Source organism: Rhodothermus marinus, assembly GCF_009936275.1.
Classification (GTDB): domain Bacteria; phylum Bacteroidota; class Rhodothermia; order Rhodothermales; family Rhodothermaceae; genus Rhodothermus; species Rhodothermus marinus_A.
This window is the reverse complement of record NZ_AP019797.1, coordinates 2,861,132-3,089,600: the sequence shown is the minus strand read 5'-3', so window position 1 is coordinate 3,089,600 and position 228,469 is coordinate 2,861,132. Positions and strand designations below refer to the sequence as shown.

The 228,469-nt window shown below is 64.6% G+C and carries 203 protein-coding genes, 1 tRNA gene and 1 pseudogene (1 of these 205 only partly in view); 125 read left to right on the top strand and 80 right to left on the bottom strand.

The window, feature by feature from the left end; all coding sequences use genetic code 11:
• Positions 1-1,273, bottom strand: the 5' portion of a protein-coding gene (gene aroA, locus GYH26_RS13470) for a 3-phosphoshikimate 1-carboxyvinyltransferase (protein WP_161542092.1). The gene continues 23 nt to the left of window position 1, outside the view; 1,273 of the gene's 1,296 nt are visible here — the first part of the coding sequence; its start codon is at positions 1,271-1,273; the stop codon falls past the left edge of the window.
• Between the two features lie 14 nt (positions 1,274-1,287).
• The gene (gene add / locus GYH26_RS13465) at positions 1,288-2,367 is read right to left on the bottom strand and encodes an adenosine deaminase (RefSeq protein WP_161542091.1); all 1,080 of its coding nucleotides are present in this window, start codon (positions 2,365-2,367) and stop codon (positions 1,288-1,290) included.
• Positions 2,368-2,576: 209 nt separating this feature from the next.
• Here add and tatA point away from each other — a divergent pair, with 209 nt between their 5' ends.
• The 4 genes from tatA to yihA all read left to right on the top strand — a co-directional run bounded on the left by tatA (position 2,577) and on the right by yihA (position 5,905).
• Positions 2,577-2,861 (top strand): twin-arginine translocase TatA/TatE family subunit, encoded by a 285-nt coding sequence (tatA, locus tag GYH26_RS13460; protein WP_012844987.1) that lies wholly within the window; start codon positions 2,577-2,579, stop codon positions 2,859-2,861.
• A gap of 16 nt (positions 2,862-2,877) precedes the next feature.
• Entirely contained in the window at positions 2,878-4,353 is a 1,476-nt protein-coding gene (gene gatA / locus GYH26_RS13455) for an Asp-tRNA(Asn)/Glu-tRNA(Gln) amidotransferase subunit GatA (RefSeq protein WP_161542090.1), read from the top strand.
• 63 nt (positions 4,354-4,416) lie between these two features.
• Entirely contained in the window at positions 4,417-5,295 is an 879-nt protein-coding gene (gene sucD, locus GYH26_RS13450; RefSeq protein ID WP_161542089.1) for a succinate--CoA ligase subunit alpha, read from the top strand.
• 13 nt (positions 5,296-5,308) lie between these two features.
• Positions 5,309-5,905 carry a ribosome biogenesis GTP-binding protein YihA/YsxC gene (yihA, locus tag GYH26_RS13445; RefSeq protein ID WP_161542088.1) on the top strand — a complete coding sequence of 199 codons (597 nt, stop codon included), beginning with the start codon at positions 5,309-5,311 and terminating at the stop codon, positions 5,903-5,905.
• On the opposite strand, the gene GYH26_RS13440 is transcribed toward yihA, so the two are convergent.
• The 4 genes from GYH26_RS13440 to tadA all read right to left on the bottom strand — a co-directional run bounded on the left by GYH26_RS13440 (position 5,900) and on the right by tadA (position 8,217).
• Entirely contained in the window at positions 5,900-6,220 is a 321-nt protein-coding gene (locus tag GYH26_RS13440) for a HepT-like ribonuclease domain-containing protein (RefSeq protein WP_231296218.1), read from the bottom strand. The two genes, yihA and GYH26_RS13440, sit on opposite strands and share 6 nt — an antisense overlap.
• A 4-nt stretch (positions 6,221-6,224) precedes the next feature.
• Positions 6,225-6,566 (bottom strand): nucleotidyltransferase family protein, encoded by a 342-nt coding sequence (locus GYH26_RS13435; protein ID WP_014067956.1) that lies wholly within the window; start codon positions 6,564-6,566, stop codon positions 6,225-6,227.
• A 64-nt stretch (positions 6,567-6,630) separates the two neighbouring features.
• Positions 6,631-7,638 (bottom strand): YpdA family putative bacillithiol disulfide reductase, encoded by a 1,008-nt coding sequence (locus tag GYH26_RS13430; protein ID WP_161542087.1) that lies wholly within the window; start codon positions 7,636-7,638, stop codon positions 6,631-6,633.
• Between the two features lie 102 nt (positions 7,639-7,740).
• On the bottom strand, positions 7,741-8,217 hold the full coding sequence (gene tadA, locus GYH26_RS13425; protein WP_014067954.1) for a tRNA adenosine(34) deaminase TadA: 477 nt from the start codon (positions 8,215-8,217) through the stop codon (positions 7,741-7,743).
• 64 nt (positions 8,218-8,281) lie between these two features.
• Here tadA and GYH26_RS13420 point away from each other — a divergent pair, with 64 nt between their 5' ends.
• The 3 genes from GYH26_RS13420 to GYH26_RS13405 all read left to right on the top strand — a co-directional run bounded on the left by GYH26_RS13420 (position 8,282) and on the right by GYH26_RS13405 (position 9,844).
• A complete protein-coding gene (locus GYH26_RS13420; RefSeq protein ID WP_161542086.1) occupies positions 8,282-8,557 on the top strand; it encodes a type II toxin-antitoxin system VapB family antitoxin in 276 nt (91 codons plus the stop codon).
• Between the two features lie 559 nt (positions 8,558-9,116).
• A complete protein-coding gene (locus GYH26_RS13410) occupies positions 9,117-9,437 on the top strand; it encodes a nucleotidyltransferase domain-containing protein (protein WP_161542085.1) in 321 nt (106 codons plus the stop codon).
• A complete protein-coding gene (locus GYH26_RS13405) occupies positions 9,434-9,844 on the top strand; it encodes a HEPN domain-containing protein (protein WP_161542084.1) in 411 nt (136 codons plus the stop codon). Before GYH26_RS13410 ends, GYH26_RS13405 begins: the two co-directional genes overlap by 4 nt.
• Here the strand turns inward: GYH26_RS13405 and GYH26_RS13400 are convergent.
• The 4 genes from GYH26_RS13400 to truA are packed head-to-tail and all read right to left on the bottom strand — an operon-like array spanning position 9,841 to position 13,421.
• Positions 9,841-11,103: an arginine deiminase family protein gene (locus GYH26_RS13400; protein ID WP_161542083.1), complete on the bottom strand. Its 1,263-nt coding sequence runs from the start codon at positions 11,101-11,103 to the stop codon at positions 9,841-9,843. The two genes, GYH26_RS13405 and GYH26_RS13400, sit on opposite strands and share 4 nt — an antisense overlap.
• 60 nt (positions 11,104-11,163) lie before the next feature.
• Positions 11,164-11,349, bottom strand: coding sequence for a hypothetical protein (locus GYH26_RS13395; protein WP_054686144.1), 186 nt, complete (start codon positions 11,347-11,349; stop codon positions 11,164-11,166).
• Positions 11,350-11,364: 15 nt separating this feature from the next.
• On the bottom strand, positions 11,365-12,666 hold the full coding sequence (locus tag GYH26_RS13390; protein ID WP_161542082.1) for a hypothetical protein: 1,302 nt from the start codon (positions 12,664-12,666) through the stop codon (positions 11,365-11,367).
• Complete coding sequence (gene truA / locus GYH26_RS13385; RefSeq protein WP_161542081.1) at positions 12,663-13,421, bottom strand: tRNA pseudouridine(38-40) synthase TruA; 759 nt, start codon at positions 13,419-13,421, stop codon at positions 12,663-12,665. Before truA ends, GYH26_RS13390 begins: the two co-directional genes overlap by 4 nt.
• A gap of 71 nt (positions 13,422-13,492) precedes the next feature.
• Between truA and GYH26_RS15755 the strand changes: the two genes are divergently transcribed.
• Together GYH26_RS15755 and GYH26_RS13375 are read left to right on the top strand one after the other, a co-directional pair.
• A complete protein-coding gene (locus GYH26_RS15755; protein ID WP_161542080.1) occupies positions 13,493-13,888 on the top strand; it encodes a HEAT repeat domain-containing protein in 396 nt (131 codons plus the stop codon).
• A 2-nt stretch (positions 13,889-13,890) separates the two neighbouring features.
• Positions 13,891-14,469, top strand: a complete 579-nt coding sequence (locus tag GYH26_RS13375; RefSeq protein WP_242006440.1) for a shikimate kinase — start codon at positions 13,891-13,893, stop codon at positions 14,467-14,469.
• Here GYH26_RS13375 and GYH26_RS13370 read toward each other — a convergent pair.
• The 6 genes from GYH26_RS13370 to GYH26_RS13345 all read right to left on the bottom strand — a co-directional run bounded on the left by GYH26_RS13370 (position 14,439) and on the right by GYH26_RS13345 (position 19,552).
• Complete coding sequence (locus tag GYH26_RS13370) at positions 14,439-15,035, bottom strand: ribonuclease HII (RefSeq protein ID WP_161542078.1); 597 nt, start codon at positions 15,033-15,035, stop codon at positions 14,439-14,441. The genes GYH26_RS13375 and GYH26_RS13370 overlap by 31 nt on opposite strands.
• On the bottom strand, positions 15,028-15,963 hold the full coding sequence (locus tag GYH26_RS13365) for a polysaccharide deacetylase family protein (RefSeq protein WP_161542077.1): 936 nt from the start codon (positions 15,961-15,963) through the stop codon (positions 15,028-15,030). The genes GYH26_RS13370 and GYH26_RS13365 overlap by 8 nt, the downstream gene beginning before the upstream one ends.
• Positions 15,960-17,576 carry a UDP-N-acetylmuramoyl-tripeptide--D-alanyl-D-alanine ligase gene (locus GYH26_RS13360; RefSeq protein ID WP_161542076.1) on the bottom strand — a complete coding sequence of 539 codons (1,617 nt, stop codon included), beginning with the start codon at positions 17,574-17,576 and terminating at the stop codon, positions 15,960-15,962. The genes GYH26_RS13365 and GYH26_RS13360 overlap by 4 nt, the downstream gene beginning before the upstream one ends.
• Before the next feature lie 277 nt (positions 17,577-17,853).
• The gene (locus GYH26_RS13355) at positions 17,854-18,357 is read right to left on the bottom strand and encodes a DUF3368 domain-containing protein (RefSeq protein WP_014067941.1); all 504 of its coding nucleotides are present in this window, start codon (positions 18,355-18,357) and stop codon (positions 17,854-17,856) included.
• A 5-nt stretch (positions 18,358-18,362) separates the two neighbouring features.
• Entirely contained in the window at positions 18,363-18,611 is a 249-nt protein-coding gene (locus GYH26_RS13350; protein ID WP_014067940.1) for a UPF0175 family protein, read from the bottom strand.
• A 113-nt stretch (positions 18,612-18,724) separates the two neighbouring features.
• On the bottom strand, positions 18,725-19,552 hold the full coding sequence (locus GYH26_RS13345; protein WP_161542075.1) for an alpha/beta fold hydrolase: 828 nt from the start codon (positions 19,550-19,552) through the stop codon (positions 18,725-18,727).
• A 314-nt stretch (positions 19,553-19,866) separates the two neighbouring features.
• On the opposite strand from GYH26_RS13345, the gene rho reads away from it, so the two are divergent.
• Together rho and radC are read left to right on the top strand one after the other, a co-directional pair.
• Complete coding sequence (rho, locus tag GYH26_RS13340) at positions 19,867-20,979, top strand: transcription termination factor Rho (RefSeq protein ID WP_161542074.1); 1,113 nt, start codon at positions 19,867-19,869, stop codon at positions 20,977-20,979.
• Between the two features lie 58 nt (positions 20,980-21,037).
• Positions 21,038-21,775: a RadC family protein gene (gene radC / locus GYH26_RS13335; protein WP_161542073.1), complete on the top strand. Its 738-nt coding sequence runs from the start codon at positions 21,038-21,040 to the stop codon at positions 21,773-21,775.
• On the opposite strand, the gene GYH26_RS13330 is transcribed toward radC, so the two are convergent.
• Positions 21,765-22,172 carry a hypothetical protein gene (locus GYH26_RS13330; protein ID WP_242006439.1) on the bottom strand — a complete coding sequence of 136 codons (408 nt, stop codon included), beginning with the start codon at positions 22,170-22,172 and terminating at the stop codon, positions 21,765-21,767. The genes radC and GYH26_RS13330 overlap by 11 nt on opposite strands.
• Before the next feature lie 124 nt (positions 22,173-22,296).
• Between GYH26_RS13330 and GYH26_RS13325 the strand changes: the two genes are divergently transcribed.
• From GYH26_RS13325 to GYH26_RS13315, 3 genes are all read left to right on the top strand, one after another.
• Positions 22,297-23,742 carry a glycine--tRNA ligase gene (locus GYH26_RS13325; protein WP_161542071.1) on the top strand — a complete coding sequence of 482 codons (1,446 nt, stop codon included), beginning with the start codon at positions 22,297-22,299 and terminating at the stop codon, positions 23,740-23,742.
• 107 nt (positions 23,743-23,849) lie between these two features.
• Positions 23,850-25,598 (top strand): ABC-ATPase domain-containing protein, encoded by a 1,749-nt coding sequence (locus GYH26_RS13320; RefSeq protein WP_161542070.1) that lies wholly within the window; start codon positions 23,850-23,852, stop codon positions 25,596-25,598.
• A 4-nt stretch (positions 25,599-25,602) separates the two neighbouring features.
• Positions 25,603-26,529: a Clp1/GlmU family protein gene (locus GYH26_RS13315; RefSeq protein ID WP_161542069.1), complete on the top strand. Its 927-nt coding sequence runs from the start codon at positions 25,603-25,605 to the stop codon at positions 26,527-26,529.
• On the opposite strand, the gene mobA is transcribed toward GYH26_RS13315, so the two are convergent.
• Together mobA and GYH26_RS13305 are read right to left on the bottom strand one after the other, a co-directional pair.
• Positions 26,464-27,096, bottom strand: coding sequence for a molybdenum cofactor guanylyltransferase (gene mobA, locus GYH26_RS13310; RefSeq protein ID WP_161542068.1), 633 nt, complete (start codon positions 27,094-27,096; stop codon positions 26,464-26,466). The two genes, GYH26_RS13315 and mobA, sit on opposite strands and share 66 nt — an antisense overlap.
• Positions 27,077-27,436 (bottom strand): DUF7009 family protein, encoded by a 360-nt coding sequence (locus tag GYH26_RS13305; RefSeq protein ID WP_012844960.1) that lies wholly within the window; start codon positions 27,434-27,436, stop codon positions 27,077-27,079. The genes mobA and GYH26_RS13305 overlap by 20 nt, the downstream gene beginning before the upstream one ends.
• A gap of 486 nt (positions 27,437-27,922) precedes the next feature.
• Between GYH26_RS13305 and GYH26_RS13300 the strand changes: the two genes are divergently transcribed.
• From GYH26_RS13300 to GYH26_RS13280, 5 genes are all read left to right on the top strand, one after another.
• Positions 27,923-30,937 (top strand): TonB-dependent receptor, encoded by a 3,015-nt coding sequence (locus tag GYH26_RS13300; protein WP_161542067.1) that lies wholly within the window; start codon positions 27,923-27,925, stop codon positions 30,935-30,937.
• A gap of 37 nt (positions 30,938-30,974) precedes the next feature.
• On the top strand, positions 30,975-32,711 hold the full coding sequence (locus tag GYH26_RS13295; protein WP_161542066.1) for a T9SS type A sorting domain-containing protein: 1,737 nt from the start codon (positions 30,975-30,977) through the stop codon (positions 32,709-32,711).
• 102 nt (positions 32,712-32,813) lie between these two features.
• Complete coding sequence (locus GYH26_RS13290; protein ID WP_161542424.1) at positions 32,814-33,995, top strand: glycoside hydrolase family 88/105 protein; 1,182 nt, start codon at positions 32,814-32,816, stop codon at positions 33,993-33,995.
• A gap of 105 nt (positions 33,996-34,100) precedes the next feature.
• Entirely contained in the window at positions 34,101-36,341 is a 2,241-nt protein-coding gene (locus tag GYH26_RS13285; RefSeq protein WP_161542065.1) for a pectinesterase family protein, read from the top strand.
• On the top strand, positions 36,314-37,591 hold the full coding sequence (locus GYH26_RS13280) for a prolyl oligopeptidase family serine peptidase (protein ID WP_161542064.1): 1,278 nt from the start codon (positions 36,314-36,316) through the stop codon (positions 37,589-37,591). Before GYH26_RS13285 ends, GYH26_RS13280 begins: the two co-directional genes overlap by 28 nt.
• A gap of 77 nt (positions 37,592-37,668) precedes the next feature.
• On the opposite strand, the gene GYH26_RS13275 is transcribed toward GYH26_RS13280, so the two are convergent.
• From GYH26_RS13275 to GYH26_RS13260, 4 genes are all read right to left on the bottom strand, one after another.
• Positions 37,669-38,034 (bottom strand): DUF6515 family protein, encoded by a 366-nt coding sequence (locus GYH26_RS13275; RefSeq protein WP_161542063.1) that lies wholly within the window; start codon positions 38,032-38,034, stop codon positions 37,669-37,671.
• A 198-nt stretch (positions 38,035-38,232) separates the two neighbouring features.
• Positions 38,233-40,875: an ATP-dependent chaperone ClpB gene (gene clpB / locus GYH26_RS13270; protein WP_161542062.1), complete on the bottom strand. Its 2,643-nt coding sequence runs from the start codon at positions 40,873-40,875 to the stop codon at positions 38,233-38,235.
• Between the two features lie 119 nt (positions 40,876-40,994).
• Complete coding sequence (locus tag GYH26_RS13265; RefSeq protein ID WP_161542061.1) at positions 40,995-43,064, bottom strand: heavy metal translocating P-type ATPase; 2,070 nt, start codon at positions 43,062-43,064, stop codon at positions 40,995-40,997.
• Positions 43,065-43,126: 62 nt separating this feature from the next.
• Positions 43,127-43,459, bottom strand: coding sequence for an ArsR/SmtB family transcription factor (locus GYH26_RS13260; RefSeq protein ID WP_161542060.1), 333 nt, complete (start codon positions 43,457-43,459; stop codon positions 43,127-43,129).
• 131 nt (positions 43,460-43,590) lie between these two features.
• Between GYH26_RS13260 and tenA the strand changes: the two genes are divergently transcribed.
• The 4 genes from tenA to GYH26_RS13240 are packed head-to-tail and all read left to right on the top strand — an operon-like array spanning position 43,591 to position 46,302.
• A complete protein-coding gene (tenA, locus tag GYH26_RS13255) occupies positions 43,591-44,304 on the top strand; it encodes a thiaminase II (RefSeq protein WP_161542059.1) in 714 nt (237 codons plus the stop codon).
• 16 nt (positions 44,305-44,320) lie between these two features.
• On the top strand, positions 44,321-45,568 hold the full coding sequence (locus GYH26_RS13250) for an MFS transporter (protein WP_161542058.1): 1,248 nt from the start codon (positions 44,321-44,323) through the stop codon (positions 45,566-45,568).
• 47 nt (positions 45,569-45,615) lie between these two features.
• On the top strand, positions 45,616-45,876 hold the full coding sequence (locus GYH26_RS13245) for an AbrB/MazE/SpoVT family DNA-binding domain-containing protein (RefSeq protein WP_161542057.1): 261 nt from the start codon (positions 45,616-45,618) through the stop codon (positions 45,874-45,876).
• A gap of 15 nt (positions 45,877-45,891) precedes the next feature.
• Positions 45,892-46,302, top strand: a complete 411-nt coding sequence (locus tag GYH26_RS13240) for a PIN domain-containing protein (RefSeq protein WP_161542056.1) — start codon at positions 45,892-45,894, stop codon at positions 46,300-46,302.
• Here the strand turns inward: GYH26_RS13240 and GYH26_RS13235 are convergent.
• From GYH26_RS13235 to GYH26_RS15385, 9 genes are all read right to left on the bottom strand, one after another.
• Positions 46,295-47,047, bottom strand: coding sequence for a PepSY domain-containing protein (locus GYH26_RS13235; protein WP_161542055.1), 753 nt, complete (start codon positions 47,045-47,047; stop codon positions 46,295-46,297). The genes GYH26_RS13240 and GYH26_RS13235 overlap by 8 nt on opposite strands.
• A 5-nt stretch (positions 47,048-47,052) precedes the next feature.
• Positions 47,053-48,435, bottom strand: a complete 1,383-nt coding sequence (locus tag GYH26_RS13230) for a hypothetical protein (protein ID WP_242006438.1) — start codon at positions 48,433-48,435, stop codon at positions 47,053-47,055.
• Positions 48,436-48,658: 223 nt separating this feature from the next.
• Positions 48,659-51,823, bottom strand: coding sequence for an efflux RND transporter permease subunit (locus GYH26_RS13225; RefSeq protein ID WP_161542054.1), 3,165 nt, complete (start codon positions 51,821-51,823; stop codon positions 48,659-48,661).
• A 15-nt stretch (positions 51,824-51,838) separates the two neighbouring features.
• A complete protein-coding gene (locus GYH26_RS13220) occupies positions 51,839-53,560 on the bottom strand; it encodes an efflux RND transporter periplasmic adaptor subunit (protein WP_161542053.1) in 1,722 nt (573 codons plus the stop codon).
• Positions 53,561-53,563: 3 nt separating this feature from the next.
• Positions 53,564-54,847 (bottom strand): TolC family protein, encoded by a 1,284-nt coding sequence (locus GYH26_RS13215; protein WP_161542052.1) that lies wholly within the window; start codon positions 54,845-54,847, stop codon positions 53,564-53,566.
• Positions 54,848-54,943: 96 nt separating this feature from the next.
• Positions 54,944-55,441 (bottom strand): hypothetical protein, encoded by a 498-nt coding sequence (locus GYH26_RS13210; protein ID WP_161542051.1) that lies wholly within the window; start codon positions 55,439-55,441, stop codon positions 54,944-54,946.
• Positions 55,442-55,563: 122 nt separating this feature from the next.
• Positions 55,564-55,890 carry a cation transporter gene (locus GYH26_RS13205; protein WP_161542050.1) on the bottom strand — a complete coding sequence of 109 codons (327 nt, stop codon included), beginning with the start codon at positions 55,888-55,890 and terminating at the stop codon, positions 55,564-55,566.
• 3 nt (positions 55,891-55,893) lie between these two features.
• On the bottom strand, positions 55,894-58,374 hold the full coding sequence (locus tag GYH26_RS13200; protein WP_161542049.1) for a heavy metal translocating P-type ATPase: 2,481 nt from the start codon (positions 58,372-58,374) through the stop codon (positions 55,894-55,896).
• Positions 58,325-58,768, bottom strand: a complete 444-nt coding sequence (locus tag GYH26_RS15385) for a heavy metal-responsive transcriptional regulator (RefSeq protein WP_197738533.1) — start codon at positions 58,766-58,768, stop codon at positions 58,325-58,327. The genes GYH26_RS13200 and GYH26_RS15385 overlap by 50 nt, the downstream gene beginning before the upstream one ends.
• Positions 58,769-58,931: 163 nt before the next feature.
• On the opposite strand from GYH26_RS15385, the gene GYH26_RS13190 reads away from it, so the two are divergent.
• From GYH26_RS13190 to GYH26_RS13160, 7 genes are all read left to right on the top strand, one after another.
• Positions 58,932-59,438: a GbsR/MarR family transcriptional regulator gene (locus GYH26_RS13190; protein WP_161542047.1), complete on the top strand. Its 507-nt coding sequence runs from the start codon at positions 58,932-58,934 to the stop codon at positions 59,436-59,438.
• Between the two features lie 94 nt (positions 59,439-59,532).
• Entirely contained in the window at positions 59,533-61,968 is a 2,436-nt protein-coding gene (locus GYH26_RS13185) for a TonB-dependent receptor (RefSeq protein ID WP_161542046.1), read from the top strand.
• 2 nt (positions 61,969-61,970) lie between these two features.
• Entirely contained in the window at positions 61,971-62,714 is a 744-nt protein-coding gene (gene fabG, locus GYH26_RS13180; protein WP_161542045.1) for a 3-oxoacyl-ACP reductase FabG, read from the top strand.
• A 3-nt stretch (positions 62,715-62,717) separates the two neighbouring features.
• Positions 62,718-63,692 (top strand): 3-oxoacyl-ACP synthase III family protein, encoded by a 975-nt coding sequence (locus GYH26_RS13175; RefSeq protein ID WP_161542044.1) that lies wholly within the window; start codon positions 62,718-62,720, stop codon positions 63,690-63,692.
• Positions 63,693-63,703: 11 nt separating this feature from the next.
• Positions 63,704-65,176, top strand: coding sequence for a sodium:solute symporter family transporter (locus tag GYH26_RS13170; RefSeq protein ID WP_161542043.1), 1,473 nt, complete (start codon positions 63,704-63,706; stop codon positions 65,174-65,176).
• The gene (locus GYH26_RS13165; RefSeq protein ID WP_161542042.1) at positions 65,173-66,687 is read left to right on the top strand and encodes a class I adenylate-forming enzyme family protein; all 1,515 of its coding nucleotides are present in this window, start codon (positions 65,173-65,175) and stop codon (positions 66,685-66,687) included. The genes GYH26_RS13170 and GYH26_RS13165 overlap by 4 nt, the downstream gene beginning before the upstream one ends.
• Positions 66,687-67,616 carry an alpha/beta fold hydrolase gene (locus GYH26_RS13160; protein WP_161542041.1) on the top strand — a complete coding sequence of 310 codons (930 nt, stop codon included), beginning with the start codon at positions 66,687-66,689 and terminating at the stop codon, positions 67,614-67,616. The genes GYH26_RS13165 and GYH26_RS13160 overlap by 1 nt, the downstream gene beginning before the upstream one ends.
• Here the strand turns inward: GYH26_RS13160 and GYH26_RS13155 are convergent.
• On the bottom strand, positions 67,613-68,866 hold the full coding sequence (locus GYH26_RS13155) for an ROK family transcriptional regulator (protein ID WP_161542040.1): 1,254 nt from the start codon (positions 68,864-68,866) through the stop codon (positions 67,613-67,615). The genes GYH26_RS13160 and GYH26_RS13155 overlap by 4 nt on opposite strands.
• 255 nt (positions 68,867-69,121) lie before the next feature.
• Here GYH26_RS13155 and GYH26_RS13150 point away from each other — a divergent pair, with 255 nt between their 5' ends.
• From GYH26_RS13150 to GYH26_RS13105, 11 genes are all read left to right on the top strand, one after another.
• Positions 69,122-72,127 (top strand): TonB-dependent receptor, encoded by a 3,006-nt coding sequence (locus GYH26_RS13150; protein ID WP_161542039.1) that lies wholly within the window; start codon positions 69,122-69,124, stop codon positions 72,125-72,127.
• 53 nt (positions 72,128-72,180) lie between these two features.
• Positions 72,181-74,844: a T9SS type A sorting domain-containing protein gene (locus tag GYH26_RS13145; protein ID WP_161542038.1), complete on the top strand. Its 2,664-nt coding sequence runs from the start codon at positions 72,181-72,183 to the stop codon at positions 74,842-74,844.
• Between the two features lie 140 nt (positions 74,845-74,984).
• A complete protein-coding gene (locus tag GYH26_RS13140) occupies positions 74,985-76,856 on the top strand; it encodes a sodium:solute symporter family transporter (RefSeq protein ID WP_161542423.1) in 1,872 nt (623 codons plus the stop codon).
• Positions 76,857-76,885: 29 nt separating this feature from the next.
• On the top strand, positions 76,886-78,088 hold the full coding sequence (locus tag GYH26_RS13135) for a glycoside hydrolase family 130 protein (RefSeq protein ID WP_161542037.1): 1,203 nt from the start codon (positions 76,886-76,888) through the stop codon (positions 78,086-78,088).
• Positions 78,085-79,323 carry an AGE family epimerase/isomerase gene (locus tag GYH26_RS13130; RefSeq protein ID WP_161542036.1) on the top strand — a complete coding sequence of 413 codons (1,239 nt, stop codon included), beginning with the start codon at positions 78,085-78,087 and terminating at the stop codon, positions 79,321-79,323. Before GYH26_RS13135 ends, GYH26_RS13130 begins: the two co-directional genes overlap by 4 nt.
• Before the next feature lie 323 nt (positions 79,324-79,646).
• Positions 79,647-80,945 carry a PAS domain S-box protein gene (locus GYH26_RS13125; RefSeq protein WP_242006435.1) on the top strand — a complete coding sequence of 433 codons (1,299 nt, stop codon included), beginning with the start codon at positions 79,647-79,649 and terminating at the stop codon, positions 80,943-80,945.
• Positions 80,891-81,445, top strand: a complete 555-nt coding sequence (locus tag GYH26_RS15285) for a sensor histidine kinase (protein WP_242006433.1) — start codon at positions 80,891-80,893, stop codon at positions 81,443-81,445. Before GYH26_RS13125 ends, GYH26_RS15285 begins: the two co-directional genes overlap by 55 nt.
• Positions 81,442-82,098 (top strand): response regulator, encoded by a 657-nt coding sequence (locus GYH26_RS13120; protein WP_161542035.1) that lies wholly within the window; start codon positions 81,442-81,444, stop codon positions 82,096-82,098. Before GYH26_RS15285 ends, GYH26_RS13120 begins: the two co-directional genes overlap by 4 nt.
• 79 nt (positions 82,099-82,177) lie before the next feature.
• Entirely contained in the window at positions 82,178-82,552 is a 375-nt protein-coding gene (locus GYH26_RS13115) for a response regulator (protein WP_161542034.1), read from the top strand.
• A gap of 176 nt (positions 82,553-82,728) precedes the next feature.
• The gene (locus GYH26_RS13110; RefSeq protein ID WP_161542033.1) at positions 82,729-84,045 is read left to right on the top strand and encodes an HDOD domain-containing protein; all 1,317 of its coding nucleotides are present in this window, start codon (positions 82,729-82,731) and stop codon (positions 84,043-84,045) included.
• Positions 84,046-84,213: 168 nt separating this feature from the next.
• A complete protein-coding gene (locus GYH26_RS13105; RefSeq protein WP_161542032.1) occupies positions 84,214-86,202 on the top strand; it encodes a sensor histidine kinase in 1,989 nt (662 codons plus the stop codon).
• Here GYH26_RS13105 and GYH26_RS15750 read toward each other — a convergent pair.
• The 7 genes from GYH26_RS15750 to GYH26_RS13070 form a co-directional block, all read right to left on the bottom strand.
• A complete protein-coding gene (locus GYH26_RS15750) occupies positions 86,150-86,458 on the bottom strand; it encodes a type II toxin-antitoxin system Phd/YefM family antitoxin (RefSeq protein ID WP_161542031.1) in 309 nt (102 codons plus the stop codon). The genes GYH26_RS13105 and GYH26_RS15750 overlap by 53 nt on opposite strands.
• A gap of 61 nt (positions 86,459-86,519) precedes the next feature.
• Positions 86,520-90,230, bottom strand: a complete 3,711-nt coding sequence (metH, locus tag GYH26_RS13095) for a methionine synthase (RefSeq protein ID WP_161542030.1) — start codon at positions 90,228-90,230, stop codon at positions 86,520-86,522.
• Positions 90,231-90,617: 387 nt separating this feature from the next.
• On the bottom strand, positions 90,618-90,941 hold the full coding sequence (locus tag GYH26_RS13090) for a DUF2442 domain-containing protein (RefSeq protein ID WP_161542029.1): 324 nt from the start codon (positions 90,939-90,941) through the stop codon (positions 90,618-90,620).
• Positions 90,922-91,086 carry a DUF4160 domain-containing protein gene (locus GYH26_RS15695; RefSeq protein WP_161542422.1) on the bottom strand — a complete coding sequence of 55 codons (165 nt, stop codon included), beginning with the start codon at positions 91,084-91,086 and terminating at the stop codon, positions 90,922-90,924. The genes GYH26_RS13090 and GYH26_RS15695 overlap by 20 nt, the downstream gene beginning before the upstream one ends.
• A 42-nt stretch (positions 91,087-91,128) precedes the next feature.
• Positions 91,129-92,127: an IS701 family transposase gene (locus tag GYH26_RS13080; protein ID WP_161540220.1), complete on the bottom strand. Its 999-nt coding sequence runs from the start codon at positions 92,125-92,127 to the stop codon at positions 91,129-91,131.
• A 188-nt stretch (positions 92,128-92,315) separates the two neighbouring features.
• Positions 92,316-94,142, bottom strand: coding sequence for a translational GTPase TypA (gene typA / locus GYH26_RS13075; protein ID WP_161542028.1), 1,827 nt, complete (start codon positions 94,140-94,142; stop codon positions 92,316-92,318).
• Between the two features lie 190 nt (positions 94,143-94,332).
• Positions 94,333-95,238, bottom strand: a complete 906-nt coding sequence (locus tag GYH26_RS13070; RefSeq protein WP_161542027.1) for a c-type cytochrome — start codon at positions 95,236-95,238, stop codon at positions 94,333-94,335.
• Between the two features lie 213 nt (positions 95,239-95,451).
• Between GYH26_RS13070 and GYH26_RS13065 the strand changes: the two genes are divergently transcribed.
• Positions 95,452-96,042: an RNA polymerase sigma factor gene (locus GYH26_RS13065; protein WP_161542026.1), complete on the top strand. Its 591-nt coding sequence runs from the start codon at positions 95,452-95,454 to the stop codon at positions 96,040-96,042.
• 50 nt (positions 96,043-96,092) lie between these two features.
• Here GYH26_RS13065 and GYH26_RS13060 read toward each other — a convergent pair whose 3' ends face one another.
• Positions 96,093-97,100, bottom strand: coding sequence for an ADP-ribosylglycohydrolase family protein (locus GYH26_RS13060; protein ID WP_161542025.1), 1,008 nt, complete (start codon positions 97,098-97,100; stop codon positions 96,093-96,095).
• A 74-nt stretch (positions 97,101-97,174) separates the two neighbouring features.
• Between GYH26_RS13060 and GYH26_RS13055 the strand changes: the two genes are divergently transcribed.
• The 9 genes from GYH26_RS13055 to GYH26_RS13020 all read left to right on the top strand — a co-directional run bounded on the left by GYH26_RS13055 (position 97,175) and on the right by GYH26_RS13020 (position 104,777).
• On the top strand, positions 97,175-97,852 hold the full coding sequence (locus tag GYH26_RS13055; protein ID WP_161542023.1) for a heme exporter protein CcmB: 678 nt from the start codon (positions 97,175-97,177) through the stop codon (positions 97,850-97,852).
• Between the two features lie 2 nt (positions 97,853-97,854).
• Complete coding sequence (locus tag GYH26_RS13050) at positions 97,855-98,583, top strand: cytochrome c biogenesis protein (protein ID WP_161542022.1); 729 nt, start codon at positions 97,855-97,857, stop codon at positions 98,581-98,583.
• Positions 98,580-98,846, top strand: a complete 267-nt coding sequence (locus GYH26_RS13045; protein ID WP_161542021.1) for a CcmD family protein — start codon at positions 98,580-98,582, stop codon at positions 98,844-98,846. The genes GYH26_RS13050 and GYH26_RS13045 overlap by 4 nt, the downstream gene beginning before the upstream one ends.
• On the top strand, positions 98,843-99,283 hold the full coding sequence (locus GYH26_RS13040; protein ID WP_161542020.1) for a cytochrome c maturation protein CcmE: 441 nt from the start codon (positions 98,843-98,845) through the stop codon (positions 99,281-99,283). The genes GYH26_RS13045 and GYH26_RS13040 overlap by 4 nt, the downstream gene beginning before the upstream one ends.
• 122 nt (positions 99,284-99,405) lie before the next feature.
• Positions 99,406-102,540 carry a VPS10 domain-containing protein gene (locus GYH26_RS13035; protein WP_161542019.1) on the top strand — a complete coding sequence of 1,045 codons (3,135 nt, stop codon included), beginning with the start codon at positions 99,406-99,408 and terminating at the stop codon, positions 102,538-102,540.
• Between the two features lie 95 nt (positions 102,541-102,635).
• Positions 102,636-102,854, top strand: a complete 219-nt coding sequence (locus GYH26_RS13030; RefSeq protein ID WP_012844910.1) for a CopG family ribbon-helix-helix protein — start codon at positions 102,636-102,638, stop codon at positions 102,852-102,854.
• Positions 102,851-103,270 carry a putative toxin-antitoxin system toxin component, PIN family gene (locus GYH26_RS13025; RefSeq protein WP_012844909.1) on the top strand — a complete coding sequence of 140 codons (420 nt, stop codon included), beginning with the start codon at positions 102,851-102,853 and terminating at the stop codon, positions 103,268-103,270. Before GYH26_RS13030 ends, GYH26_RS13025 begins: the two co-directional genes overlap by 4 nt.
• Positions 103,271-103,530: 260 nt before the next feature.
• Positions 103,531-103,662 (top strand): hypothetical protein, encoded by a 132-nt coding sequence (locus GYH26_RS15380; protein ID WP_262500451.1) that lies wholly within the window; start codon positions 103,531-103,533, stop codon positions 103,660-103,662.
• Positions 103,663-103,787: 125 nt separating this feature from the next.
• Positions 103,788-104,777, top strand: coding sequence for a 3'(2'),5'-bisphosphate nucleotidase (locus GYH26_RS13020; protein ID WP_161542018.1), 990 nt, complete (start codon positions 103,788-103,790; stop codon positions 104,775-104,777).
• Positions 104,778-104,779: 2 nt separating this feature from the next.
• On the opposite strand, the gene GYH26_RS13015 is transcribed toward GYH26_RS13020, so the two are convergent.
• Positions 104,780-105,553 carry a TIGR01458 family HAD-type hydrolase gene (locus GYH26_RS13015; RefSeq protein WP_161542017.1) on the bottom strand — a complete coding sequence of 258 codons (774 nt, stop codon included), beginning with the start codon at positions 105,551-105,553 and terminating at the stop codon, positions 104,780-104,782.
• Between the two features lie 8 nt (positions 105,554-105,561).
• Positions 105,562-106,326: an aspartate/glutamate racemase family protein gene (locus tag GYH26_RS13010; protein ID WP_161542016.1), complete on the bottom strand. Its 765-nt coding sequence runs from the start codon at positions 106,324-106,326 to the stop codon at positions 105,562-105,564.
• A gap of 33 nt (positions 106,327-106,359) precedes the next feature.
• Between GYH26_RS13010 and GYH26_RS13005 the strand changes: the two genes are divergently transcribed.
• The 11 genes from GYH26_RS13005 to GYH26_RS12955 all read left to right on the top strand — a co-directional run bounded on the left by GYH26_RS13005 (position 106,360) and on the right by GYH26_RS12955 (position 119,116).
• Positions 106,360-107,541, top strand: a complete 1,182-nt coding sequence (locus GYH26_RS13005; protein ID WP_161542015.1) for a P1 family peptidase — start codon at positions 106,360-106,362, stop codon at positions 107,539-107,541.
• Between the two features lie 104 nt (positions 107,542-107,645).
• Positions 107,646-107,716, top strand: a tRNA-Gln gene (locus GYH26_RS13000).
• Positions 107,717-107,813: 97 nt separating this feature from the next.
• Positions 107,814-108,764 carry a ribose-phosphate diphosphokinase gene (locus GYH26_RS12995; protein ID WP_012844904.1) on the top strand — a complete coding sequence of 317 codons (951 nt, stop codon included), beginning with the start codon at positions 107,814-107,816 and terminating at the stop codon, positions 108,762-108,764.
• A gap of 27 nt (positions 108,765-108,791) precedes the next feature.
• The gene (locus GYH26_RS12990) at positions 108,792-109,397 is read left to right on the top strand and encodes a 50S ribosomal protein L25 (RefSeq protein ID WP_161542014.1); all 606 of its coding nucleotides are present in this window, start codon (positions 108,792-108,794) and stop codon (positions 109,395-109,397) included.
• Positions 109,398-109,414: 17 nt separating this feature from the next.
• Positions 109,415-109,999 carry an aminoacyl-tRNA hydrolase gene (gene pth / locus GYH26_RS12985; RefSeq protein WP_161542013.1) on the top strand — a complete coding sequence of 195 codons (585 nt, stop codon included), beginning with the start codon at positions 109,415-109,417 and terminating at the stop codon, positions 109,997-109,999.
• A gap of 146 nt (positions 110,000-110,145) precedes the next feature.
• A complete protein-coding gene (locus GYH26_RS12980) occupies positions 110,146-112,242 on the top strand; it encodes a sodium-translocating pyrophosphatase (RefSeq protein WP_161542011.1) in 2,097 nt (698 codons plus the stop codon).
• Between the two features lie 66 nt (positions 112,243-112,308).
• Positions 112,309-112,950 (top strand): DUF4230 domain-containing protein, encoded by a 642-nt coding sequence (locus GYH26_RS12975; protein ID WP_161542010.1) that lies wholly within the window; start codon positions 112,309-112,311, stop codon positions 112,948-112,950.
• Positions 112,951-113,034: 84 nt separating this feature from the next.
• Positions 113,035-114,768, top strand: coding sequence for a 2-oxoglutarate dehydrogenase, E2 component, dihydrolipoamide succinyltransferase (sucB, locus tag GYH26_RS12970; protein ID WP_012844899.1), 1,734 nt, complete (start codon positions 113,035-113,037; stop codon positions 114,766-114,768).
• 108 nt (positions 114,769-114,876) lie between these two features.
• Positions 114,877-116,763 carry a PAS domain-containing sensor histidine kinase gene (locus tag GYH26_RS12965; RefSeq protein ID WP_161542009.1) on the top strand — a complete coding sequence of 629 codons (1,887 nt, stop codon included), beginning with the start codon at positions 114,877-114,879 and terminating at the stop codon, positions 116,761-116,763.
• On the top strand, positions 116,760-117,215 hold the full coding sequence (locus GYH26_RS12960; RefSeq protein ID WP_014067873.1) for a response regulator: 456 nt from the start codon (positions 116,760-116,762) through the stop codon (positions 117,213-117,215). Before GYH26_RS12965 ends, GYH26_RS12960 begins: the two co-directional genes overlap by 4 nt.
• 2 nt (positions 117,216-117,217) lie before the next feature.
• Positions 117,218-119,116, top strand: coding sequence for a hybrid sensor histidine kinase/response regulator (locus GYH26_RS12955; RefSeq protein WP_161542008.1), 1,899 nt, complete (start codon positions 117,218-117,220; stop codon positions 119,114-119,116).
• 61 nt (positions 119,117-119,177) lie between these two features.
• Here GYH26_RS12955 and clpP read toward each other — a convergent pair whose 3' ends face one another.
• The 6 genes from clpP to GYH26_RS12925 all read right to left on the bottom strand — a co-directional run bounded on the left by clpP (position 119,178) and on the right by GYH26_RS12925 (position 127,353).
• Positions 119,178-119,936 (bottom strand): ATP-dependent Clp endopeptidase proteolytic subunit ClpP, encoded by a 759-nt coding sequence (clpP, locus tag GYH26_RS12950; RefSeq protein ID WP_054685161.1) that lies wholly within the window; start codon positions 119,934-119,936, stop codon positions 119,178-119,180.
• 55 nt (positions 119,937-119,991) lie between these two features.
• Positions 119,992-121,344: a trigger factor gene (gene tig / locus GYH26_RS12945; RefSeq protein ID WP_161542007.1), complete on the bottom strand. Its 1,353-nt coding sequence runs from the start codon at positions 121,342-121,344 to the stop codon at positions 119,992-119,994.
• 106 nt (positions 121,345-121,450) lie between these two features.
• Entirely contained in the window at positions 121,451-124,687 is a 3,237-nt protein-coding gene (locus GYH26_RS12940) for a peptidase MA family metallohydrolase (RefSeq protein WP_161542006.1), read from the bottom strand.
• Positions 124,688-124,761: 74 nt separating this feature from the next.
• Positions 124,762-126,051 (bottom strand): ABC transporter permease, encoded by a 1,290-nt coding sequence (locus GYH26_RS12935; RefSeq protein ID WP_161542004.1) that lies wholly within the window; start codon positions 126,049-126,051, stop codon positions 124,762-124,764.
• The gene (locus GYH26_RS12930) at positions 126,044-126,973 is read right to left on the bottom strand and encodes an ABC transporter ATP-binding protein (protein WP_161542003.1); all 930 of its coding nucleotides are present in this window, start codon (positions 126,971-126,973) and stop codon (positions 126,044-126,046) included. Before GYH26_RS12930 ends, GYH26_RS12935 begins: the two co-directional genes overlap by 8 nt.
• 74 nt (positions 126,974-127,047) lie before the next feature.
• Positions 127,048-127,353, bottom strand: a complete 306-nt coding sequence (locus tag GYH26_RS12925) for a hypothetical protein (RefSeq protein ID WP_012844890.1) — start codon at positions 127,351-127,353, stop codon at positions 127,048-127,050.
• A gap of 208 nt (positions 127,354-127,561) precedes the next feature.
• On the opposite strand from GYH26_RS12925, the gene GYH26_RS12920 reads away from it, so the two are divergent.
• The gene (locus GYH26_RS12920) at positions 127,562-127,861 is read left to right on the top strand and encodes a DUF4290 domain-containing protein (RefSeq protein WP_012844889.1); all 300 of its coding nucleotides are present in this window, start codon (positions 127,562-127,564) and stop codon (positions 127,859-127,861) included.
• A gap of 3 nt (positions 127,862-127,864) precedes the next feature.
• On the opposite strand, the gene ruvC is transcribed toward GYH26_RS12920, so the two are convergent.
• Both ruvC and GYH26_RS12910 read right to left on the bottom strand, forming a co-directional pair.
• Positions 127,865-128,440, bottom strand: a complete 576-nt coding sequence (gene ruvC / locus GYH26_RS12915; RefSeq protein WP_012844888.1) for a crossover junction endodeoxyribonuclease RuvC — start codon at positions 128,438-128,440, stop codon at positions 127,865-127,867.
• The gene (locus GYH26_RS12910; RefSeq protein WP_161542002.1) at positions 128,424-129,170 is read right to left on the bottom strand and encodes a YebC/PmpR family DNA-binding transcriptional regulator; all 747 of its coding nucleotides are present in this window, start codon (positions 129,168-129,170) and stop codon (positions 128,424-128,426) included. The genes ruvC and GYH26_RS12910 overlap by 17 nt, the downstream gene beginning before the upstream one ends.
• A gap of 275 nt (positions 129,171-129,445) precedes the next feature.
• Between GYH26_RS12910 and GYH26_RS12905 the strand changes: the two genes are divergently transcribed.
• The 15 genes from GYH26_RS12905 to GYH26_RS12835 all read left to right on the top strand — a co-directional run bounded on the left by GYH26_RS12905 (position 129,446) and on the right by GYH26_RS12835 (position 154,579).
• A complete protein-coding gene (locus GYH26_RS12905) occupies positions 129,446-132,346 on the top strand; it encodes a TonB-dependent receptor (RefSeq protein WP_161542001.1) in 2,901 nt (966 codons plus the stop codon).
• A 5-nt stretch (positions 132,347-132,351) separates the two neighbouring features.
• A complete protein-coding gene (locus GYH26_RS12900; RefSeq protein WP_161542000.1) occupies positions 132,352-134,580 on the top strand; it encodes a T9SS type A sorting domain-containing protein in 2,229 nt (742 codons plus the stop codon).
• Between the two features lie 11 nt (positions 134,581-134,591).
• Positions 134,592-135,632 (top strand): PorV/PorQ family protein, encoded by a 1,041-nt coding sequence (locus GYH26_RS12895; protein ID WP_242006430.1) that lies wholly within the window; start codon positions 134,592-134,594, stop codon positions 135,630-135,632.
• Positions 135,633-135,640: 8 nt separating this feature from the next.
• Positions 135,641-137,125, top strand: a complete 1,485-nt coding sequence (locus GYH26_RS12890) for a hypothetical protein (RefSeq protein WP_242006428.1) — start codon at positions 135,641-135,643, stop codon at positions 137,123-137,125.
• A 21-nt stretch (positions 137,126-137,146) separates the two neighbouring features.
• The gene (locus GYH26_RS12885; protein ID WP_161541998.1) at positions 137,147-138,709 is read left to right on the top strand and encodes a T9SS type A sorting domain-containing protein; all 1,563 of its coding nucleotides are present in this window, start codon (positions 137,147-137,149) and stop codon (positions 138,707-138,709) included.
• A 15-nt stretch (positions 138,710-138,724) separates the two neighbouring features.
• Positions 138,725-141,280, top strand: a complete 2,556-nt coding sequence (locus GYH26_RS15375; RefSeq protein ID WP_161541997.1) for a T9SS type A sorting domain-containing protein — start codon at positions 138,725-138,727, stop codon at positions 141,278-141,280.
• Positions 141,281-141,339: 59 nt separating this feature from the next.
• On the top strand, positions 141,340-143,388 hold the full coding sequence (locus GYH26_RS12875) for a chitobiase/beta-hexosaminidase C-terminal domain-containing protein (protein WP_161541996.1): 2,049 nt from the start codon (positions 141,340-141,342) through the stop codon (positions 143,386-143,388).
• Positions 143,389-143,456: 68 nt separating this feature from the next.
• Positions 143,457-144,869, top strand: coding sequence for a glycoside hydrolase family 28 protein (locus GYH26_RS12870; protein WP_161541995.1), 1,413 nt, complete (start codon positions 143,457-143,459; stop codon positions 144,867-144,869).
• Positions 144,866-146,335 (top strand): right-handed parallel beta-helix repeat-containing protein, encoded by a 1,470-nt coding sequence (locus GYH26_RS12865; RefSeq protein ID WP_161541994.1) that lies wholly within the window; start codon positions 144,866-144,868, stop codon positions 146,333-146,335. The genes GYH26_RS12870 and GYH26_RS12865 overlap by 4 nt, the downstream gene beginning before the upstream one ends.
• A gap of 88 nt (positions 146,336-146,423) precedes the next feature.
• Positions 146,424-147,191, top strand: a complete 768-nt coding sequence (gene kduD, locus GYH26_RS12860; protein WP_054683443.1) for a 2-dehydro-3-deoxy-D-gluconate 5-dehydrogenase KduD — start codon at positions 146,424-146,426, stop codon at positions 147,189-147,191.
• A gap of 117 nt (positions 147,192-147,308) precedes the next feature.
• Positions 147,309-148,964 (top strand): sodium:solute symporter, encoded by a 1,656-nt coding sequence (locus tag GYH26_RS12855; protein WP_161541993.1) that lies wholly within the window; start codon positions 147,309-147,311, stop codon positions 148,962-148,964.
• A 393-nt stretch (positions 148,965-149,357) separates the two neighbouring features.
• The gene (locus GYH26_RS12850; protein WP_242006426.1) at positions 149,358-150,356 is read left to right on the top strand and encodes a porin; all 999 of its coding nucleotides are present in this window, start codon (positions 149,358-149,360) and stop codon (positions 150,354-150,356) included.
• Between the two features lie 230 nt (positions 150,357-150,586).
• Positions 150,587-152,251 carry an asparagine synthase (glutamine-hydrolyzing) gene (gene asnB, locus GYH26_RS12845; protein ID WP_161541991.1) on the top strand — a complete coding sequence of 555 codons (1,665 nt, stop codon included), beginning with the start codon at positions 150,587-150,589 and terminating at the stop codon, positions 152,249-152,251.
• 20 nt (positions 152,252-152,271) lie between these two features.
• Positions 152,272-152,937: a cysteine hydrolase family protein gene (locus tag GYH26_RS12840; RefSeq protein ID WP_161541990.1), complete on the top strand. Its 666-nt coding sequence runs from the start codon at positions 152,272-152,274 to the stop codon at positions 152,935-152,937.
• A 49-nt stretch (positions 152,938-152,986) separates the two neighbouring features.
• Positions 152,987-154,579, top strand: coding sequence for a sodium:solute symporter (locus tag GYH26_RS12835; protein WP_161541989.1), 1,593 nt, complete (start codon positions 152,987-152,989; stop codon positions 154,577-154,579).
• Here the strand turns inward: GYH26_RS12835 and GYH26_RS15370 are convergent.
• Entirely contained in the window at positions 154,555-154,677 is a 123-nt protein-coding gene (locus GYH26_RS15370; protein ID WP_262886183.1) for a hypothetical protein, read from the bottom strand. The genes GYH26_RS12835 and GYH26_RS15370 overlap by 25 nt on opposite strands.
• Before the next feature lie 104 nt (positions 154,678-154,781).
• Positions 154,782-155,564, bottom strand: a complete 783-nt coding sequence (locus GYH26_RS12830) for a VOC family protein (RefSeq protein WP_161541988.1) — start codon at positions 155,562-155,564, stop codon at positions 154,782-154,784.
• Between the two features lie 126 nt (positions 155,565-155,690).
• Here GYH26_RS12830 and GYH26_RS12825 point away from each other — a divergent pair, with 126 nt between their 5' ends.
• A complete protein-coding gene (locus GYH26_RS12825) occupies positions 155,691-156,752 on the top strand; it encodes an HAF repeat-containing protein (RefSeq protein ID WP_242006424.1) in 1,062 nt (353 codons plus the stop codon).
• Here the strand turns inward: GYH26_RS12825 and GYH26_RS12820 are convergent.
• From GYH26_RS12820 to GYH26_RS12810, 3 genes are all read right to left on the bottom strand, one after another.
• Complete coding sequence (locus GYH26_RS12820) at positions 156,736-157,803, bottom strand: LLM class flavin-dependent oxidoreductase (protein WP_161541986.1); 1,068 nt, start codon at positions 157,801-157,803, stop codon at positions 156,736-156,738. The genes GYH26_RS12825 and GYH26_RS12820 overlap by 17 nt on opposite strands.
• A 166-nt stretch (positions 157,804-157,969) precedes the next feature.
• The gene (locus GYH26_RS12815; RefSeq protein WP_161541985.1) at positions 157,970-158,854 is read right to left on the bottom strand and encodes an SDR family oxidoreductase; all 885 of its coding nucleotides are present in this window, start codon (positions 158,852-158,854) and stop codon (positions 157,970-157,972) included.
• Between the two features lie 84 nt (positions 158,855-158,938).
• The gene (locus tag GYH26_RS12810) at positions 158,939-159,304 is read right to left on the bottom strand and encodes a DoxX family protein (protein WP_161541984.1); all 366 of its coding nucleotides are present in this window, start codon (positions 159,302-159,304) and stop codon (positions 158,939-158,941) included.
• 107 nt (positions 159,305-159,411) lie between these two features.
• Here GYH26_RS12810 and GYH26_RS12805 point away from each other — a divergent pair, with 107 nt between their 5' ends.
• The 9 genes from GYH26_RS12805 (at position 159,412) to GYH26_RS12765 (ending at position 171,569) form a co-directional block, all read left to right on the top strand.
• Positions 159,412-159,732, top strand: a complete 321-nt coding sequence (locus tag GYH26_RS12805; RefSeq protein WP_161541983.1) for a winged helix-turn-helix transcriptional regulator — start codon at positions 159,412-159,414, stop codon at positions 159,730-159,732.
• A gap of 59 nt (positions 159,733-159,791) precedes the next feature.
• Entirely contained in the window at positions 159,792-160,709 is a 918-nt protein-coding gene (locus GYH26_RS12800; protein WP_161541982.1) for an AAA family ATPase, read from the top strand.
• A gap of 3 nt (positions 160,710-160,712) precedes the next feature.
• Positions 160,713-161,894 carry a vWA domain-containing protein gene (locus GYH26_RS12795; RefSeq protein ID WP_161541981.1) on the top strand — a complete coding sequence of 394 codons (1,182 nt, stop codon included), beginning with the start codon at positions 160,713-160,715 and terminating at the stop codon, positions 161,892-161,894.
• 65 nt (positions 161,895-161,959) lie between these two features.
• Positions 161,960-163,243 carry a hypothetical protein gene (locus GYH26_RS12790; protein WP_161541980.1) on the top strand — a complete coding sequence of 428 codons (1,284 nt, stop codon included), beginning with the start codon at positions 161,960-161,962 and terminating at the stop codon, positions 163,241-163,243.
• Positions 163,244-163,352: 109 nt separating this feature from the next.
• Positions 163,353-164,615 carry a putative sugar nucleotidyl transferase gene (locus tag GYH26_RS12785; protein ID WP_161541979.1) on the top strand — a complete coding sequence of 421 codons (1,263 nt, stop codon included), beginning with the start codon at positions 163,353-163,355 and terminating at the stop codon, positions 164,613-164,615.
• 79 nt (positions 164,616-164,694) lie between these two features.
• Positions 164,695-165,321 carry a CDP-alcohol phosphatidyltransferase family protein gene (locus GYH26_RS12780; protein WP_014067842.1) on the top strand — a complete coding sequence of 209 codons (627 nt, stop codon included), beginning with the start codon at positions 164,695-164,697 and terminating at the stop codon, positions 165,319-165,321.
• Between the two features lie 24 nt (positions 165,322-165,345).
• A complete protein-coding gene (gene ftsY, locus GYH26_RS12775; protein WP_014067841.1) occupies positions 165,346-166,308 on the top strand; it encodes a signal recognition particle-docking protein FtsY in 963 nt (320 codons plus the stop codon).
• 190 nt (positions 166,309-166,498) lie between these two features.
• Positions 166,499-167,818 (top strand): GWxTD domain-containing protein, encoded by a 1,320-nt coding sequence (locus tag GYH26_RS12770; protein ID WP_161541978.1) that lies wholly within the window; start codon positions 166,499-166,501, stop codon positions 167,816-167,818.
• Positions 167,819-167,906: 88 nt separating this feature from the next.
• Entirely contained in the window at positions 167,907-171,569 is a 3,663-nt protein-coding gene (locus GYH26_RS12765; RefSeq protein WP_161541977.1) for a multifunctional oxoglutarate decarboxylase/oxoglutarate dehydrogenase thiamine pyrophosphate-binding subunit/dihydrolipoyllysine-residue succinyltransferase subunit, read from the top strand.
• Positions 171,570-171,640: 71 nt separating this feature from the next.
• On the opposite strand, the gene GYH26_RS12760 is transcribed toward GYH26_RS12765, so the two are convergent.
• Complete coding sequence (locus GYH26_RS12760; protein WP_161541976.1) at positions 171,641-171,880, bottom strand: hypothetical protein; 240 nt, start codon at positions 171,878-171,880, stop codon at positions 171,641-171,643.
• Between the two features lie 57 nt (positions 171,881-171,937).
• On the opposite strand from GYH26_RS12760, the gene GYH26_RS12755 reads away from it, so the two are divergent.
• Positions 171,938-172,768 carry a DUF3179 domain-containing protein gene (locus GYH26_RS12755; RefSeq protein ID WP_161541975.1) on the top strand — a complete coding sequence of 277 codons (831 nt, stop codon included), beginning with the start codon at positions 171,938-171,940 and terminating at the stop codon, positions 172,766-172,768.
• Positions 172,755-173,312 (top strand): peroxidase-related enzyme, encoded by a 558-nt coding sequence (locus GYH26_RS12750; RefSeq protein ID WP_161541974.1) that lies wholly within the window; start codon positions 172,755-172,757, stop codon positions 173,310-173,312. The genes GYH26_RS12755 and GYH26_RS12750 overlap by 14 nt, the downstream gene beginning before the upstream one ends.
• 63 nt (positions 173,313-173,375) lie before the next feature.
• Here the strand turns inward: GYH26_RS12750 and rpsU are convergent, their stop codons facing one another.
• Positions 173,376-173,579 (bottom strand): 30S ribosomal protein S21, encoded by a 204-nt coding sequence (rpsU, locus tag GYH26_RS12745; RefSeq protein ID WP_161541973.1) that lies wholly within the window; start codon positions 173,577-173,579, stop codon positions 173,376-173,378.
• 146 nt (positions 173,580-173,725) lie between these two features.
• Between rpsU and rdgB the strand changes: the two genes are divergently transcribed.
• The 5 genes from rdgB (at position 173,726) to floA (ending at position 178,160) form a co-directional block, all read left to right on the top strand.
• Entirely contained in the window at positions 173,726-174,346 is a 621-nt protein-coding gene (gene rdgB / locus GYH26_RS12740; RefSeq protein ID WP_161541972.1) for an RdgB/HAM1 family non-canonical purine NTP pyrophosphatase, read from the top strand.
• Between the two features lie 2 nt (positions 174,347-174,348).
• Positions 174,349-174,810 (top strand): D-aminoacyl-tRNA deacylase, encoded by a 462-nt coding sequence (gene dtd, locus GYH26_RS12735; RefSeq protein WP_161541971.1) that lies wholly within the window; start codon positions 174,349-174,351, stop codon positions 174,808-174,810.
• Positions 174,807-176,501, top strand: coding sequence for an amidohydrolase (locus GYH26_RS12730; RefSeq protein ID WP_161541970.1), 1,695 nt, complete (start codon positions 174,807-174,809; stop codon positions 176,499-176,501). Before dtd ends, GYH26_RS12730 begins: the two co-directional genes overlap by 4 nt.
• 76 nt (positions 176,502-176,577) lie before the next feature.
• Complete coding sequence (gene moaC, locus GYH26_RS12725) at positions 176,578-177,093, top strand: cyclic pyranopterin monophosphate synthase MoaC (RefSeq protein ID WP_161541969.1); 516 nt, start codon at positions 176,578-176,580, stop codon at positions 177,091-177,093.
• Between the two features lie 77 nt (positions 177,094-177,170).
• A complete protein-coding gene (floA, locus tag GYH26_RS12720) occupies positions 177,171-178,160 on the top strand; it encodes a flotillin-like protein FloA (protein WP_012844852.1) in 990 nt (329 codons plus the stop codon).
• Positions 178,161-178,195: 35 nt separating this feature from the next.
• On the opposite strand, the gene GYH26_RS12715 is transcribed toward floA, so the two are convergent.
• The 4 genes from GYH26_RS12715 to GYH26_RS12700 form a co-directional block, all read right to left on the bottom strand.
• Positions 178,196-178,654, bottom strand: a complete 459-nt coding sequence (locus GYH26_RS12715; protein ID WP_161541968.1) for a hypothetical protein — start codon at positions 178,652-178,654, stop codon at positions 178,196-178,198.
• 157 nt (positions 178,655-178,811) lie between these two features.
• Positions 178,812-179,249, bottom strand: coding sequence for a transposase-like zinc-binding domain-containing protein (locus GYH26_RS15690; protein WP_161541967.1), 438 nt, complete (start codon positions 179,247-179,249; stop codon positions 178,812-178,814).
• An 85-nt stretch (positions 179,250-179,334) separates the two neighbouring features.
• Positions 179,335-180,423, bottom strand: a complete 1,089-nt coding sequence (locus GYH26_RS12705; protein ID WP_161541966.1) for a HEAT repeat domain-containing protein — start codon at positions 180,421-180,423, stop codon at positions 179,335-179,337.
• A gap of 7 nt (positions 180,424-180,430) precedes the next feature.
• Positions 180,431-181,711 carry a response regulator gene (locus GYH26_RS12700; RefSeq protein ID WP_262886192.1) on the bottom strand — a complete coding sequence of 427 codons (1,281 nt, stop codon included), beginning with the start codon at positions 181,709-181,711 and terminating at the stop codon, positions 180,431-180,433.
• A 361-nt stretch (positions 181,712-182,072) separates the two neighbouring features.
• On the opposite strand from GYH26_RS12700, the gene GYH26_RS12695 reads away from it, so the two are divergent.
• Complete coding sequence (locus GYH26_RS12695; RefSeq protein ID WP_161541964.1) at positions 182,073-182,636, top strand: hypothetical protein; 564 nt, start codon at positions 182,073-182,075, stop codon at positions 182,634-182,636.
• A 184-nt stretch (positions 182,637-182,820) separates the two neighbouring features.
• Here GYH26_RS12695 and GYH26_RS12690 read toward each other — a convergent pair whose 3' ends face one another.
• From GYH26_RS12690 to GYH26_RS12675, 4 genes are read right to left on the bottom strand one after another with little or no spacing between them, the layout of a single operon-like run.
• The gene (locus GYH26_RS12690) at positions 182,821-183,861 is read right to left on the bottom strand and encodes an anthranilate phosphoribosyltransferase (RefSeq protein ID WP_161541963.1); all 1,041 of its coding nucleotides are present in this window, start codon (positions 183,859-183,861) and stop codon (positions 182,821-182,823) included.
• A 2-nt stretch (positions 183,862-183,863) separates the two neighbouring features.
• Positions 183,864-184,319 carry a hypothetical protein gene (locus tag GYH26_RS12685; RefSeq protein ID WP_054685492.1) on the bottom strand — a complete coding sequence of 152 codons (456 nt, stop codon included), beginning with the start codon at positions 184,317-184,319 and terminating at the stop codon, positions 183,864-183,866.
• A 15-nt stretch (positions 184,320-184,334) separates the two neighbouring features.
• Complete coding sequence (locus tag GYH26_RS12680; protein ID WP_161541962.1) at positions 184,335-185,141, bottom strand: phosphoadenylyl-sulfate reductase; 807 nt, start codon at positions 185,139-185,141, stop codon at positions 184,335-184,337.
• A gap of 30 nt (positions 185,142-185,171) precedes the next feature.
• The gene (locus tag GYH26_RS12675) at positions 185,172-187,103 is read right to left on the bottom strand and encodes a MoaD/ThiS family protein (protein ID WP_161541961.1); all 1,932 of its coding nucleotides are present in this window, start codon (positions 187,101-187,103) and stop codon (positions 185,172-185,174) included.
• Positions 187,104-188,035: 932 nt separating this feature from the next.
• Between GYH26_RS12675 and speD the strand changes: the two genes are divergently transcribed.
• Both speD and speE read left to right on the top strand, forming a co-directional pair.
• On the top strand, positions 188,036-188,428 hold the full coding sequence (speD, locus tag GYH26_RS12670; RefSeq protein WP_014067831.1) for an adenosylmethionine decarboxylase: 393 nt from the start codon (positions 188,036-188,038) through the stop codon (positions 188,426-188,428).
• Positions 188,429-188,523: 95 nt separating this feature from the next.
• Positions 188,524-189,447, top strand: a complete 924-nt coding sequence (speE, locus tag GYH26_RS12665; RefSeq protein WP_161541960.1) for a polyamine aminopropyltransferase — start codon at positions 188,524-188,526, stop codon at positions 189,445-189,447.
• Here speE and GYH26_RS12660 read toward each other — a convergent pair.
• Complete coding sequence (locus GYH26_RS12660; RefSeq protein ID WP_161541959.1) at positions 189,411-189,848, bottom strand: inorganic diphosphatase; 438 nt, start codon at positions 189,846-189,848, stop codon at positions 189,411-189,413. The genes speE and GYH26_RS12660 overlap by 37 nt on opposite strands.
• A 60-nt stretch (positions 189,849-189,908) precedes the next feature.
• Here GYH26_RS12660 and GYH26_RS12655 point away from each other — a divergent pair, with 60 nt between their 5' ends.
• Positions 189,909-190,436 (top strand): hypothetical protein, encoded by a 528-nt coding sequence (locus GYH26_RS12655; RefSeq protein WP_161541958.1) that lies wholly within the window; start codon positions 189,909-189,911, stop codon positions 190,434-190,436.
• Position 190,437: 1 nt separating this feature from the next.
• Here the strand turns inward: GYH26_RS12655 and aspS are convergent, their stop codons facing one another.
• Positions 190,438-192,297: an aspartate--tRNA ligase gene (gene aspS / locus GYH26_RS12650; protein WP_161541957.1), complete on the bottom strand. Its 1,860-nt coding sequence runs from the start codon at positions 192,295-192,297 to the stop codon at positions 190,438-190,440.
• Between the two features lie 204 nt (positions 192,298-192,501).
• Between aspS and GYH26_RS12645 the strand changes: the two genes are divergently transcribed.
• Together GYH26_RS12645 and dut are read left to right on the top strand one after the other, a co-directional pair.
• Positions 192,502-194,028 (top strand): peptide MFS transporter, encoded by a 1,527-nt coding sequence (locus tag GYH26_RS12645; protein WP_161541956.1) that lies wholly within the window; start codon positions 192,502-192,504, stop codon positions 194,026-194,028.
• An 18-nt stretch (positions 194,029-194,046) separates the two neighbouring features.
• Positions 194,047-194,529 (top strand): dUTP diphosphatase, encoded by a 483-nt coding sequence (gene dut / locus GYH26_RS12640; protein ID WP_161541955.1) that lies wholly within the window; start codon positions 194,047-194,049, stop codon positions 194,527-194,529.
• 64 nt (positions 194,530-194,593) lie between these two features.
• Here dut and GYH26_RS12635 read toward each other — a convergent pair whose 3' ends face one another.
• Positions 194,594-194,932 carry a hypothetical protein gene (locus GYH26_RS12635; protein ID WP_054686137.1) on the bottom strand — a complete coding sequence of 113 codons (339 nt, stop codon included), beginning with the start codon at positions 194,930-194,932 and terminating at the stop codon, positions 194,594-194,596.
• Between the two features lie 87 nt (positions 194,933-195,019).
• Here GYH26_RS12635 and GYH26_RS12630 point away from each other — a divergent pair, with 87 nt between their 5' ends.
• Together GYH26_RS12630 and GYH26_RS12625 are read left to right on the top strand one after the other, a co-directional pair.
• Complete coding sequence (locus GYH26_RS12630; RefSeq protein WP_161541954.1) at positions 195,020-195,673, top strand: deoxynucleoside kinase; 654 nt, start codon at positions 195,020-195,022, stop codon at positions 195,671-195,673.
• Positions 195,666-197,594, top strand: a complete 1,929-nt coding sequence (locus GYH26_RS12625) for a putative porin (RefSeq protein WP_161541953.1) — start codon at positions 195,666-195,668, stop codon at positions 197,592-197,594. Before GYH26_RS12630 ends, GYH26_RS12625 begins: the two co-directional genes overlap by 8 nt.
• Positions 197,595-197,617: 23 nt before the next feature.
• On the opposite strand, the gene GYH26_RS12620 is transcribed toward GYH26_RS12625, so the two are convergent.
• The 3 genes from GYH26_RS12620 to GYH26_RS12610 are packed head-to-tail and all read right to left on the bottom strand — an operon-like array spanning position 197,618 to position 200,083.
• Positions 197,618-198,562 carry an MlaD family protein gene (locus GYH26_RS12620; RefSeq protein WP_161541952.1) on the bottom strand — a complete coding sequence of 315 codons (945 nt, stop codon included), beginning with the start codon at positions 198,560-198,562 and terminating at the stop codon, positions 197,618-197,620.
• A complete protein-coding gene (locus GYH26_RS12615; protein ID WP_161541951.1) occupies positions 198,559-199,317 on the bottom strand; it encodes an ABC transporter ATP-binding protein in 759 nt (252 codons plus the stop codon). The genes GYH26_RS12620 and GYH26_RS12615 overlap by 4 nt, the downstream gene beginning before the upstream one ends.
• 4 nt (positions 199,318-199,321) lie before the next feature.
• On the bottom strand, positions 199,322-200,083 hold the full coding sequence (locus GYH26_RS12610) for an MlaE family ABC transporter permease (RefSeq protein ID WP_161541950.1): 762 nt from the start codon (positions 200,081-200,083) through the stop codon (positions 199,322-199,324).
• 121 nt (positions 200,084-200,204) lie between these two features.
• Between GYH26_RS12610 and radA the strand changes: the two genes are divergently transcribed.
• Positions 200,205-201,566, top strand: coding sequence for a DNA repair protein RadA (gene radA / locus GYH26_RS12605; RefSeq protein ID WP_012844830.1), 1,362 nt, complete (start codon positions 200,205-200,207; stop codon positions 201,564-201,566).
• Here radA and GYH26_RS12600 read toward each other — a convergent pair.
• Together GYH26_RS12600 and GYH26_RS12595 are read right to left on the bottom strand one after the other, a co-directional pair.
• Positions 201,563-202,102: a CoA-binding protein gene (locus GYH26_RS12600; protein ID WP_161541949.1), complete on the bottom strand. Its 540-nt coding sequence runs from the start codon at positions 202,100-202,102 to the stop codon at positions 201,563-201,565. The genes radA and GYH26_RS12600 overlap by 4 nt on opposite strands.
• Positions 202,069-203,400 (bottom strand): O-acetylhomoserine aminocarboxypropyltransferase/cysteine synthase family protein, encoded by a 1,332-nt coding sequence (locus tag GYH26_RS12595; protein WP_161541948.1) that lies wholly within the window; start codon positions 203,398-203,400, stop codon positions 202,069-202,071. Before GYH26_RS12595 ends, GYH26_RS12600 begins: the two co-directional genes overlap by 34 nt.
• Positions 203,401-203,552: 152 nt before the next feature.
• Between GYH26_RS12595 and GYH26_RS12590 the strand changes: the two genes are divergently transcribed.
• From GYH26_RS12590 to ubiE, 7 genes are read left to right on the top strand one after another with little or no spacing between them, the layout of a single operon-like run.
• The gene (locus GYH26_RS12590) at positions 203,553-204,149 is read left to right on the top strand and encodes an RNA polymerase sigma factor (RefSeq protein ID WP_161541947.1); all 597 of its coding nucleotides are present in this window, start codon (positions 203,553-203,555) and stop codon (positions 204,147-204,149) included.
• Positions 204,146-204,796, top strand: a complete 651-nt coding sequence (locus tag GYH26_RS12585) for a hypothetical protein (protein WP_174238085.1) — start codon at positions 204,146-204,148, stop codon at positions 204,794-204,796. Before GYH26_RS12590 ends, GYH26_RS12585 begins: the two co-directional genes overlap by 4 nt.
• Before the next feature lie 24 nt (positions 204,797-204,820).
• Positions 204,821-205,669, top strand: a complete 849-nt coding sequence (locus GYH26_RS12580; protein ID WP_242006419.1) for a hypothetical protein — start codon at positions 204,821-204,823, stop codon at positions 205,667-205,669.
• Positions 205,670-205,684: 15 nt separating this feature from the next.
• Positions 205,685-206,314: a leucyl/phenylalanyl-tRNA--protein transferase gene (gene aat, locus GYH26_RS12575; protein ID WP_161541946.1), complete on the top strand. Its 630-nt coding sequence runs from the start codon at positions 205,685-205,687 to the stop codon at positions 206,312-206,314.
• A complete protein-coding gene (locus tag GYH26_RS12570) occupies positions 206,311-207,144 on the top strand; it encodes an N-acetylmuramoyl-L-alanine amidase-like domain-containing protein (protein WP_161541945.1) in 834 nt (277 codons plus the stop codon). Before aat ends, GYH26_RS12570 begins: the two co-directional genes overlap by 4 nt.
• Before the next feature lie 50 nt (positions 207,145-207,194).
• A complete protein-coding gene (gene pfkA / locus GYH26_RS12565; protein WP_161541944.1) occupies positions 207,195-208,178 on the top strand; it encodes a 6-phosphofructokinase in 984 nt (327 codons plus the stop codon).
• Positions 208,178-208,915 carry a bifunctional demethylmenaquinone methyltransferase/2-methoxy-6-polyprenyl-1,4-benzoquinol methylase UbiE gene (ubiE, locus tag GYH26_RS12560; RefSeq protein WP_161541943.1) on the top strand — a complete coding sequence of 246 codons (738 nt, stop codon included), beginning with the start codon at positions 208,178-208,180 and terminating at the stop codon, positions 208,913-208,915. The genes pfkA and ubiE overlap by 1 nt, the downstream gene beginning before the upstream one ends.
• Before the next feature lies 1 nt (position 208,916).
• Here ubiE and GYH26_RS12555 read toward each other — a convergent pair whose 3' ends face one another.
• Genes GYH26_RS12555 through GYH26_RS12545 form a run of 3 tightly spaced genes read right to left on the bottom strand, consistent with a single transcriptional unit; the run spans position 208,917 to position 212,006 of the window.
• Positions 208,917-209,372 (bottom strand): ATP-binding protein, encoded by a 456-nt coding sequence (locus GYH26_RS12555; RefSeq protein WP_012844820.1) that lies wholly within the window; start codon positions 209,370-209,372, stop codon positions 208,917-208,919.
• 16 nt (positions 209,373-209,388) lie between these two features.
• On the bottom strand, positions 209,389-209,763 hold the full coding sequence (locus GYH26_RS12550; protein WP_161541942.1) for an STAS domain-containing protein: 375 nt from the start codon (positions 209,761-209,763) through the stop codon (positions 209,389-209,391).
• Positions 209,760-212,006: a PP2C family protein-serine/threonine phosphatase gene (locus GYH26_RS12545; protein ID WP_161541941.1), complete on the bottom strand. Its 2,247-nt coding sequence runs from the start codon at positions 212,004-212,006 to the stop codon at positions 209,760-209,762. The genes GYH26_RS12550 and GYH26_RS12545 overlap by 4 nt, the downstream gene beginning before the upstream one ends.
• Positions 212,007-212,214: 208 nt before the next feature.
• On the opposite strand from GYH26_RS12545, the gene GYH26_RS12540 reads away from it, so the two are divergent.
• The 6 genes from GYH26_RS12540 to GYH26_RS12515 all read left to right on the top strand — a co-directional run bounded on the left by GYH26_RS12540 (position 212,215) and on the right by GYH26_RS12515 (position 217,939).
• A complete protein-coding gene (locus GYH26_RS12540; RefSeq protein WP_161541940.1) occupies positions 212,215-213,969 on the top strand; it encodes a hypothetical protein in 1,755 nt (584 codons plus the stop codon).
• Positions 213,923-214,807, top strand: coding sequence for a 50S ribosomal protein L11 methyltransferase (prmA, locus tag GYH26_RS12535; RefSeq protein ID WP_161541939.1), 885 nt, complete (start codon positions 213,923-213,925; stop codon positions 214,805-214,807). Before GYH26_RS12540 ends, prmA begins: the two co-directional genes overlap by 47 nt.
• A gap of 4 nt (positions 214,808-214,811) precedes the next feature.
• Positions 214,812-215,726, top strand: coding sequence for a diol dehydratase reactivase ATPase-like domain-containing protein (locus tag GYH26_RS12530; RefSeq protein ID WP_161541938.1), 915 nt, complete (start codon positions 214,812-214,814; stop codon positions 215,724-215,726).
• A gap of 69 nt (positions 215,727-215,795) precedes the next feature.
• Positions 215,796-216,899 carry an Mrp/NBP35 family ATP-binding protein gene (locus GYH26_RS12525; protein WP_161541937.1) on the top strand — a complete coding sequence of 368 codons (1,104 nt, stop codon included), beginning with the start codon at positions 215,796-215,798 and terminating at the stop codon, positions 216,897-216,899.
• A 62-nt stretch (positions 216,900-216,961) separates the two neighbouring features.
• Entirely contained in the window at positions 216,962-217,252 is a 291-nt protein-coding gene (locus GYH26_RS12520) for a NifU family protein (RefSeq protein WP_012844813.1), read from the top strand.
• Positions 217,253-217,552: 300 nt separating this feature from the next.
• Positions 217,553-217,939 (top strand): LA_3696 family protein, encoded by a 387-nt coding sequence (locus GYH26_RS12515; protein WP_161541936.1) that lies wholly within the window; start codon positions 217,553-217,555, stop codon positions 217,937-217,939.
• A 12-nt stretch (positions 217,940-217,951) separates the two neighbouring features.
• Here the strand turns inward: GYH26_RS12515 and GYH26_RS12510 are convergent, their stop codons facing one another.
• The 3 genes from GYH26_RS12510 to GYH26_RS12500 are packed head-to-tail and all read right to left on the bottom strand — an operon-like array spanning position 217,952 to position 220,562.
• Positions 217,952-218,722, bottom strand: a complete 771-nt coding sequence (locus GYH26_RS12510) for an SIR2 family NAD-dependent protein deacylase (RefSeq protein WP_161541935.1) — start codon at positions 218,720-218,722, stop codon at positions 217,952-217,954.
• The gene (locus tag GYH26_RS12505; protein ID WP_161541934.1) at positions 218,719-219,684 is read right to left on the bottom strand and encodes a hypothetical protein; all 966 of its coding nucleotides are present in this window, start codon (positions 219,682-219,684) and stop codon (positions 218,719-218,721) included. Before GYH26_RS12505 ends, GYH26_RS12510 begins: the two co-directional genes overlap by 4 nt.
• Entirely contained in the window at positions 219,684-220,562 is an 879-nt protein-coding gene (locus GYH26_RS12500; protein ID WP_161541933.1) for a DUF58 domain-containing protein, read from the bottom strand. Before GYH26_RS12500 ends, GYH26_RS12505 begins: the two co-directional genes overlap by 1 nt.
• 160 nt (positions 220,563-220,722) lie before the next feature.
• Between GYH26_RS12500 and GYH26_RS12495 the strand changes: the two genes are divergently transcribed.
• The 8 genes and pseudogenes from GYH26_RS12495 to GYH26_RS12465 all read left to right on the top strand — a co-directional run bounded on the left by GYH26_RS12495 (position 220,723) and on the right by GYH26_RS12465 (position 228,416).
• Positions 220,723-221,442: a class I SAM-dependent methyltransferase gene (locus tag GYH26_RS12495; protein ID WP_161541932.1), complete on the top strand. Its 720-nt coding sequence runs from the start codon at positions 220,723-220,725 to the stop codon at positions 221,440-221,442.
• 219 nt (positions 221,443-221,661) lie between these two features.
• Positions 221,662-221,814, top strand: coding sequence for a hypothetical protein (locus GYH26_RS12490; protein ID WP_161541931.1), 153 nt, complete (start codon positions 221,662-221,664; stop codon positions 221,812-221,814).
• On the top strand, positions 221,814-222,365 hold the full coding sequence (locus tag GYH26_RS15095; protein ID WP_197738532.1) for a hypothetical protein: 552 nt from the start codon (positions 221,814-221,816) through the stop codon (positions 222,363-222,365). The genes GYH26_RS12490 and GYH26_RS15095 overlap by 1 nt, the downstream gene beginning before the upstream one ends.
• 62 nt (positions 222,366-222,427) lie before the next feature.
• Positions 222,428-222,646 (top strand): annotated as a pseudogene (locus tag GYH26_RS15745) (right-handed parallel beta-helix repeat-containing protein); the annotation flags it as partial.
• A 36-nt stretch (positions 222,647-222,682) separates the two neighbouring features.
• Complete coding sequence (locus tag GYH26_RS12480; protein WP_242006417.1) at positions 222,683-223,393, top strand: T9SS type A sorting domain-containing protein; 711 nt, start codon at positions 222,683-222,685, stop codon at positions 223,391-223,393.
• Positions 223,394-223,843: 450 nt separating this feature from the next.
• A complete protein-coding gene (locus GYH26_RS12475; protein ID WP_161541929.1) occupies positions 223,844-224,767 on the top strand; it encodes a hypothetical protein in 924 nt (307 codons plus the stop codon).
• A gap of 54 nt (positions 224,768-224,821) precedes the next feature.
• On the top strand, positions 224,822-225,802 hold the full coding sequence (locus GYH26_RS12470; protein WP_206751731.1) for a FecR family protein: 981 nt from the start codon (positions 224,822-224,824) through the stop codon (positions 225,800-225,802).
• A gap of 22 nt (positions 225,803-225,824) precedes the next feature.
• Positions 225,825-228,416 (top strand): TonB-dependent receptor, encoded by a 2,592-nt coding sequence (locus GYH26_RS12465; RefSeq protein ID WP_161541927.1) that lies wholly within the window; start codon positions 225,825-225,827, stop codon positions 228,414-228,416.
• Positions 228,417-228,469: the final 53 nt, after the last annotated feature.

Genomic DNA, 228,469 nt, shown 5'->3' with positions numbered 1-228,469 from the left:
CCAGGCGGTCGAGCACCTCCCAGAAGCCGGGGAACGAGATGCGGGCGCATTCGGCGCCTTCGATGATCGTCTCGCCTTCGGCCACCAGTCCGGCCACGCCCATCGCCATGGCGATGCGGTGATCGTCGAAGCTCCGAACGGTCGTCCCCCGGAGCCGATGGCCCCCTTCGACGGCCAGGCCGTCATCGAACACCTCGACGCGGGCACCCAGCGCCTGCAGGTTTTCGGCCATGGCCGCGATGCGGTCGGTTTCCTTGACGCGCAGCTCGGCGGCGTCCCGGATCTCGGTGCGGCCGATGGCGCAGGCGGCCGCCACGGCCAGCACGGGGATCTCGTCGATCAGGTTCGGGATGATGGCGCCGCCCACCTGCACGCCGTGCAGCGTGCTGCTTCGCACGACCAGGTCGGCAATGGGCTCGCCGCCGTAGCTCCGCTCGTTTTCGACGGTGATGTCGGCGCCCATGGCCCGCAGCACGTCGAGCAACGCCGCGCGCGACGGGTTGAGGCCCACGCCGGGCAGGCGAATCTCGCTGTCGGGCACGATCGTGCCGGCCACCAGAAAGAAAGCAGCGGCCGAGAAGTCGCGCGGGATCGTCCAGGTGCGGGCCGGGATGCGCATGCCACCCCGGACGGTCAGGTAACGCTCGCCGCTTAGTTCCACCACGCTCAGGCCCAGCATGCGCTCGGTGTGGTCACGGGAAGGGATCGGCTCGATGACGGTCGTCTCGCCCTCGGCAAACAGTCCGGCCAGCAACACGCACGACTTGACCTGAGCCGACGGCACAGGCAGCCGGTAGGTGATGCCCCGCAGTGTACGACCACCCCGGATGTGGATGGGCGCATGGCCGTCGGTGAGCGTCAGGTCGGCGCCCATCTGGCGCAGTGGGGCAGCGATGCGTTCCATGGGACGGCGACTGAGCGAGGCGTCGCCCACCAGCGTACTGTCGAAGGGTTGTCCGGCCAGGATGCCGGCCAGTAGACGCATGGTGGTGCCCGAGTTGCCGCAGTCGAGCGGTCGGTCCGGCGCCTGCAGGCCCTCCAGGCCGCGGCCTTCGACGACGAGGATGCCGTGTTCGTCTTCGTAGATGGGTACGCCGAGCTGACGCAGGCACGAAAGCGTCGATTGCGGATCGGCGGCGGGCGAGTAGTTCACCAGGCGCGAGGTGCCGTCGGCCAGCGCGGCCAGCAGGGCCGCCCGGTGGGCGATGGATTTGTCCGGGGGCAGCTCGACGACACCCAGCAGACTCCGGGCTTGCGAGACGCGGCGAGTCATGGACAACATCGATTTCAGGACGCAGGGGACGGTTGCGAGAAACCGGCCAGCAGCCGGTCGAGCTCCGCTTCCACGTCGCGCAGCAGTTCCTGTTTCTCCTCCCAGTGCAGAAACGCGTGACGAAAGCCGTTGAGCACCACCTCCCGGAGCCGGGACACGCTCAACCCGCAGTAGTGATGCACGCGCCAGAGTTCGTCGGTCATCGAGGTGCGGCTGAACAGCCGGTTGTCCGTGTTGATCGTGACCGGCACGGCGCGTTCGACGTAGAGCCGCAGCGGATGCGCGGCGTAGTCGGCCACGGCCTTGGTCTGGACGTTGCTGGTGGGGCAGACCTCCAGCGGAATCTGGTGGTCGACGACGTACTGGAGCAGGTCCGGGTCCTGGTAGAGCGTCACGCCGTGGCCGATGCGATGGGCGCCACAGTAGAACAGCGCCTGGTGGATGGAGTCGGGCCCCCAGGATTCACCCGCGTGTACGGTCAGGTTCAGCAGGTGATTGCGGGCCAGGTAGAAGGCGTGCAGGTGGTGCTTGGGCGGATGGCCGGCCTCGCCACCGGCCAGGTCGAAGGCCACGACGCCCCGCTTGCGGTAGGCTACGGCCAGTTCGGCCGTGCGCAGCGAGAGCGCTTCGGACGCATGGCGCAGGCCGCAGAGAATCAGTCCCGTGCGGATGCCGAAGTCGCGTTCGGCCGCCCGCAGGCCGTCGAGCACGGCGTCGTTGACCTGCTCCAGCGTCAGCCCTTCTTCAACGTGCAGCACCGGGGCATAGCGCACCTCCAGGTAGCGAACGTTTTCGCGAGCGGCGTCTTCGGCCAGTTCGTAGGCGATGCGACGCAGCGCTTCGCGCGTCTGCATGACCGGTACCGTGTAGCGGAACCAGGCCAGATAGGCTTCCAGCGAGTCGGACGTGTCCACCTGGCGCAGCACGTCTTCAAGTCCTTCGACGCTGTCGGCCGGCAACAGGCCGACTTTTCCCTGCCGACGGGCCAGCTCCAGCAGCGTCGTCAGCCGCAGCGATCCATCCAGGTGACAGTGCAGCTCGGCCTTGGGCCAGGCCCGGATCGCATCGCGCGAAAGCGTGGTCGAAACTTCCATGACGGGCTTTTTACAGAAGAGAAACGACCGGTCCTGGCCGGGGTTTCGCCCGATGGAACACCGCTTTCAGGCCGTCGTTTCGCATCAGGCACGCATGCAGCTTTTGCGGGATTTTCCCGCACGAAAGGCCGCGCATCACTTAATTTTACCCCGGCCGGCTGCATGCCGCCGTGTGTCATGTGTCACCCTATGCCGTCTGAGGTGAAGCCATGTTTGGGAACATCGGAGCGCCCGAGTTACTGCTGATCTTTCTGGTGGTGCTGCTGGTCTTTGGCGCCAAGCGCATTCCCGAAATTGCGCGGGGCCTGGGCCGGGGCATCCGGGAGTTCAAGGAAGCCACGCGGGAGATTTCCCGCGAGATTTCCGTCGATGTAGACGAAACGCCGCAGATCCGGGCGCCGCAGCAGGGAACGCCGACCGCGCGGACCACGGCGACGCCGACGCAGCAGCCGGCGGCCGGTTCGTCGCAGCCGTCGGAACCCACCCAGAGCTGACAGGCCGAAAGCCATCATGGAGTACCTGACCTACGCCGACGCCCGAGGGGCGCTGGAACGGGGCGAGACCAGTTGTGAAGCGCTGGTCTCGTCTTTTTTGGAACGGATCGAAGCCGACAACCCACGCCTGAACGCGTTCATCTCGGTCGATCCCGAAGGCGCGCTGGCACAGGCGCGGGCGCTGGACGAACGTCTGGCCCGGGGCGAGCCGCTGCCGCCGCTGGGCGGCCTGGTGCTGGCCGTCAAGGACGTGATCTGCATCAAAGACCGGCGCGTCACGTGCGGCTCGCGCATGCTCGAAAACTTCGTCTCGCTCTACGACGCGACGGTCATCACACGGTTGCGGGAGGCCGGGGCCATCTTCATCGGCAAGACGAACTGTGACGAGTTCGCCATGGGCTCGTCGAACGAGACCTCGTACTTTGGTCCGGCCCGCAATCCGATCAATCCCGACTACGTGCCCGGTGGCTCTTCGGGCGGCTCGGCGGTGGCCGTGGCGGCCCGGATGTGTCAGGCCGCGCTCGGAAGCGACACGGGCGGCTCCATCCGCCAGCCGGCCGCCTTCTGTGGCATCGTGGGGCTGAAGCCCACCTACGGACGTGTGAGTCGCTACGGGCTGGTGGCCTACGCCTCGTCGTTCGACACGATCGGCCCCATGACGCACACGGTCGAAGACGCCGCCCGGATTCTGCAGGTGATCGCCGGGGTGGACCGCTGGGACTCGACGAGCGCGCCGGTCGAAGTGCCGGACTACCTGGAGGCGCTCGACCAGCCCATCAAAGGGCTTCGCATCGGGTTGCCCCGCGAATACTTCGCCGAAGGACTGGATCCGGAATTCCGACAGGTGCTCGAAGAGCGGGCGGCGCAGCTCGAAGCGGTCGGTGCCGTGGTGCAGGAAGTGTCGCTGCCCCATACGGAGTACGGCATTGCCACCTACTACATCCTGGCCACGGCCGAGGCGTCGAGCAACCTGGCCCGCTACGACGGTATCCGCTACGGCTACCGGGCCGACGTGCAGCAGATCCGGCGCGAGCTGGCCGAAAGCGACAGCGACGACTCGGTGATCTACCGGCTCTACGTGCGCTCGCGGAGCGAGGGCTTCGGCACCGAGGTCAAGCGCCGCATCATGCTGGGCACCTACGTGCTCTCGGCCGGCTACTACGAAGCCTACTACGCCAAGGCCCAGCGCGTGCGGCGACTGATCCGCCAGGACTTCGACCGCGCCTTCGAGCAGGTGGACGTGCTGCTCACGCCGGCCTCGCCCACGCCGCCCTTTCCGCTGGGCAGCAAGCTTTCGGACCCGCTTGAAATGTACTTGAGCGACGTTTACACGGTGACGGCCAACCTGGCCGGCATTCCGGGACTGGTCGTGCCGGTGGGCACGCATTCGAGCGGCTTTCCGGTGGGGGCGCAGCTCCTGGGCCGCCACTTCGACGAGGCCACGCTGCTCCGGGTAGGCCGCGCCCTGATGGAAGTGAGCGGCACCGCCTGAAAACGCGCACCTGCTTTCTATCTTTCAGAAACCAACCCGTTTTCACAAGCCGGAACAGGACCCATGAGCATTCTGGTCGATCGCAACACGCGTCTGGTGGTGCAGGGCATCACCGGGAAAGAGGGCACCTTCCACACGCAGCAGATGATCGAGTACGGGACGAACGTGGTGGCCGGCGTTACGCCGGGCAAAGGCGGTCAGAAGCACCTGGATCGTCCCGTCTTCAACACGGTGGTCGAGGCGGTCGAGAAAGAGGGAGCCAACACGTCGATTATCTTCGTGCCGCCCGCCTTTGCGGCCGACGCCATTCTGGAGGCGGCCGACGCCGGGATCGAGGTGATCGTCTGCATCACCGAGGGGATTCCGGTGCGCGACATGATTCCGGTTTATCACTACGTGAAACAGAAAGGGGTCAAGCTGATCGGCCCGAACTGCCCCGGTGTGATCACGCCCGGACAGGCCAAGGTGGGCATCATGCCGGGCATGATTTTCAAAGAAGGGACGATCGGCGTCGTGTCGCGCTCCGGCACGCTCACCTACGAGGCGGTCGATCAGCTCACGCGGCTGGGACTGGGCCAGAGCACGGCCGTGGGCATTGGCGGCGATCCGATCATCGGGTTGCGCTTTACGGACGTGCTCCGGCTGTTCCAGGACGATCCGGAGACGGAAGCGGTCGTGCTCATCGGTGAAATCGGCGGTACGGCCGAAGAAGAGGCGGCCGCCTTCATCAAGGAGCACATGACCAAACCTGTCTTCGCGTTCATTGCCGGCGCGACGGCCCCGCCGGGACGCCGCATGGGCCACGCCGGAGCCATCATCGCGGGCGGCAAGGGCACGGCCGAGGAGAAGTTCAAGGCGCTGGAGGCAGCCGGTGCCGTGGTCATTCGCAACCCGGCGCTCATCGGCGAGACCGTACGCGAACACCTGGGCGCACTGGCCTGAAACCCGAACCCGCATGAAAAAGCCGGCGGCACGTTTCTTCCGGAGCGTGACGCGGTGGGAGGAGCTGCCCGACGACGGGCTGCCCGAAGTGGCGTTTGCCGGACGCTCCAACGTCGGCAAAAGCTCGCTGCTGAACGCGCTGCTTCGGGCGCCCGGACTCGCCCGCACCAGCAGCACGCCCGGCAAGACGCGCCAGCTCAATTTCTACCGGGTCAACGAGCAGCTCTACTTCGTGGACCTGCCCGGCTACGGCTATGCACGCACCTCGCAACAGGAGCGTCGGCTGTGGGGACGGCTCATCACCCGCTACCTGCAGGAGCGGCCCACGCTGGCGCTCGTGGTGCACCTGATCGACAGCCGCCATCCGCCTACGCCGCTCGACGAGGCCATGATGGACCTGATGCGCGGCCAGCACGTCCCCTACCTGATCGCGCTCACGAAGGCCGACAAGGTATCGGGCAACCGGCGCGCGCAGGCCGTCCGGGAAGCCGAACGGGCCTTGCAGGCCCGCGCCATGGAAGTGCCGATCATCCCCACCTCGGCGCACACTGGCCTCGGCCTGCGCGAACTGTGGCGCTGGATCGAACAGGTGTCGCTGGGGAAATCATGACCGTTCGAAGTCGCGAAGGATTCGCTCAATTTCGACCAGCAGCTGTGGAACCTCTTGCACGACTTGCCAGACGATCTCATAGCTGACCCCAAAGTAGTGGTGGATCAGTTTGTCACGCATGCGGGCCAGTTCGCGCCAGGGAAACTGCGCGTAATGAGTCCTTAAGGTTTCGGAGAGCTGTTTGGTCGCTTCTCCAATCACTTCGAAGTTGCGCAGAATGGCATCCTGGGTTTTGATATCCTCCAGAAAAGCTTCAAACGTGAGACCTTCGGCAAAGTGTTGAATACGCCGGAGGCTCTCATAAATGTCTCGCAAGCAGTCAATGTCCCTGCGACGCCGAGACATATTGAAGCGAACGAAGAATGCGCCGAGCGATTCGGGCTGTATGAGGCTGTTGTAGATTGCGCTGCAGGGTTTCGTAAGTGGCCAGATCCACCGGCCGTCCAAGATGGGCCTCGAGAAAGTCGATCAGGCGGATGAAGTCCAGCCCCAGCGGTCGATTCAGGTGCACGATCAGGTCCACATCACTTGCTTCAGAAGCCTGATCGCGGGCGAACGATCCGTACAGCGCCAGCCGCTCCACCCCGAATTTCTCCTGCAGTTCGGGTAGAAGGCGGTGAAGTTGCTGGATGATTTCAACACGGCGCTGCAGCCGAGGCATGGTATGCCCTTAATGCCGATAGCTTTTTCCAGAAGGCACGTCGAGCAAACCGCAAGGTTTCGGCTTATTCCGCCGTTTTCCAGTGCTGGCCGTCGAGGGCGGGTGCTTCGGCCACGCGGCCCGTGGCGATGTGCTCCATGATGCGCGGGGCGTGCAGCCGGCCGTTTTCGATGAACCAGCGGCTCGTGTTCAATCCGCCGCAGACCGTGCCCGCCAGATAAAGCCCCGGCCGGTTCGTTTCGAACGTCTCGGGGTCGTAGCAGGGCGTGCGGGCCGGATCGTCACCGAGCCGGACGCCGAGCTGCTCCAGAAACTCCAGGTCGGGCCGGTAGCCGGTCATGGCCAGGACCCAGTTGTTCTCCAGCTCGAGCCGACCGTCAGGCGTTTCGATCAGCAGGCTGTCCGGACGGATTTCCAGTACCCGCGAATTAAAAAACGCCCGGATGCTCCCCTCGCGGATGCGGTTTTCGATGTCCGGGCGGATCCAGTACTTGATCTTGTCCGAAAGCGCCGGTCCCCGGTGGATGAGCGTCACCTCGGCGCCGTGCCGGTAGCAGTCCAGGGCCGCCTTGGCCGCCGAGTTGCGTCCGCCGATCACCGCCACCTTCTGGCCGATGTAGGGAAACGGCTCTTTGTAGTAGTGAATGACCTTGGGCAGGTCTTCGCCCGGCACGTTCAGTCGGTTGGGGATATCGAAAAAGCCGGTGGCCACCACCACCTTGCGGGTCCGGTAGGCGCCCTTTTCGGTCACCACCGTGAAGTTTTCGTCCTCGCCGTCCACGCGGAGCACGCGCTCGTAGAGCCGGAGGCGAAGCTGTTCGGCGGCGGCCACGCGCCGGTAGTACTCGATGGCCTCTTCACGGGTGGGTTTGTAGCCGCGCGTGGGAAAGGGATGCCCGCCGATTTCCATCAGGTCGGGCGTCGAGAAGAACTCCATGTTCGTCGGATAGCCCAGAAACGAATTCACCAGCGCGCCCTTTTCAATAAGGAGCGCTTCGAGGCCACGCCGCTTGGCTTCGATGCCGCAGGCAAGCCCGATGGGACCGGCTCCGATGATGACGACATCCCACATGGTTGTTTTTGACGTTTTTGAACGCGGAAGCGCCAGGCTTGCAGGCTGTACCGGAACCGGCCGGTCGGGTTTCGGCGCCGGACATGAAGTGTTGGAAAAGTATCAGTCCTCGGCGCGGCGCTCGCAGAAGAAGCGCTGCAGCAGCGCCGCCGCCCGTTCGGCTTCCACGCCGGAGATGACCTCCACGCGGTGGTTCAGGCGCGGGTCCTGCAGGATGTTGTAGAGCGTGGAGGCCGCGCCGGCCTTTTCGTCGAAGGCGCCGAAGACGACGCGGTCCAGTCTGGCCCAGACGATGGCCCCGGCGCACATCGGACAGGGCTCGAGCGTCACATAGAGCGTGCAGCCGCGCAGGTACTTGGTGTCCAGCGTGGCGCAGGCGGCCGTGATGGCCAGCATTTCGGCATGGGCGGTGGGGTCTTTGAGCTGCTCGACGCGGTTGTGGCCGCGTCCGACGATCCGGTCGTCTTTGACGACGACGGCGCCCACGGGGACTTCACCTTCCTCGAAGGCCTGTTCGGCTTCACGCAGCGCTGCTTCCATCCAGCGCCGATGCCCTTCCAGCAGGCGATGTAAGCTCATGTAAGGAACTGCTCCAGATGAATACCGTCTCAGGGAAAGTGGTCCATCAGCGTCGCAATTTACGATGATTCGTAAACAGTTTTATATCACCACCGAGCAGGATCAGGCAATCAGGCAGCTGGCGCGGCAACAGGGCGTCTCCGCGTCGGAGGTGGTTCGGAGGGCGCTGGAAGCAGCGCTGGCCCGGTTCTCGCTTCCATGGCGTGGGCAGAGTGAGGCCGTCGAACGTCTGCTGGAAAACTGTCGGCAACTGGGGGCACACCATCAGCTGCCGGCCGGCTTTCGTTTCGATCGGGCGGCGTGTTATCAGGAGCGAGAAGCCCGTCAACTTTTTGATTGATCAAATCGATGTTCCAGGAAGATGCTCCGGTATGTCCTGGACACCAACATTTTGCTGTATGCCATCGATGGCTCGGAGGCTTATCGACAGGCGCGGGCGCAGGAAATTCTAAGAAGAGGCCTTCGGCGGCTATTCCGGTGCAGGCTCTTTCCGAATTTTCGAGTGTGGCGCTTCGCAAATTTGAACCACCGGTTGCGCCGGACGAGCTGTTGCGACACGTCGAATTGTATCTACTGACGTTTCCTGTACTCCCCGTTACAGGACCGGTGGTACTGGAGGCAATTCGTGGCGTGTGAGACCACCGGTTTGCTTTTTATGATGCGCAGATCTGGGCGGTTGCCCGGCTCAACCAGATTCCAGTTGTCTTGAGCGAAGATTTCTCGCCCGGGCGCACTGTCGAAGGCGTGACCTTCCTGAATCCTCTGGACGCGACTTTCGATCTGGAGCAGCTCTAACGCCGCCGATGCCCTTCCAGCAGGCGATGTAAGCTCATCGTGAACTTCGCAGCATGGTGCAGGGTATTTCCTCTACAGGACATTCGAGGTAAAAATTCCGCGCTATGAGCGCTTTGCCAGAAATTCTTGAACTGGCCCGTGCGTTTCGAACGCAGCTGGAAAGCCGATTGCACGCTTCGGTGGAAGTGGTATTGATCGGCTCCCACGCGCGAGGCGAAGCGGAAGAGACTTCTGACATCGACCTGATAGCGTTTGTCCCGGAGCTGGATCGCAACACATGGCGATTGTTGCTTGATACCGCCTGGGAGATCGGTTTTAAAGCAGGGAAGGTGCTCTCGGTTATTCCAGTAGCTGCTGCAGAAAAAGACATCTTGGCGGCTTCGCCACTCCTTCAGGTCGCTCAAGCCGAAGGCATTTCTGTATGACAGACGCTCAGGAAGCGCTGATCCGGTACCGCCTGGAGCAGGCGAAAGCCACGTTGCAGGACGCCTACCTGCTTCAGGAACAGGGCGGAAATAACTGGAGCATTGTGAATCGTGCGTACTATGCCATGTTTTATGCGGCGCTGGCATTGATGATATACGCAGGACTTCGCACGTCCAGACACAGTGGCGTCATTGCGCTGTTTGATCGGCATTTTGTGAAAACAGGTCTGTTGCCCGTCGAAATGAGCAAGTGGTTTCACGAGGCTTTTGAATTTCGGCAGATCGGCGACTACAGAGAATTTGTCAACCTGGACGACGAGCAGGTAGCCGAGGTGGTGGCACGGGCGTCGCATTTTGTAACCCGGGTTGAGCGATTTCTCTCAGAACGAATGGGGCATTGCGCTTAACCTAGCGGCTGGCGGGCCAGCGGTAAGGTCATGCAGCGGGGGCCGCCGCGGCCGCGCGACAGCTCGTTGCCTTCCAGCTTGATGGCCAGCTTTTCCGTACCGGGGACGAAGGGGCTTTCCGCATAATAGGACAGAAAGCTCTCGGCCGTGACGACGCGGTAGCCGTGCCGCCGCATTTCTTCGAAGGTGTAGTGGTTGCGCTCGTAGCCCACCACCACGCCGGGCGCCAGTGCGAAGAAGTTGGCCCCGTCGGTCCACTGCTCGCGCTTCTGGTGGACGGGATTGTCGCCGCCGCAGGGGATGAAGGTCAGCGGTCGGTCCAGCAGGCGCTCCAGCGCGGTTTTCAGGTCGGGCGGCATTTCGGTGACGAACTGCTCGGGCGTGTCGCCCGCCATCAGGTGCAGCACGTTGCCTTCCTGGTGCAGAATGGGCGGGAAGACGACGCACTCATTGGCCGAAACGAACGTGAACACGGTGTCGAGGTGCATCGAAGCGCGCTGCTTGGGCAGGTCCACCACGAGCACGTGCCGGACCGACGTGCGGCTGAAGAGCGCCCGCGCCACATGCGCCACGCCGCCCAGCGACGTCCGCTCCGAATGCCCCAGCAGCACCACTTCGGGCGAGGCCACCAGCAGGTCGCCGCCCTCGAACGTGACCCCTTCGGGCAGGTAGATGATCCGCTCACGCAGTCCGGCAAAGCCCGGGTGGTGTTCCAGAATGACGCGCAGGATCAGGCTTTCGCGGGCGCGGGCGGCCGTGGCCGGATGGCTGACGATCAGGTGGTCGTTCACGACGGCGGCCAGGTCGCGCGTGAAGAGCAGGTTGGGCAGCGGAAACGCGTTGAGCGGCAGCGGACTCTGGCCCGTCAGCGCAAAGTGCAGCAGTTCGTCCGGGCTCAGCGCGGCCAGCTCACGGGCAAAGGCCTGCAGGTTTGCCTCCGGCTGCAACCGGCAGAGCTGCTCGACGAACGCCTCGCGGGCCTCCTCCGACGCAAACGCGGTGCGCAGCAGGTCGGTGATCTGCAGCACGGCGCCTTCCGGCCCGACCACCTTCTCGAACAGCGCGCACATCTGGCGATGCTCGGCCTGGGCTTCTTCCACGAACAGAATGTCGTCGAAAAGCAACGTCAGCCGCTGCTCGGGCGTCACCAGCTCCAGCTCGACGCCGGGCGTGTGCACAATCACCTGCTGCAACGGATCGATCTCCGAAGCAACGGCAAAGCGAAACGAAACGGTCGGGACCGAAGCGGGCGTGGACATGGTGTTTCCGGATGCATCAGACAACCGACGGCCAAAGATACGTCGGAAGCGCTTTGAAGATCAGGCCCGACGGCGAAGCATTTCCAAAAAGCGCAGCACGATCAGCACCACCATCAGGATGAGCAGCACCTTTAGGGCGAACTTCAGCAATGCGGTGGCGACCTGAAGGATCACCCCCAGCAATACGGCGGCCACCAGCAACACGATGACCACGATCAACGCACGCAATATCTGCTGCAGATCCATAGCACGTCCGGGTTTTCAAAACGGCGCAAAGGCCACCACTTCGGTCCAGGCGAGCCCCTGCCCGTCGGGGCCGAAGCCGCCTGTTATCAGTATTCGAAAATCTTCGAGCGAAGTTGCAGCGGCGTCGAAGCGGGGCTGCAGGAGCAACGCCCGAAAGCGAAAGAAACGGTTGGCCTCCTCTACGTACAGGAGCGGGTAGGGGTAGGTTCGCGATAGCTGTCCGGCATAGCCGCCCAGCAGCACCACGACGCCGGGACGAAGCGGGACGGCGGCGGCAAACTGGCGCGGCTCGGGCAGCGCGGGCACAAACAGCGTATCGACGCGGCCGGCCGGTTCCAGCACGAGCCGGAACGTTTGCGTCTCGACGTAATCCGGCGTTACCAGCGCACCGGCCACCAGAAAGCGTGTGCCGGCTGCATCGAGCGGGACCATGACGTGTGCGGCCAGCGGTGTGATGTAGAGGCCCAGGCCGGGCGTCAGCAGCGCGAGCGAATCGTCTCGGAACTCGAAGGTGATCAGGTCGGCCGCCACGCCCAGCTCGGGCGAATCGCCGCGCAGCCGCCGGTAGCCGCCCAGCACTTCCAGAAAGCGTCGGCCCTCGTACTGTCGGAGCGCCGTCGTGTGCCAGGCACGGGCGGCTCCGATCGCGAGGGGCAGCAGCCGGCGGGTTTCGGCGGCCAGATCGACCAGTTCGGCGTCGGTGCGCAGGTTGTTGGCCAGCTCGGGACGCCCCTGGGTGTTGCCGCCCAGCAGCAGCACGCGGCCGTCGGGCAGCAGTGTGGCCGTGTGGCCGGCGCGAGGAGCGTTCAGGCCGGGACGCAGACGCTCGAACGCGGGCGCACCGGGCACCCAGACGAACAGGTCGCGGCCGGCCGGGCCGGTCCACACCTCGGCACCGCCCGCAAAGAGCAGCCGTCCGTCGGGCAGGCGCACCAGGCGGCCGCCGCCGCGGCCGTCGGGGAGTGGTGGTCCCGGTAGCACCGTAGCCTGCAGACGCAGCGCCCAGGCCGTGTCGGTGGCGGACACGCCTTTTTCGTCTATGGCCGTGATGCGCAGGCGGTTCAGGCCGTAGCGCAGGGGTACGCTGCCCTGCCACACGTCGCGCAGGCTGTCGTAGCGAAGCGGCCGTCCTTCGACCTCCACGTGGGCAATGGCCCGAAACGACGTGGCCCGCACCTGAAGCGTCAGCGTCGAGTCGGTCTGCACCTCCGACAGATCCGGCGCTACCACCTCGATCTCCGGCGTGCGCACCGGCACAAACGGCCGCTCGCAGGCCACGAGCAGCACCGACAGCAGGATGAGCGCCGTGGGCTTCATGGGACGGGCAACGGGTCGTCTTCGTAGCCGACGGCCTCCAGCACGAGCCCGTGGGCCGGGGCGGCCGGACCGGCCAGCCGTCGGTCGCGTGCGGCCAGCAGCTCCGGGATGGCCGCTATGTCGCGCTGGCCCCGGCCGATCTCGATCAGCGTGCCCACGATGGCCCGCACCATGCCGTGCAGAAAGCGGTCGGCCACGATTTCAAAATGCCAGTCGCCGGGACGGGGATCCGGCACCCAGCGGGCCAGGTACACCGTGCAGGTGCGGTTGCGTGTGGCGGCCTGCGTGCGGCAGAACGTGGTGAAGTCGTGCGTGCCCAGCAGGTCACGGGCGGCCCGGTTCATGCGCGCGAAGTCGGGTGCCGGGCGCAGATACCAGCGCAGGTGGCGCTCCAGCGCGCAGGGGACGGTCGCCACGTAGTAGTGGTAACGGCGCCAGCGGGCATCGTAGCGGGCGTGAAAGTCATCGGGCGCCAGACTGACCGACCGAATCGCTATGCTGGGCGGCAGCAGGCCGTTCAGCGACCCCTGCAGCCGCTCCGGATCGACCGGGCGGTCCGTGCGGAAGTGCGCCACCTGGCCGCGAGCATGAACGCCGGCATCGGTGCGCCCCGAGCCGACCACGCGCACGCGCTCGCGCAACACCACGGCCAGCGCTTCCTCCAGCGCCGCCTGAATGCTGGGACCGTTGCGCTGGATCTGCCAGCCGCTGAAATCCGTTCCGTCGTACTCGATCAACAACCGATACGTAGGCACGCCCGCTCCGAGATTGTTTATGCAGACGGGGCCGGTGTACGCGGGCTCGGCCGAAGTGTTGCTCCACACGCATGGTGACATTTTTCTGTCCATACTGCTGGAAGGAAGTGCCGGCCGAAGCATCCCGGTGTCCGCATTGTGGAGCCAACTTACAGGAACTTTCGAAGTTGTCTTTTGAGGAAAAGCTGCTTCGGGCCTTACATCATCCGGTGCGAGCGCATCGTCTGCTGGCCATTCGGCTACTGGGACGGCTCGGAAGCCACGTTGCTTTTCCTTATTTTGAGCAACTTCTACGTTCGGAAAGCGATGTCTATGTAATCCGGGAAATCCTGGAGGCCCTGAATCGAATGGGTACGGCGGAAAGCTGTCGTTTACTGGCCGAAGTGGCCGTCCATCATCGGTTCTCGCTGGTTCGTAATTGGGCCCGAGAACTGTTAGCAGCGCAAGACGAAGGGGATGAGGGATAATGTTGCGACACGTCGTTGACCTTCCGCCGCGCATTTACCTGACCGGTTTTATGGGCTGTGGCAAAAGCACGATCGGGCCGCTGCTGGCCCGACGGCTGGGCTACACGTTTCTGGACCTGGATGCGCTGATCGTGCGGCAGGCAGGACGATCGATTCCGGAGATCTTTGCCGAAGGTGGAGAGGCCGCCTTCCGGACACTGGAGCGCGACGCACTGCGCCGGACGGCGGCTCTGGACGCTTACGTGATCGCCACGGGCGGCGGTGCACTGGTTTCGGACGACAACCTGGCCTGGGCGCTCCGCAACGGGCGCGTGGTCTACCTGCAGGTGTCGGCCGACGAGCTGGCCCGCCGCCTGGCGCCGGAAGCGGCCGGGCGTCCACTCCTGCAGGACCGGCACCGACGCCCGCTGCAGGGCGCCGCACTGCGCCGTCGCATCGCCGCCATGCTGGCCCGTCGCGAACCCTGGTACCGCCGGGCCCATCACGTGGTCGCCACCGACGGGCTTTCCGTGGAGGAGACGGTCGAGGCCGTGCTGCACGCGCTCCGCACCTATCGCGCAAGCCGGAACGAACGCCGGTGATAGGGCGACGGCCCGTAGCGGGCCAGCGCCTCGTAGTGCGTCCGCGTCGGGTAGCCCACGTTCCGATCCCAGCCGTAGACCGGAAACTCCTCGTGCAATTGCTGCATCAGGGCGTCGCGGGTGGTTTTGGCGATGATCGACGCGGCGGCGATGAGCAGACTCTGTTGATCGCCCTTCACGATCGGCTTGGCCGGACAGGGCGGATCGGAAAAGCAACGGTTGCCGTCGATGAGCAGATAGTCGGGCGTCAGCTCCAGATTGGCCACGGCCCGGCGCATTGCCTCCAGCGCGGCGTTCAGGATGTTCAGGCAGTCGATTTCCTCCGGCGTGCACATCCCGATCCCGATGGCCAGCGCCTGCGCCCGGATCCGCTCGGCCAGTTTTTCCCGCACTTCGGGGCGCAGTTGTTTGCTGTCGCGCACGCCGTCGAGCTGCACGTGCGGCGGCAGGATCACGGCGGCCGCCACGACGGGACCGGCCAGGCAGCCGCGCCCCACTTCGTCCACGCCGGCCACCCGCCGGTAGCCCTGTTGCCAGCAGCGCACCTCCGGCCGCGGTTCACTCATGGCGTTGCGTCTGAAAACGCCGGTAGAGTTCGCGCCAGGTGGTCAGGATTACGTGGTTGCGGCGGAGCGCCTCGCGGAACGCCTCGCTGCGCACCACGTCCAGATCGCGCGCGCGCCAGGCCGCCCCGAAGTCGGGGTGATCGACGGTGATGGCTTCCAGTTCGTCGTTGGCGTAGCCGAGGTGCACGATCAGCTCCGTGATGCCCGGCGGCAGGTTGTCGATCATCCGGATGTAGGTTTCCAGCCAGCGATCCGGTGGCGTGTCGGTCGGCACCAGCCAGACCCGGTCGATGACCAGGTCGTCCGGCGTGAGCATTTCCAGCAGGTGCGGCGCCTGCTGCGCAAGCTGCTCGCGGGGGATCAGCACGGGCAGGTTGTGTTCGCGGCCCACCTGCAGATACACGGCGAACAGCTCGGGCGTCTGAAACAGCACGCCCATGTGCGTGTCCAGGTGCGTGACCGGGATCCCGGCGTCCTGCGCCCGCAGAATCTGGGCCCGGAGCTCGGCGGCCACCTCCTCCGGCTTCATGTTGGCGACCGCCTCCTCGGTGGTGGCGTGCAGGTAGCCCGCCGAACTGTGCAGCGACGGCGTCATGCTCGGACCGAGCAGCCCCGCCCAGCGGTAGTATTTCCACTCGCTGGTGAGCGTCAGGTGCAGGCCGAAGTCCAGCTCCGGGTGCGTTCGGGCATAGGCGGCCATCTCCGAAAACCACGGGCACGGCACCATGATACTGGCCGAACTGATCCAGCCGGCCTCCAGGGCCTCGGTCGAGGCGCGGTTCACGCTGTGCGCCATGCCCAGATCGTCGGCGTGCAGGATGAGCACGCGGGCGTCCGGCGGATAGCCCAGCCGCTCCAGCAGCGACTGGGCCTGCAGCGTCAGGCTCCAGATGAAGCCCGGCAGGAGAAGTAGCAGCAGGCGTTTCATGGTTCGTCGTATTGATCCGGCAGGTCGTTTTCGTAAAGCACCACGTCGCCCGGCTGAAGATACGTCTTCAGAAAGTCCTGCGCCTCGAACAGGCTTCGGAATACGCGAATCCGATCCTCGGGGAAACCCGCCTCGCGCAATCCTTCCTGGATGGGGAGGGTGCGGCGCGGCCCGATCAGCACGGCCAGATCCACGTGTTGCGCCATGAAGCGGCCCAGCGCGCGGTTTTCCTCGGCTTCGCGCGCGCCGAGCTCCACCATGCCGGGCGTGACCACGATGCGGCGTCCGGTCCGGAACTGCCCCAGGATCTCCAGCGCATTGCGGGCCCCGACGGGGTTGGAATTGAAAGCGTCGTCGATCACCGTAATGGGGCCTTCCCGGCGGAGTTGCAGGCGGTGCTCGACCGGCCGGAGCCGCGCCACGGCATGGGCCATCTGACGCAGTCGAAGCCCGAAGATGCGTCCGACGGCCAGCGCCAGCAGGATGTTGAGCACGTTGTGGCGGCCCAGCAGGCGCGTCTGGAACACCTGCTCGGTGCCGGTTTCGTCGCGTACTACGAAGCGGGTGCCCTCGGGCCCGTAGGTGATGTCGCGGGCGACAAGATCGGCCTCGGGGTGGCCCTTGACCGACACGCGCCAGACCGGTCCGCGGGCACGTTCGGCCATGGCCGCCACGTGTCGATCGTCGGCGTTCAGCACCACGGGACCGCCGGGGCGTGTGCAGGCCACCAGTTCGCTCTTTTCGCGCGCAATTGCTTCGATGGAGCCCATCGTTTCCAGGTGCATCGGACCGACGGCCGTCACCACGCCGATGTCGGGTCGGGCGATGGCGCACAGCTCGCGGATGTCGCCGGGATGCCGGATGCCCATCTCCAGCACGAGCACCTGATGTTCGGGACGGAGCTGCTCGTTGATCACCTTGCAGATGCCCATGGGCGTGTTGTAGGAGCCCGGCGTGGCCAGCACCTGGTAGCGCAGGCTCAGGATCTCGGCAATGATGAATTTCGTGCTGGTTTTGCCGTAGGAGCCGGTGATCCCGATGATGGTCAGGTCCGGGTGTGCGGCCAGCTTGCGACGGGCCCTGCGCTTGAAGCCTTCCTGGATGGCGCGTTCGACGGGCCAGAGCAGCCAGCCGGCCAGCAACACCCAGAGCGGCGCACCGAGGTCTGCCACAAGCCAGCCGCCTAAGTAGTAAAGCCAGCCGATTGCTCCTTCGGTCCGGCCCAGCAGACCACCCAGAGCGGGACCCGCCAGCGTCAGCAGCGCCGCCACGCTCAGCAGGCGACGCATGCGGGGCGTGAAGGCGAGCGGCTTTTTGGGGCGGTCGCGGCGATAGCGGCGCGAAGAGGCGAAGGCCACGCACCAGCCGAGCAGCACCAGTGCGGGCGCCCAGAACGGTCCCAGCAGCGGCAGCGTCAGCGCGCCCACCGTCAGCAGCAGCGCCCCCGCCGCGTGCGAGCGGCGCAGCAGCACGTCGGGATGCATGCGCAGCCAGTGGACGAAGCGGGCCGGCTTGTAGCCTTCGAGCTGGAACAGGTGCAAGAAGAACAGCAGGCGACGCGCGGCGCGCCACCCGGCAAACAACGTGGCCAGCAGAGCAAACAGCCAGAGCATAGGACAGCTACTCGGAAAACCGGTGCTCAAGATACGGACGTACCGCCTGCAATGAAACGCCAATCATGCCTGACACGATGGGTTCATGGGAGCTTATACGATTCCCCGAAACCATAGGGCACATGAGAAAGCACGGGCGCACACGGCGGTGCGCCCCTACCAGATCCCTGACGTTTTCCCTATCCCGTAGGGGCGGATCCCTGTGTCCGCCTGATCATACCCGCCGAATCACGTCCCCCACACGGAGTGTGGCTCCCTCATGCACCGGTAATCAGCATCACTCGGTGGATGTGCCTTTTGTGAGTTGTTCTCTGAACCATTGAATCAGGCGGGGACTTACCCGGACCGAGCTGTTGGCCAATCTCTGAACAGCGGCTTCGGCTTCCTCTTGTGAGATCAGATGTTTTCGGTAGGCGCGTAAGAGTACGCCGAGGGTTCCCTGTACCCGTAGTCCGAGAATTCCGGCAATCCTACGGCCAAGCTTCTCATCGATCAGCACCAGGTCGGCCTGAAGTTCGCGGGCCAGCAGCAATACGTCCATTTCTCCCTGATCCAGTCCCAGAAGGATCGGTGGCAGCGTAGCCTGGAGGCCAGGTTCGCGAATCTGGATCCAATCGGCTTGAGCGACGGCATCGGCCCCGGGGCGTCCCTGTCCGTGCAGTACAATTTCCTGATAGACCGAGGTGGGTACGACGACTTCATCGAAAAGCTGGCGGAGAAGATCGAGCTGATCGATCAGTGAAAGAGCGATCAAAGGGGTGCTGTTGACGATAACCCGCATGGGGCTTATTCCGAATTCGCCTCACGCGTCAGTTCCTCTTCGGGATAATCGATCACAGAAAAGCCATGTTCGGAAAGCAAGCGGTAGAACTCCTGACGATCACAGCCCAGGATTCGGGCACCCAGACCGGCGGAAATGCGCCCCTGCTCATACAGCTTGCCCAGTGTGTAGAGCAGCACCTTTTTCCGAAAGGATTCGCGATCCTCTTTAAGCGCAACCAGCAGTTCTTCCGGAAAGACCACTTGAACATCCATGAGTAAGGAGGGCTTTTAGGTCTGGAGTTTCTTCACGTCGCTTATCAAAATGTTGCTTGCGAGTTCCTTTCGGATGCCAACCATAGGGCTGCGGTCGCTCAGTGCGGGCATGGTCAGCGTTCCGGCAGGTGTTCCAGAAAATAGCGGGTGGCGGCGATGAACGTGTCGGGGTCGTCCAGATAGCCGTAGTGGCCGGCGTTTTTCAGCACGACGAGCCCTGCGTCGGGCAGAGCCTGCACGAGCCGCTCCATCTGCGCGCGGCCGACGGCCCGGTCGCGCTCGCCCCAGAAGACCAGTACGGGGATCTGAATGCGGTCGAGCCGGTCCTCGACGTAGGTGTTGACGATGCGCACGAAGACTTCGCGCATGACGCCTTCGAGGCGGCGATAGTCCGACGATCCCAGCGCCTTCCAGACGACGGTGTGGCGCAGCCAGTCGAGGGCCGGCTCCCGGAGCGGTTGCGGCAGCACCTGGAAGGGAGCCTTGAGCAGCCGGGCCAGCGTGGCGCGCACGTAGTAATGCCAGGGACGCCGGGGACGCATGCCGGAGGGACTGATCAGCACGAGCGCCCGCAGCAGCTCCGGGCCTTCCGGCTCCGAGGCCAGGTACAGCCCGATGCGGCCGCCGTTCGAGTGGCCGATGAGCACGACGGGCCGGCCGATGCGCGTGCGGATCAGTTCCGCCACCAGCGCGGCGTGCTCGGCCACGCCCCAGGGGGCAGGCGGTGGGGGTGTCAGTCCGTGGCCCGGCAGGTCCACGTTGAACACACGGTAGCGGTCGGCCAGCGCTTCGGCGATGGGCGCCATGAGCCGGGCGCTGCTGCCCCAGCCGTGCAGCAGCAGCACGGGCGGACCATCCTCGGGCCCCTGCACTTCCAGGTGCAGCCGCTCCAGCCAGGCCGTCGGTTCCGGATTGGTTTTCTGGACGTCAGCCGTTTGCATCGGTGCCGATCCGGTGGATTGCGCTCGGGAAACCAACCAGCACGGCCGTCGTTCCACCGAGCAGCAGGGACCGGTTCGGTTGGTTCAGGTTCCCCTCTCAGTCCGTCGGCCAACGAGATTCGCGGTTGGTAGGGACGGCTCCGAGGTCAGGTGGCAACGCCCCCGCAGCATTCATCGAATGGATGAGTTCAACGTGTGCTTTCTGTGCATTGCGCTCCAAGGCGCATGCCTGTACCTTCCCGGTATCTGAAATAGTCCAGTTCGTTATCGATAACCACTAACTCGTACCGTCAAGAAGCAGGATTGTAGCATCTATGGGTGAGCAGACGTTTCGTGGCATGCTGGAGCTGATCGGGGACAAAAAGTTTGGCTTTGTGCGGGAATTTCGCCCCGATCTTCCCAAAGGCAAAAACGACCCCTTCGTGCCGCCGCCGGTCATCCGGCAGTACAAACTGCGCGATGGCGTCCTGATCGAGGGTACGCTGCGCCCGGGTCGCAAGGGCGACATGCAGGTGGACGAGATCCACTCGATCATGGGCGTCTCGCCCGAGGAATGGGCCAAGACCGAGGATTTCGAGTCCGGGCAGATCGTCTATCCGGACGAAAAGTTCAACCTGGTCACCGGCCCGACCGACTACGCCATGCGCGTGGTCGATCTGGCCGCGCCGATCGGCAAGGGCCAGCGCGCGCTGATCGTGGCGCCGCCGCGTGCTGGTAAGACGGTCCTGCTCAAGCAGATCGCGGCGGGCATCGCCAAGAACCATCCGGAGGTCAAACTGGTGGCGCTCCTGGTGGACGAGCGGCCCGAGGAGGTGACCGACTTTCGCCGCTCGACGCCCGCCATCGTCTTCGCCTCGTCGAACGATCGGGAGGAGGACAACCATATCCGCGTTTCGACGCTGGCGCTGGAGTTTGCCAAGCGGCTCGTCGAGCTGAAGCACGACGTGGTACTGCTGCTCGACTCGCTCACGCGCCTGGGCCGCACGTTCAACCTTTACGTCGAAAGCAGCGGCCGCACGCTTTCGGGCGGACTCGACGCGCGGGCGCTTCAGATTCCGCGGCGCATCTTCGGCGCCGCCCGTAACATCGAAGGCGGCGGTTCGCTGACGATCATCGCCACGGCGCTCATCGAGACGGGCAGCCGCATGGACGAGGTGATCTTCGAGGAGTTCAAGGGCACCGGCAACGCTGAGATCGTGCTCGACCGTGAGATGGCCGACAAGCGCATCTTCCCGGCCATCAACCTGCGCAAGAGCGGCACGCGCAACGAGGAGCGGCTCATCGGCGACCGGATCGAGCAGTATCACCGGCTGTTCCGGGCGCTCAACTCGCGGCCGCCCATCGAGGCCATGCAGGCTCTGCTGCGCCACATGCAGCAGACGCAGTCCAACGAAGAGCTGCTCAACAGCCTGGTGCCGGTGGAGTGAAGTAACAGTCGGTCGGCACGGGTGTCTCTAAAGGAAAAGCCCGAACACAGGCCGATCCATGTCCCGCGAAGCTCATGGCTCGGGCGAGCCGCTTCTGCGCTACCAGGTGCCCATCAACCAGTGGGACGAAGCCGACCGTCCCCGCGAAAAGCTCATGCGCCGGGGACCCTCGGCCCTCTCCGATGCCGAATTGATCGCGCTGATCTTCGGCAGCGGCACACGCACGAAGCAGGGATCCATCTCGGCCGTGCAGCTCGGGCAGGCTCTGCTCCGGGCCTACGGCTCGCTCTACGCGCTGGCGCAGCGCGACCTGAAAGAACTGACGCGCGTGGCCGGGGTGGGGCCCGCCAAGGCCGTGCAACTTGTGGCCGCCTTCGAGATCGGCCGCCGCGTCGAAGCGCAGCGGCCCGGCCGCCGCATCCAGGTGCGCACGCCGGCCGATGTGGCCGCCTGCTACGGACCGCTCCTGCGCGACCTCAAGCGCGAGGTTTTCAAGATCGTGCTGCTCAACACGGCCAACTACATCATCGCCGACTACACGATCAGCGAAGGGGGGCTGGCCGCCAGCATCGTCGAGCCGCGCGCCGTCTTCCAGCGGGCCATTCTCGACAATGCGGCCGGCATCATCTGTCTGCACAACCATCCATCGGGCAATCCGGAGCCCAGCGCCGACGACCTCCGGATTACGCGCCAGCTCGTCGAGGCCGGCCGCCTGCTGGGCATCCCCGTCCACGACCACATCATCATCGCCGGCACCACCTACACCTCGCTGGCCGAACGCGGGCTTATGGGGTGAGCTCGGCACGAGCTTCCTCGGCCGAGCGCACCAGACGGGCGCCCCAGGGACAGTAGCTTCCCAGCGTATCGACGAAGTAATCCAGGTGGGCCTCGACGTACGCGGGCGTTGCGTCGCACACCTCGATGCTGACTTCGGCCAGCTCCCACCGGTCCGGCACGAAATGCCACGACCAGGGCGCGTTGTGGCCGCCGTCGCCCCGGGCGATCGGTCCGATGGGGAACAGCCGCCGCTCCGGAAAGGGCCGGTCCAGTTCGGCCTCGGCCTGTGCGATCACCGCAGGCAGGGACGTCTGCGCCCGGAACAACGCGCCCGTGGCCGTATGCACGAACAGGAACGTCCGGGGCTCCGGCGGCGACTCTCCGGCGCAGGCGCCGAGACCCAGGAGCAACAGCACGCCTGTCAGAAGCCGTATTTTTGCAGGGTTTGACAGGAATTCAACAGGAAGGCGTTGCGTCGGGCGCATCATCGGGCTACTTTTGAACGCTCCTTCTTTCGTCAAAAATAGGCCAGCAACCACCATGCAGGATCGGCTCGAAAAGATCGTTTCGCTCTGCAAGCGGCGTGGGTTCATCTTTCCGTCTTCGGAAATCTACGGAGGACTGGCGGCCGTGTACGATTACGGCCCACTGGGCGTCGAGCTCAAGCGCAACGTGCAGCAGCGCTGGTGGGAGGCCATGGTCTATGAGCACGAGAACATCGTCGGGCTCGACGCGGCGATCCTGATGCATCCCATGGTGTGGAAGGCGTCGGGCCATGTGGATGCCTTCAACGATCCGCTCATCGACGACCGCCAGTCGAAGCGTCGCTACCGGGCCGATCAGCTCATCGAAGATTACATCGAGAAGCTCCGGGCGAAGGGCGAAACGGAACGGGCCGAGGCGCTGCACCGGCGGCTCATCGAAGCGCTCAACGCCGAGGACATGCCGAAGGCGCTCTACCAGATCATCATGGACGAGCGCATTCCGTCGCCCGATTCGGGGGCGTTCGACTGGACCGAGGTACGACAGTTCAATCTGATGTTCGTCACGCACGTGGGGCCGGTGGCCTCCGAAGAAACGAAGGTCTATCTGCGCCCGGAGACCGCCCAGGGTATTTTTGTCAACTTTCACAACGTGAAGGACTCGTCGCGGCTCCAGATTCCTTTTGGCATTGCGCAGATCGGCAAGGCGTTTCGTAATGAGATCGTGGCCCGGCAGTTCATCTTCCGGATGCGCGAGTTCGAGCAGATGGAGATGCAGTACTTCGTAAAGCCGGGCACGCAGATGGAGGCCTTCGAAGCCTGGAAGGAAAAGCGCCTGCAGTGGCACATCGAAAACGGCATCCGGCCGGATCACCTGCGCTTCCACGTGCACGAGAAGCTGGCGCACTACGCCGACGCGGCCGTCGATATTCAGTACCTGTTCCCGATGGGCTGGCAGGAGGTCGAGGGCATCCACTCGCGCACAGATTATGACCTGCGGCGGCATCAGGAGTTCTCCGGCAAAAAGATGGAATACTTCGATCCGCAGACGCAGGAGCGCTACATTCCGTACGTGGTGGAGACCTCGGCCGGACTGGACCGCACGATCCTGATGCTGCTCTGCGAGGCCTACGACGAAGAAGAGGTGGAAGGCGAAACGCGCGTGGTGCTCCGGCTGCATCCGCGCCTGGCGCCCATCAAGGTGGCCGTGTTACCGCTGGTGCGCAAAGACGGCATGCCCGAGCGGGCGCAGGCGCTGGTGCGCGACCTGCGGCCGCTTCTGAACACCTTCTACGACGAGAAAGGTGCCATCGGCCGGCGCTATCGGCGCATGGACGAGGTGGGCACGCCCTTCTGCGTCACGATCGACAGCCAGACGCTCGAAGACGGCACCGTGACCGTGCGCGACCGCGACACGATGCAGCAGGAACGCATCCCCGAAACCCAGGTCCTCGCCTACATCAAAGACCGCCTGCGTCAGTGGAAGCCGGTGGGGGCGCAATAGGAAGCACTGAATAATAGCTGATTTCCAATCCCGGCCCCGCTGCAGGAACGTTGCAGCGGGGCCGGTTTTTTATGGGCGTTCGGGAACGGAAGGCGACCGGCAACGCCATGGCGGCACGAATCGCTACGGAAACGCTGCGTACAGTCGAAGACCTGCGGCGGCGCCTGGCACGTATCGACGGTCGGGGCTACAAAGCCTACAAAACGCTACAGGGCGCCTACGATCTGGGCGACTTCGTGCTGCATCTGGTGCACGTGCAGGGCGATCCGTTCGCCACGCCCAGCCGCGTGCATGTCTGGATTCCACAGCGCCACGCGGGTTTTCCGGAGTGGAGCTATGGCTCGGAGGCCCGGGCCGTCGGCGTGGCCCATCTGCTGGCCCGCACCTTCGCCGAAAAGGCCCGGCGCATCAGCCGTCCGCGTGGCAGCGGCCACAGCGGCCGCATCGAAATGGACCGACCCGGTCAGGAAGTGCTCCCTCGCACGGCCGTACGCCTGATGGCCGAGGGTGTCGAAGCCCGCTTTTCCATCGGACTCCCCGCCCACGGCCGCCGCATTGCGGCCGACGAAGCCCGGGCGTTGCTCCTGGAAGACGTGCCGCGCGTGGTGCGCGAAAGCCTTCGGTTTGCCGCCTACGATCCGGAAACCGTGCGCACCTTCGCCGAAGTGAACGAGGACGCCACCTGGCTCCGGGCGCAGCTGCCCGCCTGGGGGCTGGTGGCGTTCGTGGCCGACGGTGCCTGCCTGCCCCGACGGTCCGGCGTCGATGAGCGGCCGCTGGAAACCGGCGCGGTGCTGTTTGCCTCGCCGCCGTCGCTGCGGCGCGAGGTCGTGCTGCCCAGCGGTCGCCGCCTGACCGGCATGGGCATTCCGGCCGGCGTGACGCTCATCGTGGGCGGCGGCTATCACGGCAAAAGTACGCTGCTGCGCGCGCTGGAACGCGGCGTCTACAACCACGAGCCCGGCGACGGCCGGGAGTTTGTCGTGACGGTGCCCGACGCCGTCAAGGTGCGCGCCGAAGACGGCCGTAGCGTGGCCGGCGTGGACCTGTCGCCCTTCATCCGCAACCTGCCCTCGGGCATCGATACGCGCACGTTTTCGACGGCGAACGCCAGCGGATCGACCAGCCAGGCGGCCGCCATTCAGGAAGCACTGGAGGTGGGGACCTCGCTGCTGCTCATCGACGAAGACACGGCCGCTACGAACTTCATGGTGCGCGACCGGCGTATGCAGCGCCTGGTGCCCGGTGCGCAGGAACCCATCACACCGTTCATCGACCGCGTGCGTCAGCTTTACGAAACACGCGGCGTCAGTACCATCCTGGTCGTGGGCTCCAGCGGCGACTTTTTCGACGTGGCCGACACCGTCATCAAGTTGCACGAATACCGGGTGGAGGATGTGACGGACGCCGCCCGGGAGATTGCCCGCCAGCTTCCGAGCGAGCGGATGCCGGCGCCGGACGATCCCTTTCGGGATCCGCCGGTGCGGCGCGTGCCGGATCCGACGAGCGTTTCGCCCCAGAAGGGGAAGCGTGCGACCTACGTGCGGGCACGCGGACGCGAAACGCTTCAGCTCGGCACGGCCGTGATCGATCTCAGGGCCGTCGAGCAACTGGTGCATGTGGCTCAGACACGGGCCATCGGTCAGGCGTTGGCCTACGCCCTTCGTCGCTACATGGACGGTCGCCGCACCGTTCCGGAGATCATCGCGGCCGTGATGGAAGACATCGCGCGGGAAGGTCTGGACGTGCTCGATCCCAAAGGCCTGCTGGATCTGGCCGGCTTCCGGGCACAGGAGCTGGCCGCTGCGCTGAACCGTCTGCGGACGCTCCGGGTGCGCGTCGAATCGCCTGTCTGAAGTCATGGACGTTGCGGTTTTGACCGAATGGGAAACGCTGCGGGAGCGGTTGCTGCAGGGGCCACCGTGGCGTACGTTGATGGTGGCCGGTCCGGTCAACGCCGGCAAGACGACGCTGGCGCGCTGGTTGGCCGCGCAGGTGAGCGAACACTACCGGACGCTCTTTCTGGACGCGGATCCCGGCCAGTCGCTCATCGGGCCGCCGACCACGCTGGCGTTGAGCCGGGTGCCGATCGACCCCGACTGCTGGCTCCGGCTCCGGTTCGTCGGACACATCTCGCCCGAGGGCCATCTGCTGCAGATGCTCAGCGGCCTGGTGCGTCTGGTCGAAGCGGCCCGCTGGCATCGGGCGCAGCGGCTGGTGATCGACCTGCCGGGCCACATGGCCAACGACGCAGGCCGCGAGCTTTTCTTTCAGATGCTCGACGTGATCCGGCCCGACTACGTGGTGGCGCTGCAGCGCGAAGACGAGCTGGAACCGGTGTTGCGGTGCTTTCGACGGAGTCGACGTCCGCGCATTGTGCGACTACCGGTGGCCGAGGCCGTGCAGGAACGCGACCGGTGGGTGCGCAGCGACTACCGGCGCGAGCGGTTCCAAAGGTACTTTGCCGGGGCGCGGCTGCGGCGACTCTCGGTGCAGGCCCGCGGGTTGCACGGCATGGTGCCACCACTGGACAACCCCGAGGCGGTCCGGCATCGCCTGGTGGCCCTCTGCGACCGGCACGGCTTTGCCCGTGTACTGGGCATCGTGGCCCGGTACGACGCCGAGCTGGCGTGGCTCCATTTCTGGGCGCCGCCGTTTCGGGCCCGTGAGATCGCCACGATTCAGTTCGGGCGCTTTCGGCTGGATCCGGCCGAGGTCGGATTAATCACGCGCAGGCGACCGCCCACCGGAGATGTGCCGCTCCGGACCGACGCGCTCGGCGAGTAGATCGTCGGGCGTGTTGACGTTACGTAGCGGTGCGTCCGGAACGGGCAGCGTCGTGACGGAAAGCCGATCGAGTAGCGCCTGCAGCGCATGGCGACCGGCGGCGAGCCAGGCTTCAGCTACCGGGCGCAACACGTCCACGTGGTAGAGTGCACAGAGCGGCTGGCGGTGGCCGTCGGGTGTGACGGGCACGACGGCGGCGGTTTCCGGTGAGCGGGCGGCCAGCAGTTGCCGGAGTGTGTCGTCGGTCAGGAAGGGCAGGTCACAGGCCAGTGCCAGCAGCCAGGGCGTCTGCGCCGCCCGGAGACCGGCCACCAGACCCGCCAGCGGGCCGGCGTCCGGGACGGGATCAAGCAGACGGGGGACCTCCAGTGGCACCAGGTCGAGGTAGAAGTCGCCGTCAGCCCGGACGCTCAGCAGCACGTGTGGCGTGAGCGCGCAGGCCGTCTCGTAAATGCGCCGGAGCATGGGTACGCCCCCTACCACGGCCCGAGCCTTGTCCGTGCCGAAGCGGCGACTGCGTCCGCCGGCCAGCAGCAGGGCGGTCAGGTCAGCGTTCGGCGGCGACATCGGACGGCCGGGCCTGCGGTTTGTGCTGACAGCCGATGTCCTTCTCGATCAGCAGCTTGAGCGTTCGGTTCGGACCGGCCGCCTGGCGCGCTTCGATGCCGATCTGGTCGCTGTCGAGCCAGCGCCGGGCTTCCTCGATGGGAAGCCGTACGGTCAGGTGCGCGCCGTCCAGGTGCGCGACCGGCACGGCCGTCTGCGCATCGATGCGGAGCGTGCAGGTGAAGGCCGTCTGCGCGTCGAACGGCGTGACGAGTTCAACCCGACCCGTCCGGCGCAGCGTTTCCAGATCTTCGGCCTCCAGGCGAAGGCGCACGTCGCGTTCGGTCAGGCGTAGCTTCATGGCAAGCAGCGGATTGGTTTTGACGTTATACCGGTTTGCGGGGCGAAAGGTGCGGGCGTATCGCGAAAGCAGGACGAGCACCTCCTGTCTGCAACCGGCCCTTCGCACAGGCACGGCTGATATGGGATCGCTGATTTACCGGTGTATGAGGGTGCCACAACCCCGTTTGGCGAACGTAATCCGGCGGGTATGATCGGGCGGACACAGGGGTCCGCCCCTACGGGATAGGGAAAACGTTAAGGATCTGGTAGGGGCGCACCGCCGTGTGCGCCCGTGCTTCCTTACATGCACTATGATTTCCCGGAAATCGTATGATTCATTCAGTCAATTTATGAAATTGGTGTTAAGTTGAAGGAGGGATGTAGAAAGGGCTTGCGGGAATGAAAGGGTACTCCTACTTTGGTCAAACGATAAAGTAACCGTTAACTATTCTGAAAGAAACCGGTACCACCCAGGGCGTGGTGCCGCTGCTTGTATCGAAGGACCATGAAAAACTGGTGGCTTGCACTGAGTCTGACCCTGGGAGCGCTGACGGCCGTTCCGGCTGCACTGGCGCAGGGTACGGTCTATGGCGTGGTGACCGATTCGCTGACGGGCGAGGCGTTGCCGGGAGCCAACGTGTATCTGGTGGGCACGGGCAAAGGGAGTGCGACCGATCTGGAAGGACGCTATCGCATCACGGGCATTGCACCCGGCACCTACACGCTGCGCGTTTCCTATCTGAGCTATCAGACGCGCGAATTGCCCCTGCGCATTCAGGACGGGGAGACGATCGTGCTGAACATTGCCCTGGTGCCCGAGTCGATCGGTGGAGAGGAGATCGTGATTGTCGGACAGGTCGAAGGCCAGGTGGCCGCCATCAACCAGCAGCTCAACGCGAACACGATCGTCAACGTGGTCTCGGAGGAAAAAATTCAGGAACTGCCGGACGCCAACGCGGCGGAAGCGCTTGGGCGGCTGCCCGGGGTGGCCGTGCAGCGTTCCGGCGGCGAGGCCAACAAGATCGTACTGCGTGGGCTGAGCGATCGCTTCACGACGATTACGGTCGATGGTGTGCGGTTGGCTGCGACCGACGCGGACGCCCGGGGCCTCGATCTGAGCACGATCTCGCAGAGCTCGCTGGCCGGCATTGAGCTGTACAAGGCGTTGACCCCCGACAAGGACGCCGACGCGATTGCCGGTAGCGTCAACCTGGTCACCAGGAAAGCGCCCGAGCAGCGGCTCGTTCGCTTCGATGTGCGGGGCGCTTACAATCAGCTGAACCAGACCTGGGGGCAGTACGATCTGAGCGCCCGCTACGGAGAGCGCTTCTGGCGCAAGCGGCTGGGCGTGCAGCTCATCGGCAGCCTGGAGCGGCGCGATCGGAGCCGCGAGTACTACGATCTCTCCTACGATATGGGGCTGGCCGGCGGTACGGACTACGAAATCTCCGACATCGAGCTGAACTTCCGTAACGAAATCCGCACGCGCCAGGGCGTCAGCCTGTTGCTGGACCTGGACACGCCGGATGGTGGGACGATTCGTTTCAACAACGTCTTCAACGCCACCCAGCGCAGCTTCATCGACTACTATCGCAACTATCCCACCGAGGGCTCCGAGATGTTCTATGGCGCCCGGGATCGCGAGCAGAACATCTACACGTTCACCAGTGCGCTGCGGGGCGAACAGTACCTGAGGGGATGGCAGCTTAACTGGGGGGCTTCCTATGCCCGGTCGCAATCGCACGATCCGTTCGACTTCGATATCAGCTTCACGGAGCCTTCGGCCACCGATCCCCAGGGCAATCCGATCGCCGGCATGGGGCGCATCCCGCCCGAAGAGCTGAAAGGTCCGCCGGAAAGCATTATTTCCCATGCGTTGAACAACTTCGAACGGGCCTACTTCTACACGGCGTTCTATCGGGAGGAGGAAAATCGCGAAGGGGAGACCACGCTGTACCTGGATCTGGCGCGGGACTACGCGCTGGGCGGGGGAGTGGCCGGACAGTTCAAGCTGGGCGGAAAGTTTCGGAGCAAGACGCGCTTTCGGGAGCGCAGTGAGCTGCTGGCGCCCTATTACAACGAAGCGTTTCCGCGCTACGTCCAGACGGCCGATGGGCAGGTCGTACCCAAGGACTTTACAGGCACCCCCTTCGAGCAGCTTCAGATGGTGGGCGACCGGCTGCTGGTGACGAACTTTCTGGGGGCCAATCCGGAGGACCGCGACCTGTTCGACCGCTTCCGGCTCTATCCGATGATCGATCGGGATCTGCTCCGCACCTGGTGGGATCTGAACCGAGACGGTTTTTCGGATCAGGCCGGGACGAACCCGGAGTTCGAGCGCAATCTGGAAGCCGACGCTTATTTCTATGACCTGACCGAGCGGGTCTCGGCGGCCTATGTGATGAACACGTTGCATTTCGGGCCGCGCGTTTCGCTCATTGCCGGGGTGCGCGTCGAGCGCGAAAACAACGACTACCTCACGCGCTACACGCCGGATGACCTGTCCGGCTTTCCGGTACCCAAAGGGACCTATCGAGACACCAGCAGCACGTTTTCGGAGACCATCTGGCTGCCGAACGTACACCTGACGCTGCGGCCCACCGATTTTCTCACGGTGCGGTTGGCCGCCTACAAAGCGCTGGCGCGTCCCGACTACAACCAGCGTCTGCCCAGCTTCGTGGCGCGCAAGGCCGGCACGTTCTATCCCGGCAACTCGCTTTTCGTAGGCAATCCGGATCTGAAGGCAGCGCAGGCCTGGAATTACGAGGTGAACGTGGCGCTTTACGACGGCCGTTTCGGGCTGTTTTCGGTGTCGGCCTTCTACAAGGACATCAAAAACATGTACCACCAGATCAACGGCGCGTTTTTCGACGCCGCTTCGGCCGACTCGCTGTTCGACAGGCTGGGAATCAACGTGACCAGTCCCTTCCAGAACGAAGGGTTCGCCCTGACCTATCCGTACAATTCCTCGAAGCCGACGCGGGTCTGGGGCGTGGAAATCGAGCATCAGGCCAACTTTCTGTTCCTGCCGGGGGTGCTTCGCAACCTGGTGCTGACCTACAACCTGTCGTTCATCCGGTCGGAGACCTACATCCCGGGCACGCAGACCGAGGAGTACTGCGAGGAGATTCTACCGGGCATCTGCGTGCCCAAGCTGCGCTATCGTTTTGTTGAGCGCAAGCACAAGCTGGAGCGCCAGCCGGACTTCCTCAGCAACGTGGCGATCGGCTACGACTATCGGGGCTTTTCGGCGCGGCTTTCCATGTTCCACCAGGGCGAATTCAACACGCGCTTTTCGCCCAATGGCCGCGACGATCGGGTGGTCAAGAGCTTCACACGCTGGGACCTGGCGCTCCGCCAGCAGATTCGGCCCAACCTGTACGTCCTGCTCAATGTGAACAACCTGACGAACGTCGAGGAGGGCACCCTTGTGCTGAACCGGGTGCAGGGCTGGCGGCTGCCCAACGATCGGGAAATCTACGGGACCACCGTGGACTTCGGCCTGCGGCTGGTACTCTGAAAACTGAACCAATCCCTTCAACCAACCGGAGGAAGCCATGAGGACCGCTACGAGTGCATGGATCGGGCTGCTTGTCCTGTTATTGTTCGGCGCGGCGAACAGCAGGGCGCAGGAACTGATCGTCGAGCCCTTCAACGTGTCGGGGCAGTATCTGAACGAGGTGATCGCTGGCGACACGACGGCCACCGGGGAGCGGAACGACCCCAACCGGGTGTACGTGCTGCGGCGCAACGGCGTTTACCTGGTCAACGACGACATCATCGTTCGTGGATTTGACCTACGCCTGATGACGGAAGAAGGCGAGGGCGAAAAAGCCATCATCTATCCGGTGGTGAATACCCAGACCGGTACGTTTGCGGCGGACCCGATCATTCGCATGGAGGGCAACGTCTGGATCAAAGACGTGGTGCTGGTGGGCTATGTGGACGCCGATCCCAACGAGGTGGTCAACATCGGGAGTACGATCATCCGCACCACTTCGCCGGGATATGATCTGATCCTAGACGGGGTCGTCATGTCCAACACGCGGGGACAGCACATCCGCACCGAGGCGGCCGCGCGTGTGATCCGCATTACCAACACGATTTTCGCCAACATGGGCGATCTGGGACGCTCGAACTTCGGGGCCGGCAAGGCCATCGACCTGCGGGATACGTCGGTCGATACGTTGTTCATCCAAAACTGCACGTTCGTGAACTTCCAGGACCGCATCATTCGCCACCGGTCCAGCACGGCGCCCATCAACAACCTGATTTTCGACCACAACACGATCCTCAACGGCATGTCGTATCACGGCACGCTGGCCCTGGGATGGGTGGGCAAGAGCGTGCGGATTACGAACAACCTGTTTCTGGATTCCTTCGTGCTGGGGGCCGACACGAGCGACGCCAGCCGTCAGGCCGAGTTCGACGAGCACGGCGAGCTGTACCCCAACGGCAAGCCGCGGATGATCTGGATCTTCTCGGTGCCCAACGATACGACCCAGTGGGTCGTGTCGAACAACTACTGGGCCGTGTCGGACTCGGTGGAGGCTTTCTATGAAAAGTACGGCGATGGGGCAGGCGACGACGGCAACCCCGACAACGGCACCGACGGCGACAACGACATCATCGGGCCGGGCGCGCCGCTTTCCTACCACATCAACAGCCGCCTGGGAGCCGACTCGGTCAATGCGTTCATCGAACTGGAGGATCTGCAAGTCGCCAACCGGCCCTACATCAGCAAGATGCTGCGTATGGCCGAGTGGTACCGGACGCAGACCGGCCGCACCAAGTCCACCACGAGCTTTGTGCGCGCATTGCACGACTTCGATCGGAAGCCGGTGACGTACTTCATGCGTGAGTTCGACGCTTCGTATCCCACCGATTCGCCCGCGTACACCGGCGCGGCCAAGGGCTTCCCGGCCGGCGACCTGAACTGGTTCCCGGACAAAAAAGCCGAGTGGGAACTGACAACCATCGAACGCCAGCCCGGCAACCTGCCGGTGACGGCCTTCCGGCTGCATCAGAACTACCCGAACCCGTTCACGCGGGAAACCCGCATCACGTACACGCTGCCCGAGCCGGCCACCGTCACGCTGCGCGTGTTCAACCTGCTGGGGCAGGAGGTGGCCCGTCTGGCCGATGGCGTCCGGCAGGCCGCCGGAGTTTACACGGCTACCTGGGATGGCATGGACCTGCTGGGCCGGAAGGCGGCCCCCGGCGTCTACTTCTACCGCCTGGAAGCCGGGGGCACGGTGCTGACGCGCAAGATGTTGCTGCTTCCGGCCAACTGATGCCCTTACGGGGATGGTAACAGGGCAGACGCCCCGGGAGCCGTAGCTCCCGGGGCGCTTCTGCTTGCAAGACCTGACATGACGATGAATCATCGGAGCCCCATGCGCTGGTACGGACGAATTCTGGGAATCGGACTGGGTTGTCTGCTGGGACTGATCGCGCAGGCGCAGCCGCCCGACGTGCGGCCGTGGTCGGTCCGCATGGCCGAGTCCGTCATGCGCCAGAAGCCGCTACTCTCCGAGCGCTGGCACTACGAAGTGGGCGTCATGCTGCGCGCTTTCGAGGAACTCTGGCTCAGGACAGGTGAATCGCGCTATTTCGAGTACATCCGGGCCAACATCGACCGGTTTGTCACGCCGGAGGGCACCATTCGCACCTACGAGAAGGAGGAGTACAACCTGGATCAGATCAACACCGGGAAACTGCTGTTTCTGCTCTACGAGCAGACCGGAGAAGAACGATATCGCCGGGCCATCGATACACTGCGCGATCAGCTCCGGCACCATCCGCGCACCAGCGAGGGCGGCTTCTGGCACAAAAAAATCTATCCCTACCAGCTCTGGCTCGACGGCATCTACATGATGGGGCCGTTTCTGGTGCGCTACGGCGTGACGTTCGGCGACGCGAAAGCCATCGACGAAACCGCCCGTGAAATTCTGCTGGTCGCCCGCTACCTGCGCGACCCGCGCACCGGTCTTTACTACCACGGCTGGGATGAAAAACGCCAGCAGATCTGGGCCGACTCCATCACGGGCCGTTCGGCCAACTTCTGGGGCCGTGGCATGGGCTGGTATGCCATGGCGCTGGTGGACGTGCTGGACTGGCTCCCCGCAGATCATCCCGATCGTCCGGCGATCATCCGGATCCTGGAGGATCTGGCCGAAGCCGTGGCGCGCGTGCAGGATCCGGTCACGGGTCTCTGGTACCAGGTGCTCGATCAGCCCGCCTATCCGGGCAACTACCTGGAGGCGTCCGCTTCGAGCATGTTCGTGTACGCGCTGGCCAAAGGAGTACGCAAAGGATACCTGCCGGCGAAATACCTGGAGGTGGCCCGGCGTGGCTATCGGGGGCTTGTAAAGCAGCTGGTTTCGGTGGATCCCGATGGGACGGTACACCTGCATCAGATCTGCGCGGTGGCCGGACTGGGCGGGCCGCGACAGCGGGACGGTTCGATTGCGTACTACCTGAGCGAGCCGATCGTCAGCGACGATCCGAAGGGCGTCGGTCCGTTCATTCTGGCCAGCCTGGAGATCGAAGCTTTTGAGGGGGGCGCCCTGCACTGAATGCCCCGATAGGAGCGGCGCGTGCGTCTGGATTCCGGGACAGCAATGGGCGCCTCTCTGCACAGGAAGTTTACCCTGAAATTTTGAGCTAACCTTTGAAAAAACATGCGCTGGTGCAGGATTCTGCTGCTGGGACTGCTGCCGCTGCTGGGCGGAGCCGTCGAAACGCCCGAAGCGGTGCGCGTTCGCGTGGAGAATCCCTCGGATGTGGCGCGTCCCGACGAACTGGTCGAGCTGGCCTGGGCGCCGCTGGCCGAGCGGCTTCCGGCCCTGACGCCCGAGCAGGTGCGCGTGCGTGACGAGGCCAGCGGCCGGTCGGTCCTGCACCAGGTGGTGGACAACGATGGCGACGGGCGTCCGGACGTGCTGCTCTTTCTGGTGAGCCTCTGGCCCCGCGAAGCGCGCACCTATCGCGTGGAGGCCGCGGCCCCGGAGACGACCTTTGCCGCCCGGGCTTTCGCCTATCACGAGCCGCAACGCGACGATGTGGCCTGGGAAAGCGATCGGGTGGCGTATCGCACCTACGGCCAGGGCCTCTGGCAGCTGGAGTCGCTCGTGTCGAGCGGCATCGACGTCTGGCTCAAGCGCGTGCGCAATCTGGTGATCACCCGCTGGTACGCGAAGGGGCACGACGCCTATCATATCGACACGGGCGAAGGCGCCGACTTTTTCTCCGTCGGCCAGAGTCTGGGCGCCGGCGGCACGGCCATCTGGCACGAGGGACGGCTGTTTCCGGCCCGCAACTTCAAGTCGTACCGCATCCTGGCCGCCGGTCCGCTCCGGGCCATCGTGGAACTGCACTACGAACCGTGGGAGGTGGGCGGCCGCCAGGTGTCGGAAGTGCGGCGCATCACGATCGACGCCGGACAGTATCTGTTTCGGGAAGAAGTGACTTTCCGGGCGGCCGATAGCGAGCCGCTGACCTATGCGATCGGACTGGTCAAGCGCGAAGGGGTAACGGGCGCCTGGAAGCAGCGCGACGACTGGACCTGGCTGGGCGTCTGGGGACCGGTCGAGCGCAAAAATGGCGGACACGGCGAGCTGGGCACGGCCGTCCTGATGCCGGGCGACCGGCTCGAAGCGGTGCGCGAGACCAACGACCACTACCTGCTGCTTGGCCGCATGCGTCCGGGCGAAACCGTCGTGCACTATGCCGGGGCAGGATGGACGGCGGCCGGCGACTTCCGCCAGGTCGAAGACTGGTGGGCGTATCTGGATCGCTTCGTGCAGCGCCTTCGAGAGCCGCTTCGGGTGGCGATCCTCACGCCATCGACCGGCGCCCTGCGCACCGCGCCCGACACGTACACCTACGCCGCCGTGGTCGATCCGGCTTACGTCGGCCCCGAAGGAGCGCGCGTGGACGGGGTGCGGCGCTACCGGACCATCGGCCGGGCGCTGGCCGACGTGCCGGCCGACAACGACGCCCCCTACGTGATCTTCGTGCGGCGTGGCCGCTACCATGAGAAGCTTTCCATCGACCGGCCCTTCGTCTATCTGATCGGCGAAGATCGGGAGACGACCGTGCTCTCCTACGACGACGTGGCGGGTGGTCCCTGTACCGACAGCCCGCTGCGGCGGGCGCTGCTGGCACGCTGGCAGGCCGAAAACCGCTCGGCACAGCCCCGCCAACCCGACCGTTGCGGTACGCGGGGCAGCTTCACGCTGCGCATTGCCGCCCCTGCGGTGCGCGTCGCCCATCTGACCGTGGAAAACGCCTTCGACTATCCGGCCTATCAGGACAGCCTGCGCGACCTGCAGGCCGTAGCCGTGCTCGTCGATCGCGAGGCCGACCGCACCGTCTTCTACGACTGCGTGATTCGTGGCTATCAGGACACGCTCTTCGTCGAGGGCAACCGGAGCTATTTTCGCAACTGTACGATTCTCGGCCATGTCGACTTCATTTTCGGCGGGGGCACGGCCGTTTTCGAAGCCTGCGATCTGATTTCGCGGGATCGCGGCCGGCCCAACAACGGCTACGTGGTGGCACCCAGCACGCCCCGGAGCCGTCCCTACGGGCTGATTTTCTATCGATGCCGCCTGCTGAAGGAATCGCCTGCGATGGCTCCGGCTTCGGTGTGGCTGGGACGTCCCTGGCATCCCTCGAACCAGCCGGGGCTGGTCAGCAGCAACGCCGTTTTTCTGCACTGCTACATGGACGATCACATCCGGCCCGAGGGCTGGACGGAGATGCACGGCGTGGATCCGATGGGTGAGCGGCTTTTCGAATACGGCAGCAGCGGGCCGGGAGCCCATCCCGATCGACCCCGGCTCACGGCGGCGGAAGCGGTGCTGTACGCGCCGGTCCATGTGCTGGCCGGATGGACGCCTTGGCGAGACCTCGTCTGAAAACCGTGGGACTGGATCGCCGCACCTTCCTTGAAGCCCTGCTGGGCACGGCGGCGCTGGGATGGCGCCGGTGGACGCCGCCGGAGGATTACGAAGCCCCGGCGCGTGACGCCGAAGCCGGCTCGGTGCTCGGCGCTTACGGCGACTGGGCGGCCGCGCTGGCCGAAGATCCACCCCGGCTGTCGCTTCGCTGGCAGGAGACCGTGGATCTGGCAGCGTGGCGGCAGCAGGCGCGCGCCCGGGTACTGGCGTTGCTGGGCATGCCGGAGCCCGGTGCGGTGCTCCATGCCGAGGTAGTGGCCCGCGTTGCGCACGACGGTCTGATCATCGAGGACCTGCGCTGGCAGCTTCCCTTCGGGCCGCCCACGCGGGCCTATCTGCTGCGTCCGGCCGACGCTTCGGGTCCGTTACCGGGTGTGCTGGCCCTGCACGATCATGGCGGCGACAAATTCTTCGGGCGCGAGAAGATCGTCGATCCGGGCACGCGCCATCCCCTCATGGTTGCCCATCAGGAAAAGCTCTACGATGGACGGGCCTGGGCGAACGAACTGGCACGGCGGGGCTACGTGGTGCTGGTGCCCGATGTGATGGCCTTCGGCAGCCGGCGCATCCGGCTGGCCGACGTGCCGCCACGTGTCCGGCGCGGGTTGCCCGCCCGGGAGCCCGAGACCGCCGAGGAAATCCGGGCCTACAACGAATGGGCGTCGTGGCACGAACACATGGTGGCCCGTTCGCTGCTGGCGGCCGGTACGACCTGGCCGGGCGTGCTGCTGGCCGAGTTGCGCGGGGCGCTCGATGTACTCTGCAGACGACCGGAAGTGGACGCTCGCCGCATCGGGTGCGCGGGGCTTTCGGGCGGCGGCTGGCAGACCGTGCTGCTGGCGGGGATGGACGAGCGCATCCGCTGTGCCGTGGTGACCTGCATGCTCACCACCTGGCGCGACCTGGCCCGCAATCGGAGCTACACGCACACCTGGATGCTCTACATTCCGCTGCTGGCCCGTGACCTGGACTACCCCGAATTGCTGGGGCTGCGGGTGCCCGCTCCAACGCTTGTGCAGTGCGGCCGCCGGGACCCGCTGTTTACACTCCCGGAAATGGAACGGGCCGTACAGATCCTGCAGGAAGTGTATCGACGGGCTGGCGCGCCCACGCATTTTCAGGGCCTGTTCTACGACGAAGGCCACCGCTTCAATCGAAGCATGCAGGAAGACGCGTTCGCCTGGCTGGACCGGTGGCTGCACGGGTAGAACGTGGTACCGGTGGGTTGGCGCTGGCGCCGTGGGCGTGACCGCCGGAAGGATCCGACGGCCACGCCCGGATGGCACTACAGGTCCAGGTGCAGATCGACCACCATGTAGGCCGTGCGGCCGTGGTGTCGGATCGGGCGATAGTAGACGCCGTTGTGGCAGTAGTACACGCGCCCGTGGACATGCACCACGCGGTAGGCGACCGGCAGCACCGGCACGATCGCACCGACGGGGGCCCGCACCACCACGAAGCCGCCCCGTACCGGCCGGTAGAAGACGCCCGCATGGTAGTGATAGCGCACCTTTCCGACATGCACCACCACGTGGCCATGTGGAAGCACTTTGACGACACGCTTCGGATGGGCCTGAGCGGCGTTTGGGCTCAGTCCAGCGCTCAGCATACCGATCAGCAGCAGGGCAAACAACGACTTCAGCATACGCATGGCGCCTCACCGCAGGTCTGGTTTGTTGGGTCGTGCTATCGGATATACCCGCAGGCCGCACCGTTCCCCTATGCCAGACGCGAGCGTTTGCCATCGGAAACGCAGCTTGCTTGCTCGGGCGCAAGGGGAATCACCTAACAAAAAACCCGGACCCTGTCGTGGGTCCGGGCTGGAGGACGGAGCCACCGGCGTCGGCGCTCAGGCCGTGCCGGCCGGCTCGGCCTCGACCTGGGCGATCTTCTCGAAGATCAGGCCCGATCCGTCCGGCGCCACGTCGATCCGGATCGTATCGCCGTCGGTGAAGAACCCGGCCAGGATTTCTTCGGCCAGCTTGTTCGTGATCTCGCGCTGCATGACCCGCTTGAGCGGCCGCGCGCCGAAGACCGGATCGAAGCCGCGCTCGGCCAGCCAGTCTTTCGCCGCGTCGGTCAGCTCCAGCTTGAGCTTGTGGCTGCGGGCCGCCAGCTGCTGGATCCGGGCAAACTGGATCTCGACGATCTTCCGGATCTCTTCGTGGCCCAGCGGCCGGAAGACGATGATCTCGTCGATCCGGTTGAGGAACTCGGGCCGCAGCCGCTGCCGCAGCAACTGCAGGATCTCCTCGCGCATCCGCTCATAGACCTCGGGCGGCACTTCGCCCCCGAAGGCGTCGATGCGCTCGCGGATGAGTTCGGAGCCCAGGTTGCTCGTCATGATGATGATCGTGTTGCGGAAGTCGGCCGTGCGGCCCTTGTTGTCGGTGAGCCGGCCGTCGTCGAGCACCTGGAGCAGGATGTTGAAGACCTCCGGGTGCGCCTTCTCGATCTCGTCGAGCAGAATGACCGAGTAGGGCCGACGCCGGACGGCTTCGGTGAGCTGGCCGCCTTCCTCGTAGCCCACGTAGCCCGGCGGGGCACCGATGAGCCGGCTGACCGAGTGGCGCTCCTGGTACTCGCTCATGTCGATCCGGATCATGGCGTTTTCGTCGTTGAAGAGCGCCTCGGCCAGCGCCTTGGCCAGCTCGGTCTTACCGACACCGGTCGAGCCCAGGAAGATGAACGACCCGATGGGCCGGTTCGGCTCCTGGAGCCCGGCGCGGCCGCGCCGCACGGCGTTCGCCACGGCCGAGATGGCCTCGGGCTGTCCGACCACCCGCTTGGACAGCTCCTCTTCGAGCCGCAGCAGCTTCTCGCGTTCGCTTTCAAGCAACTTCGAGACGGGGATGCCCGTCCAGCGCGCGACAATCTCCGCGATGTCCTCGGCCGTCACCTCTTCTTTCAGGAGGGCGCCGTCTTTCTGGACCTCTTCCAGCTGCTGCTGCGCCTCCTTGAGCTGCTTCTCCAGCTCGGGGATCCGGCCGTAGCGGATCTCGGCCACGCGGCCGTATTCACCCTGCCGCTCCAGTTGCTCCGATTCGATCCGGAGCTGTTCGATCTCTTCCTTGATGCTCCGAATGCGCTGGATCAGCTCTTTTTCCTGCTGCCAGCGCGCCCGGAGCGCCCGCCGCTGCTCTTCGAGGTTGGCGAGCTGCTCGTTGATCGCCTTGAGCTTTTCCTGATCATTGTCGCGCTTGACGGCCTCCCGTTCGATTTCGAGCTGGCGGATCTGCCGTTCGAGCTGGTCCAGCTCTTCCGGCATCGAGTCGATTTCGATCCGCAGCCGGGCGGCCGCCTCGTCGATCAGGTCGATGGCCTTGTCCGGCAGGTGCCGGTCGGTGATGTAGCGGTGCGAGAGTTCGGCGGCCGCGATCAGCGCGCCGTCGGTGATGCGCACGCCGTGGTGCACCTCATAGCGATCCTTGATGCCGCGCAGGATCGAGATTGTGTCTTCCACCGACGGCTCCTCGACGAGCACGGGCTGGAAGCGCCGCTCCAGCGCCTTGTCTTTTTCGATGTACTTCCGGTACTCGTCGAGCGTCGTGGCGCCGATCACACGGATCTCGCCCCGTGCCAGCGCCGGCTTCAGGATGTTGGCGGCATCGACGGCGCCTTCGGCGGCACCGGCACCCACCACCGTGTGCAGCTCGTCGATGAACAGGATCACCTGGCCTTCGGAGGCCGCCGCCTCGCGTACGACCGCCTTCAGCCGCTCCTCGAATTCACCCCGATACTTGGCACCGGCCAGCAGGGCACCCATATCGAGCGCCACAATGCGCCGGTCCTTGAGGCTTTCGGGCACGTCGCCCTGCACGATACGCAGCGCCAGCCCTTCGACGATGGCTGTCTTACCGACACCGGCCTCACCGACCAGCACCGGGTTGTTTTTCATCCGGCGCGAGAGGATCTGCAACACACGCCGGATCTCTTCGTCGCGACCGATGACGGGATCCAGTTTGCCCTTACGGGCCAGCTCCGTCAGGTCGCGGCCGTAGCGCTGCAACGCCTCGTAGCGCTCCTCCGCGTGCGGGTCGGTGACGCGCTGCGCGCCGCGCACGTCCTTGAGCACGTTCAGAATCTTCTCCTTCGTGACGCCCTGCTCCCGAAGCGCCTGACCGACGTCCGTCTGGCTTTCGGCCAGCGCAATGAGCAGGTGCTCGGTCGAGACGTACTCATCCTTGAGCAAGCCCGCCTCGGCCAGCGCGCGGTCGAATACTTTTTTCAGCTCGTTCCCCACGTACTGACCCGAAACGGAGGCGCCATGCACGACAGGCAGCTTGGCCAGCGCCTGGTCCGTCTTCGTGTTGAGCAGCTCCAGGCTGGCACCCAGCCGCTTCAGGATGGATACCGCCGTGCCCTGCGGCTCGCTCAGCAGCGCCTTGAGCAGGTGCGGCGGCTCGATTGCCTGATGGTTCTTCTGCGCCGCAATCTCCAGCGCACGCTGTACCGCCTCCTGCGCTTTGACCGTGAATTTCTGCAGGTTCATCGTTTTCCCTGGTTGATTGGTTTGCGCTCCCTGACACGTTGCCAGTAAATGTGCGCATGCCGGACTTTTACGAAAAACATACCGGCCGACCGACGGGTGACAGGATGGCAGCCGATCGGTCAGGAGGCCGACAGACGGGCACGGAGCAGTCGGGCCGAGTTGCCCAGGATGCCCAGATCTGGCAGCGACTGGGCGGCCGCCGCCAGCACGGGTGGCAGATAGCCCAGCGCGGCGAGCGTGAGTCCGACCAGGTTGTAGAGTGCCGTAAAACCGAGGTTGACGGCAATGGTGCGGCGTGTGCGTCGGGCCAGCCGGAACAGGGCGGGAAGCTGGCGCCAGTCGTCGCGGAGCAGCACGATGGCGGCCGTGTCGAGCGCCACGTCGGTGCCCGAGCCCATGGCGATGCCCACGTCGGCCTGCAGGAGGGCCGGGGCGTCGTTGACGCCGTCGCCGATCATCACGACCGTGTGGCCCCGGGCCTGGTATTCCCGGACGATGCGGATCTTGTCGTCGGGGAGCAGGCCGGCCCGGCAGCGCAGGCCCAGCCGGCGGGCCAGCGGTTCGGCCGCGCGGGGATGATCGCCGGTGAGCAGTTCCAGATGGTGCACGCCCAGCGCTCGGAGTGCTTCCAGCGCCTCGCGCAGGCCTGGCCGCTCGGTGTCGGCGGCGGCCAGCAGGGCGGCCGGGCGGCCGTCCACTTCCATGAGGATGAGCGTCTTGCCTTCGGCTGCCAGCCGGGCAGCTTCCGGGAAGGCATCGGGCTCGGGCAGCCGCTGCAGGCGTACCCGGTGGCCGTCGAGGCGGGCTTCGATGCCGACGCCCGGCAGCGGGCGGGCTTCGTCGGGTCGCCGTAGCGGCAGGCCGCGCGCGCGGGCCGCTTCACGGATGGCTTCGGCCAGTGGATGCTCCGAGGCGTATTCGGCCGCTGCGGCCAGCGCCAGCAGCGCGTCCGGCGATCGGCCGTCGAGGGGCACCAGGTCGGTGAGCCGGGGACGGCCGAGCGTGAGCGTGCCGGTTTTGTCGAGCAGAACCACGTCGGCGCGGGCCAGCGCTTCCAGGTAGCGGCCGCCCTTGATCACGATGCCCTGGCGGGCGGCCGCACCGACGGCGGCCAGCACGGCCACGGGCGTGGCCAGCGCAAACGCGCAGCTACAGGCCACCACGAGCACGGCCACCGTGGCCATCACGTCGCCGCGCAGCAGGTAGGTGCCCAGGGCCACGGCCGCCACCACCGGCAGGTAGTAGGCCGAAAAGCGATCGGCCAGGCGCTCGGTGGCGCTTCGGTTCGCCTCGGCGGTTTCGACCAGGTGCAGGATGCGGCCGAACGTGGTGGCAGCGCCCGTGCGGGTGGCCTTCAGGCGCAGGTAGCCCTGGCGAACGAGCGAGGCGGCCAGCACCGCATCGCCCGGACCCACCTCGGCGGGCATCGACTCGCCTGTGAGCGCCGAGGTGTCGAGCGTGGCCGTTCCTTCCAGCACCTCGCCGTCGACCGGCACGCGCTCGCCCGGACGCACCAGCACCACGTCGCCCGGCTGCACGGCTTCGGCGGGCAGTTCGACCAGCTCGCCGCCGCGCTCTACGCGGGCCGTGCGCGGCATCAGTCGGCTCAGTCCCCGCAATGCGCTTCGGGCCTGCTCCGTCGTGAAGCGTTCCACATAGTCCCCCACCCGCATGAAGAAGACCACGACGGCCGCCGTCGGCCAGGCGCCGACGGCGAGCGCCGCCAGCGCGCCGATGCTCATCAGCGTATGGGTGAGGATGCGGCCCCGAAGCAGCGCCTGTACTACCTGGCGAAAGACCGGATACCCCAGCACAACGACCAGCGCGATGCCGATCGGGAGCGGCACCCGGGCAGTGAGCTGTTCGAAAAGCCCCAGCCACTCGCCCAGCACCACGACCGTCAGCACGGCGCCGAACAGAAAGGCCAGCAGGCCGGCCGTGCGACGCGCCGGGGGAGCAGCCGGTGCAGGCGTTTCGGTGCGAGGTACGCGGTAACCGGCGGCCTCGACGGCCCGGCGGAGGGCGTCCGGCTCCGGAGGGCGGGCCGGATCCACTTCCAGCACGGCCTTTTGCGCCGCCAGCAGCACTTCGACGCGACAGACGCCCGGTACCTGCTCGAGCGCCCGGGCCACGTGGCGCGCGCATTCGGCGCAATCCATGCCTTCGACGGGCAGTTCGATCGTCTTCATGGCGCGTTGTAGCGTTTTTTCCGGTGATCCATATTTGTTTCTGAGATAAAGTTCGATCGTCTTCATGGCGCGTTGTAGCGCGTGCAGTGGTACACGCCCCGGGCGACGTCGGCCAGCACCTGCTCGGCCAGCCGCAACAGCTCGGCGATGCGCTCGTCGCTGAGCCGGTAGACCACGAAGCGCCCTCGTCGGCTTCGGCGTACCAGCCCGCAATCGAGCAGGCAGCGCAGGTGGTTGGAGACGTTGGGCTGGCTCAGTCCGGTGGTTTCCACAAGCGCCGTCACGGTCTGTGGCCCCTCGCGCAACGCCTCCAACAGCGCCAGGCGCGACGGATCGGCCAGCCCGCGAAACAGCTTCGCCTTTAGTGCGATGCCGGTGTCGGTGATCGTCAGCATAGGTTTAAAAAATGATCATATCATTATGTAATGATATTAATTTAATACCGTGATCGCGTGCCGTCAAGAGCGGATCATGGTGCGCGGGCGGAAGTTTTCTCCAAGAAAATAGATACGCAACGGAGGGAGCCATGCAACAGGAAGCACCGGTACAGGAGCGGCCTTTTACCGTGCCACCGTTTGCGCAGGAATGCCTGGAAGCGGCCGCAGATGCCTGGGGTGCCTCGTTTCGGCACCCCTTCGTGCGGGCACTGGCCGAGGGCACGCTCGACGCCGAGCGGTTTCGCTTCTACCAGATGCAGGATGCCCGTTATCTGGAGGCTTTCGCCGATGCCTGCAGTCTGATCGCCACGCGGTGCGTGCGGCCCGACGACAAGCTGTGGTTCATCGACGCGGCCCGGCTGGCGCTGGTCGTCGAGCGCGAGCTGCATGCCGGCTATGGCAAAAAGCTGGGCTACACGCTGGAGGATGTGGCGCGCATTGAGCTGACCCCGAACAACCGGGCCTATCAGGACCACATGATCGCGACGGCCGTGCGCGGCACGCTGGTCGAGGCGGTGGCGGCCATCACGCCGTGCCCCTGGCTGTACGTCGAGCTCGGGCAGCATCTGGCGCGGGAGCTGGGCACGATCCCCGACACGCACCCGTACGCCGACTGGCTCCGGATGTACAGCAACCCGGAGTTCAATACGTACATGGACAATCTGCTGGAGCGTCTGGAGCGGTTTGCGCGGGAGGCGGACGACGCAGCGCGAGCGCGCGCGAAAGAGGCGTTCCGCACCAGCGTGCGCTACGAGTGGATGTTCTGGCAGCAGGCCTGGGAGCAGCAGCGCTGGCCGGTCTGACCCCGGAGCATTGCCCATGGAGACAGCATCGGTACGTCTGGGGTTGCGGGCCAACTGGCAGCAGTTCGCCCTGCTGGTGGTGGTGAACGCCTTCGTGGGGGCGATGGTGGGGATGGAACGGGCCATTTTGCCGCTGCTGGCCGAGCAGGAGTTCGGGGTGGCCTCGCGGGTGGCGACGCTGTCGTTCGTGGCGAGCTTCGGGCTGACCAAGGCGCTGGCCAATTTGCTGGCAGGGCGACTGGGCGACCGGATCGGCCGTCGCCGGGTACTGCTGGCCGGATGGCTGGCAGGGTTGCCGGTGCCCTGGCTGCTGATGTGGGCGCCGTCGTGGGCCTGGGTGGTGGCGGCGAACGTGCTGCTCGGAGTGAATCAGGGGCTGGCCTGGTCGATGACGGTCATCATGAAGATCGACCTGGTCGGTCCCCGGCAGCGCGGACTGGCGATGGGGCTCAACGAGGCGGCCGGCTATCTGGCCGTGTCGCTGGCGGCGCTGGCCACGGGCTACGTGGCGGCGACCTATGGATTGCGTCCGCAGCCGTTCTACCTGGGTGTGGTGTTCTCGGGAGTGGGACTGCTGCTCTCAGCGCTTTTCGTGCGGGAGACGCAGCACCACGCCGACCTGGAGGCCCGGCAGCACTTCGACGCTTCGGCGCCGGTGCCGTCTTTCAGAGAAGTATTCGTGCGCACCTCCTGGCGCGATCGGCGCCTGTTTGCCGTGTGCCAGGCGGGCCTGGTCAACAATCTGAACGACGGCATGGCCTGGGGGCTGTTTCCGCTCTTCTTTGCCGCGCTGGGCTACGGACTGACGCAGATTGGCTGGCTGGCGGCGCTCTATCCGGCCGTCTGGGGGCTGGGGCAACTCGTGACCGGAGCGCTCTCGGACCGCATCGGCCGGCGGCCGCTCATCGTGGGCGGGATGCTGCTGCAGGGCGTGAGCATCGGCGCCATGCTCTTTTCCGATGTGTTTGCCTGGCAGGCGGCGGCCATGGTCGGGCTGGGCATCGGTACGGCCATGGTGTATCCGACGCTGCTGGCCGTCATCGGCGACGTGGCGCACCCCGCCTGGCGCTCGACGGCCGTAGGTGTCTACCGCCTCTGGCGGGACGGCGGCTATGTGGTCGGCGCTTTGCTGGCCGGGGTGTTGGCCGACGCGCTGAGCATCCCCTGGGCCATCGGTGCCATCGCCGCCCTGACGCTCCTTTCCGGCGGAGTGGCCGCCACTACGCTTGCCGAAACGCGGCCGCAAACATACAAGGAACTTTGAATTTATGCCTCTGGTAAGGCACGTCGGTGCAGACTTTGGGAAGAAGCATGACGATTGCCCGGGTTTCAAAAAAGGGACGGATTACATTACCTAAAGCTGTTCGCGAGCATCTGCAGCTCAAAGAAGGGGATCCCGTGCAATTTGAAATCCGGTCAGATGGGACGGTGATCCTGCACCGAGCTTCTGAGTCCGTGTACGCTGCTCGGGGTACGTTGCATACTTTTGCGCCGAAGAAGCCGGTTTCTGTCGAAGAAATGGATCAGGCAATAGGCGAGGAAGTTACGCGGCAGTTTCGCACTTCAACCTGAATCCATCGCGCAGACATGCCACAGTTCAGCGGTGGGCTGGACACCAACGTGCTGGTCCGGTATCTGGTGGAAGACGATCCGATTCAGGCCGAGGCAGCCCGACGGTACATTGAGGAGCAATGTAGCGTCGATCGTCCGGCTCTGGTGCATCCGGTCACCCTGTGCGAGCTGGTCTGGGTATTGCGCGCTGCATACAACGTGCCGCGTCAGCGCATTGCGGAGGCGATCGATGCCCTGCTGGATACCCCGACCCTCTACATCATGGAGGCGGAGCTGGTGCGCGGAGCGTTGCAGCTGTTCCGCTCGTCATCGGTTGACTTCGCGGATGCCTACCAGCATGTAGCTTATCAGAAAGCGGGTGCGGCCGGGCTGGTCACCTTTGATCGGCGGGTGGGAAGGCTAACCGGTGCGCAGGTACTCACGTAGGTGGGCTTTTTCTACGGCGGCCGCGGAGCGTCGGGGAGGTGACGGCCCAGAGCACGAAGCCGCTGAGCACGGTCAGCAGCCCGAACAGCGAGAAGCTCTGCAGCAGCAGGTGGTTGAAGTTGTCGCGGGTGCGGTAGTCCATGATGTGGAACATCCAGAAGAAGTCGAACCAGCGCCAGGTGTCGTTGCGTCGGGCCGTGACCCGTCCGTTTTCGGCGGCCACGTAGATTCGGGTGCCGGTGGGATGGTCGAAGACCACGCGGTAGACGGGCAGCGGGCTTCCCCGAAATTCGGAGCCGGGCGGCGCCTCGGTCAGGTATTCGACGGCAGCGATTGGCGCTTCGGGTACAAAATCGGCCTGTGCAATGGCCACCGCTTCGGCCTCGGTAATCGGGGGGCGCAGGCGGCCCGTGCGGGCATCGGCCAGGGCAAAGCGGAGGCGTCCTTCGTGGCGGAACATCAGTTCGTAGACAGGCCGGTCGAGCAAGGGGCGCAGCATGACCTGCAGCACTTCGGCTTCCGGAAAGCGACGCCGGAGTTCCTGCAGGGCCCGGGTCGGGGTGGCCAGCAGCGTGTCGTCCGGAGCCAGCACGGGCGGCGGGGCCATCAGGTGTTCGCCGCGGACTTTTTCGATCGGGTTCAGACTGAAAAACAACCCGCTTCCTGTCCAGAGCAGGAGCTGAATGCCGATGATCAATCCCAGGTAGCGGTGCAGTTTGCGAATCGTACGTACGGGCAGACGCATGGTGGTCAGGGCCAGGTCAGTTGAAGCCGGAAGAAGCCGCCGTCGAAGCGGGCCGGTTTACTCCGCCACTGGCTGGGGATGCCCCAGCCGCTGTAGAGGTCGCCGTCCTGGTCGTAGGAGACTCCGGCGGTCAGCTCCAGCCGGGGACGCCGGTAGCCCAGCAGCAGCGTGAACCGCCGGTTGAACGGAACGACCTGGTCGTGGAAGTTACGACGGAAGGGCAGATTGATGGTGCCGCCCTGGCGGGGGCCGCGTACGTTGCGGTCTTCCAGGTTGAGTTCCAGCGCTCCCCAGAAGCCGGCCGGCGAGAGGTAGCTCAGGCGCGTTTTGCCCGTCAGGCGGCGTTCACGAAAGTCGTACGGCATGACGTAAGCTTCAGGAAGCGCCGCGCCGCTCAGACGATCCGCATTGATGGCGCGGATCCACTCGGTGCGCAGTTCCAGCCGACGCCAGCGCAGCGCACCGTGCAGGCCGAAGGCGCTGGTGTACTCACGGCTCTGGAAATCGTAAGGATAGGGGACGTAGCAGCGGCCCAGTCCGGAGGCGGCCTCCCAGCAGCCCGTGCTGTCGGCGCCGGGCGTGCGCGTGACGGCTCCGTAACTTCCCCGATAGGTGGCGCCCAGTGTGAAAAGCGGACCGGTGTATTCCAGCAGGACGCCCAGGTAGCGGACAGCCTCTTCGTTGTAGAAGGAGGCCAGGTGTTCGGTCACGTAGCCGGCATGGCCGGGAATGCGGGCGACGGTTTCGTCCACCCGAGCGCGGGAGCGACGCTGCAATCCGGCCGTCACTTCGGCCCGCAGCGGCCACCGGGACGGCGTGGTGGCCTCGACGGCCAGAAAGTAAGGACGCCGCAGGTAGCGCTGACGCGTGTCGAAGCTTCGGTTGCTGTTGGCGATCAGGTGATAGACGAAATTACCGGTCCAGTCGAGCAGGCCCAGCTCCAGATGCACACCCCCTTCGGCGAGTGAGCGCCAGATGTAATGCAGCGACAGGTCCAGGTCATCTTTTTCCATGCCCAGCGTATGACGCACGCCGATCTGATGATCGGGGGCCAGCTGGTAGCGGTAGCCCACCTCGACGAAAAAGCGACGGGCGCGCAGGTTTTCCTCCTGCACACCGAGTACGTGAAACGTGCCGCGCCGGCCCAGGCGAACGGCGTGTTTGATCTGGCTTTCGGTAACAAATTCGCCATAGTCAATGCTACCGGTGTAGACCCGGTAGCCACCACTGGCTCGCGTCCATAAGAGATCCTCAAACAGGCTGAACCGATAGGTGAGCAGGTCCAGCTCATACTCGTGATCCATGGTCCGCGTGAACGTGCGGAAAAGCCCCCCTTCGTAGTAGCGGCCGCCGTAGCCGTGTGTGCGGTCCAGTACCAGGCGGCGCATTTCAGCGCTCCATTCTAGCAGGGTGGCCCGAGGAGGCGTCGACTGGGCCTGCGCAAGGTGCACGGCCATGCACAGGCCCAGCCACAGGGTAAGGCGTCTGTGCATTTCCAATGGCGGAAACGGTTGGAAACAGGCTGGGGGAAATTAGGATACAGACGCCCTACAAAAAACACGCCTATTGTTAGTTGTCTGTGGAAGTAGCCAGCAGCATTTCAGAGGGCTCTTAAGTCCTGCGCTGCCACCGATAACGCTCCACAAGCAAATACAAAGCGGGGAGCACGACTAGGGTTAAAGCGGCCGCGGTGAATAGTCCACCAACCATTGGCGCTGCAATACGCTTCATTACTTCGGCGCCGGTTTCCGTGCCGAACATGATGGGCAGCAGGCCAATAAGCGTGGTCGACACGGTCATCAGCAGGGGCCGCAAGCGCAGCAATGCGCCTTCTTCGATCGCTGCGCGAAGTTGTTCGATGGTGCTAAGCTGTCCTGCCTGACGATAGCGACGTACGGCTTCGTCCAGAAACGTGAGCATCACCACCCCGGTCTCCACGGCCAAGCCTACCACACCGATGTATCCTACCGCCACCGCAACGCTCATGTCGAAGGCCAGCGCCACCATCAGCCATACCGCACCAATGGCTGCAAAGGGCAGCGTAGAAAGCAACATCAAGGGTTCCCGGAGGTTGCCAAAGTGCAGCATCAAAATTAGAAAGACTAAACCAAGGGTCAATGGCCCTAAGATTTGCAGGCGGCGATTGGCCCGCTCCATGTACTCAAATTGGCCACTCCAAACCAAAGCATAGCCTGGAGGGAGCGAAAGTTCACGTGCCAGGAGCTGTTGGGCCTGTTGCACGTAGGTGCCAATGTCTACACCTGGGGCCAGGTCGATATACACCCATACGGTTGGGCGGGCATTTTCGCTGCGGATCATCGGTGGGCCTTCGGTGAGCTCAAAGTGCGCGAGCTGGCCCAAGGGTACCTGAGCTCCGGAAGGGGTTGGCACCAGCACCTGGCGTAAAGCCGGTAAGTTGTCGCGCAGGTCTTGGGGATAGCGTACGAGCACGGGATAGCGTTCCAGCCCTTCAATGGTGGTGGTTACATGGAGCCCACCAATAGCAGCTTGGGCAACATCGAGCACCTTACCTATGGTCAGCCCATAGCGAGCAGCTTCGGCGCGGTTGACTACAATGTTCAAATAGCTGCCGCCAGTAGCACGCTCGGCATAGACCGATCGCGTGCCGGGCATGTTGCGCAGCAGGCTTTCCAGCGTAGTGCCTAACCGATCTAGCGTAGCTAGCTCGGGCCCCATCAGCTTGATCCCCAGGGGTGTGCGCATGCCGGTAGCCAGCATGTCGGTGCGGTTCTTGATCGGCATGGTCCAGGCGTTCGTAACGCCAGGAATCTGCAGTGCTCGGTTCATTTCTTCGATCAAGCGGTCAAGCGTCACGCCTGGCCGCCATTCCCGAGGATCCTTAAGCTGAATAATGGTCTCAAACATCGAGAGGGATGCCGGATCGGTGGCGGTTTCGGCGCGGCCCGCTTTGCCTGTTACAGAAGCTACCTCAGGAAAGCTTTTGATAATACGGTTGCTCAACTGCAGCAGCTCTTTGGCTTTTTGGGGCGAAAGGCCTGGGAGCGTAGTGGGCATGTAAAGCAGGTCACCTTCGTTGAGCGGAGGCATGAATTCCGACCCAATCTGAGGAAACGGAATCGCTACCCGGCCCCAAAGCAAGCGTTGAACTGGCAGTAGTGTTAGCCCAAGCAGTAGCAGGCTACCTACGATAACCTGCCAGGGATGGCGAAGTGCGTAGCGGATGACCGGTTGGTACATTTGCGTAAGCAGGCGAGTTAGGGGATTTTGAGCTGCAGGGCGGATTTTCCCTCGCACAAAAACCACCATCAGGGCAGGCACCAGGGTCACTGCGAGCAGCGAGGCTGCTGCCATGGCAAACGTTTTGGTTAGGGCCAAGGGTCGGAACAGGCGACCTTCGATATTTTGCAAGGCAAAAACGGGCAAGAAGCTCAGGGTCACCACCAGCAGTGAAAAAAACAAGCTGGGGCCAGCTTCTCGGGCGGCCTCTAGCACAGCCTGCATATGCTCGCTGTGACGCAGCGGGCGATTGTGCTGCGCGCGCAATCGCTCCAGGTGGCGGTGCGCATTTTCTACCATCACCACCGAAGCATCGACCATGACCCCGATAGCCACGGCAATACCACCCAGGCTCATAATGTTTGCGTTAATGTCGAGGAGATACATAATCAGCAGTGAGATCAGCACCCCCACAGGCACCGCGACTAAGGCCACAAAAGCGCTGCGCACATGCAGCAGAAAGACCAGTACAATAAGCGCTACGACAGCCAGCTCTTGCCAGAGCTTGATGGTAGCGGTGTGCACAGCCTCGCGAATAAGCCGTGAGCGGTCGTAGTCTACAACCACCTTCACCCCTTCCGGTAGGCTGGCCTGAAGCTCGGCCAAGCGGGCTTTTACGCGTTCGATAACACGCAATGCATTTTCTCCATAGCGCATAACCACAATGCCGCTTACCACCTCGCCTTCGCCATCACGCTCGGAGATGCCCCGGCGTAGCTCTGGACCTACTTGCAGACGGGCCACATCATCTAGGGTAATGACAGTGCCGTTTTGCGCTTTAAGCGGGGTTTGCCGTAGATCGTCGATCCCTTGCAGATAGCCTGGAATGCGCACCAGGAATTCTCGCTCACCTAATTCTAAAAGTCGGGCACCGACTTCCTGGTTAGCGTGCGCAATGGCCTGGCGCACCTGATCGATGGAGATGCCATAGGCCAGTAGCTTTTGCGGATCGACAACGACCTGATACTGTTTGAGAAAGCCTCCTACGGTGGCTACTTCTGAGACGCCTTCAATGGACTGGAGTTCGTATTTGAGAAAGAAATCCTGCAGGGCTCGTAGGTCAGCCAAGTCATGCCGGCCCGTGGTATCAATTAGGCTGTACTGAAAAACCCAACCGACGCCAGTGGCATCCGGGCCCAAGCTGACTTGAGCCCCTTCGGGTAAGGTTACTTGATTTAAGTATTCCAGTACACGGCTTCGCGCCCAGTACAGGTCGGTGCCATCTTCAAAAATCACATAAACAAACGAAGTCCCAAACATCGAATAGCCCCGGACTGTACGGGCCCCGGGTACCGCCAGCATGGCGGTAGCCAAGGGATAAGTGATCTGCGCCTCGACAATCTGGGGTGCTTGACCCGGGTACTCCGTACGGATGATCACTTGGGCATCCGATAGATCTGGGATAGCGTCGATCGGCGTGTTCAGTGTAGCCCACAGCCCCAAAGCGCTGATAAGGAGCGTAAGCGTTAAAATGAGCAAGCGATTGTGGGCGCTCCAGGTAATAAGGCGTTCGATCATGGCCGTGTCTGTTGATTAGTTAGCATGTACCAGCAACGTCCCTTTGAGCATGTTCATCCCGCAGGTGAACAGGTAGGCCCCCGCGCGTGCTGGTGTGAAGGTGAGCGTTACGGGTTGGTGTAGGGGCAAATCTACCGGACCAATGCCCAGCTCGGGAAACTGAATGGCCGTGGCACAGGTCTGGTCTGTGGTGCGCGTAACGGTTAGGCGAACCGGCCGTCCAGACGGAACTTCGATGCGTGAAGGCACAAAGCCGTTGGCATCAATCCGTAAGGAAACAACCGTTGTATCCTGATTGGCGCTGTGCCCCTGGTGTTCAGGCATGCGCGGCAAAGGTTGGGGTTGTGTTTTAGGCGCTGGGCTCGTGCCGTGCTCTTGGTGTTCGGGCGCGCGAGGCGAAGGCTGGAGCTGCGTCTCAGGAGCTGGGGTCGCGCCATGTTGATGGCCGCCCATAAACGCAGCTAAGGCTTGCTTTAGCCGTGCTTCGGAGTCAATCAAAAATTGCGCGCGTGCCACAATTTGTTCGCCACCCTCCAAGCCTTCTAAGATTTGCACATAGCCTTGAGCCTCTAAGCCAGGCTGCACGCGCACGGGTCGAAAGCGCCCTTCTCCCAACGCCAAAATCACCCAGGCCTCTGCGCCATAACGCACAAGCGCCTCGGTGGGAATGCGGGGACGCGGCGGCGTAGGCTGCCCCTGGAGGGTTGCGAGGGCATACATGCCCGGTTTTAGGCGCAGGCCAGGATTGGGAACGACAATGCGTGCACGGGCCGTGCGTGTCTCCGGATTAAGCGTGTCGTACATGTAATCCACCCGGCCTTGAAGCCGAACGGTGGGGTCATAGGGCAGCGTAATTTCGGCGGTAATGCCTGGCTTGATCCAACTCAGATCGTGTTCGTAGACGTCCACCTGCAGCCAGAGCGTCGAAAGATCGGCCAGGACGAAGAGCGTCTGGCCCGATCGGATCTGCTGGCCTTCGACGACATGCTTTTCCAGCACCGTCCCCGAAGCCGGCGCGTAGAGCGTCAGCGTTTTCCGCGGCTGGCCGGTGGCCTCGAGCTGGCGAATCTGTTCGTCGGTGATGTCCCAGAACTGCAGGCGCCGACGGGCCGCTTCGAGCAGCCGACGGGCGTCGGCTTCGGCCGGTGTGCCGGCCAGTTGCTGCACATTACGCAGCGCCAGCAGATACTCCTCCTGGGTGGAGACCAGCGCCGGGCTGTAGATTTCCAGCAGCGGCTCGCCTTTTCGGACACGAGCGCCCTCGTAGTCGACGTACAGCCGCTCGACCCAGCCCTCAATCTTGGGCGAGACGGCCACGAGCTGCTGCTCGTTGACTTCCAGGCGAGCGGTGGCCCGAACGGTCGGCGCCAGCGGGGCCACTTCGACGGTCGTCAACCGCACGCCCGTGTTCTGCAGGACGACCGGATCGATCCGGACCGTCCCCTCGTCGCTCATGTCCATCCCTTCGTGAACGGAGACCGGGACGAGGTCCATGCCGCAGTCCGGCGCCTTGCCCGGTGCGTCCTGGACGATCCAGGGGTGCATGGGGTCCTGGTAGACGATGCCGTCCCCGTTTTTGTCGAAGGCGGCCAGCCCGCCCGTCGCAGGGGCGGTGGCCATGGCGGTGTCGGCAGGAGCCGGGGTAGCGCTCGAATCGCTACGCCACAACGAGCGGGCCAGGTAGGCGATCAAAAGCAGGCCCAGCAGGCTCGAGACCAGTAAAATGCGTGGACGCATGGCTCATTCTCCGGTCTGGTTGATGTTTTCAGGAAGCAGCCCCAGCAGTTGTTCGGCTTCGGCCTGTGTGACAAGCAGGCGCGTGATCGTGTCGACGCGCTGGCGCTCCAGTTCGAAGAGCGCCCGTTCGGCATCGAGCAGATCCAGATAAGAGGCCTGGCCGGTCGTGTAGGCGCTGAGCAGCGCCTCGCGGGTGGTGCGGGCCTCCGGGATCAGCGTCTGCTCGAGCAGGGCCAGGTTGGCCCGGTCGGCCGCAAAGCGTGCCTCGAGGGCGCGCCAGCGGCTTTCGAACAGGTTGCGCAGATCCCGGTAGCGGGAGGCCAGCGTGCGGGCCTCCAGACGCGCCTCCTCGACACGGGCACTCCGGCGGGCACGCTGCAGCGGAAGCACCACGCCGACGCGGATGGCGAAGCGGTCGCGCAGTGCCGACAGCGGCGCCACAGGCTGGTTCATGCGCATCATGTCCATGAGGCCCACACCCACGACGAAGTCCGGCCAGTACTCGCGGCGTGCGCGGCGGATGAGCGTGCGCGCTCGGTCTTCCCGGATCCGGAGTGCCAGCGCTTCGGGGTGGCGCCGGAAGGCTTCCGCCAGCGGAATCGAGGGAAGCAGCGTCGGCGGCTCGGGGGGCGCCAGCCGCGCCGTGTCGGGCAGGTCGGTGCGACCGGTAAGCTGGATCAGCTGCGCATAGCGGGCCCGCCAGGCACCCTGCAGGTCCAGAAGCTGACGGGACAGCCGGTGCTGCTCGAGCTGCACGCGCAGGACGGCCGCCTGAGAGCCCTGACCGACTTCGTAGCGGACGGCTGCCGCCTCGGCGAAGGCCCGCAGCCGCGCCTGGAAGTCTTCGATCAGTCGACGCGTCTCCTGCAACCGATACAGCTCGTAGTAGGTCGTGCGCAGCGCATAGGCCAGTCGCAGCGCCAGTGCATCGGCCTCCCGGGCCGTCGCTTCGGCCTCCAGGCGGGCAGCTTCGGCCTCCAGCCCGAGCTTGCCCGGGAACGGAACGCGCTGCATGAGCAAGGCCGAAGCGGGCGCCAGCCCTTCCACGTCGCCGATGGCCAGCGGACGATAGCCGGCTTCAAAGGACGGATCGGGCAGTGCCCCGACCTGGGTGGGGCGTGTGGCCCGGGCTGCCGCCTGCAACCGGGCTGCCTGCAGCGCCGGATTGGCCTGAAGGGCTTCCTGGAGCAGCGCGGATAACGACAGCAGCGTGTCGGGCCGTTGCGCCCGGGCGGGGATTGTGAGGATGAAAAAGAGACTGATCAGTACGAAATAACGCCGGTGCATAGACGTCTCCTGGATAGATGGCCCTGAGGTAGCGTCAACGTGTCGGTCCAGAAGCAGGCATTCGGCGCGCGGAGTGGGGCGCCGTCGCCCGGGCCATCAGATCAGGAGGACGGCGAATTGCACGTGCAGGGGGACGGGAGGGGTTACCGTGAGGATCGGTGAAGCAGCCGGCGCCCGAAGCGGGCGAGGTGTGCTCACGGGAAGGCGGCTCTTCGCCGTCCCGAGCGCATTGCAGCAGGGGAGACGCGCCTTCCTGGCACATGGCCGTGCTCTATCCGGCCGAAGCGGGCGAGGTGTGCTCACGGGAAGGCGGCTCTTCGCCGCCCCGAGCGCATGGGAGCAGGAGGGGACGGGCTGGCGGGTGCTCAGAAGCGGTTGCTCCTCGGTACAGCAGGGCGCCGGCTCCGAGGTCGTGCAGGTCGGCGCGCTCGGATGCGTCTGGACGTCGGGCATGGCGGCGCAGGCAACCGGCGGGGTGACGTCCCGGATCGGCATGGTGCAGGCGGGCGTCAGCAGGTGGAACGCGCCGGTGAGCAGCAGTGCCGCCAGCCCTGCCGCTACGCCCTGGATGCCATATCGAAACCACCTGCTCATGATCGTTCCGTCGGTTGCCTGCGCGAAAGCTCGGAAAGCGCGACTTAAAGGCGGCTCACATTCACCTTAAGTTGTTTTAAGGTGGCGTGCCGGGCTCAGAAGGACCGACACGCCACCTGCTTTCAGGAAACCACCGTGTAGCCTTCCGCTTCGATGGCGGCTTTGAGCTGGTCCCGGCTGACCTGCGCCGGGTCGTAGGCCACCGTGGCGCGGCCGATTTCGACCGACTGCACCTCGACACCCGGCAGCTTCTTCAGGGCACTGGTTACGGCATGCACGCAGTGCTGGCAGCTCATGCCTTCGATCTGGAAGGTTTCCTGCGTTTTCATGGCGGTTTTTTCAGGTTGGGTTGCGGGTTGACGTTTCGGCTCCGAGAGCCAGAAGTACCAGACGACCCAGGCCATGGCGGCCAGGCCGATCAGCGTCACGATCCAGGCGGTCGTGTCCATGGCTCAGTGTAGCGGTTCGGGTTGAAAGCGCCGCAGGCGGAGGCTGTTGGTGACCACCGAGACGCTCGAAAGTGCCATGGCGGCGGCGGCGATGATCGGATTGAGCAGCAGGCCGGTAAACGGATACAGCACGCCCGCGGCGATCGGGATGCCCAGCGTGTTGTAGATGAAGGCGAAGAACAGATTCTGCTTGATGGTGCGAAGCGTGCGGGCCGACAGCCGGAAGGCGTCGACGACGGCCCGCAGGTCCGGGCGCATGAGCGTGACGTCGCCCGCCTCGATGGCGATGTCGGTGCCGGAGCCCATGGCGATGCCCACGTCGGCCTGAGCCAGCGCCGGGGCGTCGTTGATACCGTCGCCCACCATGGCCACGACGTGCCCTTCCGCCTGAAAAGCGGCCACGGCTGCGGCTTTGTCCTGCGGCAGCACGTTGGCCCGGACTTCGTCGATGCCCAGGCGGCGGGCCACGGCGCGGGCGGCCGTCTCGCTGTCGCCGGTGATCATGGCCACGCGGCGGCCCATGCGGTGCAGTGCCCGGATGGCCGGCTCGGCCGATGGACGGATCGTATCGGTAAGGGCCAGCAGACCGGCCGGCACCCCGTCGACGGCCACGGCCACCACCGTATGGCCTTCGGCAGCCAGCGCCGTCACCTGCTCCTCGGGCACCGGAACGCCCTGCTCGGCCAGAAAGGCTGGCCGCCCAATCTGTACGTGACGGCCGTCGACGCGGGCCCTCACGCCCAGCCCGGCCAGCGCCTCGAAGTCGCGCACGGGGGGAAGCGTCAGCCCGCGCGCCTCGGCCGCCTCGACCACGGCCCGGGCCAGCGGATGCTCCGAGCGCTGCTCGACGGCCGCCGCCAGCGCCAGTAGCGCGTCGGCCTCATGCCCGTTGAGCGGCACCACGTGCGCCAGATGCGGCCGCCCTTCGGTGAGCGTGCCGGTCTTGTCGAACACCACCAGATCGACGTGGTGCAGGCGCTCCAGGGCGTCGCCGCCCTTGATGAGCACGCCGAGCTGGGCCGCCCGACCCGTGGTCACCAGGATGGCCGTGGGCGTGGCCAGCCCCAGCGCGCACGGGCAGGCGATGATCAGCACCGAAACGAACGTCAGCAGGGCGTGCGTCAGGCGCGGCTCCGGACCGAAGTCGAACCAGAGCACGAAGGTGGCGATCGCCACCAGCATGACCACGGGCACGAAGATGCCGGCCACACGGTCGGCCAGGCGCTGGATGGGCGCCTTGCGCGCCTGTGCCTCTTCGACGAGCCGGACGATCTGCTGCAGTACCGTGTCGCGCCCGACGCGCGTCACGCGCACCACCAGCGCGCCGCTCTGATTCAACGTGCCGCCGATGACCGGATCGCCGGGCTTTTTATCGACCGGAACCGACTCGCCCGTGATCATGCTTTCGTCGACGGCCGCCGTGCCCTCCTCGACGATGCCGTCCACCGGAATCTTCTCACCGGGGCGAACGACGACGCGGTCGCCCACGCGAACGGCTTCGACGGGCACCTCTTCCAGGCGGCCGTTACGCTCCACGCGGGCGCGGGGCGGCTGCAGATCCAGCAGTTTTTCGATGGCTGCGCTGGTGCGGGCCCGGGCCCGTGCTTCGAGCATACGCCCCAGCAGGATCAGCGTGACGATGACGGCCGCCGCCTCGAAGTAGACGTCCGGCGCGCGCCCGGCCGCCTCGAAGAAGCCCGGAAAGACGGTGGCCACCGTGCTGTAGACGTAGGCCGAGCCCACGCCGATGGCCACCAGCGTATTCATGTCGGCCGCGTGGTGGCGGAAAGCCCGCCAGGCGCCCGTGAAGAACGGCCGCCCGGCCCAGAAAACCACCGGGGTGGTGAGCAGCAGCTGAATCCAGCGGCTTCCGGGGAAGTCCAGCGCGCCATGCGCCATGGCCAGCACGACCACCGGCAGGCTCAGCAGCGCCGCGATCCAGAAGCGCCGGCGAACGTCCCGATAGTGCGCCTCGCGCTCGCGGCGCAGCGCCTCGCGGTCGGTCGGAACGGCCCGCCGTGCGCTTTCGGCCAGCAATCCGGCCGCCACGAGCTGCTGCTGCAGCGCGGCCGGATCGGCCACGACGGGCACGTAGCGCACCGCAAGGACGGGCGCGCCGTCTTCGTCGACGACTTCCCAGGTCAGCACGCCGTTCGTGCGGCCGAAGAGCTGCTCCAGTTCGTCGGCCGAAGGCGTGCGCGTCAGCGGCACGCGCAGGGTTTCCGTGCGGACGCCGTAGCCCGCTTCCTCGACGGCCGAGACGAGCTGTTCCAGGCGGACGGCCTTCGGGTCGATGGCCACGGCCGCCTCGCCCGTGGCGTAGTTGACGCTGGCCTGGCGGACGCCCGGCACGGTGCGCAGCCGCCGTTCGATGCGCACGGCGCAGGCCGCGCATTCCATGCCCTCAACGGGCAGGCGCAGCGCCGTTTCCGCCTCAGGCGTGGGCGTTTCCGTCAGGGGTTCCGGTGTCGGCGTGCGTTCCATGGTCGTCGTGCAGGGCATGAAGGATCGGACAGTGTTCGACGGGCGCCTTTCCGTCGCAGGCGGCCACCAGCCGGCGCAGCGTATCGCGGATGCGGGTCAGGTCCCGGATCCGCGCCTCGATCTCGGCGATCTTGGCCAGGGCCCGCTGGCGGACCAGCCCGCTGCTGGCGCCCGGGGTCGCCTCGAGCGTCAGCAGTTCTTCGATTTCGCGGAGCGAGAAACCCAGCTCCTGCGCCCGTTTGATGAAGCGCAGGCGGGCCACGTCCGTTTCGGAGTAGGCGCGGTAGCCGGCGGCCGTCCGGCGGGGCGGAGGCAACAGGCCCCGCTGCTCGTAGTAGCGGATCGTTTCGGCATGCACGCCGGCCCGTTGCGCCAGTTCACCGCGTGTCAGCATGGGTTCAGCCAACGGTTTGCGGGCTTCCATTACGCCCTGTAGTTAACTACAGGGTTCCAGATCTGATGGCACCGGTCAGGTTTTATTCATGAGGACTTGACACACGAAAGGGCTTTCTTTATCTTCCGTTTGAAAAATTTGAAACGAAAGGAAAATTGATGCTATGGGACGGGGCCTGACGCCGCTGCAGCGCGATCTGGTGGAAGAGTTCGGAAATATCTACGAAGGCTACGGCCTTTCGCGGCTGAAGGGATTGATCGTGGGATTGCTCCTGACGCAGCCGGAGCCGCTTTCGCTGGATGATATTGCCACGTTGCTCAACCGGTCGAAAGGGCCCATTTCAAGCACGATCCGGGAGCTGGCGAGCATCGGGCTGGTGCGCAAGGTCAACGGTCCGGAAAACCGTCGCGACTACTACGTGGCGCACCCCGATCTGTTTTTGAACAACTTCAAGTTCAACCTGGCAACGGTGCGCAAAAATCGGCGCACGGCCGAGCAGTTTCTCTGGGAGATGGAGGCCAGCGGAGATCCAGCCCATCAGGCGGCCATCGAGCGACTGCGCCATATGCAGGCTTTCTACCGGCTGATGGAGCAGTTCTACGAGAACTTTACGAAGGAATGGGAGCGGGTCCGGGCACAAATGGAAGCCGCCAACGCCTCGGTGAATTGATCGGGTTTTTTTCTGGATTGTTCGTTTGAAAAATTTCAAACGTTGCCTACGATAAGATTTCTTTGTCATACACTCACAAAACTGGGAGGCGGTCATGAAACGGCTGCTCTGGTTCTGTCTGCTGGGCTGGCTCGGAAGCCCTTTTGCTCTAGCACAATCGGTCTGGATTGAGGGACAGGTGCAGGAGGCGACCAGCGGAGCGGCGTTGCCCGGCGCCAACGTCGTGCTCGTGGAAACCGGCCAGGGCACGACCACCGACGTGGACGGTGCGTTTCGGCTGGGGCCGGTATCCCCCGGGCGCTATACGTTGCAGGTGTCATTCGTGGGGTACCAGACGCGCACGCAGGTTGTGCAGGTGGACACGGCGCCGATGCGATTGACGTTGACGCTGGCGCCCGCCCTGTTCGAAGCCGAGGCCGTGGTGGTGACCGGTACGCGCCAGACCGAAAAGCTGCTCGAGGCGCCGGTGACCATCGAAACGATTACCGCGGCCGACCTGACCCGTACAGGAGGCGGCACCTTTCTCTCGGCGCTGGCCGGCCTGAAGGGCATCGACTTCGTGGATGCCGGTATCAATGCGCAGGGCATTTCGGCGCGTGGATTCAACAGCCAGTTCAACACGCGCATGCTTGCGATGACCGACGGCCGGGTGGCCCAGCTGCCCGGCACCGGACTCCCCCAGGGCAACTTTCTGCCGACGGCTCCGCTGGACGTGAAGGCGATTGAAGTGGTCGTCGGACCGGCTTCGGCGCTCTACGGCCCCAATGCCCATACCGGTGTGGTGAACGTCATCACCAAAGATCCCTGGGACGAATCGGGCCTGTCGCTGGCGGCACGTACCGGCGAGCGGTCGCTGATCGACATCACAGGGCGGGCCGCCGGTACGGTCGGATCCTGGGGGTGGAAAGTTACCGGGCAGTATCTGGAAGCCGACGACTTCGAACCAAGCCGCGAAGAAGGCCTGCATAACTATGGCACTACCATTTTTGAAGGCGATGTGCTGCGCGACCTCGGAGGCTATTCTATCCGATCGGCCAAGCTGGAAGGATTTCTTTACTACCGGCTGGGGCCATGGCAGGCAAAGGCTGGTGCCGGCTATTCGAGCAACGACAACTTCGGGCTGACCAACAACGGCCGCAATCACATCCGGGGTTGGGAAGTGCAGTATCAGACGGTCGAAGTCAGCCATCCCAACTGGTACGCCCAGTTTACGCGTACGAAGAACGACGCGGGCCGAACGTACCAGCTCAATGCCGTCGTGCAGGCGGCGGCCGCCCAGGTAGCGGCGGGGGTGCCGCTGGAGCAGGTTGATCTGGGAGCGCTTCGAGAAGCCAGTAAGTTCGTGGATCGCGGGGCGCTGCTCGATGGCGAAGTGCAGTACCGGCAATCATTGCCGTTCCTGCAGGGCCGTGTGGTGGCCGGCGTGCAGGTGCGCCGTTACCTGCCGGACTCCGACGGCACGTTTCTGGCCGATGCAGGCGGCGAAGACCTGAGCGCGACCGAAGTAGGCGGCTATGCCCAGCTCGATCTGCGTCTGCTCCCCGATCGGTTGCGACTGGTGACGGCGGCCCGCATCGATCGCCACACGAACTACAGTACGCAGTTCAGCCCGAAGGCGGCGCTGGTCTATACGGTCCTGCCCGGCCATAACGTGCGCTTTGGCTACAACCGGGCGTTCAAGAGTCCCACCATCCTGGAAAACTATCTGTTCATTCCCATCCGCCGCTTCGACATCCTGACCGGCTACTACGTCAACGCCTTTGGCAACCGGGACGGCTACGTGGTCAAAGATGCGAGCGGACAGGTGGTCAGTCGGGTGGAGGGGCTGGAGCCGGAGCAGGTGGATGCGCTGGAGCTGGGCTACAAGGGCGCTTTCGGGACGCGGGCGTTCGTGGACGTGGTGGGCTACTACTCCTGGTATCGCAACTTCATCAGCCCGCTGACGCTGGTCGCCGACGGTTTCACGACGATTGCCTACGAGGCCGACGGAACCACACCGGTGCGCGCCCCCGCTTCGGACGCGCTGTTCAACGGCCTGCTGACCTACCTGAATTTTGGTCGAGCGGAGGTGGCCGGGCTGGATGCCGGGTTGACGCTGTATCCGTCGCCTTACGTGACGCTTTCGGGCAGTGTGTCGTTGATTTCGCTGCGCAGCTTCACGGAGACGGCCGGGCAGAGCGAATTGCCGCTCAACGTACCCGAGACCAAGCTGAAGGGTAACGTGACCGTGCGCAACGTGGGGCTGCAGGGATATTTTGCGAGCCTGAGCGCGCGTTACCAGAGCGCCTACCGGTTCGTTTCGGGTTACTGGAACAGCGAGACCATGTTGCCCGGGCACGACGGCAAGGTGCCGGCGCGCACCGTACTGGATCTGACGCTGGGCTACCAGGTGCCCCGGATTGGGCTGGATCTGACGCTGAGCATCTCGAACCTGCTGGACAACGAGGGCTACGACGTGCTGGGTGCCCCCGTCCGGGGTCGCTTTATCTGGTTTGGCATCACCTATCACCTTGCTGGATTGCGGTACTGATCATGGGAAGACTGAACGGAAAAGTTGCCATCGTGACGGGGGGTGCCCGCGGGATCGGTCGGGCCACCGCGACGCTGTTCGCCCGAGAGGGCGCGGCCGTCATGGTGGCCGATCGGGACGGCGAGGCGGCAGAGGACCTTGCGGCCGCGTTACGGGCCGAGGGCGCCCGTGTACTGGCCCTGTCGGTCGACGTAACCCGACCCGAACAGGTCGAGCAAATGGCCGGGAAGGCCACCGAGCACTTCGGCCGCATCGACATTCTGGTCAACAACGCGGGCATCACGTGGGATGCCACGCTGCGCAAGATGACGCTGGAGCAGTTCCAGGCCGTGCTGGAGGTCAACCTGACGGGCGTCTTTCTGTGCACGAAGGCGGTGTTGCCCTACATGGAAGCGCAGGGCGGCGGCTGCATTCTGAACGCTTCGTCCGTGGTGGCACACGCGGGCAATTTCGGTCAGACGAACTACGTGGCCACGAAAGCGGGTGTGATCGGGATGACGAAGACCTGGGCGCGGGAGCTGGGGCGACATGGCATCCGGGTCAACGCCGTGGCGCCCGGCTTCATTGAGACCGACATGACGCAACGCATACCCGAAAAGGTGCTTGAAATGGTACGCTCTCGCACGCCACTCGGGCGCATGGGGCGTCCCGAGGAAGTGGCCCGCGCCTACCTGTTTCTGGCCTCGGACGAGGCGTCGTTCATCACGGGCGCGGTGCTCAACGTGGATGGTGGACTAACCCTGTGACCCATGGCACGCGCACAGATCATCGGAACGGGCCTGTACGCACCGCCGCGTGTGGTGACGAACGCCTACTTCAACGAGTACTACGGCGAGGACGTCGATAGCTTTCTGCGCACGCAGCGCAACATTCGGGAGCGGCGCTACGCCGAGGATGGGCAGACCACGTCGGATCTGGTGGTGGAGGCGGCCCGGGCCGCCCTGGCCGAGGCCGGCATGACGCCGCAGGATCTGGCGCTCATCATCGTGGCCACCGACACGCCGGACTACCTGTCGCCGGCCACGGCCACCGTCGTGCAGCACAAACTGGGGGCCCGTCGTGCCGGCACGTTCGACGTCAACGCGGCCTGCGCCGGCTTCGTAACGGCGCTGGAGGTCGGCCGACGGTTCGTGGAGGGCGGCAGCGGTCCGGTTCTGGTCGCCGGAGGGTACTTGATGAGCCGGTTTCTGGACTTTTCGCAGCGCAATATCGCCACACTGTTTGCCGACGGAGCGGGGGCCGTGGTACTGGCTCCAGCCGACGACGAGGAACCCGGCATTCTGCTGACGCGGCTGGAAGCGGAAGGACAGTACTACGACTACATGGGCATCTACACGGGCGGAGCCTGTTGCCCGCATGAGCCCCAGGTGCTGGCCTTTCGCAAGAAATTTCCGAAGACCTACAACGTCGAGCACTGGACGCGCCTGGTGCGCTGGCTCTCGAAAGAGCTGGGCGTGCACCCCGAGGAGGTGGACCACCTGTTCTTTACCCAGATCAACGTGCTCAGCATCCGGGAGACGCTGGCGGCGCTGGGGCTCCCCGAGTCGCGCACGCACTACGTGATGGATCGCTATGGCTACACGGGCAGCGCCTGTATTCCCATGGTGCTGGCCGACGCAGTCCGGGCGCATCGATTGCGGCGGGGGGATCTGGTCTATCTAATCGCCTCGGGGGGAGGGGCGGCCCTGGCGGCCATGGCGCTACGGTGGGCCTACGACACCTGACGGAAAAGACCATGCTTTCGGAGCAGGCGATCGGCTGGGGCTTTTTTCTGGCTTACCTGCTGCTGGTAGGCGGTGCGGCCCTGCTGGGGATGCGGGGAGCGCGTGGACTGGCGGGCTTCTCCGTGGGGAGCCGCACGGTCAGTCCGGTGCTGGTGGGCCTTTCGCTGGCGGCCAACCTGACCAGTGCGGCCACGTTCGTGATCAATCCCGGTCTGGTCTATCTCTATGGCTGGGCCGGTTATCTGGGCTACGGACTCGCTACGCCGCTGGGGATTCTGGTGGGGCTGGTGCTGCTGAGTCGGCGCTTCCGGCAGCTGGGCGATCGCTATGCAGCACTGACACTGCCCCAGTGGATCGCGGCGCGCTATGGCGACCGCCGTCTGGGCGTGCTCTACGCAGTGCTGAGTCTGCTGCTCATCACCTTCATGGTGCTGATCGTGGTGGGACTGGCCCGCGTGCTGGCCAGCGTGCTGGGAATCGGTCTGATCGCCGCGCTGGTGTTGACGATCGCCATCCCGATGGGATACCTGCTGCTGGGCGGAGCGGGCGCCCACACGCTGACGAACACGGCGCAGGCGCTGATCATGCTGGTCGTGGCCGTGTTGCTGATCGGATCTGGACTTTCCTACTGGGAGGGCGGACTGTCGGGCCTGCTGCAGCGGCTGGCGGCCATCGATCCGAACCTGGCACGTCCGGTCAATCCCGAGAGCCTGCTGTTTCGCAGCCCGTTCGAGGTGTTCGTGGCCAATTTTGTGGTCGGCGTGGCCGTCATCACCCAGCCGCACCTGCTTTCGAAGGCGCTTTACCTGCGTTCGGAGGCCGACGTGGGACGCTATCTGCTGGTGGGTTTCGGCGTGGCGTTCGTGTTTTTCTCGGTGCTGTTGACCGGACTCTACGCCCGGCTGCTCATGCCGGAGGCCGGACTGGTGGCCGACGCAGTGATCCCGACCTATCTGGTGGAACGTTTTGGACCGGTCGTGCGGGGCCTGATCACGATCGGGCTGCTGGCGGCCGGCTACTCGACGCTGGAGGGGCTGCTGGTCGCGGTGGCCGCCATCGTGGGCAACGATCTGTACCGATCGTGGGCGCTGCGCAGGGGGGTGGCGCCCGAAGTGGCCGAACAGCGGGCGCTCCGACTGGGCAAACTCACGCTGGTGGCGCTGGCGCCCGTACTTTTCGTGCTCGGCTACGATCAGCTCACGCCGGCGCTTTCGGTTGCGATCCTGGCGCAGAACGGCGTCTACGGCCTGTTTGCCGCCACCTTCGCCCCGGTGCTCATGGGCGTGCTGGGCGTTTCGCTCCGGCCCCGGGTCGTGGTTGCGGCGGCGCTGACCGCGCTTCTCGTCCACTTCGGCATCTACTACGGCCAGATCGGGCCTTACTGGAACAACCCGGCCGTGCCCGCCACCTGGGCGGTGTTGCTCTCGACCATGGTGGCGCTCCTTGGCCGCTGGATGCCGCAGCGAACCGGACAACCGGCATGATGAAAAGACAACCGTTCATTCGCACCGACTGGCTGGCGCGCAACGCGTGCTACTGGCCGGATCGACCCGCGCTCACCTGGGTGCCGGAGGGCACCTGCTGGACATTTGCGCAGCTGCATGCCGAGGGCGAGGCGCTGGCCGCCGTGCTGGCCGCGCGCTTTGGCCTGCAGAAAGGGGATCGCATTGCGATCCTGGCCGAAAATCGGCCGGAGCACGTGCTGCTGTTCGTAGCCTGCCAGAAGGCGGGATGGATCCTGGTGCCGCTGAACTACCGGCTGGCCGCGCCGGAGCTGGCCTACCAGGTATCCGACAGCGCTCCCGCCCTGCTGGTCTATGACGCGCCCTACACCGGGGTGGTCCAGCGATTGGGCGCGGTGGCATTACTGCCGCTGGAGACGATCCGGACGTTTGCCCGCTCCGGCGCCACGCTGAAAAGCCGTCCGGCGATCGCGCTGGACGATCCGCTCATGATCCTGTACACGTCGGGCACGACGGGGCGGCCCAAGGGGGCCCTGATCACGCACGGCATGATCGCCTGGAATGCGTTCAACACAATCCACCGGCTGGACCTGACCAGCCGGGATGTTTCGTTCAACGCGGCGCCCTTCTACCACACGGGCGGCTGGAACGTGCTCCTGACGCCGTTTCTGTTCAAGGGCGGCCATACGTATCTGCTCGACCGCTTCGATCCGGAACAGATTCTTCGTCTATGTGACGAGGCGGGCGTGACCATTCTCTGGGGCGTGCCTACCATGCTCCGGATGCTGGCCGATCATCCGCGCTTTGAACAGACATCGTTCCGGACGATTCGCTACGCCATCGTGGGCGGTGAGGCTATGCCGGAGCCCCTTATTCGGCGGTGGCACCAGAAAGGCGTTCCTATCCGTCAGGGATTTGGCATGACGGAGGTGGGGGTCAACTGCTTCTCGCTTCCCGAAGACGATGCCCTTCGCAAGATCGGCTCGATTGGCTTTCCCAATTTTTACGTCGAGGCGCAGATCGTCGATGAGACGGGACGGGAGGTGGGGGTCGATGAGGTGGGTGAGCTGCTGATGCGGGGACCGGTGGTGACGCCCGGCTACTGGCAACGGCCCGAAGCGACGGCGGAGGCCATCGATGCGGAGGGCTGGTTCCATACGGGAGATCTGGTGCGGCGAGACGCGGAAGGCTATTTCTATGTGGTGGGTCGGAAAAAAGACATGTACATCAGCGGTGGCGAAAACGTCTATCCTGCCGAAATCGAGGTCGTACTCCGGGCGCACCCGGACGTGGCCGACGCGGCCGTGGTAGGGGTGCCCGATCCGAAATGGGGCGAGACCGGCGCGGCCTTTGTCGTGCCGAAGCCCGGGCGAACGCTTACGGCCGAGGCGGTGCAACGCTACTGCCGCTCGCAGCTGGCCGGCTACAAGGTGCCCCGCCATGTGTTTTTTCTGGAGGCGCTGCCGCTTGGGCCCACCGGCAAATGCGACAAACAGGCGCTTCGCGAACGGTCACATAAACTTATCTCCTGATGAAAAAGATTGGACTGCTGGCAATGATGCTGCTTCTGGCAACCGGTGCGGTGGCCCAGCCGCTTGTGGGCTATCCCGACAGGCTCGATACCGCCGTGGTGCGCAACTACCGAGTGGTGTACCACGACAGCCGAACCCCCGGCCCTCCGGTCGTGCTCGTGCACGGACTGGGAACGAACCTGTCGGTCTGGCGGGAAATCATCCCCCGCCTTGCCACGCAGGCGCGTGTGCTGGCGCCGGATTTGCCGGGTTTTGGGCTTTCGGACAAGGATGGCGTTCCGGCCACGCCCTCGTTCTACGCCGACGTGCTGGTGGCCTGGCTGGACATGCTGGAACTGGCGCAGGTGGATGTGGTGGGGCTGTCGATGGGGGGACAGGTCGCGCTGATGATGGCCCTTCGGCATCCGAATCGCATCCGGCGGCTGGTGCTGGCTGCGCCGGCCGGAATCGAAACCTTCACGCCGGAAGCCGCTGCTCAACTGAAAGCGCTGTTTACGGCCGAAGCCATTGCTTCGATGCCGGCGGCGCTTTACGAGCAGAATGTCCGGCGCAATTTTGCCCGCTGGAATTCGGATCGGTTCGGATGGTTGCTGACCCAGCGTGCGCAGATCCAGGAGCGTCCGGATTTCCGCGCCTACGCCGAAGCCAACGCCCGGGCTGTGGCCGGCATGCTGGACGAGCCGGTTTTCGAACACCTGCCGCAGGTGCAACACCCGGTGCTGGTGGTTTTCGGCGAAAACGACCTGCTCATCCCCAATCGCTTCTTCCGCCCCGCCGAAACTCCGGCCGATATGCTCCGGCTGGCGCTGGAACGCTTGCCGAATGCTCAGGGCGTGATGCTCCCCGAAGCCGGACACCTGCTGGTGCTGGAGCAGGCGGAAGCCTTTGTCGCGCAGGTGCGCCGGTTTCTTTTCGCACCCGAGGATTAGCGTGCGGCGCTCGAAGCGCGTCCGCGTGCTGGCGCTTCGCCATCCCCGGTCTTCAGCAGCACGTGCAGGCCCGGGGCCAGCTGGATGTAGAGGGGGAGTGTGGCCAGACCAAGCGCGGCCGCATCGACGCCGGCCGTGCCCGGCAGCAGCCGCACCGGTGGCTTTTCTTCGATGCGCAGCGCGGCCAGCCGCTGCGTCAACCATTCAATAATATAGGTCATGATCGGCTCCGGAAGCCGACCGCCGAAGAAGATGGCCTCGGGATCGAGGATGTACTCGACGGCCAGGATGATCGGGGCCAGGTGTTCCAGGCCTGTGTGCAGCCAGTCGAGCAGGATCGGGTTTTTCTCCTGGAAGAGTTGTTCCAGATCTTCCAGGCTCTGGGCCGTGTGGCCGGCCGCCTCGAGGCGGCGGTAAAGGCGCGGTACGTTGAAGAGGATGCCCAGGTGCGGTTTTTTGAAGACGGTCAGGTCTTCGGCGGTGAGCACCTCGGGCGGCAGGTAGCAGTAGCCCAGTTCGCCGGCGTTACCAGAATGTCCGTCGTAGGGCTGTCCGTTGAAGATGAGGCCGCCGCCGAGCCCTTCGCTGAAAAACACGTAGAAGAAGGTGGCGATGTGCTGGCCGGCGCCGTACCAGCGTTCGCCGATGGCCGCGGCCGTGGCGTTGTTTTCCAGAAAGACCGGCAGCTCCAGACGCCGCTCCAGGATTTCGACGACCGGCACGCGGTGCCAGCCGGGGAAGGCTTTGGGGTTGGCCACGTTGGTGACGTGGCCGTCTTCAGAGACGTCCAGCGGACCGGGAATGCCCACGCCGACGCCCCAGACTTTTTCGCGGGGAAGGCCGGTTTCCTGCAGCAGCGTTTCGGCCGTGCGGGCCAGGAGGTCCATGGCCTTGTCGGGCGGTAGCGCCCCGTCCAGCGTCTGATGGATGCGGTGGCGGATCTGCCCGGCAAAATCGACGAGCAGCGCGGTCAGGTGGTCACGGTCCAGGTCGAGCCCGATGGAGTAGGCGCCGTCGGGATTGATGGCCAGCTGGATCGAAGGGGCGCCGCGGCCGTCGCGGAGCCGTTCGGCCTCGTAGATGAGGCCCATATCGAGCAGCTCCCGCGTGATGTTCGAGACGGTCTGGGCCGTGAGTTCCGTGCGACGGGCCACTTCGGCCCGCGAGATGGGTCCGAAGCGCCGGATCGTCTCCAGCACGATCCGGAAGTTGTAGGCCTTGGCGTACTTGAGATTGGTGCCCAGCAGCATAGCGTGGTGCCGTGCGATGCTTGTAAATACCTCTAAGATAAACTTTAAGCAATCCATTTGTTTAAAAAGATCCGGATAATTTCTCGTCGTTACGGGGAATTGAGCGGTTTGTTGTGATTCTGTGAATATGGAAGCCCTACCGGATTTCGTGCCTTGCAATATTTCGTCAATTTGAGTATATAGTACGTTAGTCAAGTAAATTGATTAATTGAAATCGGCTCTGCGGCCGAAAGAAACGGTTTCGTGAAAAGACCCATGTGTGCACGGAAACGTCTGATGCTGAAGCGCTGGCTGGCGCTGGGAATGTGGTTGCTGCTGGTGGGGGTGGTCCACGGGCAGGTGATCCGGGGGACGGTGACCGACCGGGACACGGGTGATCCGCTTCCGGGCGCCAATGTCGTGATCAAAGGCACCGTGCGGGGAAGCGCCACCGATGTGGATGGTCGGTTTGTAATTCCCAACGTGGCGCCCGGACAGTATACGCTGGTGATTTCGTACCTCGGTTATCGCACCGAGGAGGTGCCCGTGACGGTCGCCGAGGGCGCATCGGAGGTCGAGGTCAACATCCAGCTCGTCTGGGAAGGGATTGTCGGGCAGGAAGTGGTCATCACGGCGCAGGTGGCCGGACAGCTGGCCGCCATCAACGAGCAGTTCTCGGATGTGGTGGTCAAGAACGTGGTCTCGCGCGACCGCATTCTGGAATTGCCCGACAACAACGCGGCCGAGTCGATCGGACGTCTGCCGGGCGTCGTGATCCTGCGCTCCGGGGGCGAGGCCACGAACGTGGCCATCCGCGGCCTGCTGCCCAAATACAACACGGTCACGGTCAACGGCGTGCGATTGCCCGATACCGATCCTTCCAATCGTCAGGTCGATCTGTCGCTGATCTCGTCGAACATTCTGGACGGGATCGAGGTGCGCAAGGCGATCACGCCGGACATGGACGCCGATGCCGTGGGCGGGAACATCGACCTGCGGCTTCGGAGCGCGCCTTCGGGCTGGCATTTCGACGTGCTGGCCACCGGTGGCTATGCCGGGCTGCAGCAGTATCTGGGGAACTACAAGCTTGTCGGAACAGCCAGCAACCGCTTTCTGGGTGAGCGGCTGGGCGTGATCGCCACGTTCAACGCGGATCGCTACAACCGGAGCGCCGACAAACTGGGCATCAACTGGACGGCCGACGACATCAATCCGCTGACCGGTCAGCGAGAACCCCGGTTCAACAGCTTCAACCTGCGGGAGGAGACCGTCTTCCGCGGCCGTTTGGGCGGCAGTCTGCTGCTGGACTACAACATTCCCAACGGGCGCCTGCAGGGCAACATTTTCTACAATGAGCTGCGTGACGATGTATTTGTGCGCCGTTATGCCCCTTCGGTCGGCAGCCTGGATGCCAGTGTGGAGGATTACGACACGCGCACAGCCATTCTCACCAGTGGGCTGGGGATCGAGCAGGACCGGGGTAGCTTCAAATACGATGCACAGGCCTTCTATACCATTTCCCGGCGTCGGTCGCCGCATAACTACATCTGGGAGTTTGGACGCGATGGCACGGCGCTGAGCGTAGGGCGGGCCGAGTTGTTCGGTCTTTCGCCCGACAGCGTCTGGAGTCTGGTGCGTCACGATTCGACCATGCAGCTCACCTCGATCTGGGTGGATTCCGAGCGCCTGGACGAAGACCAGTATGGCATTCAGGCCAATTTCCAGCGGCCGTTCCACTTCGGATGGGTTTCGGGTTACGTGAAGCTGGGCGGTAAGCTGCGCTGGTTGTCGCGCACGTTCGACCGCGAACGCAACGGCCGGCAGGGCCTGCGGTATCCGAGTGATACGGTCGAGCAGTGTCTGCTGGAGACGCTGGGCCCCGAGTGGGAGGAGCGCTATCAGATTGCCGACTCGGTCTACGGCGTGCCCGGACTCCCGATCGCCCTTATCCAGAAGGACTACAAACGAGAAGGGGAGTTCGGCGAGGGGCAGTTCGGGCTGGGACCGATCGCCGACGAAGACCTGCTCATGGAACTGACGCGGGCGCTGCAGGCACCGCCCTGCCAGGCCGAATACCAGAACAATACGATCGAATCGCTGGGTCGCGATTACGACGGCATCGAACGCTATCAGGCCGCCTACGTCATGGCCCAGCTCAAGATCGGGCCCTACGTCACGCTGATTCCGGGCATTCGCTACGAGCGGGACTACTCGCGCTATACGGGACAGCGCTTCCGGGAAGTTACGTCCGGATTTGTGTACGCGCCCCCGGCCGATCTGGCCGAACTGGAGGTGGAGCGCGAGAACATCTTCTGGCTGCCCATGGTCCATCTGGACGTGCGGCCGGTCGACTGGCTGGCCGTCAAGCTGGCCCGCACCGAGACCATCTCGCGGCCCAACTACTACCAGTACGCACCGATTACCTCGATCAACACCTGGCGCTCGTTCATCTGGGCGGCCAACTCGAAGCTGCGTCCCTCGCACGCCACGAACTACGACGCCACGCTGCAACTGGCCAGCTCCCGCTTCGGATTGTTTGGAATTTCGGCTTTCTACAAACGCATCGACGATCTGCTGATCGAGGTCGAATTCCCCGCCCAGCTGTTCCGGGATGTCAACGGCGATACGGTGGTGATCGGCGTGCCGGAAGGCACGAACGTGCCGCGCGAGTGGCTGATCGGCGCCAGCCCGCAGCTCCAGACCACGGTCAACAACGACGAACCGGCCAAATACTGGGGCTACGAGCTGGAATGGCAGACCAACTTCTCCTATCTGCCCGGCGTGCTCAAAGGCCTCGTGCTGAGCCTGAACTACACGCGGGGCTTTTCGGAGACGACCTATCACTACTACCGCAAAGAGCGGCAGATTCTGCCGGGACGTCCCCCGCGTACCATCTACTCCATCATCGATACGACCCGCACCGGCCGCATGCCGGGACAGGCAGCCCACGTGTTCAACATGACCATCGGTTTCGATTACCGGGGTTTTTCGGCGCGGCTGTCTTACCTCTACCAGAGCGACATTGCCAGCTGGGTCAACCCGCGTGAGCCGCTGAACGACGTGTTCGTGGGGCCCTATTCCCGATTCGACCTGTCGGTGCGGCAGAAGATCGGGACGGGCATGGAGCTCTATGCCAACTTCAACAACCTGAATAACCGGCCCGACGAGCAATACACCGGCCAGAATACGCAGGACCCGGATTATAGCTTTACGCGCCGCTATCTGGCCTACAAAGAACTCTACGGCTATACGATCGACGTCGGATTCCGCTATCGATTCTGAGGCACAATTGCCCGGAAGGTGACCATCATCCCAACCCAAACACGGAGGAGGCCATGCAAACGCGCTACTACCTGACCGGCATCCTGCTGGTGGGACTGCTGGCAGCCGCGAGGCCGGCTGCGGCCCAGGACTACACGGTCTGTCCCACCGATCAGGACGAGTGCGTGGTGGAGTGGGCCGATGAACAGGGCCTGCCCATCATGAACGCCCTGACCAACACGGTGGCCAACGATACCGAGCGTCCGGCGGGGCGTATCTACAAGCTCAAACGAGGGGGGTTCTACTGGATCACCGAGCACATTTCCAACAACGAGTTCAACCTGCGCCTGATCGGCCAGACCGCCGAGGAAGGTGCTGCTACCGGCGAGAACGTCTGTGGGGAGAGCGGCACCGAGGACTGCGGTCCGGCCATCATTCAGCGCTTCCGCCGCGAGGACGGGACGGTGGACGGGCTCATGATCGAAAGCAGCGGCGATGGCAACGGCGGCCTCGAGCTGCGCAATCTGTGGCTCATGGGCCAGGACGACTCGGGCGTGACGGCCAACTACGAACCCATCCTCATCAACTCGAAGAACTCGAAGTTCATCTTCGACCATGTCGTTTTCGACCGGAACGACTGGCATCACCTCGGCTTCAAGGCCGAAGGCAACGACATCATCATCACGAACTGTCTGTTCCGCAACCTGGTGGGGCCGACCCAGATCTGGGAAGGCCGCGCCATCCGCCTGGAGGCCGGCGCCGATACGGTCATCTTTGAAAACAATTCGTTCTTCAATTTGACTTCCTTCCCGTTCCAGTCGGAAGCCGCGCCGGTCGAGTACTTCCTGTTCAACCACAACACGCTGGTGAACTTCGGCCGCAACTTCAACGCGGGCGGCCTCTGGAAGCGGGCCTACGTGACAAACAACCTGATGATCAACCCCTTCTGGCAGGGTGAAAGTGAGCAACAGTACCAGGACCGTCTCAATAGCTGGGTAGGCGCCGGCAACGATCCGGACTACTTCAGCCAGTGTTGCGAGTATATCGGCATTTTCGGCATCCAGCCGCTCCCCTCGCGCTACGGGCTGGAGACGGACCGGCGCATCGTGCTGGCCAACAACAACTGGTGGCTGGATCCGACCGTGGCCCAGATCCACCAGCAGCTGGGCGTGCGCTCGCAGCCGCTCGTGAGCGATACGACGGCGCGCTGGTTCGAGCTGTACGACGGCATGGTCATGGAAAACAACACGAACCTGGAAGTGCAGCTCGCCAATGCGCCCACCACGCAGGAGGTCTACAACCTGATGCAGCAGTTCATCAGTCAGTGGATCAACGAAGCGCCCACGCCCTGGGCGCTGGTCGTGTGGGATCCGGGCCGCGATCCGGATCCGAAGGCCAACATCTGGCCGGTGCCGGAGGACTTCTCCTATTCGCATCCGCAACTGGAAAGCGCCGGGACCGACGGGCTGCCGCTGGGTGACCTGAACTGGTTCCCGGACGCTCTGCAGAACTATCTGGCCAACCGGGATGCCTACATCCAGGCCATCGAGGAAATGGCCGGTGGAGCGCCCGAGCAGCCAGTTGATCAGGTGCTGGTTGAGGGTGAAGACGGTGTGATTGAAAACGGCTCCGTCTACAATGTGGAGGGCTTCACCAGCTTCTTCTTCGAAGGCAGCGGTCGGGCCTTCTGGCGCTTCACGGTGCCGGAAGACGGCGAGTACATGCTGCGCGTGCAGACGAACATGGGCAATGAGACCGAGCGCGGCCAGCACATCCGGATCGACGGCGTCGGCCTGCGGAATACGAACACCTACGGCGAGTTCTTCTTCTGCTCGACGAACAGCACGAACTCGGAGTGCAAGTTCAAACTGCAGCCCAATACCTGGGAATGGGTGGAAATCCACCAGAGCGATCTGGTGGCGGGGTCACTCATGTTGACGGCCGGTGAGCACACGCTGGAGATTGCACCGTCGTGGGGCTGGCAGTGGTTCTCTTCGGTCGAGGTCGTGCAGGTTTCCACGGGCGAGGTGGTCGCCACGCTCACGCCGGCCAACGCCGAGGAACTGATTGCCGCCCGCATCGAGTGCGACGATCCGAATGCCTTCTGTCCCTCCGGGCTGCAGGCGGCCTCGCTGGACGCGGGCGGTAGCGTGACCTGGACGCTGGAAGTGCCGGACAACGTCCGTAACGGCCTGGCCCGTATCTTCTACCAGGCCGAGGCGGCCGCTACTGGGGCGCTGCTGGTCGATGGGCAGCAGGTTGCCGAGCTGTCGTTCCCGGCGGCCACGGGGACCTCGGCCTCCGAAGCCCAGTCGCCACGCTTCAAGTTCCAGACGGCCTCCAAGACGGTGCGGCTCAGCGCCGGCACGTACACGCTCACCGTGACCAGCGCCAGCGGCGGGCTGCTGATCGACTACGTGATCGTGCTCTACTACGAGCAGGACATCGTGGCGACCGAAAGCAGCACACTGCCGGAAGGCTACGTGCTGGAGCAGAACTACCCGAACCCGTTCCATAAAGCGACCACCATCCGCTACACGCTCCCGCAGCCGGGCAAGGTGCGGCTGGTGGTCTATGACCTGCTGGGCCGCGAAGTGGCCCGGCTCGTGGATCGGGAAATGCCCGCCGGCACGCATGCCGTGCGCTTCGAGCCGCAGGGACTCTCGAGCGGCCTGTACTTCTACCGCCTGGAGACGCCGGACGGGCAACTGGTGCGGCGCATGACGCTGCTGAAGTGACCCCGGGTCTGTGGCATTGTGCGCGACAGGGAAAGGGAGCAGCGATCGGCTCGGAACGGTAAAAGCCGGGCCGGTCGCTGCTCCCGGTCCCTTTCAGCGGGGTGATCTCGATCGAAGTGTGCTGCTAACGGATCATGGAATTGCACCTTACCACGCTCGACCTGCTCATCATTCTGGCCTACGGACTGATCACCGTCGGGATCGGCATCTGGATTTCAAAGCACGCGGCTTCCAGTATTCGTCATTACTTCCTGGGTGGTAACCGCATTCCCTGGTACATGCTGAGCCTGTCGAACGCCTCGGGCATGTTCGACATCAGCGGTACCATGTGGATGGTTTACCTGCTTTTCGTCTATGGACTGAAAAGCATCTGGATTCCCTGGCTCTGGCCCGTCTTCAACCAGATCTTCCTGATGGTCTACCTGTCGATCTGGTTGCGACGGTCCGGGGTGATGACCGGTGCCGAGTGGATCACCTTTCGTTTCGGGACGGGACGTGGAGCGCAGCTGGCCCACCTGATCGTGGTACTGTTTGCCATTTTCAACGTTATCGGCTTTCTGGCCTACGGGTTCATCGGTATCGGCAAGTTTGCCGCCACGTTTCTGCCCTGGAAGCTCTCCGACGATCCGGTCACGAACATGCACCTCTACGGTCTGATCATCACGGCGCTGACCACGATCTATGTGGTCAAGGGCGGCATGTTCAGCGTGGTGGCTACCGAAGTGCTGCAGTTTTTCATCATGACGATCGGCTGCGTGGCCGTGGGCATCATCGCCATGCAGCGCATCTCACCGGAGATGGTGGCGGCCGTGGTGCCGGACGGCTGGTTCGATCCGTTCTTCGGCTGGAAACTGGATCTGGACTGGTCCCGCCTTATGCCCGCCGCGCAGGAGAAAATTGCCGCCGACGGCTGGGAGCTGTTCTCGGCTTTCTTCATGATGATGCTCTTCAAGGGCGTGCTGCAGGCGATGGCAGGTCCGGCACCCAACTACGACATGCAGCGCGTGCTTTCGGCCCGCACGCCCCGCGAGGCGGCCAAGATGAGCGGCTTCGTGAACGTCGTGTTGCTCGTGCCGCGCTACATGCTGGTGACGGGGCTGACCGTGCTGGCGCTCGTGTTCTTCTCCGACGAACTCAACGCGATGGGCTCCAACGTCGATTTCGAACTGGTGCTGCCCTTTGCGCTGCGCGAGTTTGTGCCTTCCGGGCTGACCGGGCTGCTGATTGCCGCGCTACTGGCCGCTTTCATGTCGACCTATGCGGCGACGGTCAACGCGGCCCCGGCCTACATCGTCAACGACATCTACAAGCGCTACATCAACCCCCACGCCAGCGAGAAAACCTACGTCTGGATGAGCTACCTCACCTCGCTGCTCGTGGTGGTGATCGGCACGGCCGTGGGGCTGTTCGTCTATTCGCTGAACGATATCATCCAGTGGATCGTGGCGGCACTCTACGGCGGCTACACGGCTTCGAACCTGCTCAAGTGGCACTGGTGGCGTTTCAACAGCTACGGGTACTTCTGGGGCATGGTGGCCGGGATGATCGCCGCCATGGTGGTCCCGGCCCTGATGCCCTTCGTGGCGACCATCTACACCTTTCCGGTCATCCTGGGCGTCTCGCTGATCGGCTGCATTGCGGGCAGTCTGTTTACACCACCCGACGACGAAGAGGTGCTGAAAAACTTTTACCTGAAGGTGCGGCCCTGGGGCTTCTGGAAGCCGATCCACGAGAAGCTGGCCGCCGAATTTCCGGAGCTGGAAGCCAATCGGAACTTCAAACGCGACATGCTGAACGTGGCCGTAGGCATCGTCTGGCAGACGGCGCTGACGGCCGCCGGGATCTATCTGGTACTGGAACGCACCACCGAGCTGCTGATCTGCGCCGGGCTGATCGTGGCCTGCTCGATTTTCCTGAAATACAACTGGTACGATCGCATGGAAGACTATCCGCGCGATCTGGAGCGGTATGCCACGAAAACCGCCCGGCCGGTGGGAATGTCTGCCGGTTGAACTGTCTGATCAAAAGAGAACGGAGTGCTATGGAAGTGCGAATGGCACCGACCGAGGCGTTTGCGTTGCGTCTGAAACGGCTGGAAGCCGCTTACGAAGAGCTTATTACGCGCCCGAACGAGCTGCTGCCCGACGGCAACGGCATCGTCACGCGCTACCGCTATCCGGTCCTGACGGCCGCCCACACGCCCATTTTCTGGCGCTACGACCTGAATCCGGAGACGAACCCCTACCTCATGGAGCGCATGGGGATCAACGCGGTGTTCAATCCGGGGGCCATCAAGCTGGGCGACCGCTACCTGCTCGTGGCGCGCGTGGAGGGCGTCGATCGCAAGTCGTTCTTTGCCGTGGCCGAAAGTCCCAACGGCATCGACAACTTCCGCTTCTGGGACGAACCGATCGTGCTGCCCGAGACGGACGATCCGGACGTCAACGTTTACGACATGCGCCTGACCCTGCACGAGGACGGCTGGATCTACGGGGTGTTCTGCACCGAACGCAAAGACCCGAAGGCACCACCCACCGACACGACCGCGGCCATGGCCCAGTGCGGCATCGCCCGTACGAAGGACCTGAAAACGTGGGAGCGGTTGCCGGATCTGAAGACGCCCTCGCCCCAGCAGCGCAACTGCGTGCTGCACCCGGAGTTCGTCGACGGCAAATACGCCTTTTACACCCGGCCTCAGGACGATTTCATCGAAGCCGGGTCGGGGGGAGGCATCGGCTGGGGACTGTGTGCGGACATCACGAATCCGGTCATCACAGAAGAGCGCATTGTCGATCCCCGCGTTTACCACACCATCAAAGAAGCCAAAAACGGCCTGGGACCGCCGCCCATCAAGACGCCGCACGGCTGGCTGCATCTGGCCCATGGCGTGCGTAACACGGCGGCCGGCCTGCGCTACGTGCTCTATCTGTTCATGACGGCGCTGGACGAGCCCTGGCGCGTGATCTATGCGCCGGGTGGTTACTTCATGGCGCCGGAGGGCGAGGAACGCGTGGGCGACGTGTCGAACGTACTCTTCTGCAACGGGTGGATTCTGGACGACGACGGCCGGGTGCTGATCTACTACGCTTCGTCCGACACGCGCTGCCACGTGGCGACCTCGACGCTCGACCGGCTGCTGGATTACGTCATGCACACGCCGCCCGACGGCGGCCGCTCGGCCGCCTGCGTGCAGCAGCGGCTGGAACTCATCCGACGGAACCTGCAACGGCTGAAGCGCCCGTGAGCACGGAAACCATCCCGGACGTTCGGCGCCTGCGCGCGCTGCAGGCGGAGGTCCACGAAGAGCTGACCGAGAACATCCTGAAGTTCTGGGCCACGCGCACGCCCGATCTGGTGCTCGGTGGGTTTGTGGGACGGGTGGGGCCGGACGGCCGGCCCCACCCGGAAGCCCCGCGCGGGGCCATTCTGAACGCACGGATCCTGTGGACGTTTGCCGCAGCCTACCGCCAGCTCGGCACGCCGCTGTATCGGGAGATGGCCGAGCATGCCTACCGGTACTTCGTCCGGCACTTCGTGGACGCCGACCACGGCGGCGTTTACTGGCTGGTGGCCGCCGACGGCCGTCCGCTGGACACCCGCAAGCACGTCTACGCTCAGTCCTTCGCCATCTACGCCCTGAGCGAGTGGCACCGGGCCACGGGCGACGAAGCGGCGCTGGCGCTGGCCCGCGCGATCTATGGCCTGATCGAAGCCCACTGCGCCGATCGGGTGCACGGCGGCTATGTGGAAGCCTGCGATCGCGCCTGGCGGCCGCTCGAAGATGTGCGGCTCAGCGCCAAGGACGCGCCCGAGCCGCGCAGCATGAACACGCACCTGCACGTGCTGGAGGCCTACACCAACCTGTATCGCGTCTGGCCCGATGCGGAGCTGGCCGTACGGCTTCAGGCGCTGATCGAGCTGTTCCTGCGGGCCATCTACCACCCGGCCACCGGGCATCTCATCCTGTTCTTCGACGAGCGCTGGCGGCCGCGCTCGCGGGCCGTCTCGTTCGGGCACGACATCGAGACAAGCTGGCTGCTTCTGGAAGCCGTCGATGTGCTGGGGCAGGCGACGTTGCGCCCGCGGGTGCAGCAGGCTTCACTGCATCTGGCCCGCGCCACGCTGGCCGAAGGCCGGGCACCGGACGGTAGCCTCTACTACGAGATCGACGAGCAGGGCCGTCTCGATACCGACCGGCACTGGTGGCCACAGGCCGAAGCGCTGGTGGGATTCCTGAACGCCTATCAGGAAAGCGGCGAGGTGGCCTTCTACGAAGCGGCCGAAGGCGTCTGGCGCTACATCCGAAAGCGCCAGCGTGACACGCAGGGGGGCGAATGGTTTGCCCGCGTGCGCGACGACGGCACCCCCTACCCCGACGACAAGGTGGACTTCTGGAAGGGGCCCTACCACAACGGCCGCGCCTGTCTGGAGGCGATCCAGCGCTTGCGGCACCTCCTGGAACACGCTCGATCCCGGTAGCGCGATTGTCCGGGCATCATGGGGCAACCCATAACCGCGCCTTATTTCTCGGGCGGAAAGCCCGGGCGCACCCCTATCGGACGAACGACCCCATTTCCACCCCGTAGAGGCGGGCCGCTGTGCCCGCCGTGTCGTGTCCGTGGATTATGTTCGGCCCATGAGGGCTACGTCGTCATGCTCCGGTGCATCAGCGATTCCATATAAGAGGCCGTGTTGGAAGCGCTTTCTGGACAGCTTCGTTTCAAAAAAAAGAGCTTGCATTTTTTCATAATTTTTTATTTGATAAAAGAAATAGGCCACTCTGCCCGGTTGTTCAAGCGCCCATGCGCAGGCAACGAAAAAAATGGCGCTTCTGGCTTGATCCCGCTGGCATCGCGTTGATCTACTGGAGCGTGGGATTGCTCTGGATCCTGCTATCCGATCACCTGCTGATGCAGGCCGGGGTGGATCCGGTCACGCTCACGCGCTGGCAGATGGCCAAGGGGCTGCTGTTCGTGACGCTCTCAGCCCTGCTGCTCTATGGACTGATGCAGATGGGGCGGCGGCTGCTGCGAGAACAGACCGAACGGCTGAAGAAATCGGAAGCGAACTACCGGCTGCTCTTCGAACACAACCCCCGGCCCATGTGGGTCTATGACCTGGAGACGCTGCGTTTTCTGGCGGTGAACCGGGCGGCCGTTGTGCTCTACGGCTACAGCCCGGAAGAATTCCGGCGCATGACCATTCTGGACATTCGGCCGGAGGAAGACCGTCCGAAGGTGGCCGCCAGCGCCTGGGCACCACGTGGCGCCTTCAAGCACTCGGGCCCCTGGCGACACCTTACAAAAGACGGGCGCCTGCTGGAGGTGGAGATCGACTCGCACCTGATCGAGTGGGAAGGGCGGCCGGCCGTGCTGGTGCTCGTGCAGGACGTCACGGAGCGCAACCGTATCGCCCGCGAAAATGCCCGCTATCGCGAGGGGCTGGAGCGCCTGCTGGAAGTCAGCCGGCAGCTCATGGGGGAGACGACCGACTGTGACCGGTTGCAGGCCGAGCTGGTGAAGACGGTCCGGCAGATCGTGCCGTCGGCCGAGGCCGTGCTGCTCTGGATGCGGCGCGGCGATCGGTTCGTACTGGCGCAGAAGGATGGGGGGCCCGAAACCCTGAAGCCGGGCTTTTCGCTGCCGCTTACGGCCGATCTGATGGCCCGCCTGGAAACCGTCGATACGCTGGATCCGGTCGAAGCGGCCGCCCTGCAGGCCCGCACGGTCCCGGCCCTTCGCGACCTGAAGGCGGCGCTGGTGGCGCCCATTCGCACCGATCACACGCTGGAAGGCGTGATCTGCGCGGACAGCTTCACGCGAGCCGATGCCTTTGCGCCCTACGAGCGGGCGCTGCTGCAGTCGCTGGCGGCGCTGGCTTCGGTCACGTTGCAGAACGCCCGCCTGTTTACGCAATTGCGCCGGCTTTCGCGTCAGTTGCTGGTGGCCCACGAAGAAGAACGCCGCCGTATTGCCCGCGAGCTGCACGACGAGGTGGGAGCGCTGCTGACCTCGGCGCAACTCTGCCTGGGCATGGCGCAGACAGAGTGTCGGAGGCGCAGCAGACACTGGCGCAGAACCTGCAGGAAGCCCGTGCGCTGATCGACCGACTCAGCCAGGAAATTCGCCAGCTCACGCTTCAGCTTCGGCCGCCGCTGCTTGACGAACTGGGGCTGGTGGGGGCGCTGCAGGCCTACATCGAGCGCTACCAGAAACAGACGGGTATCAGGGTCCACCTGCACATCGAGCTGGAGCCCGAGCTTCGGCTGCCGGAGCTGGTCGAGCTGACGGCCTACCGGTTCGTGCAGGAGGCGCTGACCAACGTGGCCCGACATGCGCAGACTGAGGAAGTTGCCGTGCAGCTCCGGCTTACCGATCGGGAACTTCTGCTGATTGTCGAAGATCAGGGAGTGGGATTCGACCCCGAGCAGGCGTTTGCCACCGGACGATCCATGGGACTGGCGGCCATGCGAGAACGGATCGAATTGCTGGGTGGCCGGTTAGAAATCACAAGTCAACCCGGACAGGGCACCCGCCTGAAGGCCCTGTTGCCACTTCCGGAAGAAGCCGATCGTCTGATCTCAACCGAAGCATCGCTATGAACAGGAATAACTGGACAGCCATCATTGTCGAGGATCATCCCATCGTCCGCCAGGGACTGCGGACGCTGCTGGAACGGCAGGGATGTCAGGTCGTGGCCGAAACCGGCGACGGACTGGAAGCCCTGCAGCTCATCGAAACCCACCAGCCGCGACTGCTCCTGCTGGATCTTTCGCTGAAAGGGTTGAACGGGCTGGAAGTGCTCCGCCAGGCACGGCGGCGGGCGCGCTCGATGCGCGTGCTCGTGCTGTCGATGTACGACGACGACGCCTACGTCGTCGAGGCGCTGCGCAGCGGAGCCATGGCCTACGTGTTGAAGGGTAGCCCGGTAGAAGAACTGGTGCACGCGCTGGAAGCGCTTTATCAGGGACGCCGCTATCTGAGTGCGCCGCTTTCGGAACGCCTGCTGGCGCAGGCCGAAGCGCCGCAGGACCTCCGCGATCCCTACGAGACGCTGACCGATCGGGAGCGCCAGATCCTGCACCTGACCGCCGAGGGGTACACCAGCCGCGAGATTGCCGAGCGGCTTTTCATCAGCCCCCGCACCGTCGAAAAGCATCGGGAAAACCTGATGGCCAAACTGGACATCCACAGCCAGGCTGAACTGATCCACTATGCCGTGCAGCGCGGGCTGGTCCAGCCGCGCCGGCCCTGAACGCGCTTTCCGTAATCTTACGTATTGGGGATGAAAGCGCCGTTTGCTTTTTTCCTGAAAAAAGGCGTTCTTTCACCCCATGGCCGAGGCAGTCACGGTTTTACTGATCGACGACCAGCCACTCTTCGTGCAGTACCTGCTTCGTTTTCTGGGGACGGAACCACGCATTGAAATCGTCGGCGTTGCCCACAAGGCGGAGGAGGCCGTGACCCTCAGCCAGGCGCTACAACCCGAAGTGATTCTGCTGGACCTTTCCATGCCCGGCCAGAGTGGAATGGACGTGCTGCCGCAGATCCGAGAGGCCGCGCCGCACTCCTATATCATCGTGCTCACCTCGCATGACAGCGAGTGGTACCGGGACCAGGCTCGCCGGCGAGGAGCCGACGCTTTCGTCTCGAAGCACGAAGTACTGGAGCGCCTGGTACAGGTCATTCTGGAGCGGCCCGTTCAGTAGCCTGGCCCGCCTGAAAGGGGCCAGAGCCCATTTCAGGCAACACCACACTGTACGGCCTTGAGGGAACGAAATCTTTGCAGGACATCTACTGTTGGTAGTGCGCCCGGCGGGCGACATTTCCCACTTAGTGCCTGACTGCGAAGGGACTTGTCGCACTCTGAAAGAAATGGGCATTCATGGAGGAGCTGTCTGAAAAAGAACAGCAGGCGCGCCTGGCCGAAGCGCGAATCCTGGTGGTGGACGACCACGTGCATGCGCGGCGGCTGTTGCGGCTTCAGCTGCGCAAGTACGTGGCGGTGCAGGAAGCGGGCTCCTTCGACGAGGCGCTGGCGCTCTGTGAGGAGCAGATGCCCGACGTGGCGCTGATCGACATTCATCTGGGCGAGGTGCGCACCGGCGTCGATCTGCTTCAGGCACTGCGCGCATTGCCGGGCGGCCAGCAGCTCCGGGCCATCGCCTGTACGGCCTATGCCGTGCCGGGCAGTCGCGAGCGGTTCCTGGAAGCCGGCTTCGACGAATACCTGGCCAAACCCATCCATACCGAGCAACTCCTGCGCGTATTGCAGCGCGTGCTGGACCCGTCCTACCGTCCCGATCGCACCCGGCTGGCCTTGCCCGAATGGGAACTGAAGTTGCCGCCGCAGCCGGAGACGATCACGGCAGTCATGGAATTGCTTTCGCGCGATGAAGAAGAAATCGAGCTGAAACAGCTCATCGAACTACTGCACGAAGACCCCATCACGGCCGCCTGGGTGCTCCGGCATGTCAACTCGGCCTACTATGCGCTTCCGCACAAGGTGACCACCATCGAGCGGGCCGTGACCATGCTGGGGTTTCTGCCGGTAGGGAATCTGGTGCTGACCGAAGTGGTCACCAACGCGTTCGAGCAGGTCACCACGCCCGAAGCGCGGCATATCCACAAACACATCATGCAGGTGAGTCTGAGCACGGCGCTGTTCGCCCGGGAACTGGCCGCGCTCGTGGAGCAGATCTCGCCTGAACAGGCCTTTACGGCCGGGGTGCTGCACCAGCTCGGTCGTCTGGTCTTTCTCAGCAGTGCCCCGGAGCGATACATCTCGCTCTGGAAAACGAACCTGCAGGGCGGCAGTCAGTGGCTGCAGGCGCCCTCGCCGGACGACGAGGTGCGCACGTTCGGGCTGAACTATGCGCAGTTGGGCGCCGACATCGCCCGGGACTGGGGAATGCCCGAACTGCTCATCGAAGCCATCCGCTTTCACCTGGATCCCCGCTGGGCGACCGGACGCGGACGTCTGCTGGCGCTGCTGGTCCGGGCCGGGCGCACGCTGGCCCTTCAGTTCGGCTGCAGTGGGGAGCTACTGGCGCAGCTTTCTCCAGAAGAATTGCCTCCGACGGTCCGGGGTGCGTTGCGCGAACTGGCCGAAGCCACGCACGGCTCGGTTCAGCGCTTCTGGCGGCACGTCCTGAGTCGGAGCCGGGCCATTCAGGAGCTGGCCTGTAGCTATCGTCAATGAAATCAAAATTTAGAAATATAAAACTTTGAAAGAAGAGCCTTTCTGTGCGTAGAGTTGCGCATGCGGATTTGTCGCCGCGGCCTTATGCTTTGCGTCCGTTGTACCGCTCGCCTGTAGTGCCCCTCGGGGATAGCGCGAGGATGCGAGGCCAGACACTGGGGGGTCGGTATGACAGGACAGACTGACACTTCTATAGCATATGCGCTTACGCACGCCATTCGCTCCTTGCTGACGCTGGCGTCCGGGGCGTTCCGGGTGCCGTGTGTCCGACTGCAACTCGAAAACAACGTCTGGGAAACGGAAGCCTGCGCGACGCTTCGGCTCGACACGGCCGTACTCGATGCCCAGGTGCGGGCGCGACAGGCGCCGCTGGTGCTGGAAGATACCGACGCGGCCGGCGTGCCTCGGTTGCGCTTCTATGCGGGGGTGCCGGTGGGTGAGGCCGGGGTGCTGGCGCTGGCCGACGTGCGGCCGCATCGGTTCGGGCCCGAGCAGCGGCTACACCTGGAAACGCTGGCCGAACTGGCCGCGCAGTTGTGGCAGCAGGAAAAAGCGCGGCGGCGCCAGCTCCGCTTCGAACGCCTGCTCCGGCAGAAGGCGGCCATTCTGGAGCGCATGGCACGAGGGGCACCGCTGCAGGCAGTGCTGGAAGAAATTGCCCGCTGGATCGAGTCGGAGAGCGCCTCCGGCGCCCTGGTTTCCATCCTGATGCTGCGGGGCGATCGCGTCTATCACGGGGCGGCGCCGAGCCTTCCCGAAGCCTATCGCCGGGCGATCGACGGCCGGCAGATCGGTCCGGCGGCCGGCACGTGCGGTACGGCCGCCTATCACCGCACCGAGGTGATCACCGAGGACATCGCCACCGATCCCCGCTGGGAACCCTACCGGGCGTTTGCACTGGCGCATGGCCTGCGGGCCTGCTGGTCGACGCCTGTGCTGGCGTCCGACGGTACGGTACTGGGCACCTTCGCGCTTTACTACCGGGAGCCACGCCGGCCGGACGCGCAGGACCGCGAACTGGTCGCACTGGCCACGCATCTGACCGCCGTGGCGCTGGAGCGGGCTCGCCAGCAGGCGCTGCTGCAGACGCGCGAGCGGCAACTGATGGCCGTGCTCGAACAGGCCGGCGACGCCATTCTGCTGCTGGATGCCGAGCAGCGCGTTACGCTTTTCAACCGGACGGCCGAGCGGCTCTTTGCCTGTCGGGCCGCCGACATCCTCGGGCAGCCGGTCGCCCGACTGCTACCGGACCTGAACGAAGTGCCGGCCACGACGGACGAACCCGTGCAGCTCGAAGCCGTCCGCTGCGACGGCACGCGCTTTATGGCCGAACTGTCGCGCACGACGCTGATGTCGGAGGCCTCGGCCGAAAGTCTGCTGATCGTGCGCGATCTGACCGAGCGCCTGCAGCACGAAGCCGAGCTGATCCGCGCTCGTGAAGAAGCCGAGGCCATGAACCGGCTCAAATCGACGCTGCTCACCAACCTGAGCCACGAACTGCGCACGCCGCTCACGACGGTGATCGGCTTTGCCGACGTGATCCGCGAAGAAGCCGCGCCCGGCACGCTCTTTCACGAATTTGCGCAACTGATCGCCGATGGGGGGCGGCGGCTGTTGCATCTGCTGGAAGAGGTCATGGATCTGGCGCAGCTCGAAGCGCAGACGCTGAAGGCCGGCCGGGAACGCCTGCTTCTACCCGAGCGTCTTCGACCGCTGATGGCCACCTATCGGGCACGGGCCGAGCAGAAGGGATTGAAGTTTCGGGTGCAGCAGGCGCCCGGTGTGGCGGTCTGGGCCGATCCGGAGCTGCTCGAACGTGCCGTCGAGCACCTGCTGGACAACGCGATCAAGTTCACCGAGCGGGGCGGGGTGACTGTCCGCTTCCGGCAGGTGGAGGATCAGGTGGGCATTGTGGTCGAGGATACGGGCATCGGGATTCCCGAAGCAGCGCTCCCGCACGTATTCGACGAGTTCTGGCAGGCTTCCAGCGGCATCGGCCGCACGCACGAAGGACTGGGTCTGGGACTGGCTGTGGCCCGTCGCTTCGTGGAGATCATGGGCGGCCGGATCGAAGTCGAGAGCACGCCCGGCAGGGGCAGCCGGTTTACGATCTGGCTCCCCGCAGCGCCCCTGACCACTCCGGTGCCCCGGTCGTGAGTTGTGAAGACATGGGCTTCAGGAGATGCCACGGAACGGTTTCCGGATCAACGCCTTCCAGCGAAGCGGTTACTTCTTCGGCGGTGAGTTTGCGTCGATGCAGCGCTACCGGACGCATTTCGGGCTCGTCGTGCTGAATCGGTACCAGCCGCGCTACTGCTTTACCCCGACGCGTCAGAATAACTTCTTCGCCCCGCAGGGCCCGTTCTACCAGCCGGGAAAGCTGCGTGCGGGCTTTTTGCAAACCGATTCGCATGGCATCGTGGTGATTTTTTCTCTGACAGGACGTAAAGCGCCAATCTGAGTTCCTGCACATTTCACGCGGCGTCGGCGCGGGCGGCCGGGTCGTAGGCCAGGCGTGGAGCCAGCCAGCGTTCGACTTCCTCGACGGTCATGCCCTTGCGCCGGGCGTAGTCTTCGATCTGGTCCATACCCAGGTGTCCCACGTTGAAGTAGGACGCCTCGGGATGGGCCAGGTAGTAGCCGCACACGGATGCGGCCGGGTGCATGGCCAGATGCTCGGTGAGCCGAATGCCCGTGTGGCGTTCGGCCTCCAGCAGTTCCCAGAGCGTCCACTTCTCCGTGTGGTCGGGACAGGCCGGATAGCCGGGCGCCGGACGAATCCCGCGGTAGCGTTCGGCGATCAGCTCCTCGTTCGTCAGTCGCTCATCGGGCGCATAGCCCCACAACTCGCGCCGGACGCGTTCGTGCAGTAGCTCGGCAAACGCCTCGGCCAGGCGGTCGGCCAGCGCTTTGGCCAGAATGGCCTGGTAGTCGTCGTGGGCGCGCTCGAAGCGGGCCACCAGTTCCTCCAGCCCGTGGCCGGCCGTCACGGCGAAGGCTCCGATGTAGTCGGCGCGGCCGCTCTCGACGGGCGCCACGTAGTCGGCCAGCGAGCGGTTGGGCTGGCCTGTCCGCTTGGGGGTCTGCTGGCGCAGGAAGTGCAGCACGGCCCGCACCTTGCGACGCGCTTCGTCGGCGAACACCAGCACGTCGTCGCCCTGGCTGTTGGCCGGAAACAGTCCGACGACACCGTGCGCCTGCAACCAGCCGTGCGCGATGATTTCGTCCAGTAGCTGGTTGGCGTCGGCAAACAGCCGTCGCGCCTCGGGACCTTTTTTCGGGTCGTCCAGAATGCGCGGATACTTGCCGCGCAGCTCCCAGGCCTGGAAGAACGGCGTCCAGTCGATATAGCGCCGGATCTCCGCCAGCGGGTAGTTGCGGAAGACGGTCAGGCCCGGACGGTTCGGGCGCATAATCGGCACGGCCGACCAGTCACACGTGAAGCGGTTGGCCCGCGCTTCTTCGATGGTCAGTAGTTGCTCGTCGGTGCGGCGACCGTGGCGCCGTCGGATCGCCTCGTACTCCTGGCGGATTTCTTCTGCAAAGGCATCACGACGGTCCGGATCGACAAGGGCGCTGGCCACCGGCACGGCCCGCGAGGCATCGAGCACGTGCACGACGGGCGCGTGGTAGCAGGGATCGATCTTCAGGGCTGTGTGCACCTTCGAGGTCGTAGCGCCGCCGATCAGCAGCGGTGTGTCGAAGCCGGCCCGCTCCAGCTCGCGGGCTACGTGCACCATCTCGTCGAGGCTCGGCGTGATCAGCCCGCTCAGGCCGATCAGGTCCACCCGGTGGCGGCGGGCCTCTTCGAGGATGCGGTCGGCGGGCACCATTACACCCAGGTCGATCACCTCGAAGCCATTGCACTGGAGCACCACGCCCACGATGTTCTTGCCGATGTCGTGCACGTCGCCTTTGACCGTGGCCAGCAGGATGCGGGCGCGCGGCCGCGTGTCGCCCAGTTTCTGCTTTTCGGCCTCCAGGAAGGGCACCAGATAGGCCACGGCCTTCTTCATCACGCGGGCGCTTTTGACCACCTGGGGCAGGAACATCTTGCCCGCGCCGAACAGGTCGCCCACCACGTTCATCCCGTCCATGAGCGGCCCTTCGATGACGGCCAGCGGCGAGCCGTACTTCTGGCGGGCTTCCTCGACGTCTTCTTCGATGAACTCCGTGATGCCCTTGACGAGCGCATGGCGCAGCCGCTCCTCGACGGGCGCCTGGCGCCAGGCCAGCGTTTCGGACTCGGCGGCGTCGGCGGCCGATTGCGTCAGCGTCTGGGCCAGCGCGATCAGACGCTCGGTGGCATCGGGCCGGCGGTCGAAGAGCACGTCTTCGATGCGCTCGCGCAGCTCGGGATCGATTTCTTCGTAGATCCCGAGCTGGCCGGGGTTGACGATGCCCATGTCCATGCCGGCCTGCACGGCGTGGTAGAGAAACACCGTGTGCATGGCCCGGCGGACCGGCTCGTTGCCCCGGAACGAAAACGACAGGTTCGAGATGCCGCCCGAGACGCGCGCGTAGGGCAGGTTCGTCTTGATCCAGCGCGTGGCCTCCAGAAAGTCGATGGCGTAGCGGTTGTGCTCCGGGATGCCGGTGGCGACGGCGTAGATGTTCGGGTCGAAGATGATGTCTTCGGGCGGAAAGCCGACCTCTTCGGTCAGGATGCGGTAGGCGCGGCGGCAGATTTCGATGCGGCGTTCGAGCGTGTCGGCCTGGCCCTGCTCGTCGAAGGCCATCACGATGACGGCCGCCCCGTACTGGCGCACGCGCCGGGCGCGTTCCTTGAAGACCTCCTCGCCGTCTTTGAGCGAAAGCGAGTTGACGACGCCCTTGCCCTGCAGGCACTTCAGCCCGGCTTCGATCACCTCCCACTTCGACGAGTCGATCACCACGGGCACGCGGGCGATTTCCGGCTCGGTGGCGATCAGGTTCAGGAACGTGGTCATGGCCTGCACGCCGTCGAGCAGGCCCTCGTCCATGTTCACGTCGATCATCTGAGCGCCGTTTTCCACCTGTTCGCGGGCCACGTCGAGCGCTTCTTCGTAGCGACCCTCGCGGATCAGGCGGGCGAAGCGGCGCGAGCCCGTGACGTTCGTCCGTTCGCCGATGTTGACGAAGTTCAGGTCGGGTCGGAAGACGAGCGGCTCCAGGCCCGAAAGGCGCAGCGTGCGCGGCACCTCGGGGATGCGGCGGGGCGGAATGCCTTCGAGCGCCTCGGCGATGGCGCGGATGTGCTCGGGCGTGGTGCCGCAGCAGCCGCCGGCCAGGTTGAGCCAGCCCTCGCGGGCGTAATCGGCCAGTTGCGCGGCCATGTACTCGGGCGTTTCGCGATACTGACCGAGTTCATCGGGCAGCCCGGCGTTCGGGTAGAGGCTGGTGAAGACGGTGGCCACACGGGCCAGCTCCTCGATGAACGGACGCATCTGGCCGGAGCCGAGCGCACAGTTGAGTCCCACCGAAAGCAGGTGCGGCATGTGCGCAATGGAAATCCAGAAGGCCTCGGGCGTCTGGCCCGAAAGCGTACGGCCGCTCTGGTCCACGATCGTGCCCGAGACCATGACGGGCACGGCCCGGGCGCGCGCGCGAAATTCTTCCTGAATGGCAAAGAGCGCCGCCTTGCAGTTGAGCGTGTCGAAGACGGTCTCGACGAGCAGCACATCGACGCCGCCGTCGAGCAGCCCGCGCACCTGCTCCCGATAGACGGCCACCATTTCGTCGAAGGTGACGGCCCGGTAGGCCGGATTGTTGACGTCGGGCGAGATCGACAGCGTCTTGTTGGTGGGGCCGATGGCACCGGCCACGAAGCGGGGGCGCTCGGGGGTGCGGCGCGTAAATTCGTCGGCAGCCTCGCGGGCCAGGCGCGCGGCCGCCACGTTGAGTTCATAGACCAGGTGCTCCAGCCCGTAGTCGGCCTGCGAGATGGCGTTGGCGTTGAAGGTGTTCGTTTCGATCAGGTCGGCACCCGCTTCGAGGTAGGCGCGGTGGATGTCGCGGATCAGTTCGGGTTGCGTCAGGACGAGCAGGTCGTTGTTGCCCCGCAGCGGATGGGGATGGTCGGCAAAGCGCGCGCCGCGGAAGTCTTCTTCCGAGAGGCGATGGCGCTGGATCATCGTGCCCATCGCCCCGTCGAGGATCAGAATCCGCTCCTGAAGCAATCGGGTCAGCGGGTGCGTGTCGCGCATCGGTCTTTTCGATAAATACCGGTCTGTGCGGAAAAAAATGCAACGCCCCCCTTTGTCGGGCGTTTCCCGTTGATGCGCGTAGTCCGGCACGAAGCGAAGTGCCGGTAAGCGTTGCCGGCTATGCCTGACGGTTTAAAAGGGACGCGGAAATAATATGGAATCGCTGATTTACCAGTGCATGGAGGGTATCACACCTCGAGTGGCGGACGTGATCCGGTGGGTATGATCGGGCGGACACAGGGGTCCGCCCCTACGCGGAGGAAGGTCATCGTTTGTCCGGTAGGGGCACACCGCAGTGCGCGCCCGTGCTTTTTCATATGCACAATGATTTCCCGGAAATCGTATAACCTGTATAACCTGGACAGCCCGATCATCAAAGAGGCGGCGCTATGTCTCGCGCTGTCGTGAAGTTGCCTGTTGGCGCCGCTGCTGCAACCAGTGCTGGAGGGTGTGTTGACTTTCCTGAGAAGGAATGCCGGCCAGCAAATGGGCTACCTCAATATCTTCGTCCAGCTCGGGCCAGTGAATGCCTTCCCCGTTGCCGATGAAACGCCAGTTTGCCCGCTCCTCGGGCGTACCATGCAGCAGCCGGGGGAACCAGGCCAGCGGAACGCTGATCGTGCGGCCGTCTTCCAACGCGACGATCAGTTCTTCGTCGGTAACCTGTACCTCTCGGGCACGAACGCCTCGCTCAATCACCAAAGTATGCATGCCAAGCGGCTAAAAATTCTTGTTCCTGCTCTTCGATTAGCCTTTGCAAGCGCCTTATCTCCTGGGGGCGAAAACCTCCACTTGTCTGCAGACGCACAGGATTTAACCAGAATTTAGCCACGTTGTTTTCCCGCTCGACATGGATGTGCGGGGGTTCTGAACGATCACCGGAATAAAAGAATAGGAGTTACGCAGTTGAATGAAGGATCAGGGAGGGAGAGGCCAAGTAATGACGGATAGCCTCCCGAAGGATGGCCTGTTTGGCCTCAAACCAGCTGATACCACGCTGCAAACGGGCCACTTCCAAGCGCAAAAAGGCTCGAATGGCCAAACCAATGTGGTTGCGCTGGGCTTCAGCCACACGAAATTGCCCCCGTTCGATCCCTGTGAACTGCTTCAGACCCTGATGATACACCTCGATTTGCCAGGCATGCCGGCCATACGCGGCGGTTTCTTCCAGGGTCATATCCAGGCGGCTGCTGGCCCGGTATTCCTCGCGACCGTCTGGGGTCACCGTCTTGAACACCTTCACCCAGCCGTACCCTTTCAGATGCATCACACAACCTTCAGCAGGGATCGGCCAACTCGATACCGGACGATTCCGGCGCTCGCCCTCTACCGAAACCAACCGGTTGGCTTTCAAACGCGTGAACCATTCCCATCCCAGCTGGCGCACATACTTCAAGTTGGCCAGACTGGCATACCAACTGTCAAAGACAACCAACCGGGGCTGAAAGCCACGCGCATGGGCCGTTTGCAGCAGGGCTCGAAAGTGGTCATTCTTGGTCAGGCCGTCTTCTGCCCGGTTGTAAAGGCGAAAATCGCAAGGCAGGCGTGCTTGGCCTTCGGTCCACAACAGCGAGATCAGGTTGATGCCCTGGACCACCCGCTTGTGCTTGCCCGACCAATGGCGTGTCACCCATGCCATCTTCCGAGCATGGGGCTTGTCCAGCGTGGTATCGTCCACCACCAACACCCCACGGTCTGGCCGGACAAAGGGGGCCACCTCCTGCCACAGGGCTTCCGTATCGGGCGGAATCCGCTTCAGCAGACGCGTATAGGCATCATGCGCCGGGGCGTTGAGCTCCCCTGCCCGAATCCGAGCCGCTTCGGTGGTGGTGAAGACCCGTTGGGCCGCAACCAAGAAATGAATGTAATCTAACTCATCCACTTTCGACGCGTTCACGGTTGGCCTCCCAGACTAAAGCGTTGTCCCAGTGTGCCTCCCAAAGTTACATCATCACGGTCAACTGCGTAAGTCCTAAAAGAAAAAGCGATAGGGACCAATGTATTTGATTGTGGGCATCGGTACACCCACGGGCATTCTTTACAAAATATAGCCATGGCCGCGTGGTATTGCAACAGAATGCCCATTCAGGCAACTTCCTGCTGCTGGCGGAGGGCGTGGCGCTTGCGCTCGTGCGGGTCGAGGTAGCGTTTGCGCAGGCGGATGGCCTTCGGGGTGACTTCGATCAGCTCGTCTTCGCGGATGAACTCGATGGCTTCTTCGAGCGAGAGCTTGCGGGGCGGCACGAGCTTTTCGAATCCTTCGGCCGTGGCCGAGCGCATGTTCGTGAGCTTCTTTTCGCGCGTGATGTTGACCTCCAGGTCGCCCTCGCGGCAGTGTTCGCCCACGATCATGCCGGTGTACACCTCGTCGCCGGGTTCGACGAACAGTTCGCCGCGCTCCTGCAGGTTGAGCATGGCGTAGGCCGTCACGCGGCCCGGACGGTCGGCCACCAGCGCGCCGGTGGCCCGGTGCGTGATGGGTCCGGCCCACGGGCGGTAGCCGTCGAAGAGGTGGTTGAGCAGGCCGGTACCTTTCGTGTCGGTCAGAAACTCGCTCCGGTAGCCGATCAGTCCGCGGGCGGGGATCTCGAATTCGAGCCGCACGCGCCCTGTGCCGTGGTTGATCATCTTCGTGAGCACACCCCGACGCATGCCCAGCTTCTGCACGACGACGCCCATGTATTCCTCGGGTACGTCGATCAGCACGCGCTCGTAGGGCTCATGGAGCTGGCCGTCGATGCGGCGCGTGAGCACACGCGGCTGGCCCACCGTGAACTCGTACCCCTCGCGGCGCATCTGCTCGATCAGAATCGCCAGCTGGAGCTCGCCACGGCCATAGACGAGGAACGCGTCGGGCGAGTCGGTCTCCTCGACGCGCAGCGCCAGGTTGTTCTCAGCCTCTTTGAAGAGGCGCTCACGCAGGTGGCGGGAGGTGACGTACTGGCCCTCGCGGCCGGCGAACGGACCGTCGTTGACGCGAAACTCCATCGAGAGCGTGGGCTCGTCGATGTGCAGCGGCGGCAGCGGATGCGGATCGTCGGCGTCGGTGATCGACTCACCGAGACCGATGCCCTGCATGCCCGCCACGGCCACGATGGCGCCCGGACCGGCCGCGTCGGTTTCGACGCGCTGCAATCCCTCGAATTCAAACAGGGCTGTCACCGAGGCCGGCGTGCGGCGGCCGTCTCGATGGCACAGCAGGACGCGCTGGCGGTTGCGCAGCGTGCCCTGTACGATGCGGCCGATGGCGAGCGGTCCGCGGTAGGGGTCGGGCTGGACGTGCGTCACCAGCATCTGCAGCGGAGCGTTCGGATCGCCCTGAGGCGGCGGAATGTGCGTCAGGATGGCCTCGAAGAGCGGCCGCAGGTCGGTCAGCGGCGCGTCGGGGTCGTGCGTGCAACGGCCTTCCTTGGCCACGGTGTACAGGACGGGAAAGTCGAGCTGGTCTTCAGTGGCGTCGAGATCAATGAACAGATCGTAGATCTCGTCGAGCACCTGGCGCGGGCGGGCGTCCCGTCGGTCGATCTTGTTGATCACCACGATGGCCGGCAGCTTCAGGGCCAGCGCCTTGGAGAGCACGAAGCGCGTCTGGGGCAGGGGACCTTCGGCCGCGTCCACCAGCAACATGATGCCGTCGACCATGCGGAGCGTGCGCTCGACCTCGCCGCCAAAGTCGGCATGGCCGGGCGTGTCCACGATGTTGATTTTGACGTCGTTGTACCATACGGCCGTGTTTTTGGCCATGATCGTGATGCCCTTCTCGCGTTCCAGATCGAGCGAGTCGAGCACGCGCTCCTGGACCTCCTGATTGGCCCGGAAGATGCCGCTCTGCCAGAGCATGGCGTCGACCAGCGTCGTCTTGCCGTGGTCGACGTGTGCCACGATGGCGATATTGCGCAGGGGATAGCTCATTGCACGTCCTGAGTCTGAAAAGAGATGCCCGCTTTGCTGCAGGGCCGCTGTCTTTCGCGCGGCGTGGAGAAAGGTTCCGGCTTTTTTGCGTTTTGAGAAAGCGTGCAGCCGGATAAATGAGGCACGGGAGATGGGTGCGGTAGGGGCACACCGAAGTGTGCGCCCGCTCAGGGTGCGAGCGTTGCCCGGTTCAGTGATTTCCCTCCGGCGTCGAGGGCAGGGTCTGGAGGAAGGCCCAGAGTGCCCGGATTTCGACGTCGGTCATCTGGGAGGTAAACCGTACGGGCATGTACCGGGCATCGAGGGCCGAACCGTCGGGACGTGTGCCGTCGCGGAGGGCGCGCATGAAGTCGGATTCGCTCCAGGTCCCCAGGCCGGTTTCCGGGTCGGGCGTCAGGTTGGAGGCCAGAGGCCATTCGGGCGGGACGCCGGGGATGGGGCCGCCGCTGAAGCCCGGTCCGTGACACCCGGCGCATGAAGTGGCCAGATAGGCGCCATATTCGGCCGTGGGGCCATAGGGTGGGGCTGGCCGGTGCGGAGCGTCGTGATCGATCAGCCGGGCGGTGAGCAACAGCGGCAGGTTGCCCGTCAGGTGCAGCATGCGGCCCAGGGGACCGATTCGGATCGGCACATCGGAGCGGTCCACCGGCGACAGGTGGCGTACGTAGGCGATCAGCGCCGTCAGATCTTCGTCGCTGAGCTGGTTGTACTCGATGGCCGGCATGAAGCGCAGGGGACGGCCGTCGCTCCGTACGCCATGGCGGACGGCCCGCTCCCAGTCGGCCACGGTCAGCACAGCACCCCGTCCGCCGCGGGTCAGGTTGGGGCCGGCAAAGCGGCCGAGCATCGGATCGTCGATGAAGATCTGGCCGCCGAAGTCCACGCCGTGACAGTCCATGCAACCCCGGATCGTGGCCACGTGGCGACCGCGCGCCAGCGTGGCAGAGTCGTCGGCCACCGTCAGGTTGACGGCGTGGAGCGTGTACTCCTGTTGCAGATGGCGGCCGGAAATGAGGTAGACAACGCCGATCCAGAGCACCACCAGTCCCACCATCAGCCCGAGGCCGATGCCCAGCACGCGAAAGGTCCTTGCCATGCCCGTCTCCGACAGGTGTGCGAAAATTGTTCAAACGGCAAAACAGTATATGCACAACCTGACGAACGCCCGTGCGTGTTTATGAAGTAAGGCCGGTCGTATTCGGCTTGTAAGTGCCTGTAAAATCGCGTTTATGGCTTGCGCCTGGCGCTCTGCGCCTTCAATCCGGCGCTGTTTTTGCCGATACCCGGCGGGGGAACCGCCGCGAAGACCATGACGGACGCAACGCTCGGACTGTTACTGCTGCTGGCCCGACAGGGCGCCGTCGGCGTGCTCGACGACACCGAACTGGCCCGGCGCATCCGAAATGGAGACCAGCAGGCGTTCCGCATGTTTTTCGAACGCTATCATGCGTTTCTGCTGCACTACCTGGAGCGGATGGGCGTCGCACCGGAAGTGGCCGAAGACCTGGTGCAGCAGGCGTTTCTGGCCATCTGGGAGCGTCGGGCGCAGATCGATCCGAATCGCTCGCTCCGGGCGTTTCTGTTTCGAATCGGGCACAACCGGGCGCTGAACCACTTCCGGAACACGCGCCGGCTGAATTCGGACGAAGCATTGCCGGAGCTGTCGGATCCCTCGCCGGGAGCGGACCGTCAGACCGACGTCGCGTTGCTCCGGGCGCGGCTCGAGGAAGCGATCGCCCGGCTTCCTGAACGCCGCCGCGCCGTCTTCGAACTGTGTTTTCTGCAGGACCTGACCTATCGGGAGGCGGCCGAAGTGCTGGGCATCAGTCCCAAGACCGTGGAGAACCAGATGACCCAGGCGCTCCGCCAGCTCCGGACCGCCCTGGCTGATTTCCGATAAGGGTCCCCGAGACGAAGATCTTTTGGGAGGCCGACTTCTCTATGATTTGGTCAGTGCGGTTCCATTCTGGCGGTCTGCAGGGCCCGAAGGAAGGCGCGTGCGGTGGTTTCGAGGCGATCGGCGGCTTCCAGCTCGCGGCGCCAGGCTTCGGGAAAGGCCTGCCAGCCGTGCCGGGCGCCGAGCAGGGCGCCCACCATGGCCCCCACGGTGTCGGCGTCGCCCCCGACGTTGATGGCCGACAGCAGCGTGGCTTCGAGCAGGTCGGGGTTGCGGGCGAACATCGCCACGGCGAAGGGCCAGCTCTCGTCGGCCCGGGCGCTCGTGCCGTGGCAGAGATCCTGCAGGTCCAGCGGAAAATCGCGCAGGTGATCGGTCAGCAACGCCAACCGTTGCGAGCAGGCGGCCGACGCATCGCCGAGTTCGGCCTCGGCCTGCCGGACGGCTTCGAGAAGGCGGTTCCAGAAAGTCGGCGGGTCGAACGCTTCCGGCGGCGTGCGCAGCACCTCGGCCACGGCGAAGGCCTGTCCGATGCCGGCCACCAGCGCGGTGGGGTGGCGGTGCGTGACCTGCAGCACGACCCGGATGAACGTCAGCGCCTGCGCAAAGGGCACCTCGAGCGCCGCCCACCAGACGCCCAGCGGAGCGGCCCGCATGGCGGCGCCGTTGGACGGATGGGCAGCGTCGCCCGCTTCGGTCCAGGGCGTGCCCGCGGCCAGGCGCTCGACGGCCGCCCGGCTCGTCGGCCCCCAGCGCCGGGCTTCGGGCAGCAGCGCCACGTAGGCGGCGGCCAGCCGCTCGCCGAGTGCCGCGTCGAAGCGGTCGGGATGATCGGTCGCCCGCAGCCAGTCGGTCAGCGCTTCGGTCAGCGCGAAGGTGAACTGCGTGTCGTCGGTCCACTGACCGGCCGCCAGATCGCGGCGGTGCCGGTCCGGCTCGTACTGCTTGATCCCTTTGTAGTAGGTGCGGACGTTCGTGTGGCTGAGGCCCTCGACGGGCATGCCCAGCGCGTCGCCCACGGCCGTGCCCATCAGGGCCCCGAGCATGCGATCTTCGGTCATTTCTTCGGCGGATTTTCTTCTGCGGTCCTGTATCTTTGAACGATTCGCATGGAAGGTACGAAACGACTGCTTGTATGAAGGCCTGGCTGCGCGGATTCTGGGCCGTCTTCGAAAAGGACATCAAGCTGGAACTGCGGGCCCGCTACGCGATCAACATGCTGCTGCTGTTCGCGCTGGGGGCGCTCGTGGTGATGGCGTTTGCGGTGGGGTCGACGCCGCTGAGTGCGCGTGTGCAGGCGGCCCTGCTGTGGACGGTGCTGCTGTTCGCCGCGGCGGTCGGCCTGGGCCGGGCCTTCATCAGCGAGGAGGAGCGGGGCACGATGCTTTTGCTCCAGCTCAACCTGCGGCCAGGTGCCGTCTATGCCGGCAAGCTGCTGGTGAACTTCGCGTTGCTGCTGGCGCTGAACCTGGTGGCGGTGGGGGCGTTTGCCGTGTTGCTGCGGGTGCAGGTGGCCTGGCCGGGCCTGCTGGCCCTGACGCTCGTGCTGGGGTCGATCGGGCTGGCGGGTGCCACCACGCTGCTGAGCGCCCTGATCGCGCGGGCGGCCGGCGGCCGCGGGGCCCTGTTGCCCGTGCTGCTGTTTCCGGTGCTCGTGCCGCTGCTGCTGTCGGCCGTCGAGGCCACACGCAGCGCGCTGCTGGTGGCCGAGGGCTGGGCGGCGGCCACCGACGAACTGCTGACGCTCGTGGGCTTCGGCGGGGCCGTCATCACGGCGGCCGTACTTCTGTTCGATTACATCTGGCTGGACTGACCATGGCCGAAACGGCGGACATCGTGAACCTGCGGCGCTACCGGCTGATCCGGAACGCCGTCTTCGTGTGGCTGACGCTCGTCGTGCTGGGCGCCTTCCTGCTGCGCATTCCCCGCATTCACATCCTGGAGCACACGGCGCGCAACCTGTATTTTCACGTGCCGATGTGGTTCACGCTGATGGCCGCCGCGCTGGTATCGGCCTACCACTCGCTGCGCTATCTGCAATCGGGCGATCCCGTTCGAGATCTGCGGGCGCGGGAGGCGGCGCGGGTGGGCATCGTCTTCGGGTTGCTCGGACTGGCCACCGGGATCGTCTGGTCGCGCTTTACCTGGTATCTGGGCACGTCGCTCTGGTGGAATTTCGACCCGAAGCAGTCCTTCGTGCTGATCCAGCTGCTGATCTACGGCGCCTACTTTGTGCTGCGCAGCGCCGTCGAGGACCCCGAAAAGCGCGGGCGCGTGGCGGCCGTTTACAACCTGTTCGCCTTCGTCACGATGCCGTTTCTGCTGTACGTGCTGCCGCGCCAGATGGAAAGCCTGCATCCGGGCGCCGAGGGCAATCCGGCTTTCAGCGACATCACGCATCCGATCATGCGGCTGGTGTTCTATCCGGCCGTGATCGGGTTCATCGGGCTGTTCTGGGTGCTCTACACGCAACGGGTGCGGCTGGCCCTGCTGGAGCGGCGACTGGAAATGCGCAAAGCCACCATGCTGGAGCCAGAATCATGAAGTTGCAGGCGCTGACCGACACGACGGGCATTGCCACGCCCTACGATACGATCTGGGCCACGGCGGCCGTTCCCACGAAGCCCCCGCAGGGCATCGAGCGCGTCATGCTGGCCGAAGACAAGCTCTACGTGGTGCTGGCCGTCGTGCTGATCATCTGGTTCGGATTGATTTTGTTCATTTTCCGCACGGATCGGAAACTTGACCGCCTGGAACGCACGTTGCAGGAACGTCTCCCGGAAGCCAACACGGGGTTGTCGTCATGAATAAGCGGTTGATGAAAACGATGGTCGGCGTCGTCCTGCTGGGCGGCTTTTTCGCCCTGGTGATGATGAGCTTTGGTGAAAAGGTGGGCGGGTACATGAATTTTGAGGAGGCGGCCGCCAGCGGGTCCGAGGCACACGTGGTGGGCCAGTGGGTGCGCGAGCGGCCCGTGCGCTACGATCCGGCGCGGAACGTGTTCACGTTCTACATGCGGGATGCGGCGGGCACGGTGCGGCGCGTCGAGTATCCGAATCCCAAGCCGGCCAACTTCGAGGATGCCGAACAACTCGTGGTGATGGGGCGCATGCAGGGCGACGTGTTCCATGCCCGCGAGATCCTGATGAAATGCCCCTCGAAGTACAACGACATGCGGGCTTTGCAGCAGCCGTCCCGGCCGCCTTCGGACGCCGCCCGCATGCCGGCCATGCCCAACGAATAAGCAAGTTGCTTTGCGCATAGTCAGACGCGGGCTCCACAAGGAGCCCGCGTTTTTTATGCTGGCGATTGTTTTCGGAAGGGGTTACATTATGCCGGAAACATGCACCAAGCCCTGATCCGGCCATGCGTTACGGTCTCCTGCTCCTGCTGGCGTTTCTGCTGTTGCCCGAGCCCGGCGTGTGGGCGCAGCGACAGACGCCGCAGCCGCCCCACGGCTACGATCCGGCCCTGTTCGACACGCTGCACTTTCGCATGATCGGCCCCTTCCGGGGCGGCCGCTCGACGGCCGTCACGGGCGTGCGCGGCCAGCCGCTCGTGCACTACTTCGGCGGAACGGGCGGCGGCGTCTGGAAAAGCACCGACGGCGGCCAGTCGTGGCAGAACATCTCGGACGGCTACTTCGGCGGCTCGATCGGCGCCATCGCCGTGAGCGAGTGGGACCCGAACGTGATCTACGTGGGCGGTGGGGAGGAGTCGATCCGCGGCAACGTCTCGCACGGCTACGGCATGTGGAAGTCGACCGACGCCGGCAAGACGTGGACGTTCATCGGGCTTCCCGATAGCCGCCATATCGGTGACATCGTGATCCATCCGCGCAATCCCGACCTGGTCTACGTGGCCGTCATGGGCCACGCCTTTGGACCGAACAGGGAGCGGGGCGTCTACCGGAGCAAAGACGGCGGTAAGACCTGGGAGCAGGTCCTGTTCGTAAACGAAGATGCGGGCGCGGTGGACCTGGCAATGGATCCGACGAACCCGCGCATCCTGTACGCCACATTCTGGCGCTTCCGGCGCACGCCCTACAGCTTCGAAAGCGGAGGTGAGGGCTCCAGCCTCTGGAAGAGCACCGACGGCGGCGACACCTGGGTGGAGCTGACGCACAACCCCGGCATGCCCGAGCCGCCCATCGGAAAGATCGGCATCACCGTATCGGCCGACCCGAACCGGCTCTATGCGATCGTCGAGGCGCGCGAGGGCGGCGTGTTTCGGTCCGACGACGGCGGCAAGACCTGGCGGCGCGTCAACGACGACCGCAATCTCCGCCAGCGGGCCTGGTACTACAGCCACATCGTGGCCGACCCGAAGGACCCGGACGTCGTCTACGTGCTGAACGTGGGCTTCTGGAAGTCGAAAGACGGCGGTCGCACCTTCACGCGCATCCGCACGCCGCACGGCGACCACCACGACCTGTGGATTGATCCGGACAACCCGCAGCACATGATCATCGCCGACGACGGCGGCGCCCAGGTGACCTACGACGGCGGCGAGAACTGGACCACCTACTACAACCAGCCCACGGCGCAGTTCTACCGCGTCACGACCGACAACGTCTTCCCCTACCGCATCTACGGGGCGCAGCAGGACAACTCGACCGTGCGCATCTACAGCCGCTCGGACGGCCCCGGCATCTCCGAACGCGACTGGGAGCCGACGGCCGGCGGCGAGAGCGGCTGGCTGGCCCCCGACCCCAAAGACCCCGAAATCGTCTACGGCGGCTCCTACGGCGGCTACCTGGAACGCTACGACCACCGCACGCGCCAGTCGCGCCGCGTGGACATCTGGCCCGACAACCCCATGGGCCACGGTGCCAGGGATCTGAAATATCGCTTCCAGTGGAACTTCCCCATCATGTTCTCGCGGCATGATCCCAACGTGCTCTACGCGGCCGCCAACGTGCTCTTCAAAACCACTAACGAGGGACAGAGCTGGGAGCAGATCAGCCCGGACCTGACCCGCAACGACACGACCAAGATGGGACCCTCGGGCGGACCCATTACGAAGGACAATACCAGCGTAGAGTACTACGGGACGATCTTCGCGCTGGCCGAGTCGGTTCATGAGCCCGGCGTGATCTGGACCGGCTCGGACGACGGACTCATCTACCTGACGCGCGACGGCGGCAAGACCTGGCAGAACGTGACGCCGCCCCCGTCGATCATGCCCGAGTGGATCCAGATCAACAGCATCGAACCCGATCCGTTCAACCCGGGCGGCCTCTACGTGGCGGCCACCATGTACAAGTGGGACGACTTCCGGCCCTATCTCTACAAGACCAAAGATTACGGCCGCACCTGGCAGAAAATCACCAACGGCATCGCCGAGAATCATTTCACGCGCGTCATCCGCGCCGATCCGGAGCGGCCGGGCCTGCTCTACGCCGGGACCGAGAGCGGCCTGTACATCTCCTTCGACGACGGGGAGCACTGGCAGCCGTTCCAGCTCAACCTGCCGATCGTGCCCATCACGGACCTGGCCGTCAAGGGCACCGACCTGATCGTGGCCACGCAGGGCCGGAGCTTCTGGGTGCTCGATCATCTGGAGGTGCTCCGCCAGCTCACGCCCGAACTGGCCCGCCAGGACGTGATCCTCTTCAAACCGAAAGACACCTACCGGTTGCGGGGCGGCACCTTCGGCGATCCGCCGCCGGGAATGGGCGAAAACCCGCCGCCCGGCGTGGAGATCTTTTTCTACCTGAAGGAAAAGCCCGACACGGCCACGGTTGTGAAGCTGGAGATTCTGGAAGAAGACGGCGACGTGATCCGCACGTTCGCCACCAACGCGAAGGAGCGGCGTGACCGGCTGGAAGTGCGGGCCGGCAGCAACAGGTTCGTCTGGGACATGCGCTACCCGGACGCCGAGGGTTTCGAAGGGCTGATCATGTGGGCGGCCAGCCTCCGGGGACCGCTGGCCCCGCCGGGCACCTATCGGGTGCGGCTCACGGTGGGCGATCAGGTGCAGGAGCAGACGTTCCGACTGCTCAAGGATCCCCGCAGCACGGCCACCGACGAGGACTTGCAGGCGCAGTTCGCCTTCCTGATGGAGGTGCGCGACAGGGTCTCGGAAGTGCACCGTACGATCAAGCACATCCGGGAAATCCGGCAGGACCTTCGGGAGGTGATCGGGCGGTTGCCGGACGACTCGACGGGCGCAGCGCTGCGCCGCCAGGGACGGTCCATCATCCAGAAGCTCACGCAGGTGGAAGAGGCGCTCTATCAGACGAAGAACCGGGCGCCGCAGGACCCGCTGAACTTCCCGATCCGGCTCAACAATAAGCTGGCCGCGCTGATGGGTGTGGTGGGCACGGGCGACTTCCGCCCCACGGATCAGGCCGTGGCTGTCAAAAACGAGCTGGTGGCGCAGATCGACGGCTGGCTGGCCCGCTACCGGGAAGTGATCGAACGCGAACTACCGGCCTTCAACGAAGCCGTACTGGCGCTGCGGTTGCCACCCGTGGCCGTGCCCGCCGCGACGGAATAAGGCGGCGTACCGCAACGAAAGCGAGGGAAACACGAAATCAGTTTTGTAGTGGGATAAAGTGTATTACAGCGCAATACACTTTTCCGAAGTAAGCGATGAGCACCGTCCTGACATTCCGCATTGACGAGGAACTGGCGCAGAAGCTCCAGGAGGCCAGCGAATGGTCCGGACGTCGGCGCAGCGATATTGTGCGCGAGGCGCTCCGGCGTTACCTGGCCTTGCTTGAGTTCGAGGCGCTCCGCAGCCGGATTCTTCCAGAGGCAGAAAAGCGCGGCTATCTGACCGACGATGATGTTTTTGCCGAGGTGTCGTGAAAGTCTTCCTCGACACAAACGTACTGGTCAGCGCGCTGGCAACCCGGGGACTATGCGCCGACCTGGTGCGTCTGGTACTTACCCGACACGAACTGATCGTGGCAGAGGTCGTGCTTGAAGAATTGCGGCGCGTGCTGCGGGAGAAGTTCGACGTTTCAGAAGAAGCGGTGCAAAAGGTCGAGGCATTGCTTCGGGGCTATACGGTGGTCTCCGCGCCGGAAGCATTGCCGGACCTGCCGCTGGATGCAAACGACCGCAGGGTGCTGGCAGCAGCGATTGCGGGGGATGCCGATGTGCTGGTGACCGGAGATCGTGAGCTGCTTGATCTCGCTGGCCTTGTAGAGCGACCTCGTATTCTTGACCCTCGAGGCTTCTGGGATCTACTGCATGCCTCGGAAGGGTCGGCAGAGGTTTGAGGCGCATATGAGCAAACTGCGGACTTTAGCACAGAGCATGCGGTCGTCCGGATCCGCTGGCAACGGAGATCGATATGGTCTGGGTGGTGCCAACCCGATGCGTGTGGAGGAGAAACCTCGCTGCTGGTGGTGCACTACGGCATGTTCCGTCCCAGGGAGTGTCCCGATCAGGACATGACCCCTCACGTAGCGTGGTGGAATTACCGGTGGGAGTACTCTTGGAAATTGCCGAAGCGGGCGGTTGGCACCTATGACGTGCCGTGTTTCGGTGGAAGGTGGATGTGGAGCCGGGGGAGTACATGCTTTCGGTGTTGATTGTACGTCTGGACATGGCGGCCGAGCCGGTGGGCGGAGGTTTCTTTGTAACGGTGGTAGACAGCCTTTCGCAATAGAGTATCTGCTAACCAGAACGCGCGCACATCATGCAGGGGCGAGATAGTTGACACGTGGTTCACAGCAACCGGGCGCCGGGGTGCGTATCTTGTCGCATCCCGGCGTTTTTTTCTGAGCCAGTCTCATGGATCGCATGTTCACGGCAGAACACGAGGTGGCGCTGGCGGCCGTACGTGAGGCGGCCGTGCTGTGCCGCAACATCCAGGCGGCCATCGGGCCCGATGTGCTGGAGAAAAAGGACCGGAGTCCGGTCACGGTGGCCGACTTCGGCAGCCAGGCGCTCATCTGCAGGCGGCTGGCCGAGGCGTTTCCGGACGATCCGGTCATGGCCGAAGAGGACAGCGCGGCGCTGCGAGAGCCCGCGCAGGCGGCGTTGCTGGAGCGCGTCGTGGCCGAGGTGCGGCGCCTGGTGCCCGAGGCCACGGCCGAAGCGGTATGCGCCTGGATCGACCGCGGCAACCTGACGGCCTATCGGCCGCGCTTCTGGACGCTGGACCCGATCGACGGCACGAAAGGCTTCCTGCGCGGCGACCAGTACGCCATTGCGCTGGCGCTCGTCGTGGAGGGACAGGTGCAGGTGGCCGCGCTGGCCTGTCCGAACCTGCCGCTTACGCCCGGAACGGACGCGCCCCGGGGCGTGGTCTTCACGGCCGTACGGGACGAAGGCGCGCTGGCCTGGCCGCTGGACGGAGAAGGGGAACCCGTACGCATTCAGGTGAGCGCGACGGCCGATCCCGCGCAGGCGCGCTTCTGCGAGTCGTTCGAGTCGGCGCACAGCGCGCACGACGCGGCGGCCGAGGTGGCCCGGCGGCTGGGCATCACGTTGCCACCCCGGCGACTCGACAGCCAGGCCAAGTACGCCATGGTGGCGCGGGGCGAGGCCGACCTGTACCTGCGGCTGCCCACGCGGCCCGGCTACGTCGAAAAGGTGTGGGACCACGCAGCCGGTGCGCTGATCGTAACCGAGGCGGGCGGGCGCGTGACGGACATCCACGGCCGGCCGCTGCGCTTCGACCTGGGGCCGACGCTGGCCGAAAACCGGGGCGTGGTGGTCTCCAACGGCCGGCTGCACGCGGCCGTGCTGGAAGCCATCGCGGCCGTCGGCGTCGCGTAGCGCTACGGACGTAGATCGGCCACCGAATCGACCACGGCGTCGGGCCGCACCGGTCCTTCGAGGTCAGACAGGCGGAACTTACCGGTGCGGACGAGTACGCCGCGCAGTCTCGCCTGCATGGCCGCCTCGACGTCGGTGCGGATGTCGTCGCCGACCATGGCCACCTGCCCGGGCGGCAGCGCCAGCGCCGCGCAGATCTGCTCGAAGAAGCGCCGGTCCGGCTTACCGAAGATCATCGCCTCGCGCCCCGTGGCATATTCGAGCGCGGCGATGAACGGTCCGGCATCGAGCTGAAGCCCGGCGTCGGTCTGCCAGTAACGTGTGCGGCCCAGGCCGATCAGACGGGCCCCGTGTTCCAGAATCAGACGAAACGCATGGTTGAGCTGCTCGAAGGTCCAGGCCGGTCCCAGGTCGCCTACCACGACATAGTCCGGGTGATGGTCGTCCAGCCGAACGCCCGCGAAGTCCTCCAGTGCAGCCTCGGGTACCAGCAGGTAGGCCGAGGCGCCCTGCGCGCGGAGGAAGGCACCGGCCAGGGCGGGCGGGCTGAACACCCGGTCGGCCGACGCCTCGAAGCCCAGCCGCCGGAGTTTTTCGACGAGCTGGCGGCGGCTTTTCGAGGTGGTGTTCGTGGCGAAGCACACCGCGTAGCCGGCCTGTTGCAGCGCACGTACGGTCGCGACGGCGCCGGGCAGCGCCTGCTCACTCTGGTAGAGCGTGCCGTCCAGGTCGAACACGAACGCGCGCACGTTCCGGAGTGCTTCGGGCAATGGCATGGCGGGTTTCAGAGCGGTTTGAGCTGTTCCGGATAGGTTTCCCGGATCAGGGCGCGGGCCAGCGCCAGCGAAGGGTCGATGATCGGGATCCCATCCACCTCCGGTTCAGGTACGGCCAGCGGCAGTTCGGTGCAGCCCAGCACGACCGCCTCGACGCCTTTCTGGCGCAGGTGCTCGATGCCTGTCAGTACGCTCTGGCGTGCAATCTTGGAGACCGGATGGCTCTGGGCTTTGAGGCCGTAGGAGGGGTCGAAGATGGCCCGGTTGACGATGGTCTCCTGCACGCTTTCGTCGGCGATCACCGCTTCGTAGCCGGCGGCTTCCAGGGCTTTCCGGTAGAGCCCGAGCCGGTAGGTGGCCAGCGTCGAGAGTACACCCACGCGCTTGACGTCTGGATAGTGCTCGCGCAGAAAGCGTACGGTCTCCTCGATCAGGTGCAGCACGCGCACGCGGCTGCCCGTGCGGGCCAGTTCTTCCAGGATTACATTGAAAATACTCGGGGCGTGTGCCGTGTTGCAGGGGATTCCGACGACGACGGCCCCGACCGACTCGGCCATCCGGATCTGCTCGGCAATGGCGTAGGCCGGGTTCTCGGATGTTTTGCCAAAAAGAAACGTGCTCCGATCGGGCACGCGGTCGCCCATCGAAAACAGCACGACGGGCAGGTGCTCCTGGTCGGAAGCGGCAATGGTCTGGTCGAAGATGTGGCGGACCAGTTCCAGCCCCGCGTAGGGGCCCATCCCACCGATCACGCCGATGACTTTATCTTTCATACAGAACCTCCGGCAAAGACTGTGGGGCAAACGATGCGAGTATATTCAATCGGAAGGCACTTCGTCAAACGATCCCTCTGCAAAGTGGTTTACGGTGTGTTGCTGCTGAGCTGGAGCGCAGGGGCGCTGGGCCAGTCTGCCGAGCGCCCCCGGGCCCGCGAGCTGGGCATTGCGCCGGGTATTTTCCGGCCCGGACCGTTGAACGCGATCACCGACGTACCCGGTGTGCGGGTGGGGCACGTCACGCTGATTCTGGGCGATTCGGTGCGTACGGGCGCCACGGCCATCCTGCCGCACGGCGGCAACCTGTTTCAGGAGAAAGTGCCGGCCGGCATTGCCGTGGGCAACGGTTTCGGCAAGCTCATGGGCAGCACGCAGGTCATCGAACTGGGCGAGATCGAAACGCCCATCATGCTGACCAACACGCTTTCGGTGCCGCAGGCGGCCGAGGCGATTCTGACCTGGACGCTCCGCCAGCCCGGCAACGAAACCGTGCGCTCGGTCAATCCGGTGGTGGGCGAGACGAACGACGGTTTTCTGAACAACATCCGGGCGCGGGTGTTGCGCGCCGAGCACATCCTGCAGGCCATCGAGCAGGCCAGCGACGGTCCGGTGTCCGAGGGTAACGTGGGGGCCGGTACCGGCACGATCGCCTTCGGCTGGAAGGGCGGCATCGGTACCAGTTCGCGCGTGCTGCCCGAGGTGCTGGGCGGCTATACGGTGGGCGTGCTCGTGCAGGCGAACTTCGGAGGGATCCTGCACATCCTGGGCGTGCCGGTGGGGAAGGAGCTGGGACGCTATTATCTGAAAGAGGTGGTCGAGGACACGTCGGCCGACGGCTCCATCATGATCGTGATCGCTACCGACGCGCCGCTTTCGGACCGGAACCTGACGCGGCTGGCCCGACGCGCGTTTCTGGGCGTAGCGCGAACCGGCTCGCCCATGACGAACGGCTCCGGCGACTACGCCATCGCCTTCTCTACCGCGCCCGAGGTGCGGCGCACGCCGGAGCGTCGGGCCGGCGTGGGCACCTACCGGGAGCTGTCCAACGACCGCATGTCGCCGCTTTTCCAGGCCGTGGTGGAGGCCACCGAAGAGGCGATCTACAATGCGCTGTTCCGGGCCGAGACGATGGAAGGCTACCGGGGACGGGTCGAGGCGCTTCCGCTGGATCGGGTGCAGGAGATTCTGCGAAAGTACGGTCGGCTCCCGTGAAAGCCCTTCAAAAGCGGATCCCTTCGGACGCCGGGGCGTTGACTGGACCGCCCGAGGCGGGTTAACTTGTACATTCTCCGAAGCGTAGCCCGCCGGCGCTTCACTGCCCGGTCGTCTAACGGTAGGACAGCGGCCTTTGGAGCCGTATGTGGAGGTTCGAATCCTCCCCGGGCAGCACCAGCGCGCAGCCTGCTGCGTGGTTGTCTCCTGCACCGGCGGTGCAGGTTTTTTGTTGAAAACAAGCGACCCGGACACAAGCCCGTCCCTGCCCTATGCTACCGAGCTACCGGCACGAGCGCCCCATAGCCCTGTTTGCCGGACGATCGAATCCGGCGCTGGCCCGCCGCATCGCGGAGGCGTACGGTCAGGAACTGGGCCAGGTGACGATCAAGAATTTTTCAGACGGCGAGATCTACGTCCGCTACGAAGAATCCATCCGCGGCGCCGACCTCTTCATCATTCAGAGCACGCATCCCGGCGCCGAAAACTGGATCGAGCTGTTGCTCATGATCGACGCGGCGCGTCGGGCCTCGGCGGCGCGCATCACGGCCGTCATCCCGTACTTCGGCTATGCCCGCCAGGAGCGCAAAGACCAGCCGCGCGTGTCGATTGCCGCCAAGCTCATGGCCAACATGCTCACGACGGCGGGCATCGACCGACTGCTGACGATGGACCTGCACGCGCCGCAGATCCAGGGCTTCTTTGACGTGCCGGTCGATCACCTCTACGGATCGGCCGTCTTCGCCGAGTACGTGCAGCGGCTCAACATCCAGAACCTGGTGGTGGTGGCACCCGATGTGGGCGCGCTCAAAATGGCCCGCTCCTATGCGAAGCGGCTGCAGGCAGACCTGGCTCTGATCGACAAGCGCCGCCCCCGTCAGAACGAGGCGGAAGTGGTCAACATCATCGGCGAAGTCAAAGGCAAGAACGTCCTGCTCATCGACGACATCGTCGATACGGCCGGCACACTGACCAACGCCGCAAAGGCGCTTCGCGAGGCCGGCGCCCGGGAGATCTATGCGGCCTGCACGCACGCGCTGCTGTCCGGTCCGGCCTACGAGCGCATCGAGTCGTCGGTGCTTACCAAGCTGGTGGTTACCGACACGATCCCGCTCAAGCGACCCTCCGAGAAGATCGAGGTGGTCAGCGTGGCCGAAATCTTTGCCGATGCCATCCGGCGTATCTACACGGACGAGTCAGTTTCGACACTGTTTGTAGAATAACAACGCTAAACCGGTAGGATAGAAACCATGGCGACCATTACCATCGAGGCCAAACCGCGGGAGACCGGAAAGCGGGCTGCTCGGGCCATCCGGCGCGAGGGATGGGTTCCCTGCATTCTCTATGGCCACCACGTGGAGCCCGTTCCCTTCCAGATGCTCGAGTCGAAGCTCCGGCCGCTTATCTACACGACCGAAACGCACCTGGTGAAACTCCAGCTCAACGACAGGACCTGGGACTGCATCCTGAAGGATGTGGAGTTTCACCCGGTGACCGATCGGCCCCTGCACGCCGACTTCCAGGTGCTCCGGGCGGAAGAGAAGGTCACCGTGACGGTGCCGGTGCAGATCGTGGGCACGGCCATCGGCGTGCAGCGCGGTGGTGTGCTGCAGATCGTGACGCACGAGCTGGAGGTGACTTGCCTGCCCAAGGACATCCCCGCCCACATCGACATCGACGTCTCGAACCTGGACATCGGCGACGCGATCCACGTGGGCGACCTGCAGTTCGAAGGACTGGAGTTCGAGGACGCCCCGGACCAGACCGTGGTGGTCATCGCCGCGCCGCAGGTGGGTGGTGTGGAAACGGAAGGCGCGGAAGGTGAAGCCGAAGCGGGCACCGGGACGAGCGCCTGAGGCGGCCGGACGCATCCATGGCGGAACGCGCCCTGATCGTCGGGCTGGGCAACCCGGGACCCCGCTACGCGCACACCCGGCACAATGCCGGCTTCATGGTGGTCGATCGGCTGGCCGAGCGCTACGGTATCGCCTGGCGCTCGGAAAAGGGGCCGTCGCTGCTGGGATGGGGGCAGCTGGAAGGTTGTCCGGCCGGCCTGATGAAGCCGCTCACGTATATGAACCGGAGCGGGGCGGCCGTAGCCGAGGTGGTCCGCTACTACCGCATTCCGCTGGAGCGGTTGCTCGTCGTCTACGACGACATCCACCTGCCACCCGGGCGCATCCGACTGCGGCCCGGCGGTAGTGCAGGCGGACACAACGGCGTCGAGGATATCATCCGGGCACTGGGCACCACCGCCTTCCCGCGCCTGCGCATCGGCATCGGCAGCAACTTCGAACGCGGCCGCCAGGCCGATTACGTGCTCTCGCCGTTCACCGAGGAGGAGTGGCCCCTTATCGACGAGGCGCTCGAGCGGGCCTGCCGGGCCGCCGTCACGTTTGTCTGCGAGGGCATTGAGGCCGCCATGAATCGATACAACCGCATCGAAAATTCGCTGTAGGCAAAGTTTCACGCACTTTTTGCGGGGACTTGCCGGGCACTTTTCCTCAAAAAACAATGCAGCGTTGTAATTTCTGACGCGCCAACTTTTTTAAGTTGGGCACTTAGCATGATGCCGAAGCGAAAAGCCATCCGACGGAGACGCTTATGGAGATGCAGGTTACTTACCTTGTACCACTGGCCGGATTGCTCGCGCTGCTCTATGCTTTTGTCCGCACGCGCTGGATCAGCCGCCAGGATCCGGGCACGCCGGAGATGCAGCAGATCGCGGCGGCCATTGCGGAAGGCGCCCGCGCGTTTCTCCGGCGCGAGTACAGCGTGCTGAGCATTTTCGTGATCGTCGTGGCCATCCTCCTGGCCATTTTTAATGCACGGCAACCCGGTTCGTCCTGGCTGATCGCCCTTTCGTTTGTGGTGGGCGCGGTCTGCTCGGCCACGGCCGGCTTCATCGGCATGACCGTCGCCACGCGGGCCAACGTGCGCACGACGAACGCCGCCCGCACGGGACTGGGCCCGGCGCTCAATGTGGCCTTCTCGGGCGGACTGGTCATGGGCCTGAGCGTGGTGGGGCTGGGGCTGCTGGGACTCAGCCTGCTCTTTTTGCTCTATTCCGAAGTGCTGGCCTGGGACTACCTGAAGGTAGTCAACGTCATTTCCGGCTTTTCGCTGGGCGCCTCTTCGATCGCGCTGTTTGCCCGTGTGGGTGGCGGCATCTACACGAAGGCGGCCGACGTGGGCGCCGACCTGGCCGGTAAGGTGTACGAAGGCATTCCCGAAGACGACCCGCGTAACCCGGCCACGATTGCCGACAACGTGGGGGACAACGTGGGCGACGTGGCCGGCATGGGCGCCGACCTGTTCGAGAGCTACGTGGGTTCGATTATCGGTACGATCGTGCTGGGCGCCGCTTTCGTGCCGGTCTTTCAGCAGATGGACGGCGTGCATCCGTTGGCGGGTGTGCTCCTGCCCATGATTCTGGCCGGTGCCGGCATCATCGTGTCGATCATCGGGGCCTTCTTCGTGAAGGTCAAAGAGGGGGGCAACCCGCAGAAGGCGCTGAACCAGGGCGAATTCGGCGCCGCCTTTGTGATGGCCGTGCTCGCCTACTTCATCATTCAGTGGATGCTGCCCGATGCCTGGACGGCCGAAAGCCCGCTCATTCCGTTTGCGAACTACACGGCCACGGGTGTTTACTGGGCCGTGCTGATCGGACTGGTCGCCGGCGTGCTGATCGGACTGATCACCGAGTACTACACGTCCACGCACACCAAACCGACGCTGATCATCGCCCGCCAGAGTGTGACCGGTGCGGCCACGAACATCATCGCCGGCCTGAGTGTGGGCATGCTCTCGACCGGACTGCCGGCGGTGGTGCTGGCGCTGGGTATCATCGGGGCCTATTCGGCAGCCGGCCTCTACGGCATCGCCATCGCCGCGCTGGGCATGCTCTCGGTGACGGGCATCCAGCTCGCCGTGGACGCCTACGGGCCGATCTCGGACAACGCCGGGGGGATCGCCGAGATGGCACACCTGCCGCCGGAGGTGCGTGAGCGCACCGACAAGCTGGATGCCGTGGGCAACACGACGGCCGCCATCGGGAAAGGCTTCGCCATTGGCTCGGCCGCGCTGACGGCGCTGGCGCTGTTTGCCGCCTACATGCAGCAGGCGCACGTGCCCACGATCGACGTGTCGCAGCCGAACATTCTGGCCGGTGTGCTGCTAGGTGCCGTGCTGCCTTTCGTGTTCAGCGCGCTGGCCATGAGCGCCGTAGGCCGGGCCGCCTCGGACATGATCAAAGAAGTGGGCCGCCAGTTCCGGGAGATTCCGGGACTGCGCGAGGGCAAGGCCCGCGCTGAGTATGCCCGCTGCGTGGACATCTCGACGAAGGCCGCCATCCGCGAAATGATCCTGCCGGGCCTGCTGGCCGTGGCCGCACCGGTGGTGGTGGGACTGATCGACAAGAACATGCTGGGCGGCTTGCTGGCCGGGGTGACGGTCTCGGGCGTGCTGCTGGCCATCTTCCAGGCCAACGCCGGTGGGGCCTGGGACAACGCCAAGAAGCGGATCGAAGCCGGCATGGAAATCGACGGCGTCCAGTACGGCAAGGGCAGCGACGCCCACAAGGCGGCCGTGGTGGGCGATACGGTAGGCGATCCGCTGAAGGATACCTCGGGTCCGAGCCTGAACATCCTGATCAAGCTGATCGCCGTGGTGTCGCTGGTGATTGCGCCGCTTCTGGCCTGAAGCGAGAGAACCTGAACGCAAACCCGGCGTCTGCTTCAGGCGCCGGGTTTTTTGCTGAACGGTTCGATGCGAAGGTTGCGCTGGATCGGGATCGGGCTGCTGCTGGCCGGAAGCCTCTGGGCAGGTTACCGGCTCGGGCGCTGGTGGCAGCGCCTGCAACTGGAGGAAGTGGTGCGCCGGCGCGTTGTGACCACGGTGCAGCAGGAGGCGCCCGCTTCGTTTCTGGTGGTGGGGACGGCCACGGTGATGGTTACCGTGGAGGCCAGCAGCCACAAAGAGTGGCTGGGGATCGATCTGGGTACGACCACGGCGCGCGTGCGCGTGCCCGGCACCGTGCACTACGGGTTCGACGTACGGGCGCTGCGGCCGGAGATGATCCGGCTGCGTACGGATCGGGTCGTAGAAGTGGTCCTGCCGCCGCTGGCCGTTCAGGCCGTCGAGCCACAGCTGGAGGCCCTGGAAATCGAGACGCGGGTGGGCTGGGCGCGCCTCTACCGGAGTAGCGGTCGTCGCATGGAGCAGGAAGCGCTTCGCCAGGTCAATGCGGCGTTGCGTCGTCAGGCCGAGGCTTACCTGACCGACAGCCCGATGCCCCGTCACTATGCCGCCGCAGCGCTGCGGCGGCTTCTGGTCCCGGTGCTGGCGGCCGTCGGCATCGACTCGGTGCAGGTGGTGGCTACGCCTTCGCGAATTCTTGTTGAGGAATAGCCGCGTGTGCCTTTCCCATTTGAGGAAAGGGCTGCCTATATTACCGGACGTGCAGAAAACGAACAGTAAAGCCTTCAGATAGCCATGGCACGCGTCGAAGTGGTCATGCCCAAGATGGGCGAGAGCATTACGGAGGGGACGGTGGTGGCGTGGTTGAAGCAGCCGGGGGATCGGGTGGAGGCGGACGAGCCGTTGCTGGAGATTGGCACGGACAAGGTGGACACGGAGGTGCCGTCGCCGGCTTCGGGGGTGCTCAAGGAGATTCTGGTGCCGGAGGGCGAGACGGTGGCCGTCGGCACCGTCCTGGCCGTCATCGAAACGGAGGCGGAAGCGGCCGCCGAAGCGAAGCCAGCTGCGCCCGCGCCGGAAGCCGCCCCGGCTCCCGAAGCGCCGAAGACGGAAGCCGCTGCGCCGGAGCCTGAACCGAAGCCCGAGGCCGCACCGGAGGCGGGCGGCGAGATCGTCGAAGTGGTCATGCCCAAGATGGGCGAGAGCATTACGGAGGGGACGGTGGTGGCGTGGTTGAAGCAGCCGGGAGATCGAGTGGAGGCGGACGAGCCGTTGCTGGAGATCGGTACGGACAAGGTAGACACGGAGGTGCCGTCGCCGGCTTCGGGGGTGCTCAAGGAGATACTGGTGCCGGAGGGCGAGACGGTGGCCGTCGGCACCGTCCTGGCCCGCATTGCGACGGGCGCTCCGGCCGCCGCCGTGCCGCAGCAGCCGGCTACGCAGCCGACCGCTGCACCGGAACCGAAGCCCGAACCCGCACCGACCCCTGCGCCGCAACCGGCGCCTGCAGGCGACGGCGCTCCGGCCGCCGGACCGATCCCGCGCCGGGGACCGGACGGCCGCTTCTACTCGCCGCTGGTGCGCTCCATTGCGGAAAAGGAAGGGCTGACGCCCGAAGAGCTGGCCGCCATCCCGGGCAGCGGGCGCGGTGGCCGCGTCACGAAACAGGACGTGCTCCAGTACCTGGAGCAGCGGCGGCAGCGCGTGCAGCAACCGGCCGCGCGTCCTGCCGAGCCCCGTCCGGCGGCGCCTCCGAAACCGGAGCGTCCCGCAGCGCCGCGTCCGGCCCCGCAGGTAGTGACGGGCACCCAGGAAGGCCGCGTCGAGATCATCGAGATGGATCGGATGCGGCAGCTCATCGCCGAGCACATGATCCGCTCGAAACGCACCTCGGCCCACGTGACTTCGTTTGCCGAGGTGGACGTGACGAACCTGGTGCGCGTGCGGGAGCGCAACAAGGAACGCTTCGAGCAGCGCGAGGGCGTCCGGTTGACCTATCTTCCCTTCTTCGTGCAGGCCGTCGTCGAGGCGCTGAAGGAGCATCCGCTGTTGAACGCTTCGGTCGAGGGCACCCGGATTATCGTCAAAAAAGATTACCACATCGGCATTGCCGTCGCGCTGGGCACGACGGGCCTGGTGGTGCCGGTCATTCGAGATGCCGGACAGAAGAACCTGGTCGGTCTGGCCCACGCCATCGCCGATCTGGTGCAGCGTGCCCGCAACAAGCAGCTGCAGCCCGACGAATTGCAGGGTGGCACCTTCACGATCACGAACGTGGGCTCGCTGGGCTCCCTGATGGGCACGCCCATCATCAATCAGCCCCAGGTGGCCATCCTGGCGACAGGGGCCATCAAGAAGCGGCCGGTGGTGATCGAGCACCCCGAACTCGGCGACGTGATCGCCATCCGCCACATGATGTATCTGTCGCTTTCCTACGACCATCGGATCATTGACGGGGCCATGGCGGCCTCCTTCCTGCGCAAGGTGACGGAAGGGCTCGAGTCGATCGATCCGAACCTGGAGCTGTAGGCCGGCTGTCAACACTTGTTAACGGATCATTACATTCCGGCCGGGTGGATTTGACCCGCTGCAGCGTTAGTTTCGGGAGTTCAATCGCTGTGCGGGAGGCCCGGACCTATGGAGCAAGCCGTTGCCCGGCCGTCGTGGCTCCAGCATCTGCCGGTGGCGGCAGCGCTGATAGATGAAACCCTCCGCTACCGGGCGGTCAATGCCCGGTGGTGCCGGACGTTCGCCCTGGCGGCCAACGAGGTGGTGGGAAGGGCGCACGTGGAGCTTTTTGAGGAGGACGGAGGATACTGGACGCAGGCACTCCGGCGTGTGCTGCAGGGGGCGGTGGTGGAGGGCGAAGAAATGCTCCTGAAACGCCGCGATGGCCCCGCCTTCTGGGTACGCTGGTGGGGGCAGATCTGCCCGCTGGAACGGCAACGTGGTGTGATCCTGGTGTTCGAGGATCAAACGGAAATGCATCGGACGCGCGAAGCGCTGGAGGCTTCCCGGCGACTGCTGACACGTGTACTGTCCTGCTCGCTGGAAGGCATCATGGTGCTGCGGCCGGTGTATCAGCCGGACGGAGAGGTGGCCGACTTCGTCTGGTTGCTGGCCAACCCGCGCGCCCACGCGCTCCTACGGCGGTCGGAGCTGGAAGGCCGGCGGCTGCGCGAAGTGCTCCCCGAGGCGACGCTGCCGGGCTTTTTCGAAGCGTGCGTGCAGGTGGTACAACGAGGCGAGCCGCTGCGACGGACCTTCTGTCTGAAACAGACCGACCGCTCCCTGTGGCTTGAAATGGCGGCCACCCGTCTCGATGAAGGGGTGGCCGTCATCTTTCGGGACGTGACCGAGGCCCGCGAAGCCGAGGCTAAACTGCGTGAGCGCGAGCAACTCTTCCGGCTGCTGGCCGAAAACATGACCGATCTGGTGGCGCTGCACGACGCCGAAGGACGCGTCGTGTACGTCAGCTCCTCGGCCGAACGCATTGTGGGCTATGCGCCGGAAGAGCTGATCGGCCATCGGCTTGAGGAGTTCTGGCATTCGGAGGATCGCAAACGCCTGCCTTCGCTACCGGAGCAGGCTGGCGAAGAGGACCATCCGGGCGTGCTGGTCTATCGTTTCCGGCACAGGCAGGGCGGCTATCGGTGGCTGGAGACGCACGTGCGGGCCATCCGCGACGCAACCGGACGGCTGGTGCAGCTCCAGACCAGCTCGCGTGACGTGACCGATCGTGTGGAGGCCGAGCAGGCGCTGGCCCGCTCCAACGAAACGCTCCAGCAGCGCAATCGCGAACTGCAGGACTTCGCCTACATCGCCTCGCACGACCTGCAGGAGCCGCTGCGCAAGGTGCGGGCCTTTGCCGAGCTGCTGAAAGAGGAGTACGAATCGGTGCTGGACGACGAGGGACGCTACTACCTGGATCGCATGCAGGATGCCGCTCAGCGCATGTCCCGGTTGATCGAAGATCTGCTTACTTTCTCGCGCGTGACGACGCAGGCGCGGCCCTTCGAACGCGTCGATCTGCATGCGATCCTCGAACAGGTGCTGGCCGATCTGGAGGTGCGCATTGCCGAAACCGACGCGCAGGTGCACGTCGAAGGCCACTGGCCCGTCGTGGAAGCCGATCCCACGCAGATGCGCCAGCTGCTGCAGAACCTGATCGGCAACGCGTTGAAGTTTCATCATCCCGAACGCACGCCCGAGGTCTGGCTCCGTGCGCGTCTGGAGGAGACGCCTTCGGGCACGCAATGTGTGATCGAGGTCCAGGACAACGGGATCGGTTTTGACGAGAAGTATCTGGATCGTATCTTTTCTCCGTTCCAGCGGTTGCACGGCCGGGGCCGTTATGCCGGAACGGGTATGGGGCTGGCCATCTGTCGTCGGATCGTCGAGCGGCACCACGGGCAGCTTACCGCCCGGAGTCGCCCCGGTGAGGGAGCTACGTTCATCGTGCAGCTCCCCCTGACGCAGCCGCCGGACGTCGTGCCACCGCCATCTTCGACCACCCACGCATGAACAACCCCGAACCCGTTGTCATTCTGCTGGCCGACGACGACCCCGACGATCGGCTGCTGACGATCCGGGCGCTCAAACGCAGCCGCCTCCGCAACGAGATCTACACGGTGGAGGATGGCGAGGAGCTGATGGATTACCTCCACCGGCGGGGGCCCTATGCCGATCCGCAGCGCTCGCCGCGTCCGGGGCTGATCCTGCTGGACCTGAACATGCCCCGCAAGGACGGCCGGGAAGCCCTCCAGGAGATCAAGTCCGATCCGGTGCTCCGCCGGATCCCCGTGGTTGTGCTGACCACCTCGAACGCCGAAGCCGACATCCTGCGCAGCTACGATCTGGGCGTCAACGCCTTCATCACCAAGCCGGTAACCTTCGAAGAACTGGTGCACGCACTCCAGGTGCTGGGCGACTTCTGGTTTGAGATCGTGCGGCTTCCTTCCGTGGACGAGACCTGACCATGGCGACGCCGCTGGACATCCTGCTGGTCGAGGACGACGAGGACGACTATCACATCGTACGCCGCCTGCTGAGCCGGGCGACGACCATTCAATGCACGCTGCACTGGCGGGCCAGCTACGAAGACGGGCTGGCGGCCCTCCGGGCGCGCCCTTTCGACGTGTGTCTGGTAGACTACCGGCTGGGAGCGCACGACGGGCTGTCGTTGCTCCGCACGATCCGCAACGAAGGACTCACGCTTCCGGTGATTCTACTGACCGGCCAGGGCGACCTGCAGGTGGACCTCGAAGCGATGGCGGCCGGCGCCTGGGACTACCTGATCAAAGGACAGATCGACGCGCAGCAACTGGAGCGCTCGATCCGCTATGCCGTCGAGCGTCACCGGGCCGAGGAGCGCATCCGCGAGCAGGCCGCGCTGCTGGACGCCGCCCGGGACGTGATCATGGCCGTCGATCTGGACGGACACGTCATCTACTGGAACCGCAGCGCCGAGCAACTTACCGGCAAACCCGCCGTCGCGGTGCAGGGACGGCCGGTGCCGGAGGTGCTGGACGGCATCGATGCTGCGCTGCTGCAGGAAGCCATGCAGGCGGTGCAGACCGACGGCGTCTGGAACGGTGAGCTGCGCGTGCACCGGCACAACGGCGAGGATCGCCTGCTGGAGAGCCGATGGACGCTGGTGCGCGATGCCTACGGCCGGCCGCGTTCGGTGCTGATCATCGGTACCGACGTGACGGAGCGCCGCCAGCTCGAGCAGCAATTCCTCCGGGCGCAGCGCATGGAGAGCATCGGGCGTCTGGTCAGCGGCATGGCGCACGACCTGAACAACCTGTTCGTGCCCATCCTGCTGGGCGTGCGCATGCTTGCGCAGAACACGCTCGATCCTGAAAAGCGGGGACGGGCGCTGGGCATGATCCAGCGCAGCGCCGAGCGCGGCGCCGACCTGGTGCGTCAGGTGCTGGCCTTCGCCCGGGGCGTGGAAGGCGAGCGCGTCCCCCTCGACGTGCGCACCATCGTGCAGGAAGTCGCCCATCTGCTCCGTGAAACTTTCCCCAGCACGATCCGCATCGAAACGCGACTGGATGACGAACTCTGGCCCGTGCAGGGCGATGCCACACAGCTCCAGCAGGTGCTGATGAACCTGTGCGTCAATGCCCGCGACGCCATGCCCGAAGGCGGACAGTTGCTGCTGTCCGCCGAGAACGTCGAAGTGGACCCGCACTACGCCCGGCGCGTGCTGGAGGCGCGTCCGGGACCGTACGTCTGCCTGACGGTCAGCGATACAGGCGTGGGCATCCCGCACGATATTCTCGACAAGATCTTCGAGCCGTTCTTCACGACCAAGCCGGTCGGTAAGGGCTCCGGGCTGGGGCTTTCGACCGTATACAGCATTGTGCGCAGCCACGGTGGCTTCGTCAACGTTTACAGCGAGCCGGGACGGGGCTCGACGTTCCGGGTCTACCTGCCGGCCGCGCCCGAAGCCCGCGCCGCGGAGGCCGCCGTGGAGGTGCCGACCTACCGGGGGGCCGGCGAAAGCGTGCTCCTCGTCGACGACGAGCCGTTCGTGCTGGAGGCCGCCCGCGAGGCGCTGGAGCAACTGGGTTACCGCGTCTATACGGCCACGCAGGGCCGGGAGGCGCTCGAGCAACTGGAGGCGCACGCTTCGGAAATTCGCGCAGTCATTACCGACCTGGTGATGTCCGAGATGGACGGACTGGCGCTGATCCGGGCGATCCGGGAGCGCCGGCCGGACGTGCCCGTTGTGGCCTCCAGCGGGCTTCATGGTGGACGAGCCGAGGCGGCCCGACAGGCGGGAGCGCACGCCTTTCTGTACAAACCCTACACCGCTGAGAAGCTGGCGGCCGTGTTGCACCAGGTCCTGCACGAGGCACGCGCCTGAAAAAAGAAAACGGCCTGCTCCGGAGAGCAGGCCGTCGTGGCCATGACGAAGGAGGCGAAGCCTATGCGTCCTTGTCTTTGTCTTTTCCTTTGTCCTTGTCGCCCGAAGCCTGGCCGTCCGGCGACGGGAAGAAGCCGCGCCGGGGCGTGAGCACGTTGTCGACCAGACCGTATTCCTTGGCTTCCTGGGCGCTGAGCCAGAAGTCGCGATCGACGTCCTGGGCGATCCGTTCCTTGGGCTGGCCCGTGTGGAAGGCCAGGATCTCGTTCAGACGCTCCCGCATCTTGAGGATCTCGCGGGCGTGAATTTCGATGTCGGTCGCCTGGCCCTGCACGCCGCTCATCCAGGGCTGGTGGATCATAATGCGGGAGTTGGGCAGCGCCGCCCGTTTGCCCTTGACCCCGGCCGCCAGCAGCACGGCGCCCATCGAGGCGGCCAGCCCCACGCAGATCGTGGCCACCGGCGGGGCCACGTACTGCATCGTGTCGTAGACGGCCAGGCCGCTGTCGATGGAGCCGCCCGGCGAGTTGATGTAGATGTTGATGTCACGCTCCGAGTCCTCGCTGGCCAGCCAGAGCAACTGGGCCACGACCAGGTTGGCGATCTGGTCGTTGATCGGCGTGCCGATGATCACGATCCGCTCCTTGAGCAGGCGGCTGAAGATGTCGTAGGCGCGCTCCCCGCGCGTGGTCTGTTCGATCACAATGGGAACCAGCGCGCCGACCGGATACTGCTGGAACGGCCCGCTGTAGATCCCGGAGGGGAGCGTCAGACTCCGCGAGAACTTCAGAAAATCCTCTACAAGCTTACGGTCGGACATTGCTGTCGGGTCAGGTTTGCGGACGTTGGACAGGCATTCGGTCCTACCGAACGCTTCACTCAGGGTTCCGGGCCTCGGCGCTTTCCCGCTGCGCCTTCAGGCGTTCGATGTACGCCTCCCGGTCCAGGTCTTCCAGTTTGAACTGCTCGGCGAGCGTGTCGAACACCTTCTGGTGCAGCAGGCGGCTGCGTACCTGGCCCATCAGGCCCGGGATCGATTCGTAAAACTGACGCAACTGCTCGGCGCTCAGCCCGCTTTCGGGATCGGCCTGCTTTTCAAAGAAGGCCTGGATGTCTTCTTCGGTGACCTCGATGCCGAAGGTCTCGACCACTTTGTCGAAGATGAACTTCCAGCGGGCCTGCTGCTCGGCCAGCGCTCGGTTGGCATGGCGGAAGGCCGTCTCGTCGAAGTCTTCGGGAAGCCGGCCGTTGTTGCGCTGACGTACGTCCTCCACGAATTCATCCAGCACCATCTCCACCGCGGATTCCGGCACCGGAATCGGGTGCAGCGTCAGCAGCCGGTGCATGATTTCCTGCTCCAGCAGCTCGCGGGATTCCTGATCCCAGCGGGCCTGCAGCTCTTTGCGGACCAGCTCGCGCAGGCCGGCTTCGTCGGAGACCTGTCCGCGCGAGATCTTCTGGATGAACTCGGCATCGAGGGCGGGCAGTTCACGCCGCTTGGTCTCCCGCACGCGCACCTCGTAGCGGTGCGTGTGGGCCGGCTCGCCGGCTTCTTCGTCGCCGTGTGGCAGATCGACCCGTACCGTCTCGCCCGCTTTTTTGCCCAGCAATGCCTGGCGCAGCTCCTCGCGCAGCCGCGGATCGTCGAGAAAGAACGAGACGCCTTCTTCTTTTTCGCCGATGATGGGCGTGCCCGTCGCCTCGTCGAGCCGCTGCAGATCGACGACGGCGTAATCCTCGGCGCCCAGCGGCGTATCGGCCGGGAGGTCGACCAGTTCGGCCTCTTCCTTCTGCAGGCGCTTGATTGTTTCCTCGACCTCTTCGTCGGTGACCTGGTGGACCAGGTGCGGGATGGTTTCCTGGTCGAGTGGTTTCAGCTCGAATTCGGGCCGCACGCCGAAGCGCAGCACCGCGTGCAGGTCTGCGTCCGGTTTGTAGTCGAGGCGCAGCACGCGGGGCCGGCCGATCACCCTGTAGGTGCCGGGTTCGAGCACGGCCTGCTCGAGCGCCTCGCGGATTTTGCGCTCGGCCAGCTCCAGGGCTACCTCGTCGCCGTAAAGCTTTTTCACCAGCGACAGCGGCGCCTTACCAGGACGGAACCCTTTGAGCGGCACGCGGGCGCGGATCTGGCGCAGGAGCCGATCCAGTTCGGGTTGCAGTTCTTCGGCGGGAACGTGCAGGGTCAGTTCGTACTCGACCGAGCTGATCTCTTTGATTTCGGTTTGCATGCTGTGACAGGATTGCGCTACCGGGATCGCTTAAAAAAACCGCCGACCGTTCCGGTCGGCCGCTTGCAGCCCCCTTTAAATCGGGGGATTTATCCCGGGTTCCGTCTCAAAAATCAAGACCTACCGAGAAATAGAACCGTCGGTGGAGGAAGCGGCGGCCGTCGAAGGGCCAGGCGAAGTCGAAGCGGAACGGAAAGCCGAGGAGGATGGTGCGCAGCCCCAGGCCACCGGCCACGCGCAGGTCGTCGAGCACCTGGCGGCCGTGTTCGTCGCGCCGGAAGAGGTTCAGGCGGCGGTTCGAGGGGCTTCCCCACACGGCCCCCGCGTCCAGGAAGGCCGTGCCCTGCAGGTTGTAAAGCGGGAGGATGGGAAGCGGACCCGGCAGCAGAGCGGCGACCAGCGGGAAGCGGAATTCGGCATTGAACAGGCCGAAGTAGGGGCCTTTGAGCGTGTTGATGTCGGTGGCGCGCAGCGGAAGGACTGGCGTGGCAAAGACGAAGTCGGTCAGGTCTTCGATCGGGAAGCTGTCGAAGCGACGGTTGATCCAGTTTTCCACCCCGGCCGAGTAGAAGAGCTGGGGATTCGGTCCGAACGAAGCGCCGCCGGCCAGTCGGAAGGCGAAACTGTAGAGTCCGCGGCCGAACGAAGTGTAGGTGCGCGCGTCGGCCAGCAGCGTCACGAAGCGGATCTGGCGGCCGTAGAGCAGGTTGCCGGGGCTTCCGGAGAGCTGCAGGGCCAGCCGATGGCCGCCGATGGGTGCCAGCAGTCCCGGCACGCTCACGTCGCGCGTGTAGGTGAGGGACGGATAGAAGAGCGTGCGCGTGACCGGGGGCCGCGCCAGGTTGCCGATGTCGGTCTGGTTGACGCCCATGTAGGCCAGGCCGAGGTCGAAGCGCTCGAATTTGTTGAGCGGGTAGCTGGCGCTGAGGTTCAACCCGTAGTGCCGGTAGCGGTAGAGCGTGCGCAGCGCGTAGTCCGGAAGCAGCCGGGCCACGTGGTAGACGGCCACCGTCCAGTCGGTACGGCGCGGCAGGTAGCTGTAGGCGATGAGGTAGTCGGAGTTGCGCAGGTCCACGAGCAGGTTTGTGGCGGCCCAGATGCGGTGGTTGCCCAGCATGTCGCTGAACATCATCTGGGTGACGCTCTGCACGCCATAGAGCATGTCGTAGCCGGCAGCGCCATAGACCAGATCGGGCGTGAAGTAGAGGCGGTACCGCCGGGGACGGTAGCGGCCGCTTTCGTCCACGTTGTCTTTCGGTGCGAAGGGATCCGCATTGTAGTAGGAAGGTGTGGCCCGGGGCGGACGCGCCTCGTCGAAGGCCGAGCTGAACACGTAGTTGCGGAAGTCCACGCGGAGCGTGCCGTAATGCGTGGAGTCGGGCGCCTCGCCGTGGCCGTTGGTGCCGTTGCTGCCGGCGGGTTCGGAGGCGGCCAGCAGGAGGCCGGACGGCGGCGTCGTGTGGCTGGCATCGCGCAGGAAGGGGTTGCGCTGGCGTAGCGCTTCGGAGGCCAGCGCCAGCGCCGGAGCCGGCTGAGATGGCTGGCGCAAACGCCGCTGGGCCCAGACGGTGGGCGCCAGCGTGTCGGTCTCCAGACGGCGCTCAAAGGGGTTCTTGATGAGGTAGATCGAAGGAACGCCGTCGCGCAGGCTGACCACGGCCGCTTTGTGGCCGTCGGCTGAGAGCGAGACCTGCTGGATGCCCATGACCACGTCGGTCAACGGCCGCTCGGCTCCGGTGCGCAGGTCTTTTTCGTACAGGTTGGGAATGCCGTTGCGGTCCGAGATGAACAGCAGCCGATCCGAGTCGTTGCCGAAGCGTCCGCTCCGGTCGTCCCAGGGTTCGGTGGTGGTCAGTCGTTCGATGCGCACTGGATCGAGATGCAGCAGGTAGAGGTCGTAGCCGCGCGAGATCCGTGCGGTCAGGTCGAACTGACCGGCCTGGTAGCGTCCGGGCTCGACGTAGGGCCCCCGGTCGCTGTGAAACACGAGCGCCCGGCCGTCAGGCCGCCAGGCGGGTTCGTGGTCACTGAAGACGTCGTTCGTGTAGTTGATCGTCGCGCCGGTCTGCAGGTCCAGCACGTAGATGTCGCTCTGAGCCCGTTGCGTTCCGGCGAAGGCGATCCGGCGGCCGTCCGGACTCCAGGCCAGCGACAGGATCTGCTCGACGCCCGGGATGCGGTAGCGCACGTGCGCGCCGGTCTCGACGTTGATCACCGCGATGGCGTCGGTGGGACCGCTCTTGACGGCCAGCGCCAGAAAGCGGCCGTCCGGGCTCCAGGTCAGGCCGGGCGTCAGGATGCGCAGGCTCTCGAAGTCGGGGCTGGTCTGGCCCGCCACCAGCCGGCGCAGGATCTTGCCGTCGTTGGCGCTGGCCAGGTACACGTCGAACAGGCCGTTGCGCGTCGTGATGAAGGCGATGCGGTCGCCCTGAGGCGAGAGGGCCGGACTCGTGTTGTAGTAGCCCGCGTTGCGGGCCGTGAGCAGCGGTCGGCCGATGTCGTCGAGCTGCTCGCGGGCGGTCAGTTCCGGATAGTAGATCTCGCGCAGCGCCTTGTGCCAGCGCTCCGAGAGTTCGCGCAGCGAGAGGCCCGTCGCCTGTCGGATGCCGGCCTCCACCGAGTGCGTCAGACGCACGCGCTGGAGGATCTCGGCGATCTTTTCGCGGCCGTACTGCTCGGCGATGTAGTCCCAGACGCTCTGGCCGCCCCGGTAGGCGAAGTAGCCCGACAGGTAGGGGATCGAATCGAGGTGATCGTTCAGGATCGCCTCGCGCACGTACATGTCGGAGTTCGTGTCCCAGCCCAGCGCGGCGTATTCGGCCAGCCCCTCGTTGAACCAGAGCGGCAGCACCAGTTGCAGGTTGTTCTGGAGAATGGATTGCAGCGAGCCGCCGTAGAACATGTCGTTCAGTACGGCATGGACCAGCTCGTGGTGAACCACCCGGCGGTAGTCCCGGTAGTCGCCCATGAAGGGCACGGCGATCCGGTTCTTGTACAGTTCCGTGACGCCTCCGATGCCCTCGCTGTAATCCGGCAGATCGACCGCGTTCGTGACGGTGAAATCGTGATGGCTCTGATAGACCAGAATGGGAATGCGGCCGGAAAGCTCATACTGAAACAGCTCGACCAGCTCCTGATAGGCGGCTTCGGCGGCTTCGGCCGTGAAGCTGGCCAGCTCGTAGCCGCCTTCGTAGTAGTAGATGTCGAAGTGTTGCGACTGGATGTAGTACCAGGTGGGCGTCCGGTAGTGGACTTTGTTTTTGCCGAAGCGGAAGTACTGCGCCTGTGCGGCCGGCATGGCCGAAGCAAACAGCAGCAACCCCACAAGACATCCGAGCCGCATGGCAGCCAGCGAGAAGGGTGGCGAAGGCCCCTTCCGTTGTAGGACGGCCCGATCGTTAAGTTCCGTTGAACCGGTCAGGCCCGGATCCACCGCAGCAGCTCGCGCAGCGAGGGCTTCTGGCCGTAGGACAGAATGCCGATGCGGTAAATGCGGGCGCTGATCCAGATGGCCCCCAGAAAACCCGCCACCAGCAGCAGGTAGGCCAGCACGGCCTCCCACAGCGCCGCACTGCCGATGGCAATGCGCACGATCATCAGGATCGGCGAAAAGAACGGGAACAGCGACAGCCCGACCGACAGCGGGGCGCCGGGGTTTTCGATGACGTAGGTAATGAACAGAATGGGAATCACGATCAGCAGCATGAGCGGCAGCATGAGGCTCTGGGCGTCCTGCTGCTGCTCGACGGCCGAGCCAACGGCCGCAAACAGGCTGGAGTACATCAGGTAGCCGCCCAGGAAGAACAGCACGAACCAGACGATCAGCAGGGGATCGATGGGCGGCAGCGTGATGTTGGCCGCCTGCAGCAGCTCCTGGGTGGAGGCGTTGGCCGGCAGGTTGAGCTGCTGGGGATCGAGAAAATGGGCGATGATGGGGCCGGCCGCCATGGTGCCGGCCACCAGCAGCAAGCCCCAGAGCACGAACTGCACAAGGCCCATCGCGCCGATGCCCAGCACCTTGCCCATCAGGAGTTGAAACGGCCGGACCGAGGAGACGATCAGCTCGATCACGCGGCTGGATTTTTCTTCGATGACCCCCTGCATGACCAGGCTCCCGTAGGCCAGCGTGGCGCCGTAGATGATGAAGCCCATCAGGTAGCCGATGATGGAGAAAAACACGGTGCCGTCGGCTTCGGTGCCGGTCTCCGACAGGCGGTACTGGCGCAGCGGAACCTCGGCGCGGAGGGCGGCCACCAGTTCGGGCGGCACCTGCAGGCGCTCGAGCCGGACGTCCCGCACGGCCCGGTTGATCAGACGCTCGACCTGGCTCTGAAAGCTCAGCCCGAGGCTTTTCTCGACGTAGAGTTCGGCCGCGACGTCGCCTTCGACCAGGGCGGCCGGCAGGATCAGGTACCCGTCGTAGCGTCCCTGCAGAACGGCCGCCTGCAGCGAGTCGAGCGGCAGCGTCACGGCTTCCAGGTGCAGCGTGGCCGGGGCGCGCTCCTGCATGCGCGGCAGCAACATGCCGGTGGAATCGACCACGGCCAGATGACGCGAGGCGTCGCGACTGCCCAGATAGCCGATCAGGGCGGGTAGCAGCGCTATGGCCAGCAGAAGGATCGGCGCCAGCAGCGTGGTCAGCAGAAACGCGCGCGTGCGCACGCGCCGAAGAAATTCGCTCTGCAGAACGATCCAGATCTTATCCATGGGACGACGTAGCCGAAGCGGATGGTGAACCGACAACCTGCTTGAAGATCTCGGTCAGTGGCGGCTCGCTCACCTCGAAGCGGTACAGCTCGCGCACATGAGACAGGGCGGCTTCCAGGACCCGGCGGGGCGGCGTGCCGTTGCAGAGGGCCAGCTCGACGCGATGGTTCGTCCGGTTGATCAGCCGAATGGCGCCTTCCCGGGCCAGCGCGTCGAGAAACGCGCCGTCGCCGTCGAATTCCATGACGACGGTGTTGCGGCCGAAGCGCTGCTTGACCTCGCGCAGCGAGCCGGCAAGCAGAATGCGGCCCCGGGCAATCAGGCAGATGTCGTCGCAGAGCTGCTCGACCTGCTCCATGTGGTGCGAGGCGAACAGGATGATGCGGCCGGCCTCTTTCAGCTCCAGCACGATGTCTTTGAGCAGTTCCGCATTGATCGGGTCCAGCCCGCTGAACGGCTCGTCCAGAATGAGCAGGCGGGGCTGGTGCTGGACGGCCGCAATGAACTGCAGCTTCTGCTGCATGCCCTTCGAGAGCGCCTCGGTCTTGTGATGGCGCCAGCGGGCCAGATCGAACCGCTCCAGCCAGGCGCGGGCCCGGCGGCAGGCTTCCATCAGCGAAAGACCCTTCAGGCGGCCGAAGTACACGAGCTGCTCTTCCACCCTGAGCTTGCGGTAGAGGCCGCGTTCTTCGGGCAGGTAGCCCATGAGCGCCTGGCTCCAGGGACCGACGGGCCGCCCGTCGAAAAGAATGCGCCCTTCGTCGGGCAGCAGAATGGCGGCGATCATCCGGATCGTGGTCGTTTTGCCGGCGCCGTTCGGTCCCAGCAGGCCCAGAATGCGGCCGGGTGCGGCGGTGAACGAAGCCCGGTCAACCGCCACGGTGGACCCGTAGCGTTTCGTGACCTGATCGACAACAAGCATGGATCGGTCGATTGATTTCGAACGGTCGTTGATACGAGGGCCGACCCGGAAAAGATACAGGAGCGGTGCGGCGCTTACAACAGCGGAAGCGTGGCGGGTGGAATGGGGATCAGGTATTCTTCGGAGAGAACGTCTTCGTGCACGCCGAGCAGGCCCGTGCCCCGGAAATCGACGGCCACGTAGGACCCGACCACCTGCTTGACCTCGCCGATGCCGTAGTAGAGGGGCATCGGCCCATAGTAGACCAGTTGCCCTTCCTTCAGCTCTTTTTTCCGGCGGGCCCGACGGTGGTAGGCCGGTACGACCGGCAGCAGCTCCAGGCGATAGGGGCTGGCCCGACGTTGTTTTTGCGCAGGTTCTCGTATTGGCTTCTGGCTCATAGCTCCGTAGCATGGGCTATGTCCGACCCTGTTCAACGCGAGGCAGCGGGCCGGGTTCGTAGAAACCTGTTCGCACAATTTTCTGTTAACGACCGTAGCACTTTTGTCGCGGGCATTGTAATTTGCACCGGTACGCATCTTACCCGTCTGTGTGCAGGGTTTCTGAAACCCGGCCTCACCATGTGTTCAGCCAGGTAGTAGTAGAGCGATGACTTACTATCGCGAAAAAATCATCGACCGCCAGGTCGGGCGCAATGCGGAGTTGTTTGCGCAGGCCATTGCCCGCCTGGACTCCCCCGAAAAGCGCTATCCGTATCTGCGCATCCTGGTCAGCCTGATCGAACAGGCGCATCCCGAGTGGAATCAGGCGCCCAACAAGGATCGGCAGATCGCCCAGCTGGTCTATCTGATGAGCAAAGGCCAGCTCGACATGGACGAGGTGGCCGAAGTGGTGCGCGTCCGGGACGAGGAGCGCGGCTATTTCTACGACAGCGAACGGTCGCGCTGAGGCTCATTCGAGCCGCTCCGGGTGTTCCCGGAGGAAACGGGCCCAGCTGCTGTAGCGCCGGGGAGCGTGCGGGCACGTGCGGTGTTGCCAGTGGCACACCGCCACGGCCAGCGCATCGGAGGCGTCGAGCGCCAGGCGGGCCGCCTCGGCGGGCAGTTCGAGCAGGGCCTGCACCATGAAGCGCACCTGCTCTTTGGTGGCATTGCCCCGTCCCGTGAGCGCCTTTTTGACTTCTTTGGGCGTGTATTCGACGGTGGGAATCTGGCGCGTCAGCACGGCCAGCATGGCCGCGGCCTGGGCCCGTCCCAGTTTCAGCATGGATTGCGGATTGCGGCCATAGACCGGCATCTCCAGCGCGCACTCGTCGGGGCGGTAGCGCTCTACGATCGCGCCGAGCTGCTCGAACAGCCGGAGCAGGCGGAGCGGGTGCGCCGCCTGCTCGTCCAGGTGGATCACATCGACGGCCAGCACACGCGCCCGCTCGCCCTCGACGGCCAGCACGCCGTAGCCGGTGTGGCGCGAGCCCGGATCGATCCCCAGGATGATCAGCCCGTCCGCGTGTTCAGGAGATGGCGGCAAGGGTGGCCTCGTCGAAGTTAAGCGTGGTGTAGACGTTCTGCACGTCCTGGTGCGCTTCGAGCGCCTCGAGCAGCGCCACGACCTTCTTGGCCTCCTCGGGCGGCAGCGTCACCGTGGTGGTGGGCACGCGCTGCAGTCCCGCCTCGACGGGCTCGATACCGGCGTTGCGCAGCGCCTCCAGCACGTCGGAAAAGGTCTCGACCGGCGTGGTGACCACAAACGTATCGTCGTCTTTCGTCAGGTCTTCGGCGCCGGCCTCGGCCACCAGCTCGAACAGCTCCAGCTCGTCGTGGCCCTCGACCGGAATTTCGATCACGCCTTTGCGCTCGAACAGGTAGGCCACCGAGCCGGGCTGGCCCAGGCTACCGCCCGCCTTGGTGAACAGGTGGCGGATTTCCGAGACGGTCCGGTTCGTGTTGTCCGTCAGCGCTTCGATGAAGACCGCCACGCCACCGGGCGCGTAGCCCTCGTAGGTGACCTCGACGTAATCCTCGCCCTGGATCTCGCCGGTGCCGCGTTTGATGGCCCGCTCGATGTTTTCTTTGGGCATGTTTTCGGCCCGGGCCCGCTCGATGGCCTGGGCCAGACGCGGGTTGGCCTCCGGATCGCCACCGCCTTCGCGGGCCGCTACGATGATGTCGCGCGACAGCCGCGCCCAGATCTTCGACTTGCGCGCATCGACAACCGCTTTCTGACGCTTGACCTTCGACCATTTATTGTGTCCGGCCATAGCTGCAAGATGCTGCTTGATTTTCGACGTTCAGGCGAAAAACGCGAGGTATGCAGCCACGGGTTCCCGAAAGCAGCTTCCCGGGGCACAGGACGAAGTCGCGCTCGGGAACGATTGAGAAATGTGAAATTCGTGTTAAGGAAAAGAAGGGGTGAAGGAAGGGCTTGCAAAAGGAAGGGCTTCCGTGTACTTTGATGCCAACGTTAAAGTAACCGTTAACTGTTTGCGTGGGTGCAGGCGCACGCAGCAAAGACCGTTAAGCCGTAACGCTGTCTATGGTAAGCGGACTGGAAGGCTTCCGGAAACGGTCGGCCCGGTGGTGGGGCGTGCTGGGACTGCTCGTGCTGTTGCCGACGGGCGTCGTCGCGCAGAACGTGGGACGTATTGCGGGCGTGGTGACCGATGCGGCTACCGGCGACCCGTTGCCCGGCGTGAACGTGACGATCGAGGGCACGACGCTGGGCGCGGCCTCCGACATCGACGGCCAGTATTATATCCTGAACGTGCCGCCCGGCCGCTACACGGTGCGGGCCAGCATGATCGGCTATCAGCCCGTCGTGGTCGAAAACGTGGTGGTGCACGCCGACCGGACCACCGAACTGAACTTCGCGCTGCAGGAGGCGACCGTCGAGATCGGCGAGATCGTGGTGCAGGCGGTGCGGCCGGACGTGGAGCGCGACAAGACCTCGACCAGTCAGATCGTACGCTTCGACGAAGTGCAGGCCATCCCAGGCATCCGGGACATCGGCGATGTGCTGACGCTGGCGGCCGACGTCATCGACGGGCACTTCCGGGGCGGACGTCAGGGCGAAGAATACTACACGCTCCAGGGCATGGGGATCGTCAATCCCCTCGACAATTCCTCCGCCTTCATGCCGATCATGAGCGCGGTGGAAGAAGTGGAGGTGATCACCAGCGGCTTCAGCGCACGCTATGGGAATGCACAGTCCGGCGTGGTACGCATCTCCATGAAAGAGGGAAGCCGGACCCACTGGTCGACGCGCATCGACTCGCGCTTTCGGGCGCCCGGCCGCAAGCACTTCGGGCCGAGCGTCTTCGATCCCGAGGCCAATCCCTATCTGAAGCTGCTCTACTACAACGAAGGCAACATCTGGCTGACCGGCGATCCCGGGTCCGATACGCCGCAGCCTTTCTACGGAGCGATGGCCTCCGGGCTGACCAGCTATTTCGCCGGAGATACGCTGGCGCAGTTGGCCATGGCGCGGGCGCTGTACGAGCAGATGCGTCGAGATATAAACCGCGAGTACGGCAACGAGATCGACTACCAGCTTGAGCTGGCTACCGGCGGGCCGATCAACGAGCGCATGCGCATGTTCATGGCGCTCGGCATACGAAAAGAGTGGCCGTTTCTGCCCACGGAAAATCCGGACGTCGAATATCAGGCCATGGGCAACGTGGTGGTGGATGTGACGCAGAACACCACGTTTCGGCTCAGTGGCGGCATGGCGCACCAGCGAAACAACGTGTTTCCGGGCAGAAACAGCGTGAGCGGCTACCAGCGCTGGCTGTGGGATCGCATTGTGGGCCTCGAGGACCGGCGGCGCACCAACGTCCAGCTCGGCGGTCGCTTGACGCATGTGTTGAGCCCCAGCACCTATTACGAACTGCAACTCAGCACGCTGCACACCTTCGATGAGATCGGCTCGGCCCCCACGCCCCCGGTGTTGCCCGATACGGTCGATCTCAACTGGGCGGTTGGAACCCTCTCCTGGCCCAATAACAACTCTCCCGACGGCATCAACTATCAAGTGGGCAACGATCTGTTTCAGCAAGAAAAAACGCGCACCATTTCCTTCGAGGGATCTTTCACCAGTCAGGTGACGCCCGCCCATCTGGTGCAGGGAGGCGTGCAGATCAACAGCTACCTGATCGATGTGTCCAATTTTATCAATGTACGCTCGACAAGGTATGAAGAAAACTATCGGGCCAGACCCTTCGAAGGCGCCGTATATCTTCAGGACAAAATGGAATTTGAAGGGCTCATCGCCAACGTAGGATTGCGCCTGGATGTGTGGTACTCCGGCATGGACTATTATGTGGATCTTTTCGAGCCGTTCGGGAAGCCGGATTCTGTAGGCAGGTTTGATCCGGGGAAGGGGGTTCGTGAGAAACCTCCGGTACATGTGCGCCTGCAGCCACGGCTGGGCATTTCGTTTCCGATTTCGTCCACCACCGTGTTTCATCTGAACTACGGTTCGTTCATGCAGCGCCCCTCGTTCCAGTACATCGTGTCGCGTCAGATCGGGCAACTGCGAAACGAGCCGATTTATCTGGGCAACCCCCGCCTGCGGCCGGAAACCACGAACAGCTACGATGTGGGCTTTGTGCAGGCGCTGGGCGGCGGCTTTACCCTGGACGTGAGTGGATACTACAAAGACGTCAAAAACCTGGTCCAGCAGGCAGATTTCATCGACGATCGGGCCGGCTATCAGGTCAGTTCGTATTTCAACCTGGACTATGCGGATATCCGCGGCTTTCGCATCGCGCTGACGAAGCGGCGGGGTTCGTTCACCGGCGCCATCAACTACCAGTACAGTCACGCCACAGGAAAGAGTCCCACCGCTACGGCCGCCACGCCGATTTTCAACCGGGACACGCTGGGCGTGGTGACCACCGATCTGACCAACGTCCCCACGCGCGATATTCTGCTCGACTTTGACCGACGGCACAACCTGATCGTCACGGCTACCTATGCGACCGGAGCAAACTGGGGACCCAGAATTTTTGGAAAATATGTGCTGAATAATATGACATTTTCTGTGTACTCTGTGTTGCGAAGTGGTAGGCCCTATACGTCCCCGTCAGACCTTCGTCGCATTAACGCGAAAAGAACCCCGGCCGAGTACAATACAGACCTTAAGATTGCCAAGAGATTTCGAAATTTCTTCGGGGCTTCTGCTTCCTTCTATTTTGAGGTATTCAATCTGTTCAATAACAAAATATTGAACTACAGCTACCTCTTCCGCAGGCCTACGCCGACCAACCCGAATTTGCCGTTGCAATACTATGAACAATATGGTATCGACGACAGGGAAAACGGCGTGCGGTACTGGTGGGACAAAGGGCGGCAGGGGCCGTTCGCCGTCGATCAATCCTTCCTGATCTACAGCAATCAGCCGCGCTCTTACCATTTCGGGATGATTCTGGAATTCTAACAGCGATGCGATCGATGAAATACATAGCCTGTGGCGTGCTCCTGTGCTATCTGGCGGTGGCTCAGGTAGCCGCGCAGGAGCGGCAGTGGCAGGTGCACCGCCGCGGTCTATTGCATCAGACGGTTTTCAACACGGGTGAGCTGGGCCGGCCGTACAGTGCGGGCGGGACGGTACCGGAGGGACGTCCTTCGCTGGAATGGCCCCCGAATTCCCGCCTCATTCTGGAGCGGCGCAATTATCCCGGCCACCACAACTCCTTTGGCAGCGGCATCTGGCTGGCGGCCACGACGCCTTCCGGGCGCCAGTATGCTTTCTGCGGGGCGGTCTCGAACACCAGCGGCGAGCCGGTGCCGGTCGTCGGGGTTTACAGCTTTCCGCTGGAAATCCGACGCATCGAGAACTATCCTGTGCTGGCTTCGGGCGAACTGAACCCCGACTACAATCCCGACGAGGCCGAAGAGATCATCATTTCACGATGGGATACGCCCGTGGGCATCCGGGTCACGCGGACCAGCCGCGCCTGGAGCTATCCGGGCTATGACAGCTTCATTATCTATGAGTATGAATTTCAAAATGTTACTTCAGATACACTGAAAGATGTTTTCATCACGTTTGCCGAGACCTTCGGGCCGTCGATGTTCGGCTGGCAGCGGAACTATGGCGTCTGGTCGGAGGCTTCGCTGCGCGGGCAGCCCCCGGCGGGGACGGGGGATGTGTTCGCCCGCTTTGATCTGAAGCGCTGGCTGAGCTATGTCCACACGCGCGACGGTTTTCCGGAGCCCTTCTACTTTGAACAGTGGTCCCAGCCCGGCGATCGTGGCGGGCTCAATGCCCCACAGGCCGTCGGCCTGTTGGTGCTCCACTACGACTACGAGCATCTGGCCACGCGGGATCAGACGCAGCAGGTTTTCCTGGTGCCGTCCGACAGCGCGGGCATGTGGGACGAAAACGGCAAGGCCAAGCAGCCCTTCCTGCTCCGCTACGAAAACGGCAACCTTTACGAGACCAAGATCGGCACCTGGATGGACCCGATGCTGCGGCGCAAAACGGCCATCTGGCAGGGGCCTACCGATTCCACGCGGTTCGTAACGCAGTTCGAGCCGGATCTCTGGCCTTACTGGAAAGGACGCACAAAGGGCTCTACCAACCTGTCCTGGTGGCAGCCTGCCGTGCATGCGCTCGGTTTCTTCCCGTACATCCTGCCGCCGGGCGAAACGATCCGCTTCGCGGTGGCCGAAGTCGTCGGCTACGGTCCGGGACAGAAGGGGGACAAAATCTATAAAGACCTGGGCGGACGGGTACGTGCCGGCGTCGATGCCGGGGAATACTTCAGCCCCGTGCCCAGCTGGTACGAACAACTGGCGTATCCGCATCTGGGCAGCAAAGGATTTATCGGCAGCACCTATCTGTCGGAGCACCCGCTTCCCTGGTACGTGACGCCTCCGGTGATTTCCATCCGGGATGTGGCCGATCGCGCCATCGAACTCTACACGGGCAGGCCGCTGGCCAAGTACGATACGCTGCAGTACGATCCGGCCACGGCGCCCCCGCGGGGACGGTACAACACGATCCCGATTCCATTCCCGGCCCCGGCCATCCGGGTGGAAAACACCCAGTCCGGCGCCAACCGGATCATCTGGGGGAATCAGGTGGAGCGCTTCACTTCGCCCAGACTCCGCGCCCCCTTCAGCCACTACGAAGTGCTGCGGGCACCGCATCCGCTGGGGCCCTGGAAGGTGATCGACGAGGTCGAGCCCGAAGATCCGCGCTACTTCAACCCGGAGACCGGTGAGTACGCCATCCTCGACCCGGACAGCCGGCCGGGCGAAACCGTGGCATACGCCGTGGTCTCGGTGGACGAAGCCGGCGGCCGAAGCGGCATGACCAACCTGACGATCCATGAAACCCAGGCACCGGCGGCCCAGCGGCTGGGCAAAGTGTACGTCATCCCCAATCCGCTCATCGTTACCAGTGGCCTTACGGGAAGCGATCCGCATGGCGACATCCTGGACCGCATTCAGTTCGTGGGGCTGACGCGACGGTGCACCATTCGGATCTACTCCTACACCGGCCAGCTCGTCCGCATCATCGAGCATAACGAGGATGCCTTCGGCGAGCCGTGGTATCAGCTGTCGATCAATAACCAGATCATTGCCTCCGGGGTGTACTTCTTCGTGGTGGAAGATCACGAAACGGGCGAACGGGCTACCGGCAAGTTTGTCGTGATTCACTGACGACGATGCGCATGCGGATTCACATAGCGCTCATGGCCCTGTGCTTTGCGGGCCTGTCGATGCTCGGGGCCGACAACGTACGGGCGCAGAAGGTGGGCAGCACCTCCATGCAATTTCTGAAGGTGATGCCTTCGGCCCGGGGTACTGCCGTCGGCGAGGCCTACAGCGTCTGGGCCTCCGGCGCCGAGGCCGTGTTCTGGAATCCGGGCGGCCTGGCCGACGTCGGGCGGCATGAGTTTTCGCTGACCTATGTGGACTGGCTGTTCGATGCACGCCAGGGGGCGTTTGCTTATGCCCTTTCGCTGGGGAATTTCGGCGCCCTGGGCCTTCAGATTCAGTACGTGGATTTCGGTGTCTTTGAAGAGACCACCAACGAATTGCCCTACATCATCGACCCCGAGCGGCCGGGCATGACGGGGCGCACCTTCAGGCCATACGGCTATCTGGTGGGCATTTCGTACGGGCGCTACCTGACCGATCGCTTTTCGCTGGGATTGAGTGCGAAATATGCCTACGAATCGCTCTTCAGCGAGAAGACTGTCGAAAATGTAATGATTCGACAGGGCGTCTATGACAACGTAAAGACATGGGCTTCCGGGATTCTGTTTGACTTTGGCCTGCGCTACAACACGGGTTTCCGAACGGTGCAGATCGCTTCGGCCGTGCAGAATTTCGGGCCGGATGTGCGCTACGCCGTCGAGTCCTATCCGGTCCCGCTGCTGTTCCGGGTGGGCATCGCCGCCCATCTGTGGGGGCCGGTCGGTCTGCTGCAGGGAGGGCAGGAAACCCATCGCCTCCGCGCCGCCTTCGACATCTTTCATCCCAACGATTATGCACAGCAATTCCATATGGGGTTTGAATATGAATTCATGAACATTCTGGCGTTGCGGGGTGGCTACAAATTCAATTACGACTCGGACGGTCTGACGCTGGGAGCAGGCCTGAATTACAGCATCGGCGGTGTCCATATCGCCATGGATTACAGTTACGGGTCGATGGGGGCTTACCTGGAGAGTGTGCAACGGATAAGCCTGAGGGTGGTCGTACCATGAAGTCTGCGATGTTACGTTGGCGCATTATCGCGACGGTCTGCTGGATGGCAGGCGGGCTTGCTCTGACGCTGCAGGGCAGAGCGCAGGGGTACGGGGGACCGCTGGAAATGCAGGGATTGCACCAGCTCAGCCTGCAGGCTGCGTCGGTGCGGGCTTTTGGCGGCGTGGCGCTCGGGCTCGGAGATGAAGTCGGCGTTATGTTCCAGAACCCGGCCGCGCTCTACACGCTCGACGGTCTGCAACTTTCGCTCGGCGCCCATCAGGAGCGCCGTCGGCTTCGTCAGGTGCAGGAATACGCACCGGTGCGCTACTACCCCAATCTGAGCCTGCTCCTGGAGGGATTGACCTACAAGATCCCGGATCCCGATACGTCGCTGGTGGGCTTTTCGCCCCGGGACACCGTGCAGCGGCCGTTCGACGACATTGGCCCCAACTGGGAGCGCACGCGCCGCTATCGCCGGCCGTTGCAGGGGATGATCGCGGTTCCGCTGACGCTTGAGCGCGTCCGCCTGGTGGCCGGACTGGGGGTCGTCGAGTACGCCAATCTGGACCACTACTACCAGAATAACAATGTGCTGAATCCGCCCGTGCTGTCGCAGCGGCCGTTGCCCACGCCCCGTCCGACCGACGACAACCCGCTGCAGGTCGACTGGTATCAGTTTGCGCGGGCACGCAGCGGGGCGCTTCGCGGGATCGGCGGGGCGCTGGCGCTCGACTTTCCGAAACGCGGGGTGGCCTTCGGGGTGAGTGGTCTGGTGGTGCGCGGCAGCACGGACGACTGGGAGCAGGAGATCGCGCGCGGGAGGCTGACTTTTTATTCGAATGCCTTCCGGGTCGATTCGGTTTACCGGCACGTCACGCGTCGCGGCACCTCGGATTTCAAAGGCCAGGAGTTCACGCTCAGCGGCCTGCTCTACGGCCGCTCCGTGCAGGTGGCGGTGGTGCTGAAACCGCCGGTGACGTTCACCCGGACGTTTTCGCAGGAGGTCACGACCGACACGGGCGACCGGCAGGAGGTGCAGACGTTGCGCGGAGAAGATCGGATGCGGTTGCCGTGGCGCGGCTGGATCGGAATGGTCCTGCAACCCCGGTCGGATCTGCGGCTGGGCATCGCCTACGAGCTGCGGCCGTACGGTTCGGCCCGCTATACCGATGCACAGGGGAACACGTCGCGTCCCTGGACTTCGGCCAATCTGCTTCGGGTAGGCGTCGAAGTGGCGCCAACCTCCTGGCTACGTCTGCGGGGCGGATTGCGGGGCGAGTCCGAAGTGTTCGTGCCCGAGGGCGCACCTATTACGGACGACGCGGTCTCCTGCGAGGTCTACAGCGCCGGCCTCGGGATCGTACAGGCGCGCTTCCGTTTCGATCTGGCCTACGAATACGCCCACCTGAAATACCAGGATGCCTGGGCCAGTGCATTGAGCCGGAACAGCACGGTGCGCCATGCACTGGCGGCCAGCCTGACCGTGCGACTCGGAAAGCAAACACCCTGAACCAAGGGGAGGAGGTGAACTATGCGACGCCTTGTTACAACGCTGTTGATGCTGGGCATGGGGCTCCTGCCGGCGCTGCCGCTGAAGGCGCAGTCGGCCGGAGACTACCGGACGCGCGCCAGTGGAAACTGGAGCCAGGCTTCCGTCTGGGAACGATACACCGGGGCCACCTGGGCGCCGGCAACCAGTGCCCCGACCGGAGCTGAGACGATCACGGTGCAGAGTACCGACTCGGTGTACGTGGACGTGGCCGTCACGATCACCGGGCGCCTGATCAACCAGGGCGTGGTCCATGCCGAAGAAGGCATGCTGACCATCGGCGACGGCGGCGTCTATCAGCATGACCGCGACGCCGGCAAAATCCCGCTGGCCACCTGGGCCGAAGGGTCCACGCTGCATCTGACCGGCGTGGAAGCACAGGCCCCGGCCGACCGCAACCAGTCCTATTACAACATCATTTTCGAAACGCCCAATCTGCTGTCGAATCTCAACATGAACCTCGACGAGGTGACGATCGGCGGAGATATCCGGGTGCTCGACACCGGCTCGGCCCGCTGGTATCTGACCACGGCCGCCGTCAACGACACCTCGGAGATCACCATCATGGGGGATGTCTACGTAGAAAAAGGCAATTTCGCCGTCCATGGCACCAGCAACGCCTATACGACCTTCATCGTGCACCATTACGGCAACATCGTCGTAACGGGCGGCAACTTCTCCATCAGCCGTGGTTCGCAGCCGGGCGGTACGACCACCTGGTACCTCTACGAAGGGGACTTTTCGATGGAGAACGCCACCACGCAGAGTTCCACGGCCACGCCCGGCGGCGCGAAGTTCGTCTTTGCCAGGCAGGGCACGCAGCGATTGACGCTCGGCGAGGGTAACGACATTCGGGCGTTGCCGATCGAGGTGGCCGAGGGTACCACCCTGGAAATGGGCCAGAGCCGACTGGCCGGCGAGGGAATTTTCTACCTGCATGCCGGCGCCACGCTGGGTACGGCGCTTCCCGGTGGCGTGGCGGCTATTTTTGAAAACGTGACCGGTCAAGTAACGCTTGAAGACGAGTCCAGCTATGCCTTCAACGGCACGGAGCACCAGGAGACCAGCACCCGCATGCCGACCGTCGTGCGCGACCTGATCATCGACAACCCGGCCGGCGTGACACTCTCGCAGGAGACCACGATCAACGGCGTGCTCCGGTTGAAGGCGGGGGTGTTCGACAACACGATTCCGTTCACGCTGGGTCCCAACGGGTCGATTTCCTACGAGGGAGGTAGCCTGCTGCAGCCGGTGGCCAACGAGCCGATCGATGACGTGCCGCAGCGGTTCGTGCTCGAGCAGAACTATCCGAATCCGTTCCATCGAACCACCACGATTCGGTTCGGCCTCCCCTCCAGTGGCTACGTTTCGATCAAGCTCTACGATCTACTGGGCCGGGAGGTCATGACCGTGTTGGAAGGGCATCAGGCGGCGGGCTTCCACGAGGTGACGCTCGATGCCGGCCGATTGAGTCCGGGCCTCTACTGGTACCGGCTGCAGTCCGCCGAGCACGTGATCACCCGGCAGCTGATGCTGATCAAATAAACCATGGAGGACGCCATGAAAGCGATGACCATAAAGATCGGCGCCGTCCTGCTGGGCCTCTGCTGGCCGATCCTGGCTCTTGCGCAGCAGGCCGGCGACTATCGCTCGGCCGCAGACGGCAACTGGAGCGCAGCGGCTACCTGGGAGGTGTTCGACGGAAACACCTGGGGAGCGGCCACCGGCGCACCGACGGGCACCGAGCATATCACGGTGACGCATACCGTCACGGTCGACGTGCCGGTAACGATCTCAGGATACCTTAAAGTGGAAGGAGACGGCGAAGTGACCATCGGCGACGGCTCACTGACTTTCGCCGATGGGGGTGTTTACGAGCATGCGCGAGATGGGGGCAGCGTCCCGCAGGCTACCTGGGAAGACGGCTCGACCGTGATGTTCACCGGCATCGTGAGCAATGCTCCGAGCAATCGCGGACAGGACTACTATCACATCGTGCTCAACACGCCCAACCTGTCGTCCAACCGGGACCTCGGGCTGCATGGACGGACGGTTCGCGGCGACATTCGCGTCATCAATACGGGAAGTGCCCGCTGGCAGCTGGTGGGCGGCGTGTCCGATACGGTGCGGATCATGGGGGATGTGATCGTAGAAGATGGGCAATTTGCGACGCAGGGGACGGGCAGCGCGACCAACGTGGTCGTGGAGCATTACGGCAACGTCCGGGTGACGGGGGGCAACTTCTCGATCTCCCGGGGTTCGCAGGGCGGTGGTACGGGCACGACGACGTGGATTCTATATGAGGGGGATTTTGAGATGTCGAATGCGACGACGCAGAATTCGAACCCGACGCCTGGCAATGCGAAGTTCGTGTTTGCCAAACAGGGTACGCAGCGGTTGACACTCGGCGAGGGTAACGACATTCGGGCGTTGCCGATCGAGGTGGCCGAGGGTACGACGCTGGACATGGGCACCAGCGAACTGGGCGGCGACGACATCTTCTACCTGAACGACGGGGCGACGCTGGTGAGCGGGCACCCGGACGGTCTGGACGGCAATCTGCAGACGACCGGGGAGGTGCGTCTGAGCAAGCAGGCGAGCTACGTGTTCAACGGAGCGGCAGCGCAGGTGGTAGGCAGCCTGTTGCCGGACACGCTGGCGACGCTGGGGATTGCGAACGCCGAGGGGGTGGCGGTGGCCGACACGCATCGGGTGTCGATGCTGGAGGTGGAGGCGGCCGCGGTGCTGGTGGTCGACACCACGGGCGTGCTGCACGTGGCCGGCGGACAGGTGCTGGGAACAGTGGTGAACCGGGGCGAGCTGGAGGCTGACACGGCGCTGACGTTCGGGAACGGTGCCGTTTACGAGCATGCGCGCAACGGTGGGTCGATTCCGACGGGCAACTGGGAGGAGGGTTCGACGGTGCTGTTGACGGGGATTGTGGACGAGGCGCCGGCCAACCGAAATCAGAGCTATTACCATGTGGTGTTCAACACGCCGAATCAGACGAAAAACCTGCACATGAGTTTTGACGGGGTGACGATTGGCGGGGACATTCGGGTGGTCAGCACGGGGTCGGCGCGGTGGTATCTGACGTCGGCCTCGGCGCAGGACACGTCGGTGGTGACCATTATGGGGGATGTGATTGTGGAGGATGGGCAGTTTGCCACGCACGGGACGGGCAATGCCTACACGACGTTTGTGGTGCACCATTACGGGAGTGTTCGGGTGACGGGAGGGAATTTTTCGATTTCGCGGGGTTCGCAGGGTAGTGGTACAGGCACGACGACGTGGATTTTGCATGAGGGGGATTTTGAGATGTCGAATGCGACGACGCAGAATTCGAACCCGACGCCTGGCAATGCGAAGTTTGTGTTTGCGAAGGCGGGGGTGCAGCGTCTGGTGCTGGGCGAGGGCAACGACATTCGGGCGTTGCCGATCGAGGTGGCCGAGGGTACGACGCTGGACATGGGCACCAGCGAACTGGGCGGCGAAGGGATCTTCATTCTCAACGGCGGCGCGACGCTGGCCACGGCCCATCCCGGTGGCGTTGCCGGCTCCATCCAGACGCTGGGGACGGTGGCACTGGACACCACCGCCAACTTTGTTTTCAACGGCAGCGAGCCGCAGGAGACCAGCACGTTGATGCCCACGGTGGTCAACGATCTGGTGATCGACAACGAGGCGGGCGTCAGGCTTTCACAGCCGACCCGGATTGACGGGGTGCTTCGGTTGAAGGCGGGGGTGTTCGACAACACGATTCCGTTCACGCTGGGTCCGAACGGCTCGATTTCCTACGAGGGAGGTAGCCTGCTGCACCCGGTGGCCAACGAACCGTCTCCGGACGTGCCCACGCGATTTGCCCTGTATGATGGCTACCCGAATCCGTTCAGGCAGGTGACCACCATCCGCTACGATGTGGCTGCACCGCGTCGCGTGGTGATCAAGGTGTACGACCTGATGGGCCGGGAGGTGGCCGAACTGGTCAACCGGGATCACCAGCCCGGCACGTACACCGTGCAGTGGCGTCCGCGGGGTCTGGCCAGCGGCCTCTACTATTGCCGGATCGACGCCGGGGCGTTCCAGGCCGTGCGTACGCTGGTGCTGATGAAGTAAAAAGTTACGGGGCGTCGGGTCCGGCCCGACGCCCCTTTTTTACCTTTTCGGAAATGCCCATGAAGGGGGCCATTGCGTGGGGACTCGGGCTGCTGCTTCTGGTGGCCGGACCGAATGCACGGGCGCAGGTGCCGGCCGCCGTTCCGGCCTTTCCCGGCGCGGAAGGATTCGGCATGTTTACGCCCGGCGGACGCGGCGGGCGGGTCTATCTGGTCACGACGCTGGCCGACTACGGCGCCGACGAGCCGCCGATTCCGGGCAGCCTTCGGGCGGCCGTCGAGGCCGAGGGGCCGCGTATCGTGGTGTTCCGCGTCGCGGGCTACATCGACCTGAAGCGTCCGCTCGTCGTCAGCCACCCCTACCTGACCATTGCGGGCCAGACGGCCCCGGGCGAGGGCGTCACCATCCGACGCTACGGCCTGGAAATCGACGCGCCGCACGTGGTCATTCGCTACCTGCGCGTGCGGCCCGGCGACGTGGCCCGCATCGAACAGGACGCCATCAACGTACGGGCCAGCTACGTGGTGATCGACCACTGCTCCGTGAGCTGGGCCACCGACGAGGTGCTGAGCGTGAGCGGCCGTGCCTCGGAGGTGACCATCCAGTGGTGTCTGATCGCCGAGAGTCTGAACCGTTCCGTGCACCACAAGGGCGCCCACGGCTACGGCTCGCTGTTTTCCTCGGGCGGCCGCATCAGCGTCCACCACACGATCTACGCGTTCCACGAAAGCCGCAACCCGCGCCCCAAGGATGTGCTGCTGGACTTTCGCAACAACCTGATCTACGGCTTTGGCGACCGGGCCGGCTACAGCCGAAACGACCTGACGCGCATGAACTATGTGGGTAACTACATCTACCCGCTGGCCTACAGTCGCCACGCCCGGTGGGCTTTTCTGCTGGAGGGTACGAATACCCGGATTTTTCTGAAAGACAATGTGCTCCGGCTGGACGATCGCCTGCTCCGTCCCGACTGGGGACTGATTCGTCCCCCCGACGGCTGGACGGCCGAGGCCATCGAGGCGCGTGCCCGTGTGCCGTTGCCCTTCCCGGCGCCGTCCGTGCAGACCGTGCCGGCCGAAGCGGTCCCGGCCCTGCTGCTGGCCGAAGCGGGGGCCACGCGACCCCGCCGCGACGCCGTCGATCGCCGCATTGTGGAGCTGATCCGCCGGGGCGAGGGGCATCTGATCGACTCCCAGGAAGAGGTGGGCGGCTGGCCGCCGCTCGTAACGGCCCCGCCTCCGCCGGATGCCGACCTCGACGGCATGCCGGACGTCTGGGAAGTACAGTACGGGCTGAACCCTGACGATTCCTCTGATGCGGCGGGCGACCTTGACGGCGACGGCTATACGAACATCGAGGAGTACCTGAACGACACCGATCCCGCACGTCCGGAACGCTGGGTAGCGCCGCCCGTGATTCGGCCGGATCCTCTGGCTGCTCCACCGGACACCACCCTGACGATCACGTTGCACGGAGCGCACGGACCGATCCACTACACCGTGGACGGCCGCGAGCCCACGGCGGCTGATCCGCGCTACAGTGGACCGTTCACGGTACGCCGGCCGGCACATGTGCGGGTGCGGGTGGTGGCGGCGGACGACGCGACGCTGACCACCAGTGCGTTCGCCTTCTACGAAGCGCCCGAGGTGCTGGCCGCGCAGCACCCGAACGGACCGTTGCGGCCGGGGTTGCTGGTGCGACGGTACCGCGCGGCCGACTGGGACGAATCGCCGCCCATCGAGACGCTCCCGCCGGTGGCGACCGACACGATCGGCCGCCTGGATCTGACGCTGTGGGGCGACGAGCCGGGGACGGCGCTCTGGTTCGAGGGCTACCTGCAGGTGCCCGAGACCGGCCGCTATCGGTTCTTCCTCGAGGCCGACCCGCGCAGTCGGCTCTGGATCGATGGCCAGGTGGTGGCCCACGGCCGCGCGCCGGAGGCCGGTCCGTTCACGGCGGTGCTGGCGGCCGGCTGGCATCACGTGCGCCTGCTGCTGTTGCGCGAATGGGACCTGTCGCCGGTGCAGGTGCGCTGGGCCGGTCCCGGCCGACCCTGGCAGTCGCTGACAGAAGCCGCCTTTTTTGTGAAAGCAGCCTCTTCCTACTGAAGGGCTACCCCGGAAGCCATTGGCACTGTATTTTTGAACGCAGGCAACGTAACCGTTAAAGTAGCGCCATGAAGATCGAAACGCGTCTCCCGCGTCGCCGCTTTCTGGAGCTGGCGGCCGCCGGCACGGGCGGTCTGCTCCTGTGGCCGGGGCGGCTGCTGGACGGCCCCGAAGGCTGGGCTCTGGTGCCCGAGATCCTCGCCCACATCCGGCCGCCCGTCTTTCCGGAGCGCGACTTTGTGCTGACCCGCTACGGTGCCGTCGGCGACGGACGCACCGACTGCACCGACGCGTTTCGCCAGGCCATCGCGGCCTGTCACCGGGCCGGCGGCGGGCGCGTCGTGGTGCCCCGGGGCACGTTCCTGACCGGACCGATCCACCTGGCCTCGAACGTCAACCTGCACCTGGATGACGGCGCCACCGTGCGCTTCAAGCAGGATCCGGCCGCCTACCTGCCCGTCGTCTTCACGCGCTGGGAGGGCGTCGAGGGCATGAACTATTCGCCCTTCATCTATGCGTTCGGGCAGGAAAACGTGGCCGTCACCGGCGGCGGGGTGCTCGACGGTCAGGCCGACGAAAACCACTGGTGGCCCTGGAAAGGGCGCAAAGAATACGGCTGGCGGGAAGGCATGCCCACGCAGGATGAAGCGCGCCGCCGCCTGTTCGAGATGGCCGAGGCCGGTGTGCCGCCCGAGCAGCGCGTCATGGGCGAAGGGTCGTACCTTCGGCCGAACTTCATCCAGTTCTACCGGTGCCGGAATGTGCTCATCGAAGGGGTGACGATTATCAACTCGCCCATGTGGGAGATTCATCCGGTGCTGTGCGAGAACGTGACGGTGCGGGGCGTGACGGTGCGCAGCCACGGGCCCAACAACGACGGCTGCAATCCCGAGTCCTGTCGCTACGTGCTCATCGAAGACTGTCTGTTCGACACGGGCGACGACTGCATTGCGATCAAGTCGGGCCGCAACGCCGACGGGCGGCGGGTGAACGTGCCGAGCGCCTACATCGTCATTCGCAACTGCAAAATGCGGGACGGGCATGGCGGGGTGGTCATCGGGAGTGAGATTTCCGGCGGGGCGCATCACATCTACGCGGAGCGGTGCGAGATGAGCAGCCCGAACCTGGACCGGGCGCTGCGTATCAAGACGAACTCGGTGCGGGGCGGGCTCATCGAGCACATCTACATGCGGGAGGTGGAGGTGGGACAGGTGGCCGACGCCGTCATCCGCGTCAACTTTTACTACGAGGAGGGCGACGCCGGGCCGTTCGATCCGATCGTTCGGCACATCGAAGTGCGCAACCTGACCAGCCGGCAGAGTCCCTACGCGCTCTACCTGCGCGGGTATGCGCGCTCGCCCATTCGCGACGTGCGCCTGATCGACTGCACGTTCGACGGGGTCGAGAAGAACCTGACCGAGCACGTGGACGGCCTTTATCTCCAGAACGTTCGCATCAACGGAAAACGGATCGATTCATGAAGCAGTACATACTGGGCGTGTTGCTCCTGAGCTGGGCTGCGGTGGCCTATGGCCAGCGCGCCTATTTTGTAGCGCCCGACGGCAACGATACCACCGGCGATGGCAGCAAGACGGCGCCGTGGGCCACGTTGAACTATGCCATTGCGCGCGTGACCGCCGGCGATACGATTTACCTGCGCGGTGGACAGTACAACTGGACCAGCCGGGTCAACATCAACAATGCAGGCACCCCGGAGGCCTACATCTACATCTGGGCCTACCCGGGCGAAACACCCGTGCTCAACTTCGAGGGAAATCCCGACGAAGGCATCCGGCTGCGGGGCTGGTACGTGCACATCAAAGGGCTGGTGGTGCAGCGGGCGGGCGACAACGGCATTCGCATCAACGGCTCCTACAACATCATCGAACAGGTCGTTGTGCGCGAAAACGGCGACTCGGGGTTGCAGCTCGACAATGGCGCCGCACACAATCTGATTCTGAACGTGGACTCCTATCGCAATTACGACGCGGCCAATCACGGTGAGAATGCCGATGGCTTTGCGGCCAAATTCGGGCTGGGGCCGGGCAACGTGTTCCGAGGGTGCCGCTCCTTCGAAAACAGCGACGACGGATTCGACTTCTGGGAGGCCGGCGAGGGCGTGCGCGTCGAGGATAGCTGGTCGTTCGACAACGGCTACAACCGCTGGAACGATCCGAGCTTCGAGGGCGACTCGAACGGGTTCAAGCTGGGGCATGGCGAAGGCGCCCATGTGCTCATCCGCAATCTGGCCTGGGGCCACCGGGCGCACGGCTTCGATGTAAACGGCAACCAGACGGGCGTCACGCTCTACAACAACACGGCCTATCGAAACCTCGGGCGCAACTTCTACTTCGACGAGCACAACAGCGCCCACGTGCTGCGCAACAACCTGTCGGTCGAGGGCCGGGAGCTGATTTACCCCGAGATCGACGACGCCTACAACAACTGGAATCTGGGCATTCTGCCCACATCGGACGATTTTCTCAGCCTCGACACCACGGGCGTGCGCGGGCCCCGGCAGCCCGACGGCAGCCTGCCCCGACTCGACTTTCTGCGGCTGGCCGAGGGGAGCCGCCTGATCGACGCCGGGATCGACGTGGGGCTTCCTTTTGTGGGGGCGGCGCCGGACCTGGGCGCCTACGAATTCGGGTTGACCACGTCGGTGGCCTCGCAGCGGCCCGTGGCGTTCCGATTGCTTGCGCCCTACCCGAATCCGTTCCGGCAGGCCGTGCGGGTGCGTTTCGAGCTGGCCTCGGCGGCCATGGTGTCGCTGAGCGTCTGGGACCTGACCGGGCGACGGGTGGCGGTGCTGCTTGAGGCGCCGCAGCACGCCGGGGTGCACGAAGTGCGCTGGGAGCCGCTGGTCGGACTGGCGGCCGGGCTGTATCTGCTCGTGCTGGAAGCCGACGGCTACCGGGCGCGACAACCGCTGGTGTATGTGCGTTGAGACGGCGACCCATGCGCGACTCTTCGGATCGGACAGGCACGGGCTACTATCGGAATTTGAAATGGAAATGGAAAAACAGACAGCCGCTATGAAAGGACTCGAGTTGTTTTCACTGGAAGGCAAAAGGGCACTGGTGACCGGAGCCAGTCGGGGACTCGGACGCGCCATGGCCGAGGCGCTGGCGCGGGCCGGTGCCGACGTGGTGTGTGCCAGCAGTCAACTCAGCGGCACCGACGAGACGGCCGCCGTCATCCGGGCGCTGGGACGGCAGGCCTGGCAGGTGGCCGCCGACTTTTCGGACCGGACCGAACTGGAGCGCATGGCCCGGGAGGCCGAGGAAAAAGCCGGACAGATCGACATCCTGGTGAACAACGCCGGCACGATCCGGCGCTATCCGGCAGCCGAATATCCGCTGGAAGCCTGGGATGAAGTGCTGCGTGTGAACCTGGACGCCGTGTTTTTCCTGTGCCAGTACTTCGGCCGCAAGATGATTGCGCGACGCGCGGGCAAGATTATCAACGTGGCCTCGCTGCTGTCGTTTTCCGGTGGAATTCTGGTGCCCGCCTACACGGCCAGCAAACACGGCGTGGCCGGACTCACGAAGGCGCTCGCCAACGAGTGGGCCCGCTACAACGTCCAGGTCAATGCCATCGCACCGGGCTACTTTGCCACCGACAACACGCGGGCGCTGCGCGAAGACCCCGTGCGCTCGCAGGAGATCCTTTCGCGCATTCCGGCCGGACGCTGGGGCGAGCCACCCGATCTGGCCGGCGCCGTGATCTTTCTGGCCTCGAGCGCCAGCGACTACGTGAACGGCCACATCCTCGTGGTCGACGGCGGCTGGATGGCGCGCTGAGACTTCGACAAAAAAAAACGACCGGAGCGCTTCCGAAAGGGCTGGCGAAATCGAACAGAATTTCCGATCTTTGGGCGCGACGGGTGTTAGCGCTTTCATTTTCGGAAGTCAAACGCCATGCCTTCGTTTGAATTTGCCTGGCTCGATCTGGCCGCCGTCGGCCTCTACGTGGTCTTCATCGTCTGGCTGGGGCTCTACCTGGCCCGCCGCATGGAAACGGCCGACGACTACTTCCTGGCCGGTCGCTCGCTCACCTGGTGGCTGATCGGCTTTTCACTGTTCGCCTCGAACGTGTCCTCCAGTACGCTGCTGGGACTGGCCTCGAGCGCCTACGGCACGGGCATCTCGGTCTACAACTACGAGTGGATGGCCACGCTCGTGCTCATCTTTTTCGTGATCTTCATCCTGCCGTTCTACCTGCGCACGCGCATCTATACGATCCCGGAGTTTCTGGAGCGGCGCTTCGACGGGCGCGCCCGCGTGTACTTTTCCGGACTGCTCATCCTGCTCAACATCATGGTGGACACGGCCGGTGCGCTGTACGCCGGGGCGCTGGTCGTGCAGATTCTCTACCCACAGGTGCCCATGTGGCTGGCGGTGGCCGTGCTCGGTCTGCTGGCCGGGCTCTACACGGTGGCGGGCGGCCTGAAGGCCGTCGTCTACACCGACGCCGTGCAGGCCGTGCTGCTGTTGCTGGGGGCGGTGCTGGTGGCCGTGCTCTCGTTCAAGGCGGTGGGCTCCTGGGACGTGGTAACGGCGCAGATTCCGGAGAGCGATCTGAGCATCATCCGTCCGGCCGACGATCCGGTGCTGCCGTGGCCGGGGCTGGTGACGGGGGTCTTTATACTGGGCTTCTATTTCTGGTGCACGAACCAGTTCATGGTGCAGCGTGTGCTGGGCGCGCGCGACCTGAACCACGGCCGCTGGGGCTCGCTCTTTGCCGGACTGCTGAAGCTGCCCGTGCTGTTCATCATGGTGCTGCCGGGCATCTTCGCCCGTATCCTGTACCCGCCCGAGCAGTTTCCGGCGCTGGCGGCCAACACGGACCTGGTCTTCCCGACGCTCTTGTTCGATCTGCTTCCGGTGGGTGTCCGCGGCATCGTGATCACGGCGCTGGTGGCCGCCATCATGTCGAGCGTCGACTCGACGCTGAACTCGGCCTCGACGCTCGTCACGATGGACTTCATCCGGCGCTTCAAACGTCGGGACAGCCACGAGCTGGTCGGAGCCGGGCGCTGGGTGACGGCGGTCTTCATGGCGCTGGCCATTCTCTGGGCGCCGCAGATCGTGCGCTTCCCGAATCTGTGGACCTACCTGCAGGCCATGCTGGCCTATCTGGCGCCGCCGGTGGTGGCCTGCTTCCTGGTGGGCATCTTCTGGAAACGGGCCACGCGCAGCAGTGCCTTTGTCGGGCTGGTGGTGGGGCATCTGGCCGCTGTAGTGTTTCTGGGGCTGAACCTGACGGATCGGCTCATCGTGCAGACGGGACCGCTTTCGCCCGAGCAGCAGGCGCTGGTGGCCGCCGGTGTGCCCGTGCTGCACTTTCTCTACCTGCCGCCCATTCTGCTGGCGATCAGCGTGATCGCCATGGTCGTGGTCAGCCTGCTGCAGCCGCCACCTGCGCCCGAGGAGGTGGAAGGGTTGACCTGGTCGCCGGAATTCTTCCGCCAGGAGTCCCGTGAGCTGGCCGGCCTGCCCTGGTACCAGAACTACCGCATCCAGGCGCTGGGCCTGCTTGTGCTCATTGCGTGGATTCTGATCTGGTTCCGGTAAGGGGACTTACCCGGGGCGTGATCCGGCGGCTGCGGCAGGGCGGACGCAGCTTGCAGCTCGGGGAAGAAAACAGGGCATAGAATTTCGCGCGCATGTACTATAGGAACGCTGATTTACCGATGCATGAGGATCCACCTCCCGTGTAGCGGATGTGATCTGGCGGGCATGATAGGGCGGGCACAGTGGTCCGCCCCTACGGGATAGGGGAAACATCAAGGATTGGTAGGGGCGCACCGCCGTGTGCGCCCGTGCTTTCTCACGTGCACTATGATTTTCTGGAAATCGTATACCATGATGCCGGAGCGCAGAATTTGGTCGAAGTTAACAAAAGATTACGTTTTGATTATGTAACATGCGGCCGCTCTGTGCGCAATGCCAACCGGATCGATCCGTATGCGTTACGTATCGGGACTGCTTCTGGCGTGCCTGCTATGGCCGGCCGTCGTCTTCGGACAGGGGCGCATCAGCGGCCTGGCGTTTGGCGATTTCTATTACATCGCCAGCCATCACGACGAGGCGCTGAAGGATCAGAATGGTTTCTGGTTTCGCCGGATTTATTTCACCTATGATCACGACTTGGGCGACGACTTTGCCTTCCGATTGCGGCTCGAAATGAATTCGCCTGGTAATTTTACGGCGGGTGACGCCGTTCCTTTCGTGAAGGATGCCTACCTGCGCTGGCGGTTCAGTGATCGGCACGAGCTCTATCTGGGCATTTCGCCATCGGCCCTGTTCAATCTGATCGAATCGGTCTGGGGCTATCGCCCCGTGGAAAAGGCGCCGTCCGACCTGCAGCGGCTGGGCTCTTCGCGCGAATTCGGCGTGGCGCTTCGAGGCGAGCTGACCGGCGACGGCGTGGTACGCTATCATGCCACGTTTGGCAATGGCGAAGGGACCCGGTCGGAGGGCTACCGTGGAAAGAAACTGGCGCTGGCGTTGCAGTTCTTTCCGAACGAAGCCTTCGTGGTGGAGGGATATGTGGATTATGCCCGTACGGCTGCGAATGCCGTGACCACCACCTGGCATGGCTTCGGGGCCTACCGGACCGAGGCGCTCCGTGTCGGACTGGTCTACGAGGCGCAGCAGGTCGACGTGGAACGGGGCCGGGATCGTACCCTGCGCTACGTGTCGGGTTTTGTTGTGGGGCGGGCCGGTGAGAAGGTGAACCTGTTCGGGCGGGTCGATCGCCTGCTGGATCCGAACCCGAAGGGTTCGTCGATCGCCTACATTCCGTTTGCCACCACCTCGAAAGCCACGCTCTGGATTGCCGGGCTGGATCTGGCAATGAACGATCGGGTCCACTTTATGCCCAACATCGAGCTGGTTACCTACGATGCGGACGCGCTGGATACCGATGTGTACCTGCGCTGGACGTTTTATGTAACCTTCTGAAAGTCAGATCTTTCATTGCCAAAATAGTCCAATTCGAAACATTCGATAGCCGTTATTCATAACCATATCCGTTCGGATCCTATCTGAATGGCCTTACGAGGCAACTGATGCTTGCGGACGGTTACTATTTCGGGCTTGCGCGTCGTCCTCCGCCCGCGTTACTGATCTTCTAATCCGCGGGAAAGGAAGAACCTATCTGATTCTCGAAGTAACCGTTACGCCAGATTGCCATGTGCTCGATTGTTGGCTGTGTAGCCTCGGAGTCGTCCTCTATTGAAGAAACCCTGTTCTTGCTGCAACACACGCGTCATCGTGGTCCGGATGCAGTGGGCCTGTATGCCGATGGGGAGGTGATTCAGGATGTGCGGTTGGAAGGACTGGCCGCCCGTGTGCAGGGACGACAGGCCCGCGTCAGTCTGGGGCATTGTCGGCTGGAAATTGTCGGGGGGCCAGCCGCGCGCCAGCCGATGGCCAGCTGTGACGGGCGGTTGCGGCTCATCCATAATGGTGAAATCTACAATTATCAGGAGCTGCGGGCGCTGCTGAAGGGGCATCGTCTGCAGACCCGGAGTGATAGCGAGGTACTGGTTCACCTGATCGAATGCTATTACAGGGGAGATCTGGCCGAGGCAGTACAGGCTGCGCTGCCACTGCTCGATGGCATGTATGCCTTTGCGGTAACGGATGGGCAGGCGGTCGTAGTGGCCCGTGATCCCTTCGGGAAGAAGCCGGTCTATTTCACGCCTACCTGGCCGGTGCGTTTTGCTTCGGAAGCCAAGGCACTGGTCGCGCACACGTCGTCCGTCCTGCGGTTGCCGCCCGGGCATCTGCTGGTCATCCAGGAGAACGAAGTGCAGGTGCGGCCGGGGGTAGCGCTGGAGCGCCCGCCCATCAACCTGCGAGAGGAGAGCGAGGCCCTGGAGGCCTATGCCGATGCATTCGATCAGGCGATTGCCAAACGCACGATTGGCCAGCGGCGGGTGGCCGTATTGCTTTCCGGCGGAGTGGACAGCACGTTGCTGGCCAAGGCGCTGGTGGATCGGGGCCTGGAGGTGACCGGCTACTGCGTGGGGCAGCCCGAGGCTTCGGACGTGCAGTTGGTGAAACGGCTGGCGCGCACGCTGGGACTATCGGTGCGCGTGACGGAACTGACGCCCGAGCTGGTGGCCGCCGAACTGCCGGAGATCATCCGGGCGATCGAAATGAACGGTCCGGTCCAGGTCGGAGCGGCCATTCCGATGTATCTGGCTACGAAGGCCGCCGCCCGGGATGGTCATCGCGTGCTTTATTCCGGACAGGCGGCTGACGAATTGTTTGCCGGCTACGACTGGTATCGTGAGGTGCTACAGCGCGAAGGCCCACTGGCCCTGCATGCCCGGCTCTGGGAGGACATTGATGCGCTATATGTCGACACGCTCGAGCGCGAGGATCGTACCTCGATGGCGCACAGTGTCGAGCTGCGCGCCCCCTTCCTGGATCGCGATCTGCTGCGGGTAGCCATGCGGATGGATCCGCGGCTGAAGTTACCGGACGCCAGGGCCGAAGGGAAGTGGATACACCGGCGGCTGGCGGCGAGCCGTGGTGTGCCGGAATGGATTGCTTTTGGAGCCAAGGTGCGAGCCCAGGATGGGGCCTCTGTGGGCGACGTGCTGGAGGAGGTCGCCCGGCGAAACCTGCGTAGTGCGTTGCCCGGCAAGCGGGAAATGTTGTGCGACTATGGCAGCAACTATCGCTACGGCGTCGATCCGGACAGCAGTCCGGCCATTGCCGGTCTGCTCTATCAGGTGACGCGGACGCATCGCATTGCGATTCCCCGCGTGCAGGATGCCCGGCCTGGCTCGGTGCCGCTTACGCGCGATCGGAAGGCCAGGGTTGTCGCCCTGACCGCCAATTGATCAAAGAAAAAGAAAATGCCATGCAGACCTATTCGCTACGTCCCGCCCTGGTGATTGTCGATATGCAGAACTGTTTTATAGCCGAGGGGGGCTCGTTCCACAAGCTGGGATACCGGCGGGATCATTATCAGCAGATTGTTCCGGCCGTGCAGGAGGCGTATCGACGGGCTCGGGCGCTTCGCATGCCGGTTATTTTTTCCAAAGCCGTTCGCGAACGCTCGGGCATCGATCTGCTCGATCGCGTGCACCGCATCCTTCCTCCCAAGCGACTGGAGCGCATTCGCCGCGCGCACATTGCCATCCGGGATACCTGGGATGCCGATATTATCGAAGCACTGCAGCCGGCTCCGGATGATCTGATCGTGGAAAAGCGTCGGGACTCAATCTTTCAGGATACCGAGCTGGAACTCTGGCTGCGTGCGATGCGGGTGGATACCCTGGTATTTACCGGGATCGATACGGCCATCTGCGTGGAGTCTTCCCTGCGGGATGCCTTCAATCGGGGCTACGATGTTGTCCTTCTGGCCGATGCGACGGCGTCGCGGGAGCACGATTTTTACGAAACGACGCTGCGTGAGGTGCAGGATAATTTCGGGCTGGTGCTGCAGGTGTCCCAGTTTTTTGATCGGCTGGAGCGCCAGCGCAATGGACGTTTTCTGTTGCAACGGCCATCAATCCTTGCATAGGAGACGCGGGGATCCTGTTTTCGGCTGAACCAACCGAACGTCCTGCCCCATGATTACCATCCTGGATTACCTTATCATCGGGGGATATTTCCTGGGATTGGTACTGTTCTCCTACATGATCGGGCGCCGATATGCCGGGCGCGCCGATTATTTCCTGGGTGGACGCCGCATGCCGGCCTGGGCAATCGGGGCTTCAATGATGGCCACACAGGCCGGCGTGATCAGCATGATCAGTGCACCGGCCTTTGTGGCGTTGCGGCCGGGAGGGGGACTCCAGTGGTTGCAGTACGAGTTTGCCGTACCACTGGCCATGATTCTGGTGATGGCCGTACTGGCTCGGACGTTCCATCGGGCCAATGTGATTACGGTTTATGAATACCTGGAGCGCCGCTTCGGAGCCGGAACGCGCCTGGCTTTTAGCGCGATCTTTCAGATCAGTCGGGGACTGGCCACGGGGGTCAGCATTTACGCAGCGGCCATTCTGCTCTCGACGATTCTGGGGACATCGCTGGCGGTGGCCATTCTGCTGGTGGGTGGGATCTCGTTGCTCTACACGACCATGGGGGGCATTGCGGCCGACGTATGGAGCGACGTTGTACAGTTGTTTGTCCTGTGGATTGGCATTTTTATCGTGCTGGGCTATGTGATTCACTATGGAGGCGGTTGGGAAAATCTGCTTCCGCTCATTCCCGACGAACGGGTACACGCCCTGAACTGGGCGCATGGCCTGGGCGACGGCGCTACGTTCGGCTTCTGGCCCATGGTGCTGGGTGGATTCTTTCTCTACAGTTCCTACTACGGCTGTGATCAGAGCCAGATTCAACGGGTACTCTCGACGCCTTCGATTGAAACGGCCCGGCGTGCGTTGTTCATCAACGGTATCGGGCGTTTTCCGCTGGTGCTCTCCTACATTCTGGTCGGGTTTTTCTTTGCAGGGTTTCTGAAAGCGGTCCCCGAATTTGCGGCGCTGGTTCCGCCCGAGCATCCGGACTACATGATTCCGGTTTTCATCAAGCACTATGTGCCGACGGGCATCACGGGTGTGCTGCTGGCCGCCATGTTCGCTGCAGTCATGTCAAGCATTGACTCGGCGTTCAACTCGCTGGCGGCGGCCACCGTGCAGGATATCTACGCGCGCTACGTACGGCCCGAAGCGAGCGATCGGCATTATCTGAATATCTCCCGCCTGATGACCGTGGTCTGGGGCCTGCTCTGCACCGGTTTTGCCTTTCTGGCCGGTGGACTGGCACCGACCGTCATCGAGGGCATCAACAAAATTGGCTCGGTCTTCTACGGCCCCATACTGGCCGCTTTCCTGCTGGCTATTCTGAGCCGACGGGCCACCGGGGCCGGCGTGATCGCCGGGTTGCTGGCCGGCGTGGGCATGAACCTGGTGCTCTGGCTGCGCTTCGAGGCCGAGGTGTCCTGGCTCTGGTGGAATGCGATTGGCTGTATCGTAACGCTGGGAGTCGCAGTACTGCAGGGACGCCGGGTCTCCCCGGCCGAGGAGGAACCGATCGGCCGTGAGCTGTGGCGGGAGCTTCGCCGTAACGCGCCTACCTACGGAACACTGACGGCCTATTTTGTGCTCATCGTGTTGATTTCATGGGCGCTGGGTCATTTGGGACGCTGGCTTACCTGAACGGAAACAAGCGTTCCGTATGAAGCCCGGGCCGCCTCGCGCTGGAGCGCCTCGTAGGCCAGGCGGGTAGCCTTCGGGTCGGCACCCGTGGTGACCATTGCTGCATGGCCACGGACGGCTTCGGTCGCGAACGGCTGGGAGCAGTCGGATGGAAGATTGATCCTGAAGACCTGCCCGACACTCCTGCCAGTGCGGCTGAAGGCTACGCGCCGGCGGTCCGGACATACACGGTGACGCCGGCCGGATCCTGCAGCGTGGGCGGGAGCGTGCAGGCTATTTCTTCCGGGACCTGCAGCGCGTAAGCCAGCAGGCCGGTTGCATGGTCCGGCGCACGGCGTCCGCGCGCCCAGATGTTGGCGCCGATGTGGTGGTGATAGCCGTCGTAGGCGAAGAAGCGGGCGCCGGGATAGGTGCGCAGCGTTACGGTCATCCCCAGCCGGCCGGCAAAGAACCGCTCGGCTTCGTCCAGGTCGGGCACGTGCAGGTGCAGGTGTCCGATGCGCACGTCCGGAGGGAGCGGGGCCGGTCGGGCGCCGCGCAGCAGCGCTTCGAGGTCCAGCGGTTCGGTCACCATGAGCGGGCCCCGGCGCGGCCACAGCTCGGGCGGCCGGTCCGCATACAGCTCCAGCCCGTTCCCTTCCGGATCCCGGAAGTAAAGCGCTTCGGAGACGGCATGGTCGGCTGCCCCTTCGAAAAAGACATTCCGGGCCAGCAGCCGTGCGGCCACCGCCGCCAGAGCAGTCCGATCAGGCAGTAAGAGCGCAAAGTGGTAGAGCCCGATCGTAGGCCAGGGACGCAGCGGGGCCGAGGGGTCGGCGATCAGCTCCAGCGTGAACGCGCCGCTTTCCGGCGCCAGCACGAGCCGATCGGTGCCGGATTCCTGTAGCGGCAGCCCCAGCAGTTCATGGTAAAAAACGCGCTGCGTGCTCAGGTCGCGCACGCGCAGCGTCAGCGCGCGAATGCGCGACGGAAAGGTTGCATGCATGGTGTTCATTCTTGTATGTTTTACAGCCCCACCGAAAAAGTCGCTAAAGTTTTCCAAAAGGCCGCCGATACCTGTAAGGGGCATCTCGGCCTTTCGATGGCTGTAAACAAACCGGAAGTATCTATCATGAAACGTCTGACGTGGCTCTGGCTGGCTTTTCTGGGCTTTGCCTGGTGGATCGGGAGTGCGGCATATGCGCAGTCCTTTACCTGGGTAGATCTGAAGGAAACCGAAGTGCACCGGCTGACGGGCGTCTCGGCCAACGGGGCGGTGGTCGTGGGCGTTGCCCGTGACGAGCAGGGGCGCAGCCGGGCGTTCCGGTGGTCGGTGTGGGAAGGACGTCAGGATCTGGGTACGCTGGGCGGCGTGCGGAGCCAGGCGCTGGCCGTGTCGGGTGACGGACGCGTCGTGGTGGGCATGGCCGAAAACGGCCATGGCCATACGCGGGCGTTTCGGTGGACGGTCGAGGCCGGCATGGCGGATCTGGGCACGCTGGGCGGCTCGGAAAGCGAAGCCATGGCCGTCTCGGCCAGCGGTCAGGTGGTCGTGGGCACGGCAGAAGATGGCTACGGACGCTTCCGGGCCTTCCGATGGACGCCGGAAGGTGGCATGGCGGATCTGGGGACGCTGGGCGGCTCGGAAAGCGAGGCGCTGGCTGTCTCGGCCGACGGGCGCGTCGTGGTGGGCATGGCCGAAGACGAACGCGGACAGCGTCGGGCGTTTCGCTGGACGCCGGAAGGCGGCATGGAGGACCTGGGGACGCTGGGCGGCAACTGGAGCCAGGCGCTGGCCGTCTCGGCCGATGGACGCGTCGTGGTAGGCATGGCCGAAGATGCCCGGGGCCGTCGCCGGGCCTTCCGCTGGACGGCCGAAACCGGCATGGAGGACCTGGGCACACTGGGCGGCTGGGACAGCAAGGCCGTCTGGGTCTCCGAGGACGGGACGGTTATTGTCGGCGTCGCTCAGGACAAAGAAGGCGTCTGGCATACCTTCCACTGGCAGGAAGGCAAGATGCGTCGGCTGAAGAAAGTTTACGACGGCCTGCTCTCGCGCGGCTCCACGTTCTGGGGAGCTCCCGTGGTCTCGTACAACGGCCGCTACCTGGCCGGTACCGGCTATAACGCCTCGCACAATCGCGTCGAGGTCTTCCTGCTGGACGCGGCCGGGCTGCTCATGGCGATGAACTGATCTCGGACGAGGCGGCCGCCCGCCGGCGTGCAATCTCCCGGCGCACGACGGGCGCGACCTTCGTGCCCAGCAGTTCAATCGCATGCAGCACCTTCCGATGGGGCAGCGTGCCCACCGTGAGCTGCAGCAGAAACCGATCGTGCCCGAACAGCTCGTACTGGAAAAGTATTTTTTCGATCACTTCCTGCGGACTCCCCACGAAGTTGGCCCCGCGTAGCGTGCAGGAAGCCTCGAACTGCTCCCGGGTCATGGGCGGCCAGCCACGCTCGCGGCCGATCCTGTCCATCTGCAGCTTGAAGGCCGGAAAAGCCGTGTCGCGTGCTTCCTGCGAGGTGTCGGCCAGAAAGCCATGTGAATTGATGCTCACCCGGGGCGTATGGCCGGCCTGACGGGCCGTCTGGCGATACAGCTCGACCAGGGGCACGAAGCGCTCGGGCAGTCCACCGATGATCCCCAGGGCCATGGGCAGGCCCAGCCGACCGGCCCGCACCGCCGAGGCCGGTGTGCCGCCCACCGCGATCCAGACCGGCAGCGGGTTCTGAATGGGACGGGGATAGACGCCCAGTCCGGGAATCGGGTGCGTAAAACGGCCGCCCGGCCAGGTGACATGCTCCGATTCCCGAAGGCGGAGCAGCAGGGCCAGCTTCTCTTCGAAGAGCGCGTCGTAGTCGTTTAGATCGTAACCGAAGAGCGGGAACGACTCGATGAACGAGCCTCGCCCGACCATGATCTCGGCCCGTCCGTCGGAGATGAGATCCAGCGTGGCAAACTGCTGAAAGACGCGGATCGGATCGTCCGAGCTCAGCACGTTCACCGCGCTGGTGAGCCGGATGCGTCGCGTGCGCGCGGCGGCCGCCGCCAGCACCACGGCCGGCGCCGAGACGATATAGTCCGGCCGGTGGTGCTCCCCGACGCCGAACACGTCCAGCCCTACCTGGTCGGCCAGCTCGATCTCTTCCAGCAACCGCCGCATGCGCTCGGCCGGCGAAATGAGCCGACCGGTCTCCGGATCGATCGTACGTTCGCCAAAGCTGTACAGTCCGATTTCCATGATAACGGAGTCGCCTGGTGACCTGTGCTCAGAACTACTGGATTTCAGCTCCTGGCCTGCGTCGGGGCACCTCGACCCATCGCGTTCGCCTTCGCTCAATGCGGACATGAACGCCCGGGTCGATGACCCGGGCGTTCGAAAAATTCCGGGCAATGGTCGCGACGGCTCATCCGGCCGGTTGCAGGGCCGCCCGCTGCGCCTCGAGCGCCTGACGCACGGTCAGCGGCGCCCGACCGGTCACCTCCTGCACGACCGACGTGACCAGGTCGAAAGCGCCCTGCGCCACGCCCTGATACATCGACGTCATGGCGTCGATGACGAAGTCGGGCAGGCCGGCGGCCGCCATGGCCTGACGGTAGGCTTCCGGCGAGACCGGCTCGTAGCGGACCGGCCGCCCGCTCAGTTCCGACAGGATCGCGGCCGCCTCGGCATAACCGAGCGCCTCCGGCCCCGTCACCTCGTAGATTTTGCCTTCGTGAGCCGGGTCGAGCAGGACGGCCGCCGCCATCCGGGCGCAGTCCTCGCGGGCCACGAACCCGACGCGCCCGTCGTCGGCCGGAAGTTGCAACACGCCGGTCTGGAGCGCCACCGGCGCCACCATGAGCAGCGTCTCGGCGTAGAGGTTGTTGCGCAGGAGCGTCCAGGCCAGGCCGCTTTCACGGAGCGCCGCCTCGGTCTCCGCGTGATCGCGCATGAAGCTCACCGGGTTGGTGTCGGCGCGCGTGGCCGAGGTATAGGCCACATAGCGCACCCCTGCTTTTCGGGCGGCTTCGATGGCCTGGCGGTGCAACCTGACCCGCGCTCCGGGATGCAGGTCGTCGGTGCTGATCAATAGCAGCCGCTCGACACCCTCCAGCGCCCGGGTCAGTTCGTCCGACCGTGCGAAGTCGCCCGCGCCGACCGAGACGCCCCGCGCTGCCAGGTCGGCGATCTTCTCCGGGTGGCGCGTCAGTGCCCGGATCCGTTCGGCCGATACGTTTTCCAGCAACAGTTCCACCACGCGACGGCCCAGATGACCGCTTGCGCCGGTTACACCGATGATTCCAGCCATGGTATGCTCCGGTTTTTGGAAAGATTGAAAAACAGGCGCGCAGCGTGCGCGCCCGGGCTTTTTATCGTGCTTTTCCGAAGCGCATCAGCTCCAGAAGTACAGCAGCAGCAGGACCGCGCCCAGCAGGCCGAGATTCTTGAAGAAGTTCACCTGCTCGCCCATGCGCTGCATGGGATCCTGCACGGTCCAGAAGTTGTGCATCCAGGGCGTCACGAACACCAGAAAGATGACCAGCAGCCACAGGCCGAGCCGTACGTACAGGCCGGTCAGCACGGCCAGGCCGCCGGCCAGCAGCATCAGACCCGTCACGATGACGGCCAGCTTGGGCGCCGGCACCTTCTTGGCGGCCGCATACGGCGCCATCTGGTTCAGCATGATGAAGTGGTTGAGCCCGCTCAGGATGAAGTAGCCGCCGAACAGAATGCGTCCGATCCAGAACACGACTTCCATAGGGCACCCTCCAGTTAGTTATTTGTTTCAACAAATAAACGCCTGTTGCTTTGAAAAGTCAAGTGCTTTAGCTTGTAAAGTGTGTAACAAAGTGTTAACGTGTTGTGATGAACGGAGAAGAGCGGTTCTGTCCGGTCTATGCGGCGATCGAGCTGCTGCAGGAGAAATGGACGCTGCACATCATCCGGGCGCTGCTGGAGGCGCCCCGGGGCTTCAACGAGCTGGCGCGGGCCATTGGCGGGTGCAACTCGGCCACGCTGGCCCAACGACTGGAGCGGCTCGTGGAGCTGGGAGTGATCGAAAAGGAAGTGACCTCGCACATGCCGCCCCGCACGCGCTACAGCCTGACCGAAGCCGGCCGCGCGCTGGAAGGCGTGGTGCAGGCCATCGAGGCCTGGGGTCGGCGCTACCTGCAGGTGCCGGGCTGACGGGAAACGTTCGCGCCGCAGCCGCGTGTCCTTTGCGCTGAAGTCAGACGGAGGAGCCGATGTCGGACGGGATGTTTCCGGAGTCGATCGAGGCGGTGCAGCAGGCGCTGGCCGCGCACGACTACGTGGCCGAGCGGAGTCTGGCCACGACGATCTTTCTGGCGCTGCGGATGCGGCGCCCGCTCTTTCTGGAGGGCGAGCCGGGCGTCGGCAAGACGGAGGTGGCCAAGGTGCTGGCCCGTATGCTACGGGTGCCGCTCATCCGCCTGCAGTGCTACGAGGGGCTCGACGTGCACACGGCCGTCTACGAGTGGAACTATGCCCGCCAGCTGCTCGAAATCCGGCTGGCCGAGGCGAGCGGTCAGGTCGATCGCAACCGGCTGCTGGCCGAAATCTTCAGTCCGGACTTTCTGATCGCGCGGCCGCTGCTGCAGGCCGTGCAGCAGAGCCGGGACGGGCAGGCGCCCGTGCTGCTCATTGACGAACTGGACCGCAGCGACGAAGAATTCGAGGCGTTTCTGCTGGAGTTGCTCTCGGATTTTCAGATCTCGATTCCCGAGCTGGGCACCGTCCGCGCCGAGGTGCCGCCGGTCGTCGTGATCACGTCGAACCGCACGCGCGAAATTCACGACGCGCTCAAGCGCCGGTGTCTTTACTACTGGGTCGAATATCCGTCGTTTGAGAAGGAGCTGGCGATCGTGCGGCGGCGCGTGCCCGGTCTGGCCGAGCAGCTGGCCCGTCAGGTGGTGGCTTTCGTGCAGGCACTTCGGCAGGAGGATCTGTACAAGCCGCCGGGCGTGGCCGAGACGCTCGACTGGGCCGAGGCGCTGCTGGCGCTGGATCGCAGCGAGCTGGACGCGGCGACGGTATCGGAAACGCTCGGTGCCCTGCTCAAATACCGGGACGACGTGGAGCTGGTGCAGCGGCCGGAAGTGCAGACGCGCCTGCTGGAGACGGCACGCACCCGGGGAACCTGAGCCATGCGCACCGGTGGGGACATTGCCGCGCGCATTGTGGCCTTTGCGCAGGCATTGCGGCGGGCCGGTCTGGTCATCGGCACCGATCAGGTGCTCGACGCGCTGCAGGCCGTCGCGCTGGTCGGCGTGGCGCGACGTGAGGACGTGCGGCAGGCGCTTTTCAGCGTGTTCGTGCGGCGACAGAGCGAGGCGGCCCTGTTCGATCAGCTGTTCCGGCTGTTCTGGCAGGGACGCTCGCCGATTCCGGAAGAACTGGCCGCTCTGTTGCCCCGGTCGCCTGTGCCGCCCACCCCGCCCCCGGGCATGGCCCGGGCGCTGGAGGCGTTGCATCCGGAGCGTCCCCGCGCCGAGGTCTCCGAGGCCGCCGAGGAGGTGGAACTGGTGCTCACCTACAGCGCCGACGAGGTGCTGCGCCACAAAGACTTTGCGCAGATGACGGCCGAGGAGGAGGCCGCGGTGCGGGCTTTTCTGCGCACGCTGCGCTGGCCGCTGCCGCCCCGCCGCACGCGACGCTGGCAGTCGGGTGCCCGGCGCGGACGCCCCGATCTGCGCCGGACGCTTCGCCGGGCGCTGCGCCATCAGGGCGAAGTGTTGCGGCTGGCCATGCGGCTGCCCCGCTCCAAACCACGGCCGCTGGTCGTGCTCTGCGACATCAGCGGCTCGATGGAGCGCTACAGCCGCCTGCTGCTGCACTTTCTCCATGCGATCACGGGCGGGTTGCGCCGCGTGGAGAGCTTCGTGTTCGGCACGCGTCTGACGCGCATCACGCGCCAGCTTCGCCTGCGCGATGTGGATGTGGCACTGGCCGAGGTAGGCCGCACCGTACAGGACTGGTCCGGCGGCACCCGCATCGGCGAGACGCTGCGCACGTTCAACTACCGCTGGCTCCGGCGCGTGCTGCCCGCCAGCGGCGTCGTGCTCATCATCAGCGACGGTCTGGACCGGGGCGATCCGGAACTGCTCGCGCGCGAGATGGCCCGCCTGTCGCGCAGTTGCTATCGGCTCATCTGGCTCAATCCGCTGCTGCGCTACGAGCACTATCGGCCGCTCACGCGCGGGATGCGGGCGGCCCTGCCTTACATCGACCACTTCCTGCCCGTGCACAACCTGGCCTCGCTGGAGCAGCTCGGCCGGCTGCTGGCTTCGCTGGATCGCCGGACGCCCGGCACCGTTGTTGCGGAATGAGGCTGCGGGAGCCCCCTTCGCTCCTGAACGAAGCATTCGGCCCAACAGACGCACGCCGACCGTCCATGACCGCGATCACCCCCGTTCATCTCCGACGACACCTGCTGCCCTTCGGGTTGCTGATGGTGCTGGTCGTCGGGCCGCTGCGCGCGCAGCAGCAGGGTACGCTGCGCATCGTGGACTGGCCCGCTTCGGAAGCCGAACTGGCCCGGGTCGTCGGCGACGAAACAGGCCCCTGGTCGCGCATCGAGGTGCTTCCGTTTCTGGATTCGCTGGTGCTGGGCTACCGCTACGAGGTGGTGGGCGACACGGTCTATGTCGGCTTCACGCTGGCCTGGCATCCGGCCACCTGGGGTCTGTACCGGGGGCACCGGGTGCTCTGGGACCAGATGCCCGACGGCGTGCAGCTTCAGGCCATGCACGTGCGCATCCGGTTTGCTGCTGGCGGACGTCCGGTGACGACGTGGCCGCTGCGCTTCGACAGCCTGGCGCTGGGACCGTGGCCCGAGGTGTTCGAATCGGCCACCTACGCGTTTCCGATCGAGGAAGTCTTCGGACCGGTCCCCCGCGACTCGCTCGCCGCCTGGCTGCAGGCCGGTCTGGCGCCCGACAGCCTGTCGCTCGAATGGATCGCCTTTTCGGTGGCGGAAGACGGACGCCTCACGGCCCGGTCGATCGTGCGGGCGCGTCCGGGTCCGCCTTTCATCGACGTGATCTTCGATCCTGAAGTGATCGTGGTGGAAGGGGCCGGTAAGCGGGGCGGCACGACCGTCGGCCGCAAACCGCGTCGTACGGGGCGCTCGGCCACGCGCACGCGGACGACGGAAGGTCGTCGGAGCGGAAGGAGCAGCGGCCGGGGATGGTCGCGGGGAGGCGAAAAGGATGAGAAAGACAAAGAGGACGAAAAGCACGAGACATTGCTGCCGGCCGCGCTGGCCGGGGTGGCCGCGGTGGCGATCGTGGCCGTGGCCGGTGGAGGCTTCGGTTACAGTGGCAACCTGAAGCGCACGCCGATCGGGGTGACCGGCGGGGTGTTGCGCCCCGACTGGGGCGTGCTGCTGCAGGTGAGCATGAACGAGGCCGTCATGGAGCGCTCGCGCACCGAGCCGGAGGAGCTGGCCGTGCGTCTGCTGGGGTTCAGCGGGTGGCTGACGGGGCGGCTTCAGCCGGCGCTGGCGCTCGGCCTGCGCTGGCGGGAGCATCGGGGCCGGCGCACGACACATCCGGTCATGGTGCCGGCGGTGGTGTTTCGGGCCGACCCGATCGTGCTGGTCGGTGGCGTCGATCTGGTGGGCGGTGGTCCGGAGCTGGGCGTGGTGCTCAACCTGCGCCGGCTGCTGGGGTACTGAGCATGTTCGCCGATCTTTTCGGTTATTTCGGTCCGGTGAAGTCCCCGGCCTTTCGTATCTTGGGATCGAAGCAGCCAATCCCTGAAAGCAGCCGGAGGAAGCCGAAGCCATGTCGTGGAAGCTCTGCGTTTTCGAAGATCAGGAGACGGTGCATCTGGCTCCGCTGGTGCACACGCGTCCCGTGTACGATCTGCGGCTGGGATTGCCCACGCTCCTGGAACGCGCGCTGTGGGCGTTGCGGCCGCCGGCCGCCTACCTGCACGCCCGTGCGACCGTGGCGCCGGTGGCCGCCCGACTCTACGGGTTGCCGGTGAATCCGGCGCAGGTCGAGGGCGGGCTGCTGCTGTGGAACGGGCGGGCGCTGGCCGAGCCCGGCGAGGTGCTGACGCGCATCCGGCGGGCGGCTACCGACCGCGAGCCGCCCCGCCGTTTCGTCCAGGATGGCGTGACGGTGGCCGCCTGGCTTCCGGAAGGACTGCCGCATCCGCTGCCCGACACGTTGCTGGCCGCAAGCTTTCTGGCCGAACTGCCCGAGGAGCAGGTCGAAGGCGTGCGGCTGATCGGGCGGCTCTGGCACCTGATCGACTGGATGGAACGGGACTTTGCCGCGGATCCGGCTACCTGGGAGCGTTCGGAAGGCGCTGAAGATCAGGCCGTGGTGCAGCCAGGTGCCGTGCTGGTGGCCCGTGAGCGGATCCGCCTGGCGCCCGGTGCGACGATCCGGGCCGGTGCCATTCTCAATGCCAGCGACGGACCGATCTACGTGGGGCCGGGTGCCGTCGTCTCGGAAGGGGCCGTGCTGGTAGGACCGGTGGCCGTCGGCGAGCGGGCCGAAGTGCGCGTGGGCGCGCATCTGCGCAACTGCGTGGTGGGGCCGTGGGTCAAGCTGGGCGGCGAGGTGCATACCACGATCGTGCACAGCTACTCGAACAAAGCGCACGACGGCTTTCTGGGTCACGCCTACATCGGACGCTGGTGCAACCTGGGCGCCGGTACCACCTGCTCGAACCTGCGCAACGATTACGGACCCGTGACGCTCTACAACGAGGTGCTGGGTGCTTTCGAACAGACCGGCCACCAGTTTCTGGGGCTGTTCATGGGCGATCATACGAAGACCAGCATCGGCACCACGTTCAACACCGGTACCGTGGTGGGTGTGAGCTGCAACCTGTACGGTCCCGGCTTTCATGCCCGCTACGTGCCGTCGTTTTCGTGGGGCTCGCCGGCCGACGGGTACGTGCCCTTCCGGCTGGAGAAGGCGCTGCGCGTGGCCGAAGCGGTCATGGCGCGTCGCGGGCACGTGCTCGATGAAGCCGAACGCGCCGTGCTCACCGCCCTGTTCGAGCAGGTGCACGCCACGTCGGCGGAGTAGCCCTCCGCCACTTCAAACCTGAGACGCTTTCGGGCGTATGCTCCCGGCGCCATCCACGCAAGACGACCGGGAGCACCTGATGCCGGAGCAAAGCACCACACGGCCGGGCGGGCGGCTGTTGCCGCTGGGGCGGTTCTGGACCATTCCCAATATGCTCAGCCTGCTGCGGCTGGTGCTGGCCTTCCCGCTGGCCTACCTGGTGCTGACGCACGGGCCGTTGCGGTGGGTGCTGGCGCTGGCCCTGCTGGCCATCGTGACGGACTGGTTCGACGGACAGGTGGCCCGCTGGTCCCATACGGTCTCGGACTGGGGCAAGGTGCTCGACCCGCTGGCCGACAAGGTCACGGCCGGACTGGTCTCGATGGCGCTGGTAGCACGGGGAGATCTGCCGCTCTGGTTTTTTGCGTTCGTGGTGGTGCGGGATGCGCTGATCGTGCTGGGCGGCGCCCTGCTGGCGCACCGCACGCGGCGCGTGTACATGAGCCTGTGGTCCGGCAAGGTGGCCGTGACGGTGCTGGCCCTGACCATCCTGGCCGCCCTGCTGGAGGCCGATCCGCCCGTGTTTCGGGTGCTGCTCTGGTCGTCGGTCGTGCTGCTGAGCTATTCGTTCCTGCGCTACGTGGTCCGTTTCGTGCGGGCCTGGCGCGGCCAACCCGAACCGGAAGGCCCGGTCGTATCGGGCCAGACGGTACCGTCGTCAACCTGAGCGAAGAAAAACATGAGGAGCGTGATGGGATTTTTTGATCGGTTTCGGAAGAGAGACAAAGAGCGTCTGGAAGAAGGGCTGGAAAAGACGCGCACGAGCCTGCTGGGCAAACTCGATCGCCTGATCCGGGGCAAGGATCAGGTCGATGACGAGGTGCTGGACCAGCTCGAAGAGCTGCTGATCACCAGCGACGTGGGCGTCAAGACCACGCTGGAGATCATCCGCCGCGTCGAAGCGCGCGTGGCGCGCGACAAGTACGTTTCGACCAGAGAGCTCAACGCCATCATTCGCGACGAGATCGCCCAGCTCCTGCTGGACCACGCGCCGGAGCGTCCGGCCGACTTCGACGCCCCGTTGCCCCACAAGCCCTACGTGATCATGGTGGTGGGCGTCAACGGGGTGGGCAAGACGACCACGATCGGCAAGCTGGCCTACCGTTACCGGGAGGCGGGCAAAAGCGTGTTGCTGGGCGCGGCCGATACGTTCCGGGCGGCGGCCATCGAGCAACTTGAGATCTGGGCAGAGCGGGCCGGCGTGCCGCTCATCAAGCAGCATCCGGGCGCCGACCCGGCCGCCGTGGCCTTCGACACGCTGGCCGCCGCCAGGAGCCGCGACGTCGATGTGGTCATCATCGACACGGCCGGCCGGCTGCACACCAAAGGCGGCCTCATGGAAGAGCTGGCCAAGATCCGGCGCGTGATGGGCCGCCAGGTGGAAGGCGCACCACACGAGGTGCTGCTTGTGCTCGACGCCTCGACCGGCCAGAATGCCATTCGCCAGGCCGAAGAGTTCACAAAGAGCGTCGAGGTAACCGGTCTGGTGCTCACCAAGCTCGACGGCACGGCCAAAGGCGGCATCGTGATCGGTATCTCCAACGAGTTCAAGATCCCTGTCAAGTACATCGGCGTGGGGGAGAAGATCGAGGACCTGCAGATCTTCGACCGCCGCGCCTTTGTCGAAGCCCTGTTCGGAAAAGAGCTGGTCTGAGGTCGGGGACGGAAAAATCCCCGACGTTTTCCGTTCGGCAGCGCTTTTCTCCCGTTGGCGGCGCCCTGGCGCCCGTTGGGGTGGTTTTTCGAAAATGAAAGCCTTCAACCGTCGATCATTGCCACAATAGAAGCCACGTGACATCGTTGGAAAGATACAGAGACAGGGCGCAGCTGTTCGTATCGGAAAGATGCGTTTGCCATTCGCAAAGACGTGCTGGCACTTCGTCGTCGGCCTGTTGCTGCTGGCGGGGAGGGTGCATGCGCAGGCGGAGCTTCCCTTCTTTCTGGAGGCGATCAACGTCCCGGCCACCGCACCGCCCGGCCAGACGCGGGTCGATCTGTACGTGGCCGTTCCCTATCAGACGCTTCAATTCCTGCAGGTCGAGCGCGGCTTCCGGGCGACCTATAACCTGCAGGTAGAAATCTACCGGCTCGAAGGCGCCGACCAGCGACGGTTTGTCCGGCGGGCCGGCTGGCAGCGGCAGGTGGCAGTGCCCGACTTTGCGGCCACGCGCAGCGCCGAGACCCGGGACCTTTCGATGTACACGTTCAACCTGGCGCCCGGCCGCTACGAACTGGTCGTGCAACTTGAAGATCTGGCCACGCGTCGGTTGCTCAGCCGGACGCTGGAGACGCGCGTGCGCAGTCTGGATGCGCCGGTGGCGCTGAGCGACCCGCTCCTGCTGGATCATTACGACCCGTCACAGCAGACGGTGACGCCCCATGTGGGCCAGACGGTCACGGCCGATCGTTCAAGCTTTCCGGTCTTCTACGAGCTGGCCGTGCAGCAGCCGCAGCGCGTGCAGCTCGTGCATGAACTGGTGCGTCCCGAACGTCGCAGCGGCTGGCCGCTGATCGGACCACTGCTGGGCATCGGTCGGAGCGAGGAATACCGGGTGATCTATCAGCATGCCGTCTGGAAGACGCTCACGGCGGGGCAGATCGCACAGGTGCATACCATTCCGCTGCCGGAAGGTCTGGAGGCCGGTGCCTACGTGCTTCGCATCCGCGTGCTGAATCCGGAAGGCGAGGAGCTGGCCGTGGTCGAAAAACCGTTTACGGCAGTCTGGAGCGGATTGCTGGCGCAGGTGCAGGACCTCGACGAAGCCATCGAACAGCTTCGCTATATCGCCAAGCAGAAGGACATCGACTACATCAAAGCGGGCAAGACGCCCGAAGAGCGCTGGCAACGTTTTCTGAGCTTCTGGAAAAAGCGTGATCCCACGCCCGGTACGCCCCGCAACGAGCAGATGGAGGAGTTTTACTACCGGGTGGCCCTGGCCAATCGGAAGTTCGGCGGGCGCCGGCCGGGCTGGCAGACCGATCGGGGACACATCGTCGTGCTTTTCGGTGAGCCGGACTTCGTCGAACGTCGCGAAGGTTCGCAACCGCTGGAGATCTGGCACTATCAGCGGCTGGGACGTCGTTTCATCTTCGTCGACCGTACTGGTCGGGGCGACTTTGAACTGCTCGAACCCATCTGGGAAAACCCTTCGCGGATCCGCTGATTTTCTGGAATCCTTCTTGCCGGCGTATCGTTCGAGCTACGGCAGTAGCCGGTGTTTTTTCGCGAACGCAACCCAGCCGAATCGAACCGTGAGCACCCTGGGCTTCAATACCGGATACGTCGAAGAACTCTATCGCCAGTATCTGGAAAATCCGGAAAGCGTCAGCGAGAGCTGGCGGGAATTTTTTGCCGATTACAGGCCGGGCGAATCGTTCGTCGCCGCCCGGGAAACGACACAGGCTCCGGCCGAGGCGCCTGCGGCGGTGGGGCGTCCGGGAGGGGATGGAGCCGCGCCGGAGGAAGCGGTAATCGAGTTGCCGCCTGAGGAGGTCGAAGAGCATCCGCTGCGCGGACCGGCCGCCCGGATCGTCGAAAACATGGAGGCCAGCCTGAAGGTGCCGACGGCCACGTCGGTACGCACCATCTCGGTACGGTTGCTGGCCGAAAACCGGGCGCTCATCAACGACTACCAGCGGCACGTTGGCGGCGAGAAGGTCTCCTTCACGCATCTGATTGCCTGGGCGGTGGTGCAGGCGCTCAAGGCGTTTCCCAACATGAATTCGACCTTCCGCCGGGACGACGGCACGCCGATCCACGTGCAGCCGAAAACGATCAATCTGGGGATCGCCATCGACCTGGAGCGGCGCGGCAAGCGTATGCTGCTGGTGCCCAACATCAAGCACGCCGAGCGCATGAACTTTGCCCAGTTTCTGGGCGCCTACAACGACATCGTCGCCCGGGCACGCGATGGCCGGCTCGACGTGTCGGACTTCCAGGGCACCACGGCGACCATCACCAACCCCGGCATGATCGGGACGGTGATGAGCGTGCCGCGCCTGATGGCCGGTCAGGGCGTGATCGTGGGCGTAGGCGCCATCGGCTATCCGCCCGAATATGCGGCGCTGCCGTCGGACATGCTCAGCCGCCTGGGTCTTTCCCAGGTGATGACGATCACCTCCACCTACGACCACCGCGTCATTCAGGGGGCCGAAAGCGGCGCATTTCTGGCCTACATCGATGAGCTGCTGCAGGGGCAGCACGAATTCTACGAGCGCGTTTTCGCCGATCTGGGTATTCCCTACCAGCCCTATCGCCTGGCCAAAGACACGACGCCGCTGCTGGGCGGGCTCGAAAACGGCGAAGAGCTGACCATGATTCAGAAGCAGGCGGCCGTGCTCCAGCTCATCCGGGCCTACCGGGTGCGCGGCCACCTGCAGGCCGACATCAATCCGCTCGGCTACGAGTGGAAGTACCATCCCGAGCTGGATCCGGCCACCTACGGCCTGACCATCTGGGACCTGGACCGCCCGTTCGTCACCGGCGGGCTGGGTGGCAAAGATGTGGCGCCGCTCCGTGAGATCCTGGACATCCTGCGCCAGACCTACACGCGCAAGATCGGCATCGAGTACATGCACATCTCGGATCCGACCGAGCGGCGCTGGCTGCAGGAACGGATCGAGCCCGTGCGGGCGGCCGACCCGATCTCGCCCGAGATGCGGCGGCGTATTCTGCAGAAGCTCAACGCGGCCGAGGCGTTCGAACGCTTCCTGCACACGAAATACATCGGCCACAAGCGCTTCTCGCTGGAAGGCGCCGAGTCGCTCATTCCGATCCTTGACACGATTCTTTCGGATGCCGCCGACCAGGAAGTCGAGGAGGTGGTCATCGGGATGGCCCACCGCGGCCGCCTGAACGTGCTGGCCAACATCCTGGGCAAGCCCTACGAGGTGATCTTCTCCGAGTTCGAGGGGAACATCGACCCGAACACCACCCAGGGCTCGGGCGACGTGAAGTATCACCTGGGCGCCAAAGGTGTGCACCGCTCGCCCAGTGGCAACGAGGTCAAGATTACGCTGGCGTCCAACCCGAGCCACCTGGAGGCGGTCGATCCGGTCGTCGAGGGCATGGTGCGGGCCAAGCAGGATCAGCTCCGACGGCGGCGGGCCGACGCGCCGGGCGGCGACTACTACGATGCGGTCATTCCCATTCTGATTCACGGCGATGCGGCCTTCGCCGGGCAGGGCGTTGTGGCCGAAACGCTCAACCTGAGCCAGCTCCGGGGCTACAAGACGGGCGGCACCATCCACATCGTCGTCAACAACCAGATCGGGTTCACGACGGCGCCGGCCGACGCCCGCAGCTCCACCTACGCCACGGACATCGCCCGGATGATTCAGGCGCCGATCTTCCACGTCAACGGCGACGACCCGGAGGCCTGCGTGCGCGTGGCCCGGCTGGCGCTCGACTACCGGCAGGTGTTCAACAAGGACGTGGTGATCGACCTGGTCTGCTACCGCGTCCACGGCCACAACGAGGCCGACGAACCCACCTACACGCAGCCGCTGCTCTACAAGAAGATCGCGCAGAAGCGCTCGGTCCGGAAGCTCTACACCGAGATGCTGCTGCGCCGGGGCGACATGACGCCCGAAGAGGCCGAGCGGATGCTCGACGACTATCAGGCGCGGCTGCAGGAAGCCTTCGAGCGCACGAAGAACCTGAAGGAGCGCGATCCCCGTGAGGTGGTCGAACGGCTTCGAAAAAAGGCCGAGGACGACGCCCCGCTACCCGAGGTGGAGACGGCCGCCCGCAAAGAAGATCTGGAGGCTGTCGTGCGGGCGCTGGTCAACCTGCCCGAAGGCTTCCACGTGCATCCGAAGCTGGAGCGCCAGTTCAAGCGGCGCGAAAGTCTTTTCTTCAAGGAAAAGAAGATCGACTGGGCGTTTGCCGAGGCGCTGGCCTTCGGCACGCTGCTGCTCGAAGGCTCGCCCGTGCGCCTGAGCGGCCAGGACTCGCGGCGTGGCACCTTCAGCCAGCGCCATGCCGTGCTCTACGACCAGGAGACCGGTGAGGAATACATCCCGCTCAACCATATTCGCGAGGGGCAGGCCGAGTTGCTCATCTACGACAGCCTGCTTTCGGAATACGCCGTGTGCGGGTTCGAGTACGGCTACTCGGTGGCTTCGCCCGAGACGCTCGTGCTCTGGGAAGCGCAGTTCGGCGACTTCGCCAACGGCGCGCAGATCGTCTTCGATCAGTTCATCTCGGCCGCCGAAGAGAAATGGGGCCAGCAGTCCGGTCTGGTCTGCCTGCTGCCGCATGGCTACGAAGGGCAGGGGCCCGAGCACTCGTCGGCGCGCCTGGAGCGCTTCCTGCAGCTCTGCGCGCAGCAGAACATGATCGTGGGCAACCTGACCACGCCGGCCAACTATTTCCACGTGCTGCGGCGACAGGCCCGGATGCCCGTCAAGAAGCCGCTCATCCTCATGACCCCCAAGAGCCTGTTGCGGCATCCGCTGGCCGTCTCGACGCCCGAAGAACTCTGGAGCGGGCGCTTCCATGAGGTCTATCCGGCCGAGACCGATCCGGCCGAAACGCGCCGGCTCATCTTCTGCAGCGGTAAGGTCTACTACGACCTGCTGGAGGTGTTGCTGCAGGATGAGAACCTGCGCCGACAGATCGGTCTGGTGCGCGTCGAACAGTTCTATCCGTTCCCGAAGGCGGCCATCCAGGCCGAGCTGGAGCGCTATCGCAACGTGACCGACGTGGTCTGGGTGCAGGAAGAGCCGGCCAACATGGGCGCCTGGTTCTACATGCAGCCGCGGCTGAATGCGATGCTCGAGGCGCTCCACGGCGACTGCAACCGGCGCGTGCGCTACGTGGGACGCCCGGCCAGCGCCAGCCCGGCCACCGGCAGCGCCAAAGTGCACCAGGTCGAACAGGAGACGGTCGTGCGTGAGGCGCTGGCGCTGTAAAATCCCGCGCCGAACTACTGGCATGGCGGCTTTCGGTGATATCCGGAAGCCGCTGTTTTTTTAAGAGCACTTCAGGACAGGGGTGCTGCGGCGCTTCGGTGTCGGCTCCAGTAACGGAAGGCCTGCCACAGGGCCAGGAGGCTGAACAGCAGACTGACGTAGCGGTGCTCCGCGTCGAACAACGCGTGCACCAGGAAGAAAACGCCCAGTCCGGCCAGTACGGTTGCGTTCACCAGAGGCGGTAACTTCTTCGACAGAAAGGCCAGCGGGGCGATGGCAACGATCAGCAGCAGCGGAAGAAGCGAACGCATGGCAGTACATGTCGGGTGAAAAGACAGCAGCTACTGTAAATATAATGCTTTCGAGACTTGCTTCAAACGGCATGGAGCAGTTGCCTTCCTCTATTCTGCCCGCTCTGTCATGCGGCCCTAGTCGTCGAGCGGCCCGAGGTGGACGGCGTTCGCCTGACATTCGGCACCACGGGCAATCTGCGACACAGCGACCTGGTCATGTGGGATCGCCAGACCGAGAGCTGGTGGCAGCAATTTGAGGGGCAGGCCATTGTGGGCCGGCTGGCCGGCTATCGGCTGCGTAGCCTTCCGGCCATGCTGATCGACTGGCGCACTTTCAAACAGCAGTATCCCCAGGGGCGTGTGCTTTCACGGCAGACGGGCTACCGTCGTCCCTGCGGGCGGAATCCTTATCCGGGCTATGAACGGCTGGACCGTCCGCCTCTGCTTCTGCACAAACTGGAGGACGACCGCCTGCTGCCCATGCAGAAGGTGGTGGGCGTGGTGTATCAAGAGCAGGCGCGTGCCTATCCGCTGGCGCTGCTGCGACGGCATCGGGTGGTCATGGACACACTGGGCGCCGTTCCCCTGGTGGTTTTCTGGCAGGACGGGACCGCTGCGGCACTGGATGGGAGGCGGATGGCCGAAGGCCGCAAGGAGGGAAGCGTCGGCGTATTCCTTCGGCAGATAAACGGCCGGATCCTTACCTTTGAGGCACGGTCCGAGGGGTTTTACGACCGGGAGACCGGCAGCCGCTGGACGATCACCGGTCAGGCCGTGGCCGGACCGCTTCGGGGGCGACGGTTGACGCCTCTGGTACACCACACGGTCTTCTGGTTTGTGTGGGCCGTGTTCCAACCGGAGGGTTCTCTGTACACCGAAAGCCAGACAAGCGATGGCCTGGATTGAAATTATTCCGGAAGAGGCCGCCACGGGCGAACTGAAGACCCTTTATGAAGAGATCCGGCAGCGTCGGGGGAAGATCTCGAACATTCTGGCCGTGCACAGCCTGCACCCCGGTGCCCTGCGGGCGCATCTGGAGCTGTACCTGCAGGTGATGTTTTCCCGTTCAGGGCTCAGCCGGGCCGAACGCGAACTGGTGGCCGTGGTGGTGTCGGCCACCAATCGCTGCACCTACTGCGTGCAGCACCATGCCGAGGCACTCAGGGCCTACTGGAAAGATCCGGAACAGGTAGAGCAGGCCGTTCGGGATTACCGAAAGCTGGCATTGCCGGAGCGCACGCGCGCCCTGCTGGATCATGCCGTCAAACTGACGCGCACGCCCGACCGGGTGACCGAGGCGGATCTGGATCGGCTCCGGGCGCTGGGATGGACCGATCGGGACATTCTGGACCTTACGCTGATCGTGGCCTACTTCAACTTTGTCAATCGGATTGCCCTGGGACTGGGCGTGATGCCGACGCCGGAGGAAGTGCAGGGATACCGATACTGAAAGCAAACAAAAAAGCGACCCACCGTTTGCAGGTCGCCGAAAAGTGCTGATCCGGCCTCTGGCTCAGGACTGCTGCGAATGCCGGCGTGCATTGCGCAGCGCCTTCTGGCGCTCGATGCGCCGCCGTTCGGAAGGCTTGATGTAAAACATATGCTGACGGTACTCGCGCAGAATCTTGCTGCGGTTGACGGCGCGCTTGAAACGCCGCAGCACACGATCGATCGGTTCGTTCTCGCGAACTTTGATGCCTACGCCTGGGCGTGCCAAGGTTGCTCCTCCGGTTTGGTTTCGGGATGCCATTCCTTAAATTAGAGCCGCCCGAAAGCGGCAGGCTTTGCAACAAGCAAAGCGCCGGGAGGTTTCGCCTCACCCCCTGTGAAACCTCTGTTAAACGACAGGTTGTCCGGTTGTTTATGGAAAAAGCTTCACAGCCTATCACGCTGGTGCTGGCCACGCGCAATCCTGGCAAACTGGCCGAGTTGCAGGCGATGCTGGCCGGTCTACCGGTTCAGCTCCGGGCAGCCACCGATTTTCCCGGTGCCCCCGAAGTGGAAGAAGATGCGGCCACGCTCGAAGGCAATGCGGCGCGCAAGGCGCGGGCGTTGCAGGAATTCACCGGCCTGCCCGCGCTGGCCGACGACACGGGTCTGGAAGTCGAGGCGCTGGGCGGCGCGCCGGGCGTGCACTCGGCCCGCTTCGCCGGTCCGACGGCCACCGATGCCGACAACCGGGCGCTGCTTCTGGAGCGTCTGAAGGGCGTCGAGAATCGCCGGGCCTGTTTCCGGACGGTGCTGGCCTTCGCACCCGATGCCCGCACGCTCCATCTGTTCGAGGGGATCTGCCCGGGATGGATTCTGGAAGAAGAGCGGGGCAGCGGCGGCTTCGGTTATGACCCGCTGTTTGTGCCGGAAGGCTACACGCAGACCTTCGCCGAAATGCCCATGGAAGAGAAAAACCGCATCAGCCATCGCGGGCAGGCGTTGCGGGCGTTTGTTAGCTTTCTCCGGGAATGGCTGAACGAACAGGATCGCTGAAGATGGTTGCATTAGTGCAGCGCGTTTCGGAAGCTTCCGTGGAAGTGGATGGCCGGATCACCGGCGCCATCGGAACGGGCCTGCTGATTCTGCTGGGTGTGCACCGCAACGATACGGAAGCCGAGGCCGACTGGCTGGCCCGCAAGTGCGCCAACCTCCGTATTTTCCCGGATGAGGAAGGAAAGATGAATCGCTCCTTGCGCGACATCGGCGGCGAGGCACTTGTCGTGTCGCAATTCACGCTCTACGGCGATGCCTCGCGTGGGCACCGGCCCTCGTTTACCGAATCGGCCCCGCCCGAAAAGGCCGAACCGCTCTACCGGTACTTCGTGGAACAACTTTCAAAGGAGCTGGGACGGCCGGTGCCGACGGGCGTCTTTGGCGCCATGATGCGCGTGCGGCTGGTCAACGACGGGCCCGTCACGCTCTGGGTGGAACGTAAGCCGAAGAACGCACTGTCATGAAAGGCGGAGGTGCTATACTTCTGGCGGCCATGTTGCTACTTCCCATGCAGGTACGTGGACAGGCCGATTACGTGCTGATCAACGGCCGGCTCTACACGGTCGATCCGGCGCAGCCGGTGGCCGAGGCCATGGCCGTGCGGGGCGACCGCATCCTGATGGTCGGTACCACCGCGCAATTGACGGCCGCCTATCCCGATGCGCCGCACATCGACCTGCAGGGCCGCGCCGTCGTGCCGGGCTTCATCGACGCACATGCCCACCTGATGGGCCTGGGACTGAGCCGCCTGCGGGCCGATCTGACCGGCACGCGTTCCGTCGAGGAAATCCTGGAGCGTTTGCGAGAGTTTGCGCGCCAGCTCCCCGAGGACGCCTGGCTGCTGGGCCGGGGCTGGGACCAGAACGACTGGCCCGTGAAGGAATTTCCCACCCGGCAGATGCTGGACGAGGTCTTTCCGGAGCGGCCGGTCTGGCTGGTGCGCATCGACGGACACGCCGCCTGGGCCAATACGGCCGCCATCCGACGGGCCAATCCGGCACTGCTCACCGAACAGATTCCCGATCCCGAAGGCGGACACATCGTGCGCGATGCCGAGGGAAGCCCCACGGGCGTGTTCATCGACGAGGCAATGGACCTGATCGCCCGGCATATCCCGCCGCCCTCCGAGGCCGAGCTGGAAGAGGCCTTGCGCCGGGCCGTGGCCGAGGCCAATCGCTTCGGGCTGACGGGCGTGCATGACGCCGGGGCCGGTCTGGCAACCATTCGTCGCTATCAACAGGCCGTTGATGCGGGCACGCTGACGCTTCGGCTTTACGTGATGGTGGACGGCCTCGGGAAAGCATTCGACTACTTCTGCGAGCATGGTCCGCTGCTGGACTACGGCGGACGTCTGACCGTGCGTTCCGTCAAGTTCTACATCGACGGGGCACTGGGTAGCCGGGGAGCTGCGCTGCTGGCGGATTACAGCGACGATCCGGGTAACCGTGGATTGCTGCGCCACGAGCCCGAGGTGTTTGCCGACATGGTGCAGCGAGCGATGAAGTGCGGCTTCCAGGTCAACACGCACGCCATCGGCGACCGGGGTGTGCGGGTGGTGCTGAATGCCTACGAAAAGGCGCTGCGCACGCTCGGGCGCACGGTAGGCCGCCACCGGGTGGAGCATGCCCAGGTGGTGGCGCCGGAGGATTTTGCCCGCTTTGCCGAGCTGGACCTGATCGCCTCGATGCAGCCGACGCACGCCACCAGCGACATGTACTGGGCCGAGGACCGACTGGGCCCCGAGCGCGTGCGCGGTGCCTACGCCTGGCGCACGTTCCTGGAGCACGGCGTGCGGCTGGCCTTCGGGTCCGACTTTCCCGTCGAGTCGGCCAACCCGCTGCTGGGCTTTTATGCGGCCATCACGCGGCAGGACGCCGAGGGCTGGCCGGAAGGTGGCTGGTATCCCGAGCAGCGGCTTACGCGCGAGGAAGCACTCCGCGCCTTTACGCTCGACGCCGCCTATGCCGCCTTTCAGGAGCACGAGCTGGGCTCGCTGACGCCCGGCAAGTATGCTGATTTCGTCGTGCTTTCACACGACATCATGACCGTGCCGCCGGAGCAAATCCTGCAAACCCGGGTGCTGGCCACCTTTTTCGGGGGGCGGTGCGTCTACCACGACCCTGAAGCCGCCGGCCTGTGCCCGGCTTCGCCGTGAACTTCCTTGCGAATCGGACCGTTTATTCGGCCGGATTGCAAGCCGATACCTTATCTAAGCATCAAGTGTCGTAACGATGACCGACGAACTGCAGACACCGGCCTACGCGCTGACGCACCTGAATCCGGAAGGGGGCGTGCGCATGGTGGACGTCTCGGTTAAAGGACTGACCGTGCGGACGGCCGTGGCCAGCGGACGCGTGATCGTACCGCCGGAGGTGCTCCGAGCCATCACCGAAAATCAGGTGCGCAAGGGCGACGTGCTGACGGTGGCCCAGATTGCGGGCATCATGGGCGCCAAGCAGACCAGCCTGCTCATCCCGCTCTGCCATCACGTGAACCTGACGGCTGTCGACCTGGAACTGAAACCCAACGAAGAAACGAACAGCATCGAAATTCGCGCCTACACGAAAGCCACCGGTCCGACCGGCGTCGAGATGGAGGCGCTGACGGCCGTTTCGATTGCGGCGCTGACCATCTACGACATGTGCAAATCGCTTTCGAAGGAGATCGTCATCACCGATATTCAATTGCTGGCCAAGACCGGCGGTGCCAGCGGCGACTACCGAAAGATGCCGGCCCGTTCGGAGTAACTTTCGGCCGGTTGCGCACGTACACGCCGCGTGGTACCTTGTAGCACCACGCGGCTAAATTTTTTCTGGAGATCGCCATGGAATTCCTGTTCTCTTCCGGCCTGATTCTGCTGGTGCTCATCGTGGCCGGGCTGGCGCTGTTCTTCTACTTTGTGCCGGTCGGTCTCTGGATTACGGCCTATTTCTCGGGCGTCCGGCTCAAGTTGCTGCGCGATCTGGTGGGCATGCGGCTGCGCAAGGTGCCGCCGCATCTGATCGTCAAGCCGCTCATCACGGCGCACAAGGCGGGCATCTATCTGGAGACGGCCCAGCTCGAAGCGCACTACCTGGCGGGCGGTAACGTGCAGAAGGTGGTCAACGCCCTCATCTCCGCCGACAAGGCCAACATCGACCTGACCTTCGAGCGGGCGGCCGCCATCGATCTGGCCGGACGCGATGTGTACGAAGCGGTGCAGGTGTCGGTCAATCCCAAGGTGATCGAAACGCCGCCCGTCTCGGCCGTGGCCAAGGACGGCATTCAGGTGCGGGCCATCGCCCGCGTGACCGTGCGGGCGAACATCGAACGCCTGGTGGGTGGCGCCGGCGAGGAGACGATCATCGCGCGCGTGGGTGAGGGTATCGTCTCGACGATCGGCTCGGCCGATTCGCACAAGGAGGTGCTGGAAAATCCGGACCGCATTTCGAAGACCGTGCTCGAGAAGGGGCTGGATGCCGGCACCGCCTTCGAGATCCTGTCGATCGACATTGCCGATGTGGACGTCGGTGAGAACATCGGGGCCAAGCTGCAGACCGACCAGGCCGAGGCCGACCTGCGCGTGGCGCGCGCCAAAGCCGAAGAGCGGCGGGCGGCTGCCGTGGCGCGTGAGCAGGAAATGCGGGCGCTCGTGCAGGAGATGCGGGCCAAGGTAGTCGAGGCCGAGGCCGAGATCCCGAAGGCGATTGCCGAGGCGCTGCGCAACGGCAACCTGGGCGTGCTCGACTACTACAACCTGCGCAACATCCAGGCCGACACCGAGATGCGCCGGGCCATCAGCGGCGCGACCGAGGAGGACGCGGACGGCGCCTGAGCCTACCGGCGATACAACAGCCCGATCGAGGGTTGTCACTCCCTCTTGTATTGATAATGTCTGAAACTCAGGAATTCTTCCCAACTCCAGACATGCTCAGCCAGGCCAATCGCCATAGCTGGCGTGCGGGGCCGATAGCGCCGCCCGCCCGGCAAGCCTCCAACGCGCTCTCGCAACGCCCGATGCGGACGCATCCAGTTGTGCTCGAACAAACAAAGCCGCACCAGCGCCTCCCAGCTCGTCGGCTTCTTCGCAAAAGCATGGGTTTTGCGCGTCAAGGCGTTGAGCCGATCTCGCAACACCCCGTTGAGGCGTTCCGCGTGCACACAGTAGGGACAGGCGACCGGCTCCCCCACGACCGGGCGCACCGCAACACCGACGACCCGCCCGCCCACGCGTCGCTTGACGGCCTGCGTAAGACGCACATCCTCCCGCAGCACCAGCGGTGGACGCCCCCGTTTGCCGGTCGGTTGGGGGCGCGATACACCTGGCAAATGACCCTGCGGTAGACCTTCCGGCCATCACTGACCCAGGGCACACCGGCCTGCGCACGGGTGCGTTGGCGCGTCAGGCGCACCACCTCAGGGGCCAGCTCGTCCTCCGTCGCTCCAAAGGCCCAGGCCACCACAAAGCGACTGGCCCGGTCCTGGCTCAAACATCCCCAACGAGGGCCCACTTCGCCTGTCTGGCCCGACCCTGCTCCAGCATCCGCACACTTTTTTTGACAAAGGACCAAAAGGCGTCCACCTCCAGCTGGCTCAGCTGGAGCTCCTGGACCAACGCCCGGGTAATGGCCTCCGCATGGTCGGCCGCCCGACGCAGCCAACGGCCGATCGTCTCATACTTGTGGCCCGTGATCTCCTCGGCGGCGCTCAAACTCCCCCGCCGCATGACGAGGAGCAGGGCACGGGCCACTTCGGCCGGTGGGGTGCGCAGGCGATACATCGGGGTGCCCAGGGTGAGACCGAAGGAACGGCCGCAGCCGCGACAGACCCAGCGCGGGCGGCCATCTTTATGCCCGTTGCGGACCGTGTGCTTGTCGCCACAACGGGGACAGGGTGGGTTGTCCGGTGATGCTTTTCGAGCCATGGTTCACCTCCTGCCCCTAATTATAATCACTACTGCATAGAGTGACAACCCTGGTGAACAGCAAGCAATGCAAGCAACGCCTGGCTCATGGGATACTTGCCGAGTCTTCGTGCAGCACTTGTTCGATCAGAGGGCGCAGCGCTGGCTGGCGGGCGGCCTCCTGTAGTAGCGTGATGGCCTGGCGCTGTTTGAGAGCACGGGCCGCCGCCATGGCGACCCATGGCGAGGGATCCTGAAGGGACGCCGCCAGCCGTGGAAGTTGTGCTTCGCTGCCGACGGCGCCCAGGGAACGGACCGCTTCCACCCGAACGGCTTCGTCCGGGTGTTGCAGGTAGGGGAGGATGGCTTCCTGATGCGCGGGTGTGCCAGCCACCGTGATCAATCGGAGCAACGCCTGTACCAGCTCGGCCGGAAGGTCGGGATGCTGCAGCAGATCGGCCGCCAGATGCGCTCCTCGTGGATCGTTCAGGCGGTGCAGGGCATCGGCCAGCACGACGCGCACCCATACCGGCCGGTGTTCGTCCAGCAACGCCTGGCGCAGGGCAGGCAGGGCATCAAAGCCCAGCCGGGCCAGTAATGCAGCTAAGAGCGCTGGTGATGTCTGATGCAAACGGGGCATCCGATCGATCAGAATCGGCGCAAGATAGGCCGTCTCTGGATGGGCCAGCTGGCGAAACGCGACCAGGACTACGAGCGGGGCCGGATCGTCCAGCGCCTGAACCAGCAGCTCGGTTTGCGTGTGTCGGCCCAATACGCCGAGAATCTGGAGGCGGAAGGCCCGCTCTTCCGGTGTTCCCCGAAACACTTGCCGCTCCAGTCGGGGCAAATAAGGGGCTGCCAGCGCGTGCAGTCGTTCCAGCTCGCTTCCGGTTACACGCCGGGCGAATCGGTACAGGAATGCACAGAAATCCATTGCCTCTTTGGGAGATACCTGGGCCCATAGGGCCTGGGGCGGTTGTGCATCGGTTAAAACGGCCAGTAAAAGAGGATACCAGCGTTGTTCCCGCTTCTGGCGCTGCCGCTGCTGATAGTCGCGTAGGGCACGTAGCAGCACGGCGGTAATGATGAGCAAGCCGGCCAGCGCACTCAGCCCGTAGAGCATGAGTAGCGCCACCCGAAAGAGCCGATCTCCGAATGTAAACTCCAGTAACTTCTGCAGGAGGGTCTCCAGCATACAGGCGTCAGAGCGTAACCAGTTGCGGCGTCTGTCGATGCAGCAGCCGGCGCACCCGGGCACTCAATTCAACCGGCGAGAAGGGCTTCACCACGTAATCGTCGGCACCCAGCTCAAAACCCCGAACGACATGCTGTTCCTGGCTCAGGCTGGTCAGCATCACAATGGGCACTTCGGCAAAAGCGGGCTGCGCTCGCAGAAAAGCGAGCAGCTCAAAGCCGTCCATTCCGGGTAGTTTGACATCGAGAATGACCAGATCGGCCGTGTGCTGTCGGGCCCATTCGGCAGCTTCGCGGCCGTTAGCCAGGTGCACGACTTCGTACCCATCGCGCTGCAGTCGTATCTGGATGAGGCTGGCAATGTCGGGGTCATCTTCGACCAACAGAATGCGGGGTTTGTGTGTGACATGTTCCTGAATTGACCGAACAGGCGCATCCGCACGCCGTCGCTGCAGGCACTGCTGGCTCTGTTGATGCAGATCCATCAGACGTACCGGCTTGTTTCCGGAAAGTGGAAAGATGCAGGCTGAAAACGAAAGCGTGAGGGGTGGCGTCTCCGCCAGTTTGATCGGCTCCGTCTGCAGGGCTTCCAGGATACGTTCCAGCAGCAGACGGGCCTGGGTTTCGGACGTATCCGGCAGCAAAAGACAGAATGTGTCGGCCTCCCAGCGGCCCACCACATCTCCAGGTCGTAACAGCCGCCCGAAATGCCAGGCAACCTGACGCAGGATGGCATCGGCAATGGCCGTACCGTAGCGTTTGTTGATTTCGGCAAAGCGATCCAGATCGACAAATGCGACGCAGAAGGGGGCTCCGGTCTGGCGATGCAGCTGTTGCAGCCGCCCGAACGTTTCTTCCAGCAATGCCCGGCCCGGTAATCCGGTTAAGGGATCGCTCCCCTGCTGTAGAATCATGCGCTGCAGTAGCGAGGCGACGATGAGCGACAATTCGGCAGGATCAAAGGGCTTTTCCAGTACGTCGTCGGCGCCCAGTGCATAGCATTCTGCTTTGACGGCCGACGAAAGATGCGCCGAAAGCACCAGAATGGGTGTCTGTTGCGTTTGCGGCTGTTGGCGAATCCACAGGATCAGCGAGCGTCCGTCCAGATCCGGCAGAAAAAGCTCGGTGATGATCAGGTGGGCCGACTGCTGTTGCAACCACTGCTGGGCTTCCGTAGCAGTGGCAACGCGATGGATCTGACGATACGGGGTCTGTAGCATGGTGGTTAAAAGATCCGCCAGCCCGTCATCCGGTTCTACGAGCAGGAGGCGTACCTGAACACCGGTCATGCGGGCAGCGAGTTGCTCCAGAACCTTTTTGGTTTCGACAAGAATTTCTCGGACCGGCTGGGTCTGCGAGAACTCTGAGTAAGCAAGAATTTGCTGAATTTCCCGTTGCAACGCAGCAACTTCGGGTTGATTGGCAAAGGGAGCCAGTAGCTGGGCAGTGCGCACCAGCAGACGCAGCCCGGTAATCACCGCCTGCGGTGAACCATTTTCCAGATTCAACAGGGTTACTTCCAGGCTGTCAAGGAGGGCAACAATTCCTTCCTGGGTAGCGGGGGGCAGTGAGGGCATCTTTTGCGGAACACAATGCCTGGGCATTCCGGTAGGACAACAACCGTACAGCAAAGGTTATACCGTCGATTCAATGCGTTTGATTACCCAGGCGGCCCGGATTGCGACGTTTGCGACGACGGGAGCGCTGAGCACGACGCAGGACCTGATCGGCCGCGTGCTCGAATCCATCGACATGGCCGATCCCGAGCTGGTGGCCGAAGAGACGCTCTGTCTGGTGGCCACGGCGACGGCTCGGGCGGCCGAGGTGGGGCTCCGGGAGCAGGCCGAACTGACGCAGGCGGTCGTCCCTGCCCTGCAGGCCCTTCCGTTCACCTATCGCGACTACCTGCTGGGCGGTATGCTGCTCAGCGCGGAAGACCGGACCCTACTGGAAGCGACCGGGCAGGAGGTGTATGGCCGATTGCAGCGCAAGCAGGCCTTCTACGAGGCGCATCTTCCGGCCGGACAGTTCCCTGGCGAGCGGCTGCTTAGGGAAAAGATGGCGCTCTGGATGGGACGGATCAGTCCACCGGGCCTTCCGGAACTCCCGCAGGAGCGCATGGAGCGGCTGGCGCTGGTGCCGGTGCTCCACACGCATCTTCGGCTGGTGCTCTCCTTCTGTCGCCAGGCGGTGGCCGCGCTGCAGGAAGGGTAAGATTTACCGGTGCATGAGAGAGTGCCACACCCCGTGTGGCGGACGTGGTCCGGCGGGTATGATCGGGCGGACACAGGGGTCCGCCCCTACGGGATAGGGAAAACGTCAAGGATCTGTAGGGGCGCATTGCCGTGTGCGCCCGTGCTTTCTCACATGGATTTTCTGGAAATCGTATAACGTCCGTTCAAGAACTCGGGACCGAGGTGCGCACCGTCTCCATCCACTGCTGTAGCAGACGGAAGGCTTTTCCGTCGGCGAGCGTGGCCCGGGCCTGTTCGATCCCGTCGGCCAGCCGGTCGGCCCGGCCGCTCACGTAAAGCAGGACGCCGGCCGTCAGCAGGGCGGTATCCCGACTGGGACTCGGCCGATCGGTCAGAATGCTCCGGGTAATCTCAGCATGGACGGCGGGATCGGCGGGCACTTCGGTATCGTCCGACGTGGCAAAGCCCAGCCTCGGTGCTTCGACCACAAGCGGCTCGGCCGCTTCATCGACCGGATACAGGTGCGTGGTGCGACCCGCCCGGCATTCGATGGATCCCTCGATGCCCTGCACGAGCCAGCTTCCGGGAAAGAGCCGATGGACGGCCGCGCGCATCCGGAGCAGGTAGTTGCGATGGAAAAAACCGGCCACGCAGCGGGAAGCGCCGGCCGGATTGAGGAGCTTTTCCACCGTGTTGAGTGCGGTGCGGAGGCCGAACTGCTGGCGGATGGGCGTCAGCGCGTGCCAGGCCGGCGCGAAGCGGGGCGCGTGCAGGTAACCGATGCCCAGCGTTTCGAGCTGGTGGGCAACGGCCTCGGGGGCCTGCTCGGCCGGAATGCCCAGCGCCTCGAGTACGTGGGCCGGCGTAACGCCCTGCTTGGTGGGCACACCGGGCGCGCCATGAAGCACGACGGGCTGTCCGGCCGCCGCCACGATCAATGCGATGGCCGGGGCGAGCTGGGGCGTGCGTGCCTTGCCGTCGTAGGGCACGCCCAGATCCAGCAGATTCGGAACACGGGGACGAATCTGCTGGCAGAAGGTCCGGGCCGCCTCGACGAAGCCTTCGATCTCGTCGGCCGTCTCGCCCTTGACGCGCTGCGTAATCAGAAAGGCGCCGATCTGGGCAGGGGTGGCCGTGCCGTCGAGCATCAGGCGCATGGCCTCGCGGGCTTCCTCGCGGGTCAGGTCGCGCTTGAGTTTTTCGCCGCGCCCGACGGCCTGCACGTAGGGGATGAAGGCCTGCATGGTTATCCGACGACAAGATTGTCGACCCAGACGCCCTGTGCGTTGATCTCCAGCGTCAGGCGCACCTGGTCGGTGCCGAGCGTCAGCCGATAGGTGCCGGGATTGTGGGGAGTGAACGTCAGCTCGCGCAGCGTGTGGCCCTGCAGTGCCCGCAGCGCCTCGTTGGCCTGCTGGATGGCCTCCAGAATCTGACGGCCGCGTTGCGTCTGGTGATAGAGTGCCCGCAGCGCCTTTTCTTCGTGCGGGCCGTGCTGCTGTCGGATGCGGCCGGTCTGCAGCGCCACCTCCAGGAAGCGCCCCAGCGGTTCGTCCAGCGTTTCGTCCACCTCCCCGGTGGCGACAGCTTCCAGGAGCCGCCGGTACAGGTCACGGGCCCTCGGGTCCGGCATCGAGGCAGCAAAATTTTCCAGTTCCTGTACCAGCGGCTCCCGGGCTGCTTCGGGAATGGTCAGCGGCATGTTAGCGTCACAGGTTCAGTGGGCGTGGCCGTTTTCGTGGTGTCCGTGGCCGACGATGGCCTCCATTTCGTGCTCGAAACCTCCGGTTTCGATGGGGCAGTGGATGCCGCACTCCTTGGGCGCGTTCGTCTCCCACCACCAGCGGCCGGCCCGGTCGTCTTCGCCGGGCTGGATGGGTCGGGTGCAGGGCGCGCAGCCGATGCTCGTGTAGCCCTCGGCGTAGAGCGGATGCGTGGGCACGTCGAATTCTTCGATGTAGGCCCAAACGTCCTCCTTGGTCCAGTCGGCCAGCGGATTGATCTTGATCACGCCGTCGTGGTCGTGGTCGATTTCCACCTTGCGGATGGCCGCCCGCGAGGCCCACTGGTCGCGGCGCAGCCCTGTGAACCAGGCGTCGAGCTGGTTGAGCGCCCGGATGAGCGGCCGCACCTTGCGCACGTGGCAGCAGAGCAGGCGCATCGGGACCGACTGGTAAAAAAGGTTGATGCCGTGGCGGCGCACCATTTCTTCCACCTCCCGGTAGTCCGGGAAGAGCACCTCGAAGCGCGCCTCCGGATAGCGCTCGCGCACCTGCTCGTAGAAGTCGTAGGTGGCCTGGGGCAGACGGCCCGTATCGACCGTCATCACCCGGATGTTCGGCTTCATCCGGTAGGCCATGTCCAGGATCACCATGCCGTCGGCCTGGAGCGCCGTGACAATGGCAATGCGATCTTCGTCGAAGGTCTCCAGCGCCCAGGCGATCACGTCCTCCGGCTCCTGATCGTCGAGCTGGAGCGCGATTTCGCCGATTTCCAGGTCGTCAAACAGTGGCTGGCGTGCCATGGTCTCGTTCGGGTTTGGTCTACGACTTCCTTAACCACCGGACATTGCCATGAGAATGAGCAGCTCGTCGCCCGGCTTGAGCGGGGTGTCGAGCCCCTGGAGGCCCTGAATGTCCTCTTCGTTCACGTAGAGGTTGAAGGCTTCGTTGACCTGGCCGTCGGGCGTGAGCACGGTCTCCTTCAGTCGGGGATAGCGACGGCCGGCCTGCTCGAGCGCGACGCGCACGGTGGGGGCGCGCACTTCGATGACGTCGCTGCCGTCGGTCAGCTCCAGCAGGGGACCGGGGATGCGGATGAGCGCCACGTCGGCCGCCTCCACTTCCTCGGCCGTCACTTCGCCCAGGGCGATGGCCTGCAGCTCCTCGTTCGTGTGGGCTTCGCAGAAGGCCTGGAACGTGTAGTGGTCGCCCAGGCGGCGGCGCTCCTGCAGCCAGGCACCCACCAGCCGGACGATGGCCTGGCTGATCTCCTCGGAGGGAATGCGTCGAAGGATGGGGCGACCGATGGCGGCGTGCACGCCCAGTCCGCCCCGCAGCGTCACGTCGTAGGCTTCGATCTTCGTGCCGTTGGGGCCGGCCGTGCGCGTGCCCTGCAGCCCGATGTCGCCCACCCAGTGATGGGCGCAGGCGTGCGGGCAGCCGTCCATGTAGATCGTCAGGTCCTGCACTTCGTCGCCGAAGTGGGCTTCCAGCTCGGCGATGATTTCGTCGAGCTTTTCCTTGGTTTCGGCGACGGAGTAGTTGCAGAACTGGTGGCTGGTGCAGGCCGTCGAGGTGCCGTAGAGCCGATGGCGCTCGATGGGGAAGCCCACGGCCCGCATCTGGTCGAGCACCCGGGCGAGTCGATCTTCCGGAATGTTACCCAGGATGAAGTTCTGCTCGCGCGTGAAGCGGATGTCGCCGCCAACGTCTTCCAGGATGTCGGCGATCTGGCGCAGTTGCGTGCCGGTCACCCGTCCCGAAGGCACCGGGAAACCCGCGTAGTAGAAGCCTTCCTGCTTCTGGCGATGGATGCCCAGATGGTTGCCGCCGGGCACGGGATCGGGCGCGCGGAAGTCTTCCAGTTTGCGGCCGAGGCGCTCCTCGACCATCTCGCGCACGCCTTCCGGGCCGTAGTCGTCCACCAGAAACTTGATGCGCGACTTGGCCCGGCTCAGGCGGTAGCGCAGGTTGTCCTGCCAGACGTCCGTGATGGCGGCCAGCACCTCGACCGCCTCGTTCACGGGCACGAACACGCCCAGGTCACGCGCCAGGCGCGGCGTGGCCGACAGGCCGCCGCCCACCTTGACGGCGAAGCCCGGCCGCCCGTCTTTGATCACGCCGATCAGCGCGATGTCATGGATTTCCGGGGCGTTGCACTGGTGGGGGCAGCTGCTGATCGTGAATTTGTGCTTGCGGGGCAGGTTGGAGTAGTCCGGGTTGCCCCAGAAGAAGCGGGCGGCTTCTTCGATGACGGGCCGGACGTCGAACAACTCGTCCGGGTTGATGCCGTTGACCGGGCAGCTGGTGATGTTGCGCACCGTGTCGCCCTCGGCACCCACAGTGGTCAGTCCGGCCCGGCCGATGGCTTCCAGCACCTCGGGCAGTTTGTCCATGGCCACCCAGTGGAGCTGGATGCCCTGGCGCGTGGTCAGCTCGCCGTAGTCGCGGCCGTAGCGTCCGGCGATCTCTCCGATGGCCCGGAGCTGGTCCGGACGCAGCAGACCACCGGGCACCTTGATGCGCACCATGAAGGTGCCTACCTTGGGCTTGTCGTGCGCGATGCCGTACCAGTAGAGGCGCACGATGTCTTCTTCGGGGATGGCTTCGTAGCCGCGTTCGATCAGCTCCGGGAGCTCCTCGACGACGCGCAGCGGGGGACGCTCCTGCTTGAGGCGTTCGATGCTGTTGCGCTTGAGTACCAGCTCCCAGTTGAGTTCCTGGGCGCGCCGCCCGTAACGGACAAAGGTTTTCGTCTCCGACATAAGGCTACAGGGCTTTGGTGAACCGTGGGGAAAATGCACACGAACGGCTATGCCGCCGGAATGCACCGAGGAAGCGTAACCTGCGCAAGGCCACCGATCCGGAAGGCTCGACGTTTCCGCTTTACGTCAGCGGATACAGGTACAGGGAGATAGAATACTCCCGCAGGTGGTGAAAAAGGGGGAAGAAGCCTTCAGACCGGGGCAGAGCGAGAGGCGATCAGCCCATACAGCAACATCGACCAGCCACCTGCAGCATGGCTGCGGTCCGGAAAGGCCAGCAGCGCCGCAATGCCTGGTGCCGTGTGGTTGGCCGATGCGTCATGGCAAGTGCTCGTTTGAACCGAACGCGCTAAAGATAAGAACCGAACGTCGGCTCGTCAATGTTCAGTTTGAAACGGCCAACGCCCGGTATCCAGACGGGTTCCACGGGCCGGCTCGGGATGGTGTGTTAAAAAATGTTAAATGGGGGGCTGGGCAAACGCCTGCACGGCCGGTAATGGAACCCCGGTGGAGTGGACTCGTTCATCAGCCCCCCGGTGCGAGGGGCGGTTTGTGAAAAAATAAGGTCGGGGAAAACCGGGTTTTACAAAGATCGTTCTGCTGCGTAATTTTTGTTGTTCCTCCTTCAGGAAAGGGCCTGCTGCCACCAGGTGCGATCCTGAACCGCAACGCCCGCGTTCTTTGAATGCGTTTTTTCACGAGGCGTCCTGCAGCAGCGGGATGCGCTCGTGATGCGCTAGCGGCTGGTGAGTTCGTAAGCTAAAGAGGACGCGTCTGTAGCGTGGCCGAGCGTCTTCCGGCGTCCTCCTACCCTTCGCTCACCAGGACTGCGGTTGTATGGGGTGCCTCCATGTGGAGGCATTGATTGTTCACCATACAATGTTTCCCCGTTTGTGGCAGACGGGGGGTGCAAACCAAAAGGAGGGTAGCCGATGCAAGCACTCGGAAGGCAGATCTTGGTCGAGTTCTACGACTGCGACCGAGAGGTGCTCAACAACGAGGCCCTGATCCGGGAGATCTTAATCGAGGGCGCTCGTCGGTCCCGTGCCACCGTCATCACCGACACGTTTCACTCCTTCAGTCCCCACGGCGTCAGTGGCGTCGTGGTCATTGCTGAGTCGCATGTAGCCATCCATACCTGGCCGGAGCACGGCTATGCAGCCGTCGACATCTTTACATGCGGCGAGACCATCGATCCCTGGGTCATCCAGAAGTACCTGGAGGAGCGGTTCAGGGCACGGAACGTTTCGAGCATGGAACTCAAGCGGGGGCTCTTTCCGGAGCGCGTGCCCCACAAGCCCGTGCTCGAAGAAGCTGCCGTCTGAAGTAGCTCAGCCTTCCACAGGATGGACCAGCGGCGTGGTGTGACCTCTTCGCGAGAGGCGCATCATGCCGCTTTTTCTTTAAGCGGAGAACCGTCATGGCATCGCCTAAGCAACATCAGCTCCAGTATACCGAATTCTGGCAGGCACGCACCGGACTGACCTTCGGTGTGGAGCGCATTCTGTTCAATCGGCAGAGTGCCTATCAGCATGTGCAGGTGCTGCAGACCGATGCCTTTGGCCGGATGCTGACGCTCGACGGCCTGGTAATGCTTACCGAGCGCGACGAGTTCGTCTATCACGAAATGATCAGCCATCCGGCGCTGTGTCTGCTGCCGCGGCCGCGTCGCGTGCTGATCGTTGGCGGTGGAGATGGCGGGACGCTCCGCGAGGTGCTGCGCTATTCGGAAATCGAGCAGGTGGACCTGGTCGAGATCGACGAGGTGGTGATCGAAGCAGCCCGCACCTGCTTCCCGGAACTCAGCATCGCCTTCGACGATCCACGGGCCCGTCTGCACGTGGCCGATGGCGTGGCCTTCGTGCGGGAAGCGGCCCCGGCCACCTACGATCTGGTCATTGTCGATTCGACCGATCCGGTGGACTTTGCCGAGGGGCTGTTCGGCGAGTCGTTCTACCGGGACTGCGCCCGCATCCTGACCGACGAAGGCGTGCTGGTCACCCAGAGCGAGTCGCCCTTCGACCACACGTTCCAGGCGTCCATTCAGGCGGCGCACGCCATGCTCGGGCGGATTTTCCCGCGGGTGCACATGTATCTGGCGCACATCCCCACCTATCCGATGGGTCTCTGGTCGTTCACGCTGGCCAGCAAGCGGCTGCATCCGGTGGAGGATTTCGATTCGGAGCAGGCGGCGCGCCGGCTGGCGCCGTTTGCCGATCGGCTGCGCTACTACAACGTGGAGTTGCACCGGGCCGCCTTTGCCCTGCCGAGCTTCGTGCGGCGACTTTTTACCGAAGCGCCCTCGGCTCATCCCGAGTCGCTCCACAGCGACGACATGGGATAGCGAAGGACCAGAAAGCCCTCCAGCAGCCGCCGGTCGAAGTTGATGAACCCGTTGACCAGGTAGACCTCTTCGGCCGTGCAGTTGTAGAGGAATTTGACCTCGCGTTTGCTCCGGCGTCGGTCGATCGTCAGAATGGCGCCCACCAGGCCACGGTGGCCGCGTCCCACGAACAGATCGACCGGTTCGCCGTCGCTGCTGCGCGTGCCGTTGATGTAGCCGTAGTCGATCGGGTAGATGATTTCCGGAAAAAGCGGGTGTCGGCTGCGATAGGGGCGGTCGATGGTCCAGCCGTTCTGCCGGATCAACTGCTCCCAGGCCTCCCAGTGCAAACTGCGAGCGAACAGTTCCAGAAACGCGGGGCTGTAGGCGGTCGGTAGCATGCCGGTGAAGCTTTTTGCCATTGCAAAAAGCTAAAGGTTGTCGGATTTTACGAGCAATCGGTATCAGAACACTTCACGAACATGCACGGACGTTTGCGCTGGCTCTGGGTGCTTTTACTGGTCGGCTGCGCTTCGACGGGGCCCGTCCGCGAGTGGCAGACCGACGAGGCCGCCTATTTCGAAACGCGCCGGATCGATACCGGACTCCGCCTGGGGACCGGGGGATATGGTAGCGGGACGCCCGTTTATCTGGTGGCGCAGGTGCGCTGCCCGGGCGGTGACTGTGAGATGGCTACGGTGGAGCTCCGGCTGGTTACGGGCTCCGATGCGGTGCCGGTTTACCTGGAACGGCGGGATCTGGTGCTGAATGCCGATGGGGCCAGCTGGCGCTGGGAAAGCGCGCAGGATCCCCGCTACGCTCCGGAAAGCACACCCGTACGAGGTCTGCTTGTGCAGGTGCAGACCAATCCGCAGGTGCTGCGACAGCTGGCCGAAGCGCAGCAGGTGACGGGCAGCGTGGGAGGGCTTTCTTTTCGACTGGGCTACACGGAGCGGGCCGCGCTCCGGGCGCTGGTGGCTCGCCTGGAGGCGGCGTTGCAGGGCTCCTGATTCAGGAGCCTGAGGCTTCCGTCTCCGGCAGCACCACGCGAATGTGCAGCTCTTCGAGCTGTTCGGGCGAGACCTCGTCGGGCGCGTTCGACATCAGTTCCTGCCCGCGCTGCGTTTTCGGGAAGGCGATGACGTCGCGGAGCGAGCCGGCACCGGCCAGCAGCATCACGATGCGATCCAGGCCCAGCGCGATGCCGCCGTGTGGCGGGGCCCCGTAGCGAAAGGCGGTCAGCAGGAAACCGAAGCGCCGCTCGGCTTCTTCCGCGTCGATGCCCAGCACACGAAACATCCGGCGCTGGATGTCCTGCCGGTGGATACGGATCGAGCCGCCGCCGATCTCGTTGCCGTTCAGCACCAGGTCGTAGGCGCGGGCGCGCACGCGGCCCGGCTCGGTTTCCAGCAGGTCCAGATCGTCCGGGTGCGGCGAGGTGAACGGATGGTGCATGGCGAAGTAGCGCCCGGCCTCCTCGTCCCATTCCAGCAGCGGAAAGTCGGTGACCCATAGAAAGTGCCAGGGCGCCTGGCCGGCCGGCGGGACCAGATTCAGCTCGCGGGCCATGTGCAGGCGCAACGCACCGGCCTGCAGGTACACCTGCGGTCGGGGACCGGCCAGCAGCAGCACCAGGTCGCCCGCCCGGGCGCCGAGCTTCGCCACGGCACGCTGGACGTACTCCGACGGGAGCACGTGCTCCTTGACCGAGGAATAGATCGGGCCGCCGTCGGAAGGTAGCTTGAAGTAGACCAGCCCGCCGGCGCCGATCTGCTTGCGCACGATGTCTTTGTCCAGGCGATCCATGTAGCCCCGGCCCTGGTCGCCCATGCCCGGCACCACCAGCGCCACGATTTCGCCGCCCTGCTCCAGAACGCTTTCGAAGACCCGGAAGCCGGAGCCGCGAAAGACCTCGCCGATTTCCTGCAATTCGAGCCCGAAGCGCATGTCCGGCTTGTCGGAGCCGAAGCGCCGCAGCGCCTCGTCGTAGGACATGCGCGGGAAGGGGCGCGGCAGTTCGACGCCCAGTGTCTCGCGCCAGATCGCCTGGATAAGCCCTTCGATGAGTTCAAAAATCTGCTCCTCGGTGGGGAAGGTCATCTCCACATCGATCTGGGTGAATTCCGGCTGGCGATCGGCGCGGAGATCCTCGTCACGGAAGCACTTGACGATCTGGAAGTAGCGGTCCAACCCCGCCACCATCAGAATCTGTTTGTAGAGCTGCGGCGACTGGGGCAGCGCGTAGAACTTGCCCGGGTGCAGGCGGCTGGGAACCAGAAAGTCACGGGCCCCTTCCGGTGTCGATTTGGTCAGCACGGGCGTTTCGACTTCGACGAACTGATGCGCGTCGAAGTAGCGTCGGGTGATCAGATAGACCTGGTGGCGCAGCAGCAGGTTGCGCTGCAGTTCGGGCCGCCGCAGGTCAAGGTAGCGGTACTTCAGGCGCAGCTCTTCGCTGGTCGTGGTGCGCTTTTCCTCGTGGGCCGAAACCGGAAACGGCAGCGGCTCGGAGGTGTTGAGAATGATCAGGTCATGGGCGCGGACCTCGACTTCACCGGTGGCGAGCTTGGGGTTGACGGTCTCCGGCGAGCGCTCGCGCACCACGCCCCGCACCGAGATCACGTACTCGCTGCGCAGACGGTCGGCCAGTCGATAGGCCGTCTCGTTGTCCTGTGGAGAAAAGACGATCTGGGTAAGCCCGTAGCGGTCGCGCAGGTCGATGAAGATGACGCCGCCCAGGTCGCGCCGCGTATCGACCCATCCTTTGAGCACGACTTCCTGGCCGACGTGTGCGCGTCGGAGTTCGCCACAGGTATGCGTGCGCGGGCCGTGCAGATCACGGCCGAGCGTGTGCCCGTGCTGGTCGCTCATGCGATTTCCTACGCTGGATGGTTTGTCCCGGGACAAGCTACACAACCGCGCGAATATACGGCCGAGGCGGCCGATTTCATAGCGAATACCTTCTAAAAAACCGGGCGTTCGGGTTTGGCGGCCTTTTCGCTTACTTTTTTCCCGGAGATTTGCTAAGCTTAGCCGCTATGAGTGGATGCTGTAACCAACCGTGGGATTGCAACCATGCATAGCAAACCGGAGGGTATGGCCGCGGGGGCTTCGGCGCTGGTAAACGGCAAGTCGTTTTTCGGGCATCCGCGCGGCCTGGCTACGCTCTTTTTTACCGAACTCTGGGAGCGCTTCAGCTACTACGGCATGCGGGCGCTCCTGGTGCTGTTCATGACCACGGCCGCTACGGCCGCCAACCCGGGCCTGGGCTTCGACGTGGGCACGGCCACGGCCGTCTACGGCCTGTACACGTTCTTCGTGTACGTGCTCTCGCTGCCCGGCGGCTGGCTGGCCGACAAGCTCTGGGGACAGCGCCGGGCCGTTTTTATCGGGGGTATCATCATTGCCATGGGACACTTTTCCATGGCCATTCCCCTGAATGAAACTTTCTTCCTGGGCCTGGCGCTCATCGTCATCGGCACGGGTCTGCTCAAGCCCAACGTGAGCACGATGGTGGGCGAGCTGTACCCGGAAGGCGGGGCGCGGCGCGACGCAGGCTTTTCGATCTTCTACATGGGCATCAACATCGGTGCCGTGCTCGGTCCCACGCTGTGCGGTCTGCTGGGAGAGGGCTACAACTGGCATCTGGGCTTTTCGCTGGCCGGCATCGGCATGGTGGCCGGGCTGATTTCCTACAAGCTGGGCGAAAAGTACCTGGGCGAGGCGGGACTTTTCCGGCCGGCGCCCGGTGAAGATGAGGCGGTGCTGGCACAACGGGCCCGACGTTTCTACACGGGAGCCGGGATTGCCGCCGCCGTGGTGGTTTTCTGTGGCTATCTGCTGGCCACCGGACGCTTCCCGCTTTCGCTGGAGGCGCTGGCGCAGAGCCTGGGCGTGGCCGTGGTGATCATCACGCTGCTGTTTTTCGCCTACATCTTTTTCTTTGGCGGCCACACGGCGCTGGAAAAGCGTCGACTGATCGTGATCCTGTGGCTGGTGATTCTGGCCGGGCTGTTCTGGTCGGGCTTCGAGCAGGCCGGCTCGTCGCTGAATCTGTTTGCGCGTGATCTGACGGATCGTCGGTTCGGCGACTGGGAGCTTCCGGCCAGCATGCTCCAGAACATCAACCCGCTGTTCATCATCATCTTTGCGCCGGTTTTCGGATGGCTGTGGACCTGGCTGGCGCGGCGCAATGCGAACCCCTCGATCCCGGTCAAATTCGCGCTCGGGTTGCTGGGGCTGGCGGCGGGCTTTTTCGTACTTTCCTGGGGAGCGGCGCACGCCACGCCCGAAAATCCGGTCTCGCCGGCCTGGCTCGTGGTGACGTATTTTCTGCATACGGTGGGCGAGCTGTGCCTGTCGCCGGTCGGGCTTTCGTCGATCACGAAGCTGGCGCCGCGCGGCCGCGTGGGGCAGATGATGGGCGTCTGGTTCATTGCGGCGGCGCTGGGGAATCTGTTTGCCGGGCTGGTGGCGGGGCAGCTCGAGACGCTGATGCCGGCCGAACTTTTCCGCAGCGTGGCGATGTTCACCGGCGCAGCCGGCCTGATCGCGCTGCTGCTGAGCCCGGCCGTCCGTCGGCTGATGGGACACGTGGATTGAGCAAAAAACCGACATCTGATGGAAACCAGAACGTTCACCGAAGCCGAAACGCTGGTCGTTCCGATCCAGCGTTTGCCGCACGCCGAAGGGCTGGAGCTGCCCGCTTACGCGACGGCCTACAGCGCCGGGATGGATCTCCGGGCGGCCGTGCCGGAAGACGAGCCGCTGGTGCTGGAGCCCGGGCGCTGGGCGCTGGTGCCTACCGGGCTGGTGCTGGCACTGCCTCCCGGCTTCGAGGGCCAGGTGCGGCCGCGGAGCGGACTGGCCGCCCGACATGGCGTGACCGTGCTGAACAGTCCGGGCACGATCGACGCCGACTACCGCGGCGAGGTCAAAGTACTGCTCATCAACCTGGGGTCGGAGCCGTTTGTGATCCGACGGGGCGAGCGCATCGCGCAGCTCGTGGTGGCGCGGCACGCACGGGTCACGTGGGACGCGCGCACGTCGCTGGACGAAACCGAACGTGGCACCGGCGGCTTCGGCTCGACCGGCAGGCACTGACGCGTCGCGCAGGGGGAGCCGTACGGCTCCCCCTGCGCCGTTTGGCAGGCGGAGTCTGGAACGCTTACGTCCGCCGTACGATCTGCAGGCGGCGCCAGTGTGCCCGGTAGATCAGCCCGGCCAGCACGAGCAGCACCAGGTTGACCAGCAGCCCCCGGATGGCCTGTCGCTGCATGCGAAGGCGTTCGGTCTGCTGCCACGTCTGCTCGTAGGAGCGAGGCGGCTTGAGCATGGCGGTCGAGTCGGCCGGCTCGGGAGGTGGAGTGAAAACCGGCGGTGGTGGATCGGGCAACAGCAGATTCAGCCCGTGCCGTACCACCTGCACCCCGCCGACGAGGACCAGCACCAGCGTGATCAGGCAGACCAGCGACAGGTACAGTTCGCGAAGATCTGGTGTAGCCATAGCGTTCGTGCCGGGTGAAACGCCTTGAAGGACGGCCCTGTCGTATTTTGAAGCCGATCGATCCCCAAGATACGAACCGATGGGCTTATGGCTGAACGTGCGGCAACCTCCCGCAAAAAGCATATAGCAATCGCCGGTAATATCGGGTCCGGAAAGAGTTCGCTCACGAAGGTGCTGAGCGAGTACTTCAAGTGGGAAGCCGTCTATGAGCGCGTGGACGACAATCCTTACCTGGCCGATTTTTACAACGACATGCGGCGCTGGTCTTTCAACCTGCAGATTTTCTTTCTGTCGAGCCGCTTTCGCCAGCAGCGCCAGATCGAAGCCTCGCCGCATTCGGTGGTGCAGGACCGATCGATTTACGAGGACGCCGAAATCTTCGCCCGCAACCTGTACGAGATGGGGTTGATGTCGCAGCGCGACTACGAAAACTACGTGGCGCTGTTCGAAATCATGACCTCGTTTCTGAAGCCGCCGCATCTGCTGATCTACCTGCGAGCGTCGGTGCCGACGCTGGTGCGGCACATTCAGGCGCGCGGGCGGCCTTACGAGACGGCCATCCGGATCGAATACCTGGAGCGGCTCAACCGGCACTACGAGGACTGGATCGCCCGTTACGATCTGGGACCCAAGATGATCATCGACGTGGACGAGCTGGATTTTGTGAACAGGGAGGAAGATCGGCGGGAGGTGATCCGTCGTGTGGAAAGCCGGCTGTTCGGCCTGTTTCCCGATGAATGAACGGGCGGTATGGATCGGGCTGGCGCTGCTACTGGCGTTACCGGCCGCGGCGCAGGTCCCGGCCGACACGGCCGGTGGGCGCCCGCCCGTGGGTTTTGGACGCATCCTGTGGGGCGAGGCCGTGAGCGACACGCTGCCGGCCCGTCTGCCGCTGCTGCACGTGACGGATCTGCTGAGCCGACAGCCGAGCACCTTCACCTATGCCTTTCGGCTGCTGGGCTGGCCCGAGGGGTGGAGTCCGGACGGCCTGCCGCCGCATCTGATCGGCCTGCGCCTGGACGGCCGCCCTTTCGAAGATCCCGTTACGGGACGCCCAGCCTACGAACTGCTTCCGCTTTTTTTTCTGAACCCGATCCGGAGCGGAACGCCTGTCGATGGGGCGCCGGAGACGGTCCATACCGAGCTGCGTCCCTACGGAGCGCCACGGCCGCTGACGGAGCTGCGCTACCGCACGGGCGGCGACGGACTGCAGAGCATCATGGCGCTCCACGTGCAGAACCGGCGGCTGGCGCTCGGGGGACGGCCGGGCTTGCTCCAGCTACTCTTTGGCTATGGCGGTCATGCCATGCAGGGGGCCTATCCGGGAAGCCGATTACGCCGGGGACGTCAGGTGCTGACGCGACTGCGCTATCAGCAGCGCGACTGGGCGCTGGAACTGATGAACCTGCACCATCGGGCACAGGTGGGAGCGCATGGCGGCGTGCTGCCTCATCCGGGCGGCGCGTTTGAGACGATTTACGAACCCTTCGGTGCGACGGTCCGCTATCCGGCCGCGCGACGTCAGACGATCCGCAACGATCTGGCCCTGACGTTGCGCGCACGCACCGGTCTGGCCGAGGCGCCGCTGACGGTCTCGGCCTACTGGACGGCCCAGACGTTCCGCTACCGCAATCCCGAGCTGGACACGCTCACCGCGAGGACGAATCGCTACGGTTTTCTGCTGGAGCAACCGCTGGGAGGTATCATCTGGCGACTGGAAGGACGGTGGGACCGGCTGCGCCGGCTCGACGCCTGGCCTGACACGTCGATTGCCGGGCAGGGACGCACGCAGCTCCGGCTGCTGGCCGCCGATACGCTGCGCTGGCGCTTCTGGCGTCTGGCCCTGCAGGGACAGGTGTTTCGGCAGGACGGGCGCTTCGGCCTGGACGGTGCGCTGGCGCTGACGCGAACCCGCGGCCGCCTGCGCCCCGGGTTGCACCTGAGCCTGCACCATCCCGAAGTGCCCCGGGTGTTTCGTACCGGCTGGGGCGGCTTGCTCCAGCCCTGTGCGGATTGCCGGGGCGGTCGTATCGTACGCGTACGGCTCGGTGTGCAGCATGAGGCCGATCCGTTCACCTGGCAACTCGAGGGCTTTGCGACCCGACTGGAGGCTGTTCCGGATCTCTATGCCGTCGGGGAAGGCGATACGGTACAGGTGCAGGTGCTTCCACAGCCGCTTGTGCAGGGTGGGCTGACGTTCGGGTTTGGCTGGCGCCGAACGGTCCGGCGTGGACTCTACGCCGAGGGGCATGTGACCACCTTTCGGACGCACAACCCCGGTGCTTCGACAGGGCACCGCCGTCAGGCCGGGGCACTGCCCGAATGGCTGGTGCAGGTGCGGCTGGGGGCGCGGCTGCTGCTGTTTCAGGAGCTGGACACCGACGTATACCTGCTCGGGCGCTACTGGACGCCCTTCCGGAGTCGCCAGCTGCACGCTCCCACGGGGCTGCTCGCGCTGCCCGAGCCGGACGCACGCCGCCTCGGACCTTCCGGAACGCTGGATCTCTACGTAGAGGCCGGGCTACGCACGGCGAAACTGTTCCTCGTGTGGGAAAACTTCACCAGCGGCACCGCGCTGCAACCGGGCACTCTGCTGGTCCCCGTCTATCCGCTGCCGGCGCGACGGCTGCGCTTCGGCGTGTACTGGCCCATCTGGGATTGATCGAAGCGCCGGGCACCATCGCCTCAGAACACATCGATCAGGCGGAGTTCACGCAGGTAGCGGCCGGGGTTCGTCTCGAAGTCGCGCAGGATGCGGTTCAGGCCGGTGAGCGTCGTGTCGAGCTTCAGGTAGAGCGTTTCGTCGTAGATGAGACGGCCAAGCGTACCCTGGCCGCTGGCGATGTGGTCCAGGATCAGGTCGAGCGAAGCGGTGGCCTGCTCCAGCGAGGCCGTGCTGGCGTCCAGGCGGCGCAGCAGGTGGCGGAGTTGCGCGGCGGCGGCCTGAATGGAGTCGGCCGTGGGGCCGGTGGCGTCGCGCAATTGCGTGGAGGTGGCCGCGAGGTTTTCCAGCGTGCGCTCGATGTGTTGCTGCTCGCGCTGGAGCAGGGTGGCCAGCGTCTGGCTGCTCTGGCGGAGGGCCAGCAGCGTCTGGCGCAGGTCGCTGCCCGGGGCACTGAGCTGGGTGGCGGCGGCCTCGGCGGCCACGTCGAAGCGTCCCAGCAGTGTGTTCAGACGTTCGAGCACGGCGGGGGCCTCTTCGACCAGCGCGTCCAGCCCGCCATCGGTATGGGCCGGTAGCCGGCTGCCCGGCCGCAGCGGCGGGTTGCCGGCGGGGCCGGGAACGATCTCCATTTCCACGTTGCCGAACATGGCCAGCCCGGCGATGCGCGTATAGGAGCCTTCCGGCAGGGGAATGCTGCCGTTGATCTGAAATCGCACGCGGGCCATGCCGCTCTGCGGATCGTAGCGCACGTCCGTCACCCGACCGACCACCACGCCTTTCAGGCGCACCACGCTGCCGTCCACCAGCCCGCTGGCGTCCGGTAGCAGCGTCTCATAGGTGGCCGTTGTCTCAAACAGGGGCAGGTTGAGCAGAAAACGGGTGCCGAAAAACAGAATCAGCGCGGCCACTACCAGCGCCACGCCTACTTTGATCTCGTTGCGATAAGAAGTCATGGTCGCGTTCATGCGCTTCGGGGGATCGGTTGACCAATCTGGTACTCGCTGGCTTTCACGAAGGCAAGCAGGGTCGGGTCGTCGCTGCGGTGCAACTCTTCGATGGTGCCCACCCAGTGCATGCGTCCCTGATAGAGGAAGGCCACACGATCGGCCACGGAAAGCACCGAGTGCATGTCGTGCGTGACGACGATGCCCGTTACGTTGAGCCGGTGGTTCAGGTCGCGGATCAATTCGTCGATCGCGTTGGCCGTCTCCGGGTCGAGTCCCGTGGTGGGCTCATCGTAGATCACGTAGCGAGGCTGGAGGGCGATGGCGCGGGCCAGCGCCACGCGTTTCTTCATGCCGCCCGAAAGCTCATCGGGCATCTTGGGACCGACGTCCGGCAACTGCACCAGCTCCAGGCACTCCTGCACACGCCGCCGGATTTCTTCTTCCGACAGACTGGTGAACGTGCGCAGCGGGAAGGCCACGTTCTCGAAGGCGTTCATCGAGTCGAACAGCGCACCGCTCTGGAACAGCACTCCGAACTGGCGGCGAATCCGGCGCAGCTCCTCGTAAGAGATCGCGTTGATGTCCACGCCATCGACGAGCACGCGGCCCCGGTCGGGTTTGAGCAGGCCGATCAGATGCTTCATCAGGACGCTTTTGCCCGAACCCGAGCGGCCAATGATCGCCAGCGTCTCGCCGTCGCGAATCTCCAGCGAGACGTCCACCAGCACGGGCCGGTCGTCGAAACTCTTGTAGAGATGTTCTACGCGAATCATGGCGCTACAGCAATAGAACGGCCAGGACCAGATCGGCCACCAGGATGTACACACAGCTCAAGACGGCCGCCTGCGTGGTGCTGCGTCCGACGCCCTCGGCGCCGCCCTGCGTGAAATACCCTTTGTAGCAGGAAATCGATGTGATCACGAAGCCGAACACGAAGGCTTTGATCACGCCGAAAATCGGGTCGAACGGCTTGAAAAACTGGCGGGCACCCTGCAGAAACTCGCCCGTTGAGAGAAATCCGCCGATGTTGGCCACCAGGATACCGGACACGATCCCGACGAACGTGGCGATCACGTAGAGCACCGGCAACATGATCACACCGGCCAGCACACGGGGGACCACCAGGTAACTGACCGAGTTCAGGCCCATGGCTTCGAGCGCGTCGATCTGCTCGGTCACGCGCATGGTGCCCAGCTCGGCGGCGATACGGGCGCCCACGCGTCCGGCCAGGATGAAGCCCGTCACCACCACGGCCAGCTCCAGGATCATCGAGGGCGCCACGACGGCCCCGATCACCGTTTTGGGAATGAACGGCGAGACGAGCTGATAGGCGGTCTGCACGGTCATCACCGCGCCGGAGAACGCAGCGGCCATCGACACGATCGGAATCGAATCGATCCCGATGCGCACCATCTGATCGAACAGGTTCTTCCGGTACGTCTTGAATTCGCCCAGGGCCGAGAACGCGTGAACGAGCAGCAACGTGTACTGGCCCAGTGCCCGGAAGGGTAGCAAAAACCGTGACAGTGCGCTTTGCATGCGACGCAACTTCGCCAGCCCGTGAGCGTGTGCAAGCAGGGCTTCCGTGCAGGAAGCCGCCGGTAGCCAGGCGAACGTAACACGAGGAGCGAAGAAGGGGTTTCACCTGGGGACAAATCTCATGGCGCGTTCATCGACGCGATACGTCTGTCAGGCCTGCGGCTACGAAGCGCCGCGCTGGATGGGCCGCTGCCCGGACTGCGGCGGGTGGAATACGATGGTGGAGGAGACGGTGCCGACGCCGGTGAAGGCGCGCGTGCCGCGTCGCGTGGCGGAGGCGCCGGGCGCCGATCCGGTGCCGCTCTCGGCCGTGCCGCTCGAAGCAGAGGCACGGCTGGTGACCGGCGTAGCCGAACTGGACCGGGTGCTCGGCGGCGGCATCGTGCCGGGCTCGCTGATCCTGCTGGCGGGCGATCCCGGTATCGGCAAGAGTACGCTGATGACCGAGCTGGCCCGCTATCTACCCGATCGGCGCGTGCTCTACGTGACGGGCGAGGAGTCCGTCCGCCAGGTGCGGCTGCGGGCCCGCCGGCTGGGCGTCGAAGGCGACAACCTGCTGCTGCTGGCCGAAACGAACCTGGAGGCGATTCTGGAGGCTGCCCGCCGGGTCGCGCCGGATGTGCTCGTGGTCGATTCGATCCAGACCGTCTACCGGCCCGAGCTGGAAAGCGCGCCGGGTTCGGTCAGTCAGGTGCGCGAAAGCGCCGCGCTGCTCATGCATTATGCCAAGACGACGCACGTGCCGGTCTTTCTGGTGGGGCACGTGACCAAAGAGGGCGCCATTGCGGGCCCGCGCGTGCTGGAGCACATGGTCGATACGGTGCTCTACTTCGAAGGCGACCGCCACCACGCCTACCGGATTCTACGGGCCGTCAAGAATCGCTTTGGTGCCACGCACGAGATCGGCGTCTTCGAGATGCACGAAACCGGCCTGCGGGCCGTCGACAACCCCAGCGCGCTGTTTCTGTCGGAGCGGCGTTACGGTACCAGCGGCTCGACGGTGGTCTGCACGCTCGAAGGCACGCGACCGGTGCTCGTCGAGATCCAGGCGCTCGTGACACCCACGGCCTACGGCACGCCCCAGCGCAATGCAACCGGCTTCGACTACCGACGGCTACAGATGCTGCTGGCCGTGCTCGAAAAGCGGGAAGGGTTGCGGCTGGCCGCCCACGACGTGTTCGTGAACGTGGTGGGCGGGCTGCGACTGGAGGAGCCGGCCGCCGATCTGGGCGTGCTGGTGGCCGTGGCCTCGTCGTTTCGGGACATCCCGGCCGATACCGGCACGGTGCTGATCGGCGAGGTCGGGCTGGGCGGCGAGATCCGGGGTGTGGGACAGCTGGACGTTCGCCTGCGCGAGGCCGCCCGACTGGGCTTTCGGCAGGCGCTCGTGCCCGCCCATCACCTGAAAGGGTTGCTGCGTCCCGACGGCCTGGAGGTCGTGGGCGTGCGTTCGCTCCACGAAGCGCTGGACCTGGTGCTTTAGAACCAGCGGCGGGCGCGACGGGCCGTGATGATGCCCGTGTTCATGCCCACCCAGTGCATGCTGCCGTTGTAGCGGCCGTGCTCCATCTTGATGCACCGGTCCATCACCACCTGCAGCCCGCCCGCCTCGGCAATCTGCGCCGCCTCGAGGCTCACGATGCGAAGCTGCAGCCAGAGCGTCTTGGCGCCGATCTCCACGGCCTGGCGGGCGTACTCGGGGCACTCGTGGGCCGGACGGAACACGTCCACCACATCGACCGGCTCCGGGATGCTCAGCAGGTCCGGGTAGGCCCGCTCGCCCAGAATTTCCTTGGCACGGGGATGTACCGGAATGATCCGGTAGCCGGCATACTGCAGATAAGTGGCCACGAAGTGGCTGGCCTTCTGCCGGTCCGTCGAGAGTCCGACGATCGCGATCGTGCGCGACTCGGCCAGCACTTTCCGGATGACGGCCGGGTTCTGGTACTTTTCCCGCAGCTCAGGCGGCAGGATCGAGTTCAGCGTCAGATCGCATGCAGGGCCTGATCCAAGTCCCATAGCAGGTCCTCCAGGGTTTCCAGTCCGATCGACAGGCGAATCATTTCGGGCTTGATGCCCGCTTCTTCCAGTTCCTCGTCCGAAAGCTGCTGGTGTGTGGTCGTGGCCGGGTGGATCACCAGGCTGCGCACGTCGCCCACGTTGGCCAGGTGCGAAAAGAGCTGGAGCGATTCGATGAACTTCTTGCCGGCCGCGCGCGGCCCTTCGCTGCCGTACTTGAGCCCGAACGTGAAGACGGCGCCCGGACCCAGCGGCGTGTACTTCTGGGCCAGTTCGTAGTAGGGGCTGTCGGGCAGGCCGGCATAGGCCACCCAGGCCACTTTCGGATGATCCTTCAGAAATTCGGCCACGGCGCGGGCGTTGGCCACGTGCCGCTCCATGCGGATCGAGAGCGTCTCCAGTCCCTGAATGAGCAGGAACGCATTGAAGGGCGACAGGCAGGCGCCCACGTCGCGCAGCGTTTCGGCCCGGAGCTTCATCAGAAAGCCGTGATGGCCGAACGTGTCGTAGAAACGCAGGCCGTGGTAGGAGGGCGACGGCTCGGCGATCGTGGGAAAGTGGCTGTAGTCGAACGTGCCGGCTTCGACGACCACACCGCCGATCGAGTTGCCGTGCCCGCCGATGAACTTGGTGGCCGAGTGTACGACGATGTCGGCACCCCAGTCGATAGGTCGGCACAGGTACGGCGTGGCGAACGTGTTATCGACGATGAGCGGGATCCGGTGCGCGTGGGCCAGTTCGGCCAGCCGCTCGATGTCGAGGATACTACCCTGCGGGTTACCGATCGTCTCGCCGTAGAGCGCCCGCGTGCGGGGCGTGATGGCAGCCTCCCAGGCATCGAAGTCCGTCGGATCGACGAAGTGGACTGTCACGCCCAGCTTTTTGATAGTGTGGGTGAGCTGGGTCTTGGTGCCGCCGTACAGGTGCTTGGAGGCGACGATCTCATCGCCCGGTTGCAGCAGCGTCATCAACGTCAGAAACTGGGCTGCCATGCCGCTGGAGGTGGCCACGGCCCCGGTGCCGTTTTCGAGCGAGGCCATGCGCTCTTCGAAAACGGCCGTCGTGGGATTGTTGATACGCGTGTAGATGTTGCCGTACTGCTTGAGCTCGAAGAGCTGGGCCGCGTAGTCCACGTCGTCGAAGACGTAGGAGGTCGTCTGGTAGATCGGCACAGCGCGGGCGCCCGTGACGGCGTCGGGGATGTGGCCCGCGTGCAGCATGCGCGTCTCGAAGCCAAAGGTGCGGCCCGTCTGGCCGTTGGTGCGGGGCTGAGTTGCCGGGGTCGAACGTTCCGCCATCGCCTTTTTAGGTCGGTTGCTTCAGGGCGTAGCACTAACACCCGGACGTTTCGGGGGTTTCGCGAACTCCGGGCCGGGTAAACAATAAAACCCCGGGATTCTTCGTTAAGGAAGGTGTCTGCGCAGGCATCTTCCGGAAGTCAGACCTGCGGATGCATCCTACCGACGATCAACTGGTCGCGGCCTACCTGGAGCGGGGCGACGCGCAGGCGTTTCGCCGGCTGGTCGAGCGCCATCAGGAGCGGATCTACGGCTATCTGCTCGGGATGGTGCGCGACCCGGAGGTGGCCAATGACCTGTTTCAGGAAACCTTCCTGCGCGTGCTGGCGGCGCTCCGCCAGGAGCGGGCGTCCTACACGCGTCAGGGACGCTGGCTGGCCTGGGTGCTGCGCATCGCCCGCAATGCGGCGCTCGACTACCTGCGCAGCCGACGGCGCTGGCAGGATGTAACGCCGGAAGACGGCGAGGAAGGCGGAAGCTTCTGGGATCGGTTGCCGGACGAGACGCCCGGCGCCGATGAGCTGCTGGAAGAGGCCGAGCTGCAGGAACGCCTGGCCGCCTGCATCGAACGCCTGCCGCCCGAGCAACGCGAGGTGCTGTTGCTGCGCCAGGAGGCGGAGCTGACCTTCCGGGAGATCGCCGAGCTGACCGGCGTCTCGATCAACACGGCGCTGGGACGCATGCGCTACGCGCTGATCAATCTGCGCAAAATGATGCTGCAGCCTCAGAAACAACCGGCTTCGGAATGAGCAAACGGCTACCACGGCAGGAAGTACCGGGTTCGATGGAAGACAAGCGGCTGCATCTGATCCGCCTGCTCTACGGCGAGGCACTGCCCAACGGCGTGGCGCCCGAGGAGGATCCGGAGCTGGCGGCCGAATGGCGGGCGTTGCAGGAGGTGAAGGGCTGGCTGGATACGCGGCCGCGCCGTCGGCCCGATCCGGCCGTCATCGATCGGATCGTGGCGGCGGCCGCCCGGCCGGTGGCCGCCGACCGGCCGGCACGCCGGGGGCTACGTCGCTGGCGCTGGCGTGTGGCCGCCGGGGCCCTGACGCTGCTGGTGATGGTCGGCGGCGTCTGGTACCGGTTCTGGACCGACCAGCCGCTGGAGCGGCCGGGCGTGGTGGTGGCCGAGCAGGTTCCTACCACGCCGGAACCCGTCGAACTGCAAGCCTGGCTCCACCTGATGGCGCAGGCGGAAGCCGCTGCCCGCTCTGAACCGCCACAGATGTTGCTCCGGTGGGATGACCGGGAGGCAGTGCAGCAGATCTACCGTCAGCTGCAATTGCTGGAGGCCCGGAGCACGCCCGAATGGGAGCCGGCTTTGCCGCTCGAGGCATGGCCGACCGGCAGTGGCCGACCGGGTCTGGTCCCTGCTTCCCGGCGCAACCACTGAACCGCAAACCCGGGGTGGATCGCCATGAACCGTCGCGGACCTGTCCGGTGCTGCTTGTTGATCGGGTTGATGCTGGCGCTCGGCGCCGGCGGTGCGCTTGCGCAGCGCACGCTCGAGATCCGGAACGGAAAGGTCTGGCTGGACGGCCAGCCGGTCGCATTCGACCTGCAGGCCGAACGAGCGACAATCACGTCGGACCTGTCGTTGCAGCTTCAGTTCTTCGGTGACGAAAGCCCGGTCTTTTCCCTGAACGGACAGTTCTTCCAGGTGAAAGGGGACCGGATTGTGCCGGTTGCGCCGCAGCAGCTGTTTGACCGGGAGATTTTCATCCCGGCACCGCCGGCCTCTGGCGATACGACCGACCGGATGGAGGCGGTCATGGCGGAGCTGATCGAACAGGCGCGGGCGCTGCAGGAAGAGGCCGAGCGCCTTTCTCGGAACATGGAAACGTGGCGCCAGGTGCGCACGGCGGCACTGGAAGAACGTCTGGAAGCCCTCCGGCGGCGGGCCGCTGCACTTTCGGAGCAGGTGCGGCTGCTTCCACGCCTGGAGTGGGAAACGTATCTGAGGCACGTGCAGCAGCAGGATGCCGAGCTGGCCCGGCAGATCGCGGAAGAATGGCACTGGGAAGAGACCCTGCAGCTTCAGGCCATGCGGATCCGACAGATGCCGGAGGGGCCGGAGCGCGAGCAGGCCATCGCCGAGTTGCGCCGGCAACTGGAACAGGTCTTTGAACGCAAACAGGAAAACCGGCGTCGCGAGATCGCCCGGCTCGAACAGCAGCTCCGTCTGCTTCGAGCGCGTCTGAGCGAGCGGGAACGCTACCGCCAGCAGATCATCGAACAGCGCCTGCGCGAGCTGCTGGGGGAATAGCATGGACACACCGCCATGAAGAAACCGGCGGGGCGGTCTCCCGGGGAAGAACGGCTCCTGCTTCAGGTACTGGCAGCCTATCGGCAGGGCTATTTTCCGATGGCCGATCCGGAGGACGGACGTATCTACTGGTATGCGCCGGACCCGCGGGCGATTCTTCCCCTTGATCGCTTCCACGTGCCGCGCAACCTGGCCCGCCTGGTGCGGCGCGGCGTTTTTCAGGTGACGTTCGACCGGGCCTTCGACGACGTGGTGGCCGCCTGCGCCGACCGTCCACAGACGTGGATCGCACCGGCGCTTGCGGACATGTACCGGGCATTGCACCGGGTGGGGCATGCCCACAGCGTCGAATGCTGGCAGGAAGGGCGGCTGGTCGGAGGGCTGTTCGGCGTCTGCATCGGCGGGGCGTTCTTCGGCGAGTCGATGTTTCATCGGGTCTCGGAGGCTTCCAAGGTGGCGCTGGTGCATCTGGTGGCGCACCTGCGACGGCAGGGTTTTCGCCTGCTGGACATCCAGTTCCTGACGCCCCACTTTCATCAGTTTGGCGCCGAGGAGATCTCGCGGGCAGATTTTGAGCAGCGGCTGGCCGAGGCCGTGGCGCTGCCGGTGCGCTGGGCGTCGGATGTTCGTAACTTGGAGCCATGAGCTGGACGCTATTGCTGATCGGAAGTCTGCTGGTGGTCGGACCGGACTCGGCCCTGCAGGCTCGTTTTACCGAATTGATGCGCCACGCCCGTCAGGAGCAGCTGGCGGCGCGACCGCTGGGTGAGGTCATGCAGGCGCTGGGTCTGCAGCTCCGGGGCGCTCCGTACGCCGCCGGAATGCTCGACGCTGCTCCGGCCGAGACGTTGCTGACGCCGCTCGACCGCTTCGACTGCGTGCTGTTCGTCGAGAGCGTGCTGGCGCTGGCGCAGGGCGTGGTGCTGGGCGACACGACGCTGACCGGCTTGCAGCAACGCGTAGAACAGTTGCGCTACCGCGACGGCCGGATGAACGGCTACTGCAGCCGGCTCCATTACTTTACCGACTGGATCGACGACAACGCCCGGCGCGGGCTGGTGCGCGACATCACCCGCGAACTGGGTGGCCGACCCATGCGGCGCCGCATTCGCTTCATGAGCGAGCACCGCACGTTGTATCCGCACCTGGCGGCCGACAGCACCTGGCAGTGCATCCGGCGCGTCGAGGAAGCGCTGAGCGCACGGGAACGCTTCGTATTGCCCCGCGATGAAATACGCCGTATCGCAGAGCGTCTGCAGCCCGGCGACATCGTGGCCTTCGTGGCCCGCGAGCCGACGCTCGACGTGGTGCACGTCGGGCTTGTCTATGTAGGTGCGGATGGTCGGCGTGGACTGTTGCACGCCTCGCCACAGGGTGGCGTCAGGGTTTCGCCGGATCTTCAAACGTACGTGCAGAACAACCCCGCCCAGGTGGGCATTGTCGTGGCGCGTCCGCTCGATCCGCGTCGGCGGTAAAGCAGACGCTTCCGGTTGCCCACAGATGCACACAACCAGACAGGCGCCCTATGGAAGAAATTCGACGTATCGGGGTCTTCACCAGCGGTGGCGATGCCCCCGGCATGAACGCCTGCATCCGGGCCGTGGTGCGCACGGCCATTGCCCACGATCTGGAGGTGGTGGGTATCCGGCGTGGTTATGCCGGCATGATCGAGGGCGACTTCGTGGAAATGGACGGCCGCTCCGTGTCGAACATCCTGCAACTCGGCGGGACCATTCTCAAAAGTGCCCGCTCGAAGGCCTTCATGACTCCCGAAGGCCGGGCGAAGGCGGCCGAGCAGCTCCGCAAGGCCGGCATCGATGCGCTGGTGGCCATCGGGGGCGATGGGACGTTTCGTGGGGCCGCCGTCTTCTATGAGGAACACCACATTCCGATCGTCGGGTGCCCGGGCACGATCGACAACGACCTGTTCGGCACCGACGAGACGATTGGCTTCGATACGGCCATGAACACGGCCATTCAGAACATCGACCGCATTCGCGACACGGCCGATGCGCACGACCGGCTGTTTCTGGTCGAGGTGATGGGGCGCGACGCCGGTTTCATCGCGCTGAACTGTGGCATCGGCAGCGGGGCGGAGATGGTGCTGATTCCGGAGACGTTCACCGACATCGAGGAGATCAAGGAACGCATTCTTTCGTTGATGTCGGCCCAGTCCCGCTCATCGATCGTTGTGGTGGCTGAAGGTGACGAACACGGCGGTGCCACGCAGATTGCTCAGGAGCTACGTGAGGATCCGGCCTTCGCTAAGATCGATCTACGGGTGTGCATTCTGGGGCATACGCAGCGGGGTGGCTCGCCCACGGCGCGCGACCGCGTGTTGGCCAGTCGGCTGGGGTCGGCGGCCGTCGAGGCGCTACTGCAGGGACACACGAACGTGATGGTAGGCGTGGTCAACGGCGAGATCAAACTCACGCCGCTCAAGCACGTCTACAGCCGCAAGAAAACCATAGATTACGAGCTGCTCAAGCTGACCCAGTTGCTGGGCTGATGCCGCGTCGTCGCAAGCACTATCCGCCGATTGGAGAGAAGCGGGGCAAAAAGCGGCAGGTGGCGGCCATGTTCGATGCCATCGCGCCGCGCTACGACCTGCTCAACCGCATCCTGAGCGCCGGCATCGATCGGCGCTGGCGGCGGCGGGCCGTGGAAATGATCGCGCCGGAGCAGCCGCGGCGTGTGCTGGACGTGGCCACCGGCACGGCCGACCTGGCGATCGAGGTGGCACGTCGCCTGCCCGTCGAGCGTGTCGTAGGGGTGGACATCGCCGAATCGATGTTGCAGGTCGGCCGGCAGAAAGTGGATCGGCTGGGGCTGAGCGAGCGCGTGGTGCTGCGCAGGGGCGACGCGGAGAAGCTGCCGTTTTCCGACGCCCAGTTCGATGCGGTGCTGGTGGCCTTCGGCGTGCGCAACTTCGAAAACCTGGAGCGCGGACTGCGCGAGAGCTACCGGGTCCTGCGGCCGGGCGGGGTGCTGGTGGTGCTGGAGTTCAGCCGCCCGCGCACACCGGTCATTCGCACGCTCTACCGCTGGTATGCCCATCACGTGCTGCCGCGCATCGGCGCCTGGCTGTCGCGCGACGAAGGAGCCTATCGCTACCTGCCGGCCTCCGTTGAGGCCTTCCCGGACGGCCCGGATTTTCTGCGCCGTATGGAAAAGGTGGGCTTTCGGGATCTGCAGTGGAAGCCACTGACGTTCGGGATCGCGTCGCTCTATCGGGGACGGCGGTAGCTCAGGCGCTGGCCGAGGGCGGCAGGGCCGTGTCGGAAGGGGTCAGGTATTTGATGAGCTGCACTTCGTTGTAGCGTCCCTGGCTCCGGTAGGTGACCTCGTCCATGAGCTGATGGATCAGCCGCACGCCCAGACCGCCGCCCTGACGCTTCCGGATGAGCGTGCGCAGATCGGGCGCGCGGTAGCGGGTCGGATCGAACGCTTCGCCCTGGTCGCGGATGCGTACGACGAAGCGGTCCGGCTCGAGCAGCACGGCCACGTCGATGGGCCGGTCCGGACGTCCCTTGTAGGCGTGTTTGATGATGTTCGTGCAGGCTTCATCGACGGCCAGTTTGAGCCGCTCGATCGCCTCCTCCGAAAGGCCGGCCGCGCGAGCATGCCGCTCCACGAAGCGCCGTACCGTCTGCAGGTAGCGCGTCGAGCTGGGAATCCGGAGGGTGTAAAGCGCGCGGCTCACGGCGGGCTCCGATTACTCAGGAGGATGGAAGCGCCGGGCGTTCGCCCCGGGCGAAACGCTCCAGGGCTTCGGTTTCCGAGGGCAGAATGTCGAACAGCAGCGGAAAACCCAGCAGGTCGAACACGTTGTACACGCCGGGTTTGAGTTCGGCAATCTTCAGATCACCGCCTTTCTCGCGGATCTCTTCGATGTAGGCCATAAACACGCCCAGCCCGGCGCTGGAGATGTAGTCCAGGTCGCGCCCGTTGATCAAAATGTTGTAGTGGCCGTTCTGCAGGCACTGTTGTAGGGCGGCCTCCAGCTCCGGAGCCGTGTGCGCGTCGAGTTCTCCGTGCAGATCCAGAATCTGCACGCCGTCGTGCTGTCGGAATCCTACCGAAAAATTGCTCATGGCGCTTGCTTCGAAGGCTGCGAGGGTTGGGCGGTCGAGGCCGACGCTCCGGCGGTCTGCGCCTGCATGTCCTGACGGTCCCGCGCTTCCTGAAGCATCGGCACTTCCTGCCACTGGAAGATAACAAGGGTCAGGTCGTCATCATAGGCGGGATGGCCGGTAAACTGCGCCAGCGCTTCGAGTAGATGGCGGTGCAACGACACGGCGGTGTCCCGTGCGTGCGCTTCGAGGGTCTGGAGCAGACGATCGTAGCCGAAGGCTTCGCCCCGGTCGTTGCGGCTTTCGATCAGGCCGTCGGTGTACAGCAGCAGGCGGTCGCCGGCCTGAAGCGAGAGCGTACAGGGCTGCAGCGTGCGGCGGAAGAGTTCGCCCCGGTCCAGTCCCAGCCCCAATCCCTGGAGTCGAAGCAGACGCGGCGGTGCGTGTGGGCGCAGGAGAATCGGGGGCGGATGGCCGGCGCGGGCCAGCGTCACCATGCCTTTTGCCACATCGAACACGCCATAAACGGCCGAGATGAACGCCTTACGCTCCAGTGTTTCGAAGAGCGCCTGATTGGCCTGCGTCAGAAAAACCACCGGATCGGGGTTGAGCGGACTCAGAGCCCGGAAGATGCCCTGCAGTTCGGCCATGTAGAAGGCGGCCGAGGTCCCCTTGCCGGCCACGTCGGCCACGATGAAGGCCAGCCGATGGTCGTCGAGCTGGAGCAGGTCGTAGTAGTCGCCGCCCACTTCCTGGGCCGGGACGCTGGAGGCCACGATCTGCAGGCCGGGAAGTCGGGGAAGTTGCTGGGGGAGCAGGCGGCGCTGCACGTCGCGTGCGATGGCCAGCTCGCGTGCCAGGCGCTCTTTTTCCAGACGTTCGCTGAGCAGGCGGGCGTTGTCGAGGGCGAGGGCCGCCTGCGTGGCAAACACCGAGATGGCCTCAATGTCGTCCTGTTCGAAGCCGTAGGCCACCTCGCGCGTGACGAACAGCACACCCAGCAGCTCGTTGCGGGCAATCAGCGGCACGACCAGCAGGCTGCCGATGCCGTGCTCCGGCCGGGCCCGCACCCGGTGATCGGTCAGCGCCTGCTCCAGCAACAGAAACTGTCGCCGCGTGGCCACCTCCTGATAGAGTGCTTCGACGTCCACGAGCGCCTCCGGGGTCTGACCTTCCGGCAGGTTGTAAGCTGCCACGATCCGGGGCCGGAACGTCGTCTGAAAGTCCGGCAGGGCCAGCCAGGCGGCCTGCGCCACGCCGGCTTCGACCGGTAGCCGGACGATCGTCTCGGTCAGCCGCTCCACGTCGAACACCTGGCTGACCATCTGCATCAGTGCATGGAGCGCGGCCAGTTCGTCCACCTTCCGCTGAAAGGCGCCCGTCGTGGGCAGGTGAAAGAGCAGCGACAGAAACGAGGTGACCAGATAGAGAATGCCAAAGGCCAGGCTCAGGTTGACGAAGCTGCTCAGGGCCGGGCTGTAGTGCCAGACGTATTCGTGGGCCGGGCCGCTGGTGAAGGCCAGCGTGCCCGACAGTGCGCCGGTGGCCAGCACGGTCAGCCCCAGGTTCAGCAGCTTCTGGCGAAAGGTCAGATACAGAATCCAGGCGACGCGAAAAGCATTGCGCAGCATGAGCCCGACCGGCAGGCTCAGCAGCAGCGCCAGCACGAATTCGCCCGGCTGGAGTAGATCGACCAGCAGGGCCGAGCCGGCCATGGTGATCAGCATCCAGCGCCAGCTCCGCTCGCTCTGGCGCGTGCGTTTGAACAGGACCAGCCCCCGAAGTTGCAGCAGCAGCCAGAAGGCCAGCAGCGCCTCGAGCAGGGCCAGCACGTTCATCTGCACGACGGCCGCCCAGGTCAGCGGCACGCCCGTCTCGTAGGCGAAGCCGGTGACCGGCGCCGACAGAGCCAGATCGCCGGACGGACGGCCGATGCGCAGCACCAGATAGCCAAGCCCCAGGAAAAGCAGCGAGGCGACGGTCAGACTCCAGAACGTGCGCGTCGGGGAGGTGCCGCGCTGGTGCGTCTCGCCCCAGAGCAGCAGCCACAACGCGCCGTAGGTGATCAGCATGAGCCCGTCGTAGTAGAACAGACGGACCCAGGTCGAGGGCGGCGTGCCCGACTTCCAGGTCAGCAGATGAAAGACAACCGACAGAATGTAGCCGGTCCCGAAGAACGGCAACAGCAGAAACAGGCGGGTGCGCCGTTGCTGAAGCAGCATCTCCGTCTGCTGCAGCGAGGGAATCGTCACGTTGCGTATCATGCAGACCTGAAAAATTCCGTGGCGCGAAGCAATCTCGATCCGAAGCCCGCCTGTGCGCGGTCGTCTGCATCATACTGAAAACGGCGGGCCTTTGTTACGCTTTTTTTCTGATCAATACAACGCCAGGGGCAGGGCGGCGCGTATACGTCGTTGTAACTTTTGGCCGACGGTGCGCGTACGCCCGATCCCGAACCGGTGAGGCCCTGCCATGTCGCGAACCACGTTTATCCGCTGGCAGCTTGTCGTGCTGGTGTTGCTGGCGTTGCTGGTGGGCCTGCGTGCCTGCCAGCGACGGGCGCATCCGGCCGGCGAGGTCGTCGTGTTTGCCGACATGGCGCCGGGTGCCCTGTACCACCGCGTGCTGGTGGTCGCGCGTCCGGTCCGGTTGGTGCTGGAAGGCGTCGGGGCCCGATCGGGCGAAGGGCAAGAAGCGGCACCGGCCGCCTATGGCTGGCTGCTGCGCACGGCCGATCGGCACGTCGTCTGGCAGATGCAACCGCCGCCCGGCACCGAGTCGCTGCGCTTCCGGGTGCGCGATACGCTTCGCCTGGCACCCGGCCGCTACGATGTCTTTTTCACCACGCAGGGCGACGTGTCACGCCGCACCGGTTTCTGGGCCTGGCTCTCGCCCGAAGCGCCCTGGGCACGCAGTCGTCGCGACTGGACGCTGCGCTTTCAGGTGCTGGACGACGTGGCCGCGCTTCGACTGGAAGACGATCGGCCACTGCCTCCCGGCGGACCGGCGCTGCTCTGGACCGCCGCGCCCATGCCTTCGGCCATGGCCCGCATGGTGCTGCTGGAGGTGCAGGCCCCCACGCGCGTCCGCCTTTATGCGGTGGGCGAGTTCGATCCGGAGCCGGCCGACTACGGATGGATCGAGCAGCTTCCTGAAGGCCGGCGCGTCTGGGAGATGACCTACGCGCAGACCCGCCCGGCCGGTGGCTGGCACGGCAACCGACAGGTGCTGGACACGCTGACGCTGGCGCCCGGCCTCTATCGCGCCTGGTTTCAGACCGACGACGCCCACGCCTTCGGCAACTGGCGCTTCAACCCACCGCTCGATCCGGCCGCCTGGGGGCTGACGCTCTGGCGGATGCATCCGGAAGACACAAGCGTGGCCCTTTTCGATCCCTGGGAGCGGCTGCAGCCTGTCCTGCAACTGACGGCCGTCGGCAACGATGAAAATCGCCGCGCCGACTTCGTCGCGGCCGACAGCGTGTCAGTCCTGCTCTATGCACTGGGCGAGCTGGGCACCCGCAATCGCCGCTACGACTATGCCTGGCTGACCGACAGCACGGGCGCCGTGGTCTGGGAAATGCGCCGCAGCCACTCGGTCCCGGCCGGCGGCCATCCCAACAACCGCCTGGAAATTGCCGCGCTCGTGCTCGGGCCCGGCCGCTACACGCTGCACTACCGCACGGACGACTCCCATGCCTACGGCGACTGGCGCAACGGACAACCCGAGCACCCCGAGCGCTGGGGCGTGACGCTCTTCGTGCTTGCGCCCGGTCCGGAGGCACTGCACCTGTTGGACGAGGCGGCCCCGCCGACTTCCGAAAGCCCGCCGACCACGACCGTCGCGCCGCTGCCTGCCGGTCGGGTGCTCGTCGATCTGACCCGCGTCGGCAACAACGAACATCGCGTTCAGGCGTTTACTTTAGACCGGCCCACGCGGCTGCGCATCCGGGCGGTGGGCGAACTGTCGATCAGCGGACGGTACGATTACGGCTGGATCGAACGCACCGGCACGGGCGAGGTCGTCTGGGAGATGACCTGGGAACACACACGCCCGGCCGGTGGTGATGCGCGTAACCGGCTGGCCGACACGACGCTGACGCTGCCGCCCGGCTCCTACACGGCGCATTTTCGGACCGATTTTTCGCATGCCTATGGACAGTTCGAATATCCGGCACCCGATGAACCCGAAGCCTGGGGACTCCGGATTGAGCGTCTCAATCAGTGAACCGACGATCGAGGTGGTGCTGCCCGTGCCCGAGGCGCTCCACGATCCGCTGGTCATTCAGCTCGACGCGCTGGGTTTCGAGGCCTTCTGGGAGGAACCCGATCGTCTGAAAGCCTACATGCCGGCCTCCCAGTGGCGGGCGGCCGTCCGGGAAGCCGTGCGTGACCTGCTGCGTCGTCAGGGACTGCCCGACGAGATCGAGGTGCGCACGATCGAGCCGGAAAACTGGAACGCCCGCTGGGAGTCGCAGCTGCAGCCCATCGCGGTCGGACCGTTTCTGATCAAGCCGAGCTGGCATGCCGTGCCCGAGGCCTACGCCACGCACATCGTGCTGGAGATCGATCCGAAAATGAGCTTCGGCACCGGCTACCACGAAAGTACGCGTCTGCTGCTGCAGATGCTGCCCGACTGCGTGGAGCCGGGCGCCCGGGTGCTCGACGCCGGCACCGGAACGGGCATTCTGACCATTGCCGCGCTGAAGCTGGGGGCCGGCTCGGCCATTGCGTTCGACATCGACCCCTGGGCGGCCGAAAATGCGCAGGAAAACTTCGCCCGCAACGGCGTGGCCGACCGCGTCGAGTTCCGACAGGGATCCATCGAGGTGGTGCCCGAGCGCGACTTCGATCTGATTCTCGCCAACATTCACCGGCGCGTGCTCTGCGAGTTGCTGCCGGCTTTTCGGGAAAAGGTGCGTCCCACCGGCTACGTGCTGCTCTCAGGGCTGCTGCGCGAGGAGCGCGAGCTGATGCTGGAGACGGCGGCCGCGCACGATCTGGAGCCCATCCACGAGGCGACGGAGAACGCCTGGTGGGCCGTCATGCTGAAACGAACGGTCTGAAACCGTGCGGCTGGCCGCGATCGACCTGGGCACCAATACGGCCCTGCTGCTCATCGCCGAGGTGGCCGACGGGCGGCTGCAACCCCGCTACGAGGCCGAGCGGTTCGTGCGGTTGGGAGAAGGACTGGAGCGTACCGGCACGATCGGTCCGGCCGCGCTGGAGCGACTCCACCGCACGCTGGAAGCCTATCGCGACGCGCTCCGGGCGCATGCCGTCGAAGCCTGCATCGTGGCGGCTACCAGTGCCACGCGCGAAGCCCGCAACGCGCAGGCTGTGGCCGAAGTGGTGCGCGAAGTGCTGGGCGTCGAGCTCGAAGTGATCTCCGGCGACGAGGAAGCCCGGTGGAGCCTGGCCGGTGCGCTGGCCGCCCCCGGCCTGCCCGAAGGGCCCTGCCTGGCCGTGGACATCGGCGGCGGCTCGACCGAGCTGGTGGCGGGCACGCGTCGGCCTGACGGTACCGTCGCCATTACGTTTGCCCGGAGCCTGCCGCTCGGCACGGTGCGCCTGACCGAGCGCTGTTTTTCGGAAATGCCCCCACCGCTTGAGGCCGTTGCCGAGGCGCAGCGCCAGATCCGGAAAGTGCTGGCCGAAATCATTCCGCCGTCGGCACCGGTGCTGGTGGGGGTAGCCGGTACCTGCGTGTCGCTGGCCGCGCTGGAGGCGCGCCGCTTCCCGCTTCCGGCGCCGGTTGCGCTGACGCGTGCCGCCGTAGCCGCCTGGCGCGACCGATTGCTGCAGATGCCGACCGATGCCGTGCGGGCGCTCTGGCCCGAACTGCTGGCCGGCCGGGCCGATGTGCTCCCGATGGGCGCGCTGTTGTTGCACGAAGTCATGGCCTGGGGCGGCTGGCAGGTCTGCCACGTCAGCCCCTTCGGACTGCGGCACGGACTGATCCTTCGCCATCTGGCCCGCCGCTGAAATGGAACAATTCGGGCAGGCTGCGGTCCCAACTCGCGCCACCCTGAACAAGCCAGAACCCTCAGCGCCATGCCCACCCCTCAGGAAGTGCTGCGTGTGCTCGCGCGCGTCGTCGAGCCGGAGCGCGGCCGCGACATCGTGCGGCTCAAGATGGTGCGCAACCTGCGTGTGGAAGACGGACGCGTTTCGTTTACGCTGGTCTTCAACCGGCCTGATACCGACTTCGCCCGGCAGGCGCCCGAGCAGTGCCGGAAGCTGCTGCAGGAAGCCTTCGGACCGGAACTGGCGGTGCAGATCGACACCGACGCCGAAATGATCGGCCTGGAGGTGCAGGGCGGCGGCCCCATGCCGTCGGTGCAACCCGAAGGCGTGCTGAACTTCATCGCGGTGGCCTCCGGCAAGGGCGGCGTGGGCAAAAGCACGGTGGCCGTCAACCTGGCCGTGGCGCTGGCGCAGCAGGGCTACGTCGTGGGCCTGCTCGACGCCGACATCTACGGGCCGTCGGTGCCCACCATGTTCGGCGTGCGCGACGAAAAGCCGCGCGTCAACGAGCAGCGCAAGATCGTGCCGCTGGTGCGGCACAACGTGCGCCTGCTCTCGATGGGCTTCATCGTCGATCCCGAACAGGCCGTCATCTGGCGCGGTCCCATGGTGGCCAAGGCGCTGCGCCAGTTTCTGGGCGAAGCCGACTGGGGTGAGCTCGACTACCTGATCCTCGACCTGCCGCCGGGTACGGGCGACGTGCCGCTGACCATCGTCCAGTCCATCGCACTGACCGGCGCCGTCATCGTCTCGACCCCGCAGCCGGTGGCACTGGCCGACGCCCGCAAGGGCGTGGCCATGTTCCACAACGTGCAGGTGCCCGTGCTGGGTATCGTCGAAAACATGGCCTATTTCTCACCGCCGGATCTGCCCGACCGCAAATACTACATCTTCGGGCGTGGGGGCGCCCGTCGGCTGGCCGAGGAACTGGACGTGCCCTTCCTGGGCGAAATCCCCATCGAAGAAGCCGTGCGCGAGGGCGGCGACCTCGGCAAGCCGATCGTGCTGGCCGAGCCCGAAAGCGCCTCGGCCAGGGCATTCTACCGGCTGGCCGAGCAGGTGGTCGAACAGGTCAACCTGCGCAACGCCGAGCAGCCCCCGACGCAGCGGGTCGAGATCCTCTATCGCTAAACCGGCAACAATTCGTCGGCTAAGGGGTTTTTCTGAAAGCAGCAGACGCAACTGTGCGCATCATGGCCGATACGAAAACCACCCACACGACCGGACCGCTGGCGCCCGACGACCCGGAACTCCATCGCCGCATCGAAGAAGCGCTCGACATGATCCGCCCCTATCTGATGACCGACGGCGGATCGGTGCGGCTGCTGAACGTGACCGAAGACTACGTGGTCGAGCTGGAATTGCTGGGCGCCTGCGGCACCTGTCCCATGAGCCTGATGACGCTTCGCGCCGGGATCGAACAGGTGCTCAAGCGGGCCGTTCCCGAGATCACCCGCGTCGAAGCCGTTCAGGCGACCAGTTGAACCATGGCGCTGCCTTGAACGAAGGCCCTGGCGTTGGTCAGGGCTTTTTTTGTTCTGCGAGGTGATTGCTGATAAGGGATCGCTGAACTGGTGCCTGAGGATGCCACACCCCGTGTGGCGGACGTGATCCGGCGGGTATGATCGGGCGGACACAGGGGTCCGCCCCTACGTCAAGGATCTGTAGGGGCGCACCGTCGTGTGCGCCCGTGCTTGCTCACATGCGCTATTGAGAAAGTAGATGAGGAACTTTCCTGAAAATACGTGAATTTCCTCTGAAGCGGCATTTTCCACTCCGGGCTTATGGCGATTCTGACCGTTCCGAAAGTTCTGCGTGAGAAGCTTGGCGACGATGGCGTCGAGGCGCTCATCGCGCTTTTGAACGAAGCAGCCCATCACGAGCGGGACAACCTGCTGGGCATTCTGGAAGAACGCTTTGAGCGGCGGGTGACCGAGGAGGGCGCCCGACTGGATAAACGAATTGCGGAGGAAGTGGCTCGGCTGGAGGTATTGCTGGCCGAGACAGAAAAACGGTTGGATCACCGCATCACCGAAGAGGTCGCTCGCCTGGAGGTGAAGTTGAGCACCCAGATGGCCGGGATGCGCGCCGACCTGATTCGGTGGATGTTTATCTTCTGGGTGGGTCAGCTCGGCACGCTTCTCGCCATTCTTTTCGCCTTTTTCAGATGAGCCGGGGCGGCGTCAGCCGGCGTCGCGTGCCTGGCGGACGGCTTCGACGAGCGCGGGCAGAATCTCGCCGGCCTTGCCCAGCAGTAGCGCATCCATTTCGTCCGCGATGGCGCTCGGCTGCAGGTTGATTTCGGCCACGTAGGCGCCGGCCCGCTTCGCTTCGAGCGGGAGCCCGGCGGCCGGATAAACCACGGCGCTGGTGCCGACGCTCAGAAACACCTCGGCTCGTTCGCAGGCAGCGTAGGCTTCGGCCAGAGCTTCTTCCGGGAGCATTTCGCCGAACCAGACCACATCCGGCCGGATCAGCCCGCCGCAGGTCGGACAACGGGCAGGCTTACCTTCGGCGGCCGCTTCCAGATCCACTTCGTCGGCCGGGCGGCCGCAGTCGATGCAGTAGCTGCGCAGCAGGTTGCCGTGCAGCTCCACGACGTGCTGGCTACCGGCCCGGCGGTGCAGGTTGTCCACGTTCTGTGTGATGAGCGTGAAGTCCGGCACCATGCGTTCCAGTTCCACCAGCGCATAATGCCCCGGGTTGGGCTGTACTTCGCGGACGAGCCTGCGGCGGTAGGCGTACCAGCGCTGCACGAGATCGGGGTTGCGCAGGAAAGCCTGCACGTTGGCCAGTTCCTCGGGTCGAAAGCGTTCCCAGAGGCCGCCGGGGTCGCGGAATGTCGGCACACCGCTTTCGGCGCTGATGCCCGCACCCGTCAGCACGGCCACCGAACGCGCCCGCGCCAGCCGTTCGATCAGTTCTGGAGGGAAGGCGAAGGTTTCTTTACTCATGACTTTCCGGATCGGACTGCGTGCATGGGTGAACCGTCCGACGGGGTCGAAGTGCCGACCCGGACGCTCAGTTCCAGCCGTTCGATCAGGGTGCGGGTGACGGCCAGCACCTGGCGGTTGTACTCGGGCGGATAGGTGCGACCGGCGAATTTGACCAGATCAGCCGCTTCGAGCACCTGTCGGATCGGCACGGCCAGCCCGGCCACGTGCCGGGAGGGATACCGCTCGAGGTGAGCGATGAGTTCGCGCGTGGTCAGGTGGCGGGCCGGAAGCGCCAGGCGATCTTCCAGATAGCCGCGCAGCACGTCGGCCAGCGCCACATAGAAAGGCTTGACGGGCGTCTGTGCGGCCAGCGGCTCCAGCGCGGCCAGTTGTTCCAGGGCCACCCGGTAGGGATCGGGACGGGGCGCCGGGGGCGGTGGGGGCGGAACGACCGAACGTCGTCGCCGCAGCCAGAGGTAGGCGGCCAGCCCGAGCAACAGCGCCAGCAGGGCGGTACCCGCCAGCCAGGGCCACCGGGCGGCCGGAAACTCCACGAGCGGGGCCAGGTCGCGAATGTCTTCGGCGTCCGGCGGGACGATGGACCGGACGGCCACCCGGAGCGGCGGTGTGGTCAGCCGGTACCGTTCGGTCTCGGTGTGGAGCACGAGTGGCAGCGGCGGCACCCGTGCCGAGTCGAGCGCGAACGTGGTGACCACGTAGACGATGCTGTCGCGCAGGCGGCCGCCGCCAAGCGGGCGGCTGTAGCGCAGCGGCCCTTCGAGCACGTACAGGTCGCCCAGCAGGCTGTCGGTGGGCACTTCCAGTCGGGCGGTGGCGGGACGTTCGACGTGCAGCGTCAGCGTGAAGTGTTCGCCGACGGCCACCGTGTCGGCCGACAGGTAGGCTTCGGGCGGCGTCTGGCCGCGTGCGGCCGCGGCCGAGCCCAGCAGAAGCAGCAGTCCGAGCAGCAGGTGGCGCATCAGCGACGGCGGTTGCGGCGGTGGAAAAAGGCCAGCAGCGGTTCCACGTAGTCGGCGTCGGTGCGCAGGCACACGTGGTCGATCTGCAGGCGGCGGAAGCAGGCCTCCAGTTCGGCCTGTCGGCGGCGGGCCTGCTCGGCCAGGTGTGCGCGCACGCGGGCGCTGCGCGTGTCGATCCAGCGGCGTCGGCCGGTCTCGGCATCGACGAGTTCGACCAGCCCCACGGCGGGCCAGGTCTGCTCGACGGGGTCCTGGAGCTGGAGTGCCACCACGTCGTGGCGCCGGGCCAGGGCCCGCAGCGGCCGCTCGAAGTCCGGCATGTCCAGAAAGTCGCTCAGGAGCAGGATGATGGCGCGGCGGTGCAGCACGCGCATCAGGTAGTCGAGCGCCACGCGCAGGTCCGTGCGCGTCGAGCCGGGGCGGCAGGCGTAGAGGTCGCGCACGAGCCGGAGCACGTGCCGACGTCCCTTGCGCGGTGGCACGAACGCTTCGATCCGGTCCGAAAACAGCAGCAATCCCACGCGGTCGTGGTTGCGCAGCGCGCTGAAGCCGAGCACGGCGCAGATCTCGGCGGCCAGCTCGCGCTTCGTGCGGCCGCGCACGCCGAAGCCCTGCGAGCCCGACACATCGACCACGAGCAGCAGCGTCTGCTCCCGTTCTTCTTCGAACAGCTTCACGTAGGGCGCGCCCATGCGGGCCGAGACGTTCCAGTCGATCGTGCGCACGTCGTCGCCGATCTGGTAGGGCCGCACTTCGGCAAAGGTGATCCCCTGTCCTTTGAAGGCCGTGTGGTATTCGCCGCCGAAGAGGCTGTCGACCAGCCCGCGCGTGCGCACCTCCAGCCGCCGGATCTTCTGAAACAGCTCGCGGGGAATCATACCCGGGGTTCTGTTTTGCCAGAGGCAACGCCCCGCCCGCCGTCCTGTTCACGGGCCGCGATGATGAGCATGGCCGGAAAATGTCGATCCCTTTGCCGTTGCGTGGAAAGCCGTCTTCGAAAGACCGTATCTTTCATAGACGGACGAAACGCCAGGGACTATGCGAAAAAACGACCGGCAGCGCTGGCAGCTTGCCCAGCGTTACGAACGAGACTGGTGGCAGCACGTTGCTGACAGGACGGATCTGCGTTATTACAGGACCTATGCCGAGGATCTGATCAGGAGAATCGCGCCTTTTTTTACGATACAACAGGATACGCGTATCCTGGAGGTAGGTAGTGGGGCTGCAGGCATTGTCACCCACCTGCCTTCCGGCTATCGACACGCCATAGATCCGCTGGAAGATTTCTTCAGGTCCGTTGAGAAGTTCAGAAAGTACCGGGATCCGCAGGTTGTGTATCACAGGGGTATGGGCGAAGCGTTACCCTTCGAGAGCGAAAGCTTCGATCTGGTGATCATGGACAATGTGCTGGATCATTGCCAGGATCCGGTTCAGGTTATCGCAGAAATCCATCGGGTGCTGGTTCCGGGAGGTTGCTTCTATTTCAGACAGAATATCTATCATCGCTGGGGAAAATTCGTGCGGTTCTGGATTGAGCTTCTGCGAATCGACAAAGGGCATCCCTATACGTTTTCCCTGCGCGATATACACACGCTTGTGGGACGTGCGGGCTTCGAGGTGTTGCTTTGCGAGCGGCGAGGCTACTGGACCGCATGGAAACGGGACCTTTCTTCAAGGCGCCTGAAGGATAAAGCGAAGGCATTGTTGCTGATCAGTCGGGACGTCGTCACGTTGTTTTTGCAAAAGCGGGTGCCGTAGGCATACGGTCTGAAGCAATGCCGTTGCAGGCGGCGATGCTTGCGTTGCCGGACGATCGCCGATATATTCCGAAAGTACCCCGGGGTGTGCCTCTGCGGTTGTGAGGAACGGGGCCCGTCTGGAAAACTGGCACTTCCCGGAAGCAGGTGCTGATCGGTTGCGGAGTGGTCCTTTTGTTTCCTGATGGGTTCACCAATCGATAGGGCAGTCATAGTACGCATGCTACGAGGTCTGGCCACCGGGCTGATGGTGGCATTGCTTTTGGGCACGAGCGCCCAGGCGCAGCGGATCATCTACGTGAAAAAAGACGCGACGGGGGCCAACGATGGGAGTTCCTGGGCCGATGCCCGTGTTTTCTGCCACTTCTGTTGATGAAGCGATGGACCAACAATGGCAGTTCCTGGGCCGATGCCTGCACGTCGCTCCAGGATGCGCTGGCGGCGGCGCAGGCAGGCGATGAAATCTGGGTGGCGGCGGGGGTGTACTACCCCGACGAGGGCACCGGGCTGACGGACAACGACCGGACGCTGTCGTTCCGGATGAAAAGGGGCGTGGCCATTTATGGCGGCTTCGCCGGCACCGAAACCGACCGCTCCCAGCGCGACTGGGAAGCCAACCCGACGGTGCTGAGCGGAGATCTGGATCAGAATGATGTCGATTCGGATGGGGATGGAATTCCTGATGTGCTGCGGGGAAATAATGCCTATCATGTGGTGGTGGCTGAAAATGTTGATTCGACCGCTGTGCTGGATGGATTTATCATCCGGCAGGGGCTGGCAAATGGTAGTGATACAGCAGACAGGGGAGGAGGGGTGTATATCAGCTATGGAAGCCCAGCGTTGACACATGTTACCATCGCAAATAACTCTGCTGATCGTGGTGGTGGTGTGTACAATTCTTATGGCGCTGTGACACGGATGTGACCATCTCGAATAACTCTGCTGCTGATGGTGGTGGTGTGAGCAATTATTATGGCGCTGTGACGATGACGGATGTGACCATCTCAAATAATTCTGCTACTTATGGTGGTGGTGTGAACAATTATGAAGGCGCTGTGACGATGACGAATGTTACCATCTCGAATAACTCTGCTACTTATGATGGTGGTGGTATGTACAATTATTCTTCAAATAATGTCAAGCTTATCAACGTTTTGTTCTTTCAGAATCGTGCAACAAGCAAGGGAGGCGGCATTTATAACAAAGACAGTAGTCCGTTGGACTGGCACAATGTTTCCATCGTGGCAAACGAAGCCTCGGAGGGCGGTGGCTATTACAGCGAAGGGTTGAGTTACCCGACCTTCAAAAACAGTCTGTTTGCCGGCAATTCCGGCGGGGATTGTGTGGGGACGATCGATCCTGCTTCTCCATACAACCTGATTCAGGATCCTTCCAATACCTGCGGCCTGCAGGACGGGCAGAACGGTAACATCATAGGGCGTGATGCGCGTCTGGTGGTGACGGACGACTCGACGGGTATTTACCGGCTTATTGCCGACAGCCCGGCGCTGGATGCGGGAGACGACAGTGTGTGTCCGACCGAGGACCTTCGGGGGGTGGCGCGGCCGCAGGACGGCGACGAAGACGGCGCGGCCCGGTGCGACATCGGCGCGCTGGAGATGCAACCGGGCGAAGTGGTTCCGGTTGCGGTTTCTTCTGCAGAACCCGTTCCGCTGAGTTTCTACGGTCCATATCCCAACCCGGTGCGTGCGGGCGTCGTGGAGCTGCTGCTGGACCTTCCGGCTTCGTCGCAGGTGGCGGTGGAGGTGTACGATATGCTGGGGCGGCTGGTGCGGCGCGTGCCGCGCTCGCGGCTGGAAGCAGGACGGGCACGGTGCCTGCAACTGGAAGTGGACGACCTGGCCGCCGGCATGTACGTGTACCGGGTGCTGGTAGCGTCGCCCGGCGGTACGCACGAGGTGTTCACGGGCCGGTTGGTCCGGGTGCGCTGAGGTAGGCGATCCATAGAGGGCGTCAACCCGTGGCGGTCGGTCGTTCGGCGGCCGCCACGGGTTGTTTTTTTGCGTGCGGCCTTCCGGCAATCGGGAGCGAGCAAGCGCGCTTCGAACACAACCGCCCGTTCCGCGCTGGATGGCCACAGCACCATCATGCATGATGGCGCCACCCCATGGAGCGGACATGAGCCGACGGGTGCGACGGGGCGGACACCGCGGGCTGCCCGCCGTGGTGAGGACGTGGCCGTTTGCCCGGCGTAATGATGCACGGGCTGGCGCAGTTTCTGGCGGGCGCTTCCGGGGTTCGGGCGACACGTCGCATAAGCGCTCTGGATTTTTGGGGATTCGGATGGGGGTAGCGGTCGTCTTTCGTGTACAGGAAGTAGCCGGCCGACAGCAGGCCGGCCTGTCGTACCATCCGAATCACCAGACCACAGGAGGTGTGCGATGAAGCGGTTCTATCACGGTGGACTGACGTTGCTGCTGGCCCTTTCGCTGGCAGCCTGCGACGCGCTGCAGAGCGGCAACGAGACGGCGCTCAGCGAAGAAGATGCGCAAGCCGTGGCCGAAATCGTAGCGCAGTCGCTGGCCGATCAGAGCGACGGCATGATGACCGACCTGTACGACGCCACGGCCACGTTCGACCAGAACGGCATGTACTACCTGACGGGCAGCGTCGCCTCGAAAAATGGCGACGAGGTCCAGAACCCGCGCTACTGGCGCGGCATGCGGCGGGGCTTCCGCGTCGATTACGACTCGACGACGGGTACGCACACGATTTACTTCATCCATGAAGTGTCCCGCCCCAACTTCCAGAAGTCCATCGAAGCGCTGCTGAAGTACGTCTTCAAGGACAGCGAGGGGCAGTTCATCGCCCATCCGCGGGCCGAACGTGAACGGATCGCCTCGATCGAGTTCGAGGGCTTCCGCAAAGGTTCGGTGGCCCATCGGACGCCTTCGGGCAACGAACGGAGTTCGTCGTTCGAGCGTCGGGCCACCTGGCACGTCGAGGGCCTGGAGGCCGAAAGCGACACGATCACCTTCGAGGGTGAGCAGCAGATGGAGGGCGCCCGGCATTTCGTGAACGACAAAGGGCAGGAAGTGGAGATGGAATTCCGGGCACACCTGGTGACCGACGGGCCGGTTTACATCCTCAAGCCGTCGGCGACCGATTCGCTGGAGCATCTGACCTACGGCACGCTGGCCTACGAAGTACGGATGGTCAAGCGCACGGGCGACAAAGAGGTGGTGCATGAGGTGGAAGGCACCATCGAGATGAACGGCGACGGTTCGGCTCTGGTGCGCTTCTACGGCATTCCGCAGACCTACCGCATCTTCCTGGGTACCGGTGACGTGAAGCGGGATTCGTAAGAAAAACCGGGCGGGGCGTCCACCGGGCACCCCGACCTTGTATCTTTACCGATGATGAAGCGACCGTCCCATAGCGACCGTGACGAAGCGCTGGCCCGGCGGATCGGGCAGCTCCGGGAGGAAGGGCGTCCGCTGGCGTCCGACCCGGAACTGGCCGACGATCCGCTGGGCCGGGCGCTGCTGGCGCTGGCCGACGAGGCGGCCCCGGCCGTGCCGCCGGAGCGAAGCGAGCGGATCTGGCAGGGGATCGCGGCGCGGATGCATCGGCAGGCGGCCAACCGGGCACCGCAGCGCAGACCGCAGGTTCGCCGCCTGTACTGGCGTCGGGCGCTGGTCGTGGCGGTGGTGCTGCTGGCGGCCGGTCTGGGCTGGTGGCTGTATGAGGAAAAAGAAAGCGTGCCCGTGCTGGTGGCTTCGGCCGGGACCATGTCGGAGGTGTACACGGCTCCGGACGGCTCGCAGATCACGTTGCGGCCGCATTCGCAGCTCTACCGGCTGGCCGCTTCGGAAACCGTCCTGCGCTACCGTCTGGAGGGCGAGGCGTTCTTCGATGTGGTGCACCGGCCGGAGCGGCAGTTTCAGGTGGAGGCCGGAGCGGTCCGCGTTACGGTGCTGGGCACGCGTTTCGACGTGCGTACCTGGGACGGGGTGGAGGTTTTTCTGGAGACAGGACGGCTCCGGATAGAAGGGCCGCGCGGCCAGCAGCAGGTGCTCACCGACGGCCAGCGCAGCCGCCTGACGGCCGACGGACACCTGACGCCGCCGGAGCCGGCTCCGGCCGAAACCTACCTGGACTGGTTGCAGGGGCGGCTGACCTTTGTGCAGGAGCCGGCCGCGCAGGTGGCCGTCGAGCTGGCGCATCACTTCGGCGTACGGCTCACGCTGCCGGAACCCTACGCGTCGCAGACGCTCAGCGGCACGCTGACGCTCGACAGCCTGCCGCAGGTATTGCAGGATCTGGGACGGGTGCTGGGCGGTCGCTTCGTCGAGGTCGCGCCGAAGCACTACCGGTTCGAAGCCGATGCGGGGCGGTAGGATCGCGTGCCGAATGATCCTCATGGTCAGTCTGCTGGGCCTGGCGGGGGCGGTCCGGGCCCAGCCGGTCGTTTATCAGGAAGTGCCACTCCGCCAGGTGCTCGACGACGTGGCCCGGCGCAGCGGCTATCAGGTGCTCTATCGTGACGCGCTCGTCGAAGGGCGCACCGTCACGCTGCAGACGACCGAAGCCCATCTCATCGAAGCACTCACGCGCGAGCTGGCCCGGCAGGGGCTTGTCCTGGAGGCCGACACGGCGCGGCGCCAGCTTCTATTGCTGGAAGCCCCCTCGCGCAACGTCTCGATCGAGGGGCAGGTGCGCGATGCGGCGACCGGGCTGCCGCTGCCCTACGCGACAATTTCCTGGTGGGCGAACGGTCGGCTGTGGGGCACTATGGCCGATGCCGAAGGGCGGTTTGTCGCGACGGTAGCACTGCCGGCCGCATGCGATACGCTGACGCTGACCGCCTCGTACGTGGGCTACGAATCGCAAACCGTTGTGCTGGCCGTGCGCGAAACATCCCGCCCGCTGACGCTCACGCTCGCGCCCCGGACCGAGGCGCTCCCCGCCGTGCTCATCGTGGGAAGCGCCGCCTGGCTCGACGGGATCGATACCACCTGGCAGCGGCTGGTGCAACCCGCACGGTTCGCGCCGTTCGGCGAGCGCGGCGTGCTCCGGGCGCTCCAGGCGCTGCCGGCCGTCGGACTGGCCATCGGGCTCGATGGGTTGACCGTGCGGGGCAGCCAGACCGACGGCTTCCAGGTGCTGCTCGACGGCGTGCCCGTCTACCATCCTTCGCATCTGTTTGGCCTGTTCGACGCGTTCAACCCGGACGCCCTCCAGGCGGTCGGCTTTTTCTACGACGTGGCGCCGGCCACCTACGCGGCCCCGCCCGGCGGAACGCTTGCCTTCGTGACGCGCAGCGGCAGCTACCAGCGCCCTCAGAGCGTGGCCGGCGTGAGCAACGTGGCCGGGCGTCTGCTGGTAGAAGGACCGCTGGGCCGCTCGGGAAGCTGGCTGCTGGCCGGACGCCGCTCGCTGCTCGATGCACTCGGCTGGCCCGGCAACGACCGACTCGTGGCGTTCGGGCTCGACGTGGCACGCCCCACCGGACCCCTTCCCCCGAACGTGGCCGATCTGGAGGCCCGTCTGCTGGAGCTGGGCCCCTCGGCCGCTACGTTTTACGATCTGCACGGCAAGCTTCGGCTCGAAGGCGGGCCGGTGCGCCTGACGCTGAGCGGCTACCTGGGCGGGGACGATGCCCGCCAGCAGGCCCAGCGCCTGATGCCGCGCTGGGATGCGCGCCCCTCCGATTTTGAATGGATGGACGTCGAAACCCGGCAGCGCTGGACCAACCGCACGGCCAGCGCCCGGCTCACCTACCGAATGGGCGCGGCGTTGCACCTGGAGACGCTGCTGGCAACCACCGCCTACGAGAGCCGCTACACGAAAGACGACTTCCTGTACGCCTTCACCGGGGGCGGCCTTCAGAAGCTGTTTCGGCGGCTGGCGCCGTTCGCTTACACGAACGCCCTGACCGAGTGGCGCTGGGAGCAGGCCTTACAGGTGGCGCAAGAGGCCGGTTACTGGACGCTGGGCTACACGCTACAGCATCTGGATCTTTCGTACGAAGAACATTCGGCCGTTCGGTCTCGTCCCTTCGCGGAAAAGCAGCGGGCGGTCCAGACGGACGCCTTTCTGCAGTACGAAGGACGCACAGGTGCCCTGTTGAAGGTGCTGGCCGGACTCCGGCTCCATGCCTTCTCGACGGGGCCGTACGTCCGCCTTTCGCCTCGACTTCAGCTGACGCTGCACCCCGAAGGCCAGTGGTCGGCCGGCGTCGGCTTCAGCCGGAACTATCAGTTTCTGCACCACCTGGCCTTCGAAAACATGAACAGCACGGGCATCTGGCTGCTGACCGGGCGGAACCAGCCGCCGACCGTGGTGGACAACGTGAGCGCAGGCGTGCAGCTCCGGCCGGGACGCACGCGTCTGCAGCTTGACGCTTACGCCCGTCGCTTTGCGAACGTATGGCAGCACGAGGTCGTGGCGCCTTTCTTCCTGATCACGCGCGACCCCGAAACGACGACGCCCTGGCTTACCGGCGCGCGCAGCCGGGCCTACGGGCTGGAGATGCTGCTGGATCAGCCGCTCGGGGCGTTCCGGGCCACGCTGGCCTATGCGCTGAGCCGGGTCGACCTGGCCCACGACGCGCTGAACGGCGGCGCCTGGTATCCGGCCCCCTGGGACCGGCGCCATCAGCTTCGGACTTATCTGGACGTGCCGCTCTGGCCGGGCAGCGCGCTTACGGTGGCCTGGTTTTCTGCATCCGGTCCACCCAACACCGAGCACTACACAGACCTGAATCAACCGGAGCGGCTGGGGCCCTACCATCGCATGGACCTGACGCTGACGAGCCGCTCTCGGATGCCCGTCGTTACGGCCGAGCTACGGCTGGGCCTGTTCAACCTGTTCGATCGCGCCAATCCCTGGTATCGCGCGCCCGTGCTCGTGCTGGTCGGCGAGCGTCTGCCCCGGCGTTTCGCCTTCGCGCCGGTCGACGTGTACGACCTGGGCCGTCAGGCTTCGTTCGAGCTGGTGCTGCATTTCTGAAGGGCGCGCAGGTCTTTCAAGAATGGTTTCAGGGAGCACGCGCAACTGGGGCG

Excerpts from the sequence above, each read along its gene's own strand:
- add (WP_161542091.1), bottom strand. The coding sequence starts at position 2,367 with ATGGAAGTTTCGACCACGCTTTCGCGCGATGCGATCCGGGCCTGGCCC.
- tatA (WP_012844987.1), top strand. The coding sequence starts at position 2,577 with ATGTTTGGGAACATCGGAGCGCCCGAGTTACTGCTGATCTTTCTGGTG.
- gatA (WP_161542090.1), top strand. The coding sequence starts at position 2,878 with ATGGAGTACCTGACCTACGCCGACGCCCGAGGGGCGCTGGAACGGGGC.
- sucD (WP_161542089.1), top strand. The coding sequence starts at position 4,417 with ATGAGCATTCTGGTCGATCGCAACACGCGTCTGGTGGTGCAGGGCATC.
- yihA (WP_161542088.1), top strand. The coding sequence starts at position 5,309 with ATGAAAAAGCCGGCGGCACGTTTCTTCCGGAGCGTGACGCGGTGGGAG.
- GYH26_RS13435 (WP_014067956.1), bottom strand. The coding sequence starts at position 6,566 with ATGCCTCGGCTGCAGCGCCGTGTTGAAATCATCCAGCAACTTCACCGC.
- GYH26_RS13430 (WP_161542087.1), bottom strand. The coding sequence starts at position 7,638 with ATGTGGGATGTCGTCATCATCGGAGCCGGTCCCATCGGGCTTGCCTGC.
- tadA (WP_014067954.1), bottom strand. The coding sequence starts at position 8,217 with ATGAGCTTACATCGCCTGCTGGAAGGGCATCGGCGCTGGATGGAAGCA.
- GYH26_RS13420 (WP_161542086.1), top strand. The coding sequence starts at position 8,282 with ATGATTCGTAAACAGTTTTATATCACCACCGAGCAGGATCAGGCAATC.
- GYH26_RS13410 (WP_161542085.1), top strand. The coding sequence starts at position 9,117 with ATGAGCGCTTTGCCAGAAATTCTTGAACTGGCCCGTGCGTTTCGAACG.
- GYH26_RS13405 (WP_161542084.1), top strand. The coding sequence starts at position 9,434 with ATGACAGACGCTCAGGAAGCGCTGATCCGGTACCGCCTGGAGCAGGCG.
- GYH26_RS13400 (WP_161542083.1), bottom strand. The coding sequence starts at position 11,103 with ATGTCCACGCCCGCTTCGGTCCCGACCGTTTCGTTTCGCTTTGCCGTT.
- GYH26_RS13395 (WP_054686144.1), bottom strand. The coding sequence starts at position 11,349 with ATGGATCTGCAGCAGATATTGCGTGCGTTGATCGTGGTCATCGTGTTG.
- GYH26_RS13390 (WP_161542082.1), bottom strand. The coding sequence starts at position 12,666 with ATGAAGCCCACGGCGCTCATCCTGCTGTCGGTGCTGCTCGTGGCCTGC.
- GYH26_RS15755 (WP_161542080.1), top strand. The coding sequence starts at position 13,493 with ATGGTGACATTTTTCTGTCCATACTGCTGGAAGGAAGTGCCGGCCGAA.
- GYH26_RS13370 (WP_161542078.1), bottom strand. The coding sequence starts at position 15,035 with ATGAGTGAACCGCGGCCGGAGGTGCGCTGCTGGCAACAGGGCTACCGG.
- GYH26_RS13365 (WP_161542077.1), bottom strand. The coding sequence starts at position 15,963 with ATGAAACGCCTGCTGCTACTTCTCCTGCCGGGCTTCATCTGGAGCCTG.
- GYH26_RS13360 (WP_161542076.1), bottom strand. The coding sequence starts at position 17,576 with ATGCTCTGGCTGTTTGCTCTGCTGGCCACGTTGTTTGCCGGGTGGCGC.
- GYH26_RS13355 (WP_014067941.1), bottom strand. The coding sequence starts at position 18,357 with ATGCGGGTTATCGTCAACAGCACCCCTTTGATCGCTCTTTCACTGATC.
- GYH26_RS13350 (WP_014067940.1), bottom strand. The coding sequence starts at position 18,611 with ATGGATGTTCAAGTGGTCTTTCCGGAAGAACTGCTGGTTGCGCTTAAA.
- GYH26_RS13345 (WP_161542075.1), bottom strand. The coding sequence starts at position 19,552 with ATGCAAACGGCTGACGTCCAGAAAACCAATCCGGAACCGACGGCCTGG.
- rho (WP_161542074.1), top strand. The coding sequence starts at position 19,867 with ATGGGTGAGCAGACGTTTCGTGGCATGCTGGAGCTGATCGGGGACAAA.
- radC (WP_161542073.1), top strand. The coding sequence starts at position 21,038 with ATGTCCCGCGAAGCTCATGGCTCGGGCGAGCCGCTTCTGCGCTACCAG.
- GYH26_RS13325 (WP_161542071.1), top strand. The coding sequence starts at position 22,297 with ATGCAGGATCGGCTCGAAAAGATCGTTTCGCTCTGCAAGCGGCGTGGG.
- GYH26_RS13320 (WP_161542070.1), top strand. The coding sequence starts at position 23,850 with ATGGCGGCACGAATCGCTACGGAAACGCTGCGTACAGTCGAAGACCTG.
- GYH26_RS13315 (WP_161542069.1), top strand. The coding sequence starts at position 25,603 with ATGGACGTTGCGGTTTTGACCGAATGGGAAACGCTGCGGGAGCGGTTG.
- mobA (WP_161542068.1), bottom strand. The coding sequence starts at position 27,096 with ATGTCGCCGCCGAACGCTGACCTGACCGCCCTGCTGCTGGCCGGCGGA.
- GYH26_RS13305 (WP_012844960.1), bottom strand. The coding sequence starts at position 27,436 with ATGAAGCTACGCCTGACCGAACGCGACGTGCGCCTTCGCCTGGAGGCC.
- GYH26_RS13300 (WP_161542067.1), top strand. The coding sequence starts at position 27,923 with ATGAAAAACTGGTGGCTTGCACTGAGTCTGACCCTGGGAGCGCTGACG.
- GYH26_RS13295 (WP_161542066.1), top strand. The coding sequence starts at position 30,975 with ATGAGGACCGCTACGAGTGCATGGATCGGGCTGCTTGTCCTGTTATTG.
- GYH26_RS13290 (WP_161542424.1), top strand. The coding sequence starts at position 32,814 with ATGCGCTGGTACGGACGAATTCTGGGAATCGGACTGGGTTGTCTGCTG.
- GYH26_RS13285 (WP_161542065.1), top strand. The coding sequence starts at position 34,101 with ATGCGCTGGTGCAGGATTCTGCTGCTGGGACTGCTGCCGCTGCTGGGC.
- GYH26_RS13280 (WP_161542064.1), top strand. The coding sequence starts at position 36,314 with ATGGACGCCTTGGCGAGACCTCGTCTGAAAACCGTGGGACTGGATCGC.
- GYH26_RS13275 (WP_161542063.1), bottom strand. The coding sequence starts at position 38,034 with ATGCGTATGCTGAAGTCGTTGTTTGCCCTGCTGCTGATCGGTATGCTG.
- clpB (WP_161542062.1), bottom strand. The coding sequence starts at position 40,875 with ATGAACCTGCAGAAATTCACGGTCAAAGCGCAGGAGGCGGTACAGCGT.
- GYH26_RS13265 (WP_161542061.1), bottom strand. The coding sequence starts at position 43,064 with ATGAAGACGATCGAACTGCCCGTCGAAGGCATGGATTGCGCCGAATGC.
- GYH26_RS13260 (WP_161542060.1), bottom strand. The coding sequence starts at position 43,459 with ATGCTGACGATCACCGACACCGGCATCGCACTAAAGGCGAAGCTGTTT.
- tenA (WP_161542059.1), top strand. The coding sequence starts at position 43,591 with ATGCAACAGGAAGCACCGGTACAGGAGCGGCCTTTTACCGTGCCACCG.
- GYH26_RS13250 (WP_161542058.1), top strand. The coding sequence starts at position 44,321 with ATGGAGACAGCATCGGTACGTCTGGGGTTGCGGGCCAACTGGCAGCAG.
- GYH26_RS13245 (WP_161542057.1), top strand. The coding sequence starts at position 45,616 with ATGACGATTGCCCGGGTTTCAAAAAAGGGACGGATTACATTACCTAAA.
- GYH26_RS13240 (WP_161542056.1), top strand. The coding sequence starts at position 45,892 with ATGCCACAGTTCAGCGGTGGGCTGGACACCAACGTGCTGGTCCGGTAT.
- GYH26_RS13235 (WP_161542055.1), bottom strand. The coding sequence starts at position 47,047 with ATGCGTCTGCCCGTACGTACGATTCGCAAACTGCACCGCTACCTGGGA.
- GYH26_RS13230 (WP_242006438.1), bottom strand. The coding sequence starts at position 48,435 with ATGCGCCGCCTGGTACTGGACCGCACACACGGCTACGGCGGCCGCTAC.
- GYH26_RS13225 (WP_161542054.1), bottom strand. The coding sequence starts at position 51,823 with ATGATCGAACGCCTTATTACCTGGAGCGCCCACAATCGCTTGCTCATT.
- GYH26_RS13220 (WP_161542053.1), bottom strand. The coding sequence starts at position 53,560 with ATGCGTCCACGCATTTTACTGGTCTCGAGCCTGCTGGGCCTGCTTTTG.
- GYH26_RS13215 (WP_161542052.1), bottom strand. The coding sequence starts at position 54,847 with ATGCACCGGCGTTATTTCGTACTGATCAGTCTCTTTTTCATCCTCACA.
- GYH26_RS13210 (WP_161542051.1), bottom strand. The coding sequence starts at position 55,441 with ATGAGCAGGTGGTTTCGATATGGCATCCAGGGCGTAGCGGCAGGGCTG.
- GYH26_RS13205 (WP_161542050.1), bottom strand. The coding sequence starts at position 55,890 with ATGGACACGACCGCCTGGATCGTGACGCTGATCGGCCTGGCCGCCATG.
- GYH26_RS13200 (WP_161542049.1), bottom strand. The coding sequence starts at position 58,374 with ATGGAACGCACGCCGACACCGGAACCCCTGACGGAAACGCCCACGCCT.
- GYH26_RS15385 (WP_197738533.1), bottom strand. The coding sequence starts at position 58,768 with ATGCTGACACGCGGTGAACTGGCGCAACGGGCCGGCGTGCATGCCGAA.
- GYH26_RS13190 (WP_161542047.1), top strand. The coding sequence starts at position 58,932 with ATGGGACGGGGCCTGACGCCGCTGCAGCGCGATCTGGTGGAAGAGTTC.
- GYH26_RS13185 (WP_161542046.1), top strand. The coding sequence starts at position 59,533 with ATGAAACGGCTGCTCTGGTTCTGTCTGCTGGGCTGGCTCGGAAGCCCT.
- fabG (WP_161542045.1), top strand. The coding sequence starts at position 61,971 with ATGGGAAGACTGAACGGAAAAGTTGCCATCGTGACGGGGGGTGCCCGC.
- GYH26_RS13175 (WP_161542044.1), top strand. The coding sequence starts at position 62,718 with ATGGCACGCGCACAGATCATCGGAACGGGCCTGTACGCACCGCCGCGT.
- GYH26_RS13170 (WP_161542043.1), top strand. The coding sequence starts at position 63,704 with ATGCTTTCGGAGCAGGCGATCGGCTGGGGCTTTTTTCTGGCTTACCTG.
- GYH26_RS13165 (WP_161542042.1), top strand. The coding sequence starts at position 65,173 with ATGATGAAAAGACAACCGTTCATTCGCACCGACTGGCTGGCGCGCAAC.
- GYH26_RS13160 (WP_161542041.1), top strand. The coding sequence starts at position 66,687 with ATGAAAAAGATTGGACTGCTGGCAATGATGCTGCTTCTGGCAACCGGT.
- GYH26_RS13155 (WP_161542040.1), bottom strand. The coding sequence starts at position 68,866 with ATGCTGCTGGGCACCAATCTCAAGTACGCCAAGGCCTACAACTTCCGG.
- GYH26_RS13150 (WP_161542039.1), top strand. The coding sequence starts at position 69,122 with ATGTGTGCACGGAAACGTCTGATGCTGAAGCGCTGGCTGGCGCTGGGA.
- GYH26_RS13145 (WP_161542038.1), top strand. The coding sequence starts at position 72,181 with ATGCAAACGCGCTACTACCTGACCGGCATCCTGCTGGTGGGACTGCTG.
- GYH26_RS13135 (WP_161542037.1), top strand. The coding sequence starts at position 76,886 with ATGGAAGTGCGAATGGCACCGACCGAGGCGTTTGCGTTGCGTCTGAAA.
- GYH26_RS13125 (WP_242006435.1), top strand. The coding sequence starts at position 79,647 with ATGCGCAGGCAACGAAAAAAATGGCGCTTCTGGCTTGATCCCGCTGGC.
- GYH26_RS13120 (WP_161542035.1), top strand. The coding sequence starts at position 81,442 with ATGAACAGGAATAACTGGACAGCCATCATTGTCGAGGATCATCCCATC.
- GYH26_RS13115 (WP_161542034.1), top strand. The coding sequence starts at position 82,178 with ATGGCCGAGGCAGTCACGGTTTTACTGATCGACGACCAGCCACTCTTC.
- GYH26_RS13110 (WP_161542033.1), top strand. The coding sequence starts at position 82,729 with ATGGAGGAGCTGTCTGAAAAAGAACAGCAGGCGCGCCTGGCCGAAGCG.
- GYH26_RS13105 (WP_161542032.1), top strand. The coding sequence starts at position 84,214 with ATGACAGGACAGACTGACACTTCTATAGCATATGCGCTTACGCACGCC.
- GYH26_RS15750 (WP_161542031.1), bottom strand. The coding sequence starts at position 86,458 with ATGCGAATCGGTTTGCAAAAAGCCCGCACGCAGCTTTCCCGGCTGGTA.
- metH (WP_161542030.1), bottom strand. The coding sequence starts at position 90,230 with ATGCGCGACACGCACCCGCTGACCCGATTGCTTCAGGAGCGGATTCTG.
- GYH26_RS13090 (WP_161542029.1), bottom strand. The coding sequence starts at position 90,941 with ATGCATACTTTGGTGATTGAGCGAGGCGTTCGTGCCCGAGAGGTACAG.
- typA (WP_161542028.1), bottom strand. The coding sequence starts at position 94,142 with ATGAGCTATCCCCTGCGCAATATCGCCATCGTGGCACACGTCGACCAC.
- GYH26_RS13070 (WP_161542027.1), bottom strand. The coding sequence starts at position 95,238 with ATGGCAAGGACCTTTCGCGTGCTGGGCATCGGCCTCGGGCTGATGGTG.
- GYH26_RS13065 (WP_161542026.1), top strand. The coding sequence starts at position 95,452 with ATGACGGACGCAACGCTCGGACTGTTACTGCTGCTGGCCCGACAGGGC.
- GYH26_RS13060 (WP_161542025.1), bottom strand. The coding sequence starts at position 97,100 with ATGACCGAAGATCGCATGCTCGGGGCCCTGATGGGCACGGCCGTGGGC.
- GYH26_RS13055 (WP_161542023.1), top strand. The coding sequence starts at position 97,175 with ATGAAGGCCTGGCTGCGCGGATTCTGGGCCGTCTTCGAAAAGGACATC.
- GYH26_RS13050 (WP_161542022.1), top strand. The coding sequence starts at position 97,855 with ATGGCCGAAACGGCGGACATCGTGAACCTGCGGCGCTACCGGCTGATC.
- GYH26_RS13045 (WP_161542021.1), top strand. The coding sequence starts at position 98,580 with ATGAAGTTGCAGGCGCTGACCGACACGACGGGCATTGCCACGCCCTAC.
- GYH26_RS13040 (WP_161542020.1), top strand. The coding sequence starts at position 98,843 with ATGAATAAGCGGTTGATGAAAACGATGGTCGGCGTCGTCCTGCTGGGC.
- GYH26_RS13035 (WP_161542019.1), top strand. The coding sequence starts at position 99,406 with ATGCGTTACGGTCTCCTGCTCCTGCTGGCGTTTCTGCTGTTGCCCGAG.
- GYH26_RS13030 (WP_012844910.1), top strand. The coding sequence starts at position 102,636 with ATGAGCACCGTCCTGACATTCCGCATTGACGAGGAACTGGCGCAGAAG.
- GYH26_RS13020 (WP_161542018.1), top strand. The coding sequence starts at position 103,788 with ATGGATCGCATGTTCACGGCAGAACACGAGGTGGCGCTGGCGGCCGTA.
- GYH26_RS13015 (WP_161542017.1), bottom strand. The coding sequence starts at position 105,553 with ATGCCATTGCCCGAAGCACTCCGGAACGTGCGCGCGTTCGTGTTCGAC.
- GYH26_RS13010 (WP_161542016.1), bottom strand. The coding sequence starts at position 106,326 with ATGAAAGATAAAGTCATCGGCGTGATCGGTGGGATGGGCCCCTACGCG.
- GYH26_RS13005 (WP_161542015.1), top strand. The coding sequence starts at position 106,360 with ATGCGAGTATATTCAATCGGAAGGCACTTCGTCAAACGATCCCTCTGC.
- GYH26_RS12995 (WP_012844904.1), top strand. The coding sequence starts at position 107,814 with ATGCTACCGAGCTACCGGCACGAGCGCCCCATAGCCCTGTTTGCCGGA.
- GYH26_RS12990 (WP_161542014.1), top strand. The coding sequence starts at position 108,792 with ATGGCGACCATTACCATCGAGGCCAAACCGCGGGAGACCGGAAAGCGG.
- pth (WP_161542013.1), top strand. The coding sequence starts at position 109,415 with ATGGCGGAACGCGCCCTGATCGTCGGGCTGGGCAACCCGGGACCCCGC.
- GYH26_RS12980 (WP_161542011.1), top strand. The coding sequence starts at position 110,146 with ATGGAGATGCAGGTTACTTACCTTGTACCACTGGCCGGATTGCTCGCG.
- GYH26_RS12975 (WP_161542010.1), top strand. The coding sequence starts at position 112,309 with ATGCGAAGGTTGCGCTGGATCGGGATCGGGCTGCTGCTGGCCGGAAGC.
- sucB (WP_012844899.1), top strand. The coding sequence starts at position 113,035 with ATGGCACGCGTCGAAGTGGTCATGCCCAAGATGGGCGAGAGCATTACG.
- GYH26_RS12965 (WP_161542009.1), top strand. The coding sequence starts at position 114,877 with ATGGAGCAAGCCGTTGCCCGGCCGTCGTGGCTCCAGCATCTGCCGGTG.
- GYH26_RS12960 (WP_014067873.1), top strand. The coding sequence starts at position 116,760 with ATGAACAACCCCGAACCCGTTGTCATTCTGCTGGCCGACGACGACCCC.
- GYH26_RS12955 (WP_161542008.1), top strand. The coding sequence starts at position 117,218 with ATGGCGACGCCGCTGGACATCCTGCTGGTCGAGGACGACGAGGACGAC.
- clpP (WP_054685161.1), bottom strand. The coding sequence starts at position 119,936 with ATGTCCGACCGTAAGCTTGTAGAGGATTTTCTGAAGTTCTCGCGGAGT.
- tig (WP_161542007.1), bottom strand. The coding sequence starts at position 121,344 with ATGCAAACCGAAATCAAAGAGATCAGCTCGGTCGAGTACGAACTGACC.
- GYH26_RS12940 (WP_161542006.1), bottom strand. The coding sequence starts at position 124,687 with ATGCGGCTCGGATGTCTTGTGGGGTTGCTGCTGTTTGCTTCGGCCATG.
- GYH26_RS12935 (WP_161542004.1), bottom strand. The coding sequence starts at position 126,051 with ATGGATAAGATCTGGATCGTTCTGCAGAGCGAATTTCTTCGGCGCGTG.
- GYH26_RS12930 (WP_161542003.1), bottom strand. The coding sequence starts at position 126,973 with ATGCTTGTTGTCGATCAGGTCACGAAACGCTACGGGTCCACCGTGGCG.
- GYH26_RS12925 (WP_012844890.1), bottom strand. The coding sequence starts at position 127,353 with ATGAGCCAGAAGCCAATACGAGAACCTGCGCAAAAACAACGTCGGGCC.
- GYH26_RS12920 (WP_012844889.1), top strand. The coding sequence starts at position 127,562 with ATGACTTACTATCGCGAAAAAATCATCGACCGCCAGGTCGGGCGCAAT.
- GYH26_RS12910 (WP_161542002.1), bottom strand. The coding sequence starts at position 129,170 with ATGGCCGGACACAATAAATGGTCGAAGGTCAAGCGTCAGAAAGCGGTT.
- GYH26_RS12905 (WP_161542001.1), top strand. The coding sequence starts at position 129,446 with ATGGTAAGCGGACTGGAAGGCTTCCGGAAACGGTCGGCCCGGTGGTGG.
- GYH26_RS12900 (WP_161542000.1), top strand. The coding sequence starts at position 132,352 with ATGCGATCGATGAAATACATAGCCTGTGGCGTGCTCCTGTGCTATCTG.
- GYH26_RS12895 (WP_242006430.1), top strand. The coding sequence starts at position 134,592 with ATGCGGATTCACATAGCGCTCATGGCCCTGTGCTTTGCGGGCCTGTCG.
- GYH26_RS12890 (WP_242006428.1), top strand. The coding sequence starts at position 135,641 with ATGTTACGTTGGCGCATTATCGCGACGGTCTGCTGGATGGCAGGCGGG.
- GYH26_RS12885 (WP_161541998.1), top strand. The coding sequence starts at position 137,147 with ATGCGACGCCTTGTTACAACGCTGTTGATGCTGGGCATGGGGCTCCTG.
- GYH26_RS15375 (WP_161541997.1), top strand. The coding sequence starts at position 138,725 with ATGAAAGCGATGACCATAAAGATCGGCGCCGTCCTGCTGGGCCTCTGC.
- GYH26_RS12875 (WP_161541996.1), top strand. The coding sequence starts at position 141,340 with ATGAAGGGGGCCATTGCGTGGGGACTCGGGCTGCTGCTTCTGGTGGCC.
- GYH26_RS12870 (WP_161541995.1), top strand. The coding sequence starts at position 143,457 with ATGAAGATCGAAACGCGTCTCCCGCGTCGCCGCTTTCTGGAGCTGGCG.
- GYH26_RS12865 (WP_161541994.1), top strand. The coding sequence starts at position 144,866 with ATGAAGCAGTACATACTGGGCGTGTTGCTCCTGAGCTGGGCTGCGGTG.
- kduD (WP_054683443.1), top strand. The coding sequence starts at position 146,424 with ATGAAAGGACTCGAGTTGTTTTCACTGGAAGGCAAAAGGGCACTGGTG.
- GYH26_RS12855 (WP_161541993.1), top strand. The coding sequence starts at position 147,309 with ATGCCTTCGTTTGAATTTGCCTGGCTCGATCTGGCCGCCGTCGGCCTC.
- GYH26_RS12850 (WP_242006426.1), top strand. The coding sequence starts at position 149,358 with ATGCGTTACGTATCGGGACTGCTTCTGGCGTGCCTGCTATGGCCGGCC.
- asnB (WP_161541991.1), top strand. The coding sequence starts at position 150,587 with ATGTGCTCGATTGTTGGCTGTGTAGCCTCGGAGTCGTCCTCTATTGAA.
- GYH26_RS12840 (WP_161541990.1), top strand. The coding sequence starts at position 152,272 with ATGCAGACCTATTCGCTACGTCCCGCCCTGGTGATTGTCGATATGCAG.
- GYH26_RS12835 (WP_161541989.1), top strand. The coding sequence starts at position 152,987 with ATGATTACCATCCTGGATTACCTTATCATCGGGGGATATTTCCTGGGA.
- GYH26_RS15370 (WP_262886183.1), bottom strand. The coding sequence starts at position 154,677 with ATGGTCACCACGGGTGCCGACCCGAAGGCTACCCGCCTGGCCTACGAG.
- GYH26_RS12830 (WP_161541988.1), bottom strand. The coding sequence starts at position 155,564 with ATGCATGCAACCTTTCCGTCGCGCATTCGCGCGCTGACGCTGCGCGTG.
- GYH26_RS12825 (WP_242006424.1), top strand. The coding sequence starts at position 155,691 with ATGAAACGTCTGACGTGGCTCTGGCTGGCTTTTCTGGGCTTTGCCTGG.
- GYH26_RS12820 (WP_161541986.1), bottom strand. The coding sequence starts at position 157,803 with ATGGAAATCGGACTGTACAGCTTTGGCGAACGTACGATCGATCCGGAG.
- GYH26_RS12815 (WP_161541985.1), bottom strand. The coding sequence starts at position 158,854 with ATGGCTGGAATCATCGGTGTAACCGGCGCAAGCGGTCATCTGGGCCGT.
- GYH26_RS12810 (WP_161541984.1), bottom strand. The coding sequence starts at position 159,304 with ATGGAAGTCGTGTTCTGGATCGGACGCATTCTGTTCGGCGGCTACTTC.
- GYH26_RS12805 (WP_161541983.1), top strand. The coding sequence starts at position 159,412 with ATGAACGGAGAAGAGCGGTTCTGTCCGGTCTATGCGGCGATCGAGCTG.
- GYH26_RS12800 (WP_161541982.1), top strand. The coding sequence starts at position 159,792 with ATGTCGGACGGGATGTTTCCGGAGTCGATCGAGGCGGTGCAGCAGGCG.
- GYH26_RS12795 (WP_161541981.1), top strand. The coding sequence starts at position 160,713 with ATGCGCACCGGTGGGGACATTGCCGCGCGCATTGTGGCCTTTGCGCAG.
- GYH26_RS12790 (WP_161541980.1), top strand. The coding sequence starts at position 161,960 with ATGACCGCGATCACCCCCGTTCATCTCCGACGACACCTGCTGCCCTTC.
- GYH26_RS12785 (WP_161541979.1), top strand. The coding sequence starts at position 163,353 with ATGTCGTGGAAGCTCTGCGTTTTCGAAGATCAGGAGACGGTGCATCTG.
- GYH26_RS12780 (WP_014067842.1), top strand. The coding sequence starts at position 164,695 with ATGCCGGAGCAAAGCACCACACGGCCGGGCGGGCGGCTGTTGCCGCTG.
- ftsY (WP_014067841.1), top strand. The coding sequence starts at position 165,346 with ATGGGATTTTTTGATCGGTTTCGGAAGAGAGACAAAGAGCGTCTGGAA.
- GYH26_RS12770 (WP_161541978.1), top strand. The coding sequence starts at position 166,499 with ATGCGTTTGCCATTCGCAAAGACGTGCTGGCACTTCGTCGTCGGCCTG.
- GYH26_RS12760 (WP_161541976.1), bottom strand. The coding sequence starts at position 171,880 with ATGCGTTCGCTTCTTCCGCTGCTGCTGATCGTTGCCATCGCCCCGCTG.
- GYH26_RS12750 (WP_161541974.1), top strand. The coding sequence starts at position 172,755 with ATGGCCTGGATTGAAATTATTCCGGAAGAGGCCGCCACGGGCGAACTG.
- rdgB (WP_161541972.1), top strand. The coding sequence starts at position 173,726 with ATGGAAAAAGCTTCACAGCCTATCACGCTGGTGCTGGCCACGCGCAAT.
- dtd (WP_161541971.1), top strand. The coding sequence starts at position 174,349 with ATGGTTGCATTAGTGCAGCGCGTTTCGGAAGCTTCCGTGGAAGTGGAT.
- GYH26_RS12730 (WP_161541970.1), top strand. The coding sequence starts at position 174,807 with ATGAAAGGCGGAGGTGCTATACTTCTGGCGGCCATGTTGCTACTTCCC.
- moaC (WP_161541969.1), top strand. The coding sequence starts at position 176,578 with ATGACCGACGAACTGCAGACACCGGCCTACGCGCTGACGCACCTGAAT.
- floA (WP_012844852.1), top strand. The coding sequence starts at position 177,171 with ATGGAATTCCTGTTCTCTTCCGGCCTGATTCTGCTGGTGCTCATCGTG.
- GYH26_RS15690 (WP_161541967.1), bottom strand. The coding sequence starts at position 179,249 with ATGGCTCGAAAAGCATCACCGGACAACCCACCCTGTCCCCGTTGTGGC.
- GYH26_RS12705 (WP_161541966.1), bottom strand. The coding sequence starts at position 180,423 with ATGCTGGAGACCCTCCTGCAGAAGTTACTGGAGTTTACATTCGGAGAT.
- GYH26_RS12700 (WP_262886192.1), bottom strand. The coding sequence starts at position 181,711 with ATGACCGGTGTTCAGGTACGCCTCCTGCTCGTAGAACCGGATGACGGG.
- GYH26_RS12695 (WP_161541964.1), top strand. The coding sequence starts at position 182,073 with ATGCGTTTGATTACCCAGGCGGCCCGGATTGCGACGTTTGCGACGACG.
- GYH26_RS12690 (WP_161541963.1), bottom strand. The coding sequence starts at position 183,861 with ATGCAGGCCTTCATCCCCTACGTGCAGGCCGTCGGGCGCGGCGAAAAA.
- GYH26_RS12685 (WP_054685492.1), bottom strand. The coding sequence starts at position 184,319 with ATGCCGCTGACCATTCCCGAAGCAGCCCGGGAGCCGCTGGTACAGGAA.
- GYH26_RS12680 (WP_161541962.1), bottom strand. The coding sequence starts at position 185,141 with ATGGCACGCCAGCCACTGTTTGACGACCTGGAAATCGGCGAAATCGCG.
- GYH26_RS12675 (WP_161541961.1), bottom strand. The coding sequence starts at position 187,103 with ATGTCGGAGACGAAAACCTTTGTCCGTTACGGGCGGCGCGCCCAGGAA.
- speD (WP_014067831.1), top strand. The coding sequence starts at position 188,036 with ATGCAAGCACTCGGAAGGCAGATCTTGGTCGAGTTCTACGACTGCGAC.
- speE (WP_161541960.1), top strand. The coding sequence starts at position 188,524 with ATGGCATCGCCTAAGCAACATCAGCTCCAGTATACCGAATTCTGGCAG.
- GYH26_RS12660 (WP_161541959.1), bottom strand. The coding sequence starts at position 189,848 with ATGGCAAAAAGCTTCACCGGCATGCTACCGACCGCCTACAGCCCCGCG.
- GYH26_RS12655 (WP_161541958.1), top strand. The coding sequence starts at position 189,909 with ATGCACGGACGTTTGCGCTGGCTCTGGGTGCTTTTACTGGTCGGCTGC.
- aspS (WP_161541957.1), bottom strand. The coding sequence starts at position 192,297 with ATGAGCGACCAGCACGGGCACACGCTCGGCCGTGATCTGCACGGCCCG.
- GYH26_RS12645 (WP_161541956.1), top strand. The coding sequence starts at position 192,502 with ATGCATAGCAAACCGGAGGGTATGGCCGCGGGGGCTTCGGCGCTGGTA.
- dut (WP_161541955.1), top strand. The coding sequence starts at position 194,047 with ATGGAAACCAGAACGTTCACCGAAGCCGAAACGCTGGTCGTTCCGATC.
- GYH26_RS12635 (WP_054686137.1), bottom strand. The coding sequence starts at position 194,932 with ATGGCTACACCAGATCTTCGCGAACTGTACCTGTCGCTGGTCTGCCTG.
- GYH26_RS12630 (WP_161541954.1), top strand. The coding sequence starts at position 195,020 with ATGGCTGAACGTGCGGCAACCTCCCGCAAAAAGCATATAGCAATCGCC.
- GYH26_RS12625 (WP_161541953.1), top strand. The coding sequence starts at position 195,666 with ATGAATGAACGGGCGGTATGGATCGGGCTGGCGCTGCTACTGGCGTTA.
- GYH26_RS12620 (WP_161541952.1), bottom strand. The coding sequence starts at position 198,562 with ATGAACGCGACCATGACTTCTTATCGCAACGAGATCAAAGTAGGCGTG.
- GYH26_RS12615 (WP_161541951.1), bottom strand. The coding sequence starts at position 199,317 with ATGATTCGCGTAGAACATCTCTACAAGAGTTTCGACGACCGGCCCGTG.
- GYH26_RS12610 (WP_161541950.1), bottom strand. The coding sequence starts at position 200,083 with ATGCAAAGCGCACTGTCACGGTTTTTGCTACCCTTCCGGGCACTGGGC.
- radA (WP_012844830.1), top strand. The coding sequence starts at position 200,205 with ATGGCGCGTTCATCGACGCGATACGTCTGTCAGGCCTGCGGCTACGAA.
- GYH26_RS12600 (WP_161541949.1), bottom strand. The coding sequence starts at position 202,102 with ATGGGACTTGGATCAGGCCCTGCATGCGATCTGACGCTGAACTCGATC.
- GYH26_RS12595 (WP_161541948.1), bottom strand. The coding sequence starts at position 203,400 with ATGGCGGAACGTTCGACCCCGGCAACTCAGCCCCGCACCAACGGCCAG.
- GYH26_RS12590 (WP_161541947.1), top strand. The coding sequence starts at position 203,553 with ATGCATCCTACCGACGATCAACTGGTCGCGGCCTACCTGGAGCGGGGC.
- GYH26_RS12585 (WP_174238085.1), top strand. The coding sequence starts at position 204,146 with ATGAGCAAACGGCTACCACGGCAGGAAGTACCGGGTTCGATGGAAGAC.
- GYH26_RS12580 (WP_242006419.1), top strand. The coding sequence starts at position 204,821 with ATGAACCGTCGCGGACCTGTCCGGTGCTGCTTGTTGATCGGGTTGATG.
- aat (WP_161541946.1), top strand. The coding sequence starts at position 205,685 with ATGAAGAAACCGGCGGGGCGGTCTCCCGGGGAAGAACGGCTCCTGCTT.
- GYH26_RS12570 (WP_161541945.1), top strand. The coding sequence starts at position 206,311 with ATGAGCTGGACGCTATTGCTGATCGGAAGTCTGCTGGTGGTCGGACCG.
- pfkA (WP_161541944.1), top strand. The coding sequence starts at position 207,195 with ATGGAAGAAATTCGACGTATCGGGGTCTTCACCAGCGGTGGCGATGCC.
- ubiE (WP_161541943.1), top strand. The coding sequence starts at position 208,178 with ATGCCGCGTCGTCGCAAGCACTATCCGCCGATTGGAGAGAAGCGGGGC.
- GYH26_RS12550 (WP_161541942.1), bottom strand. The coding sequence starts at position 209,763 with ATGAGCAATTTTTCGGTAGGATTCCGACAGCACGACGGCGTGCAGATT.
- GYH26_RS12545 (WP_161541941.1), bottom strand. The coding sequence starts at position 212,006 with ATGATACGCAACGTGACGATTCCCTCGCTGCAGCAGACGGAGATGCTG.
- GYH26_RS12540 (WP_161541940.1), top strand. The coding sequence starts at position 212,215 with ATGTCGCGAACCACGTTTATCCGCTGGCAGCTTGTCGTGCTGGTGTTG.
- prmA (WP_161541939.1), top strand. The coding sequence starts at position 213,923 with ATGAACCCGAAGCCTGGGGACTCCGGATTGAGCGTCTCAATCAGTGAA.
- GYH26_RS12525 (WP_161541937.1), top strand. The coding sequence starts at position 215,796 with ATGCCCACCCCTCAGGAAGTGCTGCGTGTGCTCGCGCGCGTCGTCGAG.
- GYH26_RS12520 (WP_012844813.1), top strand. The coding sequence starts at position 216,962 with ATGGCCGATACGAAAACCACCCACACGACCGGACCGCTGGCGCCCGAC.
- GYH26_RS12515 (WP_161541936.1), top strand. The coding sequence starts at position 217,553 with ATGGCGATTCTGACCGTTCCGAAAGTTCTGCGTGAGAAGCTTGGCGAC.
- GYH26_RS12510 (WP_161541935.1), bottom strand. The coding sequence starts at position 218,722 with ATGAGTAAAGAAACCTTCGCCTTCCCTCCAGAACTGATCGAACGGCTG.
- GYH26_RS12505 (WP_161541934.1), bottom strand. The coding sequence starts at position 219,684 with ATGCGCCACCTGCTGCTCGGACTGCTGCTTCTGCTGGGCTCGGCCGCG.
- GYH26_RS12500 (WP_161541933.1), bottom strand. The coding sequence starts at position 220,562 with ATGATTCCCCGCGAGCTGTTTCAGAAGATCCGGCGGCTGGAGGTGCGC.
- GYH26_RS12495 (WP_161541932.1), top strand. The coding sequence starts at position 220,723 with ATGCGAAAAAACGACCGGCAGCGCTGGCAGCTTGCCCAGCGTTACGAA.
- GYH26_RS12490 (WP_161541931.1), top strand. The coding sequence starts at position 221,662 with ATGCTACGAGGTCTGGCCACCGGGCTGATGGTGGCATTGCTTTTGGGC.
- GYH26_RS15095 (WP_197738532.1), top strand. The coding sequence starts at position 221,814 with ATGAAGCGATGGACCAACAATGGCAGTTCCTGGGCCGATGCCTGCACG.
- GYH26_RS12475 (WP_161541929.1), top strand. The coding sequence starts at position 223,844 with ATGAAGCGGTTCTATCACGGTGGACTGACGTTGCTGCTGGCCCTTTCG.
- GYH26_RS12470 (WP_206751731.1), top strand. The coding sequence starts at position 224,822 with ATGAAGCGACCGTCCCATAGCGACCGTGACGAAGCGCTGGCCCGGCGG.
- GYH26_RS12465 (WP_161541927.1), top strand. The coding sequence starts at position 225,825 with ATGGTCAGTCTGCTGGGCCTGGCGGGGGCGGTCCGGGCCCAGCCGGTC.